This is a genomic window from Exiguobacterium sp. s122, from assembly GCF_018618475.1.
Classification (GTDB): domain Bacteria; phylum Bacillota; class Bacilli; order Exiguobacteriales; family Exiguobacteriaceae; genus Exiguobacterium; species Exiguobacterium himgiriensis.
This window is the reverse complement of record NZ_JACSMD010000002.1, coordinates 56,051-285,261: the sequence shown is the minus strand read 5'-3', so window position 1 is coordinate 285,261 and position 229,211 is coordinate 56,051. Positions and strand designations below refer to the sequence as shown.

Genomic DNA, 229,211 nt, shown 5'->3' with positions numbered 1-229,211 from the left:
ACGAGATATATATCGGAACCGTTTCAAAAATTGTGAATTCAGAAGAGACTGTAAGCGCAAGAAAGAGGAGAATCGAATTTGGTACAGTAGAAGAGAGGGGGCGAAACGATGCTGACGTTTGAGATGATGTGGGAAAAAGTACTCGCCTGTGACGCGGCGTATGACGGGCAGTTCTACACGGCAGTCAAGACGACGAAAATCTATTGTCGGCCCTCGTGTCGGTCACGAAAGCCAAAACGTGAAAACGTTGAGTTTTTTGAAACGAAACAAGAGGCGGAGACGTCTGGATACCGGTCCTGTAAACGATGCCAGCCGGACATCGAGCGCAGCCCGTCGCATGCGCTCGTGCATGAAGTGACGACGTTCTTGCTCGAAGCGTACATGCGGCCGATTAAACTAGACGATATCGCCACGCACATGAATATGAGCCCGTTCTATGTCGAGCGTGCCTTCACGGAAGCGACCGGTGAGACGCCACGTCAACGGTTAGAACGAATCCGGATCGACCAAGCGGCCAATTTATTAAAGACGACCGATTGGAATAACGAGAAAATCGGGGCTGCCGTCGGGTTGAACACGCCGTCCAATTTTTATCGCGTCTTTAAACGTTGGAAGGGTGCTTCACCGAGCGCTTATCGAAAGGAGGCAGACGATGCCATCGAATAGCTTCATTCTTCCTGTTACTCCCCCGTTCGATTTCGAGCAGTGTTTAACGTTTTTGCGGCGCTCGGACGACGAAGTGATGCACGTCACGACAGAGGACGCGGTGTGGAAACTGTTTGACGTCCAGGGAGGCCTGCGGTTGGGCGAAATTAAAGCACATGAACAAGGACTCCTCGTCACGCTTCACGACGAAGAAGTGACATCCGAAGAACAAATAGTCGTGGAACGGTACGTGCGCGAATGGTTCGATCTCGATCAAGACGTCGCCGCGTTCGAACGGTTTGCTTTAAACGATGACTTGTTGCGTCCGCTCGTTCGGCGTTACAGTGGCCTCCGGCTCATCGGTTTCCCCGATCTGTTCGAGGCGCTCACCTGGGCAGTGATCGGTCAACAAATCACGTTATCGTTCGCTTACACGTTGAAGCGGCGTTTCGTCGAACGATATGGTCATTCCCTTGAAGTGGCCGGTGTGACGTATTGGGCGTTCCCGCGTCCTGAAGACATCGCCTTACTCGTGCCAGCCGATTTACGGGGTATGCAGTTCAGTACGCGGAAAGCCGAGTATATTATCGGGATTGCCCGGGAAATAGCGGACGGAACGCTATCGAAACAGGCGTTACAAGTCCAATCAAGGGAAGCCGTCCATGCTCGACTGCTGTCGATGCGTGGGGTCGGGGAATGGACGGCTGAGTATGTCCGGATGAAATGTTTACAAGATGTGCGCGCCTTTCCCGCTGCAGACGCTGGGCTGCATCAAGCGCTCAAGTTCCATCTCGACAGGACTGAAAAACTGACGGCAGAAGACATGCGGGAGATGCGGATGCGTTTTTCTGGATGGGAAGCGTACGCGACATTCTATTTATGGAGGTCATTGTATGGAAATCTATAAACTGGACTACGTGAGTCCGATTGGCATGATGGAACTAGTGGCGACACAGACAGCCGTCCAATCGATTTTGTTTGTCGAGCGTGAGGAGGTGTTGTTCGAAGCAAATGACCACACGCCCGACGTGTTGACGTGGTGCTATCGTGAAATCGATGACTATTTCAAAGGAAAACGACGAGCGTTCACGTTCCCCGTCACGGTAGAAGGCACGATGTTTCAACGGGACGTCTGGCACACGCTGACGACGATTCCGTATGCGGAGACGACGTCCTATCGGGAGTTGGCCGTGAAACTCGGACGAGATCGTGCTGTTCGGGCCGTTGGTAGTGCGAACGGTCGCAACCGCTTGTCCATCGTCGTCCCATGTCATCGTGTCATCGGTTCGAACGGGACGTTGACCGGTTATGCAGGCGGACTATGGCGCAAGGAATGGCTGTTACGACACGAACAGGAATCACGCGTACGAGCCTAGTAAAAAAACATCTCGCCTCCCATTTCTGATACAATAGAGAAATCCTATCGTGACGTCTGAATCGACGGAGTGGTCTAGGATGATTCCCGTCACTGAGGAAAGATTTTGGAGGTAACATGATTAAATTACTAGCAGATTCAACATGCGATTTATCAGATGAGATTTTAGCCAAATACGAGATTGGGGTCGCCCCGCTAATCGTGACGATTGATAATAAATCGTACGAGGACCGCGTCGACATCCAGCCCGATGATTTGTACGGAATGTTGGAAGCGCTACCGGAATTCCCGACGACAGCGATGCCGAGTCCGGCCACGTTTATGAAGTTGATGGAAGACGCGGTCGAGGCAGGACATGATGAGATTTTATGTATTTGTATGTCGAGTGGGACGAGTGGCTCATATCAGTCAGCCGTGCTCGGGAAAGAGTACTTCGAGGAGGCACATCCGGGCTCACCAGTGAAGATTCATATCGTCGACTCACGCTCGATGAGCCACGGGAGCGGTTGGCTCTTAATGAAGAGCGCCCAAATGCGTGAAGCCGGGGCCACGTTCGACGAACTCGTCGAGTTCAACGAGGCATATAAGATGAAAGTAAAGCACTTCTTGTCGGTCGACGACTTGGATCACTTGATTAAGAGCGGTCGCATCTCAAACGCCGGCGCCATCATCGGCAAGCTGCTCATGGTCAAACCGATTATGAGCATGAAGAACGGGAAAGGTGCCGTCGTCGCCAAAGAACGAGGCACACGCAAAGTGCTCAAGCATTACATGGATCAGTTCGTGAATCGGAGCGATCGCGACATCACGAATTTCATCATCATCGGTTATTCGTCGGATAAAAAGATTGCGGAAAACTTGCAAGCGAAAATCGAGGCAGAAACCGATTTCGATGGAGAGATTTATCTCATGCAGATGGGCGTCTCGGTCGGGACGCACGTCGGACTCGGTGCCATCTCGATGTTCTTTGTGGAAAAGTAAAACACGGAAGCCGTCTCCATCGAGGCGGCTTTTTCTGTGGATAACGTTATCCACAGGCAGGATCGGACCAGACGTGTTCCACCGACCAAGCGTTATCCACAATGTCGAGCCGGTAAACATCAGGATTGCTCAAATTTCGCCACGTGTCAAAGTCGAACCGGTAATCCACATGTTGAAGGAGCAGGGCGAGGAGATTTCCGTGCGTCACGAGAAGTGTCGTCCCGTGTCCCTCATCTTCACGCAAAACCTGTAAGATCCGGTCGGTCGCGTCACGGCCCGACTCGGCACCGGGCAAAGCAAGAGAGTCGTCCTCGAACGAGCGCCGGAGCAAGTCGAACCAATCGTCGCGCGGCTCGACCGACAAGACGCGTTCCCGTAGGCGTGGGTCTTGCTCAATCGGAAGCAGGCGGGTGCTCGCGAGCGGGGTGACCGAGGCGACGGCTCGGATGTAATCGCTCGAGATGATTCGGGAAATTGGGATGTCTTGAAAGAAATCACGGAGTGCGAGTGCTTGTCGTTCACCTGTTTCTGTTAGGGGAGCATCTGGCTCCTGTCCTTTGGCTGAGCAGTGGCGAATCAGATAGATGGTTGGCATCATGCTGTCTCCTTCTTTTTTTGATGAACGTGCGCACACTGATGAATCAAATGAGAAAATATTTCGCCGTCCTTCTCGGTCTCTTCAAGAAGCAACGGTCGATCGATCTCGCCGTCCTGCCCACGATAAAATTCTTCGCCACCGACGAACCAGCTGTAAGAAGTGATGTCGACGGGGCGCAACATGTCGGGCAGAAAGCGTCCATAAGTATTCGGGATTTTGAAATTGATGCCGCGCTTCACGAATTGTCTTCCTCCCTTCAAAAGTTTCGTTAATGAATTCCGTACTTAACCCTTATCATTCATCACAAAAGCGTTATAATCAGTATAACGATTATAAACGGGACTGCCGATGAATGGGGATTTAAACGGCGGTCTCGCGCACAAATTCAGGGGAGAAGGATGGGGTTTTCATGAGCAGTGTCCAAAAGAAAACAGACGTCATTTTAATTGGTGCAGGGGTGATGAGCGCGACGCTCGGGTCACTCTTTAAAGAGCTCGTACCGGAATGGGAAATCAAAGTGTTCGAGAAGCTCGAGAGTGCAGGGGAAGAAAGTTCGAACGAATGGAACAATGCCGGGACGGGACATGCGGCCCTGTGCGAGTTGAACTATACGACGGAGAAGCCGGACGGGACGCTCGACATCTCAAAAGCAATCAACGTCAATGAACAGTTCCAAATCTCGCGTCAGTTTTGGGCGCACCTCGTGAACAAAGGATTAATTCAACAACCGGAAGACTTCATTCGCTCGATTCCACATATGAGCATGGTGCAAGGGGAGAAAGATATCCAGTTCTTGAAAAAACGTTTGGAAGCGCTCACAAAAAATCCGTTGTTTGAGGGCATGGTAATGTCGGAGGATCCAAATGAGCTTCAGGAATGGATGCCGATTGTGATGGAAGGCCGGACGACAGATGAGCCGATTGCCGCCACAAAAATCGATACCGGAACCGATGTGAACTTCGGTGCACTCACGCGCATGCTGTTCGAGCATTTAACAGACCAAGGCGTCGAGGTCAACTACAGCCATAGCGTCGAAGACGTCAAACGGCTCGCGAACGGGTTATGGGAAGTGAAAGTCAAGGACGTGAAAGGGAACACGATTGAGACCCATACGGCACCGTTCCTCTTCATTGGCGGCGGCGGTGGTAGTCTCCATCTCCTTCAAAAGACAGGCATCCCGGAATCAAAACAGATTGGCGGGTTCCCGGTGAGCGGCTTGTTCCTCGTCTGTAAAAACCGAGATGTCATCGAACAACATCACGCGAAAGTGTACGGCAAAGCGAAAGTCGGGGCACCTCCGATGTCGGTGCCACACCTCGATACACGCTACATCAACAATCAAAAAGAGCTGTTGTTCGGGCCGTTCGCTGGTTTCACGCCGAAGTTTTTAAAGAAGGGGTCGAACCTCGATTTGATTCAATCGGTCAAGCCGTATAATGTCATGACGATGCTTGCGGCGGGCGCAAAAGAGATGCCGCTAACTAAATATTTGATTGAGCAATTGCTCTTGTCGCATGACAAACGGATGGACGAGCTCCGTGAATTCATTCCGACAGCGAAAAACGAAGACTGGGAAATCGTCGTCGCTGGACAGCGTGTTCAAGTCATTAAAGACACGCCGCAAGGGAAAGGGACGCTTCAATTCGGTACAGAAGTCGTCAGTGCCGAGGACGGATCGGTCGCGGCTCTCCTCGGCGCGTCACCAGGCGCATCGACGGCGGTTCACGTCATGTTGAAAGTGCTCGAGCAGTGCTTCCCTGCACGCATGACGGAATGGGAGCCGAAGATTAAGGAGATGGTCCCGTCATATGGACTCTCACTCTCGGAGCATCCAGAGCTATTCAAATCAATTCATGAATCGACGGCGATGGCACTTGGTTTAAAGGAAAAAGGCGTTATCCATAATTAAACGAGTTCAGGCGAGAATATGAAAATATTCTCGCCTTTTCTTTTAAATTTTTGCATAAAAAAAGACCGCTTCGCACGGAAGGGTCCAATCAAACGGAAGCGATGGCTTCTTCGCTTAGATACGAGGCAATCTGTTGCTCGATTTCAGCTTCTGACTGCTTGAGCGCGAGTGACAACTCTTTGACGAGAATCGTTTTCGCATTCTCTAAGATTTTACGGTCTTGCTCGTACAGCTTCTTGTTCAATAAATCGGCCTCTGCCTTCCGACGTGACAACGTGTTGATCACTTGCGCGATCTCGTGGCGGTTGCCCGAATGAACAACGTTCAAAAATTCACGGTTCCGATTGTTCGGGTGAGGGTTCCACTCGACGCCAGGGGAACGGAATGACTCGAGAATCGCTTTTGCCTCTCTCGCCTCAAGAAGTGTCAACATCATCACTTTGTCGCTGTCGACCGGAATGCTGATTTGTAGCTTCTGGGTATTGTTGATTGGATGGAGCGTGTAGTACGACTTGGTCTCGCCTGCAATCGTCATATCGGAAATATTGTCGATTTGGCAGACGCCATGGGTCGAATAAATCATTAAATCACCTTTTTTGAACAAATCGATCACCTCTCCCTTTCATCAAGTATAGTAGTTCAGGATGTAAAATGTCAACTAGGTTGACATTTGAAGAGAGATATGGGTTATGAAAAAAAGACCCCTCTATTTGAAGGGTCTACAGTTTCCAATCTGCTTGAAGCAATGTCTGTAACTGTTGGAACGCATCGTCACCGAGCGCGTTGGCGATGTCGCGTTCGAGTCCCGCCTTGAGCGCCTCGTTTTGTTCGTAACACGTTATGCCGAGTTCGCTTAATTCGATACATTTGTCCTTTCGGCTCGTCGGATGGTCGGTCACAAGTACGAGTCCTTTCGTATCCAAGTTTTTGATCAGTTTATGAACCGCCTGACGGGAAATATGAACCCCTCGCGTCACTTCGGCGATGGTCGGCTTTTTTTGGTAAATCCGGGCGAGTACATACCATTCCGAGTTCGAGATATAGATATCATGCTGGTCGTTCCATGCTTGCTCACTGATGCGCCGGATTTGATCGTGACGTGCAGCGAGCAAATCAAGCAGCCGGGTCGAGCTCGTTTCGTTCGGAGTCAAGATGGCACTCCTCCATTCGTTTTTGTCGTTCCTAACTATACAAAAGCAATACGGAAGCGTCAAACGGAGGAGACAGTGTTCGTTTCAACGGATGGATATTAGAGAACAGGTACATAAAGGAGAGATACCTATGCCAACAAGGACCGACCATTTTCAAGCTTATAAACAAAAAATTCTCGACTTATCGGATTTAGAAGAAGCGACGTTAAAAAGTGAGACGTTTTTATTCGAAGCGGACCCCATTAAGCCGCTTGAGATTTATTACGCGCCATTTGAGTATGTCAATCCGGATGCAAAAGTCGTCATCGCCGGTATCACGCCAGGCCTTTACCAGATGCGGCAGTCGTTCGAGGCGATTCGCGATTTGGCCGATGCCCCGGACGAGGAGGCGCTCCGGGCCGTCAAGCAACGAGGCAGTTTCTCGGGTCCGATTCGAAAAAACTTAGTGACGATGCTCGACGACTTAGACTTACATCATCATCTCGGTATCGAGACGACGCTCGACTTGTTCGGAAAAGCGAACCATCTCGTCCAAAACACGGCCGTCTTACCGTATCCGGTATTCTATAAAGGGAAGAATTATAACGGGGCGAGTCCCGACCTGTTGAGGACGAACTTGTTTCAATCCTATATCGATGGGATGTTCGCGGACGAGATGGCTGTACTTAAAGACGCACTCATCTTACCGATGGGCATCAATGTACGTCGCGCCGTCGAGACGCTCGTCGATCGCGGTATCATTGCACAAGAGCGTGTCGTGAGCGGATTTCCTCATCCTTCTGGGGGGAACGGGCATCGGCACCGCATCTTTGCCGAGAATCGGGAAACGATGCGCGCGCATATCGCCGAGCACTTCAAACGCTATCCCATCAATCAATAAGCGAACGAAGAGAGAGTTGTCGTCAACGCTCTTCTTTTGTGTGTTGGATTGACTTCATACAAGCCACATCTACTGACAACTGTCCTTTACTTCGCTAAAATGAAGTACGGGTAAGACCAAGTTTTCCGATAGAGAAAGGGACCATCTATGATCACGTTAACGAATGTACGCAAACAGTTTGGACGCGACATAGCCGTCCAAGACGTCTCGCTCCACGTGGAACGAGGCGAGATTTACGGCATCATCGGGGCAAGCGGTGCGGGCAAGTCGACGGTACTTCGACTGATGAACTTGCTCGAGACCCCGGACGCTGGTACGGTCGAAATCGACGGAGCGCTCTTGACGTCCCTTTCGACGAAGCAACTTCGCGCGAAACGCCATGTCATCGGCATGATCTTTCAACAGTTCAATCTTGTCGCCAACAAAACCGTCTTTGAGAACGTCGTTGCACCACTCAGGCTCGCAGGCCGTCCTCGGGCCACACATGAGGAACGCGTACTCGAATGTCTTCGTTTCGTCGGGCTCGAAGCCTTCAAGGACAAGTATCCGGCCCAATTGAGCGGCGGTCAAAAACAACGCGTCGCCATCGCAAGGGCGCTTGCGAATGAGCCACACGTCTTGTTGTGTGACGAACCGACGTCGTCGCTCGACCCGAATACGACGGCCGAGGTGCTCGGCGTGTTGAAGTCCATCAATGAACGTCTCGGTGTCACGATTGTCATCGTCACGCACGAGATGGACGTCATCAAACAAGTATGTGACCGTGTGACCGTCATGGCGGACGGTTCTGTCTACGAGACAATCGACCTCGTCCCGAGCGGCGTGCCAGCCATCGACAACAATCCGGCCTGGTTCGTCGACCAGCTGAAGAAGGCGGGTGAGGCTGATGCCTGAAGTGCTCATACAATATCAGACCGAGATTTGGCGTTCCATCGGAGAGACATTCATCATGGTCGGCGTCTCGATTCTTGCCGCCGTGCTCGTCGGTCTACCGCTCGGTACATGGCTCTATTTGTCCCGAAAAGGGCAGCTCCTCGAGAATCGTGCCGTCTTCTCCGTTCTCAACTTGGTCGTCAACATCGTTCGGTCGTTCCCGTTCCTACTACTCGTCGTGTTTTTGATTCCATTCACACGGCTCATTATCGGCACGGCCATCGGCACGGCAGCGGCGACCGTCCCGCTCGCCATCATCGCGATTGCGCATTATTCGCGTCTCGTCGAGCAGTCGCTTCTTGACGTCCCGCGCGGCGTCGTCGAGGCGGCGGTATCGATGGGTGCGTCCATTAAGGACGTCATCTTTAAGTTCCTGTACGTCGAGGCCCGTTCTGGTCTCGTCTTAGGCTTGACGACGTCCATCATCAGTTTCATCTCGTACTCGACCATCATGGGGGTGGTCGGGGGCGGCGGCATCGGTGACTTCGCCATCCGCTACGGCTATCAACAGTTCAAGACGGAACTGATGATGTACATGATCTTCATCATGTTGCTCTTCGTCCAAATGATTCAGTTCACCGGCACGACCGTGGCCCGTCTCATCGACAAACGCTAATCACTCATAGAAAGAAGGAAATCGAATGAAAAAATTAATGGCCCTTTTCGCCTCCCTCACGCTCGTCCTCGCAGCGTGTGGAAACGATTCAGAAACGAACACGACGGAAGCTCCGTCAAACGAGCCACAGACGCTCAAAGTCGCATCCCTTATCCCGCCGATGACGGACATGCTCGAAATCGCGAAAGAACAGCTCGCCGAAGACAACATCGAGCTTGAGATTGTCGTCCTCGGGGACAACGTCCAGCCGAACACGGCGCTCGCGGCAGAAGAAGTCGACGCGAACTTCTTCCAACATGTCCCGTACATGGAAGAGTTCAACCGCAGCAACGATGCCAACCTCGTTCCAATCGAGCCGATTTACTTCGCCAACTACGGTGTCTATGCGAAAGAGTATGACACGATAGACGACATCCCAGAAGGGGCGACCATCGCCATCGCGAACGATGTCTCGAATATCGACCGTTCGCTCTCACTCTTGGCCCAACATGACGTGATTGAGCTAGGTGAAAAGAACGGTGCGTATTACACGCAAGCCGACATCACGGCTAATCCGAAGAACTTCAAGTTCCAAGAAGTGGACTTGCTTATGCTCGCACGTGCGTATGACGACGTCGACGCGGTCCTCATGACGCCAGCCTATGCGGCACCGCTCGGTTTGACGCCGAAGACGGACGCCCTCTTGACCGAAGGGGTCGATAACGACTTCGCCATCACGCTCGTCGCCCGTGAGGATAACCAAGACGATGAGGCGATTCAAAAGCTCGGCGAGGCGCTCACGAGCGACGAAGTCCGTGCTTTCTTAGAAGAAAATTATGACGAAACGGCGATTCCGGCGTTTTAAGTGAATGGACACATGCGGCCGCATGTGTCCATTTTTTGACGATTGGTTGAGAGAGGGCCTTCGTCTTTTTTTTGTTACCCCTTCACCGGTAAGGGTTCGTTACACTAGGACGAGAACCATTTGAAAGGAGATGAACACGATGTGGTCACAGCTAAAGCTAGTCTGGTTGAAAGTCGATGCGACGCTGTTGGCGCTCCTTGCGTTATTCATGCTCATCAGCGTATGGATCCTTTTCGCTGTCCAGGCCATCCTTCCGGCGACAATTGCCAACGTGCCGTTTCCTCAGCAACAAATCGTCTGGTATATCATCGGATTCGTCGCCTTACTGACCGTACTTTATATTGAGTTTGAGCAATTACAAAAACTGCACTGGTGGTTATATGGCTTCGGGGTCGGTTTACTCGTGTTGCTCGTCCCGTTGCAAGGGACGTCCTACGTACCGAACATCAATGGGGCGTACCGCTGGTTCCAAGTCGCTGGGGTCACGATTCAACCGTCTGAGCTGATGAAGATTTTTTTGACGCTTTCGCTCGCCTCGATGGCGGCGTCCTATGCGAGGCGGCCGCGCCAAGGAAGAGAGGACATTTGGTTTATCGTAAAGACAGGACTCGTCACGTTCGTGCCGTTCGTGCTCGTCTTCACGCAACCGGACTTGGGAAGCGGGCTTGTCCTACTCGTGATTTTTTTGACAATTCTTTTCGTGTCTGAAATTGACTGGAAGTGGGCGCTCGGGGCGTTAGGACTCGTCGCGAGTTCGATTGCCGGTTTCTTCTACTTGTTCCTCCACCACATTTCGCTCGTGGAACGGGTCGTCCCGAGCCATTCATTGAATCGTGTCTATGCGTGGCTCGACCCATATAGTTATGCGAGCGACTTGTCGTATCAACTCATGCGGTCGATGAATAAAATCGGCGCCGGTCAAATGACGGGGGTTGGGCGCAACAATCCGCTCGTCTCGTTACCTGAGGCGCATACCGACTTCGTCTTCGCGTCGCTTGCCGGCTTTTATGGATTTTTCGGCGCGACGACGGTCATCTTGTTGTATTTCTTCTTCATCGCGTACACGCTACGGATGAGTAGACGTGCCGATTCTTGGTTTGGAACATATTTCATCATCGGGATGATTGCGATGTTCGGATTTCAAGTGTTCCAAAACATCGGCATGACAATCGGCGTACTCCCGATCACAGGGCTACCATTGCCGTTCTTGAGCTATGGAGGCACGTCGCTGGTCGTCAGTCTGTTCGCGGTCGGCTTGATGATGAACGCTGCCCACAAAACGTATGTCCGGCGTGACTTACAGAAAACCTAAAAAAGATTGAGCATCGGCTCAATCTTTTTTAGTGTTGTGACCTGATAAAGTACGATGCTGTTACACGTTCCAATCCGATTTATACTTCGCAAATGCAACAATAACTTGTTGCGCCACGCGCATATAGTCTTGTTCCGACTGGGCTGATTCGTAAGAGAACCAAATCCCATCTTCATATGGAGTATGACTGCCTAGTCTTCGTCTCGCTTCGATGTCGACATCTTGGGCGGTCATTTTTTGTGGGGTGATTTGTTCTCCCCAATATGTTTGAATACCAGTGGCCGGAGCTTGAGCCAATACGATGATGAACGAGCCGCCATGACGATTAAATTGAAAGGTGACTAAATCAATCTGATTTGATTGAAGGCGCCGAAAGTGAGGAAACGATCCGTTGAATTGATACGATCGCAAATAAGGCACGACTTCTCGTTTCAAGATGGCCATCATATCTTTTCGTTGTTGGGATAGCATGAGATTCTCCTTGAAGTAGTTTAGTTCGAATATATACAAAAATCGGATTGAGCGCATGCTCAATCCGAAAAAATTAAAACTCTTCGTATTCTCGTGGATCTTGATTGTCAATGCGGCCGTCCGACTTCGTCAATTGGTTGAGCGTCTCCATCTCGTCGTCCGTCAATTCGAAATTGAAGACGTCGAGGTTCTCTTTTTGGTGCATCTCGCTTGAGGAGCGCGGGAGCGGGATGACGCCGAGCTGGACGTGCCAACGTAAGATGACTTGGGACACGGTCTTGCCTTTTTGTCGGGCGAGCTCGGTGATGGTCTCGTCATGGATGACGGTACGAGCACGACTGAGCGGACTCCACGCCTCAGTAATGATGTTTCGGTCCTTGTCTGCTTGACGTTGTTCGACTTGCGAGAAATACGGATGCATCTCAATTTGATTGATGACTGGTGTCTCGCCTGTCTCTTCGATTAAGCGATCGAGGTGCTCTGGCATGAAGTTTGAGACACCGATAGAACGAATCCACCCGTTCTCTTTCGCTTGAATAAGCGCACGCCACGCTTCAACGTATTTATCTTGTTTCGGATTCGGCCAATGTAAGAGGAACAAGTCCCAATAGTCTAAGTTAGCCCGGTAAAGCGACTCGCGAATCATCTCGAGTGCGTCGTCATAATCGAAATATTGTCCACGTAGTTTTGAAGTTAGGAACAGTTGCTCACGCGGGATGCCGGATTGGCGGACGGCTTCACCGACCGTCCCTTCATTGTCATAACGGATGGCCGAATCGATTAAACGATAGCCGTTCCGAATAGCGCACGTGATCGCATCGACGCCGGTTTCCCCTCGTAAATAGACGGTCCCGAGCCCAATTGCCGGAATGTCGTAGCCGTCATGCAGTTTGATTGTTGGGATTTTCATCATTTACCTCCTTGAATGGAATCGCTTCTCTTGTCCGCTATTCCACTTTCCGAGGAAATGAAACGTTTGAATCGGTGCGATGTAACGGAAGTCGTGTTGCTTTGTTGTCTGTTTTTGGGATGATCAAAGTGGCGGATGGAGATGAAATAGGGGGGATTTCTCAGTATTTTAGTGATGAAAAGGTCAGGTTTAGAAGAAATCACAAAAACGCGTCCTCCAATGTGAGGACGCGTTTCCTGTTAGTTGCGAATCATATAATCGAAAGCACCAAGTGCAGCCGTCGCACCAGAGCCCATCGAGATGATGATTTGTTTGTAGGCGCTGTTCGTGCAGTCACCCGCTGCGAACACACCTGGGACGTTCGTCGCGCCGTGACGGTCGACGACGATCTCTCCGAAGTTGTTGCGTTCGACCGAGTCGAGCCAGTCCGTGTTCGGGACGAGACCGATCTGGACGAAGACGCCTTCGAGTTCGACGTGATGCGTCTCGTTCGTCTCGCGTGACACGTACGAGATGCCGTTCACTTTGTCCGTACCCGTAATTTCTGTCGTCTGGGCGTTCGTAACGACGGTCACATTCGGGAGGCTGTGAAGACGGTCTTGAAGCACTTGGTCGGCCTTCAGTTCAGGAGCGAACTCGAGCACCGTCACGTGTTTGACGATTCCGGCGAGGTCGATCGCGGCTTCAATTCCAGAGTTCCCACCACCGATGACCGCAACGCGCTTCCCTTCGAAGAGCGGGCCGTCACAGTGCGGGCAGTAGGCGACACCTTTGTTTTTGAACTCGGCTTCACCTGGGACATTGACGTTGCGCCAGCGAGCACCTGTCGAGAGGATGACGCTCTTACTCTTCAAGACGGCACCGTTCTCGAGTTCGACTTCGACGAAGTCTGTCTTCTCAAGGCGCTTCGCGCGCTGGAGGTTCATGACGTCGATGCCGTACTCTTTCACGTGCTCTTCCAAGCTCGCGACGAGTTTCGGGCCTTCCGTGTAAGATGTGCCGATGAAGTTCTCAATCCCCATCGTGTCCATCACTTGACCACCGAAGCGCTCGGCGACGATTCCTGTGCGGATGCCTTTACGAGCCGCGTAAACCGCTGCACTCGCACCAGCTGGGCCGCCACCGATGACGAGGACGTCATACGGATCTTTGTTTTCGAACGCCGAAGCGTCCGGGCCTGTGCCGAGTTTCGCCAAAATCTCTTCGAGTGACATACGTCCGTTGCCGAACGCCTCACCGTTCAAGAAGACGGTCGGGACAGCCATAATTTCTTTCGCTTCCACTTCTGCCTTGAAGGCGCCACCGTCAATCATCGTGTGTGAGATGTTCGGGTTGAGCACGCTCATGACGTTCAGTGCCTGAACGACGTCCGGGCAGTTGTGGCAGCTGAGGCTGATGTACGACTCGAAGTGGTACGTGCCTTGAATGTTTTGAATCTGTTTGATCGCGTCCGCGTCGACTTTCGGCGCCCGACCGCTCACTTGGAGCAACGCGAGGACGAGTGACGTGAACTCGTGACCGAGCGGGATTCCTGCGAAGACGATCCCTGTCTCTTCAGACGGACGGCTCACGCTGAAGCTCGGTGTGCGATCGAGCGTGACGTGCTCGACCGAGATGCGTGACGACATGCTCGCGAGTTCGTTCACGAGGTCGAGCATCTCTTTAGAGACCGCGTCGTCTCCAGCGCTGACACGGAGGACGACGTCGCCCTCCATGAGCTGGAGATATTGGTCCAACTGTTGTTTAATATCTGCTTCTAACATGAAATCGGCTCCTTACAACTTGCCGACGAGGTCGAGGCTCGGGCGAAGTGTCGCAGAACCTTCTTCCCATTTCGCCGGGCAGACTTCACCTGGGTTGTTGCGCACGTATTGTGCCGCTTTGACTTTGTTGACGAGCGTGCTCGCGTCACGGCCGATGCCGCCTGCGTTGATTTCGACTGTTTGGATGACGCCATCTGGGTCGATGATGAACGTACCGCGGTCAGCAAGGCCATCTTCTTCGTTCAAGACGTCGAAGTTACGTGAGATCGTGTGTGATGGGTCACCGATCATGATGTACTCGATTTTGCCGATTTTCTCAGACGTTTCGTGCCATGCTTTGTGCGTGAAGTGCGTGTCCGTCGATACTGAGTACACTTCGACACCGAGGTTTTTAAGTGTTGCATATTCGTTTTGAAGGTCTTCGAGTTCAGTCGGGCAAACGAATGTGAAGTCAGCTGGGTAGAAGCAAACGACGCTCCATTGACCTTTGAAGTCGTTGTCCGATACTTCGAGGAATTCACCTGTTTGGAATGCTTGTGCTTTGAAAGGTAAGATTTCTTTGCCGATTAATGACATGGGGTATGTCCTCCTTGGTTTTTTACTCTAGTGGACTTTTTGTCTCTACTAGAATAATTATAATGTAATACTAACTTCATATAACCGACCAAAAATGTCAAGGCGTTTGCATGTCTGGAAAAATGTTGATACATCAACGTTTTATCTTTGAAACGCTCTATATAAGGAAAGAAAACGATTACAAATTAAATGTGCTTTTGTTTTCAATAACCTATGTGAAAAAAATAAAAGCTGTCCCGATTGGACAGCTTTTCTGAGTGAATCCGTGATTTATTCTCGCAAGGAATCAATATATTATCAATTGAAAAATAAAAACTCTTAAGTTACTGGGTAGATGAAACTTCTTCAATATCTATACCTACTAACCAAATAGGTACTTTTAAGACGCTTGAATATGTTTCAATTGTTTTTTTCATTTTCTCATAAGTCACTATATTACTACTTAATAATTTCTCGAGATTACCTGTTGGTGTTATGTAAATTAACAAATCAATACCTGTTAAATTATCTAAATGCAGAACTTTAAATAAGTCATAATAACCTAAAGCCCAGTTGGCAAGTTGAATCTCACCTACTACCGTAGGTGTAGATTCGTCATTGGGTTCGAAGTCATCAAAGTAATTATCTTCAAATACTTGATTTGAAAGATAATTCTTTTTCTGTTGTTTTGTCACGAAACTTCTCCAGTGTGTATCACCGTCACTAACTGAACGATGCCCAAAACAGTAATCGTGAATTTTTTTAGCGTTTAATTCCTCATCATAGTAGGCAAAATCGAATCCTTTAGCTTTATCGTTGTCTTGAAAATATCCATCCATAAAACTAACTTCGAGATGTATATCAGGAATTTCCATCAAGCGTTTTCGAAGTGCTTTGTTGATTTCTTTAGTAGAAATTTTACGGTAATGTTTTTTGTTTTCGGTACCGTGTACAGGAGTAAGGTCATCAAAAGATTTGTGAATAAGGTTGTATACATCATTTTTATACTTAGGAAAAACCTCTAAAAAGGTTTTAGAGTTTCTGTAATAAAAACTATCGACGAGCTGTATTTGAAACTCCTTTATGTGTAACCACTCAGTGTCTTCTTTAGGCTTTTTAATCCAAGTACGTTGAATTTTATCTGGGTTCATTACTTTAGTCTCCTGATATTTTTTCTAGAATTGTCGACAAAATGGGTGATGGTATAAATCACGTGTTCGAAGTCCTCATTGACCTGATGCTCCCAAAACCGAAGGATGATCCATCCTTCCTCGACATAGTGTCGTGTGACGTCGGCATCCCGTTCGATGTTACGTCCAATTTTTTGACGCCAGAACTCGGCGTTCGTCTTCGGGATTTTAAAATGAAGGGGGCAGCCATGCCAATAGCAGGAGTCCAAAAAGACGACGACACGGAGTCCGGGAAACGAGATGTCTGGTGTCCCATACAGCTTCCGATTGTTCTTCCGATATCGATATCCGGCAGCCCAAAGTGCTTTTCGGACCTTCACTTCCATTTTGGTATCCTTGCCACGATTCCCGCTCATCGTCTTGAAGACGGCTGGACTCGATGCTTTCGGTACATTTCTGGCCATACCTTCACCTCCCTCTAGTAAGAGGATTCCACTTGAGGGAGGGAAGTACTCATGTTAAACGTCTAGAATCTGCTGGATATAGTTTTTGTCCAACCAGAACGATTGCTTGGTAATCCATTGACCATCCGGAAGTCGCACTTTATCTTTCCCATCTAAAGCTTTCGAGCGTACGTGAGCGACTCGGTTGAACGTCGGACCAGGAAGGTTGTTTTTGACACCACGTTTCACAGGTGTCAGTTGAACGCCCGCACGGACCACCCGCTGGGCCTCACACCACATCGATTTCAATTCGCCGTCGACTGTTCCGAGCGGCATGTTCCACAGGCGTATCCCTTCGAAACGAGGGATACGTTTTTGTTTGGGAACGTAGTCCTCGTCATATCGGAAGACGAGGAAGAGGTATTTCTGTTCGGCGAACGTGTCGTACAAGTCGGATTCTTCCCAATCGTCTTGAGACAAGGCGTCGAAATCGACTTTTCCGAATGACATGTGCTCTCGGATTTTGCCGTCAGGCTCTCGGGCAATCGTCTTGAACTTGATGTTCGCTTTCGTAAACTCTTCGATGCTCGACAAGTCGGTCTTTCTGACTCCTAAAAGTTTTGCCATGACTCGCGGAATCATCGCTTTATTGCTCGGGTTATATGGGATGCTCGTCTCCTCGCATAATTCGAGTACCGTCTTCCCGTAATGAGGCGCGAGTCTTGCCTCGAGGAGTTCTTCAATCGACATTTCTTTCAGTTCACCATGGTTGGCGATTGACTCCATCAATTCTGGGGTCAAGTACTGACGGACGAGCCCTGACATATAAGAAGCTTTGAGAGAAAAGGCACGTGGCTTTGCCGGTTGTTCCGAGAACGGTTGGCTGCGAACGACCGAACCATTTGCTCCTTTCGTGCAGGCCGATAAGTACATCGTATCGGCCTCGGAAATCAAATGGGCCTCTCCACGTTTGATTTTTGCGACAATCGTCTCCCAGTCTTGGCGCATCACGTCCAAGTCTTCCTCTGAGAACTCGTTCAAGAATGCTTTGTAGATACGGTAGTCGTCGATAGGGATGTTCGGCTCATATTGATAAAGCATGATAAGCATGCTCGTGGCTTTGGATAAGAAGCTCGACGTCTCGAACGAATACTCGTGCTCGTTATGATAATCAATCATGTTCAGAACGAGCCGCTCCTTCGATGAATATGTACCGTTCTTGTTCTTCTTGAAAGGGGTGACCTTCAATTCGATGCCGAGCTCTTCAAAATCAGGCCGTGCGTCCGAATTGATCGGGTAGCCGAAATGGCTCTCCTCGATGATGTGCCCGAGGGAACCTTTCGAACGGACATTCTTGATGCGCCCGGTCGTGTCGATTTCTCCGAACGTCTTTCCTTCGGCCTCTCTTGCCTTATCCATCAATTCTTGAAGCGTTTCGTACCGCAAAATAACTCCTCCTACAGTTTACATATATAACCATTATAGCGTACCGCTTGATCGAATTCATCGTTCGTGATACACTATTTCCATTGAGTCGAAATTAAAAATAGAGTAAATTTAAGATAGAAAATGCGAAAGGGTGTTCCCGTTGATTAAAGTAGTTGAGTTATTTGCTGGTGTAGGAGGTTTCCGCATCGCACTTGAAGGGATTAAAGACGTGAATGCCGAGCCTACATCGGACAAATTCGATGTGGTTTGGGGCAATCAATGGGAACCGGCGACGAAGAGCCAGCCGGCCTTTGATTGCTACGCAGAACGGTTCAAGGGACGTGGGGTTCATTCGAACGAAGATATCGCCCTCTCTTGGATGGAGGCAGGCCCGCATCATCTGTTAGTAGGCGGGTTTCCTTGCCAAGACTACAGCGTGTCGCGCAGCCTAAAGAACGAGCAAGGGATTCAAGGGAAAAAGGGTGTCTTGTTTTGGGAAATCATGAACATCATCGAACAAGAGAGACCGCCTTACGTGTTGCTCGAGAACGTCGATCGACTCATGAAGTCGCCGGCCAAGCAACGGGGACGTGACTTCAGTGTCATGCTTCGTGCGTTTGCCGACCAAGGCTATACGGTCGAGTGGCGTGTCGTCAATGCGGCCGACTACGGGTTCGCGCAACGCCGCCGTCGCATCTTCATCTTTGCGACCCGTAACGATTTGAATCACTCAGTGCGGGCGCACAAGGCCGATCCTGAGACGTGGCTTCTCGAGTCAGGCTTCTTTGCACCAACGTTCCCGGTCCATGAACTGACGAGTGAGAAACATCCAGGCTCGCAGTTCGAACTGCCGAAAGACATCGTCGAAATCTCCGACACGTTCTCGGCCACATACCGGAACGCGGGTGTCATGTCGGGCGACCAGGTGACGACGCTCGAGACGTTACCGAAACGCGAAGCGCCGAAGACGCTCGGTGATGTGGTCCAAGAGGTATATGAGCAGTTCGGTCCTGCGCCGGAGCAGTATTATTTGGACACCGAGACGATTAAAAAATCTGGTCGAACCGAGCAGGAAGAGTTGGCTTACTTGAAAGGGCCGAAGAAAATCGAGCGGACCTCGGCGAGCGGTCACGTGTATGTGTATGCGGAAGGCGGCATGTCATATCCGGACTCGCTCGACCTTCCTGGCCGCACCATGTTGACGAGTGAAGGCACATGCAATCGCTCGAGCCATGTCATCGAAGATCCACAGACGAAGAAGCTTCGTTACTTGCGCCCTGAGGAGTGCGAGGGACTGAACGGATTCCCTTATGGATGGACGGGTACGATGACGGACCGCAAGCGTTACTTCACGATGGGGAACGCCCTCGTCGTCGGATTGATTGAGCGGATGAGCCATCGAATCGCAGAGGTCCATGAGCAAGAGGACAATAAAGATATCTTGCAAGAAGCGATTCAGATGCAGCTGTTAGGAACGTATAATAACTTTAAGTAATTGAAAAGTGACAAAGAGGTTTGAGTTATTTACTAACTAGCCTCATTGTCACTTTTCATTGTTTATTTACAATTCTTTCGGCCAAATCATCTATGTCTAAACTCGGTTGCCCTTGTCTTGCGAAATAGCTAGAGAACCTTGATGCGATATCTTTTGAGAATTTATTGGAAACGGACGCATAGCGACTCAATAAAGCCAGTTCTTCTTTAGATTTAGAATAGATTTTTTGAAAGTTAATCAATCCTCCTGGAAAATCGTGATAGTTAGGCAAGTAATGATATTTATTGCTGTGATTGTTCGTAAGGTACCTTTTAAGTTCTTTCTTAACTTTTGATTTTTGAGTATTTGATGAGCCTGGAGTACATGATTCTAGAAGTGAAGAAAGTTTTTCGATACTCTCAAAAGGGTCTATAGAGGCCAAAGTTACTCGTTCATATTTATCTTGCGCCATATCGCACGAGGGAGAAAGTATAATAAAGTAATTATTTTGAGTTTCGTCTAATAAAATATCTCCAAAGAAATGATTAGCTTTAATGGGTGGCTTTATAAATACTTCATAAGGGTGAAAAACAGAAAAGTCACTATCTTCGTTTTCAATTTCGAGATATTCCTGCAATAGCAGTAAACAGTAACGTACAAGTGATTTTTCATGTAGTTCATTCAACGAAAAAGTTTCGTCCCAAAATCCAACATCTTTTGATATTCTGCCCCAATAAATATCATTAAGATACCTTTCTACGGTTGCTAGAATTGATGTAACTCCACTAAGATGGACAGTCACGATACTTTCCAGAATTTCATCAATGTTATCGGACTTAGAGTGGACTTTGATTAAGTGATGCTGTTCAATTTTGTCAGTCACCTTTGACGAGAATCCGGTACGAACAATTATTGGGAACCGGAAGTTATTTAGAATAATTTCAATAAGTTTATTCCCTTCTTCTTCCTCAGAGGAACCATTCAACTTTAAATCTATAATGGAGACGTCAAAAGGAGATTCTAGCAAAATTGTCGTCGCCGCGTGAAAAGTTTTAACGCACGAACATTGAATCTCTATATTAACTTCTGGACCCTTTTTTCTATTATAGTCATTTATAGCATCTTCAATGAGTTGGATTTGAGAATCTTCATCCTCAACAATTAACAAACGAATTATATCTCTGGGTTCCTTTTCTGGAACTTTCTCAATAGCTTCTGGCATTAAATAGACCTCCCTAAAACTAATCTAAAGTGAGCACCATTTTCATTGTAAATTGCTTTTAAGGTTCCCCCATTCCTCTTTAAAGCTTCGCCTGATATGGCAAGTCCAAGTCCGGTACCAGAGGACTTGTTAGAAAAGCCAGGATTAAAAATTATATCTTTTTCAATAAATTCTTTTTCAATTCCTACGCCGTTGTCAATTATATCAATTATTAACTCTTCATCCTCTACAATAGATGATACCACTATCATTTTATTAGTATTATCTGAGTTCTGCTCTAGCCAATATATGCTATTCTCAATTAAGTTGGTAAAAACTAAATTAAAGTCACGTTCGGTACCTTTTAGAGTCAAACGTTCATCATATTCTCGCAATAATGAAATGTTACCATCTGAAAGTTTGCTCTCAAAAAGCTTTTCTATGTTTGTGATATATTGATCTAGTTTTACAACTTTTGATTTTTCTTTTTTTATTGTGGTAAGTGGTTCCAACTTATCGAACAAATGTATTAAATTTTGTGTCTCAATATTAGCGGTTTGAAGCCTATCGATAGATAACATTAGGAGTTCGTTATCTTGAGCTTCTTTATATTCATGTAACCACTCGACAACTCTAGGGATGGCGTTTGAGAACCAACTTACACTACGTCTTCCTTCATGCAATACTACGGAAGTAATATTTCCAAGAGTAGCTTGACCTTGATATAGAGAGATAATATTTTTGATGTCTTGATAATCCTTTTCTTTATCCGCTCTCATTTTTGTAATCTCAGTCTTTATATTATGCATCAATTCTTGCGTTAAATCTTCTTTGTCCTTTAATTCAGATACTTCAATAGTTTTTTCGATTTTTGTATTAAGACTTTGTTGTAAAGTATCAAAGTCGAAAAGATTATCTACCTTTTGAAATATATCGTTAGATTTCGGTTTTTCAGATGATCTTCGAAAAGCAAATCTTTTTGCTTCCAATTTTTTTAAAGCTTCTAATGTTTGTTTCTTTAACCCTTCAAAATATACATTATCTTTTAAACCATCTCGCGCACTCTTTTCTTCGAGGTTAGAACGTTCTTCAGGTTCAATTGAAACAAATCCTATAATTTGATTAGAACCTATACGCATGGATGGATTCTGTACACGTAAACTATCAAGTTCTAACCAGTCAAAGCCTTTATCGCCGTGAGGGCGAATACGGAATCCTCCCCTATATATTCCAACTCCCGTAATCTCTTTAAGGAGCTTAGAAGTTTCACGTTTTGAAAAAGTTTGATCACTGTTTTTACTTAATTTAGTTCTTAGTGTCTCAATATTAGGTGTATCTAAATCATAAATTCTTAAGTCGAGTTTTATCTTCCCACAGTATTTTTCGTTTGTTTCATCAAGTTCAATTTTAAAAGTGGGTATGTGTTCTACCTGTCGAGTATTAAGTGAGTTGTTTTCGTAAGATATATTGACTACTCCAGATTCGTCAATTTCTCCGGACAGTCTATAGTTATACATTTCGAGTAACGGAAACGGTTCGATGGTAATTGAGCGATTTTTGTAAATTGACTCTTCAATAAAATTATTGGTCTTTAAAGATATATTAAAGATGTCATCATGGAATGAAGATGGTAGAGGAGAGAGTAGTTTACTAAGTTCCTTTATTAATTTCTTAAATTCCTTTTCATTCCACATATTAATATAGTTTTCTTGTCCGTGAATTATTATTCTAGTTCCATTTGGTTCATCAGTTTCAAATGTGTCTAACTCAATTAGTACATCTTCTAAATAAACTTGATTATCAAACTCGTCCCAATCAAGTCTTACTATGGTTTTCTCGTTATTATGAGTCGTTTCTAGTGTAAGTTTGTTTCCCAAAATGGCTACAGCATATCTTCCTAACCCTTTTCTTCCCTGAAGTGCTCTGTTCTTAAGCATACTATATTTTTGGTTTAATTTATTTGAAGTGGCGGGCACAAACCATTTGGTTTTGATAGTATCTAAGTCCATACCATGTCCATCATCTTCAATGACTATTTGAAGAGTAGGACAATTATCTATAATGACTTTAGAAAAGCTAATGTTTACGTTTTCCGCATCGGCATCGTAAGAATTTTTAATTATTTCTACAACGGAAGCAGGGACGTCTTTAATTAAATCTTTGCCTATGGCAGAAATCATCCTAGCGGCTGGTTTTATTGATATTCTTTCCATATACTCACCTCTGAAATGTTATTGTGAATAAATCAAAACTTGAACTCAGTCGGACAAATTTCTTTTACTACTTGAGCTATTTTTTGAGACATCAGTGGGGGAACCGCATTACCGATTTGCTTAAAAGCGGAGGTTCTTGAGTTTTCAAAAAAATAGTCGTCAGGAAAACTTTGAATGCGCGCTGCTTCTCTTGGAGTTATAGATCTGTTCTGTTTACTATCGAAATGAATGTAATAGTGTCCATCTTTAGCAATGTGCGCGACTACTGTGTGAGAGATAGAGTTTTTCTTTAATGCTTTGTACCGATCTAAAAAAGATTGATTGTTTCTGTGTGTTTGTAATTTAAGTGGGAGCTCATTGTATTTTATTTGCTTTCCACGAGACTTAGATAAAGCTACAATCTTATAAATTTCTAAATCATTTTGATTATGAGGACGAGCTATATGTTGAGTTAAAATATTCCAATTAGAAGATTTTATATTTAATTCTTCTAAATTATTAATTCTATTTATGTTATTCATCCTCTTATAACTATTCTTGGCTTCTCCAGGTGAAAGATTCGGTAATCCATAAAACAGTTCTTCTAAGCTAATGGGTTTCTGTTTTTTTTGTTCCAGTGCTATAAAGAATGACCGATTGACTTTAGAACCAAAAATAAACAATCTTTCACGAGACTGAGATACCCCGTAATGAGAAGTGTCTATTAGTTTTAATTCCACGTTATATCCTACGTCTTTAAATTCTTGGATTATTTTATTAATTAAGATTTCGTTGGTATGATCTTTATAAGATAACAATCCTTTAACATTTTCAAACAAAAAGAAATTAGGTGAGTACTTTTCTAAAAATTTTATATAAAGTTTGTAAAGATAAACTCTCTCATCATTGTCTTTCTTTAAATCGTTTAAAGGACGACCGATTGTAGAATATGCCTGGCAAGGTGGTCCACCAATTATCCCGTCAATTTTATCAGTAGTAAGTAAATCAATTTTTTGAAAAACTGATTCGATTGATTTTAATGAAATCTCTTCACATATTACGCAATCACTATTAAAACCATGGTTAGATGCAATCTCAATGTAGGTATGTCTATCGATATTGTTATTCAGATAGTCATGATAGACACTATTTAAATTTGATTTATTTAAATGATGATAGGCTAGACGAGTCTCTAGGGTTTTACAAGCGTTTTTATCTTTCTCTACATGAGCTATAACTTTGTATCCTTCTCTTAAAAAACCTTCGGTGAGGCCGCCGGCACCTGAAAAAAGGTCGATTATATGCATTAATTATTACTCCTTAAATTACTATTATTGTATTCATCATAATACCTTTGAAGAGGAATTTATATAAAATTGAAAAATATCTAATTTGATTGCTTACTAAAATCACCCGAGTTCATTGAGATGAACACGGGTGTAAAAGGGTTAGGAATTAAGGAGTTGCCATCAATGCACAAACCGCATTCGAATAGGCGACCGGATCTTCAATCGGTAATCCTTCGATAAGGAGCGCCTGCTGATAGAGCAAATCGGTATACTGTTTCGCTTTCGCTTCGTCTTCCTTATAGACGCGCTGTAACGTCTGGAAGATGGCGTGGTCGGCGTTCACTTCGAGCACTTTCTCCGCTTTCATGCCGCCGCCGTTCGGCATCGCGTTCAAAATCTTCTCCATCTCGATCGAGACGTCACCGGCAACCGTCAAGCAGACCGGGTGTGACTTGAGTCGTGTCGACGCGCGCACTTCTTTGACGCGGTCGCCGAGTTCCTGCTTCATGAAGGCGAACAAGTCTTTGTTGTCGTCGTTCAGTGAATTGGCCTCGGCGTCATCGAGACCGAGGTCACCGCTCGCGATTGACTTGAACTCCTTGTCGTCATACGACTGGAGCATCTTGATGGCGAACTCGTCGATCTCTTCGGTGAAGTAGAGGATTTCGAAGCCTTCTTCTTTCAAGCGTTCCGCCTGCGGCAAGAGGTCGATGCGGTGAATCGATTCGCCCGTTGCGTAATAGATGTACTTCTGGTTGTCTTTCATGCGCTCGACGTACTCTTTTAATGAAACGAGCTTCTTCTCGTTCGACGAGTGGAACAAGAGCAAGTCTTTCAAGTCGTCCTTGGCCGCACCGAACTGGTCGTAGACGCCGAACTTGATTTGACGGCCGAATGACTCGAAGAACGTCTCATAGTCCTCGCGATCGTCGCGGAGCATCTTCTCGAGCATACCTTTGATTTTCGACTTCACGTTTTTGGCGATGACGCGGAGTTGACGGTCCTGCTGCAGCATCTCCCGGGAAATGTTGAGCGACAAGTCTTCTGAGTCGACCATCCCTTTCACGAAACCAAAATAGTCCGGAAGCAGGTCAGGCGACTTCTCCATAATCAACACGCCGTTCGAGTACAGCTCGAGCCCTTTCTCGAACTCTTTCGTGTAATAGTCGAACGGGACCGTCGATGGGATGTAGAGGATCGACTGGTAGCGGATCGTGCCGTCGACGTTCAAGTGCAGGTGCTTGAGCGGCTCGTCGAAACCGTAACGTTTCTCATGATAGAACGCCTTATAGTCCTCGTCCGAGAGTTCGCTCTTCCGTTTGCGCCAAATCGGCACCATGCTGTTGATTGTCTCTTCTTCGACATAGTCCTCGTATTCTTCCGAGTCGTCTTTTTGACGATGCTTCGTCACATCGAGCTTAATCGGATAGCGGATGAAGTCCGAGTGCTTCTTGATGAGCGAACGAATCTCGTACTCTTCGAGGAACGTCGAGTACGTCTCGTCGTCCGTGTCAGCTTTCACATGTAACGTAATCTCGGTCCCGATGTCGGCCTTATCCGTCGGTTCAATCGTGTAGCCGTCCGTGCCTTCCGATTCCCACAAGTAACCTTGCTCGCTGTCGACCGAGCGGGTGCGCACCGTCACACGGTCCGCGACCATGAACGCCGAGTAGAAGCCGACCCCGAACTGCCCGATGAGGCTATGGTCTTCTTCCATCTTCGTCGCCTGTTTCATCGCGAGCGAGCCGCTCTTGGCGATGATCCCGAGGTTCGACTCGAGCTCGTCGGCCGTCATCCCGATCCCGGTGTCGCGGATGGTGATCGTCCGAGCGTCTTTGTCGAGTACGACTTTGACGAAGTAGTCGTCCTTGTTGAAGTCGAGTGCCTCGTCCGAGAGGGCCCGGTAATACATCTTGTCGATGGCGTCACTCGCGTTCGAGATGAGCTCACGGAGGAAGATGTCCTTATGCGTATAGATTGAGTGGACCATCAACTCTAAAATTCGTTTCGATTCGGCTTGAAACTGTTTCTTTGTCATGATCGTTCTCCTTTATGCGTTCGATTTTGGCACTCTGTATGCAAGAGTGCTAACACTATTGATTATCCTAATTTTTAGAAAGATGTCAAGACGCATCAAACAAAAGATTGACGCGGGGCTCGGATTCGCCTATAGTTGAGTACATGCGATGAGCTGGTCTATGTAAGACGGCGGACATTCCTTTTAGGAGCACGTTGTGGAGCGTGGTTCGACGCGGTAGACTTTTCGAGAGCACCTCTAGTGAGAGGTGCTCATTTTTTGTATATGGGGGATTATGATGCAACTACATACCATCCATCACGTGGCGATTATCGCCTCGGACTACGACGAGGCAAAGCGGTTCTATGTCGACATCCTCGGGTTCGACGTCATCCGCGAGCATCAGCGGGCCGACAAAGGCGACCATAAGATCGACCTGCGGCTCGGCGCGTACGAGCTCGAGCTGTTCATCAAACCGGACAGTCCGAAACGGCCGAGCTTCCCGGAAGCGTGCGGACTCCGCCATCTCGCTTTCAAAGTCGATGATATCGAGGCGGTCGTCGCCGAACTGAATGCGCACGGCGTCACGACGGAACCGATTCGGTATGACACGTTCACGGGCGAGAAGATGACGTTCTTCTTCGACCCAGACGGTCTGCCGCTCGAACTGCACGAATGAAGCCCCTTCACGCGAAGGGGCTTTTGTTATGGTCTTACATAGGACAAGAGCATCTCTCGAAGCACCCGTTGCTGAATGATAGGCTCGATGTCGTCTTCTAAATAGCTGATGTGTGACTTTAAGATGATGTTGTTTCCGAACGTCCCGAACGCGTTGATGATCGTGACGAGAGTCGCCTTCACATCGATGTCGTTTCGGAACGACCCGTCCATCTTGCCTTCTTCAATTAAAGGGTCAAGCGTCTTGATAATCTCACATTGCAAGTCGATGTAGTCGTCGATGTCCGGTAACGGGCTCGCGACGAACGACGCATAGCTTTCAAACGCTTCGCGAAAACGGGAGTGGTTCGTCTGTTTCATCTGTTGGTCGAGCATATGGTCGAGCACCGCCGTGAGTCGCGTGTAGGCGTCTCCGGGCGTTGTCGTCAATTGCTTGAACGTCTCAAGTGTCGGGGTCAAGTTGCGCACTGCGGCGGCAACAATCAGTTGGTCTTTTTTAGGGAAATAACGAAACAATGTCGCGACGCCGATTTCAGCTGCGTCCGCGATGTCTTGCATCTGCACCCGTTCAAACCCGTCTTGTAGAAACAAAATCTCGGCTTGTTCGATAATGCGATTTAGACGTTCTTCTTTATTCTGTTGTCGTTTACTCATGAAATCACCTCTTTGTTGTGTAGTTATTATAACGTGTCAAAACGGTTTCGTTGAGACGTGAATGTGCATGAAGTGGTACTAAAGGATGAAATTCGTTTTGTCTGTCTTGTGTCAGAAATCCTATACTGACAAGAGGATGATTTCACATTAAGGAGGGATTTGATGAAGTGGTATTTAGATGACGTACGCGAGATGCATGCGGCTGCACCGTATACGTTTTATATCCCGAGCGAAGAAGTACTCCGTCAATTGAAAGTTGGTGATTTAGTAAAATTGATTTTTACGAACGAACATCCTTCTTCTGATGGATATGGTGGTGAACGTATGTGGGTGAAAATCACAGACGTTCAAGGTAATCAATTTGAGGGTGTGCTCGACAATGAGCCATATTATTTACCGATCGAAGTCGGCACGGAACTTTCATTTGGAATAGAGCACATTTGTCAGACCGAATACGAGGAGCCGGATGGGGAGAAATGGGATTATTACGCTAATACATTTGTAATCGTCAGTGCGGACGTGTTGGAGCGCGAAGAATTTCATTTTATGTTGCGGGATAATCCGAACGGGGAAGAGGATTCAGGTTGGTCTTTCTTGAGCGGATATGAGGATGATGATTATTTAAGTGACACGGAGAACTTTCTCGTCGTGTCGATTGGAGTCGTATTGAATATGGATGATTCGATTTTATCAATCGTCCAACAACCCCCGCTTTGTGCATATGAACGGGACGAGGAAGGGACGTTTCAGGAAATCGAAGACTACGATTGGGACGGGTATTTAAACGGCTAAACGAGAGCATGGCGCTTCTTTTGTCTGCTCCAACTATTCGAAACAACTTACTGACTTGTCATCATGTATCTCAGAAAAAAGAGGTGAAGGTATGGTGCATCAATTTGAGATGAAACGTTTATGGGAAGATGCACTCGAGATGAATGTGACATTCGAGTTAAAAGCAAAGTGGTGCGAGGTCACGGTAAACGAGTATGTCACAGTAGCCGAGATTGAAGCGCTCGTCTCTGCGCTACAAGCGTTCAATGCTCGAAACGGAAAATTGGTTCGGACGTGGACACTTGATAGCCCACTCGTCCACGTCTCTTTGACGTTCGAACTGGCGAACACGAGAGGGACCGTTCGTGTCACCGCGATGGTCGAGCAAATGAAAGGTGACAGCGGCGACATGAAGGCTGTTTTCTCGTTCGAGACGACGATGGGTCAGATTGATGACTTGCAGCGACAACTATCGAATTTTCTGGCGCGTGAAACCAATCTGGTCGAATCGCTTCGTTCGGATTAAATCGCCAGACCAAAACAAGAAAGTGGGTGCAGAAACTGAAAACTCAATTTGAGTTAGAACGCATTTGGATGGATGAGACCGACCTATTTTACCAAGTCAGACTCCAGCTCCATGCCTCCGTCTGTTCTAGCAGTCAAGAGGTGTATATGCAGGACGAGACGTTGCAAGAACTGATTGACTCGATTGCTGGATTCAATAACACTTGGGGGAAGAAACCTGTGATTTGGGAGTTGTTCGACTCGGATGCGGATGAGCAAAAAATCAGCCTCACTTTCACGCTGATTGATCGGACCGGGACGATCCAAGTCGACGTCCATATCCATGATGAGTGGCAACACGACCCGTTCGACCACTTCCGTGCGGCCTTCAGATTTAAGACGACGATGGGACAACTCGATGACCTCAGCGCCCAACTCAAACGGTTCATTCTTCGTGAGACCGACCATGTCGCCTCGCTCCATGAACGATGACAAGCCCAGACAAATAAGCGTCTGGGCTTGTTTTAATACCATTCTTTCGGTTCGTAATTCAATTCACGGAACAACTGCTCGCGCTCTTTCTTCGAAAGGTCGCGCCATTGGCCTGGCGGGAGCTTGCCGAGCGTGATGTTCATGATGCGGACGCGCTGCAAGCGGTACACCTCGTACCCGAGCTCTTCGCACATGCGACGGATTTGACGGTTGAGTCCTTGCGTGAGCGTGATGTTGAAGTCGAACTTCGACAGTTGGTGCACTTTACACGGCAACGTCTTCTGCCCGAGAATCTTGACGCCGGCCTCCATCTGCTCGACGAATTCTGGAGTGATTGGCTTATCGACCGAGACGATATACTCTTTCTCGTGCTCGTTCTCGGCGCGAAGAATCTCGTTGACGATATCGCCGTCGTTCGTCATCAAGATGAGCCCCTCAGAGTCTTTGTCGAGGCGCCCGATGTTGAAGATACGGAGCGGATGGTTGACGAGGTCGACCAAGTTGCCTTTCACTTTCTTCTCCGTCGTACTCGTGATGCCGACCGGTTTATGGACGGCGATGTAGACGTTGTTGCGGGCGACACGGGCGACCGAGCCGTTGACGAGCACTTCGTCCCCAGGCTTCACTTGGTCGCCGATTTTCGCTTTCTTCCCGTTGATGGTGACGCGTCCCTCTTCGACGAGACGGTCGGCTTGGCGGCGGGACGCTTTGCCTGATTCACTGATGAATTTATTGATACGCATCGATTCACGTCCTTTGTTTGGCTTCGTCTTCTCACTATAACGCATTTTACATACCGCCGAAAGCGGGAAACGAACGGAGAGAAGGGATGTGACACGATGGAGCACGCACGAGATTTATTAAAAGACGCGCTTCGATTTCAAGAACGGCTCTTGGCGTCACCGTTTCAAAAGGAGCTGATTGAGGGGGCATCTCCCGTCCTTTGGTACGGGCGTCCGACAGACGGGCAGTGGCTTACGATCGGAACGAACCCGTCGCGCGGCGAATTCTTTGAACGAGACGGCAAAGTCAGAAGGGACGACGCGCAGAAATTCTATTGGCGTGACCAGTCCTTTGAAGCGTATCTAGAGGACGAGACAGCCCTCGACGCGACGATTGAATACGCAACGGCCTATTTTGAGGCCGGGCGGGCGACGACGAGCTGGTTCGGTAAGCCAGACGGGGCGAAACTTGAAGCGTTACTCGAAGGCATGGACCGGTCGTTTTACGACGGGTCCGCCATCCATGTCGATTTCTTCAAATACGCGACTTATCGGCAAATGGGGCAGATTCGAGACGGGCGTCGTTGGATGGAACATCCCGACTCGCTGGCGCTTCTAGAACGGACGATTCGCCACATCCGTCCAGACCGCCTCATCGTGCTCGGTCGCGACAACTGCACGGCCATGACGGGCTTTACCGAAAAACGGACGGTCATGGGCTATCCGAGCGCCGTCTACGAGCTCGGCCTTCATCCGGCGGGCATCCCGATGGTCGGTCTTCACTTCAAACCGTCCGAGGTGTTCGTCGGCCTCGGCAACGGCGTCGACTTGAACGGTCTGCACCACGGCGCATATGCGAAGCGGGAGCACTTATTGAAAATCGGCGCGCACATTCGTCAGGAGGCAGACATTTTCTTCTCCTGAAAGATTACTTCGCAGGCGGATAGACGCGCGTGATGCTGCCCCAAAAATTGAACTCGTTGAAATCGATGTAACGGACGTCCTCGGAGCGGTTGTCGAGCACTTCGAGCAAGACAACGTCAGCGTAGCCGGGCTTTTTATATATGATATAGCCGATGCCCGTGACCGAATGATTTTTATAGAACCCGTTCGCCATATTTAAGATGAATGGGCGATTGGCAAGAAGCTCACGTTCGAACGTCGACCATTTCCATAAATAACGGGAGCTGCTGTGGCCGGTATACCCGTAATGGTCCCATAGCTTTGTGACGATGGTACTGATCCGTGTTGGCGGCGTACCTTTCTCGTCTTTAAAAAAATGGCGGACCGCGATGTCTCGAGCGTCTTGTTGGATGGTGAACACATCGTCTGGAATAGAAGCATAACCATGGTCGTGATAATAGCGGAAGATGGCCGTGATTGAGGTGAGCGTGCAGTTATTTTTTCCTCCGTTAAACGTGCGTTGGAGTAAGGCCGGGACCCCATCAATCCGTTTCTCTTCCTTCACGGTCCAATGGCCGTGATACCGGTCATCGACATAAGCTTGTGGATTGATGATTCCCGCGTATCCCTTCTTCGCCGTCTCGAGTTGTCCAGCAAAATGCTCTTCCACATCGATCCCTCCTTTTTTTCATTATACAAACAACGCCTCTTCCCAGGAAATGTGAGAAGAGGCGCTGTGTCGTCAAAAGACCAAATGTGCAATCCCGACAATAATCGGAAGTGTGATGAACGTCCGGAGCAAGAAGATGAGGACGAGGTCGACGAATGAAATAGGTAACTTCGAACCGAGGAGGAGCCCCCCGACTTCAGACATGAAGATGAGCTGCGTGACCGAAACGGTCGCGATGATGAAACGCGTCATCTCGCTCTCGATGCCACTTCCGAGCACGGCTGGCAAGAACATGTCGGCGAAACCGACGACCATCGTCTGCGCGGCGGCTTCGGCTTCTGGTACTTGGAGCAACATTAAAATCGGCTCGAACGGTTTACCGAGAATCGTGAAGACTGGCGTATATTCCGCGATGACGAGTGCGATCGTCCCGACGGCCATGACGATCGGTAAGATACCGAGCCACATGTCGAGAACGTTTTGGAGACCATCTTTCAAGGTGGCCCCGAAGCTCTTACTTGAACGCGACTTGAGGAGCGCCTGGCGTAATGCCCATTTCGGCATCGAGACGTTTGACGGCACTGGTTCTTCTGGTTTTAGCTCGGTCCCTTCATACGGCGTGTCCGCTTTTTTCGAAAGCGGATAAATACGCGGCATAATGAGGGCCGCGACGACACCTGACACGATAATCGCCCCGTAATATTGCAGGAAGTATGCGTCGAGTTCCATATACGACAAGATGACGATGGTGAACGTGATTGAGACGACGGAGAACGTCGTGGCGATGACGGCGGCTTCGCGCTTCGTATAGTATCCGTTTTCGTACTGTTTCGTCGTCAACAAGATCCCGATTGTCGCATCGCCGACCCATGAGGCGAGCGAGTCAAGAGAAGCCCGGCCCGGCAATTTGAAGAGCGGACGCATCACCTTGATGAGCATCGTCCCGACGAACTCGAGCAAGCCGAAGTTCAGTAAAAGTGGGAGTAACAGCCCGGCGAATAAGAACGTCGCAAATAAGATTGGAATTAGTTCATATAGGAGCAATCCCCCTGTGTTTTCGGATGTAATCATCTCTGGTCCGATGACGAGGAGCGTCATGATACCAGCGATGAGCCCGATGACACGCATGGCAAACCAGAACGGCGTGACGTTCAACAGCGAGTTGAAGTGCGGGCGTTCCAAGACGAACGCAGGTTTCGCAAGATATGTCCAAAGTGACCCGAGCACCGAGATACCCATCATGATCACGGCGAGCGTTGGCACGACGTCACCAATCACGCCAATCAGTTGATTCGATAAGAATGCGACCGGAATGGTGAAGCCGTCCTCGGTCGGGATTGGGACGATGAAGAACATCAATCCAATCAAAGATGGAATAAGAAATTTCAAAAAATCGTTGGACGTGAACGATGTCCCGTCCTGGTCTGGCCTGTTCGGTGTTTGATTCATTGTGTATACCCCATTTTCCCGTAAATGTGTGTGACCGCTCGCGTGTCCCCATCACGCGGCTGGTTTTTGCTATGAAGGAATAATATCTTCTCGTTCATTATAGTGAACGAAACGCTTCGACGGCAACAATCCGTTGTAATTTTCAGAAAAAAAGAAAGCGTTACCATGAGCAGGCGATTCGTATTTGACGTTGTTCTTTAGTATGATGACGGCGAGTCTTACAAATTCGAGATATTCATCATATATAATAGAAGCGGAGAGATGAACCATGAGATTAAGTGTACTCGATCAAGCACCGGTCACGTCCGGTCATACGTCAGAGCATGCCCTTGAGAGCGCTGTCGAACTTGCGCAACTCGCTGATGAGCTCGGTTATCATCGGATGTGGATGGCCGAACACCACGGGGGCATGTCGTTTGCGAGTTCGGCGCCAGAAGTCATCGCGGCTTATCTAGCGGCCAAAACGGAACGGATTCGCCTCGGGTCCGGCGGCATCATGATGATGCACTATTCACCGCTCAAAATGGCAGAAGTATTCAAGACGCTGAGTGCACTCGCACCAGGTCGAATCGATTTCGGCGTCGGCCGGGCACCGGGTGGGGACGCCAATGCCATTTACGCGATGTCGCAAGGCCAAAAGCCGATGATGGACGGCCTGTATGAGAAACTTGGGACGACGCTCCAACTGATCAACGACGAGACGCCGGAAGAACGCTGGTATAAGACGACACCGGCCGCTCCGACAGGGGTCGTCCTCCCCGAGGCATGGCTACTCGGCTCGAGCGGAAACAGCGCCATCCAAGCCGGACGGATGGGCGTCGGCTACTCGTTCGCGCAATTTTTCAACGGCGAGTTGAGCACCGATGCGCTCGACGCCTATCGCCACAACTTTCGACCGTCGGCCTTTATGGAAAAGCCCGACATCAATGTCACGTATCTCGTCACGACGGCCGAAACGGAAGAAGAAGCCGAATATTTGGCGCGTCCGTCTGACTTGTCCCGTTTGTTCCTCATGCGCGGCCAACTGCGCCAACTGATGAGTCCGGAAGCGGCGCACGCCTATCCGCTCACCGAGGTCGATCAAATTCATATCGCCAACAACCGCGCCATCCACCTCGTCGGAACACCGAAGCAAATTGCGACGCAACTGCAAGAAGAAGCAGAGCGTTACGGCTTTGACGAGGCGATGATTTGTAGCATTCAACACCAGCAAGCCGATCGCTTGAACGTTTACCGTTTACTTGCGAAAGAGTTGCTGTAACAAGACGCTCCTTCTCAATTTGGGAAGGGGCGTCTTCGTTTAGATGAATAGCTGAAGAAGGACGAACAAGACGACGAGACCGCCGAGCAGTACCGCGAAGATGACAGAAGTCGCGCGTTCGTGATGCCGAAAGATTGTATACAATCCGACGAAGAACGCACCCATCGCTGCAGCAAGCGCCGTCATCGAGACGAAGGCTGGCCACGTATTTGTGAACAGTGTGCTGACGTTGAACGGTGGAGCAGATTGTGGGCTGGTGGTGGCGATAATCAACAAGAGGAAGACGGCGAGCAACAGCCCGATTGACCATTTGCCGGGCCGTGTCTGTGGATAGACGTTTCGACTGATCATGATGGCTCACCTCGATTCCGGACTAGACTCACTTATCTTTACCCGTTTTCGTACAATCTGAGTAAAAAACACTTTCCCTTTTTTTAAACGGTTTTATGAACAAATGAGCAGAAAAGTTCTACACTAGAGGGAACAGAGATTGTTTGGAGGTAGCTTATGAAACAGATGAAGGCCGACCCACATTATTTATTCGATGTATTCGTTCGTTTGTATCGCATGGTGTTCTTAATGGAAGTGACGCCCAATGGTTATCGCTATGTGCGTGTCAGTGAAGAGGGTAAGCGCGCCTCCATGCTTCCTGACGATGTGGCGGGTCGCTACTTGCAAGACATGTACACGGCTGAAGTCGCAGATGAATTGATTCATTACTATGACTCGGTCTTAGCAACGCGTTCACCCGTCTATTTCATGTCAAAGATGAACATTGAGACGAATACGGCCCGCTTCGCTTCATCTGTTCTCATGCCGATTGAAGATGAGCAAGGCGAGATTCGGTATATTCTTGGATTGACGACCGACTTATCAAAAGAAGCCGAGATGGAACTCCTTTCAAGCATCGAGCACATCGATTATTTGACGGGGATGCCAAACTTGATGAAAGTCAAACTCGAGCTTGAAAAGGTCTTCCACCAAACGACCGGTGACGAAATGACGAGCGTCATGCGCCTTCACATCAATCGCTTCAAAATCATTCTGTCCCTTCAAGGGGTTGAGCCGTCGCATCACTTGATTAAAGAAATGACGCGACGATTGGCCGAACTGCTTCCGGTCGGATCAATCATCGGTCGTGTTGACGGCGAAGACTTCGTCGTCGTCTTACCGCATACATCGGTCGAGGCGGCGTATGCGCACGGTGAGCGTTTACTAGGCGCACTCGCGGATTACACGTATGATGTAGCGGGGAATGAATTCGCCCTATCCGGATGCATCGGCATTAGCGCCGGATACGAAGACGCCGATCGTGTCATCATGAACGCGTCGACGGCGCTCCTTGAAGCGAGACAAGCCGGCAAACAAGTGATTCGTCTATATGAAAAAGACGACTATGTCCAACATTATATCGATGAGATGACGATTGAGACGGAACTCGTCAAAGGGTTGAAAGCAAATGAGTTCAGCATGGTGTATCAGCCACGCGTCAGCTGTCATGATGGCACGATTCACTTTGAGGCGCTTGTGCGCTGGAATAGCGCGACCCTTGGAAACGTCTCCCCGGAAACGTTTATTACCATTGCGGAGAAATCGCTTCTCATCGAAGATATCACGGCGTTCGTCATCGAACGGGTCTGTCAGGATTTGATTGAGCGCCCAGAGGTGTTCGCAGGACGTCGCGTCGCGATTAACGTGTCACCGGTCGTCTTTAAACAGTCCTATATGCGAAACGTCCTCTCGACGTTTGCTTGTCATGGACTCTCTCCACACCAATTTGAATTTGAAATTACCGAACATACGCTCATGCAAGAACCGCTCGTCGGGATTCAAACGGTCGATTATTTGAAGGCGAAAGGGTTCCGTATTTTGATTGATGACTTCGGTGTCAGTTATTCCTCGCTGAATTATTTAAAGTTGTTCGACATTGACGGCATTAAAATCGATCGCTCCTTCATCAGTCAACTCGATAAAGAAAATGGACTAAAAGAGTACGAAATTGTGAAACTGATCGTCTCGCTCGCCAAAAAGCTAGACCTCGAAGTGACGGCCGAAGGGGTAGAGACCGAGGCGCAATACCACGTCGTCGAACGGCTCGGTTGCGATGAAGTGCAAGGCTTTTTCTTCAGTCGACCGCTTCCGCTGAGCGAGTTGCAAACGGCCCTCGATACGCTCGAACATCAATATGCGGCGCTCCGTCACGGATTATCAGGGCGTCAGCAGGCGTTCACGTCACTTCATGAGAATGAGACTGAACGATTGAAAGCGATTTTGCGCCTCGAGATTTTACATTCACCACGAGAAGAGCGATACGACCGAATCAGTCGTCTCGTTGGGCATACCCTCGACATGCCGACGGCGTTGATTTCGATTTTGACACCGGACCAGCAATGGGTCAAATCGTGCCATGGGGAAGGGATCCAGCCGTACTTCGAACGGAAGTGGACGCTATGCGACCGGGTCGTGACGAGCAAATCGAACTTGGTCATCGAAGACGTGCAAGCGACGGAAATGACGGAAGGGAATCCTGTGCTCGAAGACTTAGGCTTTTATGCCGGTGTCCCGTTGATTACGAGTGCAGGCCATGCCATCGGGACACTTTGCGTCACAGATGAAATTCCGAGAACCTTTGACGAGGCCGGCATGCAGACACTCGAAGATTTCGCCCGCTGGATCATCGCTGAAATTGAATTGACCGAACAGAAGCGCGCTTCGACACGACGTCAACAAACACTTGAATCGTTGTATGAGATCACGGCACTCCATGCCCCGTTCGCAGAAAAGCTAAAACGAATTCAAACCGTCTTGCGGGAATGGATCGGTTATACGCATGCGATTGCGTTCTCTGTGGAAAATGGATTTAAGACGTGGTCGGCGGATGGAGACACGGCACTCAAATGGAACGAGGACGACATGATGCGTCTTGAAGCCATCGCGACGAGCAATCACCAACGGCTAGATCGTGCCGAATTGGTCGTGAACGGCATCGAATTCTCGGCGGTGATTGCTTTGCCGCTCGTCAGTGAGGGGAAGACGTTCGGTTGGGTTGTCTTCCTCACGGAACAAGGGAGTCTCGACGATGTGATTGACCAAGTCGCCATCCAAGAGATGACGGACACGATTTTACTCGTGACCCGTTGGATGGAAAATGAGATTCGCCGTGAGCGTAAACATCAAGAAGTCATCGAGCTGATCACGAAAGACGGATTGACGAAACTCGGCAATCGTCATTCGCTCATGGCGGACCTACGGCAAAAGATGAACCGGAAACAGCCTGTCGCCCTCTTGTTCATCGACCTAGACGATTTCAAACGCATTAACGACACGTACGGTCACCTCGTCGGAGATGAAGTGCTCATCGAGACGGCGAAGCGGATTCGTTCGTTCAGCGAGTTTTATACAGGCAAGGCGTATCGGTTCGCAGGGGATGAGTTTTTAATCATCCTCGAGTCAGAAGCGCTTGAACAGGCTGATTTTGAGAAGTTGGCGGCACTGATTTCCCAGGAAATGTTGGTCGGGAACGATTTATCGCTCCAGTTATCGGCAAGCATCGGGGTCGCTTATTCATCAGGAGAGTTCACGTCGCTCGACGATTTGATTCATCACTCGGACGCTGCGATGTACGTCGCCAAAAATTGCGGAGGCGACGGCTTCTACATTTATGATTCACGAGAAGAGAAGTGAGGGGAAAAAGATGGGGAAACTATGGTTAATCGAAGGATTGCCAGGCAGTGGCAAGACGACGTTCGCCGAGGCTTTAGCAAAGCGTGACGCAAAGCGGACGTTTTATTCGGAGGTCGATCCCGCCCATCCCGTCGATGTGCATGATGTGCGGTGGGTCGAAGGGGAAGTCACGTCCGGACACGTGCTCGAGCGTGACGCGCGGGGCACGTTCGTCCGATATGAGTCAACGGATGAGCCGCAAGGGACGGACGTCTATGAGTTGCCGTTCGAGCAACACGTTGACGTCATGCTCGGTCGCTGGGAACGATTCGTTCAACAGGCACGTCATCAAGACGAAGCGTACGTGTTCGAGTGTGCGCTACTCCAAAATCCGTTCACGATCGGCATGATTTCTCAAGACGTACCCCTGGCTTTCCTTCAGGCCTACGTGGAGGGAATCGTCGAACGAATTGCCCCGCTCGACCCGACCGTCGTCTACGTAGAGCTTGAAGATGTCGAAACGGCGTTCAAAGATGTTTATGCGGAACGACCAGAGGCGTGGCAACACGGCTTTGTCGAGTACTACACGAAGCGCCGATACGCGATGCGCAAGGCGTTATCTGGAATAGACGGCACGATTGAAATTTTGAAAGAACGGCAACGCCATGAACTAGACTGCTTGAACCGATTATCGCTTCGTCACGTTCGCGTGTTAAACGATCACCGGAACGCAATCGAGCAAATCGCAAGCATCGAGTCAGGGGAGGGTCACACATGCAGACATTAATTTCCCATTCCCCTCGATTTTGGTACATGACGCCAGTGGCCGAGACCGATCGACCGATTTTAGGCGTTGTCGTCGGTGAGACTCATACGCTCCTCATCGATGCAGGGAACTCTGAGTCCCATGTGACCGATCTCCTCACTGCGATGGAAGCAAAAGGGTTGAAGCGTCCGACGCTCGTCGCGCTGACGCACTGGCATTGGGATCATATTTTCGGACTTTCGGCGTTAACGGACCTCGTCTCGATTGCGAGCACGGAGACGAAAAACCGGATGGAGCGTCTCTTGCCCTATGAGTGGGATGACGCGTCGCTCGACGAACGCGTCAAAAGCGGAATCGAAATCCCGTTCTGTGCCGAGGCGATCCGTCTCGAGTTCGGTGCGCAGCGGACGATGCGCGTCGTGTTGCCGACGTTGACGTTCGACGATACCCTCACGCTCGACCTCGGCGGGGTACATGTCATTTTGAAACACGTCGGTGGGGACCATGCGGCCGACTCAGTCGTCGCCTACATCCCAGAAGAGCGCGTCTTGTTTTTAGGCGACGCGCTCTATGCGAACCTATACGCCCCGTCCTGGCGCATGACGGCAGAAGCGACGCTTCGCTTGCTCGACCTGCTCGACCGGTTCGATGCGGACGCATACGTCTGGTCGCACGGGGAAGTCGTATCCCGTGAAGCGTTTGAAAAAGATCGTGACATCCTGCGTCGTTTGGCGGTTCTAGCGCTTGATTTCCCAGGAAATGAAGCGATGATGACGGCTCAATACGAACAGAAGGTCGGTCGACCTGTCGATGAAGAAGAGCAAGAGTTGATTACATTCTTCGTGAATGGGTCAGGTGAAGCATGATGGAGATTCAAGAGATTGCACAGGATGATGCGGCGTTCCAACAATATTTGACAGAGCGACTTCGGGTGTTTAACGACACACATTCGTCCCATCATCGCAATATTCGAGGTGTAGACGTCCCCGTCGTCCAGTTGAAAGTGGAGCGAGACGGGGAGATCATCGCCGGATTGTACGGTAGCGTCTATTGGGGCTGGTTCGATTTGGACCGACTGTGGGTTGCTGAAGCCTACCATAACCAAGGAATCGGCTCGCGCTTGCTCGTGGCAGGAGAGGCGAAAGCACGGATGCTCGGGGCGAGTCGGGTGAAGCTGACGACCTTCTCGTTCCAGGCCAAGTCGTTTTATGAGCGATACGGCTATGAGGTCGCTGGGGTGTTGCATGACTATCCGCCAGGTGCCGACTACTATATGATGACGAAACGCTTCACAAACGCATAAAAACAGGCGACTCGCGCGAGTCGCCTGTTTTTAATATACTTTGTCCCCGTTAAAAATCGAATTTTTCACCATGACGTAATCGACGGTACGCAATGCGTCCAGATTGTCCCCACCCGAGTAGGAGATGGCCGATTGGAGGTCTTGCTCCATCTCGGTCAACGTGTCCTGTAATGCCCCCTTGTATGCGACGAACATCTTTTTCCCTTCGACGTTTTTCCGTTCCCCTTTTTGGAATTCAGACGCCGAACCGAAGTATTCTTTGAGCAGTTTCCCGTCCTGCTCGATCGTCGCGCCCGGTGACTCTTCATGGCCCGCGAACAGCGAACCAATCATGACCATTGACGCACCGAAACGAATCGATTTCGCGATGTCTCCATGTGTGCGGATTCCCCCATCCGCGATAATCGGTTTGGTCGCCGCTTTGGCACACCAACGGAGGGCGGCGAGTTGCCATCCACCAGTCCCAAAGCCAGTCTTGATTTTCGTGATGCACACTTTCCCGGGACCGATGCCGACTTTCGTCGCATCCGCGCCCGCATGTTCGAGTTCTCGGACGGCTTCGGGCGTCCCGACGTTTCCGGCAATGACGAACGTTCCAGGCAAGTGGTGCTTGATGTGTTGGATCATGCGAATAACCGCATTCGAGTGCCCGTGGGCGATATCGATCGTGATGAACTCAGGCGTATGCCCCATTTCAGCGAGCATTTCAACGAAACGGTATTCGTCTTCCTTCACCCCGACGCTGATTGACACGTATAAGCCGCGTCCGTGCATGTCTTCGATAAACGCGAGCCGCGTCTCGGGATGAAAGCGATGCATGATATAGAAATAGCCGTTCTCCGCAAGGGAGAGGGCGACCTTCTCATCGATAATCGTCTGCATATTCGCCGGCACGACCGGAAGTCGGAACGTGAAACCGCCGAGTGTCACACTGGCATCACACTCAGACCGGCTATCAACGACACATTTAGCCGGAATTAATTGAATATCTTCATAATCGAACACTTTATCCATTTGGAACACCCCTATTTACGAACATTTTAAGTAACATGAGTTAAAATTCTTCGTCCATTCGGTAATGTAACCCATATGCGGATGAAAGTCAAAGCTTACTGGCGAAAAGTAAGTAAAAAAATAAAAAATAGTTAAATTTTCTCGTTAATGTTCGGATTTTGACGTAAATTTAATGTTTCGCGTGAAAAAGACCGCTTGTCAGCGGTCTTCATACAAGGCGTAGCCGTTGCGGCCATTCGATTTCGCTTTATATAGTGCGATGTCCGCTCGCTTTAACAGTTGTTTCGGTGAAACGGCGCCGTCACAGCTAGCAATTCCAATACTCGACGTCGTGACGAAGGCGTGCGTCTCGATCTGCCACGGCTGTTCAAGGGCGACGAGTAATTTCTCGGCGACCCGACGCGGGGCGATGGGGTCGTTGTATCGAATCAACACGATGAATTCATCTCCACCGAACCGGGCGATGACGTCTTGCTTGCGGAGTACATCGGTGAGCCGGTGGGCGAACTGACGTAACAGTTCATCCCCGATGTCATGTCCGAGCGTGTCGTTGACCCATTTGAACCGGTCGAGGTCGAGCGATAGAATCGCGAGGGATTCCGCTTCTTCTTCGATTCGCGAGAGGGACTCTTCAAGATAGGCAAGGAAATAGCGGCGATTCGGCAAATCCGTCAACGTATCGTGATACGCAAGGTGTCGTAGCTGTTTCTCGACGACTTTCCGTTGCATGATCTCCCGAGTGACCGTCAAGTAGTGAAGCAACGTGCCAGTGTCACTATAAATGGCCTGAATCTTTGTCTCGAGCCAAATCCAACGTCCGTCATCGTGTGCATGTCGGAACTCGAGCGTGAGCGGCGATGCGGCCGTGATGGACCGAAGCTTCTGACGTGTCGAGACGACGTCGCGAGGATGGATGAAGTCAAGCGTGTTTTTCCCTTCATAGAACGAAGGGGTGTAACCGAGCACGTGGAGATGGGAAGGGCTCGCATAGCGTACCGTTCCGTCCGCTTCAAGTATGCAGACAAGATCGCTCATGTTCTCGGTAATGAGGCGATATTGCGTCTCGCTTTGACGAAGCGCCTCTTCCATTTCCCGCTTGTCCGTCACATCGCGGAGAACGGTCAGGACGGCCGGGGTCCCTTCGTAATCGATGACGAGGCTCGTGATGTCCATGTGCAGGCGTTGACCGCCTTGGGTAATGAGCGTCAGTTCCGTTTCATCAACAGGATCCCCGAGACGTAGCACTTCAAGCCGGTTCAGGATGTGTTCGTGGTGTTCCGGGGCGATGAACTGGAAGATGGATTCGTGATGCATCTTAGGCTCACCAATCGTCGAGCGCGCGATGGCGTTCGCGTATAATACATGCCCGTCCCGATGCACGATAATCCCTTCAGGAATCAGCTCGATCAATTGGCGGTAACGCCGTTCACTTTCCCGCATCGCCCGTTCGGCGTCCTTCTCCGGCGTGTGGTCGATGATGATGGCAAACAGGCCGTTAATATGGCCACCGACTTCAATCGGAATATTCAAAATCGCCAAATCGAGCGGTTCTCCGGACCGGTAACGTCCACGAATGGCGTACTTGTGTGGAGTGCCTGACATGGCATGGCGAAGCCCCGCTTCGACCGTTGTGCGTTCAGACGTCTCGACCCAGTCGATGAACGAGCGGTCCAACAAGTCATCTTCCGTGTAACCTGTAATCGCCGTAACGGCCGGATTGAGCGACTTGATGCGGAAATCATGATCGAGGACAAAAATACCGTGGGGCGAATAACGGCGTAACGACTCATGCTGATCACGTAAAATCGTCAGTTCGAGCTCACGTCGCTTGCGTTCGGTCACTTCCCGGACGACCGAAATGACGTGCGTGCACGTCTCCCCGTCAAACACCGGCGTCACTTCTGACTCGAAGTAGTGCAGTGGCAACGACAAGACGTCCTCTGATTCGAGCGTATCCGTATAGAACGAATCGGCAAGTTGATAATCTTCATAAACGACGCTCTTTCGTTCTCGGATGGCTTGATTGTAATAGCGAGAGATGAGCGCGGCCGTTTCAGGCGGCACTTTATCCTCAATGCTCTTCCCAAGGTCGTCATCAGTCCAGCCGATCGCACGTTTGCCGGGCTCGTTGACGAACACATATCGATAGGTCGCCCCGTCGACTTCCATGAAGAACACGTAGTCCGAAATCTTATCAAACGTTCGAAGTAGGGCGGCGGAATGGTGATGAATCGTCTGGTCAGCGTACATGATGTCCCTCGTTTCGATAAAAACTTTTCAACACGTCATTCTCATATTACCGTATGTCGAACAGAAATGTGTGAACATTCAAAAAAGACAGGACGAAAGTTCCGTCCTGTCAGGCTACCTGTTTTAGCTTGGCGCGTTCATGCCGTCCGTTCATGATGTGATACAAGAAGAGCAATAAAGCCACGACCCCTGCGAGACCGAGGTAGAGCATCGAGAACCCGGTCAGTGGAATCATCAAGCCAATCAAGTAAGGCCCGAACCCGAGTCCCGCGTCAAGGGCGATAAAAAATGTCGAAGTGGCCATTCCCATTCGCGCCGGCGTAGCTGCTTTGACCGCAATCGCTTGCGTCCCGGACTGGATATTCCCGAAGCCAAGGCCAATCAAGGCACCGGCAACGAGTAAACCGATTGCCGTCGTCGCTTGGCTCAACACGAACAATCCGACGGCGAACACGGCGATGGCGGGGTACATCACAATGTTTGCCCCGCGCGCGTCCATGAGCCGCCCGGTAAGGGGACGGGACAACAGCACGGCGATTGAATAGACGAGGAAGAAAACGCTGGCCGCTTCGACGAGATCGAGCTCGCTCGCGTAAAAGTTAATGTAAGACAACACACTCGAGAAGCTGAGCGCAGCGACCGCGATGATCAGGGCAATCGGTAATGCTTTCGGTTCAACGAACGCGCTCAGTGAAAAGCCGCGGACGATTTTTGGATGGTCCGCTTCCGGCACGTTCACGAACAAGGCGCTGACGAGACTGATTACCCCGACGATGAGACAAAGCAAGAAAATCGTGGTGAAGCTCGTATACTGACTCATGAGCAGGCCGACGAACGGACCGATTGCGGTCGCGAGCGTTGAACTCATGCTGTAATAGCCGATGCCTTCTCCTTTTCGGGCCGCTGGAATGACTTGCGCGACGATCGTCCCGGTCGCCGTGCTCGAAAGTCCCATGCCAAGACCGTGCACGAAACGGGTAAGCAAGAGGAAGCCGACACCAAAGTCTACGAAGTAGAGAAGGATTGTCGCGGTGAAGAAGGTAAGACCGATCAGAAGCGTCTTTCTCCGACCAATCGAATCGATGAGACGTCCAATGAAGAGACGCCCGACGAGGGTACCGATGATAAATATTCCTGTGACCAGACCGGCTTCACTCGTCGTCGCTCCGTAGGCCGTGACGGCATGGACCCCGATTGTGACCATGAGTAAAAAGAAGATGAGCGTGAGGAAAAAGTTGACGAGCGAGATAATGAAAAAGTCTTTCGTCCAAAGTTTTTGTGTAGTCAATTGCATGACGGGCCCGCCTCCTAGGATTATCTAATAAATAGTTAATAAACATAACTAAAAGAGTATAGCAAATAGCGGACACCTCTGTCTGTTTGCACGCATCGACCATAAAAAAGACGCGACTCATGGATTGAGTCGCGTCGTCCTGCATCGATCACATCCGGTCCCAGAACCGGGCTTTGGCAATTCCATCAATAAACGTATCAAACCCGTCAAGGCTGTGTTCCGGGAATGAGAACACGCCGGGCTGGTCTATCTTCACGCGGCACTTCGCGAGCACGTCATCGTGATGTAAGTGAAGGGCGAGCGGTTTGTAGTGCTTGTACGTATTCTCGATGAATTCGAGGACGTCGTCTTCGACCGAGGTCGCAGTACTGACGAGGAAGGCAGCATCGAACAGGCTCGAGTCGACCGTGTCATACGTCTCTTTCACTTTCAGGTCGCCGAGCGTATGCGCTTTTTTGCCGACGAGGCTGTAGTTGATTTTATTTTCCGCCAGGGCTTGCACCCACGCCTTCACTTGACCGGCATCGACATCGCCCGCTAACAAAACGGCCACACTCCGTGTATCCGGTTTTCGCACCGTATCCGCCATGCTGAGGGCAGGTGACGCTTTGTCCGAGACGACTTCGTGATTTTCTGCCGGGAGCGCGACACCGATGTTCTCGGCAATGACTGATGCCAAGTGACGATCAATCCGATTGAACAAATCAATCGCATTCTCTTTCACGAGATCGGAGTCACATTTCCCGAGCTCGAAGCTACCGGCATCTTGAATGTGTTTCTTCTCGACGTCCGTCATGCTGTTATAAAACATCTTGGCTTGTGAGTAGAAGTCGAGGAAACTATCGCTCCGACCGCGAATCTTATGTCCGTCGACTTTCTCCTGATAATGTTCGAATCCACCTTGGTCGGCCGGAACGGGTGCGGGTTGATTGTTGTTGAGTGCATTCTTATGGTAGCTCGTTTGCCCTTTATGAACCGCCATTTGATGCATACCGTCCCGCTGGTTGTTATGAAACGGACAGACCGGTTTGTTAATCGGGATTTGATGGAAGTTTGGTCCGCCAAGCCTTGATAGCTGGGTGTCTGTGTACGAGAACAAACGTCCTTGAAGCAATGGGTCGTTCGAAAAATCAATGCCTGGGACGAGATGGCCCGGGTGGAAAGCGACTTGTTCAGTTTCTGCGAAGAAGTTGTCGACGTTTCGATTGAGCGTCATCTTGCCGACTAGCTTAACGGGCACATCTTCTTCTGGCCACAATTTCGTCGGGTCTAAAATGTCAAAGTCGAATTTGAACTCGTCCTCTTCTGCGAGAATCTGTAAGCCGAGCTCCCATTCTGGATAGTCGCCCTTGTCGATGGCCTCATACAAGTCAACGCGATGGAAGTCGGCATTCTTACCGAGCGCCTTTTGAGCTTCGTCCCAGACTAAAGAATGGATACCGAGTTTCGGTTTCCAGTGGAACTTGACGAAATGCGCTTTCCCTTCGGCGTTGACGAGCCGGAACGTATGCACCCCGAACCCTTCCATCATGCGCAGGCTGCGCGGGATGGCCCGGTCACTAAGTGCCCACATGACCATATGGGCCGCCTCTTGGTTTTGACCGACAAAATCCCAAAACGTGTCGTGGGCGCTCCCGCCTTGCGGGACTTCCGTATGCGGCTCCGGTTTCACGGCATGAACGAGGTCAGGGAACTTAATCGCGTCTTGGATAAAGAAGACGGGGATGTTGTTTCCGACGAGGTCATAGTTGCCTTCATCTGTATAAAACTTTGTTGCAAAACCACGGACGTCACGGACCGTATCACCCGAACCACGCGATCCTTGTACGGTCGAGAAACGAACGAACACCGGAGTCACTTTCGATGGATCGGTTAAAAAATCGGCTTTCGTGTATTCCGCAAGGGACTCATACACTTGAAATTCGCCATGCGCCCCGACACCACGAGCATGGACGATTCGTTCCGGGATACGCTCGTGATCGAAATGCGTCATCTTCTCCCGAAAATGGAAATCCTCAATTAGGGTCGGTCCCCGCCGACCGGCTTTGAGTGAAAACTCGTCCTCCGCCATCTTCAACCCTTGATTCGTCGTGAGCCCGGCCTGTTGCTCGTTGTCAATCGTATGTTGTTTCAGCTGCTCTTCTTTCTTATTCCCCATGTCATTGCCTCCCCTTTAAGTATGCGCACCCGTGTAAGCCACGTTTTGGCCTACTTAACGAGTTTTCCCTAACCGAACGAGAAAAAACCCCCCTTTTTATAAAAGGGGGAAGTTCAGCGTAGCATCGATAGCGTCTTCGTCTTCCCGTCCGACAGCGTGTAGCGGACGATATAGTGCCGGTCCGTCGTCTCGACCGTAGCCGAGCGAATTTTCGTCGGGCGCTCGCCGAGGTGGAGGAGCGTCAAGTACGTCACGCCTTTTCCACGCTTCGTCGTCGCGACTTGATTGCGGCGTTGCCAGTCGTAATCACGATACGACACGTAACTCGAACCGATAGAAAGTGTCGGGATCGCATCGACCTCGAGCTGCAAGAGGTGAAGGGAGCGTCCTGACGCGTCTTTGAAATAGGCATAACGACTTCCACTCTCCGTTCGGTTCAAGCCGACCCCGAGGTGGAACCGTTGCACGAAAGAAGCGGTCACTGGGCTCGTGACGCGGTCATAGACGAGAATCGTCCCGTTTCGGTCGTAAGCAAGCCGACGCGTATGTGCCATCCCGTTCCCGAGTAGAGAACTCGTCCCGGCTGCTGTCCATTGTGTCGAGGATGCCCCGACGGACGTGATGCGGCTTCGCCCCACATTGCTCGAGGTCAAATTGAAGCTCTTGCCGGACACGTGGACCGTATTGTGGGCAGCTGCTGGTAAGACGGATTGTCGCTCGGGCCGAGACGTATATCCATAGCGGCCTGTCTCGACGATAAAGTCGCGTCCGTAACCGGAGACATCGATTGACAAGTCGTCGGCATGTTTATGGACGTTACTATGATAACCAGCCGTCATCATGACGTGGACGGCATCCTCGAACGTCCCGGCGCGTCCGCCCCAATGTTGGCGGAAGAACGCGTATTGGTCGGCGAGTCGCCCGACTTGTATCGTCGGGACTGTTCCGCGCGTTCCGCCACTCATCGCATAAAGGAGATGAGGATAGCGTTCGACGTGCGGAATGGCGTCCGGACGGTGCACGAGTGACGGGGTGTCCCCGAACATTGGCAACGTCCCGTTCGGCTTAAGGAGATACGTCAAGGCGTTCGGCATATCGCGGACGTCCCGCATCCGGTTCGATAACGCAAAACGGTTGGCCGTGGCCCAGTCGTTGAAGCGGCTGAGCGTGTCGTACATATAAATTTGGTAAAACGGCGAGTGCTCGAGATGGACACCGTCGACACTTAAGCTATGGTTCAGCTGGCTCGTCAGCCGATCCGTTGCAAGCGTGCGCCAGCCGGCGGATCGGTCGAACGAACGATGCGTCTCGGCGATGGCGGTGAGCGCCATGTCTTGGAAGATGCCGTGATTGTTTTTCGGTTTGTAAAAACTTGGTGTCGCCAGTAAGGTCGCGTGTTCGTACAGCGTCTTCGCGAACAGTTGTGAGAATGCCGGATCGTCATTCACGCGTGACGTACGATAGACGTTCCAAAAGTTGAGCAGATGAAACGTCCGGATTGCGGTTCCGTGGTCGTGGTACGGCCACGGGTGGCGCTTATAGTCTTCGACCGGATACTGTTTCGTCCAACTTTGCACGATCCGCTTGCCGTAACGGAGGTATTCGTCCCGGCCGTTCACCGTGTAGGCTTGCGTCAACTGGTTGAGCGTCGTGAAGTAGTGAATTTGAAACGTGAACGAATTGGAATCGACTTGTGGGATGGACGCGTCGAAACGATATGTGTCGATGTTCGGCACCCTGAGTGTATAGGGCGGGGAAGGGATATACCAGTTCCCTCGTAAGGCGTCGTCGGCCCGGGTGACGGCGTGCGTAGGCGACAACGGGTCGTATGTATATGGTGTCAATCCGCGGTTGAGTGTCCGCATGTATTCATGCGTCAGCCGAGCGTATGCGCTTGTCGAGAATGTCGCATGAGATAGGTTGCTCGCCTGTAGCGTCCCGTCTTGCTTTCGGACGTACCATGTCGTCTTTCCGTCAAGGAGACGGAAATAACTGCCGGACGTCGTGACCACTTGGAACGTCCTTGCCCTGCTAAGTGTCGACTTTGGAGTAAGTCGGTCGCCGACGAATTGATAGAGGGTGGCTCCGGAACGCACATGCACGTGATATGGTGCGGTCGTAGACGCCTCGACAGTGGGCGAAGGGAACAGCGCGCCAATCAACACCATCATGACAACGGCACATAGGGATCTTCTCATGCATCTCGTCCTTTCTACATGAACGCCAACGACAAAAAACCTTCTCCTTATCATTAGCCGAAGGAGAAGGGAAATCCTGCCTATTCATTTGATTAAAGGGCGGCCCAGACGTTTTGTTTCAGGACGATTTGTTGTACGTCTTCCGGATCGATACCGTATTCGGCGGAAATCGTCCGTGTCACACGTGAGCGGATATCGGGGTGTTCCGACGCTGTTGTCTCGTACTCATCGTTCCAGGCCCGCCATATTTGAACCTCTTCATCGGACAATTGCGAGTCCCATTCTTTCTCTCGGAGTTGCCAACCAAACGTCATCTCTTCATAGTCACCGGGGGCGACCGTGCCGGCAAGCCCCCAATCACCGCCGGGACCGAAGACCGCTTGGCCGAGTGGCGAGTTGGTACCGATGTATGCTTCGTGGTCATAGTATTGGATGAGTGCGGCTTGGAACGTGTCTCGGTATTTCACTTCATCGATGACATCATGACTGATCGCTTGAAGGGTTTCCACGTCCGGCTGGCCGTGGACGACGACGTCATATTCGTAGCGAACGGTTTCGTCTTCTTCGACGGCTCGACTCGCTTCAATTGTATATGGACGGTCTGTCGATTGGACCGATTCGGTTTCGACTGAATCGGGCTCGCTCTCGGCGGCGTTCGGCCACACATAAATGGCGAAGGCAAGGGCAGGGAGGAAAAGAATGCCCCGTCGTAAGCGATACACCCATCTTGGTTTTTGTGTTTTTCTCTGTTTCATATCGTTCACTCCTTGCGTATGTAAAACATCCCCTGTACGTCAGGGGAGGACGATATTCGCTTGCTGTGTCCGGTCGAGTCGGACGATTCGGGCGTCATCGTTGTCGACGCCTCGAATCAGATCACTTAATAGGCGCGAACCGAGCATACTATACACCGTCCCGTTCCCACCATAACCGAGCAAATAATATAGGTTCGGGCGGTCCGGATGTTCCCCGATGAACGGCAATTGATCAATCGACTCACCAAACAATGCCGCCCACGCATATTCGACGGTCAAGTCATATGTCGGGAACAGTGCTTCGACTTCTTGACGAAGGCGCTCCGCCCGTTGACGAACGATCGCCTCGCTATATGGCGTTTCCGGCTTTTCTTCGTCGAGACCGCCGGCGATAATCCGGCCGTCAACCGTCGTTCGGATATAGAGATAAGGTCGTTTCGTTTCCCAAATGAGCGCGTTGCCCGCCCAGACGTCAAAGTTGTCAATGGGCTCGGTCGCGATGGCGTATGAGCGGTTCAAGTCGATTCGATGAAAATCAAGGAGCGGTGAGGCCCCATACCCGGTCGCGAAGATGACGTGATTCGCATGGAACGTGCCGTTCGTCGTCAAGACGAGCCAACCGTTACCGTCCGACACGACTTCCTCGACACCCGTGTCTTCAAAAATGGGAATCTGTTGTTCGGTTAAATAGCGAATGACTTGTCGACTCAGTCGATACGGATTAACCTCAGCATCGCCTTTTGTAACGATTGCGGCCGGCTTTTCAAAAGAGAATCGTTCTTTTACCGCATCACGGTCGAGCCAATCGACAGAAAAGCCATGTTTCGTTAGCATCTCATACTCGTGTCTCAATTTCGTGACATCTTCCTCACAACTTGCGAAACATAGGCTCTCGCGACGAATGTATTCGGGTTTCGCACCAACTGTCTTCGCTACCTCGTCGAGCGTCTCGACCGCCTCGGCACAAAGTTTATAAAATCGTACCGCGTCGGTCTCACCGATTTGCTCGACAAGCTCATGCAACATAATATCGTTCGAAAACTGGATGAGTCCAGTGTTTGCTGCTGTACTGCCAGCACCGACCTTCCCTTTGTCGAGGACGGCAAAGTCGAGACCATCCTTGTGAAGCGTATAGGCCGTCAGCGAACCGGACATGCCGGCCCCGATGACGAGCACATCGTAACGCTCTTTTTTTGTGGGACGCGCGATTGTAATTGCTTCTGATTCCGTTGTCGGCCAATATAGGTCACCGTTATAAAGTTCCATGTTGTCATCCTCCGCTTCGTTCACATCTCCCTTTTAATCCCCGAATTCAAAAAATGGAAACGCAAAAAACTGCAGACAATCTGTCTGCAGTTCATTCATTATTTTGTGATGACGATCGTTTTAGCGGAAGCGCCTTTCGTGTAGGTGATGCGTTTGACGTTTTCAGCGCCACGAATCTCAGCAAGGTTCGTCCCGTCGACGATCACTTCTTTGACAGTCGCCCCTTTGAAGTCGATGATGGCACCGGCTTTCTCCGGTTTCACTTGAACAACAAGGTTTTTGAGCGGGTCACCTGTGAGTTCCGTGTGAACGCCACGGACGAAGATGCCGTTCTTGAAGTTCGTGCCTTTTCCAATCGTGACACCGATGAAGTCCTCTTGAAGCACAAGACGTGCGGCCGGATGGTTCTCGACCGTGTAGCGTTTCAATTCGACTTCTGGCGTTTCTGGCTCAGGCTTCAAGTCGATTTGGACGAGTACCGGGTCATGGTCACTCGCGCGGCCCGACATCTCTGTGAAGTCCGCGTTGACGTGAATCATGTCAATCTCCGTCGAAGCGGCGAGACGGTTCGATACTAAAATGTGGTCAAGCACTTGCGAGTTGCCTTGGTAGACGTATGAGTAACGGTCCGCAGCTGGAACTTTTTCTACCATGTTTGTGAGCAAGTCGCCTTTGAAGATTTGAAGCGCGTCCGAGAACTCGAAGTCGTTGAAGTCACCGAGTGCGACAACGTTCGCATCCGGGTTATCGGTCTTCACGTCCGCCACGAAATCGTGGACAATTTGAGCAATCTTCTTACGTTGGACTTCACTGCCGAGCACGACCGGTTGCTGTGAACCGAAGAAGCCTGTGTCGCCACCTTTTGAGTTCCAATGGTTGGCAATAACGATGACGTTCTCACCTTGGAAATCGAACTGGGCTGCGAGCGGCTTACGTGAACTGTTGAAGGCCGGGTTGAGCGGGTCGATGCGCCCTGGGTTATGCGTCAACTTCCCGTTCTCATAGCCAACGGCCGTCGTCGCGTCGCCTTCTGGCGCGCCTTCAGTGAGCGAGACACGCTCTGGGTCATACAAGAAACCGACACGGATGTTGGCGTTCGGTGCGCCCCCATCTTTGTTGTTCTCTGGGTCGATGTTGACGTATTTATACGTCTTGCCACCAACAGCAACGATGTTGTCAATCAAGCGCTGGTAGCTTTGATCCGCTTTCGAGTCACCCGTGCTTTGTCCGTTGTTATCCTGGACCTCGGTCACCCCGATGATATCCGGGCTGTTCAACTCTTCAACGAATGCTTTCGCAAGCTTGAGTGCCTTATCGTCCGACGTCTCTTTCACGTTGTTCGAGAAGTTCTCGAGGTTGTAAGAGGCGATCGTCAACTTGTCCTCTTCAGCCTGAATGAACGTCGTCTCACGCTTCGCATTGCCTTTGACGAACGCTTCTTTCATCTCATCGAGTCCGACTTGAATCTTATAGTTGCCGAACGAGTAGCCGACGACACCGACAATTGGTCCGTTGAACAAATCGCCTGTCGCAACGTCAAACTCACGTGCCTCGAGGTTCGGTTCGAGACGGAACTGAATCCGTTCCGCGTTGGCATCGTCTTTCTTCAAGAGAATACCACCGTTGACCGTCTCCGTTTTCGCGCTCTCGAGCACCGTGACGAGATCACCATGCTGTTGTGGTGAGACCGACTTCAAGTTGCCCGTCTCAACGCGCATACCTTCAAGGCTTTCCCAGAAGTCGATGGCGTCTTTCTCTGGATTGAAGATGGCGAGGGCGTCACTATCAATGAATTCAGTCGGCAAGTTCGACTCATCAATCTTAATTGGTGTCGGAAGTTTCACCCCACTCTTCAAGACATCGACTTTGCCGTTGCGTGTATCGATTTGCGTCATTTTCATATCGGTCTGTTGACGGTCGCTATAACCTTCGATCGCATATTCGCTGACAAGTCCCTTCACGCTGACGAGGTCACCGACTTGGATGCCAGGAATCGAACGCCCGCCGTACAAGACGATCGCTTCAGACGTACGTGGATCTTGGTCGGCTTCCATATCCGGTGTTTGGATGTAATAGTATGTCGTGCCACTTGAGACGAACGAGTATGTGACGATCCCTTCGACACCTTCAACCGTCTGTCCATTCATTGGCGACGTATGGCTCGCGCCTTGAATGTCGTGGATGCGAATCTTATCCGTGATCTTATAGTCGTACGTCGTGACGGCGCTGAACGTATCGTTCGATTTGACGACCGTCTTCAACGTCTTCGATGACTCGATGCGAATTGGTGCCGTATAACGTGTACCGTTTACTTTCGGGTCCGATCCGTCGAGCGTATAGTAAATCTCGGCGTCGGCCGTCGTTGTCGAGAGCGTCACGTTTTGTGGTCCGATGAAAGTCCCTTCACCTGGTGTGGCGAGGGCCGGACGAAGAACGGAAGCATCGATGACCGTGTCCGCCGCATTACGCGGGATGATTTGATACGTGTTGTCAAACTGTTGCACGATGCCTGTGATCGTCGCATAGTTCACACCCGTCTGTAAGTCAAGAATGCCGCGCTCATCACGGACGACGAACTCTTTCGTCCCATCTGTTGCCGTCAAGTTTTGTCCACTGCCAGAAAGCGTCACATTTTTCACCGTGACGAGTTCAGACTCGACGTCTTCATTGATCTGGTCACCCGTCAATACTTGCGGAGCTGGTACGGTTGTCGCTTGTTTTGAGACGACGACAGCGTTGTTCAATTGAAGAAGTTCACGGTATGAGCCGAGCGCCCCCGTCACGACGACCTCATCGCCGACGTTGACCGCGAGTGAAGTCGGACGAATTGACAGACCGCCTGTCGCGTCTTGAATCGAAATTGTGTTCGCGAGTTTCGCCGTGACGACCCCTTTGACTGTCACCGTCGCCCCGTCTGCTTGTGTACGAGCGTCCGCGATGGAGATCGGTGTCACCGGTGCTGGTGGTTCTTCAATCGTGCCGCCATCCCCATACTCAACACCTTGGAACGTATGTTTTCCTAAGTTCGTGAACGTATCGATTGGAAGCGCGTTCCATTCGTTGGCGGGCTCGAATGCGTCGTTGCCGTTCGAGTCGCCAGTCGTGACCGTATCTTTACGGACGAGCGTTTGGTCAATCGACGACACCGTCGTACCCCACTTCGGTGACGGACGGAAACCGACTTGACCGAACACATCGAGAATCGTCGTACCTTTCTTCAAGACGAGCGCATCGTCGCCGTTGAAGTTTGTCACACCGCTCGTGATATTCGCCTTCGCTTTGAGCGCGTCGCTTGCGCTACTGTTGACGATGACGTACGTCGCTCCTGGTTGAAGCGTCCCCGTTAAGTTCAATGTCGTGCCGACGGTCGCACTCCCGTTCGTATACAGTTCGAGCTTGTAGTCTGCAAGGTTGATGACCGAGCTCGTTCCATTGAACAGTTCGATGGCTTTGTTGTTGCTTGACCCTTCCACGTACTCCGAGATGAATAAGTCTGTTGCGTTCAGTCCTGCTGCTTGAACGTTAGCCGCGATCGGCGTCAAGCTACTCGCGATGAGGCCGACAGACAAAGCGAGTCCTGTCACTTTCTTGAACGAGCGTGTTGATTGAATCCCCATGTTTCTAGTCTCCCTTATGATTATGTAAGATGGCTGATACACGTCACGTACCGGTTTGACATCACTTGTTTTGTATTGTTTCCTCCTTAACATATACAACGAGATAAATGGTAGCGCTTACATTATTCCACTTTACGATATGCCCTTGACCTGATTCCCCTCACATGGAATGGTGCAATTCGCTATCATTTACCAACTTTTTAACTACATGTTAAACATAACCAAGCAGACGTCAGAACTCAATCCTCTTATTACGAAGTTCATATTACATTTTGATGACAAAGGTAAATCGGTTTTTACTTTGTCGAATGGTATTGACGTACCCGTCTACAACTCTTACAATTCTTTAAAACAAATTAAATGTATCGGTTAACTATGAATTAGAGAGGAGGACATGAATGGCGAAGACTTATCCGGTTATTCCAGGTGCAGGCTCATTTTATTATGAAGGAAACGAGATTGGCATCTTGTTGTGCCACGGTTTTAATGGAACGCCACAAAGTGTCCACGAGGTCGGGCTCGACTTGATGGAGAGCGGCTTCACCGTGTACGCGCCGCGACTCGCCGGACACGGTACCGACCCGGAGGACTTTCGGCGGTCCACGCGCGACGATTGGTACGAGACGGTCGTTGAAGGGGTACGCCTTTTACGGGAACGATGTTGTCGGGTTATGGTCGTGGGCCAATCGATGGGCGGCACACTCGCTTTAAAAGCTGCACTCGCCGGTCACGTCGATGCCGTCGTGACGATCAACGCCGCCCTATCGGTCCCTGGTTACGCTTGTCACGCAGCAGACGGGGTGTGCCGGTTCATTGACGAGGATGCACCCGATATCTCGGCAAAAGGGGTCCATGAAATCGTCTACCACAAAGTGCCGACGTCGGCGATTCGGCAGTTGCTTGCTTTAATAGAAGAGGTTCGTCCACGCGTATCGCACGTATCGGTACCGACGTATGTCATCCACTCGGCAATCGATCACGTCGTGCCGCCGGAAGACTCGATTTGGCTCTATGAACAAGTGGCAGGTTCGAAAGAACGTGCCGTCCTCGAGCGATCGTATCACGTGGCAACGATGGACAACGATCGAGAGCGGCTGTCCGGACTCATCGCCTCATACTGTGAACAAGTTGCGTCTGTTTTGAACGTGTAGTCGTCAGACTACACGTTTTCTATGCCTTCCGACTTTGCAAACGCTTGCATGAATGCTATGGTAGGATTAGATCTACTACATAACAGGTATGTATCTGTCTAATACATTGACTACAATCTTTAGGGGGAAATTGACGTATGGAGACGGCGTTCAGACGAGTAGGACAACCGACGGTCACACGCACTTGGTGGAAAGAAGCGATCGCCTATCAAATTTATCCGCGTAGCTTTAAAGATTCAAATGGGGATGGGATTGGCGACCTTCGCGGTATTATTGAAAAACTCGATTACCTCGAGGAACTAGGCATCGACGTCATTTGGCTTTGCCCGATGTACAAATCGCCAAACGATGACAATGGGTATGATATTTCCGACTATCAAGACATTATGGAAGAGTTCGGTACGATGGAAGATTTCGATGCGTTACTTCACGCTGTGCACGCACGCGGAATGAAGCTATTGTTAGACCTCGTCGTCAACCATACATCAGATGAACATCCATGGTTCGTCGAGTCGCGCCAGTCGACAGACAGCCCGAAACGGGACTGGTATATTTGGCGAGACGGACAGGACGGGGAAGCGCCGAACAACTGGGCAAGCATTTTTGGCGGTTCGGCTTGGGAACACGATCCTGAGACAAATCAGTATTATTTGCACGTCTTTTCAAAGAAACAACCGGACCTTAATTGGGAGAACGGGGAAGTCCGCACGGCCGTCTATGACATGATCAATTGGTGGCTCGATAAAGGGATTGACGGCTTCCGTGTCGACGCAATCAGCCACATTAAAAAGAAGCCGACGGACACGTTGCTTCCGTCAACAGACGGGAAAAAATATGTGACGGCCTTTTCGATGTATTCCAATATCGAGGGCATCCACGAGTATTTGCAAGAGATGAAGCGCGAGACGTTCTCGAACTACGACATCATGACGGTCGGCGAGACGAATGGAATCGAACCGGAGGCGGCGGACTTATGGATGGGCCCTGACAATGGGGCGATGAACATGGCCTTCCATTTCGACCACGTCGATATCATGCGTAAGTCACGCCTCGCCCCGCTCGACGTCATCGAACTGAAGCGCATCTTCGACAAGTGGCAGCAAGGATTGCTTGAAACGGGATGGAACGCGCTGTATATCGAAAACCATGACATGGTCCGGGCTGTCTCGCTCGTCGGGGACGAGAACCATTACTGGCGCGAGAGTGCGACCGCGCTCGGCATGATGTATTTCTTCATGCATGGGACACCGTTCATTTACCAAGGCCAAGAGATCGGGATGAAGAACGTGCCGCTCCCGTCGATTCATGACTATGATGATGTCGCCACGAAGAATGAGTATTTCGAGCGGATCGCGCATGGGATGAGTGAAATCGATTCGATGCAACAAGTATGGGGCACGTCGCGCGACAACGTCCGCACCCCAATCCAATGGGACGCCTCGCCGCATGCGGGGTTCTCGACACGTACTCCATGGATGCCGATTCATGAGGAGTACGAAACGCTTAACGTGGAGGCACAAGCAAAAGACCCTCACTCGATCTTATCGTTTTATAAGGCGATGATTCGACTTCGCCGGACAGAAGAGACGTTCACTTACGGACGTTACCGCGACCTGTTACCTGAACACCGGCAAGCGTTCGTCTACGAGCGTGCACTCGGCGAGACACGTTTCGTAATCGTCACTAACTTGACGGCCAATCCGGCGACGGTGACGCTTTCGGACGTCGTGACGGGAACCTTAGTCTTGACGAATGAGCTCGATCCGGAGCCGATTGACACCGAGACATTTTTATTGAAACCGTTCGAGGCGAGACTGTATCGCCTTTGACCCGAATGACGGACACGTTCCTAGCTATGGAACGTGTCCGTTTTGTCGTTTTTCGACAACCTTAGGCTGTAACAGGTTTCAAAATAAAAGATTTTAAAGAACCATTTATGGTTTTAATAGTTAAATTAATTACAATTAATGGTTTTCAAAAACGGGTTAAGAAATAAAAAAATATCACGTTTCTTCTTATTAACAAGGTCATGTGAATTTGAATCTGAGTGAGCAGGAGGGATGAAACAGATAAAAAAGTAAGCTATACTGGGAATCAACAGCACATTGAGAGAGCATTGAAAATAATGTTCGAGGTTGAGCGGCTTAAAATTCGGGTAAGAAAATGAAGATATTGATGCCGCCAATCGTCGTTAGAGAAAAGGAATCTGCATTCACTAATGTAAAAGATTACCTTACAAGGCATAATGAGAAAATTTGAAGGAGGGAACACTTTGTCCGCACTGCATTGGGTGATTTTATCGCCTTTTTTATTCGCGCTCATCATCCCGTTTTTGTTTAAGTACGTCTCAAAAATTCATACCGGATGGTTCGTTTGGCTGTTGCCGACAGCGCTATTCGTCTACTTCATGAACTGGCTACCGGTCATCTCGTCCGGCCAAGTCGTCGAGACGAGTGTGTCCTGGATTCCGGCGCTCGGGATTGAGTTCACCGCTTATTTAGACGGATTGAGTATGTTGTTCGTCCTGTTGATTACAGGGATTGGGTCGCTCGTCGTCTTGTATTCGATTTTCTATCTATCGAAGAAAGAACGACTCGGCAACTTCTATGTGTACTTGATGCTCTTTATGGGCGCGATGCTCGGTGTCGTCTTATCCGACAACTTGATCGTCTTGTACGTGTTCTGGGAAGTGACGAGCATGGCATCGGCACTCCTCATCAGTTATTGGTTTCATAAGGACAAGTCGACGAAAGGTGCGCAGAAATCGATGCTCATCACCGTGGCCGGCGGACTCGCCATGCTCGGTGGATTCATCTTGCTCTATCAAATGACGGGCACGTTCAGCATTCGGACAATCATCGAGAATGTCGATGTCGTCCAAGCGAGCCCGCTCTTCGTACCAGCCATGATTCTCATCTTGCTCGGTGCTTTCACGAAGTCGGCGCAGTTCCCGTTCCACATTTGGTTGCCAGACGCGATGGAAGCTCCGACACCCGTCAGTGCGTATTTGCACTCGGCAACGATGGTGAAGGCAGGCATTTATCTCGTCGCTCGGATGACGCCGGTGTTCGGCGGCTCGAACGTCTGGTTCTGGACGCTTTCCATCGTCGGACTCGTGACACTCCTTTGGGGTTCGATCTCGGCCGTCCGGCAAAAGGACTTAAAAGGAATTCTTGCCTTCTCGACGGTGAGCCAACTCGGTCTCATCATGTCGCTCCTCGGTGTCGGTTCGGCCGCGCTGACGGGCGGGGCCGATGATCCGATTTATTCGCAAGCGATTCTCGTCGCGGTGTTCCATTTGTTCAACCACGCGACGTTCAAAGGCGCGCTCTTTATGGCGGTCGGGATTATCGATCACGAGACGGGAACGCGGGACATCCGCAAACTCGGGGGCTTGATGACGGTCATGCCGATCACGTTCACCGTCTCGCTCATCGGTCTTGCGTCGATGGCAGGATTGCCACCGTTCAACGGGTTCTTGAGTAAGGAGAAGTTCTTCTCAGCGATGTTGAACGTGCGTAACTTCGAGGCGTTCGATGTCGGTTCGCTCGGGTTCCTATTCCCGCTCATCGCTTGGATTGCGAGTATCTTCACGTTCCTCTACAGCTTGATCATGTTCTTCCACACGTTCCGTGGGAAGTTCGAGCCGAGCAACTATGAGCGGAACGTGCACGAGGCGCCGATTGGAATGCTCATCAGTCCGATCATTCTCGTCGTCCTCGTCATCGTCTTCGGCTTGTTCCCGAACTTGTTGTCGTACTCGATTATCGAACCGGCGAAACAAGCGATCTTGCCGACGGTCTTGCCGGAAGGCGAACAGTTCGTTGTCGATATTAAGATTTGGCACGGGATTAACACAGAGCTTCTCATGACGCTCGGTGTCGTCTTGATCGCCTCGTTCTTGTTCTATCTCATGCACCGTTGGATGAAACTCGCTATCTACAACCGCGAGCGTGACCCGTTCAACTGGTTCTATGACAATGCGCTTACTGGCCTCACGTCAGGTTCGCAGTGGATCACACGTCTTCAAATGACGGGGCTTTTGCGTGATTACTTCGCGTATATCTTTACGTTCATGTTGCTCCTCGTCGGTTACACGTTCTGGCGATTCGATGCGTTCGCCATCGACACGGCAAACACGAGCGTAATCGAGCCGTTCATGTGGATTTTGATTCCGCTCCTCATCGGGGCAATCATTACAATCCCGTTCTTGAACCACCGCATCACAGCGGTCATCGTTGTTGGGGTCATCGGCTTCTTGCTCGCCCTCTTGCTCATCGTGTTCCGGGCGCCTGACCTCGCGCTCACGAAGCTACTCGTCGAGACGGTGACGCTCGTCATCTTTATGCTCGCGTTCTACCACTTGCCCGAGATGCGAAGAGAGAAGTTCACGCCACGCCTGAACGTGGCGAACCTGTTCATCTCGATCGGGGTCGGTGTCACGATGACGCTCGTCGCCCTCAGCTCGGCAGCGCTTGGAAACGAGGCCGGCTATGAGTCGATCTCGGATTACTTCCTCGAGAACGCGAAAGAGCTTGCAGGCGGCTATAACGTCGTCAACGTCATTCTCGTCGACTTCCGTGGACTTGATACGTTGCTCGAAGTACTCGTATTGGCCGTTGCGGCACTTGGGATTGTCACGCTGATTAAACTACGCTTGAAAGGAGGAGAAGACGTATGAAGAGACAAGTGAGAGCCAGCAACTTGATGCTCCATAGCATCACGCGGGTCGTCACGTTCATCTTGCTCGCATTCTCGATTTATCTGTTCTTCGCCGGACACAACAGCCCGGGCGGAGGGTTCATCGGTGGATTGATGACGGCGAGTGCGCTTCTCCTCATGTACTTGGGGTTTGACATGAAGCGGATCAAAAAGGCGCTTCCGTTCAACTTCACGACGATGATTGCCGTCGGCTTGCTCGTCGCCCTGTTCACGGGCGTCTCGAGCATGCTGTTCGGTTATCCGTTCTTGACCCAATTCTTTGATTACTACGACTTGCCGGTACTCGGGAACACGGAGCTGTCGACGGCGCTCCCGTTTGACCTCGGGATTTACTTGGTCGTCGTAGCCATTGCCCTGACGATAATTTTAGCGATTGCGGAGGATGATTCGTAATGGAAATACTCATGTCGATTACGGTCGGTGTCCTCTTCATGGTCGGCACTTACCTGTTACTGACGAAAAGCTTATTGCGAATCGTGCTCGGACTCATCTTGTTGTCGCACGGGGCGCACTTCTTGCTCCTGACGATGTCGGGACTCCAGAGCGGGACGCCTCCGCTCCTCAATTTAAATTCAGAGGCGTACGCGGACCCGTTACCACAAGCGCTCGTGTTGACGGCGCTCGTCATCAGCTTCGGGATGACGTCATTTTTACTCGTCTTGTCTTACCGGACGTACAAAGCGTTCAAGACGGACGATTTAGAACAGTTGAGGGGGTCGGCCGATGAATAACTTGCTCGTACTCCCGTTCCTGATTCCGTTCGCGGTCGGGGCCATCTTGATTTTATTCTCGAAACACATCGGCTTGCAGCGGTTCTTGAGTGGATTGACCGCGATGCTCATGCTCGGTGTCGCGATTTATCTGTTGAGTGTCGTCCGGACCGAGGGTGTCGTCGTGTTAGAGGTCGGCAGCTGGTCGGCACCGTTTGGGATTGTGCTCGTGGCGGACTTGTTCGCTGCCATCATGGTCCTCATGTCCGCCATCGTCGGACTGCTCTGTCTCTTCTTCGCATTCCGGACAATCGCACCGGAGCGCGAGAAGTTCTATTTCTACCCGTTCTACTTCTTCTTGTTGACGGGTGTGAACGGCGCCTTCTTGACAGGGGACATCTTCAACTTGTTCGTCTTCTTCGAAGTCATGCTCATCTCGTCATATGTCTTGATTGTCATGGGCGGGACGAACTATCAACTCCGTGAGTCACTCAAGTACGTCGTCATGAACATCTTCGCCTCCATCTTGTTCATCGCGACGATGGCGTTCACCTATGCCGTCACCGGTACGCTTAACATGGCGCAACTCGCCGAGCGTGTCGCCGAACTGGAACAAGTCGGCGTGCTGAACGTCATTGCGATGTTTTACTTCATCGTGTTCGGTATGAAAGGGGCGTTATTCCCGCTTTACTTCTGGTTGCCGCGTTCGTACTATGGACCACCGGCAGCGGTCGCCGCATTATTTGGTGGCTTGTTGACGAAAGTCGGGATTTACGCGATTATCCGGACGTTCACGCTCATCTTCCCGCACAATCAAGAGTTCACGCAGCCGATCCTCATCTGGGTCGGGGCGATCACGATTGTCATCGGCGGGCTTGGCGCCGTCTCGAACTTCGACTTCAAGCGCATCCTGTCGTACCATATCGTGTCGCAGGTCGGCTATATGGTCATCGGTCTCGGGCTTTACACGAGCCTTGCGATCGCCGCGGCGATTTATTATATCGTCCACAACATCATCGTGAAGACGGCGCTCTTCCTCTATGCAGGGACGGCGCAACGCATCACCGGGACGACCGATTTGAAACAGATGGGCGGCTTACTGAAGACGCACCCGCTCCTCGGATGGATGTTCTTCATCACCGGGATCGCCATCGCTGGGATTCCACCGTTTAGCGGTTTCGTCAGTAAGTTGTCGCTCGTCGTCTCGAGCTTTGAGACGGAGCAATACGCCGTCGGTGGAATCGCACTCGCCGTCGGGATGTTGACGCTCTTCTCGATGATTAAAATCTTCATGTACGTGTTCTGGGGCGAACAGAAGCATACGAAAGCCCAAGGCAAGACGAAAGTCGGCGACTTGTTGCTCCCGGCCATCCCACTCGTCATCTTGACGACGGTGCTCGGTGTCGCGGCTCAGCCGATCCTATCGTTCTTCCTCGAAGCGTCGAACCAATTGCTCGATCCATCGATTTATATTGATTCTGTCTTGAAAGGAGGGGGCGCATGACGTTCCAGGTCGTATTAAACACTGTCATCGCCATCATGTGGGCGGTGCTTTGGAATAGCTATACCGGCGTCGATTTCCTGCTCGGTTACATCGTCGGGATTTTCATCTTGTTCGTCTTACGTCGCTTCCTCCATTTCGACTTCTATATGCGCCGCGTCTTCGCGGCTTTCAAGTTAATCGCTTTGTTCATCAAGGAGTTAATCATGTCGAACATCGATGTCGTCAAAGTGCTCCTCAGCCCAAAGTTTGATATCGAGCCCGGTATCATCGAAGTGCCGACACAGCTCAGGTCGGACTGGGAGTTGACGCTCCTCGCATCGCTCATCAGTTTGACGCCAGGGACGCTCTCGATGGACTTTTCCGAAGACAAGAAGTCGATTTTCGTTCATTCGATTCACGTGCCGGATAAGGAACAGATGATTCGGGAGATTCACGACACGTTTGAGAAAGCGATTATGGAGGTGACGCACTAATGTTTAAAGTGTTGCTTATGATCGCCCTGTTCTTCATGTCGGTCTCACTCGTCATCTCGTTCGTTCGGACCGTGAAAGGGCCGACGATGCCGGACCGCATCGTCGCGCTCGATGCGATCGGGATTACGTTGATCGGCGTCATCGGGATTTTAATGATTCTTCAAGAGACGATTGCCTACGCCGAAGTCATCCTCGTCATTGGCATATTAGCCTTCATCGGGACGATTGCACTGTCGAAATTTGTGGAGAGGGGGGATATCTTTGACCGCGATTGAATGGATTGTCGCCATCCTCTGTCTGATTGGTGGGTTTCTTAGCCTCGTCGGTGGAATCGGGTTCATCCGCTTCCCAGATGTATACGGACGCACGCACTCCGCGACGAAAAGCGCTACGCTTGGTGTCATCACCGTCATGGTCGGGACGTTCCTTTACTTTCTGTTCGCAGAAGGGATGTTCTCCGGCAAGATTCTACTCACGATTCTCTTCGTCTTCTTGACGGCACCGCTCGCAGCCTTGATGGTATCGCGTGCTGCCTACCGGACAGGCGTTCCGCTCTCGAAACTGACGACGCAGGACGATTTGAAAAAGAAATACCCGGAAGCACGAAAAGACGTCAACTGACACTCTCCGCTCTGGAGAGTGTTTTTTAGGAGGGATTCGATGCATCACTTTGAAATTGGCAATGAGATTGAGACGCACGCCTTTACCATCGTAGAGGCGAACCGGGAGATGTTGACGATCGCGTTGTTCGGTCATAAGGAGCGGGTAAACGTCAGCGATTATGTTTCGTTCGTACGCACACTCACGAACGTCTATCATCGCTTGGACGGGACAGCCGAGCTCGTCAGTAGAGAAGGGGTCGCCCTGTTGACGCTCACGTTCAGGCGCGGACGGGTCGAGGTACGGCTCATCCGGGACACAGCTGTTCGGACATTCCAGACCGATCAAAGCTATGTAACGGCAGCGCTGGCACAAGTCGGGATTGTCGAATAGGTTGTGACAAAAGCGGGAAAAGAGCATATGATAGAGGTTGACTATACGGAAAGGGGTGTCGGGTATGGATGGCACGAAACGCGCGGACATTCGCCCAGGGCTCCACGTCCAGATTGTCCTTAAACAAGATCAGCGGAGTGGGAAGTTGACGAAAGGCGTCGTCAAAGACATTTTGACGAACTCGCCACGTCACCCGCACGGCATTAAAGTACGCTTAAGCGATGGACAGGTCGGTCGGGTGAAAGTGATCGAAGCTGGAGGTGAATGACATGAGTGAAAAGAAAATGAGTTTTCAAGAGGCGATGAAACAAAAGCTCGCCGAGAAGAAACAAAGTCAGACGAAAGTGCCAACAGGCCTTCATGGGACGAAGCAGAAGCCGTTGACGAACCAGTTGACGAAGAAGCCGAACAACCAGAAGAAACGGACAGGCATCTAAAAGGCAGCCGCTCATTCGAGCGACTGCCTTTTTCCTTCGTTCACACGTGTTCAGTCATGCGACGTCCCAACGAAAAGCCCGTTGTTGAAGTCATCGAGCAGTTTTTGGTAGTACTTCATTTGGTCGATGTTTTTACTTGCAAGTGCTGCGTCCGCGCCAGCAATCAATTGACCGACAGTCAAGCCGACCTCGACCCCACTGTCTTTATAGACAAGGTTTAGGTCTTTGAAATCCGCGTCGTTCAAGAGAACGTTGATTTTAGCTGCCGTCAATTGCATAATCAACCGCTTCTCTTCTGTCATCGATTTCGAAGACGGATTCAAAAGAATGGAGAGTGCTTGACGGTCTGACAGTTTCGACACATCGTATGAGACGCCATTGATTTTCAAAACGGTGCCGTAAGAGAATGTCACTTTTTCGAAGTTGAAGATGTTTTTCCAGCAACCGAGTGTATACACGTCATAGTCGTCCATTGGTGGTGGCGGTGTACACTCTTTGACCGTCAACGTGACGTAGCGCACCCAAGGGTCAAGTCCTGGATCGTCCCCGGCATACGCAGTCTCGTTTTTCTCATTCACAATTGTATCCAAGTGAACAAAAACATTGAATTGGAAACCGTCAGACAAGAGTGTCGATACAGGGACTCCGAGGTAGGAGGCGAGATCTGCGTATGGGATGAGCAGATGCGTCGGGTCGCTGTTCGAATACGTTTTAAAGTCGTATTGTCCAGGTTGCAAGCGTTCAAGCGACCCTGTAACTAAACGAAAATCAATTTTAATGTTCTCAGGATCATCTTTTAGCTGTATGCCCTCATTTAAATCAATGACGATTTTAAGCCCGCCAGAGACAAACTCGAAATCGACCGTACCAATTGGGGTATTTTGTCCCGCGAAAATCGTTTTACTCGACGTCGTCGACACACACCACTGCTTGCTACTCTCTTCCGCGACTACTCCTTTCATTGGCAACAGCGACAGCACGAACATGAGCACGAACAAGAGTGACCACCATTTTCGATGTTTCTTCATCTCATTCCCTTCTTTCTTCGTGATGACTGAACGTGATGTGGGAGAAGGTGTGCACCTATAACTATTTATTACCTGGTAGGTCGGAATTCATTCGTGAATCGGGAAATATTGATAGAATAGCAATCATATTCACAAACCAATCTATTTATAAAACGAATAATATGAAAGAAGTTGAATGAAAACATCATAAATAAATTAGGAAATATAGATTTAATGATTCATTTAAAATGTTATGAAAGCGCTTTAAGTGTCGTTTTTTCAGGATTTATGTCGAAACTTGTGTGAATTTTATGTGAACCGACCTGTAAAAAAATTATTGCTAATTGTCAGAATCTTTGTATAATTCAAAACAAGACATTATAAAAATCTTAACAACTTCAGATTTACACAACAGGGAGGAACTTATTCATGGAAGCCGTACAAAACTTATTGCAAGGAAGCGTCGACTTTTTAAACAACATCTTGTGGACGTACGTGTTGATCGTCGCGCTTGTCGGAGCCGGGATTTACTTCACGGTCAAAACACGATTTATGCAGTTCCGTTACTTAAAAGAAATGTTCCGTGTCGTCAATGACAAGTCGGACGTCACACTCACAAAAGACGGAAAAGGAATTAGTTCAGCGAAATCGTTCTTCATCGGAGCAGCGACACGAATCGGTACAGGGAACTTGGCCGGTGTCACAGTCGCCATCACTCTCGGTGGACCAGGTGCCGTCTTCTGGATGTGGATCGTGGCCCTCCTCGGTGGCGCGACAGCGATGATTGAGAGCACGCTCGCGCAAGTATATAAAGTAAAAGATGACGTCGCTTACCGCGGCGGTCCAGCCTACTACATCGAAAAAGGCTTGAACAACCGTGTTCTCGGTATCGTCTTCGCGGTCTTGATCGCGTTCACGTTCGGTCTCATCTTCAACTCGGTACAATCGAACACGATCGCAGCGGCGTTTGACAACGCGTTCGGTCTTGAAGCTGCAATCGGCGGTGTCATCCTCGTCGTCTTGACAGGACTCGTCATCTTCGGTGGTGTACAACGTGTCGCTAACTTCTCGGCGATCGTCGTCCCAATCATGGCTGTTCTCTACTTGGCAATCGCACTTTACGTCGTTGTCGTGAACATCGCACAAATGCCAGCGGTCATCGGCATGATCTTCCAAAGCGCGTTCGGCCTCGAGCAAGCGTTCGGTGGCTCGGTAGGTGCGGCGATCATGATGGGTGTACGTCGTGGTCTCTTCTCGAACGAAGCAGGTATGGGTTCTGCTCCAAACGCCGCAGCGACTGCGGAAGTTTCGCACCCTGCGAAACAAGGTTTCATGCAAACACTCGGTGTCTTCTTGGATACGTTGATCGTTTGTACAGCCACTGCTGCCATCGTCCTTCTCTCAGACAGCTATGCTGCAGGGAATGGGGAAGGTATCGCACTTCTCCAAAACGCGTTAGCTGAGCAAATCGGATCATGGGCACCAGCCTTCATCGCCGTCAGCGTTCTCCTGTTCGCTTTCAGCTCGATTGTCGGTAGCTACTACTACGGTGAAACGAACATCGAGTTCATCAAGAAGAGCAAAGCGGCAGTGTTCGGTTTCCGCCTTCTCACTATGGGCTTCGTCTTCATCGGATCGGTCGCAAGTCTTGGATTCGTCTGGAGCCTCGCTGACTTGTTCATGGCGGGGATGACACTCATCAACTTGGCAGCCATCATCCTTCTTGGTGGTGTTGCCTTCAAAGTACTTCGCGACTACGAAGAGCAGCGTGCACAAGGACTCAACCCACGCTTCTCAGCCCGTAAACTCGGAATCGAGAACACGGAATGCTGGGACGTCGAAGAGGAAGAAGTCGCACAAGGTGCCGTTCAAGCGGCAGCTGCCGATTCTTCAAAATCATAAACCATGCAACAACAGGGGCCCTGCGCATCGGGGCCCCTGTCTTTATGCGTTCTGCCGAATCGATTCGACGTTCGTCGAGGTTTGTGCGTTCAAATGGAGATACGTTGCCGCGACGAACAAGGCACCGCCGACGATGTTACCGAGTGTGGCGAACAACAAGTTGTTGAGGGCAAACCCGAGGTTAATCGTCTCAGAGGGCGCGTAATGCAAGGCGAGTGCGAAAATGCCCATGTTGGCGATCGAGTGCTCGAACCCGGCTGCGAAAAAGGCGACGACCGGTAACATCGTCAACATGATTTTGGCGACGTCATTTTTTGTTTTCAACGGCATGAAGATGGCGATGCAGACGAGCACGTTGCAAAGGATTCCTTTTAAGAAGATGGCGAATGCATCGGTTCCCATCTTTTTTGCGGCGACAACGGCCAAAAGGTGGTCGCTTCCGACCTCGCCCATGCTGTGGGCACCGACGACGAGACTGACGAGAAGGAGTGCACCGACCAAATTGCCGACCCAACTGACTCCCCAGACGGCGAATAGCTCACGCCATGAGATGCGGTGTCGTTTCGCCCCGGTATATGCGTACATCGTATTGCTCGTGAACAGTTCGCCACCCATCCAAACGATAAAGACGAGCGCGACCGAGAAACTCATCCCGGCAAACAGCATCGTGCCCGGCACCTCGATGAACATGTTGCCGACCGAGAACGCGAAGACGACCCCAACTCCAATTAAAAATCCGGCGATGATGGAGCGTAACACATACTGTCCGAACGCGTGACGCAACAGTGTCGCTTTTTTATGCGCGGCTTCCTCCATATAATCGACGACTTGTTTTTCCATTTGAAACGACCTCCTTAGACACTTCAAGTCTAGGAGGTCTTCTTAAAGTTTGCAATTGTTTTCACAAACTTTTATGAGGATGACATGAACTGTTCACATCGTCGCCACGAGTTCGACTTTCATCCGGTCTGGATCTTCGAAATAAAGCGCGATGTAATTCGGTCCGCCGGCGTAGGGAAAACGGTCGGCGTATAGTTCCATAAATCCATGCTGAGCCAGTTGTGAGCGCAGTCGCTCGAGCTGTTCCAATGAATCGGCATGAAAAGCAAGGTGGTTCAAGCCAGTCTTTTTCCGATGGTACGGTGGTTCAAGGTGCGCGGTCTCCGTCTGGACAAAGACGAGATACGTTTCTCCAAACCGATAGCTTTGTCCTTGGTCCCACTGTTGATACAGCGTGTAACCGAGTTCGGTGAGGAGCCAGTCCCAAGCGGTCAGACTCTTTTTCAAATCAGAGACGTACAATTCGACATGATGCAACATCGGGCTCATCCTTCCGTCGGACGTTTCGAAACCGTCCATTTAGTATAATGGTTATTATACGACGAATGCAGGGGGAACCATATGGACAATTCGGGGCTTGTCTCGAACATTTTGATAGCCGGCAAGACCGGCGTCGGGAAGAGTGCTTTTTTGAACTATATTTACGGCCGGGACATCGCGGCGTCGCGAGCAGGCAGCCCGGTGACGGCCGAAGGATTGCACGAATATGAATATTATGACCTTGAACGTGGCATCCTGTTTCGCTTCTTTGATACGTGGGGGCTCGAGGCCGATCGCTCGGACGAGTGGCACGACGCGGTGCTCGCTGTCGTCAACGAGCGGGAAGGGGCGCTTGATATCGCCGATTGGTTCCACACGATTTATTATTTACTGTCGATTAACTCGGGCCGTGTCGAGGCGTACGAGATTGACTCCATCTTAAGACCGCTCTACGAGAAAGAGAGCAACGTGACGATTATCTTGACGAACTATAACCCGGACAGCGCCATGAACGTCGAGAAGGCGGAAGCGATGGAGGCTGTCCTCATGCGTGAGCTCAATATTCCACGCGAGGCGATGATACGGGTCAATAGCGTCGAGAAGAAGCTACTGAGCGGTCAACTCGTCCCGCGACTCGGTTACGATGCCGTCTGGATGAGAAATCGAGTGAACTTATGGCAGGACGTCGAGCGGAAACTCCCGCTCAATTTGACGAATCATCTACTCGGTGAACTCGAGGCATGGCGGGACCGTAGCCATCGCGTCGCCGAATCAATCCGCATCTTCACCCCGCAGGCGATGATTAGCTGGAAGGCACGTCAAATCGAAAAAGATTTGGAAGCCACGCTCGAAGCGGCCGCGGAGACGACGGAAGAGGCGATGGCAGAAGGTATTCGTCACTACATCCAACTGATGGAACGGTATCCGCTCGTCGGCGCCCCATCCGACCTCGTCTTCAAGACGCGCCGGGTCGAGCTCGGCTTCGACTATTCGTTCAAGCGGACGATTCGAAAGATGGTGCTTGGCATGATTCCGGGCGTACACTTCATCTATTGGGCGTTTAAACGGCGGACGGCCGAGCGCGGCATCAAAAAAGCCGTCAATCAACAGTACGAGGTCGTCAGACAGACGATTGAATTCGACGTGCGCCGTGGATTCGAAGAAGAGATGCGTCGGCTCGGCCGAACGCTCAGTCAATGAGGAGGAAGCGAGATGGAGAAAAAAGCACCGTTTAACTTGGATACGTACGACTTGAAAGAAGAACTTGACCGTTTACGGGGCAAAGTGAAAAAACCGAACATTTTAATCGCCGGGGCAACCGGCTCGGGGAAGAGCTCGGTCGTCAATCACGTCTTCGGTCGTGATTTGACGAAAGTGGCCGCGGGTGAACCGGTCACGCGAGGCATCCATGAATTTAAAAGCGAAGACGTTGCCATTGTCCTATACGATAGTGAGGGCTATGAGATTGGCAGTGCGCGTCAAGAAGCGTATGCGGATGAAGTCATCGGGTTCGTCGAACGGGCCGGCGCAAAAGGGGCAGCCGAACAGATGCACCTCGTCTGGTACGCGATCAACGCTTCGATGAAGCGGGTCACTCCGCTCGACAAGGCGCTCATCCGACGCTTGAACGACGTGACGTCGGTCGCGGTCGTCTTCACACAAATTGACCAAGTCGACTTTGATGAGTTGGCAGCGCTACGTGAGGAAGTGAAGGATGTCGTAGCGAACGATGCGGTGTTCCAAGTGAGCGTCGCTTCAGAGTTGTTGAATGATTCCGAGTTGCGCGCCCATTTGGACTGGGAGCGGCTCGTAACCTGGTCGGTCGAACAGCTCGACCAGTCGCTTCAGGAAGGGCTACTCATGGAAGTCCATGCCGAGAGCGAGGAGATGCTCAAACTGAAGCGGAAGAAAGCGAATCGCATCATCTCGGGCTACGTGGCAAGCGCGGGGACAGCGGCTGCGGTGCCGCTTCCGTTCGCTGACGCCATCGCCTTGACGCCGATTCAAGTGACGATGAGCGTCCATCTCTTCCGTTATTGGGGTGTCAAGACGAACGATGACATGCTCCGGGCGTTGATTGGCAGCACCGTCATCCCTCAGATTGGGCGGGCGCTCTCGAAGACGATTTTATTAAACGTCATGAAATTTTTCCCGGGAGCGAACGCGGCGGCGAGCGTCATCAATGCGACGGTCGCATCGGGCATCACGTGGGCGATCGGTCTCGCCATCAACGAAGTCGCGTATCGGAACGCGATGGATTCGTCGAAGACGATCGAGCAGCTATTGAACAGTGATTTTGGTTCCTTGTTCGAACAGTTCATGGCCCAAAACCCGGTGACGAAAAAGAAAGACTGAATCAAATAGAACAGAGGAGCGATTAGATGAAGAAACGAATCTACATTACGAGACGACTGCCCGAAGAGGCTGTGGCACCGCTACGCGAAACGTATGAGGTCCGCATGTGGGACGAAGAGGCGAGCAGTGTGCCGCGAGACGTTTTGCTTGAGGAAGCGAGCACGGCGCATGCGTTGTGGACGATGTTGAGCGACTCGATTGACCGTGAGTTGATTGAGCAGTCGCCGAACCTCGAGGTCATTTCGAACTTGGCGGTCGGTTATAACAACATCGACATCGAAGCGGCGAAAGCGAACGGGATCATCGTGACGAACACACCGGACGTGTTGACGGAGACGACGGCCGATTTAGCGTTTGGCCTTATGATGATGACAGCCCGTCGACTCGGTGAGGCCGAGCGCGATCTTCGCGCCGGCGAGTGGAAGTCATGGACGCCGATGGGCTATGTCGGCATGGACTTGTATCAGGCGAAGCTCGGGATTATTGGGATGGGGCGTATCGGTGAAGCGGTGGCGCGCCGTGCACGTGGCTTTAATATGGATGTGCTGTACCATAATCGGACAAGACGGCATGAATCCGAATCGATGTACGGGTTTGTTTACGCGGAACTCGATGATTTGCTCGCTGAATCCGATTTCGTCGTCGTGTTGGCCCCGCTCACGGAAGAGACGCGCGGTCTCATCGATGCGAAAGCGTTGGCGAAAATGAAATCGACGGCCGTGTTCATCAACGTCGCCCGAGGCGAGATCGTCGACGAAGATGCGCTCTATGACGCGTTGTACGAGAAGCGGATTTGGGCGGCCGGACTTGATGTGTTCGCCAAAGAACCGATTGACATGAATCATCCGCTCTTGACGCTCCCGAACGTGACAACGTTGCCGCATATCGGTAGCGCCTCCATCAAGACCCGTCTCGCGATGATGGAGCTCAACCGTCAAGCAATTGTGAACGTACTTGAAGGACAAGAACCGAAAAACCGATTGACATGAAAAAGGAGTCTGACGCGTAGTCAGACTCCTTTACCTTTAAAAGCGGCGGACGTTGTCAGGGTCTTCGAAATCGTTACGAAGCGCCCGATCATCAAGACCGCGCAGTTTTGCCTCTTTGTCATTCAATTTATCTTTCTCATCCAGTCTGTCTTGCTCTGGGTCGACAGCTCGATTTGGATTGTCACCGGTCGTTTCATTAAATCGGGTCGAGTCGATTTCAAGTCCGTCGGCCGTATGGTGGCCTTGATGGCTTGTCCCATGCGTCGATTCGTTGAAACGTGTGGAGTCGATCGTTAACCCATCGTTGTGGCGACGTTCGAAGTCTTCGTCGACATAGATGAGAATTTTCCCGTCTTCGACGTCACGGTAGTGGCGATTTACTTCTTCTTCGCTTAGTCCCATGTTGCGAAGCCCGCTATGCACATCTTCTTTTCCACTTAAGAACGCACGGACTTTGTCGAACCAGCCGGTCTCATGAGACGCCTCGGTATGGACGTCCGTTTGACGACGTAAAATCGAGACGTTGTCTTCATGTTTCGCGACGACATAAATGTCCGAGTCTTTGTAGCCTTTTGCGCGCAACTCTTCGATTTTACCAAGTGCTGACTGCTGGGTGTCGTACATGCTGACGAATTGTTTCTCACTCATGTCTGTTTCCTCCTTATTTTATAATCGACGATGGTCTTCTAAACCGGAGTGTCCGCGAACGATCGGGTCGTCTTTCGTGCCACGTGGTTCTTCATCGTGGTCATTGAACGGTTTGGCATCAAAGGCGATGCCGTCCGCCTCTTCCCCTTTTTCATGATCGAGTTCGCTGTCTTTTTTATACATGTTTGGATAGCGCTCATAGGAATGCTTGTCGACATAAAGTAATAGTTTGCCATTGTCGATTGCCGTGTAATACTCTTCTGCTTCTGCATCGCTCAAGCCCATATTACGCAACTCGTCACGAATCCGGTCACTTCCGTGTAAGAACGATTTAACGCGGTCGAGCCAGTTGACGTCTCGAATGCCCGCTTCTGCATTCACATCGGTGTGATAGCGCAGGGCAGAGATTTCCCCATCTCGTTTGGCAACGACGTGCATGTTCTTCTCAGCTTCCCCGGCTGTTCGAAGCTCATCCACCTTATCCATCACTTCTTGTTCACTTGAAAAGAGCCCAATAATTTTACGGTCCGACATAGTGTGCCTCCTTCAATCTATGATTTGCTTTATAAATTGGCGTCACGCTATTAATAATTTCCGTTCTGGCCAAACTTCAAACAAAAAACGCCTTTTCCAGTAGAAGAGGCGTCCGTTAATCAATAGTAGAGGATGACGTCATCGTTGCCGAGTCGGCATCGCGTGTTCCGCCAGACGAACTCAATCAGTGTCCAAAGTGCCATGAAACCGCTGAGGCCAAGTAGGACGAGCGCGTAAAGCGGAGTCAATTGGATTAAAAATGACCATTCGAGTGCCATGAGGACGGGTTGGGTCAAAATGACAAACCCGACGTAGACGAGCACGATGAAGATGGCGAACAGGACGCGTCGACCGAGCGTCTGGAAATGATGACGGAAGCGCGTCAACAAGCCGAAGACGGCGCCAGTCAAGAGGACCGGTAAGATGAACCCGAAATAGTCGATGGCGTACATCCCGGTTGGGGCCGTAAAGAGGCGTAAGCTGAACACATCGTCCATGACGAGGAGCAGATTGGCGTAGGCGAAGGCGAGAATCATGCCGAGTAGCCAGCCGAACTGATTCCAAGCTCGACGTGACGATTTCATCGCCTCGATTTTCGTATAGGCGAGAAACGAGACGTCGCGCATCTCGATGTCTTGCAGCTTCAATTTCATGTCATTCAATCGATCGACGGCCCAATCGAACTCGCGATTGACTTGCGTCTTTTCGTGAGGTTTCAATTCCTCCGATTGGTCGATGAGCGTGTGGTAGCGTCGGCGGAACTCTTCATTCGTCACGGGCTTTTCAATTAAGAACGTGGCATATTCTTCCGGTGACTGACTGAGCAGGCCGTCGAGTGATTGCCCGTTCTTCTCGGCCTGATTCATATAGCCGGCGAGACTGTCGAGTAGCCGTTCCGCTTCCGCTTCATCGTCAACTAAGTCCAGCAAGTGGATGCGGACTTGGTCATAAAACGCTTGGAGGGCGGGGTCGTTAAAGGTAGGCTGTTTCAGATGAATTCCTCTCTTCTATAGTTTATTTCGATTCAAGCAGGGGGCTCGTCGTTATGGTCGAGCGTTCGGGCTTCAAAATCGCCTTGCGCGATGCTACGCACCAAAATCTCACTGCCGCCCATGTTTGTCGCAAGTGGAATGGAGTACACGTCACATAAGCGCATCAACGCACTGACGTCAGGCTCATGTGGCTGGGCCGTCAACGGATCACGGAAGAAAAGAATCATATCCATTTCCCCACGTGCGACAGCAGCACCGATTTCTTGGTCTCCACCGAGCGGGCCAGACTTGTAACAGTGAACCGGTAGCCCGGTCGCTTCGGCTACACGCTTGCCGGTCGTACCGGTGGCGAATAGTTGATGGTGCTTTAAAATGTGCGCATAAGCGCGGACTAAGCGAATCAAATCATCTTTCTTTTTATCGTGGGCAATCAACGCGATGTTCATCGAGACTCCTCCTAAAAAAAGATTTCCAACTCATTCGTACCATACTTGGTTAAGAAAGACACGTCTTCTTTCTATAGATATAAAAATCATAAGCGAACAACTGTTTTAGTGCGATATGAAACGGGCAAGGTTTACCGGTATGAAAATGTTGGTATTAATACAGAGAGTCAATCTTAACTAAAAATTCAAAAAGAGATAGGAGGAAGATGTTGAATGAACAATACGACGTACAATTTTAACTCCGTCATGTCGTGGCTACCGGACCTTTTGCTAGTCATCCTTGTTCTTGTAATCGGTTATATTTTAGCAAAAGTGTTGGAAGGTGTGACGCGCAAAGCGCTTCGCAAAGCACGACTTGACGAACGTGTCGGGGTAACAAAAGAAGGGGATCCGGCTAAGCCGGGCCGTGACGAAAGAAAGTGGACGCCAGAGCGCATTATTGCGAAGGTCGTCTTCTTTGGGGTCTTGCTCCTCGCATTCTTGATTGTGTTTGAATACATGAACGTGCCGGGCGTTGCGCAGCCGTTCAACCAAATCTATGCAAGCTTCTCAGGATTGATTACCGGGGTCATTAAAGCCGGTCTCATCTTACTCGTCGCTTGGATTATCGCAACACTCTTGAAAAAAGCGATTCAAATGGCGGGTCATCGCCTCAACTTGAACAAGTTGATGGAGAAGACTGGTCAAGATTCGTCTAGTGTGAACCAGACGCAATGGGTGGATACGGTAGCAAACATCGTCTTCTACCTTGTCCTCTTGTTGGCTCTTCCGGCCGTACTTGATGCGCTCGGTCTCCAAGGAATTAGCGGACCGTTCGAAGACTTGCTCAACAGTTTCCTTGCCTTCATCCCAAGACTTGTCGCTGCGGCACTTATCTTCGCCATCGGTTACGTCGTGGCGAAAATTGTTCGCGATATCTTGACGAAATTCTTGGAAGCAGCCGGGTTAAACCGATTCGCTGAGAAGTTACATTTGGCGGATTACGTCAAAGGGTCAAGCCTTGCGAAGGCTGTCGGAACAATCGTTTTCATCTTGATCATGATTCCGGTCACGATTTCGGCGCTTGAAGCGTTGAACATCCGTGGAATCTCGGAACCAGCCATCTCGATGCTTAATAACATCCTAGCGATGATTCCAAACATCATCGTCGCTATCGTCTTGATTCTCGTCGGTGTGTTCGTTGCCAAATGGCTCAAAGGTGTCGTTGTGTCACTCCTTGAGAATTTAGGTGTGAACTCACTCGCTGAGAAGATGGGCTTCGGTGGACGCTCGACATCATCGACGTCTGTCGCACAAGTCATCGGAACAATCGTGCAAATCATCGTCATCTTGTTGTTCGTCTCAGAAGCACTTCAAGTAGCGAACCTTGAATTCATGGCATCGCTCGCGACAGCTATCTTTGCTTACTTGCCAATGGTCATCGCAGCCATCGTCATCTTGGCGGTCGGTTTCTGGCTCGCGAACATGGCAGAGCGACTCGTCGGAAGCGTGCTCGTCGATGGAGCCGGTCAACCGAGCGCTCTCCGTCACATTGCGAAGTACGCGATTCTTGGACTTGCCTTCTTCATGGCGATTAGCCAACTCGGTATCGCACCGATGATCGTCAACACGGCGTTCTTGCTTATCCTCGGTGCCGTCGCCCTTGCTTTCGGTCTTGCCTTCGGTCTTGGCGGACGTGAAACAGCGGCGCGTTACTTGAAGAAAGCAGAAAAGAACATCGATGAGACAGAAGTCTCAAAAGAAGGACTCGAACAAGAAAAAGCACAAATGAATGCTGAAGCCGAAGCTGCGAAGCGTGAGGCGAAACAAGGGTTGGATCAATCGAAACGTGAAGCGAATCAAACGAAACAAGATTTGAAGCGTGAAGCGGATCGGACGAATATGCCGAACCAAACGAACGTAGACGGTCCTGAACCGAATCCGTTCCACGACAACATCACGCCGGATGAAAACAACCGGTCGTTAGACGATAATGATGGACCACTCCGTCCGTAATCAATCGTTGAACAGGTCTCTCACTGAGAGGCCTGTTTTTTTGTATCAACAGAGAAGGAAAACTGGTCGATATATAAGTAATTAGTCGACAAAGGCAGGAGTGGATTACGTGTTTAAAACGTTTCAGCAGACATTGTTACGGAACTATGTGTTAGGATCGGGCATCGCTGTCTTCGGGGTCGGTGGTTTATTCATCTTCCAGACGCTCGAGCTATCGCCATTGGAAATGATGCTCTTATTTTTCATCATGGTCGTATCCGGGACAGTCATGGCGGGATTGGAGTTATTGATGTATCGTCGGCACGTGGCACCGATACGTCTGGCTTGTTTGACGGACGTTCCGAGTCAGGCCGTGCTTCAACAGGCGTTTGATCAGACGAGCCGCTTTCCTGTGCTCACTATCAAGCGGATCATGGGACCGCATTTGTTCGGGCTGTCGCTTCCAGCGATGCTTTTATCCGCCACCGCGATTCACCTAGGTTGGATCGATTTGCCGTACCGGATGATTGGGCTTGCTGCACTTGGGGCGGTTTTGATTGCACTATTGCATGCATTAATTGAATTCTTTTTAACGTACCGCTCGGTCGAACCGATGCTTCTTTACTTGCAAGGAACAAATGAATCATTACATCAACAACCGCTTCAGACGACACAGCGTTCACTCAGTGTCCGGACGAAATTGTTAGTGAGCATGCTCGTTATCGGGATGTTACCGGTCATGTTGTTCATGCTCGCTTCGGGCGTCCAATTGTCTACGGTCGAACAGGTCGATGCGTATTGGGGATGGGCTGCCCTCATCTTAGTCGTTATCGTTGGTGTGGCAACGTTTAGTAGCATCCTACTCTATGACAGCATTAAACGTCCGCTCGGTGCATTGACAGAAGGGGTCTCCGTCATCGACTCAGGGACGCTTCAACCGATTTCAAATCCGTATTCTGACGAGTTCGGTCAACTCGTGACCGGTTTCAATCATATGGTCGAGAACGTAACGCGCCGAGAGACCGAGAACGAGCAGTTGTTGAATAGTTTATTCGTCTTATTCGCAGCAACTCTGGATGCTCGTGATTCCTATACGGCCGGCCACTCAGAACGGGTTGCCGCTTACTCGGTCGAGCTGGCGGAAGCGCTCCGAATGCCTGCATACGAAGTTGAACTTCTTCGTAAGTCGGCACTTCTTCATGACATCGGAAAGATTGGGGTTCGAGATGACGTCTTGTTGAAAGAAGGTCGATTGACGGATGACGAGTTCGCCCAGATTCAAGAACACCCGACCATTGGCATTCATATCTTGAATCAAATCACGTTACCAGATTCGTTGCAGCCTATTTTAGCAGGCGTCCGTTCCCACCATGAACGGATTGATGGCAATGGATACCCAGACCGGTTAGCGGGAGAGGCGATTCCGTTGTTCGGTCGCATCATGGCCATCGCCGATGCGTACGACGCCATGACCTCGGACCGTCCTTACAGACAAGGCATGCCGATTGAAAAGGCACTCGCCATCTTAGAAAGTGGCCGGGGAACGCAATGGGACGCAAACTTCGTTGATGTCTTCGTCGCATTGCGACGCCAAGCGATTCCGGCTTAAAAAGAACTGTCCCGCAAAAGGGGACAGTTCTTTTCGTTTATCACAAAACCTCTAGTATATACACGCCGGCGATTCCGCCGAGTACGACGAAAACGAGATTCACACGGAGTAACGCTAAGCAGACCGCCACTGCACCCCCAATCAGTGCAGACGAGACGGTATTCGTCGCCGTCAAGAGACCAGGAAAGATGAGGCTCGCGAGCACCGCGTAGGGCGTAAACAATAGAAATCGTTTCAAAAGCGGAGTTAACGCTACGTTTTTTAACCAAAGCAGCGGGAAGAGCCGAGGAATATACGTCACAAGCGCCATCACCACGACGAGTAGCAATAAACTGATCATGGCGTGTCCTCCTCACGATAAAGAAGTGCGCCTGTCCCGGCCGCGATAAATGTCGAAAGGATGATGCTGAGTCCGGACGATAGTGGAACGAAAGGCGAGACCCCCCAATGGAGAACACTCTGCGCGGCTACCGCTATGCCGACCACGACGAGGACCGGCTTACGCGTCAAGCTCGGGACGAGCAATCCGATGAACATGGCGTATAAAGCGATGCCCATACTCGCCTGGAGTTCCATAGGCAAGCCGAACGCGAGAAATACGCCAATCCATGTGCCAACGTTCCAGGCCAAAAAGGCGATGCTGTTTAGACCTAGAATGAAATGGCCCCGTGTCGCCTCGTCGCGAACCGAAGCGACACTGAACGTCTCGTCGGTCACTCCGAACGCGACGGCTGCGAGGAAGCGATTCGATGTTGTCTCGAGTCGTTGTGATAAAGAAGCAGACATGAGAAAGTGACGCAAGTTCAAAATGAACGTCGTCAGCACGATTTCCCAATACATCGCCCCGGCCATAATCAATTGAATGCCGATAAATTGACTCGCTCCGGCGAAAATCAAAAGGGACATCGCCAATGTGATCACGTTTGGCATGTCAAACGATTTCGCAAGCAGACCGAACGCGATGGCAATCGGAATATAACCGACCGCGACGGGGATCCCGGCACGTATGCCGGAGCGGAACGCCATTTTGTTCGAAAGACGTTCTGCGTGTTGAAGTGGAGTCGCCATCGACGCCCCTCCTTTCGGTAGATTGGATGTTTTCTCATTCGGGATAGGGCGCACTTTTCCTGCTCGAATGGATGAATTAAGGGTATAGATAGGCGATAAGGTGGTGACATGTATGAGTAGAGCAGAAGAATTTATCGCATCCTATCACCGGATTGAAGACTATTTAAGCCGGGAGATGGGGGACGGCAAACATTTTAGTTTCAGCAACATGGTCAATCGTCTCGCAAAACAAAATCCAATCATCGAACGCTATAAAGAAGACTTACACCAGATGAGCCAGTTGCGCAACGCCATCGTCCATGAGCGGCGAGAACCCGACTTCATTATTGCAGAGCCACATGATTCATTAGTCGACTTGATTCTTGAAGTGGAGCGGGAGCTGCTGCATCCGAAGCTCGTCATCCCGTTGTTTCAAAAGCAGGTGACGACATTTCGGGCGGACGCGCCACTCCAAGATGTGTTGCGGGCGATTCGGAATGAGAACTACTCCCAGTTCCCGATTTACAACGTCGATGGCTCGTGGCTCGGCTTGTTGACGAAAAAAGGCGTGACGAGTTGGCTCGCCGAATCAGCGCATGACGCACACATCGCTTTGGACGGGGTGCTCGTGAGCCACGTGCTCCATCATGACCCCCACATTCATCGGTACCGTTTCATCGCTGCAGCCACATCCGTGATCGAAGCACATCATCATTTTGTGAACATGAAAGAAGGAGCACGTCTCGACGCGCTCCTCGTCACGGCGACCGGCGAAACGGATGAGCCGCTCCTCGGCATCATTCGTCCGCAAGACATTTTATATGTGATCGGCTGAGGCACCGTGTTCGATGGCGACCTCATATTGACTGACGGTGTTCCCAAGGACGACCGGCTTCACTTCTGACGTGCCGTCGTCCCGTTTTTTGTGGGCATGTTTATAAGCCCCGCTCTCAAGCCAGTTCTCAAAGCTCGCCGCATCACGCCAAGTCGTCATGATGACGACTTGGTCTTTTGTCTCATCCGATGTGTCGGTCAACACTTGCATACGAATGAACCCATCCATCGATTCGATTCCTTTCGTCGTCTCGAAACGGGCTTTCACCGCCTCGACCTTCCCTTTTTCCACGTCCAACTTGTTCATCACAATCCACATCTTCAATTCCCCCTTCACAAGTGTCGTACATCTTTTAGTATAGCGTGAAGTCGGCTCTGATTTATCGCTTCCTGCTCGACGTCAACGCTTCGCCCACCACTCTTCAAACGTCCAATTCTGTTGTCTCATCGTCGTCGCCTCGTTGACACCAACATAGCGCAGATGCCAGGGCTCATAGTTATAGCCGGTTATTGCTTCTTTTCCTTTCGGATAACGAACGATGAATCCGTACTGATGGGCGTTGGCCAACATCCATTTTCCTTCTGGTGTCTGGTCAAACGAGGCAGCGAGTCCCATCTGCATGCGTTGGCTCGTCATATCGACGGCGAGGCCGGTCTGATGCTCGCTATGACCAGGTCGGGCGACATAAAGCGAGGCGTATGTCGTCCCGCGCGTGTTGACCCAGTACGTGTAAATCGACTGTTGTGTGCTGTACGAACGATAGGCGCTCAGAGCATAAAGTGTATGGCCTTGCTTCCGACCATCGTAATAGAGCCGAGCGAGCGCGTGAGCGGCCTCGGCAGCCATGAGCGTCCGTTCGCTCCCTTTTTGATAAACAGTCGGGATTGTAAGCGGTACGAGTTGAGACGAGCGGTATGTTTTGGACAGGCCATACTGTTTGTTGACGAGACGAAGCCGTTCGGTGGAGGAAAGTTTCGGGATGCCAGCTTTCAGGTTCGTGGACGGAGTGAAGTAGCGGGTACTGCCGATATAGACGTTCGACCAACTTCGGTTATACACGGCGTACTGCACCGGCGTGTTCGTCGGAAGTGTTTTCAGAACCGGTGACGTTTGGAGCGCACGTCCATACAGTTTCGTAGATTGTACCGTATAGCCGGCAGTCGTCGTAGTTGTGGCGGCTGTGACAGAGAGGTTAACCATGAAGCAGACGATGAGGAGCGCGACGATGCGTTTCATGACGGTCATCCTCCTTCTTGATTGATAATTCTGTTTTCCCTTTATTTCAAATGTTGAAAAGAGAAGTATTTAGGGAATAGAGTACAAGCGTATCCGCCTCATGACCACACCTGCATACGGCCGCAGCCCGATGCGCCGTATGCATGAGCGCGTTACACTTGAACTATCGAGAACGGTCGGGACAAGAAAGGAGTGATCGTATGGAACTCATCTTCGGCTTACCGCTTTTACTGCTCATCTTGTTCTTTGCCTTTTTGTATTTCAACATCAAAGGGCTATCGGACATGTGGAAAGATTACAATCGCACGAAATCGATGATTCCCCTTGGATTCTTCATTGTCGGGATTCTTGGGATTTTCACCGGAATCTGGACGTGGCTCGTCATCCTGATTTATTACGCGATTCGTCCGAAGTCGTGATGGAACACCGTGTGCCGAGGCATACGGTGTTTTGTTATACTGGGGGCGAGGTGAAGTCATGGAAAAGTTAATCAAAGCGTGGTTTATCATCACGCTGATCACATTCATTCTATTCAAACTCGGTGAGACAATGACGGCATCGTATACGGAACCGGCTGGGGAAGGAAATCCGTACGTGCTCGTCCTCCTTATCGGCTGGCCGTTCGCACTGTTGTTCGTCTGGATCACAATCCGACTCGCACGTCGAACAGTGCAAGCGGTCCATCCGCTCGGTCGGGTTGGACTCATGATTGGTGGCATCGCCATGGCGGTGTTCGCGCTGATAGTCAATGCGAATCAAGCGAACGCGCTCCGTGACGGGATTCAGGAATCGATGAATGCAGCCTATGCGACGGGATGGAATCAATTCACGAATATCATCTATGCGAATCAACTGACCTTCTTTGTCCTTACCGTTAGTTGTATGGTCATCGGCATCGCCTTGACGTTCATCATCTCCCCGAAACAAAAAAACGAGGATTAGCCTGGGCGCTGATCCTCGTTTTCGTTAGCGGAGCTTCGCTTGATACAAACGGGCGTACCGGTCGGCCGCGATAATGGCGTCCGCGACGTCATCGGGTGTGACATCAAAGCCGCTATGAATCGTTTCGCCTTCTGCGGTGGCCGCTTGTCCGACTTTCAGGATGTCTTCTCGGGAGGCGTCTTTCAATTTCACGTCTTCGAGCGTGACCGGTAAATCAAGCGCCATATAGAGCGCGACGTACCGCTCAAATTCTTCTTGTGTCCGTCCTTCGAGTGCGAGCTGTACGAGCGTGCCGAAGGCGACCTTTTCCCCGTGAGTCAAATGGTGGATGTCCCCATCGAGCGCTGTGAATCCGTTATGGATGGCGTGGGCCGCGGCCAATCCGCCGCTTTCGAAGCCGAGTCCGCTCAAGAGCGTGTTCGCTTCGACGACCGCCTCGAGCGCTGGTGTGACGACCTTCGCCTGCACCGATTCGTACGCCAGGATTCCATAGTCAAATAGTACTTCCTCGCAGCGTTTCGCAATCGCTTCCGCCGCAATCGTCGGCACACCGCCTGCCATCGTCTTCCCACCGAACGCGAGGACGCTACGCACCTCGACCCATGTCGCGAGGGCGTCCGCGATGCCTGAGGCGAGGAAACGGGCTGGCGCTTCGGCAATCAATTTCGTATCAACGAGCACGAGGTCTGGATTTTTCTTATAGAAACGATACGTCTCGAAGTTCCCTTCATCCGTATAGATGACGGAGAGGGCGCTCGTTGGGGCGTCCGTCGAGGCGATCGTCGGAACGATGACGATGCGAGCGTCGAGTTCGTCCGCGACGGCTTTTGCTGTATCGAGCGTTTTACCACCGCCCATACCAATGACAAACGACACGTGATTCTCTTTCGCGGAAGCGGCGATGCGTTCAATCTCGTGACGAGACGCCTCTCCGACAAAGTCTGCTTTCTCCGTCTCGACATCGCTTGCGGAAAGTGCGGCGCTCACGCGATCCCCGATAATCCGCCAGACGATATCGTCGGCAATTAACAAGGCTTTCGAGCCGAAGTGACCTACATGTTTCCCGATCTGGTCAATCGTGTTCTTCCCTTGCACATACTTGGCTGGACTGATGAAAACGCGTTCTGACATAATCAACATCCTTTCGAAGTGAAATGGCAATCGACAACAGTAAAGATGTTCCCGATTTCGGGCTTGTAGTAAACAGGTATTCGCGTGACAGCTCCGTGAACGAAACGGTCACCGTAGGCATCCTAAACTTCCGATGACGACGAGTAACACAATCAAAGCGGCAACGGCAAGAAACCCCCAATCGAGTATCGTTTTTGTCATGACGACTCCTCCTATGAGCTGATGGGTTCAGTATAGCCGCTCGTTTAAAGGTTCCCGTTCCTAAAAAAGTACCTGGTCTAAAAAAAGGCACGTTCTCATTTAACGCGTGATTGATGGTTTGAAGGAGAAGAGACGGGGAACAACTATTTCGTATGTTACTTTCTGAAGGAGGAATGAACGATGTCTAAACATGTATTGATCATCGCGACGTCTGCCAATAAACTACAGAACGGTCATGATACGGGACTGTGGCTTGAAGAGTTCGCCGCACCCTATCTCCAATTTGAAAAACAAGGATATAAAGTGACGGTCGCGAGTATCGAGGGCGGCGACGTGCCAATCGATGCGAACAGCCTAGAGGACGGCTTGTCACAAGATGTTTTAAATACACAAACGTTATTGAAAAACACGGTCCGACTCGACCAAGTCGCAGACGATTCGTATGATGCCGTATTCTTGCCAGGCGGGCATGGCACGGTCGTCGATTTCCCGAACAATGAGACGCTTCAACGCGTCGTGCGGAACGTCTATGAGAGTGGAAACGTGGTCGCGGCCGTCTGTCACGGACCGATCGGACTCGTCAACGTCAACTTGAGCAATGGGGAGCCGCTCGTGAAAGACAAACGCGTGACCGGCTTCACCGATGCAGAAGAGCGGGAGATGCAACTCGAATCCGCCGTGCCGTTCTTACTTGAATCGGCACTTCGCGAGAAAGGCGGCAAGTTCGATGGGGCCGATAACTGGACGGTCAACGTCGCGGTCGATGACCGTCTCGTCACAGGGCAAAACCCGCAATCATCCGAACGGGTCGCAGAAGAAGTCGTCAATTTGCTCGACTAACAGGATAGACAATCTAGGCAGTCGCCTAGATTGTCTTTTTTTTTCGGACATATGTCCTTTTCAAACGTTCCATTCTCCCGTACAGTCAGACGAAGAGACAGGAGGAGTAGGAATGGGAATCATCTTTGCGGTGCTCTCGGGCACGTTCATCGCGTTACAGGGCATCTTCAACGCTAAACTCGGCTATGCAGTCGGCGCCTGGCTATCGGTCACGATCGTCCATTTGATCGGCCTGATGTTGGCGTTACTCATCTACGCCTTCAAGCGTGATGGGGACATGACCGCATTCCGACGGGTGCCTTGGTACTACAGTCTAGGCGGACTCTTTGGCGTCTTTGTCGTCTTTGGCGAATTGACCGCCATTCAACAGCTCGGTGTGACGTGGGCGATTTGTGTCCTCCTCGTTGCCCAATTGATTGGGGCGTTTTTGATTGATTCGAACGGATGGTTCGGTGTGACCAAAAAACCAGTCACCGGCGGGCAGGTCATCGGACTCAGCCTGATGGTCATCGGCATCGGCGTCTATACATTCACATGAGGAGGAGATGAAAATGAAAGTAGAGGCGGCGTTACAACGGCTCGGGTGGCAACATTTGTTTTCAAAGCAGACACTCGCTGCTTCCTCAATCGTCACGTTCTCCTCGGGAACGATGCTTTGCGCGAATGATCACGTGATTGATTCGTTGTTCGTTGTCTTAGAAGGGCGTGTCAAAATCTATACGCTCAGTGAAGAAGGCAAGTTGCGTTTACTTCGCTTGAAGGCGGCCCCGACACTAATTGGCGATATCGAATATGCGAGCGGACGCCACGTGCTCCATACCGTCGAGGCGGTCGGAACGGTCGTATGCCTACGTATCCCGTTTGAGGTGTTGAAAACACACAACCGAACGATTGCCTTCACCGAACATTTGCTTCGTGGCGTGTCAGAAAAGCTCTTCATTGAAGCGAATGCCTCGTCGAACCACTTGATGTCGACGCTCGAGGAACGACTCGCCGGCTATCTCGTCTCGCTCAGTGAAGCCGGAAACGATTTGTTCCAATCTGAGATGAGTCAGTTGAAGCGAAAAGAAGTCGCTGAATGGCTCGGGACGAGCTATCGGCATTTGAACCGGACGTTACAGGCGTTCGCAGATGAAGGTCTCGTCGAACGGACGCGCAAGCAAGTCAAAATTTTGGATATGGAACGATTAAAGCAGCGTGCGAATGGCATGCTCTATGAGTAAGGAGAGTTTTCATGATTATTGGAATCATCTGTTCGGCCGTCGCGGGCGCCTTCATCAGCGTGCAAGCGGCCGTCAATGCAAAAATGAACGTCCATCTCGGTGCGTGGGCAACGACCGTACTCGTCTTCATCGTCGGCCTCGTCGGATCCCTCGTCCCGCTCCTTTTGTTCGGCGGCAATCTTAGCGGGCTTCGTGATATCTCACCTGTCTATGCGCTCGGTGGTTTGCTCGGGGTTGGGGTCGTTTTTTGCGTCATGCGTAGCATCCAGCTACTCGGACCGACGTTGGCGGTCTCGGTCATCCTCGTGTCACAATTGATTTGGGCGCTTGGCGTCGACTTGTTCGGTGCGTTCGGTATGCCGCAACTTACGTTGTCACCCGGACAAGTCATCGGGTTGATGATTTTGCTGTTTGGCGTCGTCCTCTTCAAGCAGTCACAAGCCACAGCGCTCGCGCGTGAATCGATGAAGGAAGCCGCTTGAAGGAGTGGCTTTTTTCGTGCATAAAACGGGTACAGAGACGTATGATAGGTTCTATGAACCGAAATAACTATAGAGGTGATGAATACGGTGGGCTCTTCCATATGGATTGACTTGATGATTGTCTTGTTTTTAATCGTGTTGAACGGGATTTTCGCGATGACTGAAATTGCACTGATTTCATCGAAGCCTTCGAAGCTTGAGGTCGAGGCGAATCGAGGGAAGCGGAGCGCACAAATCGCTTTGAAGTACTCAAAAGACCCGACGGACCTGCTCTCGACCGTCCAAGTCGGCATCACGTTGATTGGAATCATCAACGGTGCCTACGGGGGCGCCCGATTCTCGACACCGGTCGGGGATGCGTTTGAACAGCTTGGCATGAGCGCACAATCGGCTTCAACGGTCGGTTATGTCCTCGTTGTCACGATGATCACGTATCTCTCCCTCATTATCGGCGAACTCGTACCGAAACGAATCGCGCTCGTTGCACCGGAACGGGTGACGATGGCGATTATCCCCGCACTCGATTTGTTCAGTAAAGTGATGCGACCGTTCATTTGGATTTTATCGAAATCGACGTTGTTCTTATTCAAACTGCTCGGATTGAAGGCGAAACGCTCAGACGGGGAGACGGAGCTTGAAATCAAGCAACTCTTATTCGAAGGTGCGCAGCAAGGACAGTTCGCGCACGAAGAAGTGCAGCAAGTCGAGCGCGTGTTTGCGTTTCATGACCAATTGATTTACGAGCTGATGCAGCCGCGGACGACGCTCGAATGGATTGATTTAGAAGACTCGATGGCAGATATCAAAGCCGCTGTATACGAGAGCAAACATAACAAACTTCCTGTCGGACGCGGCACACTCGATGAGTTCGTCGGCTATGTCGATCTCCGTGACGTGTTAATGTTGCCAGAACTCGCGGCCCCGACAGATCTTTTGAAACGAATCAAACAGCCGCTCGTCGTCCCGAAACAACGGGAAGCGAGCCAAGTCCTTCAGATGATGCAACAGACCGGTTCACCGATCGCCTTCGTTTTAGACGAATACGGTGGCTTTCTTGGACTGGTCACGTTGTTCGATATTCTCGAAGAAATAGTCGGGGAAGTGATGATTGAAGAAGAGACGCCTGACGTCGTTCGTCGTGAAGACGGCACGTATTTAGCCGACGGCCTCCTCAGCATTGAGGACTTAAAGCGGACGCTCGGCATTCGGGATGAGCGATTTGACGAAGGACGAAGCGCGTATCACACGCTCGCCGGGCTCGTCATCTACACGCTCGGTGATTTCCCAACCCGTGGAGACGTCGTCGAGGCGTACGGTCTTCGATTTGAAGTCGTCGACATGGATGGGAAACGGGTTGACCAAGTCCTGATTTCCATTCTTCCAGAAGAGAAAGAGGAGTAACGCGATGTCGCGTTACTCCTCTTTTGTCGTTTCCCACGTTTCGAACGCGGCGTTCATCAAAATACGTGCCATATGCAACATCGCCCGTTCATCGATGTCAAAGCGAGGATGATGATGCGGAAAAATCGCATCACGCTCCGGATTGCCGGCACCAGCAAAAAAGAAACTGCCCGGTACGTGTTGCAAGTAATAAGCAAAATCTTCCCCGACCATGAGCGGAGACATCTCAACGACACCGGCATCGCCGACCACATGCGCGGCCGAACGACGTACGTGCTCTGTCTCCCTCGGATGATTGATCACAGCAGGATAACCTTGGATGTAGTTCAACTCGTACTCAGCCCCTGCACCGGCACATGTCGTCGCGATGATGCGCTCTATGTCTCCGATGATTCGGGTTTGGGTATCCGGACTAAAGGTGCGGACCGTTCCAGAAAGACGGGCTTCATCTGCAATGACGTTGAACGCCTGTCCCGACTCGAACGTACCGATGGTCAAGACGGCCGGTTCGAGCGGGTCGACGCGACGGCTCACAATTTGTTGAAGCTGGCTCGCGACGTTGACGCCGACCATGAGCGAATCAATCGTATGGTGCGGGATGGCCCCGTGACCGCCCTTGCCTTTAATCGTCAGCTCGAAACGGTCGGCTGCCGCCATGATGGGACCGGTCTTGACCCCAATCGTCCCGAACGGAAGCGGTGTCCAAATATGCACGCCGTATATATAGTCGACACCGTCGAGACAATGGTCTTCAATCATCGGTTTGGCGCCACCGGGAGCGAGCTCTTCGGCGAACTGGTGAATCAAGACGACGTCTCCAGGCAACTCAGCCTCAGCAAGTACTTTGGCGAGCACGAGAAGTGATGCCGTATGAGCATCATGGCCACACGCGTGCATCGCGCCGTTCACTTTTGAGCGGTACGGGACGTCCTTCAAATCTTGAATCGGCAACGCGTCAAAGTCAGCCCGAAACGCAATCGTCGGTCCGTTCCCCCCTTTGATTCGCCCGACGACACCATTGCCGCCGACCCCTTCGCGGACGTCAAGGCCGAGGTCACGTAAATAACGTGCGATAAAGCGAGGTGTCTCTTGCTCTTCGAATGAGAGTTCAGGATGTTGGTGGAAATGACGGCGTAGCGTCACCATCTCTTCATATAAATCAGTCAGTCGGGCATCAAGCGTTGTGACAAACATCGAGAACACTCCAATCCTAGATATGATAGTCAATCCAATGTGTAGCGGGTATGAACGGTCAACTCGTTCTGTACGTGCTCGTCCGTCCCAAACAGCGTATGACGCGTTTTCGCCTAACCTGTGTCTTTTCCTTATTTTTGTAAAAGATAAGCTTATCGTATACGAGGAACGGGAATTAGAACAGCAGTAAATTCAAGAAACGGGGTGCAGGAATATGTTATGGATTGGATTAGGTGTCGTCATCTTGTTGGCTGTCATTTATTTCTCGGCCTACAACGGTCTTGTGAAGTATCGAAATTGGGTCGATGAGGCGTGGGCTCAAATCGATGTGCAGCTGAAACGTCGCTACGACTTGATTCCGAACTTGGTCGAGACGGTGAAAGGGTACGCGAAACATGAACAGGAGACGCTCGCAAAAGTCGTCGAACTCCGCAATCAAATGGGAGCCAGATCGACGCGACAAGAACAAATGGAAATTAACGATCAGTTGAGCGGCGCATTGAAAAATCTGTTTGCGCTTCGCGAAGCGTATCCGGACTTGAAAGCGAACGAGAACTTCAAGGTGCTGCAAGAAGAATTGACGCAAACGGAAAATAAAATCGCCTATTCACGCCAGCTTTATAACAACACGGTCATGAAATATAACACGAAAATCGAATCGGTGCCGACAAACGTCATCGCCTCGCTCCATCATTTTGAGAAGCGTGACATGCTCGAGGCACGAGAGGAAGAACGCGAGAACGTTCGCGTCTCGTTCTAATGCGAGGTGCCAGCGATGCTCCTCTATGAACAAATTCGTAAAAACAAAGTGAAGACGGTGTTCATCGTCACCGGGTTCGTCTTATTCGTTTTGCTCGTTGGGGCAGCGATTTCGTACATCAACTACGGGGATGCTTTGCCAGGACTTATTTTCACACCGGTCTTTTCATTGTTTTATGTCGGCATCGTCATCATGTCGAGCACGGGCATCGTCATGCGGATGAACCATGCGAAAGAGATCACTTCGGTCGAACAGCATCGCTTCTTATGGCATACGGTCGAGAACATGGCGATGGTTGCCCGCGTACCGATGCCGCGCGTGTTCATTATTAACGACCCGTCACCGAACGCGTTCGCGACCGGACTCAAGCCAGAGAAAGCGGCCGTCGCGGTCACGACCGGACTCCTTGACCGTCTGACGCGGGAAGAAGTCGAAGGGGTCATCGCCCATGAGGTGGCACACATTAAGAATTACGATGTCCGTCTCTCGACGGTCACGCTCGCGCTCGTCTCGGTCATCGCCATCATGAGTGACATCGGCTCGCGGATGTTGTTCTTTCGGAGTGTGGGCGGCCGGCGGGACAACAATCAAAACCCGATTCTTCTAATCGTCGGGCTCGTGTTGCTTATTCTCGCACCGATTCTTGCGACGCTCATCAACTTGGCGATCTCCCGAAACCGCGAATTTTTAGCGGATGCGAGCGGGGCCGAGTTGACGCGTAATCCGGAAGCGCTCGCTTCGGCGCTCGAGAAGATTGCGAACGTGGAGACGCCGGTTAAAGAAGCGTCGAGCGCATCAGCACCGCTCTATTTCTCCGACCCGATGAAGAAAAAGATTAGCGGCCTGCTGTCCACACACCCGAATCCGGTTGAACGCATCAACCGGTTGCGTCAGATGTAACGTTAATGGTTTTACGTGATGCATCATCCATAGGAAAAGCCACCTCGCATGAGGTGGCTTTCGTCGTTTATCCGGCACGGTGGCCGCGGAGTTTTTCAATCTCTTCGAGAACGAACTGCACGTTCGTACCGACGATGACTTGAATGTGGTTCGGGCTGACAACCTTGATACCAGGGATGCCTGCTTTCTTGATTTGTGTCTGGTCGACCGTATCCATGTCTTTTACATCAACACGGAGACGTGTGACGCAAGACTCGATGCCTGTGACGTTTTGATCGCCACCGAGTCCGTCGTAAATCATTGCAGCCATGGCTGAGTATTGACCACCCGCTGCGACTGGCGCTGTTTTCGTTTCGCCTTCAGGCGCTGTCTCCGTTGCGACGGCATCGACCGCCTCATCCGATTCACGACCTGGTGTTGCCAAGTTGAGCTTGACAATCATGAAGCGGAAAATAGCGTAGTAAATGGCACCGAAGACGAGACCTTGGACGAGCAACATATACGGTTGGTTCGCGAGCGGCAACCGTGAGCTGAGCACAAAGTCGACGAGACCAGCACTAAATCCAAATCCAGCTGTCCATTGGAACGTCGCCGCAACGAAGAGCGAAATTCCGGTTAAGACGGCGTGCACGAGGTAAAGGACTGGTGCGAGGAACATGAACGAGAACTCAAGTGGCTCGGTAACACCTGTGAAGAACGAAGCGAACGCTGCGGCAAGAAGGAGCGATGCCGCTTGTTTCTTCCGCTTTGTTTTCGCTGTATGATACATGGCGAGTGCTGCTGCCGGGAGACCAAACATCATGATTGGGAAGAATCCGGCTTGGTAGCGCCCTGTAATCCCTTTCTCGCCTTCGCCTGACCAGAAGTTTCCGATGTCATTAATTCCTGCGACATCAAACCAGAACACAGAGTTCAAGGCGTGATGAAGACCCGTCGGAATTAAAAGACGGTTAAAGAATCCGTAAAGACCGGCACCAAACGCACCGAGGCGTGAAATCGATTCACCAAAGCCGACAAGTCCAGAATAGACGACCGGCCAAATGAAGTAGAGGGCAACGGAAACGAGAATCATCGAGAACGCCGTCATGATTGGAACGAGACGTTTTCCACTAAAGAACGCGAGGGCGTCTGGCAATTTCACGTGGCTGAAACGGTTATACATTTGTGCGGCGACAATCCCTGAGAGAATACCGACGAAGGCGTTGGCGATTTTACCGAACGCTGGGTTGACGGCTTCGACGTCGACTCCTTGGAATAGGGCGACCGTTCCCGCAGAAAGAAGCGTCGTGACCGTGAGGAAAGCGACGAGACCACTAAGGGCGGCCGAACCGTCACGGTTTTTCGCCATCCCGAGGGCGACCCCGACGGCGAAGAGAATTGGAATGTTATCGATGATGGCTGCACCGGCTTTAATTAAGAATGCGGCAGCAATGTTTTCAGAACCCCAGCCGACTGGGTCAATCCAGTAACCAATCCCCATGAGAATGGCCGCTGCCGGAAGTACTGCAACTGGCAACATGAGGGAACGTCCGAGACGTTGTAAAAAGTTCATCATTGTGAATGTCCTCCTTTTTGATGGTGTTGGTCTTGCAGGCGTTGAATGTGGAGCGTAATATAACCAAGCTCTGATTCGGGCAAGACGATGCCGTATAAGTCTTCCATTTCGGTTGCGACATCAGACGCACACGTATAAGCCGACGAAAATTTTGTTTGAATCATTTTTAACATGTCTTCGTCAATCGTGTGGTGATCGTAATGGTTGACCCGATCCATGACGAATCGTAAATGAGTTAATAAACGTTGGTATGATAAGTCATCTTCTTCGATAGAGAGGTCGAGTCGTCGTGAAATCGATTGAATCATATCTCGTACGATCGTCGTCTGTTTGACCGTCTTGCGTAAATCACCTCCTTTCACTTTAAGCGTATGAATGTGGAGCGCAATGAAGGCGGCCTCATCTTTCGGCATCTTCACCCCGAGTTTATCCTCGATGTGTTGAATCGCCCAGAGGCCGATTTCATACTCGTTACGATACAAAATTTTTATCTCGTTCAATAGTTTGTTCCGAAGTGAGATGCCTTCTTGTTCACGTTCGATGGCGAACGAAATGTGATCGGTCAACACAACGTGGATATGTTCATTAAACGTCGTCTCGAGCCGTTTTTCCGCATGACTGATAATCTCTTCAGAAATCGTAAAGTGTTCGACGGGGATGCGGCTCAATAGTTGTTGGAACTTGTCACCTTCCGACATGACGAACAGCTTTTCGATTTTATGCGGATTGACGATGTCGTTGCGTGCTTTCTTAAACGCAACACCGGGACCGATGGCAATCTTCTCTTCACCGTCGTCTGATACGATGACCGCATTATTGTTCAAGATCTTTTTGATTTTTAACATGGTTCCTCCTATCGAGGAGTCATTGTTCCGCTTGAGCGACGACCGTCTTGCCTGAAAGGGCAGGACCGCCTGCATGGAAGACATACGGTTCTTTCAGCTCGCCACCGTTCGTGACAATCATCGGTGTGACCGTGTCTTTCCCTGCTTGATGAATCTGTTCGAGGTTCGCGGTGAGCAATGGTTGACCAACCTCCACTGACTCGTCGACGTTCACGTGGACGGTGAACGGGCCACCCGCAAGTTCGACCGTATCAAGACCGACGTGAATCAAAATTTCAGCACCATCCTCGGTGCGAATCCCGATCGCATGCTTCGTCGGTGCGACTTGGACGATAGTCCCTTTTGCCGGCGCGACGACTGTCCCGTCAGTCGGCATAATCGCAATCCCATCGCCCATCATCTTCTCACTGAAAACCGGGTCGCTCACTTCCTCAAGTGGAATAATGTCTCCTTCCATGGGTGCATAAAGTGTCAGTGTATGTCTCTTCATCCACTTATTCAATAACATCTTCAGTTCATCCTTTCGCTTCCAAAATGATTGTGAAAAAACAAAACAGGCATGGAGTATAGACTGATGGCGTGAGCCTTTCGTCTTACCCCATGCCTGATCGTATCAGTCACATGTGATCATTATTCGTTTCGTCACCCTCAAGATAGCACGGGGTACAATAGATAGCAAGACCTAATTTGAAAGCGTTCTCTAGAAATTTTACTTCTCTTGAAATCTGTTGTATAGTTAGGGCGAAACTGAATGAGAAAGGTGTTGCATGTTAATGAGTGAGGTCGTATCTGCCTAACGAACTGAAAAATGTTGGATGACACGCGTTTTTGTCATGCCTTCATGTTCTGTTACAGATATCGCCCTTCATAAACTGCCAGACACCGGTCTGTCTTTTTGCGTTGGTCGTCATCGGCCGACGCTTTTTGTTTGCGCGGTATCTCTATCACATTTAAGGAGAGAGTCCCATGAACGAACAAACATTAGATAAATTGCAATTCAACGAACTTATTCAACAAATCGAACGCTACTGCATTAGTGGATTTGGACGGAGGCTGTTACGAAACCAGCGGCCGACGAGCCATCTTCAAACAGTGAAAAAACGGCTCCAAGAGACGACAGAAGCGCGCGCGATTCTCGACGCCACATCGCACGTTCCGTTCATCGGGGTGTCCGCGATGGAACCCCTCATCGGGAAAATCAGCCGCGGGATTCAGCTCGAGGCGAGCGAATTAGAAGAAGTCGCCGAATTTTTCCGCGGCGCACGGAAGCTGAAGCGATTTATGACGGAGCAGACGTTCTTCGCCCCGCTCTTGTCCGCGTACGCCGATGAGATGAGCGAATGGCGTCAAATTGAAGAAGACATCACGGCCGCGATTCGTGGGGGCCGTGTCGTCGACGACGCATCAAAAGAATTGAAGCGTGTCCGTAAGCAAATCGAGATTCTCGAAGGAAGAATCGAGGAGCGATTGAGTAAGTTCTTGAAGAGTGCGGCGAACCGGGAAGCGATTCAAGACGGTTTCGTGACGAAAAAACAGGACCGGTTCACGATTCCAATCAAGGCCTCATATAAGCACAAAATCGCAGGAACGATCGTCGACACGTCGAGCCGTGGCACGACCGTCTTCATCGAGCCCGAAGCGGTAGCGAAACTAAACGCAGAACTCGTCGTCAAACGAACCGAGGAAGCGGTCGAAATCTACCAAGTGCTCGCCACGCTCACCGGCATGGTGACAGAAGCGTTACCGTCCGTCGAGGCGACGCTCGACGTCATTGCCCAATACGATATGGTGTTCGCGAAAGGGAAGTATAGCCAAGCCATCGATGGCATTGCCCCGCGTGTGAACGCCATCGGAAAAATCCGTTTAAAGCAAGTCCGCCACCCGCTTCTTGAAGGCGCGGTCCCGCTCGACTTTTCGCTCGGTGAGACGTATCGCGGTCTGATCATCACCGGTCCGAACGCCGGCGGGAAGACGGTCGTCTTGAAGACGATCGGCCTGCTCAGTTTGATGACGATGAGCGGACTTCATGTCCCAGCGCATCCGGACACGGACGTCTCGACGTTTGACGACATCTTCGTCGACATCGGGGACAACCAGGATATGGGGTCGGCGCTCAGTACGTTCTCGGCCCACATGCATAACGTTTCGAGCATCATGCAGAAGGCGGGGAAACGGTCACTCCTTCTATTCGATGAAATCGGGAGCGGGACCGAGCCGAACGAAGGGGCTGCGCTCGCCATCGCGATTTTAGAAGAAGCGTACAAACGCGGCTGTCTCGTCGTCGCTTCCACGCATTACGGGGAAATCAAGGCGTATTCGGAGACCCATCCGGACTTCATGAACGCCGCCATGCAGTTCGATCCGGACACGCTCGAGCCGAAATATCGATTGTTGATTGGACAGTCCGGCGACAGCAACGCCTTGTTCATCGCGCGGAAAATGAAACTGCCCACGTCGATCTTGAAGCAAGCGGAACGCTACATGCATGATAAAACGTATGATCAGTCACTCGTCGATTCATCACGACTGACACAAGAAGTCGTCCGGCCGGTCATCGAACCGAATCAACGCCTTGAGAAAGGCGACCGGGTCCGCCTGCTCGAGACGAATCAAATCGGACTCGTGTATGAGATGGACGACGCGTTACGCCACGTCACCGTCCATGTCGACGGTGCGTTCAGTGACCATCCGCTTCGCCGTGTCCGGCTTGAGGCAAAAGCGAGCGATTTATATCCAGCCGGTTACGACCTCGAGACGTTATTCGTCGACTACCGTGAGCGAAAAGATGCCCATGACTTTGCCCGAGGTTCGAAAAAGGCGCTCCGTCGCGTCGAGAAAGAGATTCGGGCACGGCAACGGGCCGAACGAGGCGAATGAGTGTATTGGGCAAGCCTCTCGGGTAAGAAACAAAGACCGGGAGTGCCAGTTTGCTCTCGGATGACCTTGGGAGGTAGACGTTATGTTCCTGTTGAGTTTCATGTTTGCAGTCGGGTTTGCCCTCATCCATTATTTCTCGGGGAATTTGATTCATGTGCGGGAGACGCCGCGTAGCCGCTTCTTATCTCTGGCGGGCGGTGTCGCTGTCGCATATGTTTTCTTACACTTATTGCCTGAATTGAATGAATATCAAGAGCAGTTGGAGGGGCATCTAGAAAGTGGGATCTTTGCTTCGATTGAAAACCATATTCTCGTCATCAGCATGTTCGGCCTGGCCGTGTTTTACGGTCTTGAGCGTTTAGCGACCGAGATGAACAAACGGGAGAGCGGAAATGTATTTTGGCTTCATATGGCCCTGTTCGTCTTCTATAACTTCAGCATCGGGTACGTTCTAGCCGAGTCAGAATTCGATTCTGCTTGGACGATGACGCTTTATTTCCTCGCCTTAGGCATCCATTTCATCACGGTGGACCAAGGGCTGCGTCATCATCATAAAACGACGTATGATCATAAGGGTCGGCTCTTATTATCTGTCTCTGTCCTTGCAGGGTGGGGAATCGGAGCGTTCTCGGGACTCGACGAATTGACGTTGTCCATCATCGTCGCGTTTTTGGCCGGGGGGATTATTTTGAACGTCATGAAAGAAGAGTTGCCGCGCGAGCGTGATAGTAGTTTTCGTGCATTCGCACTTGGACTTGTCGGATATTCAGCACTTTTGTTGATTTTATAAGCAGAAGTATATGGAAAACGAAGGGCAAGGAGAGAACAAGAATGAAGCAAGATGAGATGATACTTTATTTGCGCGGGATGCGCTTAGAACGGGACCGAATCAAAGACGATGGCTACCCGTTCTCGCTTCCAATTTTTCAAGGGTTTGACGAGTTGACACTCACCCAACCGGTCACGTTTCTCGTCGGAGAGAACGGGAGCGGCAAGTCGACGTTGATTGAAGGAATGGCCATCGCGGCTGGGTTCAATCCGGAAGGTGGAGCGACTTCATTTCGGTTCGAGACCGACTCGACACACAGTTCGTTGTTCGAAGCGCTTCGCCCGATCCGAGGTGCGTATCGGCCGGAAGATGGCTTTTTCCTTCGCGCCGAGACGGCGTATCAACTATCGAGCTACGTCGATGAAATCGCACGGACGAGTCCGGACCCGGAACGGTTTTACGCATCGTACGGTGGACGTTCCTTACACGAGCAGTCGCATGGAGAAGCGTTCCTGTCGCTTATGTTGCATCGCTTCAGGGGGCGCGGGCTCTATATTTTAGATGAGCCCGAGGCCGCTTTGTCACCGATGCGGCAATTGACGATGCTCGCGCGGGTGCATGAACTCGTGCAGTCGGGGAGCCAATTCATCATCGCGACCCATTCACCAATCCTCATGTCCTATCCGGACGCCACCATTCTCCAAGTCGAGAGAGGACTTGAGCCGACATCGTTCGATGAGCTCGAGCACGTCCGGGTCATGCGTGACTTTTTGGCAGCGCCGGAGCGGATGCAACGCATCCTGTTCGAATAAAAACGGTCACCGTGTAAGCGTTTTATTTTTATGTTGACGTCAAGATATCAACGGAGTATGCTAAGGACGAGAAGAAGAAAATCCACTTTGGGATTGTTACTGGTCATGCAGGCAAAACCTAAATTGATGCCGTTCATCCAACTTTAGGGGACCGGTGTGAATTTAGGTTTTTTTCTTTTCAATCGACCCTGAGCGGAGGTGACAAGATTCCATGCACATTTCAAAAGTGTTCAACAACAACGTCGTGGCGATTCAAGCGAACGGTCAAGAACAAGTCGTCATGGGACGAGGCATTGCGTTCCAAAAACGACCGGGTGATGCGATTGACCAAGCGCGAATCGAAAAAATCTTTACGCTCGAGAGTAAAGAGAGCCATGAACGATTCGTCCATTTTTTAAATGAGATGCCGGATGAGGAGATGGAGACAGTCAAGCACATCGTCAAACTCGCCGAAACAAAGCTAGCGAAGACGGTGCACGACTCGCTTTACGTGACGCTTGCCGACCATATCCATTTTGCTCTCAGCCGTTATCGCGATGGAATCGTCATCCGAAACCCGCTCGTTTGGGAAGTGAAACGGTTTTATGGACCTGAATTTTCAATCGGGAAAGAGGCGGTCGCGCTCATCAATGAGCGACACGACGTCATCCTCGATGAAGACGAGGCAGTCGCCATCGCCCTTCATCTTGTCAATGCGACGATGTCCGGTGCGAAGGGAGAGAACTTACACCTCGTCACCGAGATGACGAAAGCGACCCAAGCGATTCTCACGATTATTACGTATCATTTTCAAATCGACTTGGATGAAGAGTCACACGCCTACTCTCGATTTTTGACCCATCTCAAATATTTCGTCCAACGGCTCGCCTCGAAAGAGCCAATGAAAACCGGAGGCGATGAGACGCTGTTTGAGATGGTGAAGTTGCGCTATCCGGACGCCTATGAATGCGTCGAGAAAATCGCAGGCTTGATTGCCTCGAAGTACAACTATGAGGTGTCGACCGATGAACGGCTCTACATGATGATCCACATCGAAAACTTAATGAAAGAACGACGATCCTAAGGATGGTTACTGATGATGCAGGCCAAACCTAAATGACGCTACGCGATGTAGACGTTCATTTAGGTTTTTCTTTTTACCTAAAATTGAAGGAGTGAGCAAGATGAGCCAATACAAGGCCCTCGCCGACGACATCATTCGTCACGTCGGAGGAAAAGACAACGTCAAAAGCGTGTTTCACTGTGCGACACGATTACGCTTCAAATTGAAAGATGAACGAAAAGCCGACCCCGAGACGCTCAAACAACACGATGGCGTCATCACGGTCGTCCAAAGCGGCGGCCAGTTCCAAGTCGTCATTGGCAACAACGTGCCGTACGTCTATCAGGATGTCGTCGCAGCTGGAGGTTTTCAAACGTCATCGAATGAGGAAGAAGAGAAGACAGGTGTCTTCAATCGTCTGATTGATATCATCGCCGGCATCTTTACTCCGATTCTCGGTCCGATGGCCGGAAGCGGGTTGTTGAAAGGGTTACTTGCGATTCTCGTCGCCCTCGGTCTCCTCACACAAGACATGGGGACGTATATCGTCTTGAACGCAGCGGCCGATGCCCTCTTCTACTTCCTCCCGGTCATCCTCGGACACTCGGCAGCGAAGAAATTCGGTGGGAACCCGTATATCGGGATGATTATCGGGGGAGCGCTCGTCTATCCGGCCATCGTCGCGATGCAAGGTGCGGGCGAGACGCTCACGTTTCTCAATTTACCGGTCGTGTTGATGAGTTATGCGTCTTCGGTCATTCCAATCATCTTGGCGACGTACGTCTCGTCAAAAGTGGAGACATTCTTCAATAAGCGGACGCATGAGGCAGTCCGAAACTTTACGACGCCGATGATGGCACTCCTCATCGTCGTGCCACTTACGTTCCTTGCAATTGGACCTGTCGCGACGTATGCAAGCCAAGGGCTTGCGAACAGTTACTCGTTCCTATACGGATTGAGCCCGATCGTCGCCATCGCGTTCATTGGTGCCTTTTGGCAAGTGCTCGTCATGTTCGGTCTCCACTGGGGACTCGTCCCCATCATCATCAACAACTTAGCCGTCGTCGGAATGGATACCATCGTCGTCGGGGTGCTCATGGCGACGTTCGGTCAAGTCGGCGCCACGCTCGCCATCACCGTGAAAGCGCGCGATCCGAAAACGAAAGGGCTCGGTACTTCCTCTTCCATCGCGGGTGTGTTCGGCATCACGGAGCCAGCGATTTACGGTTTGACCCTTCCACGGAAAAAGCCGTTCGTCTTCGGCATGATTGGCGGGGCGGCCGGTGGTGTCGTCGGTGGGATGCTCGGTACGGCGGCGTACGCGATGGGTGGACTCGGTGTCTTCAGCGTCCCGGTCATGATTCCAGCAACCGGTCTCGACATGACGTTTTACGGGGCACTCATTGGGATGGTCGTCGCGACGGTCGTCTCGTTCGGTTTGACATTCGTGTTGCATAAAGAAGTGGCACCGACAGAAACGCCGCGCGTTGAACCGGCACCGGTCTTGACCGATCACGTCGGCACACCTGTCTCTTCACCGGTAAAAGGAGAAGTGGTCGCACTCGACACGGTACGGGACGAAGTGTTCTCAAGCGGGGCGATGGGTAAAGGTATCGCCATTATGCCAAGTGAGGGCGTCGTCTACGCACCGTTTGATGGGGAAGTCGTCACGATTTTCCAGTCGAAACATGCGATTGGTCTCCGCTCAGACAGCGGAGTCGAGGTACTCGTTCACGTCGGGCTCGATACCGTTCAGCTCGAAGGGCAACATTTCGAGTCACACGTTGAGAACGGGCAACGTGTGAAAGAAGGGGACGTGCTCGTCACGTTCGATTTAGAGGCGATTGTAAAAGCCGGTTATGACACGATTACGCCGGTCATCGTCACCAACACAGGGAATTATTTAGACGTCTTGCCGACACATGTCGGGGTCGTCGAACCAAATCATGACGTCTTGCGCGTCTTAGCTTAAAAGGAGGAAATGGACATGAAACAAGTAGCGAAGAACTTTTTATGGGGCGGCGCCACAGCGGCCAATCAATTTGAAGGCGGGTATCAAGAAGGCGGAAAAGGGTTATCCATCGCGGACGTCATGCCAGGTGGAAAAGACCGGATGCGCATCATTCATGATCCATCATTCGATTTTGCCCTTCACGAAGACTATACGTATCCGAACCATGAAGGCATCGACTTCTATCACCACTATAAAGAAGATATCGCCTTGTTCAAGGAGATGGGATTCAAGACGTTCCGGATGTCCATCGCCTGGTCACGTATTTTCCCGAACGGGGATGAAATGGAGCCGAATGAGGAAGGTCTAAAGTTTTACGACCGCGTCATCGATGAGCTCGTCGCACAAGGAATCGAACCGCTCGTCACCCTCTCACACTATGAGATGCCACTCCACTTAGCGACAGCATACGGTGGTTGGCGTGACCGTCGCCTCGTGACGTTCTTCGAGCGTTACAGCCGCGTCTTGTTCGAGCGTTATAAAGGCAAGGTCAAATATTGGCTGACGTTCAATGAAATTAATGGTGCCCAGTTCATGCCGATGCTCAGCCTTGGGATGGCCATTCGTGAAGGCGACGACCAATTGCAACTGACGTATCAGGGACTTCATCATCAGCTCGTGGCGAGTGCTCTCGCGACGAAAGCGGTCCGTGAGATTGATCCAGTAGCGCATATCGGTTGTATGCTGATCGCGGCACCGGTTTATCCGTATAGCTCGAATCCGGAAGATATCTGGTATGCGCATGATGCCGAGCGCATGATGAATTTCTTCTGTGGCGACGTACACGTGCGCGGCGAATATCCGTCGTTTGCGAAACGTTTCTTCCGTGAGAACGGGATTGAACTCGTCGTTGAAGACGGAGACCTCGATATTTTGAAAGCAAACACGGTCGACTTCTTCTCGCTCAGCTACTACATGTCACGGACGGAGAAGGCGGAGAAGACGGAAGACGAAGCAGCGGGGAACATCATGAGCGGCGTTAAAAACCCGTATCTTCAAGCGAGCGACTGGGGTTGGGAAATCGATCCGATGGGACTTCGCGTCATCTTGAACAAACTGTATGAGCGCTATGAGCTCCCGCTCTTCATCGTCGAAAACGGTCTCGGTGCGTATGACAACGTCGAAGCGGACGGATCGGTCCATGACGATTATCGCATCGAGTACTTGCGTGACCATCTAAAAGCAATGGTCGAGGCAATGGAGGACGGCGTCGACGTCATCGGCTATACGAGCTGGGGTTGTATCGACCTCGTCAGTGCGTCAACGGGGGAATATAGCAAACGGTACGGATTTATCTACGTCGACAAGCATGACGACGGGTCAGGGACGCTCGAGCGTTCACGGAAAGATTCGTTCTTCTGGTATCAAGACGTCATCCAGACGAACGGGGCAAGCCTATTCGAAGATGAGAAGGTCAAATAAAAAAGGGCGGCCGCGGCCGCTCTTTTGTTATGACTTGGTTATTTTACGTAATACGATAATGGCAAGGCTGATTCCGAACGCAATCAACATATACGTCGCGATTTCCGTCCAGACGCCCATCAGGCTTCCTCCTCGACAAAGACGGCGAGTTCGCCTTGTGGCATGGCGACAAGTAAGTATTGATCTCCTCCGAGAGGGCGGGCATCACCGGCTTGCCAACTTTCATACTGTTCATGAAAACCGTTCACGAATAACGTGTGGCCGGACTCAAACGTCAATTCAAGATGGGGGTGTCCATCTCCAAGACGAACCTGATGTACCCGCTCACGTCGTAAATCGATGAGACGCTGCAATTGTAGCGCCTCGTCAAATACAGCGTCCGCGGTATGGACATGCCATGGTCCTTCAATGGACAGCCAAGCTTCATGGTCATTGCCGCGTTTAAAATAAAGCAGGTGGTGATTCGGTCCAGAGCCGAAGTCGATTCCAACGAACGACGTCGTGTTAAACAAATGTGTCAAAATAGTCAAAGGTTCACTATTTGTATTACGGGTCACGCTTCCACCTCGCTTATTTAAGGTTAGGTATCTCTATCATTTCACGTTGCTGTACTAAAGTATACGAAAACATTATGTAAAATGAAGACAAATGAAAGATTGGAAAATCTTTCAAAGAACTTAAAAGTTTGGTCAGTGATTGGACAAAGTATGTCCCACATATTACGAATCGTTTTATAATGAGAAGAGAGAACGATTGGTGAAATGAGGGGACAGAATGATATACGGCATATGGGTTGGTGGCATCGTGCTGATTACGATTGTGATCAATGTGCTCCGGTTAATGACAACCCCAATCTTGAATCGCTGGCTTCTCGTCGGGGCGAGCAGTCTCGTCGTGATTTGGCATGGGATTTTGTTTGATTTTTACGATGTTCATTGGTCGGTGCTCCTCCTTATCGTCACCGGACTTGTTTGCTTTCGGTGGAGAGGGATGCTTGTGGCCATCCTTGCCAGCTGGCTCCTCGTGTTCAGCCAGTCTGGGACGCTCTCATTTCCGCTTCTTTTCAGTTACATTTTCTTCGGTCTCGGTGCGGCACTCCTGTTCGGTTATGTCAAACAGTTGAAACAGGAGCGGTCGGACCGGTTGCGTATGTTGACGGCGAGCTCACGGCAGTTGAACGTGTTTCGGGAAGTCAGTTTCACGATGCAAGACACACTCGATTTAGATCGATTGTTGCAGACGATTTTAACATCGGTGACAGCGGGACATGGACTCGGTTTCAACCGTTCCATCATCTTCTTTGCCGATCCAGAGAAGGATAGTATTTATGGCGTAATGGGAACAGGACCGATGAACCCGGAGGAAGGGTTTCAAATTTGGGAGGAAATCACGCGCCAGCATTTCGATCTTCAAGGATTGATTGACGAAAAGGAAGCGAGTACGATTCATGATGCGCAGTTGAACGAGCGGATTCGTAAGATGCGGATGCCGTTTAACAGTAATCACGTGTTCCGGCAGACACTGGATACAGGTCGGCCTGCTCACGTTTATGCGAGCATCACGGATGACCCGGTGCTTCGTCTGTTACATACGGAGCTACAAATGGACGAGTGCACGATTTTTCCGCTCCATCATCAAGGCATCCCTTACGGACTTCTCGTAATCGATAACGTCGTCAACAAGAAGCCGATTACGCCGCAAAAGATTGACGGGGTCCGGCCGATTGCCGAACAAGCGTCGCTCGCTTTACATCAGACGACGCTCTATCAACGAATCGAGACACTCGCTTTACGTGACGGGTTAACGCGGCTAAAGAATCATCGCTCGTTTGAACAAGACTTGGACGTGCTATTCCGGGAATGTGAGGACGAGGAGTTATCGCTCATCGTCATGGATATCGATCATTTTAAGCATTACAATGACACGAACGGGCATTTGGCGGGCAATGAACTATTGACACGTCTCGCGAGTGTGATTCGCCACAGTGTGCCGGACGAACAGATGGCGTATCGATTTGGCGGCGAAGAATTCGTCGTCTTGTTGCCGAAGTTTGATGAGGTCGAGGCGATGCACGTGGCAGAATCGATTCGAACGGCGGTCTTAAACACGTCGTTCACACACGGGGAGACGCAGCCGAGCGGACAGTTGACGCTCAGTTTCGGGGTCGCCTCGAAGCATACACTCCGTCAACAGACGAGCGAGCAGCTGATTGAATGCGCGGACCAGGCACTCTATGCAGCGAAGTCGCGAGGAAAGAATCAAGTGTGCCGCTGGGAGGGAGTGCCGTTATGAATGAGTTTAGCGTCATGATCATGACCATCGTCTTCGTCGGAACGCTACTCTTTACAAGTCGACCTTGCTATCGATTGATGTTACGTCGAATCTCGAAAAGAGAAGCGACACGACTCAATGTTTCTCTACAAGATGTGTCGTTCTCCTTTGATCAGATGGTATATTTTATCGCTTTGCCAACGACGATTCCGACAGCGCGCGATGCCTCGATTGACGAACTGGTCATCGAACCATATTTTGAGTCGTACTTCTTTCCAGAAGTGAACGGTATCCACGTATCGGTTCAAGCCGGTCAAGACCATATTCCAATCGCATATTTACCGCTCAGCGATTTCAGTATACCGATTTTAGACCGATATTTAGAGACCGGTGTGATTGATGAGCGTACGAACCATGTTATTCGGGCGCATATGATTTTACATGAACGTACCGCACAAGCGATTCGAGAAGAAGTGTATCAACAGCTTCATGAAGACCGGATTGCACAATAAAAAAGGGTTTCGCTCACAAATGAGCGGAACCCTTTTTGACGTTCAACATATGAAATCGAGCGGCACCAATCAAATTCGCCTCGTTAAAGTGAGCGCACGTCTCGACGTCGATGCGCAACGTCCCAAGCGCGTCACATAAGGCATCGAGGTGTCGCTTAATGCCGTCCCGGACTTCCGGGCGTCGGCTAATCCCGCCGCCGATCAAGATACGTTCCGGATCGAAGCTGAATTGGATATTGTATAAACCGATTGCGTTCCAACGGTAGAAGCGCTCTAACTCCTCTTGAATGGCAGATTCGGTTTGAAGCGCAAAGATGTCATGCCCGGACAGGGGTCGTCCGAGTCGTTCACGACAACGTGTCACGAGCGCGGATGTGGATCCAATCGCACTCCATGCCCCATCCGGCTGGGGGAGAGACGGGTCGAGAATCCAGTAGCCGAACTCGCCACCATGGAAATGGGATCCAATCATCACTTCGTCCTTGTTGACGAACGAACCACCGACTCCGGTGCCGATGACGACCGTCGCAAATCGTTCGAGGGCAGCTCCCGCACCGGTCCACCCTTCAGCGAGCGCGGCCGCATTAGCGTCATTCAACACGGTGACCGGTAACGCGTAACGCTCGCGGAGGGCATCGAGAAACGGTCGATGATGGATGTAAGGGACAGCGCTGACCCCATGGATGATGCCGGTCGATGAGTCGACCGCACCAGGAGCACTGACGGCGAGGCCGTCAAGGACTACTGTCGCGTTGACAGTCGTAAAGATGTCGTCTAATCGTTCTAAAAAGATGTCCCATGTCGCGGGTGTCGGGACGTGGTTGCTCGCTTGAAGCGTGCCGTCCGCGTAGACAAGTCCATATTTAATACTTGTCCCACCGATGTCGATAGCTAAATATTGTTCCACCCTGCTTCACTCCTTAGCTTAAAAATGCGGCCCCAATCACGCCGGCATCACCTTGCAATTGGTGCAAAACGAGAGGCGTTTCACCTCTCAAATGAGGATAGACTCGCATCGCGACCGCATCTTGTAGTTGATTCCAGTATAGCGGAGCGGACGCCGTTACGCCTCCTCCAAGGACAATCAAGTCAGGATCGATTGTATGAATGATATTTGCGAGTCCAGTCGCCAAGTCATCGACGAACATGTCACGTTCTGAATCGTTATGCAGAAGTGTCGTCGAATTAGAAAATCCTTTCTTTAAGGCACGTTCATGAAGTGCCGTTCCGCTTGCCCTTGTTTCAAGTGCCCCGCTGTTCAAGGTCGGGTGCGTCGGTCCATCTGTTCGAATAATCATGTTTCCCACTTCACCGGCACTATTATGTGCCCCGCTAATCAACTGTTGCTTATACACGAATCCACCTCCAATCCCTGTGCTAACCGTAACGTAAAACATCGAATCGACATGGCGGCCAGCACCAAACTTAGCCTCGGCAAGAGCGGCTGCATTGGCATCATTTTCTAGTGTGACGGGCAAATGGAGGCGGTTGTGGAGTGGCTCAACAATCGCTTGATAATGCCAGTTCGGGAGGTTTGGTGGTGTCAAGAAGGAACCATGCTTTAAGTCGAGCGGGCCAGGGGCGGCGATTCCGACTTGCGCGATGTCATATTCAAGTTTGAACTGCCCAACGATGAGGGCGATTTGATGTAACAATTGATCGAGCCCAAGATGGGGTCGTGTCTTAAATTTAAATTGCTTCTCAACCCGCCCATCTGTAGAAACCACTGCGACGCGTGTCTGTGTGCCCCCGATGTCAATGCCGATGCGGGCCATCGGTTTCGTTAAGGGCGCGACGCCAGTAACGATACACGTGGCCTCTCCAGATAAATGAAACGATTGATTAGCGGGCAAAATGAGTGTAGCCCCAATATCGAACGAGACACCATCTACCTCGATTGTTCCATCAACAACGGAAAGCAGACGAAAGGTATCCGTCTCGACAATCTCGTGTTGCGTAATCATCCATTTCTCAACGAAGAAATAAGGGTTATGTGTCAGTCGAGTCCGGAAGTGATCGAGTGGCAAAGGAGGCTCCATATAATCGATGTGAGGTGTGAACGTGGCCTGTGCACCTTTAGAAATATGGAGCTCTCGTGCTTTTCCGGTAGCTTGTTCGAGACGTCCGTAGTCATAAAGTCGATACGTTGTATCTGAACTTTGTTGAATCTCTAAAACACATACGCCTTTCGTTAGTGCATGTACAGTCCCTGCCGGCACGTATATGAAGTCTCCCTGGCTGACATGTTTTCGACTCAATCCGGACATGACATGAGAGTCTGAAAGTGATTGTTGCAGCGTGTCTTTTGATTCAAACGTATGACCATAAAGAATTTCTGCTCCTGCTGGTGCGTCGAGAATATACCAACACTCATTTTTTCCGTATGGCTCGTTCTCGAGCAAACGAGCTAGTTCATTATTCGGATGAACTTGGACCGATAAGTCTTCATTCGAATCAATCCATTTGATAAGTAAAGGAAACGTTTGTGCTTCAATTCCGAACAGCTCTCGCTGTTCGTTATACAGTTTTTCGAGTGTCATTCCGGCAAAGGGTCCAGCGGTTACGATGGACCCTTTATTCGGCCGTGCTGAGGCCGTCCAAGCTTCTCCGATCGAAGCGTCTTTAAATTGAAATCCAAAACGCTTTAAACGTTCCCCTCCCCAAAGGCGGTACTCAAAATGTGGCTGTAACGGTATCGCAGTCATCTTCATTCCCTCACTTCCATTTATTTTAATATACACTTTTAAATATAAAAACTAAACAAAGTTTAAATCAAGTATAGACATGAAAATAATCATGTGTATAATTAAATTTGTAAACGATTTCATAAAAGGAGTGATTGGATATGAAAAAAGTATTACTTGCTTGTAGTTCAGGAATGTCGACGAGTCTACTTGTTACAAAAATGCAGCAGCATGCGGTGTCCATTGGGGATGAAGCGAAGATTTGGGCTGTCGGTCAAGATCAAGTCAACACGGAAATGGAAGAGGCAGACGTCATTTTGATTGGGCCTCAAATGCGCTTTTTGCTCGATAAATTGAAAGCGCAAACATCGAAACCGGTCGAAGTCATCGATATGATGGCTTATGGAACGGCGAATGGAAAAGCAGCGTATGAGCAAGCAATTAAACTGATGGGGTGAGGTTATGGAAGGGACAGAAGAGCTGACGTTAGAGCAAATGGCGTTCATGATGATTTTGCATAGCGGGAACGCACGAAGCACGATCCAAGAAGCCATTCAAACGTATAAGGATGGTTCATATGAGGCGTTTGAAGTAAAACTGACGACGGCACGTGAACAGTTGAAAGAAGCACACCAGACGCACTTCGGTCAAATTCAAAAAGAAGCGAACGGGGAGAAGACGGACATGTCGCTGTTACTCCTTCATGCTGAAGATCATCTCATGTCGACCCAGACGATGCTGGATTTGACTGCGGGTCTGATTGAGATGATGGAGCAAAAGATTGTAAATCCTAATCAAGAAGGGTGAATCCTATGTCACAGGACAACAAAATGTTCTTATTGATCAGCAAGTTGCTCATGCCGATGGCGACTTACTTGAACAACAGTCGATATTTGCAAGTATTACGCGATGCGTTTATGCTCGCGTTCCCGATTACGATGTTCGGTTCAATCGTCGTCGTTATTGCCAACTTGCCGTTTTTAGACAAGTTCATGTCAGAAGGGACACTAAACGTATTCAAATCATCGCTAGGCAACGCTCCTTCGGCCACGATGGGCATTATGTCCATTTTCGTCGTTTTCGGTATCGGCTATTATCTTTCAAAAAGCTATAACGTCGAAGCGGTTTTCGGTGGCGCCATTTCGCTCGTATCGTTTCTTTTATTGACACCGTTCCTCATTGAAGTAGAAGGCATGACAGATGCGGTCGGTAATGTGCTTCCACTTGACCGGCTCGGTGCAAAAGGGATGTTTCTCGCCATGATCACAGGTTTCCTTTCGGGTGAGATTTATCGGTTCGTCGTCCAAAAGAATTGGACAATCAAAATGCCGGATGGGGTACCGCCGGCAGTAGCAAAATCATTTTCAGCCCTCGTACCCGCCTTACTGACGCTTACCGTCTTCTTGCTCCTTAATATCGGTGTGACAAGTTTGTTTAATACGAACTTACACGATGTCATTTTTAACGTTGTCCAACAACCGCTCGTTAAACTAGGTAACGGTCTTGTCCCAACGTTGATTGCCATATTCTTTGTCCAATTGTTCTGGTTTTTCGGTCTGCACGGACAAGTTATCGTCAACTCCGTCATGGATCCGATTTGGAACACACTGTCACTCGAGAACTTGAACGCATATACAACGACTGGAGACGTTCCGAACATCATCAGCAAACAGTTTGTCGAAATATACACAGTCGGTCTCGGTGGTTCGGGCTCGACACTTGCTGTCATCGTCGCCATCTTGTTGTTCTTGAAGTCAAAACAGTTAAAACAAATCGGGAAACTTTCACTCGGACCAGGGATTTTTAACGTTAACGAACCCGTCATCTTCGGATTACCAATCGTCATGAATCCGCTCATCATGATTCCATGGATTGTTGCCCCGCTCATTACGGTGACCGTCACGTACTTCGCGATGTCGACCGGTCTCGTCCCGCCTCCGACTGGAGTCGCAGTACCTTGGACAGTTCCGATGTTCATCAGCGGAATGATGGCAACGAACTCGCTTGCCGGTGGATTACTCCAACTCGTCAACTTCTTCATCATCTTGGCGATTTGGTTCCCATTCCTCATTTTCATTGACCGGCTGAATGTGAAAAAAGAACAAGAAGAAGCTGCGAATCAAAAAGACGAAGCGGTATGAGTAAGAAAAAGAGAATAAGACGATAAGGGAGAGCGAGTCTATGTCAAACCCGACACAAACGAAAACATCAGAAGCAGCCACGTATCAATTTCCAATCGATTTTTGGTGGGGAACGGCCTCTTCAGCGACGCAGATGGAAGGTGCAGCATTTGAAGGAGGCAAAGGGTTAAATATTTGGGATTACTGGTACATGGAACAACCGAATCGGTTCTTTAACGGTGTCAGTGCGACCGACGCTTCCGATTTCTATCATCTCTACGAGCAAGACATCGCGCTTATGAAAGAGCTTGGTCATAACACGTTCCGCTTCTCGATTTCATGGTCGCGTCTCATTCCGGAAGGTGTCGGCGCGGTGAATGAAGAGGCAATCACGTTCTATAACAATGTGATTAACTGCCTCCTCAAACACGAGATTGAGCCATTCATCAATCTCTATCATTTCGATATGCCGATGGCGCTCCAAAAGCATGGCGGTTGGGAATCTCGTGACGTCGTTGAAGCGTACGTACAGTTCGCAAAAATATGTTTCACCACATTTGGGGACCGCGTGACAACGTGGTTCACACATAACGAACCGATTGTGCCGGTCGAAGGAGGTTACTTATATGACTTCCATTATCCAAACGTTGTCGATTTTAAGCGTGCCGTTCAAGTTGCGTATCATTCCATTTTATCGAGTGCGCTTGCGATCCGAGCGTACCGAGAACAAGGCCAAACCGGTCAAATCGGGATTATTTTAAACTTGACCCCATCGTATCCGCGCAGTCAACACCCGGCCGACTTACGTGCATCCCGATTGGCTGATGCGATATTTAACCGTTCTTTCTTGGACCCGTCCGTTCTCGGGACATTCCCACAGGCGCTACTAGACGTGTTACGTGAGCAAGACGCGATGCCGATTCGACACCCGGAGGACATGGACGTCATTCGAAATCACACAATTGACCTCCTCGGCATCAATTACTATCAGCCACGTCGGGTGAAAGCGAAAGCATCTTTGCCAAATCCTGAGGCTCCATTCCTGCCGGAGAATTTGTTCGATTTTTATGAGATGCCGGGAAGAAAAATGAACCCTTATCGCGGATGGGAGATATATGAGAAAGGGATATACGATATTTTAATCAACTTGAAAGAGCACTACGGCAACATTCCTTGCTTTATCTCTGAAAATGGGATGGGCGTCGAAGGAGAAGAGCGATACCGCGACGATGAGGGTAGTGTGCAGGACGATTATCGAATTGACTTTATTCGTGAGCATTTAAAGTGGACGCATCGTGCGCTTGAAGAAGGAGCGAACGTGAAAGGGTATCACTTATGGACGTTTATGGACAATTGGTCATGGAGTAATGCATATAAAAACCGTTATGGATTTGTCGGGGTCGATTTGACGACCCAAGCACGGACCGTAAAAAAATCAGGCTATTGGTTTAAGCGTGTGATTACCGATGGTGGATTTACTGAATAAAGGAAAAGCTGACGAGGACCTACTCTTTGTCAGCTTTTTTTGATATATTATCAGTATATGTCTATACATGAGGTGAGTTATGTCTACAAAGAAAAAACCGAAATATGAGTCAATTGCGGATGAGGTTCGACGTCGCATCCACGAACACGCCTATGAACTTGAAACGCCACTTCCTGATGAAATTCAATTAGCAGAAGAGTTTGGTGTCAGCCGCATGACGATGAAGCGCGCCCTTGAGATTCTCGTCATGGAAGGCTTGATTTACCGAAAACGTGGAAAAGGAACGTTCATTTTACCTGCTAGCTTTCAAAAAGAACGAATCAATATCATTAGTAAAGAGACGAGAGGCTTAACGCAAGTCATTGGAGACCGGAGTTTACGCAGCGAAGTGCTTGATTTCGAAGTCAAGTTTCCGACACAAGAGATCGCCGACCATTTAATGATTGAGTTGACAGAGCCGGTTTATGAGATTCGTCGTGTCCGATATGTCGACGAAGAACCGTATGTGATTGAATTAACGTACATGGTCGCGAATCTTATTACCGGTTTGTCACGTAAGATTTTAGAGACGTCGGTTTATAGCTACATCCAAGAAGAGCTCGGCTATACTATTACAAGTTCGCATAAAATGATTCGGGCCGATAAGCCTGATGAATATGACCGGCGCTATTTGAAAAATGACATTACCGACCCGATCATTGAAGTCGAACAAGTTGTTTATTTGAGTAACGGGAAACCGTTCGAGTACTCATTCGCCCGGCACCGCTATGACAAATTCGTCTTCTCTTCGGTCAATATTGTGCGGTAACGTTTCCTGAGAAGGTGACGTCATCAAGGAGGAAGATATGAAGATTCAAATCAATCAAGCAGGTTATGGAAATCAAGAACCGGTTATTCATGATATCGCGTTTGAATTGAATCCCGGGGAAATTGTCGGCATGATTGGATCGAACGGAGCGGGAAAGAGTACGACCGTCGCCTGTCTAACCGGAACAATTCCGTGGATGCAAGGGACAATTGACAGCGGGCGCTATGCTTACATCCCAGAACAACCAATCTATTATGACTATTTGACGCTTGCTGAACACATCGCGCTCGTCACTGAACTGACCGGTACATCCGTTCCCCGGCGGACCGAAGAACTACTTCGTCTGTTTCGGCTCGAAGCGGTACGCCACGACTACATCGCCTCGTTCTCGAAAGGAATGAAACAAAAAGCGATGATTTTGCTCGCGCTCATCCAAGAAGCGGACTATTTACTCGTAGACGAACCGTTCGTCGGGCTTGACGCGACGACGACCATTCAATTATTACGTCTGCTCGAGGAAGAACGAAGTCGTGGAAAAGGAATCCTTCTCGTCACACACGTACTCGATACGGCTGACCGATTGTGTGATCGTTTTATTTGGATTGACACGGGCGCGATGCTTGCGAGTGGGACGAAGCAACAGATGCGGGAGTCGCTTGAGACAGAAGGGAAAACGTTGTTTGACATGATGGAAGATGTGGCGATGCGATGAGGATTCGTGACATCTGGGTTCGTCGTGTGCGTCATCACCTGACCAATCAATGGAAGACGTGGAGACTTCTCTTTGACTGGACGATTATTCTGTACGGTGTGATTCCGTTGGTGATTTTTCTCGTGTATCAATATAGGTTGCTATGGCAAGGTGAGCGTCCATGGCTCGAAGAGATACCGATGATCGCCTGGGCGGTTATGTTACTGCTTTTGTTTTTACTAGATCATTTCTTTGTATGGCTTGAACGAGCGGATGTCACGTTAGTTGCAGATCGAGCGTTAATCGGAATAATGAAGCGCTATTCCGTAGGCTATCAGCTTGTGATGAGTGTTGTTAAATACATCTTCGTCCTTGGATTGATGGCTCCGGTATTGAGGCTGCATGACTGGTCAATCGCGACCATCCTTGTGTTCGGATTTGGATTGTTATTTATCGCATGGTTACATATGTGGCTTCGATACATGCTGGAGATCCGTCGAAGTCATTGGATCCTTCGCCTGCTGTTGCCTTTCATTTCGTTGTCATGGATCTACGCGCTTCTAGCGAATGTGCCGCTTCTTGCCTTCCTTTTAGGTAGCGGCATGGTCGCTTGGACGCTAGTCGCGAGTGAGGGGTGGCTTTCGACCCACGCGTATGTGAGTCGAGAAGTCGAGCATGCTGCTGAGGTTCGTACGTCGTTTGACCGTTCCTTGTTGTCGACATCAGGAATTTTAGAGAAGCCGAACTTACGGAAGCGACCGTTCTATCGTCCTGCTCCAAATCGATTTGGTTCAGTTCAGCGTACGCTTGCGCTACTCCTGTATGTACGAACTCCGAGCCATCGCAACTTATGGCTGAGACTGATTCCGCTCGCGATCACAGGCATCTTACTTGTACCGAGTTGGTTTAAAGTGCTTATCCCGATTTATATCGGATACGTCGGACTCCAAGAACGGAATGCATTCATAAAAGAGATGCAACGTCATCCATTTTTCCGAAGTGTCCGAGGAAGGACAGATTAATGACTGAACAACAATATGAACGATTGCTTCAAATCGAGACGGCGAAGCCTCAGCAAGGCTTCCCGGCATCGGTCGAGTATCACCGCTATGAACCGACCCCGTATGAAGCGCTCGACTTGTTACGGGACGCCTATCCGCTCGCGGCGACGGATACGGTCGTGGATTTTGGCTCCGGGAAAGGGCGTCTTCCGTTTTATCTTGCCTATACGTTCCGTGTTCGCGCAATCGGAGTCGAGATGGACGGTGGCTTCCATGAGGCGGCGCTTGAGAACTGGATCAACTATTCAAAAAAGCATCATACCCGAGGAAGCGTTCAACTCATCCATGACTACGCCGAACGCTTTATCATTCCGCCGGAGGCGAACCGATTTTACTTCTTCAATCCATTCTCGGTGAACGTGTTCCGTGACGTCGTCTCGAACATTATCGCGTCGGTCGAGCAATCGCCACGCCCGGTTGACCTCATCTTGTATTATCCGGCAGACGAATATTTGCATTTTTTAAATGATGAGACACCGTTTCAATACGTGCAAGGCGTGCGATTGCCACTCAAGAATCTTCATGAGCGGTTTCTCATCTATCGATTTGATATGATGGAAGCATCTTGGTGAATGGGGAGTGGATCGGATGAAGAAGAAAGAGATTTTGGAAGCGTACCGTTGGCGTCAAGCGACGAAGGCGTTTGATGCAGACCGCAAGATTGATGAAGATGATTTTGAATTTATCCTAGAGACGGGCCGTCTGTCGCCAAGCTCGTTCGGTTTCGAACCGTGGCAGTTCGTCGTCGTCCGACGTGAGGACTTGCTTCAAAAGATTAAAGAACATGCCTGGGGGGCTCAAGGACAGGCGCTCACGGCGAGCCATTTCGTCTTGATTTTAGCTCGTACGCCTGAGGCGATGCGTCATGACTCCGACTATATTCGTCATATCGTCACCGATGTGCAAGGACGCACGGAAGACGAATACGCACAGCGGATTCAACGTGTACAGGCGTTCCAAGAAAACGATTATCGTCTCCTTGACGATGAACGGGTATTCCAGGAATGGATTAAACGTCAAACGTATATCCCGCTCGGCAACATGATGACAGCTGCCGCTCAAATCGGAGTCGACTCATGCCCGATTGAAGGGTTCAATCAGGCCGAGATGGACGAGCTATTAGTCGCAGAAGGCGTCATGGAGCGTGGGGCTTGGTCGCTTTCCGTTATGGTCGCGTTCGGACACCGGGCTCGTGATTTTGCACCGAAGACACGCCGGGATTTCAACGAAGTCGTCAAATATATCGGATGAAAAAAAGCTCAAGCGCCCGAGGCGCTTGAGCTTTTGCTTATTTCCAGTCTGTGATGCGGTCGACCGGGAAGCGGACTGATTGATAGCCGTCTTCCGCGGCTTTTCCGATAGAGAGAAGCATGACCGGAAGGTAACGCTCTTTCTCAAGACCAAACGTCTCGGCGATGTTCTTCTTGTCGTAGCCACCGATCGGGTTCGTGTCGTAGCCGTGGGCGCGTGCGACGAGCATGAGTTGCATCGAGACAAGACCGGAGTCGAGCAAGATGCTGTCCTTGAGTGCTTCTTTCGGTGCGTCTTTATAGATGCCTTTAATCATCTCGACTTGACGGTCGCGTACTTCCGGCGGCATGAGTCCCCGTTCGACGGCCGTATCGAAGATTTCTTCTGTGTAATCGGCCATTTGATAGTCAGCGAAAATGGCAATAACGGCAGCAGACGTCTCGACCTGGCGCTTGTTGTAGCTTGCGAGTGGGAGGAGTGTCTCTTTGCCTTCAGGGCTATCGATGACGACGAAGCGCCACGGTTGAAGGTTGAGCGAAGACGGGGCTGTCGTCGCTTCCTCTAAAATCTGTGTCATCTCTTCTTTCGAGATTTTGACGCTCTCGTCGTAGACACGAATCGAGCGGCGTCCTTTTACGATTTCCATAAAGTCTTTCTCGGTCGTTGTATTCATAGTAAGGTCTTCCTTTCATGTTGGATGTTTGTTTGTAATGTATTTAAGTGGTCGAGTAAGCGATGTTGATCTTCTACCTTCATGTTTACAAAAAGTCGATTCGATAAGCACTTCTTTTGCTCGGTCCAATGTGCAACTTGTTCTTGCCCGAGCTCCGTCAATTCGACGTAGATGACGCGGTTGTCTTTCAGGCAACGTTCACGCCGTACGAGCCCATCCGACTCGAGTTGCTTCACGTGTCTTGTGATGGCCGCATGGTCAACGTCGACACGCTGTTGCAGCTCGCGCTGATTCAGCGGACCGACGTGAAGCAAGTTGCTCAAAAGATCGAATCGAGTCAAGCTCAGCCCGTCCAATTCGGTATCAAACACCTGCCCGAGCTCTTTTTGGATGGTCATGATTTGATAGAGAATCTCGTCGCTAAGCGAACAGGAATCGCGCATCGGCAATCCTCCTTATTCATTGATAGCTCAATCATTGATAGGTCACACAATGAATAGTACTGCGTTCTTTAAAGCAAAGCAAATAAAAAGTTTTAAAAAACTGTTGGCAAACTGTTATATAATAGTTTATATTAAATTCAACTGATATATAACAATTTTGAAAGGAAGTGATGGTTTGAATGCTTACGAACGACTCCGGACCTATCATGTTCATCCTGCGTTATCCGATTTTGTGGCTTCACGGGTGCTACTTGATTCTGAAGAGCGTCAGGTGTTTTGGGACGGAGTAGAGAATCTGCTTGACCAATTTCGCACCCGAAACGAGGCGTTGCTCCGAGAACGGGAAACGTATGAACAACTGTTACAGGACTGGTACAGGGAACAAGGTCGAACGGCTGACGTTGATGCGTTGGAGCAGTTTCTAACGTCAATCGGGTATATCGAGCCGAGCGTCACTGACTTTTCCATCGACGTCCACCAGATCGACAACGAAATCAAAGGTGCGGGGCCACAGCTCGTCGTGCCGCTCGACAACGCCCGTTACGCCTTGAATGCGGCGAATGCGCGGTGGGGTAGCTTATACGATGCGCTCTATGGCACGGACGTGATTGACGAGACAGACAGTGGACAGTCGAGTGGATACGACCCGGTCCGAGGGGAGGCGGTGATTGCCTATGCGAAACAGTTCCTCGATGACACGTTCCCGCTCGAGCGAGGCTCGCATCACGAGGTGACCGGATATTTCGTCAAAAGCGACCGAGCATACGCGGTGGTGGACGGCCAATCCGTTACACTCCCTCCGAAATGTTTTGCAGGCTACACGGGTTCCGCTGAAGCACCGACTTGTCTGTTGCTCGTCCATAACGGCTTGCACGTGGAGTTAAAGCTCGACCGTGAGCATGCGATTGGGAAACAGGATCCGGCCGGTCTTGCCGACGTTATCCTTGAATCGGCTCTCTCCGCAATCGTCGACTGTGAAGATTCAGTCGCTGCCGTTCGGGCGGTAGAGAAAGTACGACTGTACGACAACTGGCTCGGTTTAATGGACGGGACGCTTGAAGCGGTGTTTATGAAAGGGGACCGTCGCATCACCCGAAGCTTGAATCCAGACCGAGCGTATATCGGACCGGACGGGGCGGAACGCCGGTTGCCTGGCCGGGCACTCCTATTCAACCGGAACGTGGGTCATTTGATGACGACGGATTTGATGCTCGACGACGAAGGAAGCGAAGTACCGGAAGGGATCTTGGATGGCATTTTCACAGCGCTCATCGCGAGCCGCCATCTTGACGCAAAGCGCAACTCGCGTGAGCGTTCGATTTATATCGTGAAACCGAAAATGCACGGGTCGAAAGAGGTCGCCTTCACGAACGACTTATTCGATGCGATTGAGGACTTGCTCGCGTTACCACGCCATACAATCAAAATCGGGGTCATGGATGAGGAACGGCGAACCTCGCTCAATTTAAAGAACTGTATTGAACGCGTGAAAGGGCGCATCGTCTTCATTAACACCGGGTTTCTCGACCGGACCGGAGACGAGATTCACACGTCACTCACCGTTGGACCGATGCGGCGAAAAGGCGAGATGAAGATGGCGAACTGGCTTGACGCCTACGAGCGATTGAACGTCCGCACCGGGATTGAAGCGGGGTTTTATCGTCGCGGTCAAATCGGGAAAGGAATGTGGGCGATGCCGGACCGGATGCGCGACATGGTCCGCGACAAACGCGCCCACGTCCAATCGGGCGCGACGACGGCTTGGGTGCCTTCCCCGACCGCGGCAACCCTGCATGCGATCCATTACCATCAAGTCGATGCGTTTCAAGTCCAACAGGAGTTGTTAACCGAATCCATGAATGAATCACTGCGAGCGCGCTTGTTAGAGGTCCCACTTGCCACGCGCATCTATACGGATGAAGAAGTGAATGAGGAGCTCGAGAACAATCTGCAAGGCTTACTCGGGTACGTCGTCCGCTGGATCGAACAAGGAATCGGGTGCTCCAAAGTACCGGACATTCATCACGTCGGATTGATGGAAGATCGGGCGACGCTACGTATCTCGAGTCAACACGTCGCCAACTGGCTGTATCATGGCGTCTGTACGAAAGATCAAGTCGAAACGACACTCCGACGCATGGCCGAGGTCGTCGACGCGCAGAATGCACACGATTCAAATTATCGGCCGATGACGCCTGACGTCGCGCGCTCTGTCGCCTATCAAGCAGCGCGAGATTTGGTGTTTGACGGCCATCTTTCCCCGAACGGGTACACGGAGCCGATTCTTCATCGGCGCCGCCGAGAATTTATCGAACAATCGACACTAGAAGACATTAAAGGAGGAATCTCATCATGACGACGAAAAAAATGGAAAGCGAACAGTTGATTGAACGTTGGGTCGTCCGTCGCATCATTTCAGGTGAATCGACGGCTACGCTCGCAAACACGGCGTTCGTATACGGCAACGACTTGATGCGTCTTATTCTCGATCGAACGGACGGATCGCTCCAAATTATGAAGGAATCTGTCGAAGAAGTGGTCGTCTTCCGGAAGCCGGAAGAACGAGACGAAGAGAACGTCTGTCGCTGTTGTGGAATGGAACACTCTACGTTCAAGGCGGCACTCGAATGTTGTGCGTATTTAGATTAAGCATGGCTTATCTGTTGTATAACAAAATTTAAATTAATCAACTAATATAATACAGGAGGAATGACAATGAATGGACAACAGATGCTTGAGGAAAACTGGCAGTCGGAACGTTTTGAAGGGGTGGAGCGTCCTTACAGTGCGGAAGAGGTAATGAAACTACGGGGCTCAGTTCTAATTGAACATACGCTCGCAACAAAAGGAGCGGAACATCTTTGGAGACTTCTCCATGAACGCGACTACGTGCATGCACTTGGGGCTTTAACGGGGAATCAGGCCATTCAACAAGTGAAGGCCGGACTCGAAGCCATCTATTTGAGCGGCTGGCAAGTCGCCGCTGATGCGAACCTTTCCGGGCACATGTATCCCGATCAAAGTTTATATCCAGCGAACTCGGTCCCGAGCGTCGTCAAACGAATCAATCAGGCGCTGCAACGGGCCGACCAAATCCAGACCGCGGAAGGAAAAGGCGACACGCATTGGTTCGCACCAATCGTTGCGGACATGGAGGCTGGATTTGGTGGCGTGTTGAACGTCTTTGAATTGACGAAAGCGATGATTGAAGCGGGAGCTGCGGGAGTCCACCTTGAGGACCAGCTGTCTTCAGAGAAGAAATGCGGACATCTCGGCGGGAAAGTGTTGCTCCCGACGCAGACGGCCGTGAAGAATTTGATTGCCGCCCGGCTTGCGGCCGACATCATGGGTGTACCAACGATTATCGTTGCCCGGACAGATGCTCATGCGGCGAACTTAATCACGAGCGATATCGATCCGGTCGACCACCCGTTCATCATCGGGGAACGAACGCCTGAAGGGTTTTATCGCACCGAGGCCGGGATCGACCAGGCGATCGCGCGCGGTCTCGCCTATGCGCCTTACGCCGATCTCGTCTGGTGCGAGACGTCCGAACCAGATTTGGACGAGGCGCGTCAATTTGCGGACGCGATTCATGCCAAGTACCCGGGGAAACTGCTCGCTTACAACTGTTCCCCGTCGTTCAACTGGAAGAAGAAGCTATCTGACGAAGAAATCGCCACGTTCCAACAAGAGATTGGTGCGATGGGGTATAAGTTCCAGTTCGTCACGCTCGCTGGTTTCCATTCGCTCAACTTCGGCATGTTCGAGTTGGCACGCGGCTATAAAGAACGCGGAATGGCCGCATATTCTGAACTGCAACAAGCGGAGTTTGCTTCCGAAGTGCATGGATACACGGCGACGCGCCACCAGCGCGAGGTCGGGACCGGTTATTTCGATGAAGTATCGCTCGTGATCTCGGGCGGTCAGTCGTCGACGACGGCCCTCGCTGGGTCGACCGAAACCGAACAATTTGAGGCGTCGTCGCCTTCCATTTTGCCTTAATTTAATCATGCCCTAAATCTGTTGGATGGAACGCGCCGACCGATTTAGGGTGTTTTTGTGTCCAAATTCGAAACGGACGTCCTTTTCCTCAGGAAATGTGACGTATTTCACTTTTTCTAACGAGGCCGCTTGCTACGCTGAACGTGTCAAAACGAATAGGAGGGTACAACATGATCTACACGTTTACGAGCGACACACACGTATCGGATATCGTGAAACAGTGTCCGCAAGCAGCCGATATTTTCAAGCGGAATCGAATCGACTTTTGTTGCGGAGGGAATCGACCACTCGCGGAAGCGACGGACAAATCCAAACGTTCGACTGAGGAGATTTTGGAAGAAGTGAACGCCTTATATAAACGGAAACAAGAGATGAATGAAACGAGTATCGATTGGGATGCCGCCTCGTCATCCGAATTGGTTGAACATATCATTCATAAGCACCATCAGTTTTTGACGGACGAACTTCCGCAACTCACGCCTTACGTAACGAAAGTGTTTCGAGTCCATGGGCAACATCATCCACATCTCGGGCAAGTACATCAGCTGTTCAACCAGTTAAAGCTAGAGCTCGAACAACATATCGTAAAAGAGGAAACGAAAGATTTTCCAACGTTACTTCGTCATGAGGCGGAACCGACGGAAGAGACGACGCGTGAGCTCGAAACGATTTTGGCGTCGCTCGAATCTGAGCATGCGGCAGCCGGCGATTTGTTGAAAACACTTCGTCACGTAACGAATGATTTTACTCCGCCTGAAGGTGCATGTGGGACGTATCGGCTCGTCTATCAACGTCTTGAGGCACTTGAAGCCGATACGTTTGAGCACATTCATCTCGAAAACAATATTTTATTCCCACGGGCACGTACGGTCGTTTGATCGGAAAAGCATCTCCTTTTATCCGGGAGATGCTTTTTTTGTGACATTTGATACAGATGTGACTCGGCTGACTCGTTACGATGAATGGAGAAGCAAAGGAGTGATTCTTCATGAAACGCATGAGTGCTGTAGTAGTTGGCGTGACGGTCGCCTTGTTGTTGAGTCAAGTATGGTCGAGCTCCTCGGATGAAGAAAACGAGACGGTGACGATTTTAGCGGCAGCTAGTTTAGGGCCGGCGCTTGAACAAGTGGAGAAGCAATTGGAAGCCGAACTAGATCAAGTGGATATTCGTGTCGTCACGAACGGGAGCGGTGCGTTGCGTGCACAAATCAATCACGGGTCGCCTGCAGATCTTTTCTTGGCAGCGAGCGAGGCAGATGTCGATGCCTTAGCCCCCCCTGTACTGGAGCGACGACCTTTTTTGAGAAATGAGTTGTGGCTCGTGACGCCTAAAGGCAAGCGTTGCGCCGTAGACTGGCTGGAGTTAGAGACGTGCCCACGCATCGTCATCGGTGATCCCGTCAATGTGCCAGCAGGCCGATATGCGAAAAGCGCACTCGATTCAATCGAAATGTGGAAACAAACTGAACCGCGATTGATTTACGCGCAAAACGTCAGACAAGTCTTGACCCTCATCGAGCAAGGAGACGCGAGTGCGGGTTTCGTCTATAAAACAGAACTTACGGAGAAAGTAGAAGCGATTCAGCCGATCCCGTCCGCAGCGACAGGCCCCATTCTGTATCCCGCCGTCCGTTTCGCAAACCGTGACAATGTACGTCACGTATATGACCGTCTGTTCGACGAAGACATTCAGCGATACTTTCTAGAAAAAGGGTTTATGAAATGATGCTCTCGCCTATCCAACTCACGTTCGAAGTCGGTTTGATCGCGACGGGAAACGCATTCGTCGTGGCATTCGCTGCCGCTTACTTCATGCATCACCGACAGTTCAAAGGAAAACGCCTCGTGGACACGTTGTTTTTATTGCCGCTTATCTTACCGCCGACTGTTATCGGTCTATACGCCTTGATCGCACTAGGCAATAACGGACTCGGTTCGTTTTTACCGGTCAATCTCTTGTTCACAAAGCAAGCCAACGTCATCGCGTCCGCCTTGGCGGCGTTCCCTCTCATCTATCAAACGATTCGACTCGGTTTGAACCAACTGGATGCGGAATGGTATGAAGCCGGACGCGTGCTTGGTGGAACCGAACGCCAATTGTTCACATATGTCACGATTCCGTTGTTATTACCGGCGTTGACGAGCGGGTTCGTGCTCGGATTCGCCCGGTCTATCGGTGAGTTTGGCATTACGATGATGATTGCAGGAAACATCCCCGGGGAGACGATGACGCTCGCAACGGCCATCTACATGGCGACGTTGAATGGAAACATGACGCAAGCGCTCATTTGGAGCGGCTGGTTGATCGGATTGGCGTTTCTCGTGCTCTGGCTAAGCGAGCGCTATGGCAAGCGTCGCGATTAGCGAAGCACGTTGACTGCTTTCACATAGGCGCGGTTCGGTGTGTTTAAAATACTCGGGCCGGTCTTTTTCCACAACGCGACGTGGTCACCGACCGAGATTTTCTTAAATGTCGATGTCACTTGAAACTTATACCAACTCACATCTTCTGGTGCACTACGTTCGAATAAGACGTCAGCAGGAAGTTTCGCCTCTGTCGCATCAATGCCTTGAATGATGAGTGCCGTTTGATCGTCCGAGTTGATTTCAATGACATAACCGACAACATCGGGTTCCGTCGTCGCTCGATTCGCAAAGACGAAACCAATCGAAAAAACAAGAAGCATACACGTGATCGTCAGGAATAGAAAGATTTTAATGGACGTTTTCATAATCGCTTCCTCCTTCGTTCATTATTCTGTCACGTCTCCAATCACTTATCTGTGAAAAAAGTAACAGTTAAGTGTTTACGTCATCTTTATGATGAAACTATGAAGTCGCTCGGAAAGAGAAGGGGGAACCATGATGTCCGACCGTTATTTTTATTCGACTGCTGCGAAGTGGTCGTTCGTAGGATTCACGAGCTTAGTGCTCTCGACTTGGATTGCTTCAGGTCGATTCGAACACGTCGATATGGCGCTGTTCGGCTATTACATCGCCGCTGTTATTTGCATGATCGGCATGGTCGTGCGATTGACGTTGTTCTTTGCGCGTCCGGCCACCTCACAAGTGTTGAAGCGTAGTTTGAAACAAATGAAAGCTGAAAAGAAGCGGGCGAGTAAAGCCGTTGCAACGACGACCGTCCATAATATCGTCTTACAGAAATTCATCTGGGAACGTGGGTGGTATCGATGGAGTCAACATATGTTGATTGCCTGGGGATGCCTCGGCTCATTCGCGATCACGTTCGGCTTGACGTTCCAATGGATGCGGTTTGACTTGATTGATGTCGAAACGTATCAAATCATCGTCTTCAATATCCCGACGATCAAGATGGCGGCCCATGGACTGTTTGCCGAAATCGTTTATAACGGATTGAATATTACGGCACTCATGTTGCTCGTCGGTGTACTGATGGCGTTATATCGTCGGATTTACGATCAAGATGTGAAAGTGACGCAACGCTTTGAATTTGATATTTTACCGCTCCTCATGTTGCTCATCGTCACCGTCTCTGGGCTCTTATTGACTGTGTCCTACGTATTTTTCGGCGGATTCATCCATCACGAGCTCGCTCTATTCCACCAGCTGACCGTCATCATCTTTTTATGCTACTTCCCGTTCGGCAAACTGTTCCACTTGCCGGTCCGACCGATGGCGGCGAGCGTCCCGATGAACTATCGGGAAGTCGAGGCTGACGAGACGCGTGTCTGTTCCGGTTGTGGCACACGCTATGCAACGGACAATCAAGTCGAGGACGTGCAGGCGATTCTTCAAGCCCATACGCTACAGCTCGGGTTGAATGACGGTACCCAGTTATCCGATTACTGTCAACCGTGTCGCCGGAAGATGCGTGTGAAAATGCAGTTGAACATGATGAACGGGCAGTTACCGACACATCCAGTCGACACGAATACCGGCATGTCGATGCCAGGGTTCGGGCGGCCGAAACAGACGAAAGGTGAAACAAAAGATGAAACAAAAGATGAAACACCTGTGCGTTAAATGCGGGGAACCGACCGGGACACGTGAAGAAATTGAACAAGTGAAGCAGTTGCTTGAAGGATCGATTCAACTCGTGCCAGTCGATGCGGCGCATACCGTTCAAGACTTATGTCATGCGTGTCGGCGTCGGGCTCGGCTCGATTCGGCGCTGGGACGGTCCGAGAGTGACGGGATGCATTATCCGCTACAAACCATCAACGGCTACCATGTCAGTGGATTTTCAAAACGAAGAGCGGAGACGTTCTATGGAGGGGAAAAAGATGAGTGAGTTTTTAACTTCACCTGACGTACAAAACTTGGTCAAACCAGGCGAAAAACTAATTACGACCCACTGTTGTTATTGTGGGATGCAGTGTGGCATGCACATTCGCGTCGACGAGAAGAGCGGGGCTGTCAAAGGCGTCGAGCCACGTTATGATTTCCCGGTCAATAAAGGCAAGCTCTGTCCGAAAGGGGTCACGGCCTATCAAACGATCGAGCATCCGGACCGGATCTTGACACCGCTCATTAAACGGAACGGGAAGTTTGAGAAAGCAACGTGGGAGGAAGCGCTCGACGTGATTGAAGCGAACTTCAAACGGATTCAGCGCGAGCACGGGAAAGATGCGGTGTCCGTGTTCGGTGGCGTCTCCATGACGAACGAGAAATGTTATCTCGTCGGAAAATATGCGCGCGTCGCACTCGGCACACGATTCATTGATTATAACGGTCGCTTCTGTATGTCGTCGGCTGCCGGTGGTTTCTTAAAAACACTTGGCATTGACCGTGGGGCGACCCTACCGTGGACGGAGTTCGAGCATGTTGATACGTTCTTTGTCGCCGGTTCAAACATCGCCGAGTGTCATCCGACGACGACGCAACATATTTGGAAGGCGAAAGACAAAGGTGCGAAAATCATCGTCGCCGACCCACGTGAGATTCCGATGGCACGCGTGGCTGACGTCCACCTCGACTTAAAACCAGGGACGGACGCAGCGCTGGCGATGGGATTACTCCACTTCCTCATCGAACATGATTACGTCGATCAAGCGTACGTGGATGAGCGTTGTGATAACTACGAAGCGTTACAGGCATCCGTACGCGAGTGGACGCTCGAACGGACGAGTGACGTGACCGGAATTACCATCGAAAAACTTGAAAAAGCAGGTCACATTTACGGAAAGAGCCCGCGGTCGGTCATGTTGTTCGCCCGTGGTGTCGAGCAACAATCAAAAGGCGTCGACAACGTCTCGCTCTACACGTCGATGGCGCTCCTGCGGGGAATGGTCGGCAAGTTTGCTTCTGGCGTCGCGACGATGACGGGTCAAGGGAACGGACAAGGTGGGCGGGAACACGGACAAAAAGCGGACTTATTGCCTGGTTACCGAAAACTCACAGACCCGAAAGCTGTCGAATATGTGAGCGGTGTCTGGGGCATTGATCCATCCGAGATGCCAAAACCAGGTGTCTCAGCGTTTGAGATGTTCGATGAGATTCAAGCAGGAACGATTCGGGCAATGCATCTCATGTGTTCGAATCCCGCCGTCTCAGCGCCGAACCTGCCGTACGTTTGGGACAGCTTCAACAAACTCGACTTCTTCGTCGTTAGTGACTTCTTCATGTCTGAATCTTGCGAGTTCGCCGACGTGGTCTTGCCGGCTTGTTCGTGGGCAGAAGACGAAGGGACGACGACGAACCTAGAGGGACGTGTCGTTCGAATCCGGAAAGTGCGCGAACCGCTCGGTGATTCTCTCCCGGACTGGGAAATCATGCAGCGAATCGCTGAACGAATGGGACGCGGACAATACTTCCCGTATAAGACGGCACGCGACATTTGGGAAGAGTTCCGTCTCGCCACGAAAGGTGGCGCGGCCGACTATTCCGGGATTACGTGGGAACGCATCGACAACGAGTATGGCGTGTTTTGGCCATGTCCGTCTGAGGACCATCCTGGCACACCGACGATGTTTAAAGAACGGTTCGGGACAGCGAACGGGAAAGCGAATCTGCCTGTCGTCACGTATCGCCCGGCCGGTGAATATGCGAACGAAGAATACCCGGTCACGCTCACGACCGGTCGCGTCGTCTTCCATTACCTCTCGGGCAATCAGACACGGCGAATCGACTTCTTGAGTACAATGTCTAAGTTACCGTTCGTCGAGATTCATCCGGAACTCGCCTCGAGCTATAACCTGCAAACCGGTGACAAAGTCGAATTACGGACACGAAGAGGCGCGATGGTCGTCGAGGCACGTTTGACGAAGGCGATTCGGAAAGACACCGTCTTTGTCCCGTATCACTGGGGAAAAGAACTTGCCGTCAACCAATTGACCAATCCATGTTTGGACCCGATGTCCCGCATGCCAGAATTCAAAGTATGCGCCGTTCAACTGAAGAAATTACCAGCGAACACACCGTTGCACATGAACCCGTTGACGGTCCCGCTCGGTTCGAGCGTACCGTTTGTGGCGGACCATGCGATTGCGACGAGCTGTCACGTCATGGGTGAGGAGGTCCACACGACATGAATAAAGTCATGTATTTAGAATTTGAACGTTGTATCGGTTGTCGTGCCTGTCAGGCGGCTTGTCGCGAGTGTGGCGATCACGATGGACTCGAGCGCAACTATGTCGACTATATTGATTTCTCTGAAAGTCGCCAAACGTTTCCGATGATTTGCATGCAGTGTAAAAATCCGGCTTGTGCGCAAGTCTGTCCGGCCAATGCGATTCAAATCACGCCAGAAGGTGTCGTGTTATCGGCATCAGAAGAAAAATGTATTGGCTGCCGTAACTGTACGTTTGCTTGTCCATTCGGGATTCCGAAGTTCGATTTTGAGAAGAATAAAATGTACAAGTGTGACATGTGTTATGACCGGTCAAAACACGATATTGCCCCGATGTGTGCCTCAGTCTGTCCGTCCGATGCGATTCGATTTATCGACCATGACGAGATGATGCAACTCCGTCGCCAACGTGTTCAAATGAACATGATTGAAGGGAAAAAACCGTCACAAGACGACAAATGGAATTACGTCCCTGAATTCTTTGGCGTCTATTCCGACTGATAGAGAAAGGAAGATGACATATGTCAAACGAATCAAAAGATCGGGAGCGACTATCTTCTCTCGTCGACAACTTGAGTCGCGCGGACGATGTGAAATTGAATCGTCGCGCGTTCATCAAGTCGACATTCGGGGCCGGGATTGCGCTTGGTCTAGCCACCGTGCCCTTCAATATCGCGGCATTCGTTCGCAGTGAACCGAGAGCGGATCGCCAATTCATTACGACCGTCGACGCGATTGAACGAGGAAAATCGCTTGAGTTTGAATATCCGGGTAACGAATCCTCATTACTCGTCCATTTAAAGAATGGGGAGTTTGTGGCGTATAACAATAAATGCACCCATTTACAGTGTCCTGTCTTTTATGTAGAAGAAGAGGACGTTCTCTTGTGTCCTTGCCACCGCGGCTATTTCAGCGTGGATGGACAACCTCAAGCCGGCCCGCCACAACGTGAACTGCCAAAAGTTCTCCTTGAGATTGAGAACGGAAAAATTTTCGCCGTCGGAAGAGAGATTCATCATGGGGCGTAACGGTTGGAGTTTACTCGGATTGGTCATTTTATTGGCGACAAACATGATTTTATTGCAGTATACGATTGAAAGCTATATGGTATATGATCATGCCTCCATGCGGCTTTACATGGGAATCGCCCTTGCTAACGTAGGTCTGATTATATTGTTATATCGCTATTGGAAGAAAATAGAATACGGTGTGAAAGAATAGATTTTCCCCTTGAAATGCTTCCAAATGTTGATTGCGTTTCAAGGGGTTTCTGTTTAGAATGAAGGCAAGTTTCGATGAAGTGTAGGTGTTTAGGAAGGTTGGTGGAAATGACGCACTCTAGCAAAACGATGGTACTCGAGGAAACGAAAAAGTTGGCCCATCGCATCATTCATGTTCCAAAGGGGGGCTTCTTGTTCCGTGAACAAGAAGAGGCTTCCGAATTTTATATCGTCAAACGTGGGCTCATTCAAATCTCGAAGTTGACCGAGACGGGGAAAGAGTTGACGCTACGCTGTTTGAGTGCAGAAGCTTGCTGTGGCGAATTGACGCTATTCGCAATTGAACCGAAGTATTTATTCAACGCGAAAGCGTTAGAAGACAGTGAAATCTATGCAGTGAAAATCGAACGAATTGAAAAGATGATTTTGTCATCCAATCCCGAGTTCGTTCGTGAATTCATGGTCATGATCAATGAGCATATGCGAAAACAGCATACGAAATTCCGTGATCTCGTGTTAAACGGAAAGAAAGGTGCCCTTTACTCCACGCTCATTCGGATGGCGAACAGCTATGGCGTCCGCGTCGAAGAGGGGATCTTGATTGATTTGAAATTAAAAAATCAAGAGCTCGCCAACTATTGCGGCACATCACGTGAGCGTGTGAACCGTATGTTGAACGAGCTGGCTCAAGAAGGTGTCATCTCCTTACCGTCGCGTCAAATCATCATTCATGACCTTGAACAATTGAAGCAACTCAATCATTGTGAGGATTGCCCGATCTCGGTTTGCGTCATCGATTGATTACATGACCGCGGTGAGCGTCAATTCTCCTTCGAAATGTTCTAGCCCATCGGCCTCGATTGTACAGGCCGATACATAGAAATCGCCATCTTCCACCAATTCATAAGACCGGAGCACACCTTCAGTCAGCTTCACGCCGTTCGTCCGTACCTCAACGACGACGCCTTCCATCGAGCGCACGCGCGCTGCCGATAAGAAGTCGACCCAACGTTTAAATTGACGATATACGGTGACGGTCGATCCGTCTCCTAAGTAGCCGATGACGGCCTGAGTATCATCAATAGTAATTTCATGATGGGTGTCCATTCGAACGAGCAAACGGTGAAGCGCCTCAAGCTCTTCCATCGGGCTCTCGAAGGGAAACGTGATTTCAATCCCGTCCTCATTAAACGAAGCTTCGGCGATTGAGACGCCGAAGACACGAAAGACGTGCACACCATCTTGGCTAAAGAAATAAGGTTGTAGCGCCAATTGAGTCTCTGGAGCGCAAGTAATACGAACAATATGGGACATCATAATCCCTCCTCTCTTCCTTATCGTAAGGAAGCGGGGAGGGATTTTCTGTGTTTAAAGTCACAGAACAAGGAACATTCTGATTTTGTCACAGATTGATGACAAGCTTTAGAAAATCGAAAAGATGCGAAATAAGTGTGAAAGATGACACACTTTTTTAATGGTGGACTCGATAGGATGAGGATAGGGTACGAATTGATCCGATTAGAGGAGGAACCGAATATGCAACAACTACAAAAACAATCTCACGCGCTAAGCGACTGGAAACCAGAAGATGCGCAGTTTTGGGAAGGCAAAGGCAAACAAGTGGCGAATCGAAATTTGCTCGTCTCGGTGCCTGCACTAACGCTCGCTTTTATCGTCTGGCAAATGTGGTCGGTCGCTGCCGTCCAATTAAATTCAATCGGGTTTAGTTTCACGCAAGGTCAACTGTTCACATTAGCAGCGTTACCAGGACTCGTCGGCGCGTCGTTGCGGTTCTTCTATACGTTCGCCAATAGTATCTTTGGTGGACGGAACTGGACGGTGTTCTCAACGGGCGTCCTCTTGCTCCCACTTCTAGGCATCGCCTATGCCGTCCAAAACGTGAATACTCCATACTGGGTCTTTATGATTTTGGCTGCGCTTTGTGGACTCGGTGGCGGAAACTTTTCATCATCAAACGCCAACATCGGGGCCTTTTATCCGAAGGCGAAGAAAGGGACGGCTCTCGGGATTAACGGGGGTGTCGGGAACTTAGGCGTCTCACTCGTTCAATTGATCACACCGCTCGTCATCACGACCGGTATCTTTGGGGCGATTGGAGGGAGTGCCCTTCTGACGGAGACAGGTGAAAAGATTTGGTTACAAAACGCCGCACTGCTTTGGGTCATTCCGACGATTGTGCTCGCGATTTGTGCGTACGTCTTCATGGACAATTTACCGACTGCCCGCCAATCGATTCGAGAGCAGGCGAGTGTATTCAAAGAAAAACATTTTTGGATTCAAACGCTCCTTTACACTGCTGCGTTCGGTTCGTTTATCGGATATGCCGCAGCGTTTCCGATGATTTTGAAATTGAAGTTTCCTGACTCGGATTTGCTCGCGCTCGCATTTCTCGGTGCGCTTCTCGGCGCATCGTCTCGTCCATTTGGTGGCTGGATTAGTGACAAAGTCGGGGCGGCGAAAGTGACATTGATTGTCTTTGGCGTTATGGCGCTTGGAACGGTGAGTGTCATCTTCGCCATTATGAACGATAACTTGACGATGTTCTTTATCTCGTTTGTCATCCTATTTATCGCAACAGGTCTCAATTCTGGCGCGACGTTCGCCATGATTCCTCACGTGTTCGTCGCGACCAAAACGCCGGCGGTCGTAGGATTCTCGGCCGCGTTCGCCGCATACGGCGCGTTCTTCATTCCAAAAATGTTCGGCTGGTCGCTTGAACTGGTCGGTTCATTCAATGGTGCGCTCGTCGTCATGCTCGGTCTTTACGCCATCTCGATTGGTATCACGATTTACTATTATTTGCGAAAAGGGGCCGAAAAGCCGATTCGCTGACAACTCGGAAGCGGCTTTCTCATCGCTTCTGTCGGCAAAGAAAGGATGAAACATATGACACCATGGATTGATCAACGGCGGCGCCCGTTAGAAGATTTACGTATTTCCGTCATTGATAAATGTAATTTTCGATGTCGCTACTGTATGCCTGAAGAAGCGTTTCGACATCATCAATTTTTAAAACGAGACGAGCTGTTATCGTTTGACGAAATTGAGCGGTTCGTCCGTATCGTTGCCCCTCATGGTGTTAAAAAAATTCGCCTAACCGGAGGTGAACCGCTTCTCCGTCCCAATCTAGAAGACCTCATTCAACGGTTGCGTGCCGTCACGACGATTGAGACGATTGGTTTAACAACAAACGGGATGTATTTAGAGCGGATGGCCAAGTCGCTGAAGGAAGCGGGACTCGATCGGGTCAACGTCAGCCTAGACGCCTTATCGGAAGAGACGTTTGGTATGATGAACGGTCGCGGTACGTCGCCGGAAGCGGTTCTCCGCGGGATTGACGAAGCGAAACGACTTGGTCTCGAGGTTAAAGTGAACATGGTCGTGCGAAAAGGGTGGAACGATCATGAAGTTGCACCGATGGCTGCGTACTTTAAAGAAAGGCATATTACACTTCGCTACATCGAGTTTATGGACGTAGGCACGTCAAACGAATGGAACGTCGAACATGTCGTGTCATCGGAGGCGATTCTCAACGTGTTACACCACGATAATGGCGTGCTTCAACCACTTGAACCCGAAACGTTCGGTGAGGTGGCGACACGTTATCGGTATACAGATGGCGCACAGGTCGGGTTCATTTCATCGGTCAGCCGCCCGTTCTGTGGAACGTGTACGCGAGGCCGATTATCGAGTGACGGGAAATGGTATACGTGTCTCTTTGCAGAGGAAGGGACCGACATTCGGGAGCTACTTCGTAATGGGGCAAGTGACGATCTGATTCATATGACGCTGAAAATGGTATGGGATGCAAGGGATGATCGCTATTCAGAAGAACGGTCCCATAGCGGAAGCCGGAAGCGAAAACGAATTGAGATGAGTTACATTGGAGGTTAACGAGATGCACGTACACAATCATGTCCAACACGAGACGAAACAAATTCGCGCCGCCATTTTAACGATTTCGGACACACGGACGCTCGATACGGACGTCTCAGGCGAACACATTTGTCAGTTGTTGAAAGCAGGCGAGCATACGGTGACGTATCGCGAAATTACAAAAGATGACCAAAAAGAAATCGAGGCCGCCGTACGACGTATGGTGGCCGATAAAATGGATGTCATCTTGACGACGGGTGGGACCGGCATCACGAAGCGAGACGTCACGATTGAGACGATTCGTCCGCTCCTCGACCGTGAAATGGTCGGGTTCGGTGAATTGTTCCGCTTGATCAGTTTCACGGAAGATATCGGACCGGCCGCCATGTTGTCACGGGCACTCGCCGGTCGAATAGGAGACACGATTATCTTTGCGATGCCTGGGTCACGCGGTGCTGTCGACTTGGCGATGAAGCGACTGATCTTACCCGAACTGTCGCATATCGTCTGGGAAGCGACACGATGATTGGGATTATCCTAGCGGGCGGACGTTCGCGTCGCTTTGGTGCACCGAAATGGCAGGCACGTTATGAAGGAAGTACGTTCGCTGACCGAGCCCGGGCCACGCTCGCTCCGGTGACGGCGTCACAATGGACGGTCGTCCCAAAAGGAACGTCGCCCGTGTCGAATCAACTAGTCGACGACGTCGAATTTCAAGGAATGGGCCCACTCGCAGGGATGGTGACCGTCATGCGACACGTCGACAGTGACTGGTACGCGGTCTCAGCATGCGACACACCGCTCTTGTCTTCTACAGTCTATGAACGGCTACTGGCCAACCGAGAAGACAAACCGGTCATCGCTTATGCGGACGGTCGCATTCATCCTTTAGTCGGTTTGTATCCGCGAACGATGCGATTGTCGTTCGAAGACGCATTGAATCGAGGGGAACGTGCCGTGATGCCTCATGTATTCGAGGCGACAATCGTCTCGTTTGAAGAAGCAGCTTGGTTTAAAAATGTAAACACGCCACATGATTTCAAGCAGTTACGGCAAAAGGAAGTGGAATGATGGAGAAACTGTCAACGTTGTTTCGCAAACCGCTTGCGGTGGACGAAGCGATTGCCTGCGTCACAGACGCGACGAAGCGAGCACGGACGGAAACGGTAGCATTGGCTGAAGCACATGGTCGGATTCTCGCGACGGATCTCGTTGCCACCCATGACGTGCCCGCTTTTCATAAATCCCCTTATGATGGCTTCGCTGTCTGTGCGAGCGATTTGAATGCGGCAAGCCGTGAGCAGCCAATCACGTTACCGATTCAATCCGTTCAAGCCGCCGGTCATGTCGGTCCTCCATTACGACGTGGGCATGCGATCCGAATCATGACAGGTGCCAAAATTCCAGACGGAGCGGACGCCGTCGTCATGTTTGAAGTCGTACAAGCGAATGAGACACACGTCACGTTCAAACGTCCCGCGTCCCAAGCGAATATTTCCTACCGCGGGGAAGATATCGCCATCGGTTCAACGATTTGCACGAGCGGCACACGGATTCATGCTGGCATCATCGCGCTACTCGCGACGTTTGGCTATACGACCGTCGATGTCTTTACGAAACCTTGGATCACCGTCTTTGCTACCGGGGATGAACTCGTTGAACCGGGACGAAACAAAACGGACGGTCAAATCTATAATTCGAATGCATATATGATATTGGCGCAGATTGAAGCGCTCGGGGGACGTGCCATCTATGGCGGTGTTTTACCCGATACGTTTTTGGCTACAAAATGTGCGATTGAAGAAGCGCTTCGAACGAGTGATGCTGTCGTTACGACAGGCGGGGTGTCAGTCGGTGATTTTGACTATTTACCTGATGTATATGAAGCACTCGGAGCTGACGTCTTATTCAATAAAGTAGGGATGCGTCCTGGCTCGGTCACGACTGTCGCGAAATTCGAGAATCAATTACTGTTCGGCTTATCTGGCAATCCGTCTGCTTGTTTCGTTGGAACCGAACTGTTCGTAGGTGCTTACATCCGGACAGGGTATGCGCAAAAAGAACGGACGCTTGTCGAGGCGCGTCTCGGTGGCGACTTTAAAAAACCGAATCCGTTCGACCGGTTCGTCCGGGCCAAACTTTTGATTGATGAAACGGGACGCGCGATTGTGTATCCGAGTGGGAAAGATAAGTCGGGAATCGTCTCTTCGCTCGCGACGTGTAACGCGTTGATCCGATTACCTGGAGGAACGAGAGGGTTTGAGAAAGGAGATGTCGTCCGATGTCACGTCATCGATCATCTGTGACCGTCCTGCAAGTCGTCGGCTATCAAAACAGTGGAAAGACCTTATTCGTTTCCCGGTTGACTGAACGATGGACGAGACGCGGTCTACGTGTCGGGGTCATCAAGCATCACGGACATGGCAGTCCCCTTAACGTGCCGATGACGGATTCTCACCGACATGCGCGCGCTGGAGCTGTCGTGTCGAGCGTGATTGGGGAAGATGGGACGTTTATTGAGTGGCAAGCCGTTGACACGTTCGAGTTGCTCTTGAATTGGTACGAAGCACACGTCGACGTCGTGTTGATTGAAGGATACAAGCAAAAAGACTATCCAAAAGTGGTGCTCGTTCGAGAGGGTCAGGCCGAACCGACCGGATTATCGAACGTCATTGCGTGTGGCGACGCCGTCAAAGATGAGGCGCAATTAGTGGAGGCGATGGAAAGGTGGATGAGACATGAACTGGTATCAAGTAAATGAGCATCCGCTCGATCCGATGGCGCTCTATGAAGGGGTACGACATCGAAACGTCGGGGCCGTCGTGCTCTTTATCGGTACCGTCCGTGAAATGACGGGCGAGAAGCAGACGGAATTACTCGAGTATGAGGCGTACGTGCCGATGGCTGAAAAAATGCTTCAACAAATCGCCGATGAGATTACGATGCGGTGGCCAGGCACGTTGACGGCTGTACACCATCGAATCGGCCGTCTCGACATCATGGAAGAAGCGGTCGTCATCGCCACTAGTTCAGCCCATCGCGCTGATGCATACGAAGCGAACCGTTATGCGATTGAGCGGATCAAAGAAATCGTCCCGATTTGGAAGCGAGAACATTGGACAGACGGCACGGAATGGATGGGCGATCAAAAAGAGCAACGCCCCGGACGACCAAAAGGAGTGATGACATGATTGAAGTGCTATGTTTCGCGCATGTGGCCGAGGAACTCAAAACGCGCTCGTACACGATGACGGCCCCAATCACGATTGCTGTGTTACGAACTGATTTAACAGCGCGAGGGGTCACGGGTGCGGAGCGACTCATGTTTGCCGTGAATGAACGCTATGAGACGGATGCGTACGTCGTCCATGACGGGGATACAGTGGCCGTCATCCCGATGGTAAGTGGAGGATAAATGATGAAACTGACACATATCAATGACCAAGGACGGGCCCAGATGGTCGATGTATCCGGTAAAGTTGAAACGACACGGATCGCGCGGGCTCGAAGTTCAGTCGAAGTGAGTGAAGCCGTGATGGAATGCATACAGCACGGGACGAGTGCCAAAGGCGATGTGCTTGCTGTGGCTCAAGTCGCAGGAATCATGGCCGCCAAAGAGACGAGCCGAATCATTCCGATGTGTCATCCCCTCGCCCTGAAAAAAGTGGATTTGACATTTGCATGGGAGGGCACACACCTCATCATCGAATCGTTCGTGAAGACAAAAGGCGACACCGGTGTCGAGATGGAGGCGTTGACGGCTGTGTCGGTGGCAGCCTTGACGGTATATGATATGACAAAGGCCATCGATAAAGGCATCGTCATCGGTCCGACCTACTTACTGGAGAAACAGGGTGGAAAGTCTGGAGAGTACATGCGATGAATCCCATCCCAGAACGCTATGCGCGGCAAGCTCGTTTTCACGGTATTGGTACAGATGGCCAAACAGAACTCATGACAAAACGTGTTCTCGTCGTCGGGCTCGGTGCCCTGGGCGCAGCCGTCACAGATCAGCTTGTGCGTGCTGGCGTCTCGCTCGTCATTGTTGACCGGGACTATGTGGACGTGACCAATTTGCAGCGTCAGACCTTATATACAGAGCAAGATGCTGACGCCAAGACACCGAAAGCGATTGCTGCTCGCGACCGACTCAATTCGATTAACGGAGACATCAACGTCGAGGCGCACATCACCGACGTTTCATGGGACTGGCTTCGTGAGCTAGCACCCGTTGACTTGGTGCTAGATGCGACCGATAACGTGGAGACGCGGCTACTGTTGAATGATTTTGCATTGCATCGCGGGATTCCGTTTTTATTTGCCTCCTGTGTAGGCGCGTACGGGATGAACTATACCGTTTTGCCTAGCGAAGCGCCTTGTCTACGTTGTCTTATGCGTCACCTGCCACTGGCTGGCCAGACATGTGCGACCGTCGGTGTTTTAGCTCCAATCGTCCAGCATGTCGCAAGCCGCCAAGCAATCGAGGCGTTGAAATATTTGACGGGACGTGTTGAAAAACTCGAGCGTCGTTTGTTAATCGAAGATGTGTGGGAGAACCTTTCGCAACGTCTTGACGTCGAACGATTGGTCGACGGCTCATGTGCCTCGTGCCAAACCCGTTCGTACCCAAGTCTCGTCTCAAATCGGCAACAGACCGCACACCTTTGTGGGCGCGATGTCGTTCAAGTTCGAAAATTCATCGATGGAATCGAGAACATCGCGCAACGACTCGAGCGTGCCGAGATCGACGTAAGACGGACACCGTTCACGGTCGAATGGCATTGGCGGGAACATCGGATGCTGTTATTCATTGATGGTCGCATACTCGTTCATGGAGTCGATGATCCAGGTGTGGCGATTGCCATGGTCGATGAATGTCTTGGCACATAAAAGAAGTGTCCGCCATAGCAGGCAGACACTTCTTTATTCATTAGCGGGGAATCGTGAGCACTTGTCCGACGTAAATCGAGTTGACGTTTGAAATATTGTTAGCGGCTGCGATTTTTGCGACGGTCGTGTTATACGTTGTCGCGATTTTATAAAGGGTATCGCCCGATTTGACGGTATACTTCACAGTCGTCGTTGGAGGTGGGGTGACAGTTGTGGTTGGGATGATGAGCACTTGTCCGACTGTGATGGAGTTGACGTTTGAAATATTGTTAGCGGCTGCGATTTTGGCGACGGTCGTCTTGTACATCGTCGCAATCTTATAGAGAGTGTCGCCGGACTTGACCGTATATTTGACGGTCGTTGTAGGTGGCGGTGGTGTAACGGTCGTACCTGGAATAACGAGCACTTGTCCGACAGAAATCAAGTTATAGTTCGTGATATTGTTCGCAGCGGCGAGTGCAGTGACGGTGACGCCATAAGCCCGAGCAATACTATAGAGCGTGTCACCTGATTTGACAGTATACGTTTTACCAGTCGGTGCATTTTGATAGGCGAGCAGTTGCGAGACAGTGACGAACTTGTATCCTTTTGCTTTGAGTTGCGAGATCATCGTCGGCAACGCAAGCGGGGTACCAGGGGCGCCGGCGCCGGTGTGCATCAAGACGATGGATCCCGGTTTGATGTTCGTTTGTACTTTCGTATTGATTTGCGTAGCGGTGAGTCCTTTCCAGTCAATCGTGTCGATGTTCCACTGCACAGTGTATCCATAGCCGGCAGCACCGACGCCGTTCAACACGGCACTGTTAACGGCGCCATATGGGGCACGGAACAACGGTTTCGTTGTTTTTCCGGTGAGTGACTTGACGATGGCTTCGGTGCGATCGAGTTCCGATTTCATCTGAGTGGCGGTCAATTTGGTGAAGTCGGGATGGGTGTAGGAGTGGTTACCGAGTTGGTGACCTTTAGCTGCGATGTTTTTAATGTATTGGGGATGGTGGTTGGCGCCCGATCCGGTCAAGAAGAAAGTAGCTTTGACGTTGTTTTTGGCGAGTATGTCCAAAATCTTATTCGTGTTCGCGCCATCCGCTCCGTCGTCAAACGTCAGCGCCACGACTTTACTGGTGGTGTTGACGCTCGTGATGAATTTAGAAGCGGCGGCATCGGCCGATTTTGGATAAGCGACTAACGGTGCCAACATGATCAACAAGGCCATGAGTACACGTACGAACCTGCTCTTCATTTCATTTCGCCTCCATTCATGATGTATGTATCTTGGTGTCAAGGCTTTCCAAATATTGAGCTGTGTATATATTTTATATACCCCATTTCAGACCGTTCCATCAAAAAACCTAAATTTAGACAAAGGAATTTTTGGTCACCGTCTCTCAAAATATGTGTGTAATGTATGAGCAAGAGCTAGGCGAAATCTCACACAATTCTCACACATTTCCTGAAAAAGGGTGGTATCATGAACAAAGTGTGAAACATGTAAGCGATTAAATAGGGGGATGTAAGATGAAACGAACAATGATGAAATTAGGTTTAGCGGCAAGTCTTGCTAGCGTGTTGGTGCTCGGGGCATGTGGAGCGGAAGAAGCGGACAACGCATCTGAAGTCGTTCAATCAATGGAACCTGTTGAAGCCGAATTGAACGTACCAGCGACCGCGGATGAGGGCGAGCCTGTCGTGCTTGCTGTACGAGTCACGCAAGACGGTGCAGCCGTCGACGATGCCGACGAAATCAAGTTCGAAGTTTGGAAGAACGGGGCGAAAGAAGACAGTGAAATGACGAAAGCCACATTGACGTCAGACGGCGTGTATGAAGCCGAGACGACGTTCGCTGACGAGGCGGTCTATACGGTCCAAGTCCACGTGACGGCGCGCTCGATGCATACGATGCCAACGACGAACGTGACGGTCGGTCATCCGAAGACGGCAGCCGAGGGCGAGGAAGAAAATGATCACCATCACCATGCCGGTGCGGACATCACACTCGAACCGAAACAAGCGACCGTGAATGAACCGCAACCGTTCACGGTGAACGTGGAGATTGACCACGAGGCGCTCACAGGTGCTGACGTTCAGCTGGAAGTGTTCAAAGACGGGGCTGAAAAGCACGAGTGGGTGAAGCTCGAGGAAACGGACGGCGTGTACACAGGGGGGCACACGTTTACCGAAGCCGGTCCATATAACGTGCAAGTCCATGTAACAAAAGGACACGACATTCATGAACACATCATGGAGACAGTCGAAGTCCAATAAAAAAATCGATCGGCCGCGGCCGATCGATTTTTCTTATGCGTTCTGATACAGCGATTCGACTTGTTGTTGAAGCGATTCGTTCTCGAGGAACTCATCGTACGTTGCTTCCTTGTCGACAATCCCGTTCGGCGTCACTTCGATGATGCGTGTCGCAATCGTCGAGATGAGCTGATGGTCATGCGAGCTGAAGAGGAGCACGCCTTTGAACGACTCGAGGCCGTTGTTGAGCGCCGTGATCGATTCGAGGTCCAAGTGGTTCGTCGGATCGTCGAGGACGAGGACGTTCGAATTTGAGAGCATCATCTTCGAAAGCATACAACGCACTTTTTCGCCCCCTGAGAGGACAGATGCTTTCTTCATGACTTCTTCGCCTGAGAAGAGCATGCGTCCGAGGAAGCCGCGAAGGAACGTGTCCGACTCGTCGGCTGGTGAGAACTGGCGTAACCAATCCAAGATGCTCTTATCTGACCCTTCGAAATATTCCGAGTTGTCTTTCGGGAAGTACGACTGTGTCGTCGTCACGCCCCATTTGACCGTACCCGCATCCGGTTCCATCTCGCCCATGATGATTTTGAAGAGCGTCGTGATGGCAACGTCTGAGCGGCCGACGAAGGCGACTTTGTCCGTCTTGTTCAGTGAGAACGTGACGTTGTCGAGTACTTTCACACCGTCAATCGTCTTCGAGACGTTTTCGACGTAGAGCACATCGTTCCCGATTTCACGTTCCATCGAGAAGCCGACGAATGGGTAACGACGTGACGATGGACGGATATCGTCGAGCGTGATTTTATCAAGCAACTTCTTACGCGACGTCGCTTGACGCGCCTTTGAGGCGTTCGAGCTAAAGCGAGCGATGAAGTTTTGAAGTTCTTTAATTTTCTCTTCTTTTTTCTTGTTCTGGTCTGACGCCATACGCGCAGCGAGTTGGCTCGACTCGTACCAGAAGTCATAGTTCCCGACGTACAACTGGATTTTCCCGAAGTCGAGGTCGGCCATGTGCGTACAAACTTTGTTCAAGAAGTGACGGTCGTGGGAAACGACGATGACCGTGTTCTCGAAGTTGATCAAGAACTCTTCAAGCCATTGAATCGCCTTTAAGTCAAGACCGTTCGTCGGCTCATCGAGGAGTAGGATGTCAGGTTTGCCAAAGAGTGCCTGTGCGAGGAGCACTTTCACTTTCTCGCCACCTGTAAGCTCGCTCATGAGCTTATGATGTGAATCGTCCGTAATGCCGAGACCTTGGAGTACCATCGCAGCTTCCGATTCAGCTTCCCAACCGTTCATCTCAGCGAATTCGCCTTCAAGCTCAGCCGCACGCATGCCGTCTTCGTCTGAGAAGTCTTCTTTCATATAGATGGCGTCTTTCTCTTTCATGACTTGGTAGAGACGCTCGTGGCCCATGATGACCGTTTCGAGTACGGCTTGGTCTTCGTACGCATAGTGGTCCTGTTTAAGGACAGCGAGGCGCTCACCAGGTGAGAAACTGACGTCACCCGTTGTCGTGTCTTGCTCACCGGCAAGAATTTTTAAGAATGTTGACTTCCCGGCACCGTTCGCGCCGATCAAGCCGTAACAGTTGCCTGGTGTGAACTTGATGTTCACGTCTTCAAACAACTTGCGTCCACCGAATTGGAGACTTACGTTATTTACTGTAATCATGTATAGGATCCCTCGTTTTTCTGATTAGTTTACGACGTGTATTGTATCACGTTTTTTGAAAACGCGCAGTCATGGGTAAAAGTGAAACAAAAGTTGACGTGATTCGTATAGATGGTTATAGGGGGAATGACTATGAAACCATCGATTTCGCTCCGGGAAGCGTGGAGCAACTATTACCGTAAAGACTTTTTGCGCCTGCTCGTCCTTTTCATCGTGACGAGTATCGCGTCCTATTTTATCTTCCGTTCATTCGTCACGAGTGAACAGATTGAAGACATTTTGAAACAGATTGGCGACATGTTCGAGTCACGTGGCTTGTCGTTCGATACGAGTGCATTCGACACGATGGTCGCCCTCTTCGTGAACAACACGCGCGTCGCCTTGCTCGCTTTCTTGCTCGGGATGATTCCGCTCTTCATCCCGTATGTGTTCGTCGTCATCAATGCGGCCATCATCGGACTTGTCGCCATGATTGTCGATTTTTCCGGTGAGTCGGTCATAAAAGTCATCACGCTTGGCATCTTGCCGCATGGAATTACGGAAATTTCCGCAATCTTGCTCGGTGCGGCGATGGGGTTGTCGCTCAATCGTCACATCTGGCAGAAGATGCAGGGGAAAGACACGAACGTCACGCTAAAGGCTCTCTTTTTTATCGGTCTGAAGATGTTTCTCTTCGTCGTCGTCCCGCTCCTCGCCATCTCGGCGGTCATCGAGGCGTACGTGACACCACTCTTGTTACAGTAAAACAGCCATCGCATGATGGCTGTTTTTATTGTGAAGCCGTCGACTCGAAACAACGGATTAACGTGATGCCTTCAGGAGAGACGTGACCGTTCACCTGCCAAACTTCAAGGCCGTCCGTAATCGCTTGTCGCATCGACTGACGAATCAAGCCGTCATCTTTTCGGTTCGGATTACCGGTGAAGACAGGCGCATCATACAAGAAAACATAGAGTAAGACTGCGCGTTGATGCTGTTCGAGCGAATGAATGAGCGTGTTGAGGTGCCGGACGAGGCGTTTTGTCTCGATCGGTCTCGTTGTTTTTTTCCAGCCAAAGTGAGGAAGGGGCGTCACGAACAGTTCGGTGAGCGGCATCTTCACTTCCATCAAGACGTTATCGACAACGAAATCGATGCGTGCGTCGTCGTACGAGACTTCCCGTTCAATTCGTGTTGGATTTTGGAAAGGCTGTAGCGACGATTCCATCAAGAGATGCTCGATATAGTCATTGACGCGACCTTGATGAATCCCAATCCATTGTCGTTCGGTACCAATTGAAATCGCCTCGACGGTGAAAGCAGTACGCCGCCTCGGGTCCTCTGACGCCGAGACCAAGCAAGGAACGCCGTCAAAGATGAGGTCGCCGATGCGGCCGGTGACCGGACAGTGGCAGGCAACGACGGTGTCCCCGAGTACGACGTCCATGATGAACCGGTTGCGTCGGTTTACGATGACGCCTTCTTGTAACGGTTGGCTGAACCGGTACATCAGTCGAGCCGTGTGATTGTCGTCGAAAGCTCGAACGTGACATTTCCGGCCAAAGCACGAGAAATCATGCATCCGTCTTTCGCTTTCTTCGCGATGCGTTCGACGAGCGAGATGTCTCGGTCCGTCGCCGTCTTTGGCACTTGAATGCGCGTCTCGTATCGAATCGTCTCATACGTGAACACACCGTTCGTCACGTCGACGATTCCTTCGGCGTCAATCGTGATGCCTTGATGCGCTAAATCGCTTCGCCCGAGCATGGCGGCGAGCGTAATGATATAACACGTCGCCGCCGCTCCGAGGAGCATCTCGTCCGGGTTCGTCCCGATTCCAGGGCCGTCCATTTCTGGGGGAATGGATATCTGTGTCTTCAATCGTTCCGCCTCGATTGTCCCGACGTCATTGCGTCCACCGGTCCAGTCGAGGTTCATGTGAAAGGTATGCTTCATAAAAAATCGCCTCCAATGTCTCTAGTGTAGAAGAGAATCATGGGAGGCGCATAAATTATGCTCGAGCACGCTCGGCGAATGTGCGAAGCGTCTGGATGATGACGTGAGTTGCTTTTTCCATATTGTTGATGGAGATGTACTCGAACTTCCCATGGTAGTTCTCGCCACCGGTAAAAATGTTCGGTGTCGGAAGACCCATGTAAGACAGTTGTGAGCCATCGGTACCGCCACGAATCGGCTCGATTTTCGGCTCGATTCCGAGTTCACGCATGACATCGGCGACCGTATCGACGATATGTTTGACCGGAACGATTTTCTCGGCCATGTTGTAATATTGGTCGTCCATCTTCAAGTCGACACGCGCTTCGCCATATTTCTGTTTCCATTCTGTGACGAGCTTTTCAAGTAACGCCTTCCGTGCCTCGAATTTTGCTTTATCGTGATCACGGATGATGTACTGGAGTGTCGTTGTCTCAACGTCTCCTGAGAAGCCGTTTAAGTGAAAGAAGCCCTCATACTCGCTCGTATGCTCCGGTGCCTCATCGGCCGGGAGGCGATTGTGAAACGCCATCGCGAGTTTCATCGAGTTGACCATCTTGTTCTTCGCGCTTCCAGGGTGGACGTTCGTCCCATGGAACGTCACGGTCGCACCGGCAGCGTTGAAGCTCTCATATTGCAGTTCTCCAAGTGGCCCCCCGTCCATCGTATAGGCGAAATCGGCGTTGAAGCGCTCGACATCGAACTTGTGGGGGCCGCGACCAATCTCTTCATCCGGTGTGAAGGCAATCCGGACCGGGCCGTGGGGAATCTCTGGGTGGGCGAGTAAATATTCGACCGCGGTGACAATCTCTGCAATCCCGGCTTTGTCGTCGGCACCGAGAAGCGTCGTCCCGTCGGTCGTCATGAGCGTGTGGCCGACGTATCCGTCGAGCTCCGGGAAGTCTTTCGGTGACAAGACGACACCGAGCGTCTCATTCAAGACGATATCGCCCCCGTCATAATGTTCGACGAGTTGCGGCTTAACATTCGTCCCGGTGAAGTCCGTCGCCGTGTCGACGTGGGCGAGTAGGCCGATCGTCGGCACGTCAACGTCGACGTTACTTGGAAGCGTCGCGAACAAGTACCCATATTCGTCCGTCGTCACACCTTCTAGTCCGAGCGCCTTTAACTCGGCTTCGAGATGACGAATCAAATCCCATTGTTTGGCGGTCGACGGCGTCGTCTCACTCGTGAAGTCGGATTGCGTGTCAATCTTGGCGTAGGTCATTAGTCGTTCGATTAATTTTGATTGCATAAAAAATACCTCCCCAAATCGTTTCTCATCCGTTTTAGTGTAGCACGGGAGGCGTTTGAGGAAGTATCAAAATTGTTTGAAAACGGTCTTCGCATGGTCAAATGAGGAATGGAAGTAAATATGGAAGCAAAAACGAAGTGAAGATGGCCGATAAGCCCATCGCCGCCCCGCCTGTCGCACCGGAGAGCGGATGTTCCGTCGCGGCTTGGGCGGTCCCGATGCCGTGACTGATTGTCCCGAGCGCGAGGCCGCGCGTGAACGGGTCGGTCACACCGAACATGTTCAAAAGAAAAGGACCGAGCATCGCGCCGAGAATGCCGCACGCGACCGCGACCGAGGCGGCGAGCGCTGCGTCGCCTTGTAACTGTCGTGCCAATTCGAGGGCAATCGGGGACGTGACCGATTTGACCGACAACGCAATCAATACGTGATCGGTCAGTTTCAGTACGCCTCCGAACAAAACAGCGATGGCGATGGTCGAGAGCGTCCCAAAGACAATGGCACTGAGTGCGCGTCTTGCTCGAGCGAGCAGTGTCGGCAAGTTACGATAGAGCGGCAGACCGAGCGCGACGGTCGCAGGCCCGAGCAAGATGGTGATGATGTCTTTTGCCGGTTCATATACGTCATACGATTGACCGAATAAAAGAAGTGTCACAATCAAAATTGCGGTGCTCAAGAAGACGACGTTCTTGAACGGAGAAGCCCAACGAAACGACAACTTTCGGCTGATGAGGTAGACGCCGATCGTGATGGCGATCCAGACGAGTGTCATGACGCGTCACCTCGTTTCCCGGCAATCAAGGCAGTGACGGTCAGACCGACAGCGAGACTCGTCACCAATGCGATGAAGAGTGGGATGCCTTCAGCCTTCAATAGTCCGCCATACGACATGAGACCGACCGCAATCGGAATGAAGAAGAAGGCGAGGTGTTTCGTCAAAAATCCGGCACTGTCTTCAATCCATTCGACGCGAATGACGTTTGTCAGCAAGAGAACGAGGAGAAGTACCATCCCGATGACGTTTCCCGGCACGTTCCATGCGAGCGTCGCGACGATCCAATTGCCGAGCGCGCTCAACCCGAATAAGAGCGAAAGGCCAATCGACCATTTGCTAAGAAGTTGCATAACTGACATCCTTTCGCGAATCAATTCAAAAACGTAAGCATTTTCTCAAGTATTCCAATTCTGGTCAAGAGAAAGGCTAGTCAAAAAAAGATGAAGGGTACATACGTTCGGTATGCTACACTATGTTTATCATAAATGAACGGGGTGGCGAGATGGAATTACAATCGGTAAAACAATGGATTGAATCACGCGAGCTTGAACACGGAAATGAAATATTGGAAGCGTTCGAGAAACGCATCCATTTGAAGCTTGTCCCGAGGACGTCACGGGAAGAAGTTGCGATTGGGTATTCCAAATTTGGGGGTTATCCTGATTTGCCAAGTCCGGCACATCATCCAGGAGAGAATTTGACGTTCTTGGCTCAGTTCCGGTTGAGCGATTTCGCTGGATGCGAATCGGTCGAAGCGCTCCCGAAACAAGGGCTGTTGTCATTCTTTTACGATTTGGACGAACAGCCTTGGGGGGATGCGGAGGAACGGCATTTGTGGCGTGTCATCTACACGATGGAGACAACGCTCGAGCGTGTTCGAATCGGTGAGGCGCTCACCGAACGTGCCGTCGCGTTCGAGGAGAGCTATGCCCCGATTGTTGATACGTTGCTCGAACTCATGACGGAGGACGATTTCGTCGCGATGGAAGAACTTTTCGATGAAGGCGAAGTGCATGCAATCGGCGGACATCCGGATGCGGTACAAAACGACGTGTTCGAAGAGATAGAAGACACGTATGGCGAACGCTTCTCCAATCCGTTCCTGCTCTTTCAAATGGACTCGACGGAAGAGCTCGACGTCATGTTTGGCGACGTCGGCATCCTCTACTTCCTCATCCCGACCGAAGCGCTCCAGGCTAAGCGCTTTGAAGAGACGGAAATCATCATGCAGTGTTACTGAACAAGAAAGAGAGTTGACCGCAGACGGTCAACTCTCTTTTGAATTAGGCTTGTTTCTTCTTACGGAACCGTGCGAAGAACTCATACACGATTGGGACAATGAGAAGCGTCAACAGCGTCGAACTTGTGAGTCCACCGATGACCGTCACCCCGAGCCCTTTCGAGATGAGCGCGCCACCCTCAAGGCCGAGGGCGAGTGGGGAAAGCGCCCCGATGGTCGCAAGTGCCGTCATGAGGATTGGACGAAGCCGTGTGCCGGCCGCTTCAAGGAGCGCCTCACGCGTCGACAGGCCGTCCGCTTCTTTATGAAGCACGCGGTCAATCAAGACGATCGCGTTCGTGACGACGATTCCGATCAACATGAGGGCACCGATAAGTGCCGAGACCGAAATCGTCTCACCCGTGATGAGGAGGGCGACAAGTCCACCGATAATCGCGTACGGGAGAGAGAACAAGACGACGAACGGTGTGACGGCGCCGCCGAACGTGACGACGAGCACCAAGTAGACGATGGCAACAGCCGCAAGCATGGCGAGGCCGAGTTGCGTGAACGACTCTTGAATCTGTTCGGTCACGCCGCCGACGTCATACGATACACCGCTAGGAAGGTCGATGTCCGCTACCCGTTCTTCGATGGCAGCCGACGCTTCCGTCGCTTTGTCCGTACTCAGTTCGACGTTCACACGTGCGAGCAGTTTCCCGTCGCGTTGGACGAGCGTGTCCGGTGTCGTACCTTCTTCGACTTCAATGAAGTCCGAGATTGGACGAGGCCCGAACGGTGTCGTGATTTCTTGCGCTTGTAAGTCTTCGATGCTGTCATACGTGACTTGTTCGGTTGGGATGATGACATCGAGTTGTTTGTCATCGACCGTCACGCTAGCGAGCGGACTTTCTTGTGCCTGGAATTGACCGATCGTCTGCGCGATTTGGAACGCCGAGACACCGGCTTCGGCCGCTGCTTGCTGGTCGACGTTAAACGTATATTGGACATACGATTCACGAAGGTCAGACGTGGCTTGACGGACGTAATCCGTCTCTTGTTCAATCGTCTCGACGAACGTCGGCACAATCGCTTCGAGGTCTTCGAGCGAGTTGGCGTAGACGTTATACGTCACTCCGCTCGTCGCACCGCCGCCCGTGAAGTCTTGCTCTTTCCATTCACCGGCCGGGGCGAGTTCGTTCAAGCGTTCAATATCGGCAAGTTTGACGTCAGCGAAGTTCGCCGTGTCTGGATCGTATTGAACGATAAAGATGCCTTGTTTGTTGTTTCCCGGGTTGAGCGGATTTTCACCGCCGACCGTGAACTGCACGTCGGTCGCATCCGGTTGTTCATCCATAAAGTAGTTTTCTGCGACTTCTGCCGCTGCAATCGAATCGTCGAGCGTTTGACCCGGTTCTGGATCGAACGTGACGAATAGCGTCTTCTCAGAGTCTTGGTTCAAGAAGTTGACACCGATGGCCGGGACGAGCGCGAAGCTACCTACGAGGAGAAGTGTCGCTAATCCGAAGACGACAAGTTTATGATTGAGCGACCAGTTCAGGACGCCACGATACCATTCGGCGAGCTTGCCTGGTCCTTCTTCGGGCTTCAATTTGTCACGATTTTTGAAGAACGAGTCAGCCATCATCGGCACGACGGTAATGGCGACAAGGAGCGAAGCCAAAAGGGCGAAGACGACCGTCAACGCGAACGGCAAGAACAACTCGCCGACAAAGCCGGTCACAAAGCCGAGTGGCAAGAAGACGGCAATCGTCACGATCGTAGAAGAAGCGATCGGGATGAACACTTCTTTCGTCGAGGCAATGATCAGTTCTTTGCCGCGTAACGGCTCGTTCGGACGTGTGAGACGGCGATAGATGTTTTCGATGACGACGATCGAGTCATCGACGACACGACCGATGGCGACAGTCATCGCACCGAGCGTCATGATGTTCAGTGTGATATCGAGTTGCTTCAAGACGATGAGCGCCATGAGAAGCGAAAGCGGAATCGAGATGACCGCGATAATTGTCGAGCGGACGTTGCGAAGGAACACGAGAATGATCAAGATGGCGAATAAGCCACCGAGCAGTGCTTTCGACAACATCGTCTCGACCGATTCTTCAATCGGCTGCCCTTGGTCGAGTGTGATCGAGACGTTGGCCGTATCGTATTCCGCCTCGAAATCATCGAGGATGTCTTTGACGGCGTTGACGACGTCGACCGTGTTCGCATCTTGTGTCTTCGTCACTTGAATCCCGATTGACCGTTCCCCGTTCGAGCGCGAAATCGACTCTTCAATCCCGCGATCTTCGATGGTCGCGAGTTCGCTCAAAGCGACTGTCGGCACGGCAGTCGGCACGTTCGCCGGGAGGTCCGTCGGAACGTCTGTCGGTAGGTCGGCCGGCAGTTGCGGTGTCTCGCCGGTCGGAAGTTCATTCGGTGTACCCGGTGCCTGTGGTGATTCGCCAGGTGAGTACGGGATTTGCAAGTCGCGGAACGCGTCGAGCGTCTCAGACTTCCCATCGATGACGACCGCTTGTTCCGTGTCACCGAGTTCATATAAACCGAGGGCAATGCGGGCATCGTTCGCTTGAATCAGCTGTTTGACCGTCTCTTCCGTCAAATTGTATTCAGCGAGCGCGTCGGCATCAAACTCGAGTTCGACGCGACGAATCTCTTGTCCAGCGATTTGAACGAGCTGCGCGCCTTCGACTCCTTCGAGGGCCGGTTGCAACTCTTCCTCGACGAGCTTCGTCAATTCCGCCAAGTCGAGACTTTCATCTGAGACGGCCGCTCCGATCACCGGGAACGCGTCAAAACTGAGGCGGGACACTTGCGGGTCTTGGACCGATTCCGGCAAGTCGACGTTACTGAGCGCGTCTTTGACTTGTTGCTCGGCCGCTTCCATGTCGGTACTAAAATCATAGTCGATTTGAATGTTCGACGCGTTTTGGAATGAGCTCGAGCGGACTTGTTCAACTCCGTTCAAGCTTTTTAGTCGATCTTCGAGCACGGTGCTCACTTCATCGAGCACTTGCTCAGGAGAAGCGCCCGGATAAATTGTCGTCACCGAGACGGTCGGTGTCGTGATGTCCGGTAACGTTTCAAGCTTCATCGTGAGGCCAGCGAAAATTCCGGCGGCCGTCAAAATAATCGTCATCAACCAGACTGCGAACTTGTTGTTGACGGAGAAAGACGTGATCTTTTGCATGGTCGTTTTATTCTCCTCTATGTGTGAATGGTTAGGTCGTATCGATGTTTCGGGCTCGCTCAATCAAGCGGGCGATGATTTGTTGCTTTAGTTCTGTAGGCGGAACGCCGACGTTGAAATGTTCAGACATCATCATTCCTTCGAGCGCATAACGGATAATCATCGTCTCGACGGGATCTTTCGTCTGTTGAAACTGTTTAAAAAACGTATCGAGGTCGTTTTTCCAGCGCTCGGCGTAATCTTGTTCCACGGCGAAGAGCGTCAAGAAGGCAATCATCTTCTCCGCATCGATTTCAAGCGGTGAGTGCTCCGGATACAGTCTTGTCTCATCAAATAAACGGACAAACGCCTCGACGGGACCGTAACCGTCTTGTTGCAACGACTCATATAATTCGTTCTGTTCGGTTTGGAGCCGTTCGACGATGGCGGTGAGTAACGTTTCTTTTGATGGATAGTGATAGAGTAGTCCACCTTTTGAAACGCCAGCCGTCTTCGCGACTTCGTCTAACGTCAGTTGATGGACGCCTTGATCCATAATGATTTCAGTGGCGGCATCGAGCAACTTCTGTTTCGTTACATTCGATCGGTTCATACTCCTATTCCTCCTTTCTGTACCGACCAGACGGTTTTTTTCTCTTTCACTATAGAACGCGCATCATTTTGAAGTCAAGAAATGATGGTTTCAAAACTGTTCGCTTATACATATATAACTACTGTAAACGATTTCAAAAAAAGGTTGACGTGAGAATGATTATCAGTGATGATAGTAATTGAGAGTAATTATCATTACCAACGACAGAGAAATGATATTGGGGGAAGAATGATGAACAAGAAATACATGGCACTCGGATTATCAGCAGCACTCACAACATCGCTCCTTGCAGCATGTGCAAGCACGGCAGAGCCGACGACTTCGGGTGAGAACGAAACGTCAGAAGAATCGAAGGTCGTCAACGTTTATTCAAGCCGTCATTACGACGTCGACAAAGAGCTCTATAAGCAGTTCGAAGAAGAGACAGGCGTGAAAGTCAACGTCGTCGAAGGAAAAGGCGAAGAGTTGCTTGAGCGTTTGAACACCGAAGGCGAAAACACAGAAGCCGATCTCTTCATCACGGCGGACGCCGGGAACTTGCATCAAGCGAAAGAAAACGGACACCTTCAAGCGGTCGATAGCGACGTGCTTGAATCGAACATCCCGGATAAATATCGTGATACGGACAACGAATGGTTCGGTCTCACAAAGCGCGCTCGCGTCATCGTTTATGCGAAAGACCGCGTGAACCCAGAAGACTTGTCGACGTATGAAGCACTCACGGAAGAGCAGTGGAACGGAAAAGTCCTCGTCCGTCCATCAGAGAACATGTACAATATCTCGCTCCTCGCATCGTTCATCGAAGTGAACGGTGTGGACCAAGCGAAAGAGTGGGCCGAAGGTATGGTCAATAACTTCGCCCGGGATCCGCAAGGGAACGACCGCGACCAAGCGAAAGCCGTCGTCGCCGGAGAAGGCGATGTCGCCATCATGAACACGTACTATATGGGTCTCATGTTGAACTCAGAAGACGCGGAAGAGAAGAAAGTCGCGGAACAGCTCGGTGTGTTCTTCCCGAACCAAGAGACGACAGGCACACACGTCAACGTCTCGGGAATTGCGATGACGAAGGCATCGAAAAACGCGGAGAACGCGAAAAAGCTTATGGAGTTTATGTCTGACCCGTCAGCCCAAGAGCAGTTCGCGAGCGCCAACTACGAATATCCGGTCAACGAGTCAGTCGAGCCGAACGAGCTCCTCAAGTCATGGGGTGAGTTCAAAGAGCAAGACATCAACTTGTCTGTGCTCGGCGAAAACCAACAAGAAGCCATCCGTCTCTTTAACGAAGCCGGCTGGAAATAAGAAGACTTCGGCTTGAACAATCGTTCAGGCCGAAGATTTTTCGGTTTCTCGGCCGTCCGGCGGTACAATGCGAGCACGGAACCTGATATGATGGGACAGGAAGTGATTGAACGAAAGAATGGGAGCGGTACGGCATGAACTGGTATGCGATGAAACGACAACTGAATGGATGGGCGATTTTAAGCTTTATCGCGTTGTTGTTCATCGTCTTGCCTGGCGTCATCGTCTTGGTCGAATTGTTCGCTCCGGTGAACGATAATTGGCAACACATCCGCGAGTATTTGTTGCCGCGCTACGTCAGCAACACGCTCATCATCATGTTTGCGACCGGGATCTTAACGACGATCATCGGGACGAGTCTCGCTTGGTTCATCACGGTTTACGATTTCCCGTTCCGTCGATTCTTCAAATGGGCGCTCATCTTACCGCTCGCCATCCCACCGTATATCGGCGCGTATACGTACCATGGGATTTTAAATTACACGGGTGTCATCCAGACGACGCTCCGGAACGACTTCGGGCTTTCCGTGAATCAGTCGTATTTCAACATCATGACGATTCAAGGGACAATCTTCATCTTCACGCTCTTTTTGTATCCATATATTTATACGATTACGCGGGCGTTTCTACACAATCAATCGTCCTCGATGATTGAGAACGCCCGTATCCTCGGCCGCGGGTCATGGGACATCTTCTTCACGGTCGTCATGCCAATCTCACGTGTCGCCATCATCGGCGGCGTCAGCCTCGTCTTGATGGAAGTGTTGAACGATTATGGGGTCGTGAAGTATTTCGGCATCCAGACGTTCAGTACGGCCATCTTCAGCACCTGGTTCGGGATGCGAGACACGTCCTCGGCGCTCAAGCTTGCTGGAACGCTCATGATTCTGGTCATCGCCATTTTGACGATGGAGCGGCTCGTCCGGGGTAGAAAACAGTTTAGCTACGCGACGACGAAAGTGAAACCGCTCAAACCGAGACCGCTCAGTGGATGGCATCGTTACGCCGTCCTCGGCTACGTCTCGACGGTATTCGGGATTGCCTTCGCCATCCCGTTCATCCAACTCGTCGCCTGGACGGTGTTGACGTTCGAGCAAGTGTTTACCGCAACGTTTTTCCGGCTCGTTTGGAATACGGTGAGCGTCGCCTTCATCGCAACAATCATCATTCTCGTGTTCGCGCTCATCATCGCGAACTATACACGGCTGTTCCCGTCAAACATGACGCGTGTTATCTCAAAAGTGACGACGCTCGGCTATTCCATTCCGGGTGCCGCCATCGCAATCGCCGTCATTACCCTCTTTTTATTGCTTGATGAGTGGGTACTGAACGTCGCGCTCGCACTCAATCTCGGACAGACGTTCGTGTTCCGGACGACGCTCATCATGCTCATCTTCGCTTACGTCATCCGCTTTCTCGCCATCGGGTACAACTCGATTGAGAGCGGATTCGAGAAAGTCGGGAAGTCGTTCACGGAAGCGTCCCGCATGCTCGGTTGGGGGACCGTGCAGACGTTCTTCCGCGTCGACATCCCGATGATCAAAGGGGCAATCATGAGTGCGTTCATCCTCGTCTTCATCGATATCATGAAAGAGTTGCCGTTGACCTTGTTTTTACAACCGTTCAACTTCTCGACGCTCGCGACACAGGCGTTCAAGTATGTCAGTGACGAGAAGATTCACGAGGCCGCGCTCGCCTCGATCGTCATCGTCATCATGAGCGGACTGTTGATCTTTGTTTTCCATAAGGTGCTTGATAAGGAGGCCGACTAATGTTTGTTCAAATCAACGACTTACACTTCAGCTATAAAGGTGCGCATGAAGAGACGATTAAAGGGTTCTCGCTCTCAATCACAAAAGGCGAGATTGTATCGCTCCTTGGCGACAGCGGGTCAGGGAAGAGCACAATTTTACGTCTCATCGCCGGCCTCGAGATGCCGAATCAAGGCGTCGTCGTCGTGAACGACTGCGTCTGTTGCGACGATTGTCAGTTCATGCCGCCAGAACAGCGTGGGGTCGGCATGGTATTCCAAGACTATGCGCTTTTCCCGCACATGACCGTTGAGAAGAACATCCGGTTCGGGCTCCATAAACTTGGACGTAAAGAGCGGAATAAACGCGTCGAAGAGATGCTCGCACTTGTGAACTTGTCGGATTTCCGTCATCGTTTCCCATATGAATTGAGTGGGGGACAACAGCAACGGGTCGCGCTCGCTCGTGCGCTTGCACCAGAACCGTCTCTCCTCATCTTAGACGAGCCGTTCAGTAACTTGGATACGTCGCTCCAGCACCGGATTCGGGACGATTTGCGTCGTCTCTTGAAACAGACGGGGACGACGACGATTTTCGTCACCCATGACGAGGAAGACGCGGAGGCGCTCGCCGATCGTATCGTCTATCTTGGTGAAGGCAAAATTAAGAAGCAAATCATGACGGAGAACAACAAGACGTTCAACCCGCAGATTCCTTGCTTCGTGTAAAAGAAAAGCTCCCGTAGGACGACCGTCCTGCGGGAGCTTTTTTAATTATTCGGTTGCCTCAGCAGGACTTGATTCGTTGCCGAGCCGGTCGATGGCCGTTACGTAATAGGTGGCCGCTTCGTCCGGTACTTCAATACTTTTACGAGCGTGGGACGGAACGCTCTCAATGTGCACGTTCTCCCCATCAATCACTTGGTAAATCCGGTATCCAATGACCGCGTCGTTACGCACAGCGTGCCACGTGAGGAACGTACCACGGAGTTCAACGTTCGTCGGGACATCGAGTACAACGTCATCGGCAAGAGGGATTTCCGCATCGACGAGTTCGGTATAGACGACGAATCGCTCGTCATAACCGGCACTGCCGAACGTTCCGGAACACGTGATCAAGTTCAGGTTCCGTTTGTCCGTTGCGCCGAAGATTTCTTTGATGGGCGCATTTGCTGTCTCATAGCGCTCGGTCTTCGTTACCTCGAACCGGAGCGTGTTCCCTGCCTCATCGACGATGACGATTTCATCACCGGCAACGAGTTGGTCGAGCTCGTAAAAGACGGCGGGTCCCGTCTTGCTGTCGACATGTCCGGCGATGACGGCATTGCCTTCACTTCCGGGCTTGACGCCGGGTTCGAACCAGCCGACTTGATCTTCGTCAGCTGGGACTCCCATCTGGCCGTTCTCGAGCAAACCGACTTGTTCAATCGCGGTGTCGACGTTGATTTTAGGAATTTGGATGGTGACTGGTGTTACGGCTTTGGCGCTTTCTTCTTCCACTGCGAGCCGAAGTTTCTTCACCTCTTCCTGTAGAAGTGAGAATTCAGCCGATAAATCTGGACTCTCCTCTATTTGTTTTTCTTCTACAGGTGGTGACGACGATTCTTGGGCGCTCGTCCACGTCCAGAAGCCAAAACAAAAGAGAGAGAGCGCCAGAAACAAATGGCGCTTGTTCATGGGCTCCCTCCTTATTTCTTATTGAACAGATTGTTTACGGTTGCGAAGTGTGACAAAGGCGAGTAAGATTCCGCCAAGGACAGCAAGTCCAGCGTAGAGCGTGTTCATCGACTGGGCTTGTGCACCACCGAGACCTGTTTCAGGCATTTCTTCAGGCATCGTTGTTTCAGCAAACTTGTCAGGCATTTGCGTGACGATGGCGTTACCGAGCGTTTCACCAAGGCCGAACATGAACGCATAACCTTCACGGAATGACATCCAAGCCGCATCTGCATCACCGGCTACATATTGATCGAACGTTTGAAGCACGAGCGCTTCATGTTTCATGACGGCTTCTTGACCAGCTGCCTGTGGCAAGTTGCCTTCTGTCGCTGCATCGAGGAACGTGCTGAAGTCGACAGCGAACTGGTCAAGCTTCATACGAGCTTCTTCGATTTTCGCTTCGTCACCTTCGAGTGTGGCAGCGACGATGTCACCTTGAGCTGTGATGTGGTTACCGTTCCATACTTTCTCAAACTGGGCCGCGCCTTCGTCACCGTATACAGAAGCGATGGCTGCTTTGAAGTCGAGTGTGTTCTGGTCTTCCGCCCAGCTCACGTAGTCGAAGTCTTCCGCTTGATCGTAGCCTTTTTGCATGCCGATTGCGGCGAGGGCGAAGTGTTCACCAGCAAGGCTATTCAACGTTGAACGGAGCTCGACGGCCGGTGTGTCGGCTGGTGTGTCAAACTTGTCAGGCATTTGTGTGACGATCGCACCTGAGAGGGCCTTACTGATGTCGAACATGAGCTTGTACCCTTCACGGTATGTCATGTAGGCCGATTCATAATCACCGGCGACGTAGCTGTCAAAGACAGAAAGAACTTGGTCTTCGTGAAGCTCGATCACGTCAGCAGCTGCATCTTTTGGAAGATTTCCTTCTGTCGCGGCGTCAAGGAATGTCGAGAACTCTTCGACGAACTCATCCACTTCTGCTTCTGCTTCAGCGCGAAGTTCTTGGTCCTCAGACTTGGCTGCTTCAACGAAGTCTGCCGAGTAGTCGTTATGGCCGCGGAAGATTTCTTCGAACTGGGCCGCGCCCTCGTCACCGTAAATCGATGCGATGGCTGGTGTCATATCGACTGCGTTTTGGTCGAGCGCTTTCATCGCTACTTCAGCGTCTGCTGCTCCGTCGTACGCTTTCATCATCGATGTGACCGCTAAGACGTAGTGCTCAGATAGCAACTGGTCGAGTGTCGCACGAAGGTCGCCAGCCGGCGTGCTCGCTGTCGGTGCGTGATCTGCCGCCTGGGCGTTGAGTGGGACGAGTAAGCCTAACGCTAATGCTGGTGCTACAATCTTGTTCATTGTTTTCTTCTTCATGTGAATCGCTCCTTTGTTTTGTGAGTGTTGTCGTTGTTTACACCCATCTAACGGAGCGGTTCAAAAAATGGATCACTCTTTTTTTATTTTTTTTCGTTTTTTTGTTGAAGTGTGCGATAAACGCCCGGTGCGACGCCATATTTCCGTTTAAAAATCCGATGGAAATACGGATACGAATGAAATCCGGACTGTTCGGCAATCTGTTCAAGAGAGTGCTGCGTATAACGCATCTGTTCTTCCGCGAGTTGAAGGCGAATCGACTGAGCATATGCGATAATGGTCAGCCCGGTTCCTTCTTTAAAGAGATGGACCGTGCGTGAGACGCTGAGTCCGACCGCGTCGGCGACGTCCGCGACTTTAAAGTCGTCCGTCGCGTGACTTTCGATATAGCGCATCATCTGGGAGACGACAGGGGGCCGCGTATTCATCCGATTCTCATGCATCGCCCGGTCAATCATGAAGAGCAGCGCTTGGACGAGCGTCTCGATAATTCGCTCGTCTTGATCGATTGCAGGACGCCGCGCTTCTTCCGTGATGTGTTGCCAGAGCGACAGCATGCGGGCATCAATCGGAATGGGCGTCATCGTCTGACGGGGCGCTTCGTCCCACCAGACATCGAGCGAGGCACCTAAACAAAACAAGTGATAGTCGCCGCTCGCGGGTGTGTCCACGTGCAGCTCGTAATCCTCGCCCGGTCTGACGAGCAACAAGTCACCCGGATGAGCCATATGCGTTGTTCCGTTGATGACGACACGGGCCGTTCCTTCCGTCTGCAAGCGAATCAAATACGTCTCAAGTCGATTCGGGAAAGGAAAAGTATAGGTCGTTGTATGATAAGAATAGCCACAAAAGCCGATTTCCATCGAATCTTCCTTTCTTAATAGCAAAATCGTTCATATTTCAATCATATCATGGATAGCCATGTGTTCGAAGAGACGGTACGATGAGGGCGACAGAACGTATGAGGAGGATGAACATGAAACAATGGTGGAAAGAAGCGGTCGTCTATCAAATTTATCCGCGCAGCTTTAACGATTCGAACGGGGACGGGATCGGGGACATCCCGGGCATCACCGAGAAGATGTCTTATTTAGCAGAGCTCGGCATCGACGTCATCTGGCTCTCGCCGGTATACGATTCGCCGAACGACGACAACGGATATGACATTCGCGACTATCGCGCCATCATGGACGAGTTCGGCACGATGGCAGACTTCGATGCGATGTTAGAGGAAGCGCATCGTCACGGCATCAAAATCATGATGGACCTCGTCGTCAACCACTCGTCAGACGAACATCATTGGTTCATGGAGTCGCGCTCGTCAAAAGACAATCCGTATCGGGACTATTATATTTGGAAGAAAGGCAAGGACGGACAGCCTCCGACGAATTGGGGCGCGTTCTTTGGCGGCAGTGCGTGGAAGTATGACGAGACGACGGATGAATACTACTTGCATCTATTCAGCAAGAAGCAGCCGGACCTTAACTGGGAGTCGGAGACGCTACGCCGTGAAGTGTACGATTTGATGACGTACTGGCTCGATAAAGGAGTCGATGGGTTCCGGATGGACGTCATCAATATGATTTCAAAAGATCCAAGCTTCCCGAACGGTGAAACGCAAGGCACCGGTTATGGGGATGGGACGCCGTTCTTCTTTAACGGGCCACGCATTCACGAATTCATGCAGGAGATGAACAAGGAAGTACTCTCGAAGTACGACACAATCACAGTCGGTGAGATGCCGGGCGTGAGCGTCGAGGAAGCGAAACTGTATACCGCTGAAGATCGGAACGAGTTGAACATGGTATTCCATTTCGAGCACGTCGACGTCGGCAATGGAAGCTTTGGGAAGTGGAATCCGACCGATTGGAAGTTGACTGATTTGAAGAAAATTTTCTCCCGTTGGCAAGAAGGGCTCGAAGAAGAGGGCTGGAACAGCCTTTATTGGAGCAACCATGACCAGCCGCGTGCCATCTCACGTTTCGGGAACGATTCAGCAGAATATCGCGTACGTTCAGGGAAAATGCTCGCGACGCTTTTACACATGTTGAAAGGGACGCCATATATCTATCAAGGGGAAGAGTTTGGAATGACGAACGTCGCATTCGATGCGATTGATCAGTATCGTGACATCGAGACACTCAACGCCTATCGTGATTACACGTCGAACGGATTGCTCACGCATGAAGAGATTTTCCGAGGCATCCATGAACGTGGACGTGACAACTCCCGGACGCCGGTCCAATGGTCGGCTGACGCAGAGGCTGGATTCACGACGGGTACACCTTGGATCAACGTCAACCCAAACTATGTCGACATTAATGCGGAAGCAGCCCGAAAAGACCCGGACTCGCTCTTCCATTACTATCGCCAGTTGATTCAGCTCCGGAAACAGAATCCGCTCGTCGTCTACGGAAAATATGAATTGCTTCTTCCAGAAGATGAGGCGGTGTACGCGTTCACGCGGACGTTCGAAGGCGAGACGTGGCTCGTCATCTGTAACTTCTCGGATGAAGAACAAGTGCGAGAGTTCTCGTTTGAGGTGAAGGAACGTGTCATCGGGAACATGGAGCCTGAATCGTCGTTCACGCTTCGCCCGTATGAGGCACAAGTGTATAAAGTGTGACCAAAAAACTCGCCTGTGGGCGAGTTTTTTTAGGACCGAGACGTATCGCATGTTGTTTCGGGAATAGGATAGTATGACCGAAAGGGGGAAACAAGATGAAGACGTTAATCGCCTACGCAAGCCGGTACGGGACGAGCGAAAAAGTCGCACATCTCTTAATAGACCGATTGCCGGGGGACGTTCATGTGCAAGACGTGGTCGAACAGGCCGAGGTGGACTGGTCGACCGTGGACCACGTCATCGTGGGCAGTTCAATCCGGATGGGAAAGATCCAAGACGAGATGACCGCATGGCTTCACTCTAACGAGTCGGAATTGTTGAAACGACCGCTCGGACTCTATTTGTGCGCCGGCACCCCGACCGCTGCAGAACGCGAACGGGAGCTTGAGACGGCTTACCGGGAACCGTTACGGGCGCATGCGTACTTTGTCGAAGTCGTCGGGAACGGATACGATTTTGAGCGGATGGGCTTCCTCGACAAGGCGATCGTCCGGATGATGGCGAAGCAGACGGTAAGTTCGCTCAATTTAGATGAAGCGATGCTCGACGAACTCGTCGAATCGGCTCAAGCGTCGCTCCGCACCCGCTCGGAAAATCCATAAGCGAACAAGTCATGGGCATCGAGCGGACTTTGGGAGGAGATGAGCGCATTTCCTCCTTTTTGTTCGCCCTCGATTCGGCGAAGTGTCACCGGCGAGAGCTTTCTGCCGATTTTGATGGCGATTGGGGCCGAGTGATGGCAAGAGACGTCTTCAATCGAGACGCGGTCCGTATGATTCGCCCCACCGAACAGTTCGATATCGGCACGGGCCGACGTGAAGCCACGCACCGTGATGTGCTTCAAACGCACGTTGCGCGATTTATATTGAATGGCGAGCGCCGGTTGGTCCTCGTAGTCATAAGTCGTGTCCCCAATTGCGGTGAACCCGTTGATGAACACATCCTGATACGCAGAGATGACGAGGCTGCGCGAGGAGGACTTTTCATATAGAGCGGACCGGACCGGTTCGATTGAGACGAGGTTCGTCCCAGAAAGGAACCGCGCCGTCTTCGAATCCGGATCGTCCGCCAAGTGATGGCCGATATGGCGAAAATTATAGGACCGATTATCGTGGTAAGAGACGTGCCCGAAAATATGGACGTCATGAGCGGCCGAGGACGTGGCGTGCGCCTTCACTTCGATCCCACCGAAACATCCTTCGGTCAAATTGTTGACGAGAACGACGTGGCGTGAACCGTCGTCCACTTCGATCCCGTTCGAGTTCGAAAAACCGGCCGTATGGGTGCGACCGTGTGGATGATGACAATAACAGTTCGTGATATAGATGGCGTCGCTATGATGGGTCGTGATGCCATCGTCCCCGTAACGGGTCGCCTCGCATCGGTCGAGCCAGACGTACCGGCTCCCGTTCGCCGCTCGTAAGCCGTCCCCGAGATAATGATAGTGGGGGGCCGTGATATCAAACGCATGCAATCCGGCATTTTTCGCCGTCACGTGATGAACCCAGCCGAACGTGACGTGGGCGAACGTTAACGCACTCGATGCCGTATCGCCACTCGCTGTCCGTTCGACGTCTCCGAGACGATCGACATTCCAATCGAGTGTGAGATGGGCGACCTCAATATGGTGATTGCCGCGAAACGGCGTCGTATTTCGGAGCAGGCGTCGATGTTTCGGCGCCTTGTCGGCGAGCTTGATCACCGTCTGACTTTGCCCGGCCCCGACGAGCACGCAGTTCGACGGGATTCGAATCCCGCGGACGATGAATGTCCCGGCTGGCACGTGCACGCGCCGGTTCGAACGGAGGGCGAGACGAAAAGCGAGGGTGCAGTCCGTCATGCCGTCCCCGACGGCCCCGTACTCGGTCACATCGACTTGCTTTGTCGTCGCTTGCGTCAAGTTCAAGTATTCTGCGTCAAGCCGTCTCATCCAAACGGGTCGCACCATGTCGTCTGTCACTTCGAGAGGGAGGGCAGTCGTCACCGGCGCGATCCGTTCAGTCAACGGAAGACGTGACGGTTCCATATGATGTTGATGCGGGTAACGCTCACGACGAGTCGCTTCGTGCCAAGCAAGCGTCTCCGCCCACAAATGTTCTTCTGTGTAAGCAGAGCAGGCGCGAATCGTAGCGTGAGGATTCGATCGGTTGATGGCTTTCATGGTCTGTCTCCTCCTAGTCGTGGTTTCCCTCTGACTGTACCCGAATTCGAAGTGTTTTTAGCAAACCGAAGTATTTAGTAGACAGAAGCATTTGTCCGTGGTATATTACATATGTGCTTAATTAAGAATAGCTGGAAACATAATTCACAAACGCTTTGGATTATTTTTCGTTTTAAGATAATCCCAAAGGTTTGTGCTTTTTTTTGGTCAGTTTTTTCTAGTAAGGCACTACTATAACGCTCAGCGTTTATTTCAGGAGGGTTCATTATGAACACAGGTAAAGTAAAATGGTTTAACTCAGAAAAAGGTTACGGCTTCATCGAAATGGAAGGCGGAGACGACGTATTCGTACACTTCTCAGCAATCCAAGGCGACGGCTTCAAGACACTTGAAGAAGGCCAAGCAGTAACTTTCGAAATCACTGACGGAGCTCGTGGCCCACAAGCTTCTAACGTTGAAAAAATCTAATCTTCCTTAATCCTAAGGAATTTTATAACCTGTCCGCATCTGCGGACAGGTTTTTTTGTGTTTAATCGCGTGTACCCGGGGAAGAGTATACGAGTGACAATTACAAGGAGGGTATTCGAGATGGATGCAATGCAAACGGCAAAAGAAATTTTAAATCATAGTAACGTTGGGACGATGGCGACCGTTTATAAGGGGAAACCGCACAGCCGCTACATGACGTTTTTCCACGACGAGTTGACGCTCTATACCGCGACTTCGAAAGACACGGATAAAGTGGACGAATTGAAAAACAACCCATATACACATATTTTAATCGGCTATGATGGCGACGGAGTCGGCGATACGTATTTGGAGATTTTAGGGGAGACAACCGTCTCGGACGATGAGTCGATGAAAGAGAAAGTATGGAACGAGAAGCTCGAAGGCTGGTTCGACGGTCCAGATGATCCAAAACTCGTCATCTTGAAAGTCACACCGGAATCGATGCGGGTCATGAACAAGAAAGGACAACCGCCTCAAGAAGTCCAGCTATAAAGGTTAACTTGGCGTCCAATTGGGCGTCTTTTTTTATGAAGTTTCCAAAAAGTGACTGACGTGTGACACACATATGGACGAAACGTGAACTCTCGTCATAACTTATGTGAATAATTGATCATGAATGGTATATTGTGAATGTAATCACATATTAGTTATCATTCTACATGAAAAGGAGGAATTATCATGTTCACAAAGTTTTGGCAAAACCACAATATCGCGACCGGCCTCTTGACCGTCCTTCGTCTCTGGCTCGGTTACCACTGGCTCACAGCAGGGTGGGGGAAAATCACTGGTGGTTTCGCATCTGGTGGTTATCTTCAAAACGCAGCGTCCCTCGCGACAGGCGAGCATCCAGCCGTAGCAAGTTGGTGGGCCGCTTTCCTTGAAGGGTTCGCCATTCCAAACGCCGCGTTGTTTGATATCTTAATCCCATACGGTGAGTTGTTCGTCGGTCTTGGACTGTTGCTCGGAGCGTTGACACGTAGCGCCGCTTTCTTCGGACTCGTGATGAACATGGCGTTCTTGCTCTCTGGTACAGTCAGCACGAACCCGACGATGCTCATTGTTTCGGTCCTCATCCTTGTCGCCGGCTATAACGCTGGAAAAATCGGGATTGACGGGTTGTTCCTTCGCAAGTTCGTTGAAACGAAAGTCATGCACCGTTCACCAAATCGTCAAATAGCGTGACGATTTTATGACATTCTCCTGTGACAAACCGTTCCTTGTTCGGCTACGATGAACATAGCATGGATTGTAAAGGAGAACAGAAATGAACGCTACACAATTTAAATGGCTCGGTTATACGGAAGGCATGTCGTTCTTGTTGTTATTGTTCATCGCGATGCCGCTAAAGTATTTGGCTGGTATGCCGCTCGCCGTTAGCATCGTCGGGGCGGCGCACGGATTCTTGTTCGTCGCATACGTCGCAGCTGCCGTCTACATGGCGTGGCGCTTCCGCTGGAGCTTCAAAGTCCTCGTACTCGCGGTCTTGGCGTCAGTCATCCCGTTCGGGCCGTTCCTACTTGAAAAACGAATTTTACCTTCAACAGAGAAGACATCGAACTGAGCAGTTCGATGTCTTTTTGTATTCACTGACGTGCTGAGGCGGTTTGTGCTGTAGCTAATACAGTTGCTTTTTCGGCGGTGATGTCGTGACGAATTCGATACATCGCAATGAGCGTGATTGCCAGCAGGCAGACCATGCAGATGGTATAGAGAAATGCGACCGATAGCCATTCGCTCAACGCGCCGAACAAGATAAAACCGAACGGGGTAATGCCCACCGCGAGCGATTCGAGCACACCCATCACCCGACCGAGATAACGCGGTTCCGTATTGGATTGTAAATACAGTTGAATCGGAATATTGGCACGAATGACAAAGAAGCCGCTTAACAAGGCAAATCCAGTTAAGAAAACAATGGCTAGTGTGACCGAAAAATCAAAATAGAGTGGAACGGCCGGCCCGATAAAAAGCACACTTAAGCTGATGAGTGCGATTCGAGTTGTCGCGAGCCGATATTTGATTTTCAAAAGGGGTAGCGCATGGGCGAGTGAGGCAACTAAAAAGCCGGCGGCGAACATACTTTCTAAAAAGCCAAACTGGAGAGGATTGACGCCAATTTCTTGTAAGGCGACAATCGGGAACAGTACTTCTGAAGCGACAAAGAAAAAATTGAGCAGTGCGGCCAGAATAGTCAATGTCCATAGAACGCGTTTTTGTTTCAAATAGCGGAAGCCGGAGCGGACATCTTCCCATGTCGATTGATCGGTAGGCGTTTGATCATACGATTGGAACGTGAGTCGTGAGGCCAAAAGGGCTGCGAGGATGAAGAGTAAAGACGAACTAAATAAAAACGCAGAGACGGGGAGGATAAGGAACAAGGCGCCGGCCAATAACGGTGTGCCGATGCTCGAGAACGAGACGACACTTTGGATAAGTGAATTGGCGCGTTGCAACTCGGCTTGACCGAAAAGAAGCGGAATCGAGCTCGATAAGGTGACCGACAAGAAAGTCGAGACGATAGAGAGCAGACATGTGATAATCAAGAAGACAGGGACGCCAAACGTCCAAATGAGACTCGCGACGCCGGCTAAGAAGAACAAGATGGCGCTCAACGATTCCATCGTGATGATGACGTGTTTACGGTTCAACTTGTCGGCATAGACGCCGGCGAACGGGGATAAAAGGACCCGAGGTAACGTACCGGAAAGCAGAACGAGCGCGAACTGGAGTCCAGACCCGGAGGTGGTCAGGACAGTCAACCCTGCCACGAACGTGAAGAGGCTTGAAGCAAACAACGACATGAATTTTCCGAGTAACAACACGTACAAATTTGAAGAGGTAGTGTTCATCATCATTCTCCTTTACTATAAAGTTAAATTTGATTTAACTTTATAGTAAACGATGAGACTCCATTTGTATACAATAAGTTCAATTTAATTTAACTTTTAAAGAGGTGCTCTATGATTGGACAACAGATTAAAGCGTTACGGAAAGAAAAAAAGCTTACTCAAACTCAACTCGCCGAAGGCATCATCACTAAATCAATGCTCAGCATGATTGAGAATGGCAAGGCGGAGGCATCGATACGTAGTCTACGTGAGATTGCGAAGCGATTGGAGGTGCCGGTACAGTCGTTACTTGTCGATCCGCGTGAAGCAGACTTGCAAAAAATCGTCGAGGAGATTGAATATACACAAGGGACACTCCAAGCATGGGAGGATGACGACGTGCAACAGGCACTTCGTCCTTATTTAGATGGCGAGATGAATTCGGTATGGCAAGGAAAAGCTTATACACTATTCGCAGACACGATGTTCAATCGTGGAGAGCAACAACAACTGCTGGAGTTATATGATCGGGCCATTGCAGTATTTGAGCGGCTTGGAGAGAAAGAAGAACAAATCATGGCTCGCATCAGTCAGGCCTTTTATTTACTCATGTGGAATCGTTTTGACGATGCGATTGAACGCATCGATACAATCGAGGTAATTGATTCGAGAAGCATGAAAACCAAAACGCGCGTTGAATTTAGTATGTTGATGGTGTTCCGCAATATGTTGTACGACGACGATTTACCAAGTGCAATCCGACGCCTCGAAGATACGCTTGATTACATGAAACGTACAAAAATCTATTATCGGGTAGACGATGTGTATCGAGTCATTGCGATATGTGCCCTTTATTTAAAGGATGAAGCGCTGGTCACTACTGCGTTAGAGAAAGCGAAACAATATACCGCTTTTACAGGGGACGTGACCATGAAAATACGTGTTGCGATGACAGAGGCGCTCTATGCAATCGATTATCGGAAAACAGATCTTCTAAAATATCAACTTGCTGTCATGAACCAATTACTCGAAGGAAGTACAGAATTTATCGCTGCATTTGAGATGAGTAAAGGGGTTTATCATGCATTAATTGGAGAAATAGAGGAAGGTCGGAAAGCATTTTTGAATCTATGGGAGCGCCATGATCAGTGGGCGAAGCATGGGTTTGTCGACCAAGCCATCTATTTCGAGGGATTGTTAATTGGAACGAGTCATGGATGTGGAGATGAATGGATTCCGCTGATTGAACGAGAAGTGGGCTTATTCCCGGAAGGGCGCTTTCGCAGTCATTTGATGTCGATGATAAAAAAAATCAAGGGCTGATTGCTCAGCCCTTGAACGTTTGAATGAGTGTCCCTTTCCCATCCTCAACTTGAATCGAGGCGTGCGCCCCGTTGACGAGTGTCAATTGTGGCGGGACGTGCCCGCAGTCGATGTCGTAAATAATCGGTACGTCGAGCATGTCATGAAGCTCGGCGTAGACGTCTTCAGCCGTATACCCTTGAGCGGGCTGTTGCGCCTCACTGCGACCAAACAAAATCCCACTCGTGTGATTGAACCAACCGGCCCACTTCATTTGAAGGAGGGTCCGTTTGAGTGCAGGGACGTCGAACTCAGCGTTCTCAAAGTACCAAAGAATCGGCTCCTCGTTCAAATGCTCGCGTTGGAACGTGTGGATGTCGCCGTATGGCGTGCCGATCGTATGCAACAAGACATCGATGCAACCGCCAAGGAGGCGTCCTGTCGCTTCGGTGCCCCCAATCGCCTTCCATTCGGTCGTTTCAGTCAAGTGATAGATATGCGGGCTCGGATTTTCATGTTGCCACTCTTTTTGATAATATTCCGAGGCGCGTTGAATGACCGTCTCGCCTTCTTTTGCCGAAACGACGTCAAGCCAGCGTGAACTCGTCTCGTCCCATTCTTCGCCGCGAAGGTCGACGAGGTTCGTTCCGTGCGCCGAGGCAATCCCGGTCTTTAGCGTGTAGACGAACAAAAACAAGCTGACGTCCGAATAACCAAGCATCCACTTCGCAGGGAGCGCGTCCCAGTCGATGCGGTCTAATATTTCAATCAACAGCGTCCCACCCCACGGCGGAATAATCAAATCGATCGTCTCGTCTTGAAACAACGCCGTCAATTCACGGGCTCGAACGTCAGCCGGTGCTGATTTTGCTTTCGACTGCGTCCAGCTCGACGGCTGAAAGCGTAACGTGAAGCCGTGACGGGCGAACGTCTTCTCCGCTTCATGGAGTAGATGATGGAGCTCAGTCGGGATACCAGACGACGGCGCCGTGACGCCGGCCGTTCTGCCGGTCAATTGGGGATAACGAATCATAACAGCCTCCTGTGGATAAGTAGTGGGATTGAGTGTGGAATTGGGTTATCCACATGTGGACAATTTACTTTTCACGCATGCGTTCGGCATGGCGGATGCCCCATGCGTTCATCGTTTCGAGCACAGGGATGAGCGTCTGCCCATACTCACTCAATTGATAATCGACACGCGGGGGCACTTCCGGATAGACGGTCCGGATGATGATGTCGTGATCTTCTAAATCACGTAGTTGCGCCGTCAGGATTTTTTGACTAATGTTTGGGAGCGCGCGTTTTAATTCACTGAACCGGAGTGTGCCGCCATTGATGAGGGCGAGTAAGATGGACGGCTTCCATTTGCCCGTAATCAATTCGAGCGCCGTATCGACTTCACAACTTGAGATTTTCGTCACACCGTTTTCTCCTTTATGGTTTCTTTTACGTAACTATACCACCTTTTTGTGCCGTCTTCTGTTGTTTTCACTTAGCGGGTATACTTTAAAGAAGAGGTGAAAATTATGAAATTAACAAATATTCAGTTGGGTGCTGTCACGTTGCGTGTCAACGACTTGAATGCGATGAAAACATTCTATGAGGAAGTCATCGGGATGGACGTTCTCGAGACAAAGGACAAGTACGTGACGCTCGGTGCAAAGACGACACCGCTCGTCATCTTGCATGAAGTGAAAGGCGTGCGACCGAATCGTCAAGCGGCCGGTCTGTTCCATCTAGCGATTCTTCTGCCGGACCGGATCGAACTCGGCCGGATTCTTCACCATTTAATTAATCGTCGCATCGAAGTTGGACAAGGAGACCATTTGGTGAGCGAGGCGTTTTATTTGAGCGATCCAGAAGGAAACGGTATCGAACTGTACGCCGACCGTCCGCGTGAACAATGGTCGTATGAACCGAACGGGCACGTGAAGATGTCGACGGATCCTGTCGACTATCAATCGATGCTCGAAGCGGCGGCCGACCGTCCGTTTACGGGACTGCCAGCCGGCACGACGATGGGGCACGTGCATTTCAAAGTTCGCTCCCTCGAGAATGCCCGTTCGTTTTATGCGGATCGCCTTGGGTTCACCGTGACGACGGACTCTTATCCGGGTGCCTTGTTCTTGGCGGCCGATGGCTATCATCACCACATTGGGACGAACGTCTGGGCGCGTCCGAGTATGCCGATGGGCGAAGAGGCCGGTATCGAGGCGTGGACGTTGCTCGTCGATGCGGCGACGAATGAAGCGCTCGGGGGGACGACGAGCGAATGGTCACTCATTGATTCAGACGGGATTACCGTCAAAATAAAAAGCGTGGACTGATGTCCGCGCTTTTTATCGTGCTGTCATTTTTTTCTGACCTGAATCGAACGAGAGACGAAGCCCGCGTTTTTTATACGCTTGCTCGACTCGTTTCGGATTGATGCTCAGCTCAAGATGAGCGAGCTTCAAATGTTCAAGCTGTGGCACCGTAACATCGAGACGGACGAGCTCCATGTTGCGCTCGGCTTTCTTACGGGTGCGTCTCAAGTTACGGGGCACTTCCTCTGACGTCAGTGCCGCGATCGTTTCGTTGATTTGTTGTCGTTTGTCGCCTTTGACGCTCAGTGCCGTATACAATTTTTCGAGCGAACCGAATCGCTTAATCAATTTTACCGACTGGCTCTCGTCAAGTCCGGCCACTGGAGGAATCCCGTCAGAACGGTCTCCTGTCAGCGCTTTGACGGCTGAGAGTTGTTTTGGCTTCAATCCTTCGTACAAGGCTGCAATCTCCTCAGGGCGAATCTCAAGATGTCGCTTGAGCGGGAGCGGACGGTTGTCTTTAATGTCACAACGCGCCTGCATCTGTTGCAGTTCTTGAGTCTGGAGCCAAACCGTGATGCGTGGGCTCACGAGCTGAAGCAAATCTTTGTCCTTCGTCATGATGACGACAGGTGCGCTACAGCTGAACTTCCGCGCGATGTGGGCAATCAAATCTTCACCCTCATAGCCTTCGACTTGATATTGCGGGATGCCGCTCTCTTCAAGTAATTGGCGCATGAGTTCCATTTGAGCCTTCAATTCGGGCGGTGTTTGGCGACGGCGGCGTTTATAGCCAGGATACAATTCCCGACGCCACAATGTTTCACGTGATACGTCCCAAACGACGACAAAATGGCTTGGACGATGTCTGCGGAGAATCGTCCGGATGAGGCCGGTCATTCCGATGACGGCGCTCCGATCGTTTTTAGATACCTCGCGTCCTTTTTTCGTTCGGCTCGCGGCGGCACCATAGTAGGCACTGGCCAGCATGGAGTTACCGTCAATTAAAAATAGTTTACGTTCCATGCGTAACCTTCTTTCTGTAGTTGTTGGACCGAGCAATCGTGGCTAACTCGGTGATGTTGTGTCAATGAGTGGCGTGCACTCAAATAAGCAACATATGTGCAGTATATCACGGCAAGACGTGAAAATATAGCGACAGTTCTGAGCACATAAGAAAAGCCTACCCGAGATGAGGCGGGAAGGCTAGAATAGGCATCAATCGATTTCGGCTTGAATCTCGTCTTTATGGGCAAGAATCAAATCGACGAAGACGATGCGGTGGTTGTCGACTTCGCGGACGATCAACTCGTGCTCACCTGGCAAGACGAAGCGTTCGCCGGCCCGGGCATTCGCTTTTTGTGACAACACAAAACCGCCGACCGTGTCGACGTCGTCTTCGATTTGAATGCCGAACCGTTCCTCCACCTCTTGGGTGAGGACGAGGCCGGACAAACGATAGTGCCCAGGTGTGACTTCAGTAATCTCTGCTTGTTCATCGCGGTCGAACTCGTCACGAATCTCGCCGACGATTTCTTCTAAGATGTCTTCGATCGTCAGAAGACCGGCCGTCCCGCCGTATTCATCGATGACGAGACACATCATCGTCCGCGCGTTCTGCATCTTCACCATCGCCTCTTGTAGCGGGGTGAATTCGGTCACGAGCGGCAGTTGATGGATGAATGTCTTGAACGGGGCGTCACTGTTCGCGAGTTGGGCCGTGAACAACTGCTTCGCGTTCACGAAACCGAGCACATCGTCTCGGTCTCCGTCGCGCGTGACCGGATAGCGCGTGTATTGGTGCTCTTGGACGGTGGCGATAATCGAGTCCATTGTATCTTCCTCATCAATCGTGACCATGTTCATGCGTGGCACCATCGCATCTTTCGCGACGCGTTCATCAAACGAAAAGATGTTTTGCACGTAGGCGAGCTCGTTCTCATTAATCTCGCCGCTCTTAAAGCTCTCTGTCATGATAATCTTCAACTCTTCCTCCGAGTGCGCCGTCTCTTGAGCGGTCGTCTGGACACCGAACAAGCGAAGCGTGAGCCGGGCCAGACTGTTCAACACACGGATGAACGGATACATGAGTTTCGTGAACCAGTAGAGCGGACGTGCGACGAGGAGCGTCAATTTCTCGGCCTCATGAACCGCGAGCGTCTTCGGTACGAGTTCACCGATGACCACATGCAAAAAGGCAATCAACAAGAAAGCGATTAAAAACGACAAGAACGTCGACGTGCTCGCCGAGACGTTGAAGACGTTGACGAGCGGTTCCATCATCCCTTCGATTTGATCGGCGCCAATCCACCCGAGACCGAGCGCAGATAAGGTGATTCCGAATTGGGAAGCGGAAAGCGAGTCATCGAGGTTCTCAATCACTTTTTTGGCGACGACGGCCCGCTTATTGCCCTCGAGCACGAGCTGGTCGAGTCGCGCGCTCCGCACTTTGACGATCGAAAACTCGGCAGCGACAAAGAATGCGGTCAAGAAGATGAGCAAGGCGACGATGATTAAACTGAGTAACGTGGGACTGTCCAAAAATTCCCCCAAAAATCGGGGAGTCACCTCCATTGAAGTAAGATAGTACGTCTTTCAGGCAAATCCTGAAAACGAATAGTTTGTTTCAGTATAGTGGATTTGGCTTAATTATTCAAAATCAAGGTCAGAAGGTTTCGACAAGAGGGGAATGAGGGAACTACAAAGCGAGAAGCTGAAGGAGGGAACAGTATGGCAAACTATCCAGAGTTAAAAGGAAAAGTGGCGGTCATCACGGGGAGTTCGAAAGGGATTGGACGTGCCGTCGCGGAGCGTTACGCCAAAGAAGGCGTTCATGTCGTCTTGAATTATCGGAGTAGTGAAGATGAGATGAACGAAGTCATTCGGGGCATCGAAGCGAACGGCGGGAAGGCGGTCGCAGTCAAAGGGGATGTTGCAGAAGAAGGGCTCGCCGAGAAGATGATTGAGAAAGCCGTCTCCGAGTTCGGGAAGATGGATATCTTCGTCAACAACGCCGGTGTCCAAGTCGAGGCGAAAACGCATGAGATGGAACTCGACAATTGGAAAAAGATTATTGATACAAACTTGACGGGCACGTTCCTCGGCGTTCGTGCTGCGTTAAAATACTTCGTCGAGCACAAGATTCAAGGAAATATCATCAATATGTCATCGGTGCATGAAATTATCCCACGCCCGGGTTATACGCACTATGCGGCAAGTAAAGGTGGCGTCAAGATGTTCACGAAATCGGTCGCGCTCGAATACGCACCGAACAAGATTCGCGTGAACGCGATCGCACCGGGTGCCATCGATACGCCGATCAATGAAGAGACGATGCAAGACCCGGAAGAGAAAAAAGGACTCGAGGCGCTCATCCCGACGCACGAGATTGGTCGTCCGGAACAAATTTCGGCGGTCGCCGCATGGCTCGCATCAGACGAGTCGTCATATGTGACTGGGACGACGATTTTCGCGGACGGCGGCCTCTCGCTCTATCCATCGTTCGGTCCTGAAAACAAAGTGCAATAAGAAAAAGGGGTTCGCGCGATGCGGACCCCTTTTTGTTAGCTACTCATCTTGTCTTCGGCTACATACTTTGGCAACGTGATGGTGAATGTTGAGCCATGACCGACGCGTGAATCGACGTGAATCGATCCGCCATGCCCTTCTGCAATCTCTTTACAGATGGCGAGACCGAGACCGGTTCCGCCGATTTTACGGCTAGCCGAGTTGTCGACACGATAGAATTTATCGAACAGTTTCGGGACGGCCGAAGTCGGGATGCCGATTCCTGCGTCTTGAATCGAGATGTCGATGAAATCCGACGTGTGATGGGTGACGCAGACAGCGACTTTCCCACCATCCGGCGAATACTTGATCGCATTGTGAAGCAAGTTCGTGAACAGTTGACTCAAGCGATTCCGATCCCCGTAAACGAGGAGGTTCGTATCGCATTCGAGCGTGAGTGCATGGTGTTGGCTCGCGCCTTGGTGGAGCGCAATCGTCTCTATGAGAATGTCATGCAAGCGTTCGGGCTGATTGTCATACGCTTGTTGACCGGACTCCATACGCTGGACGTCGAGCAGGTTGGAAATCAAGTCCTCGAGACGAAGCGTCTCTTGATGAATCATCCCTAAATATTGATCGATGCGTTCCGATTGTAAGCTTCGATAGCGCAAGAGCTCCGTGAAGCCGATAATGCTCGTGAGCGGTGTCCGCAACTCATGGGATACGGTCGAGACGAGCTCGGTCTTCAGGCGGTCGACTTCCGTCTCTTGTGTCACGTCACGGAAGACGAGCATCGTGCCGTGGCGCGTACCGCGCAAATGAATCTTTTCAGCATACATTTGAATGAAGCGCGCTTCCTGATTCATTGAGAACGTTACGCTCTCTTCCATGCCCTCACCCTCGAACGCACGCCGCATAAAGGAGAAGAATGATTCTTTTTGGTCGACTTGGAGGCCGAGTTCTTCTAAATCGGCGTCTAGTCGATATAAGTCCATCTCGTTTCGTTTCGTGATGGCTTGATTGAACATGACGAATAGTGCTTGGTTCGCCATCTTCTCATTTGTCGTATGTTCAACATAAATGACGGCATCTCGAATCGAGTGGAGTAGACGGGCCGTTTTCTCACGTTCTTCTTCGACTTGATGGCGCTGCATGGCAAGCGAAGAGGCCATTTGACGGAATGAGTCGGTCAATTGGCCGACCTCGTTTCGAGACGAGGCCGACTGCATCGGTACGATTTGTTCATCTGCGAGTCGGCCGCTGTTGACAATCAAATCCTGGAGTTGACCGGTCAACCGATGAACGTACGGACGGGCTACGATAAAGAGGACAAGGAGGACGGCAAGGAGGGATAATAACCACAGCACTTGCGCCCACTGTGTATGTGTGGCGAGCTGTTCGCGCAACACGTTCTCTTCATCGTTCAACGAGTTCCGATATTCCGTAAACACGGATTCCATGTCGACGATGCTCGCGCTCATATCCGCAGCGCTCTTCGAGTTGATTTTAAACTTTCGATCTGCTGGTGGTTCCGCTTGTGGCGTCACCTTGCCGAGTGTCGGCATCTGCAAAAATGGCTCGGTGACCGTACCGGCGCGTTTCGCTACAACATAGCGTTCTAGACTCGGCATGACGCGTTCTTGATAAGCCGAGAAGAGCGTCCGGGCGTCGCTCGCATACACTTTCTCTTTTTCAGTGACCGCATTCGCTTCAAACCACGCGGTCTGCGTCTCAATCAGCGCTTGTTTATCTTTGACGCGGGTGAGCATCTCCTCATCCCCGAGGATGACGTACCCACGCATCTCATACTGCATCGATTGCCATGTCTCGAATAGCTCAGTCGCGTTCGTTCTGCGCTCGCTGACATTCTCGAGCGAGGTCGTCGTTTGTTCAATTCGATTTTCCGTATAAACGTACACGGCAAGTGAAGTAAGGAGGATCAGTCCGATGAATAAATAAAAGACAAATAAAAACTGTCTTCCGATCCGCTGGTCAATCCAAGCTTTCATATAAACCGTCCCTTCCTGGAACTGCATACATTCCATCTGTGACAAAAATCATAACTGGGTCGTCCCTTCATTGTACAGATTTCATCCAGCCGTTACCACCTATCAAGAAAGATCCGGAAATTCACTATTATTCATTGACCAATAGTGAATGATGAGCTATTGTTTAATATATAGTAGAGGAGGCGGGATGATGAATCCTCAATTTAAAAAGGGCGTACTCAATCTATGTGTACTCGCGCTCGTCGAACAAGGCGATCGTTACGGCTACGAGCTCGTCCAAGCCATTTCGGCGAAAGTATCTATCTCGGAAGGTGCGGTCTACCCGCTTCTTCGGAGGCTAACGTCTGAAGGCTACTTCACGACGTATTTAAAAGAGTCGGCTGAAGGACCGCCGCGAAAGTATTACACGATCACAGACCAAGGGAAGAAGCATCTAGAAGCGTTACGAAACGAATGGGAATTGTTTACGACAGGTGTCAACGAATTGATTAAAGGGGGAGACGACGTATGACAGAAGAACAGTATTTGGGAGAGCTCGAACGATTACTTTCCGGTGTGAGCGTCATTGACCGAGTCGATATGTTACGAGACGTGTCCGAATATTTTGCCAACGGACGAGCAGATGGGAAGACAGACGAAGCGATGATTGAGGAACTTGGGCGGCCGGAGACGTTAGCCGGTGAGCTGCTTGGGTCAACCGACTCCTCTTCTGAAGTTAGTCGTAAAGAGCCGACCGTCGTCAAGAGTCAGAACGTGGCGTTCCATAACGTTTCCATCGATGTCCTGCAAGCACACGTCCGCGTCGTTCCGTCGCATGACGGTTTTGCTTATGCCACGCTCGAAACGGAACGGGACCACGGGGTGACGATGAATATCGTCGGGGACACCCTTGAAATCCGAATCGAGTCCGAGCGTCGTTTCGGTCTATCGAATTTGTTTGCATGGGCGGTGACGAAGACCCCGGTACTCCATATCGAACTGCCTCGTCATGCGTATGAACAAGTTGTCTTGAAGAATCGTCACGGCTCGTGCGATGTGCGGAACCTAGATGCGGCATCGGTCGAAGTCGAGAGCGAGAACGGTAGCATCACGGTTCACACTGTGAATGCGAAGCGTGGCGCTTTCCGTTCCTCGAACGGGAAAGTCAGTCTCACAGCGATAAGCGGTCAGGCGTTACATGCCCATTCATCGAACGGACGCGTGGAAGTCGGTGCCTCGAGCGTCGATCGATTAGAGGTCCATTCCTCGAACGGGCGTCTTGATATCCATGACGTACAGGGCACTGTCGAGGCGAAGACCTCGAACGGTCGGATCGACTATGCGATTGATGCGCTCGAGAACCCGGTTCGCCTGAAGACGAATAATGGGCGTATCGATGTTCGTCTGAAACGTGAGCCACATGACGCCGTCATCCGTGCGAAAACGAACAACGGCAAAGTCGAGTTGTTCGGCGATCGGGCGAATGAGCGGACGTATGGGGATGGGACGGTTGAACTTAGACTGACGAGCTCAAACGGAAGCATTTCTGTCGAACAAGCATGAAAAAAGACTCGCGCGTGAGCCCTTCACGCGCGAGTCTTACTATTTATAAATCGTGCACGAGCACGTAAGCGACACGGACCGGACCGTGTACCCCGACAATCAAGTTCATCTCGATATCGGCCGAGTTCGATGGGCCGGAAATGAAATTGACACCGTGCGGTGACGCGAGGTCTCCGTCCTGGTCTAATGCGCTGAGCTGCTTGGCGGTTTGTGTCATCCGAGGGACAAGGACCGATTTCGGGATGATGGCGATATGGTCGTGCGGCAACAGGCTAATCGTCCGTGATTTTCCCGGTTTGGCATATTGGACGATCGTCGCGCTTTCGGCGAACGCCGCGTCGGCGATCGTGATGCCGATATCCGCTTTAACGGCCAACGCCCGACTCTCATCCGGACGTGTGGCGTCCCACCAGTCGAACGATGCGCTCGTCTTTGGCGCCCACGACTTGATGCGCGCATCATGCTCGGCGATGATGGCCTGTCCCCCGTACTGCTCAATCAAAAGGCGAAGCGTCTCGTCGAGATGAGTCGACTCGCATTCGATGACGTCTGTGTGGATGCGCGTCGCGACCATTCGAAACGTCTCGAGGAGCTCCTCGTCAGACGCGTCTTTCAACACGTCATCTTGCGGACGGTGTTTGTACACACGTTTGGGCGGGGTCAAGTCAACGTCGCGTCCGAGTTGGTTGGCGATGCGCTTTAAAAAGTCTTCACGGTTCGTGATCGTACCTGGATTCATTCTGCATTCCCCCGTTTCTTGAACCAGTCTCGCACGGTCTGTTTACTCGGTTGCGGCAAATCTTTCGAGTCCGTCCATGCCGGTAACCCTTTCTCAATTTGTCCTGCATTCGTGAACGGAGACGTGGCGAACGGCGCCATCTGTTCGGCCGCGCCGAACAAGAGCGGGCTCGAGGACGTGACGGCGAAGCCTTTCATGGCGATCCGTTCGACGAACGGGGACTGCTTCTTCTCTTCGACGATGACACGGCGATGTTCAATCAACAGCTCATGGAGCGGAATCTTGACCGGGCATGCTTCCGTACAGGCGCCACATAAACTCGACGCGTAAGGCAGTTCCTTATAATTCTCGTAACCGTCAAGGAGTGGGGCGAGCACGGCGCCGATCGGTCCGGAATAAATCGAACCGTAGGCGTGGCCGCCGATATGGCGATACACCGGACAAACGTTAATACAAGACGCACAACGGATGCACTGTAGCACCGATTGGAACTGAGTACCGAGAATTCCGGAGCGTTTGTTGTCAACGATGACGAGGTGGAACTCTTCAGGACCATCGATCTCGCCGACAGCTCTCGTCCCGGCGAACGTCGTGATGTACGAGGTGAGTCGTTGTCCGACGGCGCTTCGACACAACATGTTGACGAGCACTTCGAACTCTTCGTATGACGGGACGAGCCGCTCCATGCCCATGACAGAGATGACTGTGTCCGGCAAGGACGTGACCATCCGTCCGTTCCCTTCGTTCGTGACGAGCCCGACGGCACCGCTCTCGGCGATGGCGAAGTTACATCCGGTGATGCCGACTTCTGCTTTCAAGAAATCTTTTCGTAGCTCACGACGAGCATAACGACCGAGTTCTGTCGGGTCATTCGTCCCCTCGTAGCCGTTCGCGGTAAACGTCTTATGAACGGCGTTCCGATCTTTATGGAGCGCTGGGGCAATGATGTGTGACGGCGGATCGTTATCGAGTTGAAGAATCCATTCCCCAAGGTCTGACTCGACGACCGTACACCCTTCTTCTTTTAACGCTTCGTTCAGGCCGATTTCTTCTGTCACCATCGACTTCGCTTTGACGATATGTTTCGCATCCTTCGACCGGACGACTTCCCGGATATACCGATTCGCTTCTTCCGGTGTCTCGGCGAAGAAGACGTGGCCGCCGCGTTTCGAGATGTTCTCGCTCAATTGATATAAATAGTAGTCGAGATGTTCGAGTACGTGTTGACGTATCTCTTCTGAGTGATCCCGGAACGCTTCCCAGTCGCCTAGTTCCTCAGCCGCGTACAGCCTGACGCCACGAAGACGGTCTTGCGCCGAACTGACGGCTTCCCGCATGAACGGGTTGTCGATGCCATCTTTTCGTCGTGTTTGGAACTTCTCGTCTAATCGAATCCCCATGCTCATGCCTGCTTCACCCCTTCATTCAACACTTCAGCGATATGCATCACTTTGATTGGATGGCCTTGTTTATGTAGGCGTCCCCCGATGTTCATCAGACACGAGGCGTCCGCCCCGATTAAGATGTCGGCTCCAGAGTTCAAGATGGACGCGACTTTCTCATCGACCATCTGTACCGACACGTCCGGCATCTTGACGGAGAACGTACCACCAAAGCCACAGCAGTTATGGACGCCGTCGAGCGGGAGCATCGTCAAGCCGTCGACATGTTTAAGTAGTTGCCCCGGTGCCGCCTCGATGCCAAGAAGACGTGTCATATGGCACGAGGCGTGATACGTCGCTTTGGCAGGGAACTTCGCCCCGACGTCTTTCACCTCGAGCACGTCGACGATGAATTGCGTCAATTCGAACGTCTTCGCCGCATGGGCCTCGGCGCGCGTTTTCCAAGCCGGGTCGTCCTTGAACAAGTGTGCGTAATCGCGCATCATCATGACGCACGAGCCAGAAGGGCCGACGATGTAATCGGCGTCCGCCTTTTCGAACGTCTCAATCATATGCTTTGCAATCTTTTTCGTCTCTTCGTGATAGCCGCTGTTATAGGCCGGCTGACCGCAACACGTCTGCTCGAACGGAAAGCTGACATCACAGCCGAGGTGTTCCAATAGTTCGACCGTCGCTTGACCTACCGATGGGAAGAGCGTATCGGAAAGGCAAGTGACGAATAGCGCCACTTTAGGCATGTCCATTCCTTCTTTCTTCAGCTGGTTTTCGTAAACGATTTCACCGCCATTATTTCATAACGAAACGACAACAATAAAGAGAAATGGGATGAATTTCATAAAAAACTGTAAAATCCTGTCTAATTGAGAAGGGGTTGAGAATGAATTTGAATTCAGACCTGTCCTGCTATAAAACAGCATTCCCCTGCTTCGACACAGAAAAACCCTCGTCGAGGACGAGGGCACGAATCTAACTTATAAGAAAAACATTTCCAAGATAAAGAGTGCGCCGAACAAGTAGATGAGCGGGTGGACCGTCTCTTTGTTCATCGCTTTAAAGATCGGATAGAGGATGAACCCGAAGGCAATCCCGCGCTCGATGCTACCTGAGAGCGGCATGATAAGGATTGTCATAAAGGCTGGAAAGTATTCGCTAAAGTCTGACCAATCAATATAGCGGACGTTCGTCAGCATGAGCGCCCCGACGATAATGAGTGCGGGCGCCGTGATGGCCGCGACACCAGAGATGGCGCCGATGAGCGGGCTAAAGAAAAGCGTGAGTCCGAACAATCCCGCGACGACAGTCGTCGTCAAGCCAGTCCGTCCGCCTTGGGCGACACCGGCGGCTGATTCAATATACGCTGTCGATGGACTCGTTCCGACGAGCGAGCCGCCCATCGTTGCGAGCGAGTCAGCGAACAAGGCGCGGTGTCCGTTCTCAATTGTTCCGTCTTGCTTCAATAACCCTGCCTGCTTTCCGACCCCGACAAGTGTGCCGGTCGTATCAAATAGCGTGACGAGGAAAAATGATAAAACGGCGCCGAAGAGGCCGTATTGAATGACATCAGTGAATGCGGTGACCGGGTTGACCATTAATCCTTCCGGTAACGTCGGCATCGCCGTCACGCCGTCAATTTTTAATAAATCCATAAAGTAGGCTGCAATCCCGGTAAGCATCATTCCGATGAGGAGTGACCCTGGGATGTTCCGAGAAAAAAGAAGTGCGGATACGACAAGGCCACCAAGCACAAGCAGGACACTTGGAGACGACAAGTCACCGAGGCGGACGAGGTTCGCCTCGTCAGACACGATGAGCCCGGACAGTTTCAAACCGAGCGAAGCGATGAATAATCCGATACCGGTCGTGATGGCATGCTTTAATGACGCCGGAATCGCTTGAATCAATTTCGTCCGAATCGGGGACAGCGATAAAATCAAAAAGAATACAGACGAAACGAAGACGACGCCGAGCGCGGTTGACGGCGCGATTTGTTGCTGGGCGACGAGTGTATAGGCGAAGAAGGCGTTCAGTCCCATCCCTGGTGCGACAGCGATTGGCAAGTTCGCATAAAACGCCATTAATCCTGTTCCGATCAAAATGGCGATGATGGTCGCCGTGAACGCTTGCGCGAACGGGATGCCAGCGTCAGACAGGATGGCCGGGTTGACGACCGAGATATACGCCATCGTGACGAACGTTGTAACACCAGCCGTCACTTCTTGTTTAACGTTCGTTCCGTGTTGTTTCAAATGAAATAAGTTCATGAATAAGACTCCTTATAGTGATGAATTTCCGAACAATAATTAATCGAATAAGCTTAAACGCACGTTATCAACTTGATGACTATACAAAATGAATCGAGTATCGTCAATGATTTCGAAGGAAAAACCTATAAAAATTCAAGTGAAAGCGTTAATTGTTCGGGAATTAATGAAATTAAAATAATGCTTGCTCTGAAACGCGTTTCAGCTTGTACCCTTGAACCAAAGGAGGGGTAATCCGATGAATGGATCAACATGGAAGACATTTTGCAGCGGAATCGTCTATGAACTGGTAATCAATCAGTTGTACACACCGTTCGGAAGAATGTTGTGTAGCCATTTTCAAGATGAATTCCTTCAGTTGCCGATCGAAGAACGATTCCGTCTTGTACAAGCGATTCGTACGCAGGTGATCGACAAGGGTGGCAGTCCGAATGCAAACTGGGTACACTATATGCAAAGACTGACAAACTGAGGTGAGACGAGTTGGCCAACATTCGAGATATCGCAAGACATGCAAACGTGTCCGTGACGACGGTGTCGCGTGTCATCAATGCCCATCCGTACGTGTCTGACGAGAAACGGGAACGGGTGCAACGGGCGATGAAAGAGCTTGGCTATTTGCGGAATCAACAGGCGTTGACGCTCTCGACCGGCCGGACACAGCGATTTGTCGTGGTCTTGCCGTATATGGACCACCCGTATTATGGCTTGTTCGTCAACGGGTTGGCCAAAGCTGCACTCACAAAAGACTACCGACTCGTCATGTGGCAAACTGAATATCGACTCGACCAAGAACGACAAGCGCTCGATTTATTGAAACATCGGGAAGTCGACGGGGCAATTGTGCTGTCCCATACGATGACATTCGAAGAGATGACGACGTATCGGGCCTATGGTCCAATCGCTGTCGCGACAGTCGGGGCACCGGAGACGATTTCGTCTGTACACGTTGATCATTACACTGCATTTCAAGCCGGTCTCCGTGTGTTGGCAGAGGCCGGCCATGAAGACATCGGCATCATCTTGTCAAGGGCGGATAGTCCAAGCTCCATCGCGCGTCAGCGGGCATACTTCGATGAAGTGGCGTCCGCGCGTGAGCGATGGATCTTTAGTGGATACTTGACGAGTGAGGACGGGAAGCAGCTAGTCTCGGCTTTCCTCTCTGAACAGGAGCGCCCCCGTGCGCTCTTTTTCTCGTCCGATTATGTCGCCCTCGGCTTTTTAGGAGAAGCGGCTCGCCGTGGTCTTCGGGTGCCGTATGACGTTGCCGTGCTCGGCTTTGACGGTCATCCGATTGGGCAGGCGTTCGGTTTATCGACGATGCGCTCCCCGAACGAAGACATCGGCCGTGCCTTATTTGATGCCACGTTCCAAGAGATGACAGGTGGACCGGTCGTCCAAAAAAGTTTGACGGTCACACACATACCGGGCATGACCGTATAGGCAACTTCCTCGCTCGGGTATTCAGAAACGATTAGAATGAAGACAGAAGTCGAGAGGAGGATGTCAGATGAAGATTAATGTGACAGAAGAGGCGCTTCAATTCTTTAAAGACGAGATGGAAGTGAAATCAGGCGAGACGGTGCGTCTATTTGCCAAGTACGGGGGCTCGACCGATTTGACGCACGGCTTTTCGGTTGGCGTCATCACAGAGGACATCGATAACGCGGCCGTTGAAACCGAGGCGGACGGGATTCGTTTCGTCGTGGCCGAACAAGATGAGTGGTTATTCCAAGGACAGGACGTCAACGTCGAGATTCGCGGCGATGAAGTCGTATTCGTACAAGCGTAACATCACAATTCGTTAACAGATGGGTGACATCTGTTTGAATGAGACATCCTCGGGGAACAGTCTACGACATGACAAAACCGAAAGGGTGAAGATGCATGTCAGACAAAGACAAACGCGAACAAGAAGAACGTGAGAAGTTGAAACGCGATCAACCCGACATCTCACACGAGGAAGACTCAAAAGGGGACCATTCGGACCTTGAAGAGACAGACGAAGACGAACAATCATAAAGAGCCCGCGGGCTCTTTTTGTTTTGCAATTGAAAGAACGGGCATAGACGTTATAATGGATGAGGGAATACTATTCAGTGAGGAGAATGAACTATGAGTACAGTACTTGTCTTCGGACATAAAAACCCGGATACGGACACGATTTGTTCAGCGCTCGCCTATGCGGAGCTGAAAAAGAAGTTAGGGATGGACGCAGAGGCGGTTCGTCTCGGTGAAGTGAGCAACGAGACGCAATACGCACTCGACCACTTCCGCGTCAAAGCGCCACGCCTAGTCGAACGCGTCTCAGACGAAGCGAACGCGGTCATCTTAGTCGACCATAACGAGTTCCAACAGAGCGCGGTCGACATCGAAGACGTGCGCATTCTCGAAGTCATCGATCACCACCGCATCGCGAACTTCCAAACGGCAGACCCGCTTTACTACCGGGCCGAGCCAGTCGGTTGCACGGCGACGATTTTACTTAAACTCTACAAAGAGCACGGGATTGAAATCGCTCCGGACATGGCTGGTTTGATGCTCTCGGCCATCATCTCGGACTCGCTCCTCTTCAAATCACCAACGTGCACGGACGAGGACATCAAAGCAGCGAAAGAGCTTGCTGAGATCTCTGGGACAGACGTCGAGGCGTACGGTCTTGAGATGCTAAAAGCGGGGGCTGATTTGAGCCAAAAGACCGTGCCTGAACTCATCACGCTCGACTCGAAAGAGTTCGCGATGGGCGACTACCGTGTGGAAATCGCACAAGTGAACACGGTCGACGCGAACGACGTATTGAACCGTAAAGCTGACGTCGAAGCGGCGATGGCGGTGAAATTGTTGGACAAAGAGCTCGACTTGTTCGTTCTCGCCATCACAAACATCTTAACGAACGACTCAGAAGCGCTCGTCGTCGGTGAGAAGACGGACTTGTTCGAGAAGGCGTTCAACGTTGAGCTTCAAGAAGGATTGGCGACACTTCCTGGCGTCGTGTCACGGAAAAAACAAATCGTCCCTGTGTTAACAGAGACGGCGACAAACTGACGTGTGAATGAACATCCTGGAGACGGGATGTTCATTTTTATGGGGAATTGGAAAAAGTAGCCTTATACTGAGTTTATGATGAATCGAACGATGAATGGGGAGCGCACATGAACAAGAAGCGAATCGGCTGGATGATGGGACTCGGATTTGGGGTGTGTGCCGGTATTTTCTATCTAGGAAACGTGATGACCGTCCAACCGGAGGACATATCCGGAAACGGGAATCCGGCGCTCATCGGCCTGTTTTTTCTTTTCTTTTTCATCCTGCTTTTTATGCTCGGCTGGATGGAACTGATGACGAACGTGCGACCACGCTTACTATGGGGTGGCTTCTTCTTCCTCCCGATATTGCTTGTTGCGGGGTATCGCTATCAGATGAACGCATTTGACCGGTACCGGACGTACGTGACGGAAATCGTCTTAAATCAGCCGGGGCGTGGAGACTTAAACTACGCGAACAGCATCACGAGCGATGTCTTTTCCATTTACATGAACAATCAACTGTTCAACGTCAATACGTTCTTCATGTACGTCGGGTTGACACTGTGGATCGGGATCGCCCTGATGTTGTTGAACCTGAAGGTAAAACCGGACCGTTGAATGTAAACAAGGCTCGAAGCAGACGCTTCGAGCCGTTATGATGCTTGTTAAGATTTTCGTTGCAACCCATACGTCCCGATACGCCATAACTTCTCGAACGGTCCGTAACGGTGTGACTTCAGCCACCACATCGAGAAGAACGCCTGTGCGATCAAAATCGCGATGCTTAGAAAGACTCCTTGCGTCAACGAAAGCTGGCCATAGGCGCCGAGCGCGATGACCGGGAGGAAGACGACAAGCGTGTGCGTCAAATAGTTCGTCAGCGCCATCCGACCAAGCACTTGGAGCGGACGGAACGACCGACCTTTCCGAACGGCGATGGTAAAGAGACAGACATATGTTGTGGCAAGTAATTTACCAGAAATGAGGACGGCAATCAAGTTCACCCAGTAATAAGCGTCGCCACCCCCGTAATGATGCCACAAGATGACACCGAAAAATGGCAACGCGAGCACGGCGCAGACGATGGCCGTCCGTGTCAGTCCTTGAACGGTCCACGTAAGTAGTTTTCGCTCTCGTCCGATATAGAGTCCGAACAAGAAGATGCTTAAAATTTCAACCCCGACGAGAAGGGAGTTTGAGATAGCAGAAAAGATTTCGACATTTAGACGATAATCGAACCAAGCACTGAACCCGTCATTAAACAGGGTCGGGAACGGAATACCAGAGTAGAACGATCCGCCTTTGGTCCATTCCGCGAGCGCGGAGGAGACGTAAAGCAAGAAGAAACTTCCGAGCAATAAACTCCACGCCCACGTCAAGATGGCCCGATTACTCAAGCGATAAAACAGCGGGAGCAGTAAGCCCCACATCGCATACGTATGTAAGATGTCACCCGACCAGATGGCCAAGTGAGCAAGTCCGAACAAAAATAAGATTGCAATGCGCCGAATGTATCGGCTCGCCGATTCGCCCCGAGCGTACGAACGCTCAAGGAAAATCGAGAACCCGATGCCAAACAATAGTGAGAAAATCGTGTAAAACTTCGTCTGGATGAACATGTCGAACAGCGTCCGGACGACCAAGTCACTCCCCGTATAGTCGGGGCGACCGAACATCCAGTCGCTCCCGAGCATACTCGGGATATTGACGAGAAAAATGCCGCATAAGGCAAATCCTCGAATGATGTCGTATAGAACGATCCGTTCGTTCAATTGGATTGGGCCAGTCATGCGACACTTCCTCTACAAGTTAGAATACTTTCGTCGTCCACGACTCACAGTTCCAGACGTCTGTGACGATGTCTTGGTAGAACTCTGGTTCGTGACTGATGAGTAGGATACTGCCTTTATATTCTTTCAACGCACGTTTCAACTCTTCCTTCGCATCGACGTCCAAGTGGTTCGTCGGCTCATCGAGGAGGAGAAGGTTCGATTCATTGTTTTGAAGCTTACAGAGGCGGACTTTCGCCTTTTCGCCACCACTGAGGACGGCGATTTTACTCTCGATATGCTTCGTCATGAGACCGCATTTCGCGAGCATGGCCCGGACTTGTTGTTGGTTAAGTGACGGGAACTCGCTCCAAATCTCTTCGATACATGTGTTGTTGCTGACGGCCGCTTCTTGCTCGAAGTACCCGATCTCCAAGAACTCACCGCGTTCGACGGTTCCTTCGAGCGGATTGATCAACCCGAGGAGGCTCTTCAACAGCGTCGTCTTCCCGATGCCGTTCGCACCGACGAGGGCGATTTTTTGACCGCGCTCCATCTGCAGGTCGAGCGGACGTGAGAGCGGTTCGTCGTATCCGATGACGAGGCCTTTGGCGTCAAAGATGAGACGACCTGACGTGCGGGCTTGAAGGAAGCGGAATTCAGGCTTCGGACGTTCCGCACTCAGTTCGATAACGTCCATCTTGTCGAGTTTTTTCTGACGCGACATCGCCATGTTCCGTGTCGAGACACGTGCCTTGTTCCGGGCGACGAAGTCTTTCAAGTCTGCGATTTCCGCTTGTTGGCGTTTGTAGGCCGACTCAAGCTGTGCCCGTTTCATCTCGTACACTTCCATGAACTTGTCGTAGTCGCCGACGTAGCGCGACAAGTCCTGGTTTTCCATGTGATAGACCAAGTTGATGACGCTATTCAAGAACGGGATATCGTGGGAAATCAAAATGAACGCGTTGTCGTAGTTCTGGAGATAGCGTTTCAACCATTCGATGTGCACCTCGTCCAAATAGTTCGTCGGCTCATCGAGAAGGAGGATGTCTGGCTTCTCGAGAAGCAACTTCGCGAGCAATACTTTCGTCCGTTGCCCACCAGAGAGGTCCGTGACGTCACGGTCGAGTCCGACGTCTAAAATGCCAAGACCACGCGCGACTTCCTCGACTTTGGCATCGATGATATAAAAGTCGTTTGAGTCGAGCATCTCTTGGAGTTCCCCGACTTCTGCGAGCATGTCTTCCATCTGCTCCGGTGTCGCGTCACCCATCTCCATGTAGAGTTCGCCGATGCGTGTCTCCATGTCAATCAAGTATTGGAACGCGCTCTTCAAGACGTCTCGAATCGTCATACCGCGCTCGAGGACCGCATGCTGGTCGAGATAGCCGACACGGACGTTTTTCGCCCATTCGATTTTCCCTTCGTCCGGTTGCAATTTACGCGTGATGATGTTCATGAACGTCGATTTTCCTTCACCGTTCGCCCCGACGAGGCCGATGTGTTCGCCTTTCAAAAGGCGGAAAGAGACGTCGTTTAAAATAGCGCGGTCACCGAAGCCGTGGCTCAAGTTTTGTACCGATAATATACTCATGTGTTGTATTCGTTCCTTTCAAATTTGACTATCCGATATTGTAGCATGAATTGAATAAAATTAGTACGCCAGTCCAATCGATTGGCGGATGAACAGCTGATCTTCGGCAGCGTTCAACATGAACTGGGCAACGTCGGCCCGGGATATCTGTTTCCCGTTGTCTGGAATGCCATCGACGGACACGCGATAGACCGACGTCCGAGGGCCATCCGTCAGTTGCATCGGCCGCACGATTGTATAATCGAATGACGAATTGCGCCACAGGTCAACTGCGGCCCGGTGGTCACGGAGCGGCTTTCGGAGCATGAACGTGACGACTTTTCCGGCTAGCCCGGGAATCTCCTGATCGATGCCGGCCGAGGCGAGATAGATAACGCGCGTCACGCCGTTCGCTTTCATCGCTGGGACGAGCGCATCGGTCACGCGAGCAAGAAAGTCCTCATCCGAAAGGTCGGTCCCGAGACAGCTGACGACCGCGTCGTGACCATTCATCGCGTCCGTCAATGCAGAAACGTCCGTCACGTCGCCCTCAATGATTTCAAGTTGTGGCGTCGGAATCAACTTTTTCTGTTCCCGCACGAAAGCCGTGACGTGATGGCCATGTTCGGTCGCTTGGTCGACGAACTGGTGACCGGTTCGGCCGGTCGCGCCTAATACAAATAGCTTCATCGCATAATCGCTCCCATCCTAGTTCGTATACGTTCAGTATACAGCAGTTTCAGAAAAATCGAACTTTTAGCTATCCGTTTAGAAAGTGTTGCTTTTCTAAAGATATCGTCTACAATAAGTTCTATCTTATAAATAAGTAGATTCGCACTCGTATATCCGTGAGAATATGGCTCACAAGTCTCTACCGAACCACCGTAAATGGTTCGACTACGGGTGGCGCTAGTCGTGTGTATGCATCATGTCTCCATGCGGTTCGTTGCCTCCCGAGTTGGGGTGACGAATCGCATTTTTTTGTTGGAGGGAATAAGATGAAACGATTAGAAGACAAAATTAGAGACGAAGGACAAGCCTTGTCTGAACACGTATTGAAAGTCGATGCGTTCTTGAATCATCAAGTCGATCCGGTCTTGATGCAAGATATCGGGAAAGCGTTCGCTGAACGGTTCGCCGATATCGAAATCGACCGCATCGTCACGCTCGAATCGAGCGGGATCGCGCCGGCGATGATGACAGCACTTGAGATGAACATCCCGTTCGTCTTCGCCCGTAAACGTAAATCGTTGACGCTCCAAGACGATCTCGTCGAAGCGGACGTCTACTCGTTCACGAAGCAAGAAACGAACCGAATTAGTTTGAGCCGACGCTTCGTCCAACCCGGAGAACGGATCCTCGTTATCGACGACTTTCTCGCGAATGGGGAAGCGGCACTCGGATTGACTGAACTCGTGGAAACGGCAGGAGCGACGGTCGCGGGTATCGGCATCGTCATCGAAAAGTCGTTCCAACCCGGACGCGAGAAGTTACTCGCACGCGGTTATCGTGTCGAGTCGCTCGCACGAATCAGTAAGCTTGAAGCGGGACACATCTCGTTTGTGGAGGCCGTGCGATGAATACGTTCAAGACGGCCAGTCTCGGCTTCCAACATTTACTTGCCATGTATACGGGCGCGGCCATCGTCCCGCTTATCGTCGGCGGTGCCATCGGGCTCGGTCCGACGGAACTAGCATACCTCGTCGCGATTGATTTGTTCATGTGCGGCGTCGCGACGCTGTTACAAGTATGGACGACCCGTTTCACCGGTGTCGGTCTCCCGGTCGTGCTCGGCTGTACGTTCACCGCGGTCGGCCCGATGATTGCGATCGGTAGCTCGAGCGGCATCACCGCCATTTACGGCGCACTCATTGCGAGTGGAATAATCGTCATTCTGATTTCCGGTTTCGTCGGAAAACTAGCCCGTTTCTTCCCACCGGTCGTCCTCGGTTCGGTCGTGACGATTATCGGGTTGTCGCTCATCCCGGTCGCCATCAACGATATCGGCGGCGGCGCGGCAGGGGAGCCTGGATTCGCCTCGATGCAAAACTTGGCGCTCGGTGGACTCACAATCGGTCTCATCATCGTTTTGAACCGGGTCGGGACAGTATTCACCCGTGCCGCTGCGGTTTTGTTTGCTGTCTTGATTGGGACGGGTATTGCCGCCATGCTCGGACTCGTCGACTTCAGCCCTGTCCGTGAGGCGGGTTGGTTCCAGATGGTACAACCGTTTTATTTCGGGATGCCGACGTTTAACGTCTCGGCCATCCTCGTCATGACGCTCGTTGCCATCATTTCCATGATTGAATCGACTGGCGTATTTTTAGCACTCAGTGATATCACGAAAAAGCCGATCGGCTCAAACGAGTTGACGAAAGGCTACCGTGCTGAAGGGGTCGCGACGATTCTCGGTGGTATCTTCAACAGCTTCCCGTACACGACGTTCAGCCAAAACGTCGGACTCGTGCAACTGTCGGGCGTCAAATCCCGTCGCGTCATCTTTTGGACGAGTGGGCTCTTGATTTTACTTGGTTTCTTACCGAAAGTGGCGACATTCACGACCCTCATCCCGAAACCGGTGCTAGGTGGGGCGATGCTCGTCATGTTCGGAACGGTCGCCGCCTCCGGGATTCGCATCTTGAGCCAAGTCGATTTCTCGAAGAACGAAAACTTGATCACAATCGCGCTCTCGATTGGCATCGGGCTCGGCATCACGGCCAATCCAGGAATTGTGGCCAACATGCCAGAACCGATTCAATTGTTCACCGACAGCGCCATCGTCGCGGGGTCTGTCACCGCCTTGTTCTTGAACGGTTTCTTCCGTCTCGTCGGCCGCTTCCGTCCGGTCGAAGTCGTTGCCGAGAAACGGCAAGTCAGCTAGACTGAAAGCAACTACGAATCAAGGGGGAACGAGGATGGGGAAAACAGCACTCGTGGTCGGCGCGACCGGTTTAATCGGACGCGAGCTCGTCGAGCAGTTGCTTGAAGAAGAACGGTATGACGCGGTATGGATAGTTGTCCGCCGCTCGACTCGTTGGCAACATCCGAAATTACATGAAGTCGTTGGTTTTGAAGGAATGAATGAGGCATTGCCTCACATCGATGACGTTTACTGCGCGCTTGGGACAACGATTGCTGTCGCCGGTTCAAAAGAAGCGTTCAAACACGTCGACCTCGACTTGCCGCTCGAGACGGCACGAATCGCCAAACAACATGGTGCCACACGTTACGCCGTCGTCTCGGCGCAAGGGGCGTCGCTCCGCTCGCCATTCTTCTATAACCGAGTCAAAGGGGAACTCGAGAACGGCCTGAAGGTGTTCGGGTTCGACCATTTGATTATCGCTCGTCCGTCGCTCCTGCTCGGGGATCGAAAAGAGTTCCGTCTTGGCGAGAAGGTAGCAGAGGTCGTTAGCCGTCCGCTCCAACCGTTGTTACTCGATAAGTTACCGGACGTTGCACCGATTCAAGCACTCCATGTGGCGCGCGCCTTGATTATGGCCGCCGAAGAAGGACAAGACACGGAAGTGTTGACGTCAGGCATGATGCAGAGGATGAGCCGATGAGACCGCTGACGAAAAAACGAACGCAAGCCGTGTTGATTGACAGCGTCATCGCCGGACTTGTCAGTTATGGTGTCGAGCAAATCGTCCGGAAGAAAGTAAAGAGCGAATTCGTCCATACGGTCATTACCCCGACGCTCGTCGCGTATGCGCTCGAGGCATGCCAAATGAGCCGTGGCGGCCAGACGCTCGGGTATAAACTGATGGGGCTCGCGTTACGAAACGACGATGGGACCCCGATTACGGCCGAGCAAGCGTTTCGACGCGCGCTTCACCGCGATACGCGCTCGATTGCAACCTATGTGAAAGACCGCGCTCATTTCGAGCTTGAAGACGGTGCCATCTTGCCGCACGACAGGGCATTCCATATGCACGTCACGAAAAAGAACTGACCTCGCGCCGAGGTCAGTTCTTTTAGTCTTTGATGCGGCTCAGGATGGCCGTCGTCAACGCAACGATTGTCCCAAGGACGAGTCCATTCGAGAATACGGTCGCAAGGAGCGGCGGCAAATCGTTCATCGCCCCAGGCGGGAGCAGCATCGCCCCGGCCCCGATGACGAGCGGGAGGCCCACCGTGAGCGAGGCCGTCTTTTGGTTCAACTCGAACGCCGCCTCGTTAATCCCGATGATGATCATCGTCGCGATGAGCGGGGTGACGATGGCATACCCGACAGCGGCCGGGATACTCGCGATGAGCGAGACGAACGGACCGACTAAAGCGAGTACCATCATGAGCGTGTGGGCGATGAGGTGAGGCGTCCGATGCACGCTCTCGGTCGAAGACAAGAAACCGGCCGTTCCCGAAATCGCGACCGGGCCAGGCGTACCGAACAATCCGGCCACGATTTGGCTGAAGCCGCTGACGATACCTGAAGCCGGGACGTTTCCTTCGACTTGTTGCTTCGTCCTTGAACTGACGATCCGTTCGATCAACTTGATATTGGCGAGCACGTTCGTCATGAGGAGGAGCGTGATAACGAACGCGGTCGGGAGCAAGTTCCAATCCCATACCCAAGCCCCGAACGGGAACAACTCAGGGACGAGGAAGAACGACTCCGAACGGACGATGGGGTTACCAAGCCCGAGCAGATTGAACAGCCCGAATCCGACGAGGAGCGTCATGACAAGGCCGTACTGTTTGAACCGGCTCCGTTCAAGCGTGAGGGCGAACAAAACGAGACCGGTCGTTGCGACTGCCTGAATCGTATTGATGCCGCTCTCGCTCACGCCGAAGCCGCCTTTGATGACGGCACCTGATAATTGGAGGACGAGGAGAATCATATAGACGCCGAGCACTTGCGGCGTAAAAAGTGACAGCATACGACGTAAAATCCCGGTGACGGTCATGAGCACACCGAGCACACCGCTCAAGAACAGCATGAAGCCGAGCGCTTGGAGCGTCTCTTGGCCGCTCCCGTATAGGGCAGGACCAATGGAGGCGTAAAGTGTGAACACACCCCACCAAATGCCGGCCGGACCCTCAAGAATCGGTAAGCGGTGGCCGAGGAGCGTCTGGATGATGCTGAACAGTGCGAAGATGAACAGTGAGCGTGAGATGAACGTCATCGTATCTGCCGGCGACAGTTCAAATAAGGCAGCGATCGAAAGCGGTGGTACAATATTTGTAGCTAAAATAAAAATGAACCACTGAATCGTCGTGGTTACAGAACTCTTGGTCATGGTGTCCCCCTGGTATTTCCCTTTTTTCTATAAGTGTACCGTGACCTTGAAACGGATGCAAATGGAGGTCTTATAATGAAGAAAAAATTGAAGTGGATTGGCCTTGGTCTAGTTGGGCTCCTTCTGGTCGCCGTGATCGGGTTCCTCGTATGGACACAACTGACGTATGGGCCGACGGAGGAAGCGCTCGGTTACGCGGCCGAGGCGACGGAAGTAGACAATCGGCTCGAATTCGGTGACCCGGATAGCGAGATCGGAATCATCCTGTATCCGGGCGCAAAAGTCGAAAAAGAAGCGTACGCCTACTACGGCGCTAGGCTCGCGGAAGAAGGGATCTTCGTCGCCATTCCGTCGTTGCGCTTGAATCTTGGAATCGCCGATATCGATGCGGCGGAGACGATTATTGTTGCTCATCCAGACATCGAACGCTGGATCGTCGGTGGGCATTCACTTGGCGGTTCGGCCGCGTCCGGTTATGCGCTCGAGAACGAGAGTCGAGTCGAAGGGGTCATCTTCCTCGCTTCATACCCGATCAGCTCGATGACGGAGAGCGAGCTGCGTGTCTTGTCCATCTCGGGAGAAATCGACGGGCTCGCGACGCAAGCCGACATCGAGGCGAGCCGAGACGACGTCCCGGTTGACTCCGTCTTCCATCAAATCCAAGACGGCAATCACGCCAACTTCGGTATGTATGGGCCGCAGGACGGAGATAATGACAGCCCGCTCAGCGCGAAAGAGCAGCTCGACGAGACGATTGACCAGATGATCGATTGGTTATAAAAACAGCGTGCCCCCGTCGGGCACGCTGTTTTTATCGTCGGTCGAGCGTATAGCTGACTGTAGTGAGTAAAGCGGTTAAGAGCGCGACGGCGCCGGCAACGAGAGCGAGCGTCATGACAGGCGCGTTCGCATAGACGAGTCCACCGAGCGCAGAGCCCATCCCAATCCCAACGTTACTTGCGACGGGCATGAGCGACGAGGCAAGCCCTTTGGCGTCCGGATTGAACTTCTCGGCCAAGTCGATTAAATAGAGTTGTGTCGACGTCGTCAGCAAAATCGCCATGAATGACATGAGTGCGATATTGAGGAGACCGAGCGTCACGTTCGACGTCGTCACATACAAGGCGGCCAAGACGAACGCCTGGATGAGAAAAACGAAGCGGAGTCGGCCAATCGGATTGTGGCTCGCGATTTTCCCGGCTGCCATGTTGCTGAAAATCGAGATGAAGCCGTACGCCAATAGAATCGGACTGACCCAGGCGACCGGCACACCGAGCACATCTTTTAAGATGGGGACGAGATACGTATAGACGACGTACGTCGCCCCGAAACCGAACGCCGGGATGAAGAAGGCGATTAAAATACGTGGGTTCGTCAACAAACGTAACTGATCAGAAATCGATGTCCGCACGCTCGTCAATTGACTCGGGACGACGCGGTAGACGGCGAGAAATGCGACGACACCTAAGACAGTTGTCAGGATGAATGTCGTTTCCCAGCCGCTTCGTTGCCCGATGAACGTACCGAGCGGGACACCGAACACGTTCGCCATCGTAAACCCGCCAAAAATGAACGAGATGGCGATGCCGCGTTTCCCGGTCGGTACCGACTCACTTGCAACGAGCATAGCGAGCGAGATGAGAACCCCGGTCACGACGGCAGTCATCATGCGAAGGACGAGCAAGATGCCGTACGTCGGCGCGAGACTGCTGAACAGGTTGAAGACGATAAAGAGAGCCGTCAGCGTGAGCATGAGCTTTCGTTTTGGCAAGTGGCTTGTGAGTGACATCGTGAGCGGGGTCCCGATGGCGAACGTGATGGCGAAGGCGGAGACGAGCGTTCCGGCCGTCGCGATTGAAATCGATAGCCCGGCGGCGATATCAGGCAAGATGCCAACGATGACGAACTCGCTCGTTCCGAGCACGAACGTTAGGAGGGCGAGCGATAAGATGAGCGTCCAGTCGGTCCGACTAAGCGATACAGGAGTCGTCAAATAAAATCACTTCTTTCGTTCAATGTTGTTAGACTTCAGTCGTCTCCAACCATACCGAATTTCTAGCAAAAGAAAAACCCTTTTCTCTCACAACGGTGAAAGAAAAAGGGGTCTTTAGCGCCAAAAGGCGGTCGCTTCGACGCCGGCGTGATCCGAGACGACCGGTCCGTTCTCACCGTCAAAGACGACGGCGTGACGAGACACATGAATCGGTGCGTTCGTCAGCATCAAATCGATCCGAAGTGCTTCTTTGTTCTCGTCCCAGCCGGCAATCTTGCCTTGAACGGTCGCGTCACCTTCTCGCTCTGTCGCAAGCGTGAACAGGTCCTGAAGACCGTGATCAATCAAGTAATCGTACCCTTCCCCACGAAGGAAGGCGTCATTGTTGAAGTCACCGAGGAGGAGGGCGCGGTCATCGTCTTCGGCTCGCCGCAGCAATTCGTCGAGTTGATGGCGAACCGGTTCTTCCTCGTCATGCCACCAGCCGAGATGACACGAGTAGACGGCCGTCGGCGCATCGACGCCGTCAATGAGCGCCTTGACGATCTTTCGGGATTTGTAGTTGTTCGGGTCAGTCGTCTTCGAGACGAAGAACGATTCGGTTGATAAAAATGGGGTGCGCGAAAGAATCGCGACGCCTTCTTCATACACATCGTAACCGTAATGAGCGAAGTCCCACGTCATGTAGTACGTGACTCCGAGCTCTTTCAATTGTTCGACGAGAACGTAGGCGAAGTTGTTCTCCCGGATGATTCCTTCGACGATTGGGGCTTCTTTATGTTGATTCACTTCTTGGAGCGCGATGATGTCATACTCCTCGCTCGCGATCCGTTCGACGATGAAGTCGATTTTTTCTTGTTGGCGGTCCTCTAACCAGGCGTGGCAGTTGAGCGTCAAAATGTTCACGATAGTCCTCCTTTAGAAAAAACAGGCCAACTCGAGCGAGCTGGCCTGTTGATTATGCTCCGATGACGTCTTGAATGTCTGACTTCAATACGTCGGCTTTCGGGCCGTAGATTGCTTGGACCCCACGGTCTTTCAAGATGAGACCCATGGCGCCGTTCTTTTTCCATTCGCTCTCTTCCGAGACGAGCGACATGTCTTTGACGGTGACGCGTAGACGTGTCATGCAGGCGTCGACGTCTTCAATGTTTTCTTCCCCACCGAGAAGAGCGATAATCCCCATGACCTGCTCGTTACCGGTCACAGTCGATTTCTCTGTCGTTTCTTCCATGTAGTTTCCGTTACGGCCAGGCGTCGGCAAGTTCATCTTCTTGATGAAGAAGTTAAATACACCGAAGTTGATGAAGAAGAACGCGATCGCCACGAGGAAGAAGTTGATCAAGTCCTGAAGAAGACCAGCTTTGACAATCATCGGAATCCGTGTGAGCAACTCGATGGCACCGAACGCGTGCACACGAAGGTCGATGATGTCCGCCAAAGCGAAGGCGGCACCGGCCATGAGCGCGTAGACGACATAAAGAACTGGTGCGACAAACATGAACATGAACTCGATTGGCTCTGTGACCCCTGTCAAGAAGACCGCGAGACCAGCAGATAAGAACATTGGCTTGTATTGTGCCTTCTTGTCCGCATCGACGTTACGGTACATGGCGTAAGCGGCACCGATGAGCGCTGCGAACGACAAGAGCACTTGTCCGACTTTGAAACGGGCTGGGACAACGTCCGCGAGGAGCGCGTTGTAGGCAGCCGTATCACCAGCGGCACGAAGGTTGACGAGGTCCGTCACCCATGCCAACCAGAGCGGGTCTTGTCCGGCGACGACCGAACCGGCCGTTGCACCTGTCAAAATCGTATACGTGCCACCGAGCTCTGTGTAGTTCATCGGAACGGTGAGCATATGGTGGAGACCGAACGGCAAGAGCAAGCGCTCGAGTGCCCCGTAAATGAACGGTGCAAGGACCGGCGCCGTGTTACGTGACGTGGCAATCCACTCACCGAAGCTGTTGAGTGCCCCTTGAATCGTCGGCCAGACAATCGAGAGCGCGATGGCCGCGACGACTGAACCGAGGATGACAACGAATGGGACGAAACGTTTCCCGTTGAAGAACGAGAGGGCGTTCGGTAATTTGTTGAAGTTGTAGAACTTGTTATAAAGGGCACCACCGAGGAAACCGGCGATAATCCCGACGAACACACCCATGTTAAGGGCAGGGGAACCGAGGACAGATGTGAAGTAGTCGGCGACAACAAGGTCGGCACCGAAGAGCGACTTCACCGTCGCTTCTGAATCTTGGAGCATCGCACCGTTGACGTTAAAGATGGCACCGGTGACGCGGTTGATTAAAATGAAAGCGATCAGTGCTGCGAAAGCGCCACCTGCTTTATCTTTTGCCCACGAGCCACCGATGGCGACTGCGAACAAAATATGTAAGTTGACGATGATCCCCCAACCTAAGTCTTCAATGATGCGAGCCGTCGTCAGCAAAATCCCGACGTCGCCGGCAGACATGCCGATCAATTTACCAATCGAAATCATCAGACCTGCAGCAGGCATGACGGCGATAACGACCATTAAGGCCTTGCCGAGCTTCTGCCAAAAATCGAACGAGATGAGTTGTTTCATGTAATACGCTTCCTTCCTATGCGGAACTTTTTTTATCTCTATCGCGATTGTTAATGCAATCGCTTGCATAGATGATTGTAATCGATTGCATAAGTTTGTGCAACCGGTTTCCCTATTTTCATTTATTTTCATAAAACGAATCAAAACGTAGGACGTGACCTTAACTTGTCAGCATACGTGAATCCCGCTACAATACTAGAGGTTGAAAGGGGCGAGAAGCATGGGTTGGAGACAGACGACGTCCGCCTTATCGAAAGAAGAGCAGGCGAGTTTATTAGATGAGTTATTGCAAACAGGTATATTGAAAGAAGAGGATCGGTTGTTATATGAGCTCCTCATGCCGGACCGGGTGAAACGCATGTACGATGTGCTTGCCCTGCGGACGAACCATATCACGATTTTGACGGAAGGGGTCGATGACCCGCATAACCAGTCAGCCGTGCTCCGTTCAGCGGACGCGTTCGGTGTCCAGACGCTTCACGTGGTGGAAGGACGGGCTAAGTTCAAGCCGAACTCAATTATCGCCAAAAGCGCCGATCGCTGGGTCGATGTCGTCGAACATCCGTCGATCGAGGAAGCGATTGACCGGTTAAAGGCGGACGGGTATCAAGTATTTGCGACGGCACTGAGTGAGGAGGCGATTCCGCTCGAGGAAGTCGACGTGACGAAACCGACCGTGCTTTTGTTCGGGAATGAACATCACGGTGTGTCCGAGCGTGCGCTCGCGAAAGCAGACGGCAATTACGTGATTCCGATGCAAGGGTACGTCCAAAGCTTGAACATCTCGGTCGCCGCTGCGATTTCGCTCTATGATGTGACGACCCGGGCCCGTCATATCGTGACCGAAGGCTATGGATTGACGGTTCCTGAGAAGCAACGTGTCCTCAAAGACTGGATGGTCAAGAGTTTACCGAAGCGTTCACTCGGTGTGTATAAACAAAAAGGTTTAACCGCTTTTGAACGTGAAACAGGAAAATCTGAGTAAACGGCGAAGTGTACAGGCGTACGAGCACTGTTCACACGTTGAAAGGGGATGGAACGATGAGTACGACCAGTTCATTTATCGTGAAAGATGTCACGACACACTTTAACGAATTTGAAGAGGAGTTCTTTAATCTGTACCGCCGCCTGTATGGCGACATCGACCAACTGCGTTTTAAGGAGAGACTGTATCGACATGCCAATCCGCTCGTATTGCTCGCCTTCTCGGAAGAGCGGCTCGTCGGGTTCAAGATTGGATATGAGGCGGAGCCGTACCGGTATTACAGCTGGGCCGGTGGCGTGCATCCGGAGTTCCAAAAACATGGGATCGGCCGCAAGTTGATGGATACGCAACTTGAATGGGTGAAAGCGCAAGGCTTCCATTCGATTCGGACGAAAGCACGCAACACGAACAAAGGCGTCATCATCTTGAACCTGTTATGTGGCTACGACATCATGGGGGCGTACACAGAAGACGGGGCGCCGCGCATCATGATGGAGAAACAATTACATGACTGAGTCAGCCGCGGGTGCATCCCGCGGTTTTTTTGGTGGAAGATGAAACGAAAGACAAATTTGTCCGTATAGATAGGAAAAGGGGGAGAGGACATGTTCAATACATTCGCGTTCGGGGAAGAAGTGTGGGTTGATTCGACGGGGATGGGGGATTCGTTGTTCACGGGAATGTTCAGTATCTTTCCGATTTTTATGATTGGGTTCATCGCACTGATTGTGTTCGCCGTTGTTACAGGTGTCGGTAAGCAAGTGAAGACGAACGGTCTCTTGAAAGACATGCAACAGTTCGCTTCCGACTTGGCTGACAATCCGAGTGAGGAAGCGGCGAACCGACTCGCCGATTATTTGCGAGACGTGACGTCGTTTCCGGTCGAACGGACACAGATGGAGCCGTTCCGGGTCGCACTCGGCAGCTATCAGTTGGTCATGGAGTCACCATACGTGCACGACGAGACGAAGGAGCGGGTCGACCGCCAATACAAGCGGCTCGGCATCTTGGACGGGGAAAAGTTTGCCGACGAGCCGGCACCGCGACGCAGTTCGAGCTCGCACCACCATCTTAATCACCACGACCATCATAATCATCACATGTGAAAAACGCGCCAGGGAGTGTTCCCCGGCGCGTTTTCGGCGCACTTGAATGGTGTCTGGTTAGGAACGAGTGACAGGTGAACGTGTCATCGGTCATCGGTGATTGGTTGATCCATGGCCGTATGCTCATCCTAAACGTAGGAACAAGTGGTGGCGCCAATCCTTGACCCGGAGTCTCACCGGGCCAAGGTCACATGTAACGACTCGGGTCAAAGTCGATCTCCGTTCGATAATTGGCTGCGTTGATGGCGTTTGAGATCCGGTTTGCCCGCTTCTCCACGTCAATCGCCTTCAAGCGATACAGCTCCGGGTCATAGAGCGCATGCTTGATGATCGCCGTCCCTTCACCGAAGCCGTATTGAAACTCGCGCTTCGGACGTTCGGATAGTTCTTGATACATGCGGGCCTGGGCACGCAACTGAATCGCGAACTCAATCGCCTCGACGAGCGGGAGCGGGCCGTCATGTGTCTCAATCGTCGTCTTCAAGTTGGCCTCATAGACGAGTCGATCAAGACGACGCATGTCGCGTCGAATCGACTCGAGTTCGACTTCGATGTCTTCAAGCGAACGGGATTGAATCGTCGGGAGCGGTTCGTCTTTCTCAAGCTCGATGAACGCGACGCGCTCGACTTCTTCTAACAGCTTATCGATTTGCTTATGGAGCAGGCTCTTCAGTTTGATGGCATCTGCCAAGTACATAGGGAGTCCTCCTTCTGCTTTTTTTAACCGTACCATAACGAGATTGACGAAAAAAGGAAGACGTTACTTTTTTAAGACGAGACGATATGATGGTAAAAAGAGAGGGGGTCGTTTCAGTGAAAAAGTGGAAGACGCAATGGATCATTGCTAGCGTGTTGCTCATCTTTGGGACGGCGACGCTCCTCTATCAATGGATCGACTTGAACCCGGGCGTGATTCGGGACTATATCGTAGCGTTCGGCTGGATGGCACCGGTCGTATTCATCCTCCTCTATACGTTCCGCCCGCTCATCCTCTTCCCGGCGTCCGTACTGTCGATTGCTGGGGGCCTCGCCTTCGGGACGTTGCCAGGTATGCTGTACACGATTATCGGGGCGACGCTCAGTGCGCTCGTCGCCTTTTACGTGGCGACCCGGTTCGGGGAACGCTTCTTGAACCACTTTGAATCGACCGATTATAAAAAACTGCAACACAAAATCGAGGAGGACGGCTTCTTCTACGTCCTCATCTTACGACTCATCCCGCTCGTCAACTTCGATTTGGTGAGCTACGTCTCGGGTCTCGCGAAAGTGAAACTGCCAGCGTTCGTCCTCGCAACGGTCATCGGCATGATCCCGGGCGCGTTCGCGAACAACTTTCTCGGCAGTAGCATCGCGACCGGAGACTTTAAAATGATTATTCTCGCTTTAATCGTCTTCGCCGTCTTGACGCTCGTCGCGACCGTGTTCCGAGAACCGATTAAACGAAAAATTCATCGCTATCAAAAAAAGTAGGCGCCGATGGGCACCTACTTTTCATTTAGCGGTTATCGACCGTCTCAGGATAGAGGTCGTGGTTGAAGAGGCGATGTTCCGCCATTTTTTCGTATTTCGTGCCCGGCTTCCCGTAGTTGTAGTACGGATCGATTGAGATGCCGCCACGTGGTGTGAACTTGCCCCACACTTCGAGGTAGCGCGGCTCCATCAACTTGACGAGGTCTTTGCCGATGACGTTGATGCAGTTCTCATGGAAGTCCCCGTGGTTACGGAAGCTAAACAAGTAGAGCTTGAGCGATTTTGACTCAACGAGTTTCTCGTCCGGGATGTACGAGATATAAATCGTCGCGAAGTCCGGTTGGTTCGTGATTGGGCAAAGTGAAGTGAACTCCGGGGCGTTAAACTTCACGAAGTAATCGTTCTCCGGGTGACGGTTCGGGAACGCCTCAAGGACGTCCGGTGCGTATTCAAAAATGTATGGGACGCTCTTCTGTCCGAGGAGCGATAAGTCTTGTAAGTCTTCTGGTCTCATATTCATTCTCCTTAAACGCCACGTTCGTTGGCGTACAGTAATGTGTGTAGCTGCGGCAAGACACGGACGCTTTGCCACGAAGGGTCGCGCGCGACGTCTTCCCATAATTGTTTCAAGCGACGGAGCTGGGCGTCGGTGATGTCACCGTCCGCACCAGGCTCCGGGTTACCGGCCGACAAATACATGACGTCCGGCGTATAGCGCGTCTGGACTTGTTTCGCGTAGGCGAGATCGATTTCGTCGAACACGGCGACTTTGAACGTCGTCTGTTCCGGCCGGAGGCGTTCGACGATGGCGTCAAGTTTCTCCCAATCGGTCGACATACCGGACGAAGGCGGTTTCGGGCTGAGCGTCACGTCGTCGATTTGCGTGAGCCAGTCTTGATAACGGCTTCCTTGTGTCTCAACGGCGAGCTTGACGCCCCGCGCTTTCAGCTTCTCGACCAAGTCTTTCATGCCGGCGATAAGCAGAGGATTTCCGCCAGAGATCGTGACGTAGTCATACATCCCGAGTGCGTCAAGCCGTTCGATGATGGCATCGGCTGTCAGCATATCTGGTTTTTCCGAGCCGTCCCATGTGAAGGTGGAGTCACACCACGAACAGCGATAATCGCAACCGGCGGTCCGGACGAACATCGTCTTCTGTCCGATGGCGCGGCCTTCCCCTTGGAACGTCGGGCCGAATACTTCGAGGACAGGGATTTTCATCAGTCCACCAACCATTCACGGCGGAACTCGGCGTATGACGTCGGCGTCTCATACAGTTTGACGAACTCGACACGGACGTCGCGCTCGTCAGGCAAGTGTTTAGCGAGCTGCTCGAAAATCCAATAGCACATGTTTTCGGCCGTCGTGTTCATATATGGCAACGATTCGTTCAAATAGCGATGGTCAAGATATGGTTCGAGCTCTTCTTTGAAGATGGCTTTCAAGTCCCCGAAGTCCAGTGTCATCCCGCGGTTGTCTAAAAAGCCGCTAATGCCCATCTGTAGTTTATACGTATGGCCATGGAGCGCACGGCACTTGCCGTCGTAATCGAACAAGTGGTGTGCGGCATCAAACGTCACTTCTTTGACGATTTGAACGCGGTGCTTACAATAGATGAGCGAACCGTCTTGTTTGGCTTCAACGCTCGTCGGGGCAAGGAATGGGGCGTTCTTCATACGCGCACCCCCTCATATGCGTCAAGGCCGTTCTGACGGAGCACACACGCTGGGCACTCACCGCAGCCTGAGCCGAGGATGCCGTTATAGCACGTGAGCGTCCGCTCTTTGACGTAGTCGAACGCCCCGAGTCGGTCGGCGAGTTCCCACGTCTGTTTCTTATCGAGCCACATGAGCGGCGTGTCGATGACGAACGGATAGTCCATCGCTAGGTTGAGTGTCACGTTGAGTGATTTGATGAATTGGTCGCGGCAGTCCGGATAGCCCGAAAAGTCAGTCTCACACACACCGGTCACGATGTGATGCATACCGAGCTGTTTCGCCATGACGGCTGCGAACGACAAGAAGAGATGATTGCGTCCATCGACGAACGTATTTGGGACGTCCGCATGATCGATGTCGAGATCGTGTCGCGTGAGCGCGTTCGATGTGAGTTGCCCGAGTAAGGACAAGTCGAGGATGTGGTGCGGCACATCGAGTTCGGCGGCAATCTCTTTTGCGACCTCGATTTCCGCGTCGTGGCGTTGCCCATAGGCGAACGTCACAGCTTCCACGTGAGAGAATTGTTGTTTTGCCCAAAATAGGCAAGTGGTTGAATCTTGACCGCCACTGAAGACGACCAATGCTTTTTCGTGTTGCATGATGCACACTTCCTTTTTCGCTAGTTTTGATGTCGGAGGAGGTTACGAACTCCGGAGGTCACCCTCGAGCGTTTACTTTACCATAAAAAGTTGTTTGACAGGGTAAAGAGAAGCAGGTATAGTAAAGAACATCACTGACATGCTTTCATGCATAAAAGCGTTTAAGCGGTTAGGTAAAATAAAAAATATGGAATTGAAAGGAGGGGACGTCGATGCAGATGAAAGGAAAAGAGGCTGTATTCGTCGTGCTGTTGAGCGGGGTTTCCTTGCTCGCACTGATGTTTTTGGCCAAAGCGACGCCACATATGGCGATCTTTGGCACAATGGTACTAGTAGGGGTGTACGCATACTATCGTACGCGTGATTTCAAAACAATCGAAACGGCGATGATTAACGGAATTCGTGAAGCCATCATGCCGGTTATGATCTTATTATTAATTGGAATGTTGATTGGCGTATGGCAGATGTCCGGCACGGTGGCGACGATTCTCTCCATCGGTTTAGATACAATTTCAGCACAATGGTTCTTACCGAGCGTCTTGCTCATCACGATGATCGTCTCAACGTTCACCGGAAGTGCGTTCACGACAGTCGGTACCGTCGGGGTCGCCTTGTTCGGAATCGGTATGGCGCTTGGCATCTCACCGGCGCTTGCCGCTGGAGCCATCGTCTCGGGAGCTCTCTTTGGAGATAAGATGAGTCCGCTCTCGGATACGACGAACTTTGCACCGGCCGTCGCTGGTGTCAAACTGTTCGACCACATCCGCTTCATGATGGGGACGACGGTGCCAGCCTTTTTGATCACACTCGTCTTGTTCACGATTCTCGGTCGGAGCGGTCAAGCCGCGGACACGGCCCAAATCGCGGAAGCCCAGACTGCACTTGCGGGACGGTTCAATTTATCGTGGGTGACACTGCTCGCACCGGTTCTCGTCGCCGTGCTCGCGTTCCGCCGGATGCCGGTATTACCCACGATGCTCGTCGGGATGTTTGCCGGTGTGTTAACGGCCGGGTTCGTACAGGGTAACTGGAACATTTCGAACTGGTTCGGTGTCATGCAAGGCGGTTTCCAATCAGGTGTTGAAAACGAAACGATTGCGGCCGTACTCGACCGCGGTGGACTCGAGTCGATGCTTTGGTCGGTCAGCCTCGTCTTGATTGCACTCGCATTCGGTGGCTTGCTCCGTGAGCTCGGTGTGTTCCAAGCGATCGTCAACGCGTTGCTCGAACGCCTCAAATCACCGGGCAGCTCGGTATTGTCGGTCGTCTTGAGCTCGATTGGCGTCAACTTGCTCGCCGGCGAACAGTACTTGTCCATCTTGCTCCCAGGGCAAGCGTTCAAGCAAGGGTTCGTCGACCGTGGCATCGATCCGCGTTACTTGTCACGTGCGCTCGAAGACGGCGGGACGGTCATCAACCCGCTCATCCCATGGGGCGTATCGGGTGCGTTCTTCGCTGCGACACTCGGCGTACCGGTGCTCGAATACGCACCGTTCGCGTTCTTCCTCTGGCTCAGCCCGATCTTCTCGGTCATTCTCGGCTACGTGAAGTTGGGAAAGCAACGTGATGCGATGAAGCTCGCATCGTAAGTACACAAAATGATCCAGGACCAATCGAGGTCCTGGATCATTTTGTATTTATCGTGTCGAATAAATCGGTTTATAAGAACTCTCAAGTTCCCACAACGTATCTCCGAACTGTTCGAGGAGCGCGTTCGCCCTCTTCTCAATCTGAGGTGGGAGCGAGTTTTTCGCAAAAAATTGCAGGTCTAGACTCTCCCCGTCATTCATTTCCATTGCGCCGCTCACGTGCCTCGCATGAAACAAGTGGATGACGCCATGTGTCTCATCTCCGTTCGGATATTTAAAGTAATAACGAGGTCCCGAACAGACGCCGATGAGTTCGAACTGTTGCGCCGTTAACCCTGTCTCTTCGTTCAGTTCTCGAGCCGCCACGTCTTCAAGTGTCTCGTTCAGTTCCATCGACCCTCCCGGAAACCCCCAGTCGAACGTATCGGAACGGTGTTGGAACAATAGTTCTTGCTTCTCATTCACGACAAGAATGGTGGCACCGACACTGATCAAAGGACGACTCCCCACCGTCTTACGTAAGTCCGATAAATAACCCAACTTGCTTCGCCTCACTTTCTACTTTGTGTATAGGTTCTCGCCTCATGATAAAACACCTGCTCCTTGCGACCAAATTGTGAAACGGGCATCTTTTTTGTGCACCCCGTCTTCATTTGAGAAACTAGAGGGAGGAGGGATGAGGATGAAACGACTGCCTAAAGACTTTTACGAACAACCGACACTTGAACTCGCCCGCTCGCTACTTGGTCACTATCTCGTCCATCAGCATCCGACAGGCGAAATCATCGCCAAGATCGTCGAGACGGAGGCTTATTTAGGCGCCATCGACCGAGCGGCGCATAGTTTCGGCGGCAGACGGACGAATCGGACCGAGGTGATGTTTGGCCTGCCAGGTCACGTCTATACGTATCAGATGCACACGCATACGCTTTTGAACGTCGTCAGCGGACCGGTTGGGACACCCGAGGCCGTCTTGATTCGCGCGGTCGAACCGATTCAAGGCAAAGAGTTGATTGACCAGCACCGTCCCGGATTGAAGCCGGTCGACCAGACGAACGGGCCGGGCAAGCTGACGAAAGCCCTCGGCATCACGATGGACTTATATGGACATTCACTCCAACACGAACCGCTCTTCATTGTCGAAGGGAAAGTGGTGACCGATGTCGAGGCCGGGCCGCGTGTCGGCATCCCAAACACCGGTGAGGCGCGGGACTACCCGTATCGGTTCTTCGAACGGATGAACCCGTACGTCTCGAAGTATCGATAAAGGTTTAACGGTGCAAGGGGAGTGGAACACTTCCTATGTGTGAAAAAACAAATTGAGGGAGTGTTTCAACATGGCAAAAGTAGCAACGCTAATTACAGATATGTTTGAGGACGTAGAGTTTACAGAGCCACGCGACGCATTGGTGGAAGCGGGCCACGAAGTCGTCACGATTGAAAAATCGGCAGGAAACACGATTGAAGGGAAGCAAGGCGAAGCGAAAGTGACAATCGACAAAGCAATCGATGACGTCTCGCCAGAGGATTTCGATGCCCTTCTCTTACCGGGCGGCTTCTCGCCAGACTTGCTTCGTGAAGACGACCGTTTCGTCCAATTCGCGAAAGCATTCATGGATGCGAAAAAACCGGTGTTCGCGATTTGTCACGGACCACAGTTGTTGATTACGGCGAAAACGTTAGAAGGACGCGACGCAACGGGCTACAAGTCGATTAAAGTCGACATGGAGTATGCCGGTGCGAAGTACGCCGACAAGGAAGTCGTCGTTTGCCAAGAACAGCTCGTCACGAGTCGTCAACCCGATGACATCCCGGCGTTCAATCGCGAGATGCTCAATCTGTTAAAATAATCGCTCAGCCACGGACGCGTTCCGTGGCTTTTTTCGTGAAATCGGGAATAGAGGAGTAAGGAGGAGATGAGAATGAAAAGAAGAGCGCGCGCCCCTAGTTAAGTTCGTCGAAATATCTTATTGCTCAGTGCGATGCGTTGGTTTGAGGCGTTGATACCAGCCTATACGATTGAACGGCTATTTTGGGAATCGCGTGGCATCTCGATTCAAGAAGTCGTTTATATCGAGATTCTCTACGCCGTGATTGTGGTGTTCCTTGACGTTCCGACCGGTGTGTTAGCCGATCATATGGAGCGACGTCGTCTGCTTCAAATCGGCATCGCCCTGGAATGGTGCTCGTTTGTCGTGTTGCTATTGTCGTTTTCCTTTCTTGGTTTTGCTTTCGCCATCAGTTTATCCGCGGTTAGTGCGGTCTGTCGGAGCGGAACGGAACATGCACTCTTGTATGAGACGCTCGAAAGCGGCGGGAAGGATGGCATGTTTGAGCGATGGGTCGGCCGCTTGAATGGGATCGGACTAGTTGCTGCTGTCGTGGCAGCCTTTAGCGGAAGTCTGCTTGCGGCAAGGTTCTCGTTTGAATTGAATTACGTTGTGTCGATTGGCAGCCTTTTCTTTGCCACAAGCTGTAGTTTGTTGCTCGTTGAACCCATTCGTTCGACGCACGACGAAGCGATGACATGGCGTCAGCTGCGGTCCGGTTTCCGTTTTCTATGGAACGACCGGGCGCTCCTCACGTTGACCGTATCGTTCGTTCTAATTATCGGAGCGTTCAATTTCGTCGAGGAATTTTGGCAACTGTATGCGCGAGACGTTCGCGTCCCCATTTATTGGTTCGGGGTCATCTCGACGGGTCTATTGCTCATCCAAATTCCAGGACAACTGCTCGCCCCGTATTTACTGCGTGTCGCGTCGGCCGAACGTTGGCATCATGGGATTGGATGGGGAATCGGAATTGGCTTTCTTCTAATCGGCAGTTTTCCAAGCCCGTTTGGCTTCGTATGGATGGCCTTAATGGCTTGTTTCGCGGGTGCGATTGAGCCGATCTATTATGGCGTGCTTCATCACCGCGTCCCTTCCGCCATACGGGCGACGACCGAATCGTCAGTTTCGGTCTTGTTGCATGGAAGCATCGTCGGGCTTGGTTTCTTGTTCGTCGTTGGAGCCGAATGCTCCTTATTTGGTGCATTTCTAATGATTGGTGTCGTCGTGTGTCTCTCTCATGCGAAGAAGCGGACGAAGTAGTGGGCAGAGCACATTGAACGGCTTGTTTTTTTGAAACAAAGGGAAAGGGGGCGTAACGCCCTCTTTTTTACGTCTTAAGACCGAGGGCGGGACGACTCCTCCCGATGTATGATTAGACCCAATACAGAAGTAGGAGATACGTTATGTCATGGTATGAGTTGTTCATCGGTTTTTTGTTAGGGGTCGTTGAAGGGCTGACCGAGTTCGCGCCGGTGTCGTCTACGGGACATATGATTGTCGTGGATGACTTGTGGCTCAATTCGAGCGCGTTTTTAGGACAGGAAGTCGCGAACACGTTCAAGATTGTAATTCAACTCGGTTCGATTTTAGCGGTCATCGTCGTGTTTCGGAATCGATTTAAACAGTTATTGAATCCGAAGGAGCTGGTCTCGTTCCGTCGCGGTCAGGCCGACAAGTTGAATCTGCTACATATCTTGATTGGGCTGTTGCCGGCAGCGGTGCTCGGCCTCTTGTTTGAAGACTATATCGATACGCATCTTTTCTCAGTGAAGACGGTATTGATTGGACTCGTCATCGGAGCATTTTTCATGATTGCGGCTGACTTGTCGGGGGTGAAGCGCCAGACGACGGCGACACTTGATGAGATGACGTACAAACAAGCGCTCGGGATCGGATTGATTCAATGTTTTTCGCTTTGGCCAGGTTTTTCACGGTCGGGTTCGACGATTTCAGGTGGCGTCCTCCTTGGGATGAGTCACCGCGCAGCAGCGGACTTCACGTTCATCATGGCCGTCCCGATCATGTTCGGGGCGAGCGCGCTGTCACTTTACAGCAAGTGGAGCTACTTCACGATGGATACGTGGCCAGTATTCCTTGTCGGTTTCGTCAGTGCGTTCTTGTTCGCGCTCTTGTCGATTCAATTCTTCTTGAAGTTGATCAACAAAGTGAAGCTGACGCCGTTCGCGATTTATCGGATCGTGTTGGCGGCTGTTATCTACTTGTTGTACTTCTAAAAAAGACGCGTGCAAGTTGCACGCGTCGTTGAAACCTATTGTCCAGTCAGTTCGTAAAACCAAGTAGAGGTGAGAACATGGAACATATCGTAGTCGTATTAGGAACGTTGATTGGTCTTGGGACGGTCGGCACTTTGCTGTACGTGACACGTCTCGCTTATGAATCATGAGAACGGGTAATGATAAAAGCGCTCACGTTGGAGTAACTCCATGACGTGGGCGTTTTCTGCGTTGTCAATCGACCGCAACAGCGCCTCTGTCTGCGAACGGTGGGCGAGAAGAGCTTCTCGTTTTGCCGCGTACTCATCACCGACCTCGATGATGACGTGTGGTTTTCCGAGTTCGGTCTCCGTCCGATGGTCGAACGCGACGCCTAAAAACTCAGGTCGCACGGTCGCGTCCATCTCTTGAAGGGCCCGGACGACAGCGCGTGCCGTTGCCTCGTGGTCCGGGTGGACAGCGTATCCCGGATAGAACGAGATGACCCGTGCCGGCTTCACGTTATCAATCAAGGCACGGAACCGGGCGGCGAGTTCTGCTTCGTCCTCGAATTCGACGGTCTTATCTCGAAGTCCCCACATTTGAAGGTCAGAGATGCCCATGACGGCGCAGGCCGCCTCGAGCTCATGTTTGCGATTTTTCGGAAGCTCTTCGCGCGTCGTGAAAATCGGGGAGCCCATGTTTCGTCCCATCTCACCGAGTGTCAAGCAGACGTAGGTGACAGGATGCCCGTTCTTTTGATGTTGGATAATCGTCCCGGCAGAGCTGTACGCTTCGTCGTCGGGATGCGGGAAAATGACGAGTAACGGTCCGGTCATTGGTCTTCCACCTCCGTGGCTCCTTGCGGGAGCGGTTTTGGATCGAGATGCAGCGCACAGGCGAGACGGCCGAGACGGTCGTGTCCCGCGAGCAGCAATTGGTCACCGTGTAGCTCGAAGTCGGTCAATCCTTCGACATAAAGCCAACCGTGGTCGAGTTTCAATCCGACACGGTAAGGGCCGTGGCCTTTGATTTGTCCGATACTGTATTCGATGACGACGTTTCGAATGAACATGCCGGCATTATGGAAGTCCGGGTCGTTATGAGTGGCGTAAGCGCCGTTCGTCGTCTCGACGTGCGCATAGAGCGGCGTCGCCACGTGTTTGTCCAAATAAGCTTGAATCACTTCTGGTTGAATCGTGTTCACACTTCTCTCCTCCAATGGAAACGATGACCCGAAGCGTGTGCCCCGGGTCATCCGTTCATGATTGTGTTGCTAGCTTTTTCCGGTAGCCTGTATGGTTCGTCGGCCCGACATATTGATTCAGGCGGAACGAGTGACGGACCGCTTCCGTGATGAACGCTTTCCCGATCTCAATCGCTTCGTCGACGGAATGACCGTTTGCGAGTGACGCCGCAATCGCAGACGAGAACGTACAGCCACCACCGTGTGTGAAGGCAGGCTCGATCTTCTCGCTTTCGAGGAGACGGTATTCCGTTCCGTCATAGAGTACGTCAAACGCCGTATCAAACCCGAGTTTGCCACCGACTTTGACGATGACAATCTCAGCGCCGAGTTCGTGAATCAAACGCGCCGCTTCTTTGATTTCTTCCATCGTCGAAGGTGTCTTGTCTAGCCCGGCGAGCATGCGTGCCTCGAACAAGTTCGGTGTGATGATTTTTGCGACCGGGACGAGGTGTTCGCGCATGGCGACAGCGACGTCGGGGTTCAAAATCTCATCGGCACCTTTACATGCCATGACCGGGTCGACGACTGCGTTATTGATGCCGTACTCTTTGATTTTACGTGAAGCGAGTTCGATAATCTCAGGCGTTGGCAACATCCCTGTCTTGACCGCGTCGACACCGATGCCAGCGAGGACGGTGTCGATTTGCTTCTCAATCAACGTTGTGTCAATCGGGAACACTTCATGGTGCCAGGCGTTGTGTGGGTCTTGGGCCACGATGACCGTGAGCGCCGTCATGCCATACACACCGAGCTCTTCCATCGTCTTCAAATCCGCTTGAATCCCTGCACCGCCACTCGTGTCCGAACCGGCGATTGTTAAAGCTTTTTTCATCGTCATAGTCGTTCAATCCCCTTTGTCTGTTTGGATAGTTTCACTATAACGACTTTTTAGCGTTACGACAAATCCAATGACTAGAAAACAGCGGGCGAACTTTCCGAAAAACGAGGGGAGGATTTCAATCATATTTGGGGAATAGTAATGAATAGGGTGTAGACCACTTTCAATTGGGTAGGAGGAAAATCGCATGTTAGTGCACAGCTTATGCATTCCGAAAAAAGATGTTGTCACCATCAGTGAAAAGGCGACATTACGGGAAGCGCTCGACACGCTCGAGAAAACAGGGTATCGCTGCGTCCCTGTCCTCGATGAAACGGGAACGTTTTTCCGCGGTAACATTTACAAAATGCACATTTATCGTCATGGCATGAACGAGGGGAGCTTAGACGATAATGTCTTGACGCTCATTAAAAACACGCAAAAGTATGTCCACGAGTCGGACGGATTCTTTAAAGTATTCTTCTCGATCAAAGAGTTGCCGTATATCGCGGTATTGAAAGACGAGAGCAATGAATTCTATGGCATTTTACCGCACGGGAAGATGCTCGGGATGCTCGAAGAAGCATGGAGCCGTGATACGGGCAGTTACGTCGTCACGATTGCGCTCAGCGAACAGGCCGGTGCGCTTGAAAAGATTACGAAAATTGTCAGCAAATACTCGTCGATTGCAAGCTTGATGACGCTTGACGCGAAGAGCAAAGTGCTTCGTCGCGTGTTGATCACGTTGCCGCCAGATGTCGAGGAGCCGCAAAAAGATAAGATTGTCGCGAAGCTCGAGCAAAAAGGGTTCCGTGTCGTCGAAGTCGAGAATTTGAACAACTGACAGAAGACCTCCTTCATGCGAAGGAGGTCTTTTTCATGTCAATCGTTTCTCCATCCGGATATCGTCATGAAACGTCCCGTTCCAAAATGTGAATCCTTTGATTCGGGTAATCTCGACGTAGTCGAGTTTTTCATATAAGCGCCGGGCCGCCTCGTTGAAGGCGAACACACCAAGTTCGATGCGCGGCGTCCCTTGTGCCCGAAGCCGTTGTTCGAGGAGTGTGAGTGCATGGGTCCCGACACCTTTACCGCGCCCGACGGTCTCGCCGATGACGAGACCGAGCCAGGCGCTCCCCGGCTCTTGGCGATATAGATGGGCGGCGTCATACATCACATTTACTTCCCCGACGAGCTGGTCGTCAGCGTAAATCAAAAAGATATCGTGTGTCTGAAGTCGTTCTTCTAGCGCTTCGACCGTCAAGTTTTGTTCGACGGTAAGTTCTTCTTCCGAACGGGCCGGGCGAATCAAATGAACGATGTTGGGATCATTATTCCAGCGGTTAAACGTCTCGACGATATCCTGTGACGATTCCTTTAAAGGAACGAGCGAGATCGTCATCTCATCCACTCCTTTCTCGTACTCTATCCTTTTTCTTTTTCAAGAAAGGACAGAAAATTCCTGTCTTCACGCTAACGGTTTTAAAACGTTCAAATGGCTCGGTAACACTTCGAACGTGAGCGGAAGTGTGCCTCCGGTGTCACCGTCTGCGTTGACAGGAAGTGATTCTGGCGAGTCCACATGGACCCGTTTCGTCTTGAATGACGTGACGCTATCCGTCTCTTTCAACTTGCCAGTGAAGAGAGCCGGAGCCAGTTGAATCGCGTCTTTAAAGCCGAGGCTTTCAAACAGATAGACATGGAGCAAACCGTCATTTACTTCGGCATCAGGCTCGAAGTTTTCGAAGCCCCCTACCGAGTTCGTGAGCGCGATGACGACGAGGTAAGCGTCTCCGTCGAACGTCTTCTCGTCCGCTTGGACAGAGAGCGAATACGGACTATGTTCGCGGAACGCTTTCACGCCTTCAATCAAATAAGCAAACGGCCCCCACTTCGTCTTTTCCTCGACACTCACTTCATCGACCGCTTCAGCAATCAAACCGATGGCGATGACGTTCATGAAATAGCCGTTTTCATATTTCCCGATATCCATCGGAGTCGGTTCAGCCGTCTTAAGGGCTTCGATCGCTTCTTCTGGGTCGCTTGGCACACCGAGGGCGCGAGCCAAATCGTTCACTGTACCGAGCGGAATAATCCCGAAATCGGGGCGATGTGGCGCTTCGGCGAGTCCAGTGACTGTCTCGTTTAACGTGCCGTCTCCTCCCATGGCGATGACGGCGCGATAACCTCGTTGCGCGGCTTCGCGAGCAAAATGCGTGGCATCCTCCGCTTTCTCTGTGAAGCGGACGTCCACGTTCCCGTATCTTGCCTTCAACACCGCTTCAGCGTGCGGTGCGTGTTCTTTCCCCAACTCTTTTCCAGATGACGGGTTGACGATCAACATGACAGATTCCATTCAGACATTCCCCTTTTACGTTTGGATACTGTGCTATATTCCCGTCTGTCGGAAAAGCTAGTCATGAAAAAACAACGGTTTCCCGTTGCTTAATAATGGCGAAACGCCGACATATCGAGATGGCTCGCATCCGACTCATCGACGGCAAGCTCGATTTTCAAATGCTCATGAAATGGGGAAACAAACGCCCCCATGCAGGCGACCGGTTCATGGTCAGGGACGGGTGATTTACGTTTTGTCTTGACGAACAAGTAGTCCGTGCGCGGAAGCGTGAGCAAAAAGCGTTCAACCGCATGTGGTTCACGCGTAACGTTTGACCAAGGCAAGTGATTGAATAGTAAAAAGACCGCACCTTCTTTTTGGAGCGCATAATCCGGGGCGATGCCTTCCCGATTCAACAGCTCGATGACCGAACTCAAATAATCCTGTTTGATCGTCAATGAAATTTCGTAATAGTCACGCATACCGTCCATCCTTTCTAAAAATCACAATACCTCCATTCTAAACGTTTCATGGAACGCGGACAATGAAGAAGTTTCTTGACGAAGCGTTTTCCTCCCCGTATACTGCTCATGTCCTGCTATACTAGAGATATATGAAGAACGAATTGAGGTGAAACCGACATGATTGAATCCCTTGAGTTAAAGGCGTGGATCGTCTTAGCACGGACGATGGACGCAATCAGTGACCGTGTGAAAGATGATTTAAGACGCCACCAATTGAATTCAACAGAGTTCGGTGTGCTGTCGGTGTTGTATAAACGAGGAGATACACCGCTACAACAAATCGGTGATCAAATTTTGATCACGAGCGGAAGCGTCACGTACGTGATCGACAAGTTAGAGAAACGCGGTTTAATTGAACGCGTGGCTTGTCCGTCTGATCGACGTGTGACGTATGCTTCACTGACTGAAGACGGCAAACGTTTGATGGACACCGTCTATCCCGAGCATATCGAAATCTTTAAAGACATTTATGGTCCGCTCAGTGAGACCGAGACCGAAACGCTCATCGAATTGTTGAAGCGCGTCGGCTACAACGCGGCAGGCAAATAAGTCCTGCTGTGTTTTTTTCAGTTGTTTTTATCTTGAAATCAAAATAATTGACGATGAGATATACAGCTGGTATAGTACAAACTGTTGTTACAAAAATAGAGATTACGCTTATGGAGGAACCCATTCATGAAAAAGGTATTATACGTATCTGCAAACCCGAAACCAACTGAATTGTCATACAGCAAGCAAGTCGCTGAAGCGTTCATGACGACACTCAAAGAAGAGAACGCATCACTCGACATCGAAGCGATCGAGCTCTACGATGTAGACGTTCAAGAAATCGACGGCGACGTCCTTAGCGCATGGGGCAAATTCGCTTCAGGCGAAGCGCTCACTGACGTAGAAGCGAAAAAAGTGGCGACAATGAACGGTATGCTTGAAACGTTCATGGAAGCTGACATCTACGTTTTCGCAACGCCAATGTGGAACTTCTTCTTCCCAGCTCGGATGAAAATGTTCCTCGACAGCGTGTTGACTGCAGGTAAAACGTTCCGTTACACAGAGCAAGGTCCAGTCGGCCTTCTCGAAAACAAACAAGCGATCCACATTCAAGGTACAGGCGGTGTCTACACAGGCACAGACCTCAACTTTGCTGACGCATACCTCCGTCAAGCGCTCGCGTTTGTCGGTGTCACAGACGTGACGACAGTTGCTGTTGAAGGTATGAACCAATTCCCAGACAAGATCGAAGAAATCGTAGCGGACGCGAAAGCGAAAGCTGAAGCGCTTGCGAAAGAAGTTGCCGGCGCGGTAACGGTATAATGAACGGAGGCGAGTCCATATGGGCTCGCCTTTTTGTGTGCGATGGATTCGGGTATGATAAGACGGAAAGGGGAGAAGAGAATGGGAGAACAATTATCAAATCGTTTGCTTGGGGATTGGAGCGACATCATTGAAACGGAAATGAAACAGCCTTATTTCACTGACTTGAAAGCGTTCGTCGATGACGCGTATACGTCATCGACCGTTTATCCGGCACGCCAAGATATTTGGAACGCCTTCGTCTATACGAAGTTCAAAGACGTCAATTGTGTCATTCTCGGACAAGATCCATATCACGGCCCGAATCAAGCACACGGGTTAAGCTTTTCTGTGCAGGACGGTGTACGCTTCCCACCGTCGCTTCGAAACATTTTTCAAGAGTTGACCGATGACATCGGTTGTCCTCCTCCGAAGAGTGGGAACCTTGAGAAGTGGGCACGTCAAGGCGTCTTGTTGCTCAATACAGCGCTCACCGTCGAAGCAGGCAAAGCCGGCTCTCACCGGCGGCAGGGGTGGGAGACGTTCACGGATACGATTATTCGCGAGCTCGGGCAGCGAGAAGAACCGATCGTCTTTATTTTGTGGGGCAATGATGCGAAGAAAAAACAAGCGCTCATTGGCGAGCAACATTTGATTTTGACGTCTGTTCACCCAAGTCCGCTATCCGCTCATCGTGGTTTCTTTGGCTCAAAACCATTTTCACAAGTGAACGCAAAGCTGCGCGAGTGGGGACGCGAGAAAATCGATTGGTGTTTATGACAGTTCGCATGGGCGAACTGTTTTTTTTGTTGACGTCTGAAAAGAGGTCTGTTATTGTTACTACCAACGAGATGCTTTAATGCTTAAAAGCATATTTGCATAAAAGCATAACTGTATAACAGTAAAAGTGCTGACCAAACCGAAGTAGAGACATCTTCCCTGGCCCAGAGAGCGTGTGGTGCTGCGAACACGCCCAAAAGATGAATCGAATTACAGTTTGCGAGCTCTCAATGATTGAGCGGTCCCCCGTTATCGGAATGAAGCGACTAGACGTCTGTCTAGTAATCAGGGTGGTACCGCGGCAACCGTCGTCCCTATCGAGTAAATCGATAGGGACTTTTTGACGTTTCATACACAAAAGGAGGAATCATCATGTTGACACAATCGATCCCACGCCACTTGGCGCCACATATCTCGCCTCAGTTCTACGATGAATACACACCGACGGATCACGCCGTGTGGCGGTTCGTCTTACGCCTTAACTTGCATACGCTCGAAGGGAAGGCTCATCCCTTTTACATTGAAGGATTGAAGAAGACCGGAATGGGACCGGAACGACTACCGAACGTCGAAGCGATGACCGAAGAGATGCGTTCGGCAGGATGGTCGACCGTCGCCGTCGACGGGCTCATCCCTGGCGTCGCTTTCTTCGACTTCCAAGGGAATGGAATGCTCCCGGTCGCGACCGATATTCGGAAAGTGGAAAACATTTTATACAGTCCGGCACCGGATATCATTCACGAAGCGGCAGGCCACGCCCCGATGCTGATGGATCCTGATTTTTCAAATATCGTCAAACGGTTCGGTCAGCTCGGAGCCAAGGCGTTTATGAACCGGGAAGAACATGCATCGTTCGCCGCATTGAAACGATTGACTGTCGTGAAAGAGAACGCCAACTCGACGGAAGAAGAGATTGCAGCGGCCGAAGCGGCGGTCCATGCGGCGAAAGCGAAAGTGACCGGGTTCTCCGAGGCGCAACAAGTTGCCCGCATCTTTTGGTGGACAGTCGAGTTCGGCTTGATCGGTGACGTCGACAACCCGCTCATCTACGGCGCAGGCCTCTTATCTTCGGTAGGGGAAAGTCGACACTGTTTGACCGATGCCGTCACGAAGCATCCGTTCGACCTCGAACTCGCACTCGAGACGAAGCAAGACGTCACGAACATGCAACGCGAACTGTTCGTCATCCCGGACTTTGATGCGCTCACAGATGCGCTCGATGAGCTCGAACGTCGAATGGCCGTTCATCAGGGCGGCATCGCCTCAATCGAAAAAGCACTTGCCTCAGGCAGCCAAGCGACCGTACGTCTCGAAGACGGTTCTGACCGGGTCGGCATAGTCCGCCACATGACGCAACATGAGGGGCATGCGCTCATCCAATGGAACGAGTGTATCAAAGTCGAACAAGGACAACGCTCGAATTTGGAAAACCATGGCTTGCTCGTCCTTGACGGCCCGCTTCAAGACGTGTGGGCGACGGCAGGGATTGAGCTGGATGGGAAAGTCGTTGAAGAGACCTCAGAACAGCTGCGCCTCGAAGACGTGATCATCGAGATGGCAGGACGTCGGATTGAACTGGCGACACTTGAAATTCTTCAAGACTCCCTCCCATCGGTCTTCCCGGGAACCGACGTTGAGGAACTTGTCCTTATTGAGAAGCCGGTCATCGTGGAACGGGACGCGCGAGTCTGGACGAATGATGATCCGATGTTTAACCGCGTCCGTAACTTGCGCGAACAAGGCGCATCCATCGATGAACTCGTCCCAACCATTCTCGAAGACCATTCAGACGCATGGCTCCTTCAAATCGAGTGTCTCGAGCTCGTCGAGTCTGAGACGTTAAAAGAGGCCCTGATTGAACGGCTTCAACAGTTACGAGGCACATCCTCGTCACGAGACGAACTGATTGGCCGAGCGTTTAGTTTATTGAATGTGTAAATAGTAAAATCAAAAATGACCGCCTACTCGAGAGAGTAAGCGGTCATTTTAGTGAGATCAGTCATGATTTGGCGGAACTCGTCTCGCGCAAGAACGTGATGAGACGGCGGTACGTGGAACTTGCAGCGGGCTTATCCATTTCAAAGTGGTACGCGTGCCCGAGCTCATGTTCCGCTTCATCGTAGAACACGCTCGTCACGTCCGTACGGCCAGAGAGGACAGTCGCGAACTCTTTCGCTTGTGCCTCAAATGAGCCTGTATTGCCGTCAGTGATGAACGTCGGGACGAACGTCGGCGGAATGTTGACGAGCGGTGACGCCTCCGTGACGACCGGGAGGGTTTCCCAGTTATACGTCCCGAAGTACGCCCAACCGATCCGTTTGAATAGGAAGCGATTGACCGCTTTTGAAGACTCGAGCATCGTCCGTTTCAAGTCGTATGGGCCGGACATCAAGATGGTCCCGAGAATCGATTGTTTCGGCACGACTTGCTTCACTTCGGCTGAAGGGGCATAGCCGTCATTCAATTGGATACCGACGAACTGAGCGACAAGTTGCGCGCCGTTCGAGTCTCCGGCGAAGAAGACGCGGTCGAGGTCTAACCGGAAACGGTCGTTGTTTTCGACGATATAGGCGTATGCTTCCTCGATTTGTTGGAGCGGCACCGGATACGTCACGTCTGGCGCGAGCGCATAGTTGATGCTGACGACGTTATATCCGTTACTCGCAATCGACGTCGCATATTTGAAGACGTCTGCCTTATCCCCACCGACGAACGAACCGCCATGCACCCAAAAGATAGTCGGGACTTGCTTGTCGCCTTCATAGCGAATCAAATCAAACGTGCCGTTCTCGTAGGCCGAATGATAGTCGATATCTTTTCGAACGGCCGTCTTTTGAACGACTTCGTCAAATCCTTTCATCGCGACTTCGTTACCACCGGAAAATGAGGTTTTGACGAGGCGGGACGTCGGTTTCGGGGACAAGAACACATACGCGGCTCCGGCGACGGCCGTCCCAACTAGTCCAAGTCCTGCTCGTTTCAATCCTTTATTCATCATACTTCCTCCTCTTGTGAAGCCGTGCTTCACCGTTTACTGATCGACGAGTACATCGCTCATGAACGTCTCGACGACATGCGCGATGCCATCCTCGTTGTTTGATTTCGTAATGAAATCGGCTTTTCCTTTGACTGTCGTATTGGCATTGCCCATGGCAACACCGAGACCGGCCCACTCAATCATCGTCAAGTCGTTGTTCCCGTCTCCACAAGCAATCACTTGTGCTTGGTCGATTCCGACGTGCTTCGCTAGAAACGCAAGACTCGTCCCTTTCGTCACGCCAGCCTCTGTGAACTCGAGGAAGAACGGCTTCGAGCGAGCGACGGCGAGCTTGCCTTCGAGTTCGACTTGGAGTTTCGTCTCGATTGGTGCGAGGGTGTCCCCGTCACCGAGCATGAGACATTTGACGACCGGTGTCGTCACCGCCGTCTTGAAGTCGTCGACGTGGATGACCGGCATCCCCGTCAATTCTCCTTCGATATCGGTGTATGGGTTCGGTTGATCGGTTACGATTTCGTTACCGATGTACGTATGAATCGCGATTTCCTCACGTACACTGATATCATGGAGGTATGCGACCGTTTCAGGTGTAAGCGTGCTCGAGAAGATTTCTTCGTTCGTCGCACAATCAATAATCGACGCACCGTTAAACGACAAGATGAAACTACCGTATTTCGCAAGCTCGAGCTCACGGGCCGCGTCCCACATCGCATATGTCGGACGGCCGCTCGCAAGGACGACTTTATGTCCGCGCTCTTGGGCGTCAAGAAGCGCAGCTTTTGTTTTCGGGGAAATCGTATGGTCACTCGTGAGCAACGTATCGTCCATATCTAACACAATCATTTTATAACTCATATCGGGATGAGTCCTCCTTCGGAATCTAATGACTCCATCCTAATACGATTTGAGGTCAATTGACAACCTTGTCGCAAAAACGTAACTATAATGTAGAGAAGTGAACTTCAGAAGAGGTGGATATATGAATCGGATATTAGTAGCCGAGGATGAGCATGCGATTCGCAGCTTTATCATCGTAAATTTAAAACGAGCCGGGTTTGACGTGTTCGAAGCGACGAACGGGCGTGAAGCGGTGACAGCATTCGACCGCCAACCGTTTGATATCGTCTTGCTCGACGTCATGATGCCGGAAATGGACGGATTCGAAGCGTGCGCGGCGATTCGTGACTTAGACGAGAACGTCGGCATCATCATGTTGACGGCACGGACGCTTGAAGAGGATAAGATTGAAGGACTCGGGAAAGGCGCAGACGACTACATCGCCAAACCGTTCAGTCCAGGCGAACTCGTCGCACGGATTCAGGCGCTCCTTCGCCGTGTCGAGAAAGTGAAACGAAAAGAGAAGAAACGGTTGAAGTCAGGACCGTTCGCGATTGATCTCGCGGCCAAGCAAGTGACAAAGTACGGCCAACCGATCGATTTGACACCGACCGAGTACGATTTGATTTGCCATCTCGTCCAAAATGAAGAGGTCGTCTTGTCACGTGACGCTCTATTGGATGCAGTGTGGGGCATCAACTATTTCGGGGACCGCAAAACCGTCGACGTGAACATTCGGCGACTGCGGCAAAAGATTGAGGACGACCCGAGCCATCCTGCGTTTATCGAGACGCTGTGGGGTCATGGATACAAGTGGCGGAGACATGACGGATGAAGCAACAGCTTGTCCTTCGTATTATGATTGTCGTCACACTCGTCCTCGTGCTCCTCGTGAGCGTCCTCTCTTACGGGACGTATCGCTATTACTATGAGTACGAGTCCGACGCACTACTCAGCCATGCCACGACGAGTGCGTATTTATATCCGCAAGCGCAAGTCGGATTCGATACGCCGAGCGCCTTCTCGGTGCTCGTGCGGACGTTTGGTTACCCGGGAACGGATTTGTCGATTGTCGACCGAAGCGGTGACATCGTCAAGACGACCGGGCAACGAGACCAGCAGGCACTGTTTACCGAGGCGCAACTCGACAAGTTGGCCCAAGGTGAATCAATCGTTCAGGATTATGACGTCAACGACGAGCATTTCTTGTCGGTCACGAGCCCGATCATGACCGGGGAGACGAGCGAACTCGCCATCAGTTTCACCCGTCCGCTCGAAGACCTCGATACGCTCATCCGCGAGATTTGGATGGCGGTCGTCATGATTGGCGTCCTCATCTGGCTCATCGCGCTCTATGCGGTCATTCGGATTGCGGACCGGTTCGTCCGCCCGATTCGTGAAATCATCGAGACGGCTGATGAGATGGCTCAAGGCGATTTCGACCTCGAAGTCTATTCGAACGAGAAGCATGAGCTTGGCGCGCTCGCCCGGACGTTGACGTATTTAGGCGCAAAAGTCCAACAGCATCAGTCGACGCGAAATGAATTCTTATCGAACGTGTCCCATGAATTGCGGACCCCGCTCACGTCAATCAAAGGGTGGACCGAGACGATTCGCGGCGGGAACGAGAAGTTGTCTGAAGAGACAGAGCTTGGCCTCAGCATCATCCATTCCGAGACCGAGCGGATGATCGGCCTCGTCGAACAGCTCCTCGATTACACAAAAATCGAAGAGAGCCGCCTTGTGTTGTATCGGCAAGAACTCGACCTCGTCACGCTATTGCGTAAAGTGTCCGTGCAACTAAAACAGTCGCTCGAAGATAAACAAATCACCCTCATTGAGCGGTATCCGCAAAAGTCGACTGGTCTATTCGATGAGAATCGACTCAAGCAAGTCTTTTTGAACTTGCTCGACAACGCGATTCGCTTTTCTCCAGAAGGTGGGACATTGACGGTTCGATTCGTTCAGTCGGAACGGGTCGCCTTCATCTCGATTATGGATGAAGGACCAGGCATCTCGAAAGAACATTTGCAACGCATCACAGAGATGTTCTATCAGGCGCAAGTGACGGAAGGCAGTAGTGGCCTCGGGCTTGCGATCGCGAAAGAACTGATCGAAGCGCATGAAGGAAAACTCGTCATCGAGAGCGAGGTCGGACAGGGCACGACCGTGACCGTCCTCTTGCCGCTCGACCCGAGCGAGTTACATTAATAGGGTTAAACCTCCCCGATTCAGGATACATGTAATTGTATGTAGAATAAGGGAGGTTTTTCGCGTGGCCACGAAATCACTGAAACCAATTAAAGGGACACCGAACGCCGTGTCGACGCAGACGTCGAACGAGGCGCTCAAGATGCAGCCGTTACCGTATGGGCGCGACCGAGCCGAGACGATCGAAGCGATCAAAATGGTCATGGGCCAATTGCCGCGTACCGAACTCATCGATGAGACCGAAGAGGCGCTTCATTATGTCGTCGCGACGAAACTGATGAAGTTTAAAGATGACGTCGAGTTTTTATTCGACGACGAGACACGACAAATTGAATTTCGTTCGGCTGCACGAGTCGGTCAATATGACTTTGGGGTCAATCGGAGACGGATGGAAGACGTGAGCGAACGATATCGGAGGTTGATCAAATGAAGGATTACCAATTGATTGTAATCGGGGGCGGCGCCGCCGGGATGACGGTCGCTGCAGGTGCAGCTAACCTTGGCGCGAAAGTCGCGCTCGTCGAAAAGAAGAAGCATCTCGGGGGCGATTGCCTCCACGTCGGATGTATCCCGTCAAAAGCGCTCATCGCGGCCTCGAAAGAAGCGAGTTCGATGATGCAGGCGGCCCGAGTACTCGGCACCGAGTTTAATGGGCGAGACCATTACCAGTCGACGAAGGCACGCGTCGACCGCGCCCGCGAAATTATTCAAGAGCATGATGGCACGGAACGCTTCACGAAGTTAGGCGTGGACGTTTATATCGACGAGGCCACGTTCCAAAGCCCATACGAATTAAAAGTCGGGAACGACTTGTTGATTGGAAAGAAGTTCGTCATTGCAACAGGGTCAAAACCGACCGTCCCGCCGATTGACGGGCTCGATACGGTCCCGTACTTAACGAACGAGAACGTCTTTCATGAAGAGACGCTACCAGAGAGCATCATCGTCATCGGTGCTGGGACGATTGGACTCGAACTCGCTCAGTCCTTCGCTCGACTCGGGAGTCAAGTGACGGTGCTCGAGGCGCTCGATACGTTCTTACCGAAAGAAGACGAGTCGGTACGCACGCTACTTAAATCGCAACTTGAGATGGCGATGCGTTTGAAGATTGGCGTAGACGTCAAACAGATTTCAGAAGTAGACGGCAAGATTCATGTCGAAGCGGAAATCGATGGCGAAACCGTCCATTATGAAGCGGATAAGCTGTTGATGGCGACAGGACGAAAACCGCGGCTCGAGGCGTTACGACTCGACCGGGCGCATGTCCACGTTAAGGACGGATACGTCGACGTCTCTTCGACGTACCGGACGTCGCAACCGCACATCTTCGCAATTGGGGACACGATCAATACGCTCCCGTTCACGCACGCTGCGGGTGAAGAAGGAAAGGCTGTCGTCGCGAACGCCTTGTTTGGTCTTTGGAACAAGGTCGATTATAAGAAGATGCCGTGGATCACGTTCACGGACCCAGAAGTGTTTCACGTCGGCTTGACCGAAGCGGAGGCACGAAAACAGTACGGCGAAGACGTCGACATCTTTGAAGCGAAGCTCTCGGAGGTGGATCGTTTCGTCGCTGACCGTCAAGAGACGGGATTCGTCAAAATCATCACACGAAAAAACGGTAAAATCATCGGTGGGCATGCGGTCGGGATGACGGCCGGGGACTGGATGCAAATCGTCGTCTATGCGATGCAGCGCGGCGATAAGATTGGAAAGCTGTCTCGTATGATTTACCCATATCCATCACGGAGTGAGGCCGTGAAGAAAGCAGCCGACCTATACTGGCGCAAACGTCTCTTTAACAGCCCGCTCACTGAGCTTGCCCGTAAGTATTTTGAATGGACAAGATGACAAAAAGCCCACGCGAGTGGGCTTTTACTGTGGCAAAATAATGGTTTCAATCATTTTTGGTTCACCTTCGGACAAATCGACGAGCGGTTTAATCAACACCTCGACGCGACGGTTTTTGGCCCGTCCTTCCGGTGTGCTGTTCGTCGCAATCGGTTTGTATTCGCCGTAGCTTGCGAGTGTGAACTGGCTCGGATTCAGCGTGTCGTTTGTCAACAAGCCACGCATGAAGGCAGTCGCACGGGCGGAACTGAGCTCCCAGTTCGATGGGAAGCGAGCTGTATTGATTGGGACGTTATCGGTATGCCCCGACACGACGATTTCTCGGTTACCGGCTTGTTCAAGGATTCCACTGATGGAGCGGGCGACGTTTCGTGCTTCCGCGTCTAACGTCGCCTCGCCCATGCTGAACAGCGCACGGTCTTGAATCGTCAAGACGAGCCCGCTCGAATTGATGGTTGCTTCAATCTCGTCTTGAAGCCCGTTCTTTTTGATGTATTCATTCACTTGCTCTTTCAACTCATCGAGTTTTGCAAGTTCGTACGTCCGCGGGTTCGCTGTCGTATCCGTATTGTTCGTGCGGTTGATGTCACTGTTAGAGGCAGTCGACGCTTGGAACACGCTCGTCCCGCCAGAGAAGACTTGGTTGAACGACCGTGACATCTTCTCGAGCTTCGTCTGGTCGATATTACTCGAGGCGAACAAGACGATGAACAAGGCAAGAAGTAACGTCAAGAGGTCGGCATAGGGGATGAGCCAACCTTCGGAAATATGCTCTTCATGATCATGCTTCTTTTTGCGCTTCATAGTCGGCTCGCTCCTTTGGAGACAAATACACAGACAGTTTATCTTCTAACGTCTTCGGCGATTCGCCGCCTTGAATCGAGAGGATACCTTCAATCATCATCTCTTTAATGATGACCTCGCTCTTCGAGTATTGCTTGAGCTTGTTCGCGAATGGGAACCAAAGCACATAACCTGTGAAGATCCCGAACAATGTCGCGACGAACGCGGCCGAGATGGCATGACCGAGCTTTTCGATATCCGATAAATCTTTGAGGGCGGCAATCAATCCGATAACGGCACCAAGTACCCCGAGGGTCGGCGCGTACGTCCCGGCTTGAGTAAACACATCCGAGTTGGCCTTGTGACGTTGCTCCATGTTTTCGATGTCTCGGGCCATGACTTCCGCGATATACTCTGACGGCTGCCCGTCGATGACCATCATCATTCCTTGTTTTAGGAACGGTTCATCGACTTGTTCGAGCGCCGTCTCTAAAGAGAGGAGTCCTTCTTTCCGGGCCTGTGTCGATAAATCAACAAATTGAGTGAGGAGTCCGGATTTACTCGGCAACTCTTGCTTTTTAAACAAAATTTTGAAGAGTTTTGGTACGTTTTGAAGCTGTTCTTTCGAAACGGCGATGCTGACCGCAGCCGCTGTCCCGACGAAGATAATAACAAGTGCGGCTGGGTTGATGAGCGGTGCGATACCTGCACCTTTTAACATCATCCCACCGATGAGGGTGAGGACTCCAAGTAAGAGTCCGACTAAAGTGACGACATCCATGTCTATGTTTTCCACCTTTCTAATAAGCAGGACGCAAAAAAAGCGAGAGACGCCACTCGTCTCCCGCAATATGCGTTCCCGATGGTTAAGCGCCGTTTTCGTCAATCAGCAATTGAATGCTGATATTTCGTTCTTCACGCTCTATATCGGTTAATACGTCGTATTTTTTTAACAATGCGTACAATTGATTCACAACTTCTTGATCGAGTGACCAATGCAACAATTCTTCAAGCTGAAAATAAAGATGGGCGGGCATGTACTGTGACTGGCGCTCCAACCTTCGCGAGACATCCTTTAGCGAATGATCTACCGTACTAGGGTCCACGGTTTCATTCAACCTCCTCAACGTTTATAAAGTCTATCTATCATATTACCAAAAAATCGAGGAAAGGGTTAGCGTGACATTTTCCTTGTTGGCAATTTCTATCATGAAGCGTAATATGTGGCTTAGAAAGAGTAAAGGGGATACAAGGATGCGACATCCATTATCGATACGGGAACGGCGGTTGAAACGAATCGAGGCATTATATCGAATCGTATTCGAAAAGCCGGCTCGTTTTATTGCCGGCGGCTTTTTGCTCGCCATCTTTATCGGGGCGACCCTTCTTTATATGCCGTTTGCGCAAAGTGAACCGGTCGCCTGGATTGATTGTCTCTTCATCGCGACATCGGCCGGTACCGTAACGGGACTGTCGACGGTCGACATCGGAACATCATTTACGACGTTCGGGGAACTCGTCATCGTCGCCTTAATTCAAATCGGGGGTCTCGGGTTCATGACCGTCGCGCTCATGCTCCTGAGCGTGCTTGGAAGAAAGATTGGATTGAAACAACGAATCCTGCTCCAAGAATCGCTTAACTTGTCGGGACCGGGTGGGACGGTGCGACTCGTCCGAAACATCGTTTTCACTACAATCATCGTACAATTGATTGGGATGTGCTTTTTGACGGTAGAACTGTATAGTACCGGCGACTACTCGTTCGGCGATGCCATGTATTACGGGTTCTTCCATGCCGTCTCTGCGTTCAATAACGCCGGATTCGCACTATGGCCGGACAGTCTCATGCAGTTTGAACAGAACACTTCGATCGTCATCACGATTGCTGTAATGATTATGATTGGAGGACTCGGCTTCACAACGATTGCCGATGCGGCCGAAGTGAAGCGCTGGAAACGCTTGGCGCTCCATTCCAAGCTGATGATCGGCTCGCTTTTCGTCATCAACGGGATCGCCTGGTTCGCCCTCATGTTGTTCGAGTGGGTGTCGATTGAAGGCGAGCTGTACGGACGTCCGCTCAACGAAGCGCTCCATGCGACGTTCTTCCAAGCGGTCACGACACGTACGGCTGGCTTCAATACAATCGATATCGCGACGATGGCGCCCGTCTCGATTGGTCTCATCCTCATTCTCATGTATATCGGTGCCGGTGCCGCATCGACTGGCTCGGGGATTAAAGTGACGACCGTCGCCGTCATCTTGGCCGATATGTGGGCGTTCCTCCTCGGAAAGAAAGAGACGGTCATCATGGAACGAACGATCGATACGTTTCAAATCAAAAAAGCGTACATGGTCGCCATCACGAGTTTCTTCTTTATTTTATTTATTACCGCGTTGACGATTTTGACGAACGGTCACTTGCCGGCAACGGCGATTTTATTCGAAGTCGTCTCTGCCTTCGGGACAGTCGGCCTATCGCTCGGCATCACGGCTGATTTAAACAATAGCGGGAAAGAACTCATCATGTTCATGATGTTGCTCGGTCGCGTCGGCTCACTCACGATTCTCTTCACCGTGGCACGACAACTCGACCGTAAGATTCGCTATCCGAAAGAAAAACTATTGATTGGATGACAAAAAGCCCTGTTAGGGCTTTTTGTGTGTCTCGTAATAGGAGACGATTTGTGGCAAGTAGTCCTTCAAGTCCGGACAGACAATCCCGGTCCCGCTCAACGCGCGCATGGTCTGCGTCGTATCGAAACGAACTTGATGTTTAAAGTAGTCGAGTAACTCGCGCGGCACGCCGTATCGCTCTTTTAACTTTAGGGCAGAGAATCCAGCCTCTGCGGCAAAGTGTGGGATCGTTCCACGGGGAGCGCGTTCGAACATCGTCTCGTGAATCATCCGATACACTTCCCGGACGCCGTGCGGGAACGGGTCCGTCAAATGGAACGTCCGACCAAGTCCGGCGGGGGCGTGCGCAAGGTAAGCCGTCGCCTCGACGACATAGTCGTACGGGACGAGGTTCACCTCGACGTTTTGACGTCCGATGTAAGGGAGCGGAGCCGCCTGACGCAACTGGTCCATCAGATTTAACACGAAATAGACGCCGTCGAACTTCTTCGTGTCGCCGGTCACGCTATGGCCGATCACGATGCCGGGGCGGATGATAGTGATGGGGATCGAACCGAACTCGCGCGATACGATCGCTTCTGCCTCATACTTCGTCGCTTCATAATGGTTTTTAAACGGCAAACGATGCCATAGCTCATTCTCATACACGGTACCTTGGCGTCGGCCAGAGACGTAAGCGGTGCTGAAGTAGACATATCGCTTCAAACGGGCCGCACGTTTCGCGAAGGCGGTCATATGCTTCGTCCCGAGCATATTGACGCGATAGCCGACGTCATACGGGATACTCAAGTCATAAGCGGCCGCAAGGTGGAACACGTAATGAACATCCCGTTCAACGATGGATCGCGTGATTGGGTCGAGAATCACTTCAGGGAGCGTGATATCTGCTTCGACGAGGACGAGCTGTTCTTCGTCTAACATCGTCGCCTCGAGCAATTCGTCCTTCAGTGCGATGGCTTCCTCACGCTGATGGGGCAGGTGGAGTGCGTAAATCGTACCGATTTGATTTGGTACGGATGCAAGGTGCGTAATGAGCTTGCCTGCTAAAAATCCAGGGAACCCGGTAAAAGCATAATGGTTCATAATGTCTCCTCCGCTAAGTCGAGCGTGAACGTGAACGTCGAACCGACACCGACCGTCGATTCAACTTCGATGCTACCGCCGTGCGATTCGATGATTTCCTTACAGATGGACAACCCAAGACCCGTCCCGCCGATTTGTCGCGTATCGGAGTTGTCGACGCGATAGAACTTCTTGAACAGTTCTTCAAACGCGTGCTCTGGAATCCCGATACCGAAGTCTTGAATCGATACATATGCTTGGCCATGCTCGGCTCGAATTCGAACCTCGACTTCGTTATGTTTTGGCGAATACTTGATGGCGTTCGATAAGAGATTGATGAGCACTTGTTCGATACGCGCTTGATCGGCGATGAGGAAAAGTGTTTCATCGGCGTTATCAAAATGAATCGAATGGTCACTCGTCTCACGGAATCGTTCGACAACATCACGGACGAGCTCGTTTAAGATGAAACGATCTTTTTTATATTCTTGATTGCCGTCTTCCATGCGCTGAATGTCGAGGAAGTCGTTCAATAAGTCCGTCAACCGTTTCGCTTCTTTTGCCATCGTCTTCAAGAAACGCTCACGTTTTTCTGGCGTCAACTCACGATTTTGCATGAGTTCGATATAGCCGGACAAGGAAGAGAGCGGCGTCCGGAGTTCATGTGAGACGGTGCTGACGAGTTCATTTTTGATTTGGTCCATCCGTTCTTCCTCGGTTCGGTTCCGGAATACGAACAAGAATCCACTATCGACGCCGACTTGGCGTTTCGCGTCCATGCCTGTCGCGTACATCTCATAGTACTGTTCATCCCGGTCGTTCGGTTGTGGAATCGAAAAGCGCATCGACACTTCGTGAGCCGATCCATCAAGTAGAAGGTCGACTTTTTTCAACATCTCGGCCCGGTCACGTTGTCGGAACGTCGTCAGGAGCGGAATACGCTCTTGAATTTTGTTCGGGGCGATGCCGGGTAAGTCGAGCAGACGGCGGGCGTGAACGTTCATGAACAAGACGCTGCCGTTGGATTCGGTCAAGACGAACGCTTCGTTTGACGCTTGTAGAATCGATTGGATGATATCGCGCTGGCGGGCAATCGCATTCTTCTCGCGCTCGAGCATCCGCTCGACTTTCTTCCGATCGCTAATGTCGCGCATGACGGCGACACGGAGCGTCTGGCCTTGATATGTCACTTCTTTCGGATACACTTCCATCTCAAGGAACGTCCCGTCTTCACGTCGACCGATGACTTCGTACGGCGTTTGAATATGGTTGCGGATGCGACGTAGCACATCGGCCCGGTAGCCTTCGGCGATGAATTCGATTGTCTGGCGCCCGACCATATCTTCAGCAGGGATTCGGAAAATCGTCTCGGCCGCTTTGTTGGCGTCGAGAATCGTCCCATCCTCATGGAACAACACAGCTTCGATGACCGATTCAGCGAACATCCGATACCGCTGCTCTTTGTGTAGCAGTTCGCCTTTCAAGGCAATCTCAGGACTGACGTCAAAGACGAAAAAGAAGAAGCCGATGACACGGGCTTGTTCATAAACGGGATGCATGAACAGTTTCCCGACGAAATGAGTCCGGTCTTTCCGTTGAAACTTCCATTCCCGGTCGCCACGGTCGAGCGCGGCGCGAAGCATTTGTTCGAACGACAACAAACGTTCCGTCTCATCTTGATAATGCGTCCGTTTCTCGCTCAATTCGCGAGACTCAAACAGAGCGAACGGGGTCATCTCGTATAAGACTTCATGGGGGGCATAGCCGAACAGTTCGGTCGCCCCTTTATTGAATCGGTTGATGAGCAAATTGGCGTCGGTCATAATCATCGCCATGTCGAGCTCCGTATGCATCATCGCTTCGAAGGCGTTATGTTGGACCGTCACCCGTGTATCGAGCGGTAGCGGTTCGATTGAGAGAATATAGACGTCTCCGTTCGGGATGGCGTGAATGCGAATGGTCGGCATCTCGTACATCCAAGGGAGTCCTTGTTCCATCCGGCGCGACAGTTCCATCGTGATCGGGGATTGGTTGACCATATGAAAGATGTTTGAACGCGTCTGTAAGTCTTCAGGAAATTGTTTTAAAAACGGTCGATTCGCTTGCACAATCGTGCCGTCTGTTTGAATTAAGGCGACACCGTAAGGCAAAGCATGCAATAGGTCGTTCTGGAGATGCACTCTTTTCTCCATCAACGGGTAATCCCTCCTTCTATAAATCAAACGGGTACATCTTCATATCATTCGACGTCTGTGCCTTTGTTTTCCTGCCTGGAGACGGTAAAGTAATAGTGAACGAATAATGGAGAGGGCGATGAACGTGAAAGGAATGGGCTTGAGTCTCGTACTCGCGCTTGTGCTCTGGTGGATAGACGCACCGGTTTGGACGATTGTTGCGGCGGTCGTACTCGGTCTCGCCTGGCTCGTCTGGCGAAAGCGACTAACGACGATTGACCGCATTGATCGTATGGACGGGCGTGAGTTCGAATTGTTTTTAGAGGACGTGTTCCATGCGCTCGGCTACAAGGTGACCGTCACACCGGCATCTCGTGATTTTGGCGCCGACTTATTGCTTGAGACACCGGACGGTTGGTCGATCGCCGTTCAAGCAAAGCGTTACGAGAAAGTCGTTGGACTCGAGGCAGTCCAACAAGTGGCGGCGGCGGTCCCATACTACGGCGTAAACGAAGGCTGGGTCGTGACGAACTCGTCTTATACGGATAGCGCCTATGAATTGGCGGCACCAAATCAAGTTCGTCTGATTGCAAGATCAGAGCTTGAACAACTGCTAAAGGAAGCGGGATTTAAGCGCTAAGGCAGGCCGTTTTCACATGTTTGTCAAGATGACGGATTGTGTCGAATAAAAAGGGGTTGTCTTTTTGTTCAAACGGTGCAATAATCATCTTCGTCATATGAAATATGTAGTAGTTGAACAGAGAGATTCGGCTACACGAAACAACTTTGGGGTTTCACAGAATGACCAACCGAACAAATAGAAAATTCGTGGTTGGAACGTATTAGGAGGAAAAGCGGTGCGCAAATTAATTTATGTAAAAGGTTGCGTCTTTACGCAAGGCGAGGCAACCATTTATGACGAGACAAACGATGCGATCGGATCTGTTCACCGCGACGCGGAAGGCAGTGTCCAAGTGCACAATTTGTCTGGACGACAAATCGCTCTCGGGAAGTATATCCCGAACTGTCAGAAATGGGTCGTCATGAACCATGACGGGCAAGCGATTGGTCAATTGAAAGACAAATTCTCGTTATTCGGGAAAAAGTGTGAGTACAACGTCTATGAACGCGGACTCTATACGATTCAATACGATGTCGAGCGTTATAAGTTCAGTGTGCGCGATAAGGCGGGCAAGTTAGTCGCGGAACTTCGCAAACATGAAGACGACAGCTTCTGTTTGACAAAAGAAGCAGACCAACTCTCGATGTTTGAACTATTGTCGGTCTTAAAGACACTGAGCGTCAAATCACGGATGCCGCTTGCGGTTTCCGTTTAATCGTAACAAGGAGCACCAGCCTAAGGTTGGTGC

237 protein-coding genes, 1 riboswitch and 1 other annotated feature are annotated in these 229,211 nt (G+C 51.1%); of the genes, 137 read left to right on the top strand and 100 right to left on the bottom strand.

What is annotated here, in order from left to right:
- Positions 1-108: 108 nt before the first annotated feature.
- The 4 genes from KNP92_RS12170 (at position 109) to KNP92_RS12155 (ending at position 3,001) form a co-directional block, all read left to right on the top strand.
- On the top strand, positions 109-666 hold the full coding sequence (locus KNP92_RS12170; RefSeq protein ID WP_214840874.1) for a bifunctional transcriptional activator/DNA repair enzyme AdaA: 558 nt from the start codon (positions 109-111) through the stop codon (positions 664-666).
- Complete coding sequence (locus KNP92_RS12165) at positions 653-1,552, top strand: DNA-3-methyladenine glycosylase family protein (RefSeq protein WP_214840872.1); 900 nt, start codon at positions 653-655, stop codon at positions 1,550-1,552. The genes KNP92_RS12170 and KNP92_RS12165 overlap by 14 nt, the downstream gene beginning before the upstream one ends.
- Entirely contained in the window at positions 1,539-2,021 is a 483-nt protein-coding gene (locus tag KNP92_RS12160) for a methylated-DNA--[protein]-cysteine S-methyltransferase (protein ID WP_214840870.1), read from the top strand. Before KNP92_RS12165 ends, KNP92_RS12160 begins: the two co-directional genes overlap by 14 nt.
- A gap of 116 nt (positions 2,022-2,137) precedes the next feature.
- Entirely contained in the window at positions 2,138-3,001 is an 864-nt protein-coding gene (locus KNP92_RS12155; protein WP_214840868.1) for a DegV family protein, read from the top strand.
- Between the two features lie 46 nt (positions 3,002-3,047).
- On the opposite strand, the gene KNP92_RS12150 is transcribed toward KNP92_RS12155, so the two are convergent.
- Both KNP92_RS12150 and KNP92_RS12145 read right to left on the bottom strand, forming a co-directional pair.
- Positions 3,048-3,596: a histidine phosphatase family protein gene (locus KNP92_RS12150; RefSeq protein WP_214840866.1), complete on the bottom strand. Its 549-nt coding sequence runs from the start codon at positions 3,594-3,596 to the stop codon at positions 3,048-3,050.
- Entirely contained in the window at positions 3,596-3,838 is a 243-nt protein-coding gene (locus KNP92_RS12145; protein ID WP_214840864.1) for a DUF2691 family protein, read from the bottom strand. The genes KNP92_RS12150 and KNP92_RS12145 overlap by 1 nt, the downstream gene beginning before the upstream one ends.
- Before the next feature lie 170 nt (positions 3,839-4,008).
- On the opposite strand from KNP92_RS12145, the gene mqo reads away from it, so the two are divergent.
- Positions 4,009-5,508 (top strand): malate dehydrogenase (quinone), encoded by a 1,500-nt coding sequence (gene mqo / locus KNP92_RS12140; protein ID WP_214840862.1) that lies wholly within the window; start codon positions 4,009-4,011, stop codon positions 5,506-5,508.
- A gap of 88 nt (positions 5,509-5,596) precedes the next feature.
- On the opposite strand, the gene KNP92_RS12135 is transcribed toward mqo, so the two are convergent.
- Positions 5,597-6,121: a CarD family transcriptional regulator gene (locus KNP92_RS12135; protein ID WP_260564186.1), complete on the bottom strand. Its 525-nt coding sequence runs from the start codon at positions 6,119-6,121 to the stop codon at positions 5,597-5,599.
- A gap of 106 nt (positions 6,122-6,227) precedes the next feature.
- Positions 6,228-6,659, bottom strand: a complete 432-nt coding sequence (locus tag KNP92_RS12130; RefSeq protein ID WP_214840857.1) for a MarR family winged helix-turn-helix transcriptional regulator — start codon at positions 6,657-6,659, stop codon at positions 6,228-6,230.
- Positions 6,660-6,789: 130 nt separating this feature from the next.
- Between KNP92_RS12130 and KNP92_RS12125 the strand changes: the two genes are divergently transcribed.
- The 5 genes from KNP92_RS12125 (at position 6,790) to KNP92_RS12105 (ending at position 11,244) form a co-directional block, all read left to right on the top strand.
- A complete protein-coding gene (locus KNP92_RS12125; protein WP_214840855.1) occupies positions 6,790-7,539 on the top strand; it encodes a hypothetical protein in 750 nt (249 codons plus the stop codon).
- 147 nt (positions 7,540-7,686) lie between these two features.
- Positions 7,687-8,433, top strand: coding sequence for a methionine ABC transporter ATP-binding protein (locus KNP92_RS12120; protein WP_214840853.1), 747 nt, complete (start codon positions 7,687-7,689; stop codon positions 8,431-8,433).
- Positions 8,426-9,088 (top strand): methionine ABC transporter permease, encoded by a 663-nt coding sequence (locus KNP92_RS12115; protein ID WP_214840851.1) that lies wholly within the window; start codon positions 8,426-8,428, stop codon positions 9,086-9,088. Before KNP92_RS12120 ends, KNP92_RS12115 begins: the two co-directional genes overlap by 8 nt.
- 25 nt (positions 9,089-9,113) lie before the next feature.
- On the top strand, positions 9,114-9,932 hold the full coding sequence (locus KNP92_RS12110) for a MetQ/NlpA family ABC transporter substrate-binding protein (protein WP_214840849.1): 819 nt from the start codon (positions 9,114-9,116) through the stop codon (positions 9,930-9,932).
- Positions 9,933-10,071: 139 nt separating this feature from the next.
- Positions 10,072-11,244 (top strand): FtsW/RodA/SpoVE family cell cycle protein, encoded by a 1,173-nt coding sequence (locus KNP92_RS12105; protein WP_214840847.1) that lies wholly within the window; start codon positions 10,072-10,074, stop codon positions 11,242-11,244.
- 60 nt (positions 11,245-11,304) lie between these two features.
- Here KNP92_RS12105 and KNP92_RS12100 read toward each other — a convergent pair whose 3' ends face one another.
- From KNP92_RS12100 to KNP92_RS12070, 7 genes are all read right to left on the bottom strand, one after another.
- On the bottom strand, positions 11,305-11,715 hold the full coding sequence (locus KNP92_RS12100) for a DUF4304 domain-containing protein (protein ID WP_214840845.1): 411 nt from the start codon (positions 11,713-11,715) through the stop codon (positions 11,305-11,307).
- Between the two features lie 73 nt (positions 11,716-11,788).
- A complete protein-coding gene (locus KNP92_RS12095; protein WP_376778127.1) occupies positions 11,789-12,625 on the bottom strand; it encodes an aldo/keto reductase in 837 nt (278 codons plus the stop codon).
- A 239-nt stretch (positions 12,626-12,864) separates the two neighbouring features.
- The gene (gene ahpF, locus KNP92_RS12090) at positions 12,865-14,388 is read right to left on the bottom strand and encodes an alkyl hydroperoxide reductase subunit F (RefSeq protein ID WP_214840843.1); all 1,524 of its coding nucleotides are present in this window, start codon (positions 14,386-14,388) and stop codon (positions 12,865-12,867) included.
- A 12-nt stretch (positions 14,389-14,400) separates the two neighbouring features.
- Positions 14,401-14,964 carry an alkyl hydroperoxide reductase subunit C gene (gene ahpC, locus KNP92_RS12085; RefSeq protein WP_021067918.1) on the bottom strand — a complete coding sequence of 188 codons (564 nt, stop codon included), beginning with the start codon at positions 14,962-14,964 and terminating at the stop codon, positions 14,401-14,403.
- Positions 14,965-15,287: 323 nt separating this feature from the next.
- A complete protein-coding gene (locus tag KNP92_RS12080; RefSeq protein ID WP_214840842.1) occupies positions 15,288-16,094 on the bottom strand; it encodes a BglII/BstYI family type II restriction endonuclease in 807 nt (268 codons plus the stop codon).
- Positions 16,094-16,537 (bottom strand): very short patch repair endonuclease, encoded by a 444-nt coding sequence (locus KNP92_RS12075; RefSeq protein WP_214840841.1) that lies wholly within the window; start codon positions 16,535-16,537, stop codon positions 16,094-16,096. Before KNP92_RS12075 ends, KNP92_RS12080 begins: the two co-directional genes overlap by 1 nt.
- 54 nt (positions 16,538-16,591) lie before the next feature.
- Positions 16,592-17,962, bottom strand: a complete 1,371-nt coding sequence (locus KNP92_RS12070) for a Sau3AI family type II restriction endonuclease (protein WP_214840840.1) — start codon at positions 17,960-17,962, stop codon at positions 16,592-16,594.
- 142 nt (positions 17,963-18,104) lie between these two features.
- On the opposite strand from KNP92_RS12070, the gene dcm reads away from it, so the two are divergent.
- Entirely contained in the window at positions 18,105-19,439 is a 1,335-nt protein-coding gene (gene dcm, locus KNP92_RS12065) for a DNA (cytosine-5-)-methyltransferase (protein WP_214840839.1), read from the top strand.
- A 55-nt stretch (positions 19,440-19,494) separates the two neighbouring features.
- Here dcm and KNP92_RS12060 read toward each other — a convergent pair whose 3' ends face one another.
- From KNP92_RS12060 to htpG, 4 genes are all read right to left on the bottom strand, one after another.
- The gene (locus KNP92_RS12060) at positions 19,495-20,640 is read right to left on the bottom strand and encodes a response regulator (protein WP_214840838.1); all 1,146 of its coding nucleotides are present in this window, start codon (positions 20,638-20,640) and stop codon (positions 19,495-19,497) included.
- Complete coding sequence (locus KNP92_RS12055; protein ID WP_214840836.1) at positions 20,640-22,832, bottom strand: sensor histidine kinase; 2,193 nt, start codon at positions 22,830-22,832, stop codon at positions 20,640-20,642. The genes KNP92_RS12060 and KNP92_RS12055 overlap by 1 nt, the downstream gene beginning before the upstream one ends.
- Positions 22,833-22,864: 32 nt before the next feature.
- Positions 22,865-24,118 (bottom strand): DNA cytosine methyltransferase, encoded by a 1,254-nt coding sequence (locus KNP92_RS12050; protein ID WP_214840833.1) that lies wholly within the window; start codon positions 24,116-24,118, stop codon positions 22,865-22,867.
- A gap of 148 nt (positions 24,119-24,266) precedes the next feature.
- Complete coding sequence (gene htpG / locus KNP92_RS12045) at positions 24,267-26,138, bottom strand: molecular chaperone HtpG (protein ID WP_214840831.1); 1,872 nt, start codon at positions 26,136-26,138, stop codon at positions 24,267-24,269.
- 277 nt (positions 26,139-26,415) lie between these two features.
- Between htpG and gloA2 the strand changes: the two genes are divergently transcribed.
- On the top strand, positions 26,416-26,796 hold the full coding sequence (gene gloA2 / locus KNP92_RS12040) for an SMU1112c/YaeR family gloxylase I-like metalloprotein (RefSeq protein ID WP_214840829.1): 381 nt from the start codon (positions 26,416-26,418) through the stop codon (positions 26,794-26,796).
- A 26-nt stretch (positions 26,797-26,822) separates the two neighbouring features.
- Here gloA2 and KNP92_RS12035 read toward each other — a convergent pair whose 3' ends face one another.
- Entirely contained in the window at positions 26,823-27,449 is a 627-nt protein-coding gene (locus KNP92_RS12035) for a TetR/AcrR family transcriptional regulator (RefSeq protein ID WP_214840827.1), read from the bottom strand.
- 162 nt (positions 27,450-27,611) lie between these two features.
- On the opposite strand from KNP92_RS12035, the gene KNP92_RS12030 reads away from it, so the two are divergent.
- The 3 genes from KNP92_RS12030 to KNP92_RS12020 all read left to right on the top strand — a co-directional run bounded on the left by KNP92_RS12030 (position 27,612) and on the right by KNP92_RS12020 (position 29,216).
- Positions 27,612-28,241: an immunity protein Imm33 domain-containing protein gene (locus tag KNP92_RS12030; RefSeq protein WP_214840825.1), complete on the top strand. Its 630-nt coding sequence runs from the start codon at positions 27,612-27,614 to the stop codon at positions 28,239-28,241.
- Positions 28,242-28,332: 91 nt separating this feature from the next.
- Positions 28,333-28,746: a hypothetical protein gene (locus tag KNP92_RS12025; RefSeq protein WP_214840823.1), complete on the top strand. Its 414-nt coding sequence runs from the start codon at positions 28,333-28,335 to the stop codon at positions 28,744-28,746.
- A 68-nt stretch (positions 28,747-28,814) separates the two neighbouring features.
- The gene (locus tag KNP92_RS12020; RefSeq protein ID WP_246514289.1) at positions 28,815-29,216 is read left to right on the top strand and encodes a hypothetical protein; all 402 of its coding nucleotides are present in this window, start codon (positions 28,815-28,817) and stop codon (positions 29,214-29,216) included.
- 32 nt (positions 29,217-29,248) lie between these two features.
- On the opposite strand, the gene rluF is transcribed toward KNP92_RS12020, so the two are convergent.
- Positions 29,249-29,959, bottom strand: coding sequence for a 23S rRNA pseudouridine(2604) synthase RluF (gene rluF, locus KNP92_RS12015; protein ID WP_034803651.1), 711 nt, complete (start codon positions 29,957-29,959; stop codon positions 29,249-29,251).
- A 96-nt stretch (positions 29,960-30,055) separates the two neighbouring features.
- Between rluF and KNP92_RS12010 the strand changes: the two genes are divergently transcribed.
- Positions 30,056-30,862, top strand: a complete 807-nt coding sequence (locus tag KNP92_RS12010) for a hypothetical protein (protein WP_214840821.1) — start codon at positions 30,056-30,058, stop codon at positions 30,860-30,862.
- Positions 30,863-30,866: 4 nt separating this feature from the next.
- Here the strand turns inward: KNP92_RS12010 and KNP92_RS12005 are convergent, their stop codons facing one another.
- The gene (locus tag KNP92_RS12005; protein WP_214840819.1) at positions 30,867-31,511 is read right to left on the bottom strand and encodes a C39 family peptidase; all 645 of its coding nucleotides are present in this window, start codon (positions 31,509-31,511) and stop codon (positions 30,867-30,869) included.
- A 72-nt stretch (positions 31,512-31,583) separates the two neighbouring features.
- Complete coding sequence (locus tag KNP92_RS12000; protein ID WP_214840817.1) at positions 31,584-32,960, bottom strand: YjiH family protein; 1,377 nt, start codon at positions 32,958-32,960, stop codon at positions 31,584-31,586.
- 268 nt (positions 32,961-33,228) lie between these two features.
- Here KNP92_RS12000 and KNP92_RS11995 point away from each other — a divergent pair, with 268 nt between their 5' ends.
- The gene (locus KNP92_RS11995; RefSeq protein ID WP_214840815.1) at positions 33,229-34,221 is read left to right on the top strand and encodes an LLM class flavin-dependent oxidoreductase; all 993 of its coding nucleotides are present in this window, start codon (positions 33,229-33,231) and stop codon (positions 34,219-34,221) included.
- Positions 34,222-34,260: 39 nt separating this feature from the next.
- Here the strand turns inward: KNP92_RS11995 and KNP92_RS11990 are convergent, their stop codons facing one another.
- Complete coding sequence (locus tag KNP92_RS11990) at positions 34,261-34,572, bottom strand: hypothetical protein (RefSeq protein ID WP_034803628.1); 312 nt, start codon at positions 34,570-34,572, stop codon at positions 34,261-34,263.
- Between the two features lie 156 nt (positions 34,573-34,728).
- Between KNP92_RS11990 and KNP92_RS11985 the strand changes: the two genes are divergently transcribed.
- Genes KNP92_RS11985 through KNP92_RS11970 form a run of 4 tightly spaced genes read left to right on the top strand, consistent with a single transcriptional unit; the run spans position 34,729 to position 39,953 of the window.
- The gene (locus KNP92_RS11985) at positions 34,729-37,905 is read left to right on the top strand and encodes an EAL domain-containing protein (protein WP_214840813.1); all 3,177 of its coding nucleotides are present in this window, start codon (positions 34,729-34,731) and stop codon (positions 37,903-37,905) included.
- 10 nt (positions 37,906-37,915) lie between these two features.
- Positions 37,916-38,671, top strand: coding sequence for a P-loop NTPase family protein (locus KNP92_RS11980; protein ID WP_051622472.1), 756 nt, complete (start codon positions 37,916-37,918; stop codon positions 38,669-38,671).
- Positions 38,659-39,516 carry an MBL fold metallo-hydrolase gene (locus KNP92_RS11975; RefSeq protein ID WP_214840811.1) on the top strand — a complete coding sequence of 286 codons (858 nt, stop codon included), beginning with the start codon at positions 38,659-38,661 and terminating at the stop codon, positions 39,514-39,516. Before KNP92_RS11980 ends, KNP92_RS11975 begins: the two co-directional genes overlap by 13 nt.
- The gene (locus KNP92_RS11970; RefSeq protein WP_214840810.1) at positions 39,513-39,953 is read left to right on the top strand and encodes a GNAT family N-acetyltransferase; all 441 of its coding nucleotides are present in this window, start codon (positions 39,513-39,515) and stop codon (positions 39,951-39,953) included. Before KNP92_RS11975 ends, KNP92_RS11970 begins: the two co-directional genes overlap by 4 nt.
- Positions 39,954-39,983: 30 nt before the next feature.
- Here the strand turns inward: KNP92_RS11970 and guaC are convergent, their stop codons facing one another.
- The 8 genes from guaC to KNP92_RS11930 all read right to left on the bottom strand — a co-directional run bounded on the left by guaC (position 39,984) and on the right by KNP92_RS11930 (position 54,505).
- The gene (gene guaC, locus KNP92_RS11965) at positions 39,984-40,967 is read right to left on the bottom strand and encodes a GMP reductase (RefSeq protein WP_214840809.1); all 984 of its coding nucleotides are present in this window, start codon (positions 40,965-40,967) and stop codon (positions 39,984-39,986) included.
- Positions 40,968-41,165: 198 nt separating this feature from the next.
- Positions 41,166-43,217 carry a sensor domain-containing diguanylate cyclase gene (locus KNP92_RS11960; RefSeq protein ID WP_214840808.1) on the bottom strand — a complete coding sequence of 684 codons (2,052 nt, stop codon included), beginning with the start codon at positions 43,215-43,217 and terminating at the stop codon, positions 41,166-41,168.
- Positions 43,218-43,326: 109 nt separating this feature from the next.
- Positions 43,327-44,511, bottom strand: a complete 1,185-nt coding sequence (locus tag KNP92_RS11955; RefSeq protein WP_214840807.1) for an MFS transporter — start codon at positions 44,509-44,511, stop codon at positions 43,327-43,329.
- A 148-nt stretch (positions 44,512-44,659) separates the two neighbouring features.
- Positions 44,660-46,669: a catalase gene (locus KNP92_RS11950; protein WP_214840806.1), complete on the bottom strand. Its 2,010-nt coding sequence runs from the start codon at positions 46,667-46,669 to the stop codon at positions 44,660-44,662.
- A 113-nt stretch (positions 46,670-46,782) separates the two neighbouring features.
- The gene (locus KNP92_RS11945; protein WP_214840805.1) at positions 46,783-48,867 is read right to left on the bottom strand and encodes a heparinase II/III family protein; all 2,085 of its coding nucleotides are present in this window, start codon (positions 48,865-48,867) and stop codon (positions 46,783-46,785) included.
- A 92-nt stretch (positions 48,868-48,959) separates the two neighbouring features.
- Positions 48,960-49,622 (bottom strand): hypothetical protein, encoded by a 663-nt coding sequence (locus KNP92_RS11940; protein ID WP_214840803.1) that lies wholly within the window; start codon positions 49,620-49,622, stop codon positions 48,960-48,962.
- A 39-nt stretch (positions 49,623-49,661) separates the two neighbouring features.
- Positions 49,662-50,888, bottom strand: coding sequence for an NAD(P)/FAD-dependent oxidoreductase (locus tag KNP92_RS11935; RefSeq protein WP_214840801.1), 1,227 nt, complete (start codon positions 50,886-50,888; stop codon positions 49,662-49,664).
- Positions 50,889-50,986: 98 nt separating this feature from the next.
- Positions 50,987-54,505, bottom strand: a complete 3,519-nt coding sequence (locus KNP92_RS11930) for a chitobiase/beta-hexosaminidase C-terminal domain-containing protein (RefSeq protein WP_214840798.1) — start codon at positions 54,503-54,505, stop codon at positions 50,987-50,989.
- A 398-nt stretch (positions 54,506-54,903) separates the two neighbouring features.
- Here KNP92_RS11930 and KNP92_RS11925 point away from each other — a divergent pair, with 398 nt between their 5' ends.
- From KNP92_RS11925 to KNP92_RS11870, 12 genes are all read left to right on the top strand, one after another.
- Positions 54,904-55,656: an alpha/beta hydrolase gene (locus KNP92_RS11925; protein ID WP_214840797.1), complete on the top strand. Its 753-nt coding sequence runs from the start codon at positions 54,904-54,906 to the stop codon at positions 55,654-55,656.
- A 137-nt stretch (positions 55,657-55,793) separates the two neighbouring features.
- Complete coding sequence (locus KNP92_RS11920; RefSeq protein ID WP_214840796.1) at positions 55,794-57,485, top strand: glycoside hydrolase family 13 protein; 1,692 nt, start codon at positions 55,794-55,796, stop codon at positions 57,483-57,485.
- 443 nt (positions 57,486-57,928) lie between these two features.
- Positions 57,929-60,337 carry a Na+/H+ antiporter subunit A gene (locus KNP92_RS11915; RefSeq protein WP_214840795.1) on the top strand — a complete coding sequence of 803 codons (2,409 nt, stop codon included), beginning with the start codon at positions 57,929-57,931 and terminating at the stop codon, positions 60,335-60,337.
- A complete protein-coding gene (locus KNP92_RS11910; RefSeq protein WP_214840794.1) occupies positions 60,334-60,771 on the top strand; it encodes a Na(+)/H(+) antiporter subunit B in 438 nt (145 codons plus the stop codon). Before KNP92_RS11915 ends, KNP92_RS11910 begins: the two co-directional genes overlap by 4 nt.
- Positions 60,771-61,109 (top strand): Na(+)/H(+) antiporter subunit C, encoded by a 339-nt coding sequence (locus KNP92_RS11905; RefSeq protein WP_024371000.1) that lies wholly within the window; start codon positions 60,771-60,773, stop codon positions 61,107-61,109. Before KNP92_RS11910 ends, KNP92_RS11905 begins: the two co-directional genes overlap by 1 nt.
- Positions 61,102-62,592 (top strand): Na+/H+ antiporter subunit D, encoded by a 1,491-nt coding sequence (locus tag KNP92_RS11900; RefSeq protein WP_214840793.1) that lies wholly within the window; start codon positions 61,102-61,104, stop codon positions 62,590-62,592. Before KNP92_RS11905 ends, KNP92_RS11900 begins: the two co-directional genes overlap by 8 nt.
- Positions 62,589-63,065 carry a Na+/H+ antiporter subunit E gene (locus KNP92_RS11895; protein WP_214840792.1) on the top strand — a complete coding sequence of 159 codons (477 nt, stop codon included), beginning with the start codon at positions 62,589-62,591 and terminating at the stop codon, positions 63,063-63,065. Before KNP92_RS11900 ends, KNP92_RS11895 begins: the two co-directional genes overlap by 4 nt.
- Positions 63,065-63,340: a Na(+)/H(+) antiporter subunit F1 gene (locus tag KNP92_RS11890; RefSeq protein WP_214840790.1), complete on the top strand. Its 276-nt coding sequence runs from the start codon at positions 63,065-63,067 to the stop codon at positions 63,338-63,340. The genes KNP92_RS11895 and KNP92_RS11890 overlap by 1 nt, the downstream gene beginning before the upstream one ends.
- The gene (gene mnhG / locus KNP92_RS11885; protein ID WP_214840788.1) at positions 63,327-63,686 is read left to right on the top strand and encodes a monovalent cation/H(+) antiporter subunit G; all 360 of its coding nucleotides are present in this window, start codon (positions 63,327-63,329) and stop codon (positions 63,684-63,686) included. Before KNP92_RS11890 ends, mnhG begins: the two co-directional genes overlap by 14 nt.
- A 39-nt stretch (positions 63,687-63,725) precedes the next feature.
- A complete protein-coding gene (locus tag KNP92_RS11880) occupies positions 63,726-64,058 on the top strand; it encodes a hypothetical protein (protein WP_214840786.1) in 333 nt (110 codons plus the stop codon).
- Between the two features lie 64 nt (positions 64,059-64,122).
- Positions 64,123-64,326: a YwbE family protein gene (locus tag KNP92_RS11875; protein WP_024370994.1), complete on the top strand. Its 204-nt coding sequence runs from the start codon at positions 64,123-64,125 to the stop codon at positions 64,324-64,326.
- A gap of 1 nt (position 64,327) precedes the next feature.
- Positions 64,328-64,495 (top strand): hypothetical protein, encoded by a 168-nt coding sequence (locus KNP92_RS11870; protein ID WP_167331255.1) that lies wholly within the window; start codon positions 64,328-64,330, stop codon positions 64,493-64,495.
- Between the two features lie 50 nt (positions 64,496-64,545).
- Here KNP92_RS11870 and KNP92_RS11865 read toward each other — a convergent pair whose 3' ends face one another.
- Entirely contained in the window at positions 64,546-65,523 is a 978-nt protein-coding gene (locus KNP92_RS11865; protein ID WP_214840784.1) for a hypothetical protein, read from the bottom strand.
- 408 nt (positions 65,524-65,931) lie between these two features.
- On the opposite strand from KNP92_RS11865, the gene KNP92_RS11860 reads away from it, so the two are divergent.
- Positions 65,932-67,404 (top strand): alanine/glycine:cation symporter family protein, encoded by a 1,473-nt coding sequence (locus KNP92_RS11860; RefSeq protein ID WP_214840782.1) that lies wholly within the window; start codon positions 65,932-65,934, stop codon positions 67,402-67,404.
- A gap of 42 nt (positions 67,405-67,446) precedes the next feature.
- On the opposite strand, the gene KNP92_RS11855 is transcribed toward KNP92_RS11860, so the two are convergent.
- A complete protein-coding gene (locus tag KNP92_RS11855) occupies positions 67,447-68,244 on the bottom strand; it encodes a formate/nitrite transporter family protein (RefSeq protein WP_214840780.1) in 798 nt (265 codons plus the stop codon).
- A 93-nt stretch (positions 68,245-68,337) separates the two neighbouring features.
- Positions 68,338-68,724: a VOC family protein gene (locus KNP92_RS11850; protein WP_214840778.1), complete on the bottom strand. Its 387-nt coding sequence runs from the start codon at positions 68,722-68,724 to the stop codon at positions 68,338-68,340.
- 81 nt (positions 68,725-68,805) lie between these two features.
- On the opposite strand from KNP92_RS11850, the gene KNP92_RS11845 reads away from it, so the two are divergent.
- From KNP92_RS11845 to KNP92_RS11835, 3 genes are read left to right on the top strand one after another with little or no spacing between them, the layout of a single operon-like run.
- A complete protein-coding gene (locus tag KNP92_RS11845) occupies positions 68,806-69,924 on the top strand; it encodes a GTPase (RefSeq protein ID WP_214840775.1) in 1,119 nt (372 codons plus the stop codon).
- A gap of 12 nt (positions 69,925-69,936) precedes the next feature.
- Positions 69,937-71,079, top strand: coding sequence for a YcjF family protein (locus KNP92_RS11840; protein WP_214840773.1), 1,143 nt, complete (start codon positions 69,937-69,939; stop codon positions 71,077-71,079).
- Between the two features lie 26 nt (positions 71,080-71,105).
- Positions 71,106-72,068 carry a 2-hydroxyacid dehydrogenase gene (locus tag KNP92_RS11835; RefSeq protein WP_214840770.1) on the top strand — a complete coding sequence of 321 codons (963 nt, stop codon included), beginning with the start codon at positions 71,106-71,108 and terminating at the stop codon, positions 72,066-72,068.
- A gap of 36 nt (positions 72,069-72,104) precedes the next feature.
- Here KNP92_RS11835 and KNP92_RS11830 read toward each other — a convergent pair whose 3' ends face one another.
- The 4 genes from KNP92_RS11830 to KNP92_RS11815 form a co-directional block, all read right to left on the bottom strand.
- Positions 72,105-72,716, bottom strand: coding sequence for a YflT domain-containing protein (locus tag KNP92_RS11830; RefSeq protein WP_034807989.1), 612 nt, complete (start codon positions 72,714-72,716; stop codon positions 72,105-72,107).
- A gap of 18 nt (positions 72,717-72,734) precedes the next feature.
- Complete coding sequence (locus KNP92_RS11825) at positions 72,735-73,250, bottom strand: YflT domain-containing protein (protein ID WP_034807990.1); 516 nt, start codon at positions 73,248-73,250, stop codon at positions 72,735-72,737.
- 119 nt (positions 73,251-73,369) lie between these two features.
- Complete coding sequence (locus KNP92_RS11820) at positions 73,370-74,179, bottom strand: hypothetical protein (protein ID WP_235193439.1); 810 nt, start codon at positions 74,177-74,179, stop codon at positions 73,370-73,372.
- Between the two features lie 95 nt (positions 74,180-74,274).
- On the bottom strand, positions 74,275-74,688 hold the full coding sequence (locus tag KNP92_RS11815; RefSeq protein ID WP_034807992.1) for a methylglyoxal synthase: 414 nt from the start codon (positions 74,686-74,688) through the stop codon (positions 74,275-74,277).
- A gap of 213 nt (positions 74,689-74,901) precedes the next feature.
- Between KNP92_RS11815 and KNP92_RS11810 the strand changes: the two genes are divergently transcribed.
- Together KNP92_RS11810 and KNP92_RS11805 are read left to right on the top strand one after the other, a co-directional pair.
- Positions 74,902-76,683 carry a mechanosensitive ion channel gene (locus tag KNP92_RS11810; RefSeq protein ID WP_214840768.1) on the top strand — a complete coding sequence of 594 codons (1,782 nt, stop codon included), beginning with the start codon at positions 74,902-74,904 and terminating at the stop codon, positions 76,681-76,683.
- Positions 76,684-76,792: 109 nt separating this feature from the next.
- A complete protein-coding gene (locus KNP92_RS11805) occupies positions 76,793-78,271 on the top strand; it encodes an HD-GYP domain-containing protein (RefSeq protein ID WP_214840766.1) in 1,479 nt (492 codons plus the stop codon).
- 40 nt (positions 78,272-78,311) lie between these two features.
- Here the strand turns inward: KNP92_RS11805 and KNP92_RS11800 are convergent, their stop codons facing one another.
- Positions 78,312-78,611, bottom strand: coding sequence for an AzlD domain-containing protein (locus KNP92_RS11800; RefSeq protein WP_214840764.1), 300 nt, complete (start codon positions 78,609-78,611; stop codon positions 78,312-78,314).
- Positions 78,608-79,339 carry an AzlC family ABC transporter permease gene (locus KNP92_RS11795; protein WP_214840762.1) on the bottom strand — a complete coding sequence of 244 codons (732 nt, stop codon included), beginning with the start codon at positions 79,337-79,339 and terminating at the stop codon, positions 78,608-78,610. The genes KNP92_RS11800 and KNP92_RS11795 overlap by 4 nt, the downstream gene beginning before the upstream one ends.
- A 112-nt stretch (positions 79,340-79,451) precedes the next feature.
- Here KNP92_RS11795 and KNP92_RS11790 point away from each other — a divergent pair, with 112 nt between their 5' ends.
- On the top strand, positions 79,452-80,153 hold the full coding sequence (locus tag KNP92_RS11790; RefSeq protein WP_214840760.1) for a CBS domain-containing protein: 702 nt from the start codon (positions 79,452-79,454) through the stop codon (positions 80,151-80,153).
- On the opposite strand, the gene KNP92_RS11785 is transcribed toward KNP92_RS11790, so the two are convergent.
- On the bottom strand, positions 80,136-80,471 hold the full coding sequence (locus KNP92_RS11785) for an antibiotic biosynthesis monooxygenase (protein WP_214840753.1): 336 nt from the start codon (positions 80,469-80,471) through the stop codon (positions 80,136-80,138). The genes KNP92_RS11790 and KNP92_RS11785 overlap by 18 nt on opposite strands.
- A gap of 81 nt (positions 80,472-80,552) precedes the next feature.
- Complete coding sequence (locus tag KNP92_RS11780; protein WP_214840751.1) at positions 80,553-81,389, bottom strand: M15 family metallopeptidase; 837 nt, start codon at positions 81,387-81,389, stop codon at positions 80,553-80,555.
- Positions 81,390-81,589: 200 nt separating this feature from the next.
- Between KNP92_RS11780 and KNP92_RS11775 the strand changes: the two genes are divergently transcribed.
- Positions 81,590-81,808, top strand: a complete 219-nt coding sequence (locus KNP92_RS11775) for a hypothetical protein (protein WP_214840749.1) — start codon at positions 81,590-81,592, stop codon at positions 81,806-81,808.
- Positions 81,809-81,866: 58 nt separating this feature from the next.
- On the top strand, positions 81,867-82,331 hold the full coding sequence (locus KNP92_RS11770) for a hypothetical protein (RefSeq protein ID WP_214840747.1): 465 nt from the start codon (positions 81,867-81,869) through the stop codon (positions 82,329-82,331).
- 24 nt (positions 82,332-82,355) lie between these two features.
- On the opposite strand, the gene KNP92_RS11765 is transcribed toward KNP92_RS11770, so the two are convergent.
- Complete coding sequence (locus KNP92_RS11765) at positions 82,356-83,462, bottom strand: glycerol dehydrogenase (protein ID WP_214840745.1); 1,107 nt, start codon at positions 83,460-83,462, stop codon at positions 82,356-82,358.
- A gap of 381 nt (positions 83,463-83,843) precedes the next feature.
- Between KNP92_RS11765 and KNP92_RS11760 the strand changes: the two genes are divergently transcribed.
- From KNP92_RS11760 to KNP92_RS11740, 5 genes are all read left to right on the top strand, one after another.
- Positions 83,844-84,503, top strand: coding sequence for a type 1 glutamine amidotransferase domain-containing protein (locus tag KNP92_RS11760; RefSeq protein ID WP_214840743.1), 660 nt, complete (start codon positions 83,844-83,846; stop codon positions 84,501-84,503).
- A 112-nt stretch (positions 84,504-84,615) separates the two neighbouring features.
- Positions 84,616-85,041 (top strand): DMT family transporter, encoded by a 426-nt coding sequence (locus KNP92_RS11755; protein WP_214840741.1) that lies wholly within the window; start codon positions 84,616-84,618, stop codon positions 85,039-85,041.
- A 7-nt stretch (positions 85,042-85,048) separates the two neighbouring features.
- A complete protein-coding gene (locus tag KNP92_RS11750) occupies positions 85,049-85,726 on the top strand; it encodes a Crp/Fnr family transcriptional regulator (RefSeq protein WP_251136561.1) in 678 nt (225 codons plus the stop codon).
- An 11-nt stretch (positions 85,727-85,737) separates the two neighbouring features.
- Positions 85,738-86,208, top strand: a complete 471-nt coding sequence (locus KNP92_RS11745) for a DMT family transporter (RefSeq protein WP_214840739.1) — start codon at positions 85,738-85,740, stop codon at positions 86,206-86,208.
- 78 nt (positions 86,209-86,286) lie between these two features.
- A complete protein-coding gene (locus KNP92_RS11740) occupies positions 86,287-87,609 on the top strand; it encodes a hemolysin family protein (protein WP_214840737.1) in 1,323 nt (440 codons plus the stop codon).
- Positions 87,610-87,621: 12 nt separating this feature from the next.
- Here the strand turns inward: KNP92_RS11740 and KNP92_RS11735 are convergent, their stop codons facing one another.
- Entirely contained in the window at positions 87,622-88,803 is a 1,182-nt protein-coding gene (locus tag KNP92_RS11735) for an amidohydrolase (RefSeq protein WP_214840735.1), read from the bottom strand.
- Between the two features lie 214 nt (positions 88,804-89,017).
- On the opposite strand from KNP92_RS11735, the gene KNP92_RS11730 reads away from it, so the two are divergent.
- Together KNP92_RS11730 and htpX are read left to right on the top strand one after the other, a co-directional pair.
- Positions 89,018-89,563, top strand: a complete 546-nt coding sequence (locus tag KNP92_RS11730) for a LemA family protein (protein ID WP_214840732.1) — start codon at positions 89,018-89,020, stop codon at positions 89,561-89,563.
- Positions 89,564-89,578: 15 nt separating this feature from the next.
- The gene (htpX, locus tag KNP92_RS11725; protein WP_214840958.1) at positions 89,579-90,463 is read left to right on the top strand and encodes a zinc metalloprotease HtpX; all 885 of its coding nucleotides are present in this window, start codon (positions 89,579-89,581) and stop codon (positions 90,461-90,463) included.
- 67 nt (positions 90,464-90,530) lie between these two features.
- Here the strand turns inward: htpX and nagE are convergent, their stop codons facing one another.
- From nagE to KNP92_RS11710, 3 genes are read right to left on the bottom strand one after another with little or no spacing between them, the layout of a single operon-like run.
- Complete coding sequence (gene nagE, locus KNP92_RS11720; RefSeq protein WP_214840730.1) at positions 90,531-92,018, bottom strand: N-acetylglucosamine-specific PTS transporter subunit IIBC; 1,488 nt, start codon at positions 92,016-92,018, stop codon at positions 90,531-90,533.
- Positions 92,015-92,863 carry a PRD domain-containing protein gene (locus KNP92_RS11715; RefSeq protein ID WP_214840728.1) on the bottom strand — a complete coding sequence of 283 codons (849 nt, stop codon included), beginning with the start codon at positions 92,861-92,863 and terminating at the stop codon, positions 92,015-92,017. Before KNP92_RS11715 ends, nagE begins: the two co-directional genes overlap by 4 nt.
- A 19-nt stretch (positions 92,864-92,882) precedes the next feature.
- Positions 92,883-93,353 carry a PTS sugar transporter subunit IIA gene (locus KNP92_RS11710; RefSeq protein ID WP_251136560.1) on the bottom strand — a complete coding sequence of 157 codons (471 nt, stop codon included), beginning with the start codon at positions 93,351-93,353 and terminating at the stop codon, positions 92,883-92,885.
- Positions 93,354-93,829: 476 nt separating this feature from the next.
- Here KNP92_RS11710 and KNP92_RS11705 point away from each other — a divergent pair, with 476 nt between their 5' ends.
- The 6 genes from KNP92_RS11705 (at position 93,830) to KNP92_RS11680 (ending at position 101,796) form a co-directional block, all read left to right on the top strand.
- A complete protein-coding gene (locus tag KNP92_RS11705; protein WP_214840726.1) occupies positions 93,830-95,740 on the top strand; it encodes an endonuclease MutS2 in 1,911 nt (636 codons plus the stop codon).
- A gap of 82 nt (positions 95,741-95,822) precedes the next feature.
- A complete protein-coding gene (locus KNP92_RS11700; protein WP_214840724.1) occupies positions 95,823-96,530 on the top strand; it encodes a hypothetical protein in 708 nt (235 codons plus the stop codon).
- Between the two features lie 41 nt (positions 96,531-96,571).
- A complete protein-coding gene (locus KNP92_RS11695) occupies positions 96,572-97,321 on the top strand; it encodes an AAA family ATPase (RefSeq protein ID WP_251136559.1) in 750 nt (249 codons plus the stop codon).
- Between the two features lie 211 nt (positions 97,322-97,532).
- Positions 97,533-98,384 (top strand): BglG family transcription antiterminator LicT, encoded by an 852-nt coding sequence (licT, locus tag KNP92_RS11690; RefSeq protein ID WP_214840722.1) that lies wholly within the window; start codon positions 97,533-97,535, stop codon positions 98,382-98,384.
- Between the two features lie 100 nt (positions 98,385-98,484).
- A complete protein-coding gene (locus tag KNP92_RS11685) occupies positions 98,485-100,335 on the top strand; it encodes a beta-glucoside-specific PTS transporter subunit IIABC (protein ID WP_214840720.1) in 1,851 nt (616 codons plus the stop codon).
- Between the two features lie 9 nt (positions 100,336-100,344).
- Positions 100,345-101,796, top strand: coding sequence for a glycoside hydrolase family 1 protein (locus KNP92_RS11680; protein ID WP_376778128.1), 1,452 nt, complete (start codon positions 100,345-100,347; stop codon positions 101,794-101,796).
- A gap of 119 nt (positions 101,797-101,915) precedes the next feature.
- Here the strand turns inward: KNP92_RS11680 and KNP92_RS11675 are convergent, their stop codons facing one another.
- Positions 101,916-102,308 carry a DUF6188 family protein gene (locus tag KNP92_RS11675; RefSeq protein ID WP_214840716.1) on the bottom strand — a complete coding sequence of 131 codons (393 nt, stop codon included), beginning with the start codon at positions 102,306-102,308 and terminating at the stop codon, positions 101,916-101,918.
- Positions 102,309-102,570: 262 nt separating this feature from the next.
- Here KNP92_RS11675 and KNP92_RS11670 point away from each other — a divergent pair, with 262 nt between their 5' ends.
- Positions 102,571-104,088, top strand: a complete 1,518-nt coding sequence (locus tag KNP92_RS11670; RefSeq protein ID WP_214840714.1) for a sensor domain-containing diguanylate cyclase — start codon at positions 102,571-102,573, stop codon at positions 104,086-104,088.
- Complete coding sequence (locus KNP92_RS11665; RefSeq protein ID WP_214840712.1) at positions 104,085-104,579, top strand: hypothetical protein; 495 nt, start codon at positions 104,085-104,087, stop codon at positions 104,577-104,579. Before KNP92_RS11670 ends, KNP92_RS11665 begins: the two co-directional genes overlap by 4 nt.
- A 13-nt stretch (positions 104,580-104,592) precedes the next feature.
- Here the strand turns inward: KNP92_RS11665 and KNP92_RS11660 are convergent, their stop codons facing one another.
- Together KNP92_RS11660 and KNP92_RS11655 are read right to left on the bottom strand one after the other, a co-directional pair.
- On the bottom strand, positions 104,593-105,486 hold the full coding sequence (locus KNP92_RS11660) for an ROK family protein (protein WP_214840710.1): 894 nt from the start codon (positions 105,484-105,486) through the stop codon (positions 104,593-104,595).
- Positions 105,487-105,499: 13 nt separating this feature from the next.
- Complete coding sequence (locus KNP92_RS11655; protein ID WP_214840708.1) at positions 105,500-107,284, bottom strand: type I phosphomannose isomerase catalytic subunit; 1,785 nt, start codon at positions 107,282-107,284, stop codon at positions 105,500-105,502.
- A gap of 140 nt (positions 107,285-107,424) precedes the next feature.
- On the opposite strand from KNP92_RS11655, the gene KNP92_RS11650 reads away from it, so the two are divergent.
- From KNP92_RS11650 to KNP92_RS11610, 9 genes are all read left to right on the top strand, one after another.
- Positions 107,425-107,721: a PTS sugar transporter subunit IIB gene (locus tag KNP92_RS11650; RefSeq protein ID WP_214840706.1), complete on the top strand. Its 297-nt coding sequence runs from the start codon at positions 107,425-107,427 to the stop codon at positions 107,719-107,721.
- Positions 107,722-107,725: 4 nt separating this feature from the next.
- On the top strand, positions 107,726-108,070 hold the full coding sequence (locus tag KNP92_RS11645) for a PTS sugar transporter subunit IIA (RefSeq protein WP_214840704.1): 345 nt from the start codon (positions 107,726-107,728) through the stop codon (positions 108,068-108,070).
- A 23-nt stretch (positions 108,071-108,093) separates the two neighbouring features.
- On the top strand, positions 108,094-109,404 hold the full coding sequence (gene celB, locus KNP92_RS11640; protein WP_214840701.1) for a PTS cellobiose transporter subunit IIC: 1,311 nt from the start codon (positions 108,094-108,096) through the stop codon (positions 109,402-109,404).
- 40 nt (positions 109,405-109,444) lie between these two features.
- Positions 109,445-110,869 carry a glycoside hydrolase family 1 protein gene (locus tag KNP92_RS11635; RefSeq protein WP_214840700.1) on the top strand — a complete coding sequence of 475 codons (1,425 nt, stop codon included), beginning with the start codon at positions 109,445-109,447 and terminating at the stop codon, positions 110,867-110,869.
- 79 nt (positions 110,870-110,948) lie between these two features.
- On the top strand, positions 110,949-111,677 hold the full coding sequence (locus tag KNP92_RS11630) for a GntR family transcriptional regulator (protein ID WP_214840697.1): 729 nt from the start codon (positions 110,949-110,951) through the stop codon (positions 111,675-111,677).
- 37 nt (positions 111,678-111,714) lie between these two features.
- Entirely contained in the window at positions 111,715-112,389 is a 675-nt protein-coding gene (locus KNP92_RS11625; protein ID WP_214840695.1) for an ABC transporter ATP-binding protein, read from the top strand.
- Positions 112,386-113,390: an ABC transporter permease gene (locus KNP92_RS11620; protein WP_214840693.1), complete on the top strand. Its 1,005-nt coding sequence runs from the start codon at positions 112,386-112,388 to the stop codon at positions 113,388-113,390. Before KNP92_RS11625 ends, KNP92_RS11620 begins: the two co-directional genes overlap by 4 nt.
- The gene (locus KNP92_RS11615) at positions 113,390-114,001 is read left to right on the top strand and encodes an SAM-dependent methyltransferase (protein WP_214840691.1); all 612 of its coding nucleotides are present in this window, start codon (positions 113,390-113,392) and stop codon (positions 113,999-114,001) included. The genes KNP92_RS11620 and KNP92_RS11615 overlap by 1 nt, the downstream gene beginning before the upstream one ends.
- Positions 114,002-114,017: 16 nt before the next feature.
- On the top strand, positions 114,018-114,680 hold the full coding sequence (locus KNP92_RS11610; protein ID WP_214840689.1) for an NAD(P)H-dependent oxidoreductase: 663 nt from the start codon (positions 114,018-114,020) through the stop codon (positions 114,678-114,680).
- Between the two features lie 37 nt (positions 114,681-114,717).
- Here the strand turns inward: KNP92_RS11610 and KNP92_RS11605 are convergent, their stop codons facing one another.
- Together KNP92_RS11605 and KNP92_RS11600 are read right to left on the bottom strand one after the other, a co-directional pair.
- A complete protein-coding gene (locus KNP92_RS11605; RefSeq protein WP_214840687.1) occupies positions 114,718-115,353 on the bottom strand; it encodes a nitroreductase family protein in 636 nt (211 codons plus the stop codon).
- Positions 115,350-115,796, bottom strand: coding sequence for a MarR family winged helix-turn-helix transcriptional regulator (locus tag KNP92_RS11600; RefSeq protein ID WP_214840685.1), 447 nt, complete (start codon positions 115,794-115,796; stop codon positions 115,350-115,352). The genes KNP92_RS11605 and KNP92_RS11600 overlap by 4 nt, the downstream gene beginning before the upstream one ends.
- Positions 115,797-115,971: 175 nt before the next feature.
- On the opposite strand from KNP92_RS11600, the gene KNP92_RS11595 reads away from it, so the two are divergent.
- The 6 genes from KNP92_RS11595 (at position 115,972) to KNP92_RS11570 (ending at position 122,165) form a co-directional block, all read left to right on the top strand.
- A complete protein-coding gene (locus tag KNP92_RS11595; RefSeq protein ID WP_214840683.1) occupies positions 115,972-118,152 on the top strand; it encodes a malate synthase G in 2,181 nt (726 codons plus the stop codon).
- On the top strand, positions 118,149-118,445 hold the full coding sequence (locus tag KNP92_RS11590) for a hypothetical protein (protein WP_214840681.1): 297 nt from the start codon (positions 118,149-118,151) through the stop codon (positions 118,443-118,445). Before KNP92_RS11595 ends, KNP92_RS11590 begins: the two co-directional genes overlap by 4 nt.
- Positions 118,446-118,511: 66 nt before the next feature.
- A complete protein-coding gene (aceA, locus tag KNP92_RS11585) occupies positions 118,512-119,801 on the top strand; it encodes an isocitrate lyase (RefSeq protein ID WP_214840679.1) in 1,290 nt (429 codons plus the stop codon).
- Positions 119,802-119,971: 170 nt separating this feature from the next.
- The gene (gene ric, locus KNP92_RS11580; protein ID WP_214840677.1) at positions 119,972-120,679 is read left to right on the top strand and encodes an iron-sulfur cluster repair di-iron protein; all 708 of its coding nucleotides are present in this window, start codon (positions 119,972-119,974) and stop codon (positions 120,677-120,679) included.
- Positions 120,680-120,789: 110 nt separating this feature from the next.
- Positions 120,790-121,527, top strand: coding sequence for a molybdate ABC transporter substrate-binding protein (gene modA / locus KNP92_RS11575; RefSeq protein WP_214840675.1), 738 nt, complete (start codon positions 120,790-120,792; stop codon positions 121,525-121,527).
- Positions 121,524-122,165 (top strand): molybdate ABC transporter permease subunit, encoded by a 642-nt coding sequence (locus tag KNP92_RS11570; protein WP_214840673.1) that lies wholly within the window; start codon positions 121,524-121,526, stop codon positions 122,163-122,165. Before modA ends, KNP92_RS11570 begins: the two co-directional genes overlap by 4 nt.
- Here the strand turns inward: KNP92_RS11570 and KNP92_RS11565 are convergent.
- On the bottom strand, positions 122,162-122,533 hold the full coding sequence (locus tag KNP92_RS11565; protein WP_214840671.1) for a DUF3221 domain-containing protein: 372 nt from the start codon (positions 122,531-122,533) through the stop codon (positions 122,162-122,164). The two genes, KNP92_RS11570 and KNP92_RS11565, sit on opposite strands and share 4 nt — an antisense overlap.
- Positions 122,534-122,666: 133 nt before the next feature.
- Between KNP92_RS11565 and KNP92_RS11560 the strand changes: the two genes are divergently transcribed.
- The 6 genes from KNP92_RS11560 to KNP92_RS11535 all read left to right on the top strand — a co-directional run bounded on the left by KNP92_RS11560 (position 122,667) and on the right by KNP92_RS11535 (position 128,372).
- Complete coding sequence (locus KNP92_RS11560) at positions 122,667-123,806, top strand: MFS transporter (RefSeq protein ID WP_214840669.1); 1,140 nt, start codon at positions 122,667-122,669, stop codon at positions 123,804-123,806.
- Positions 123,787-124,074, top strand: coding sequence for a hypothetical protein (locus tag KNP92_RS11555; protein WP_214840667.1), 288 nt, complete (start codon positions 123,787-123,789; stop codon positions 124,072-124,074). The genes KNP92_RS11560 and KNP92_RS11555 overlap by 20 nt, the downstream gene beginning before the upstream one ends.
- Positions 124,067-126,313 carry a molybdopterin oxidoreductase family protein gene (locus KNP92_RS11550; protein ID WP_214840665.1) on the top strand — a complete coding sequence of 749 codons (2,247 nt, stop codon included), beginning with the start codon at positions 124,067-124,069 and terminating at the stop codon, positions 126,311-126,313. The genes KNP92_RS11555 and KNP92_RS11550 overlap by 8 nt, the downstream gene beginning before the upstream one ends.
- Positions 126,310-126,852, top strand: coding sequence for a 4Fe-4S dicluster domain-containing protein (locus KNP92_RS11545; protein ID WP_070328098.1), 543 nt, complete (start codon positions 126,310-126,312; stop codon positions 126,850-126,852). The genes KNP92_RS11550 and KNP92_RS11545 overlap by 4 nt, the downstream gene beginning before the upstream one ends.
- A 20-nt stretch (positions 126,853-126,872) precedes the next feature.
- Positions 126,873-127,379 carry a QcrA and Rieske domain-containing protein gene (locus KNP92_RS11540; protein ID WP_214840663.1) on the top strand — a complete coding sequence of 169 codons (507 nt, stop codon included), beginning with the start codon at positions 126,873-126,875 and terminating at the stop codon, positions 127,377-127,379.
- Positions 127,380-127,679: 300 nt separating this feature from the next.
- Positions 127,680-128,372 (top strand): Crp/Fnr family transcriptional regulator, encoded by a 693-nt coding sequence (locus tag KNP92_RS11535; RefSeq protein ID WP_214840661.1) that lies wholly within the window; start codon positions 127,680-127,682, stop codon positions 128,370-128,372.
- Here KNP92_RS11535 and KNP92_RS11530 read toward each other — a convergent pair whose 3' ends face one another.
- Entirely contained in the window at positions 128,373-128,885 is a 513-nt protein-coding gene (locus KNP92_RS11530) for a hypothetical protein (protein ID WP_214840659.1), read from the bottom strand.
- A gap of 222 nt (positions 128,886-129,107) precedes the next feature.
- On the opposite strand from KNP92_RS11530, the gene KNP92_RS11525 reads away from it, so the two are divergent.
- The 10 genes from KNP92_RS11525 to KNP92_RS11480 are packed head-to-tail and all read left to right on the top strand — an operon-like array spanning position 129,108 to position 136,358.
- Positions 129,108-130,424 (top strand): MFS transporter, encoded by a 1,317-nt coding sequence (locus tag KNP92_RS11525; RefSeq protein ID WP_214840657.1) that lies wholly within the window; start codon positions 129,108-129,110, stop codon positions 130,422-130,424.
- 54 nt (positions 130,425-130,478) lie between these two features.
- On the top strand, positions 130,479-131,486 hold the full coding sequence (gene moaA / locus KNP92_RS11520; RefSeq protein ID WP_285801077.1) for a GTP 3',8-cyclase MoaA: 1,008 nt from the start codon (positions 130,479-130,481) through the stop codon (positions 131,484-131,486).
- A gap of 4 nt (positions 131,487-131,490) precedes the next feature.
- Positions 131,491-131,994, top strand: a complete 504-nt coding sequence (locus KNP92_RS11515; protein WP_214840653.1) for a MogA/MoaB family molybdenum cofactor biosynthesis protein — start codon at positions 131,491-131,493, stop codon at positions 131,992-131,994.
- The gene (locus KNP92_RS11510) at positions 131,991-132,539 is read left to right on the top strand and encodes a molybdenum cofactor guanylyltransferase (protein WP_214840651.1); all 549 of its coding nucleotides are present in this window, start codon (positions 131,991-131,993) and stop codon (positions 132,537-132,539) included. The genes KNP92_RS11515 and KNP92_RS11510 overlap by 4 nt, the downstream gene beginning before the upstream one ends.
- Positions 132,539-133,774, top strand: a complete 1,236-nt coding sequence (locus KNP92_RS11505) for a molybdopterin molybdotransferase MoeA (RefSeq protein ID WP_214840649.1) — start codon at positions 132,539-132,541, stop codon at positions 133,772-133,774. The genes KNP92_RS11510 and KNP92_RS11505 overlap by 1 nt, the downstream gene beginning before the upstream one ends.
- Positions 133,750-134,229 carry a molybdopterin-guanine dinucleotide biosynthesis protein B gene (mobB, locus tag KNP92_RS11500; protein ID WP_214840647.1) on the top strand — a complete coding sequence of 160 codons (480 nt, stop codon included), beginning with the start codon at positions 133,750-133,752 and terminating at the stop codon, positions 134,227-134,229. Before KNP92_RS11505 ends, mobB begins: the two co-directional genes overlap by 25 nt.
- Positions 134,207-134,659: a molybdenum cofactor biosynthesis protein MoaE gene (locus KNP92_RS11495; protein WP_214840645.1), complete on the top strand. Its 453-nt coding sequence runs from the start codon at positions 134,207-134,209 to the stop codon at positions 134,657-134,659. Before mobB ends, KNP92_RS11495 begins: the two co-directional genes overlap by 23 nt.
- Complete coding sequence (locus KNP92_RS11490; protein WP_214840643.1) at positions 134,656-134,883, top strand: MoaD/ThiS family protein; 228 nt, start codon at positions 134,656-134,658, stop codon at positions 134,881-134,883. The genes KNP92_RS11495 and KNP92_RS11490 overlap by 4 nt, the downstream gene beginning before the upstream one ends.
- Positions 134,884-135,351 (top strand): cyclic pyranopterin monophosphate synthase MoaC, encoded by a 468-nt coding sequence (gene moaC, locus KNP92_RS11485; RefSeq protein ID WP_214840641.1) that lies wholly within the window; start codon positions 134,884-134,886, stop codon positions 135,349-135,351.
- Complete coding sequence (locus KNP92_RS11480) at positions 135,348-136,358, top strand: ThiF family adenylyltransferase (protein ID WP_214840639.1); 1,011 nt, start codon at positions 135,348-135,350, stop codon at positions 136,356-136,358. The genes moaC and KNP92_RS11480 overlap by 4 nt, the downstream gene beginning before the upstream one ends.
- A 40-nt stretch (positions 136,359-136,398) precedes the next feature.
- Here KNP92_RS11480 and KNP92_RS11475 read toward each other — a convergent pair whose 3' ends face one another.
- Complete coding sequence (locus KNP92_RS11475; RefSeq protein WP_353047945.1) at positions 136,399-137,556, bottom strand: LysM peptidoglycan-binding domain-containing protein; 1,158 nt, start codon at positions 137,554-137,556, stop codon at positions 136,399-136,401.
- A 317-nt stretch (positions 137,557-137,873) separates the two neighbouring features.
- Here KNP92_RS11475 and KNP92_RS11470 point away from each other — a divergent pair, with 317 nt between their 5' ends.
- On the top strand, positions 137,874-138,620 hold the full coding sequence (locus KNP92_RS11470) for a FixH family protein (RefSeq protein ID WP_214840635.1): 747 nt from the start codon (positions 137,874-137,876) through the stop codon (positions 138,618-138,620).
- Between the two features lie 33 nt (positions 138,621-138,653).
- On the opposite strand, the gene KNP92_RS11465 is transcribed toward KNP92_RS11470, so the two are convergent.
- Positions 138,654-140,279 (bottom strand): ABC-F family ATP-binding cassette domain-containing protein, encoded by a 1,626-nt coding sequence (locus tag KNP92_RS11465; RefSeq protein ID WP_214840633.1) that lies wholly within the window; start codon positions 140,277-140,279, stop codon positions 138,654-138,656.
- Between the two features lie 132 nt (positions 140,280-140,411).
- On the opposite strand from KNP92_RS11465, the gene KNP92_RS11460 reads away from it, so the two are divergent.
- On the top strand, positions 140,412-141,023 hold the full coding sequence (locus KNP92_RS11460; protein WP_214840631.1) for a stage II sporulation protein M: 612 nt from the start codon (positions 140,412-140,414) through the stop codon (positions 141,021-141,023).
- A 25-nt stretch (positions 141,024-141,048) separates the two neighbouring features.
- On the opposite strand, the gene KNP92_RS11455 is transcribed toward KNP92_RS11460, so the two are convergent.
- The 5 genes from KNP92_RS11455 to KNP92_RS11435 all read right to left on the bottom strand — a co-directional run bounded on the left by KNP92_RS11455 (position 141,049) and on the right by KNP92_RS11435 (position 144,633).
- On the bottom strand, positions 141,049-141,768 hold the full coding sequence (locus tag KNP92_RS11455) for a DNA/RNA nuclease SfsA (RefSeq protein ID WP_214840629.1): 720 nt from the start codon (positions 141,766-141,768) through the stop codon (positions 141,049-141,051).
- Positions 141,768-142,214, bottom strand: a complete 447-nt coding sequence (locus KNP92_RS11450; RefSeq protein WP_214840628.1) for an SACOL1771 family peroxiredoxin — start codon at positions 142,212-142,214, stop codon at positions 141,768-141,770. The genes KNP92_RS11455 and KNP92_RS11450 overlap by 1 nt, the downstream gene beginning before the upstream one ends.
- A 55-nt stretch (positions 142,215-142,269) precedes the next feature.
- Positions 142,270-143,508 carry a peptidase T gene (pepT, locus tag KNP92_RS11445; RefSeq protein WP_214840627.1) on the bottom strand — a complete coding sequence of 413 codons (1,239 nt, stop codon included), beginning with the start codon at positions 143,506-143,508 and terminating at the stop codon, positions 142,270-142,272.
- Positions 143,509-143,605: 97 nt separating this feature from the next.
- Positions 143,606-144,280 (bottom strand): LrgB family protein, encoded by a 675-nt coding sequence (locus tag KNP92_RS11440; RefSeq protein ID WP_214840626.1) that lies wholly within the window; start codon positions 144,278-144,280, stop codon positions 143,606-143,608.
- Positions 144,277-144,633, bottom strand: a complete 357-nt coding sequence (locus KNP92_RS11435) for a CidA/LrgA family protein (protein WP_214840625.1) — start codon at positions 144,631-144,633, stop codon at positions 144,277-144,279. Before KNP92_RS11435 ends, KNP92_RS11440 begins: the two co-directional genes overlap by 4 nt.
- Before the next feature lie 152 nt (positions 144,634-144,785).
- Here KNP92_RS11435 and KNP92_RS11430 point away from each other — a divergent pair, with 152 nt between their 5' ends.
- Entirely contained in the window at positions 144,786-145,523 is a 738-nt protein-coding gene (locus KNP92_RS11430) for a YwqG family protein (protein ID WP_214840624.1), read from the top strand.
- Positions 145,524-145,566: 43 nt separating this feature from the next.
- On the opposite strand, the gene KNP92_RS11425 is transcribed toward KNP92_RS11430, so the two are convergent.
- Together KNP92_RS11425 and KNP92_RS11420 are read right to left on the bottom strand one after the other, a co-directional pair.
- Positions 145,567-148,716, bottom strand: a complete 3,150-nt coding sequence (locus KNP92_RS11425; RefSeq protein ID WP_214840622.1) for an efflux RND transporter permease subunit — start codon at positions 148,714-148,716, stop codon at positions 145,567-145,569.
- Positions 148,717-148,747: 31 nt separating this feature from the next.
- The gene (locus tag KNP92_RS11420) at positions 148,748-149,308 is read right to left on the bottom strand and encodes a TetR/AcrR family transcriptional regulator (RefSeq protein ID WP_214840620.1); all 561 of its coding nucleotides are present in this window, start codon (positions 149,306-149,308) and stop codon (positions 148,748-148,750) included.
- Positions 149,309-149,539: 231 nt separating this feature from the next.
- Between KNP92_RS11420 and KNP92_RS11415 the strand changes: the two genes are divergently transcribed.
- The 3 genes from KNP92_RS11415 to KNP92_RS11405 all read left to right on the top strand — a co-directional run bounded on the left by KNP92_RS11415 (position 149,540) and on the right by KNP92_RS11405 (position 153,089).
- A complete protein-coding gene (locus KNP92_RS11415; protein WP_214840618.1) occupies positions 149,540-150,610 on the top strand; it encodes a Fe(3+) ABC transporter substrate-binding protein in 1,071 nt (356 codons plus the stop codon).
- Between the two features lie 134 nt (positions 150,611-150,744).
- Positions 150,745-152,382, top strand: a complete 1,638-nt coding sequence (locus KNP92_RS11410; RefSeq protein ID WP_214840616.1) for an ABC transporter permease — start codon at positions 150,745-150,747, stop codon at positions 152,380-152,382.
- Entirely contained in the window at positions 152,382-153,089 is a 708-nt protein-coding gene (locus KNP92_RS11405) for an ABC transporter ATP-binding protein (RefSeq protein ID WP_214840614.1), read from the top strand. Before KNP92_RS11410 ends, KNP92_RS11405 begins: the two co-directional genes overlap by 1 nt.
- Positions 153,090-153,134: 45 nt before the next feature.
- Here KNP92_RS11405 and KNP92_RS11400 read toward each other — a convergent pair whose 3' ends face one another.
- From KNP92_RS11400 to KNP92_RS11390, 3 genes are all read right to left on the bottom strand, one after another.
- Positions 153,135-154,037 carry a class F sortase gene (locus tag KNP92_RS11400; RefSeq protein WP_214840602.1) on the bottom strand — a complete coding sequence of 301 codons (903 nt, stop codon included), beginning with the start codon at positions 154,035-154,037 and terminating at the stop codon, positions 153,135-153,137.
- Positions 154,038-154,055: 18 nt separating this feature from the next.
- Positions 154,056-155,396: a globin family protein gene (locus KNP92_RS11395; RefSeq protein WP_214840600.1), complete on the bottom strand. Its 1,341-nt coding sequence runs from the start codon at positions 155,394-155,396 to the stop codon at positions 154,056-154,058.
- Positions 155,397-155,479: 83 nt separating this feature from the next.
- Positions 155,480-156,259, bottom strand: a complete 780-nt coding sequence (locus KNP92_RS11390) for an AraC family transcriptional regulator (protein ID WP_214840598.1) — start codon at positions 156,257-156,259, stop codon at positions 155,480-155,482.
- A gap of 113 nt (positions 156,260-156,372) precedes the next feature.
- Between KNP92_RS11390 and KNP92_RS11385 the strand changes: the two genes are divergently transcribed.
- Both KNP92_RS11385 and KNP92_RS11380 read left to right on the top strand, forming a co-directional pair.
- Positions 156,373-158,022, top strand: a complete 1,650-nt coding sequence (locus KNP92_RS11385) for a glycoside hydrolase family 13 protein (RefSeq protein ID WP_214840595.1) — start codon at positions 156,373-156,375, stop codon at positions 158,020-158,022.
- 95 nt (positions 158,023-158,117) lie between these two features.
- Positions 158,118-158,624: a flavodoxin domain-containing protein gene (locus KNP92_RS11380; protein WP_214840593.1), complete on the top strand. Its 507-nt coding sequence runs from the start codon at positions 158,118-158,120 to the stop codon at positions 158,622-158,624.
- On the opposite strand, the gene KNP92_RS11375 is transcribed toward KNP92_RS11380, so the two are convergent.
- The gene (locus KNP92_RS11375) at positions 158,588-160,183 is read right to left on the bottom strand and encodes a glycoside hydrolase family 55 protein (protein WP_214840591.1); all 1,596 of its coding nucleotides are present in this window, start codon (positions 160,181-160,183) and stop codon (positions 158,588-158,590) included. The two genes, KNP92_RS11380 and KNP92_RS11375, sit on opposite strands and share 37 nt — an antisense overlap.
- A 267-nt stretch (positions 160,184-160,450) precedes the next feature.
- On the opposite strand from KNP92_RS11375, the gene KNP92_RS11370 reads away from it, so the two are divergent.
- The 4 genes from KNP92_RS11370 to KNP92_RS11355 all read left to right on the top strand — a co-directional run bounded on the left by KNP92_RS11370 (position 160,451) and on the right by KNP92_RS11355 (position 162,254).
- Positions 160,451-160,651 carry a cold-shock protein gene (locus KNP92_RS11370; protein WP_016507985.1) on the top strand — a complete coding sequence of 67 codons (201 nt, stop codon included), beginning with the start codon at positions 160,451-160,453 and terminating at the stop codon, positions 160,649-160,651.
- 120 nt (positions 160,652-160,771) lie between these two features.
- Positions 160,772-161,185 carry a pyridoxamine 5'-phosphate oxidase family protein gene (locus KNP92_RS11365; protein ID WP_214840589.1) on the top strand — a complete coding sequence of 138 codons (414 nt, stop codon included), beginning with the start codon at positions 160,772-160,774 and terminating at the stop codon, positions 161,183-161,185.
- A 186-nt stretch (positions 161,186-161,371) separates the two neighbouring features.
- Positions 161,372-161,875, top strand: a complete 504-nt coding sequence (locus KNP92_RS11360; protein WP_214840587.1) for a DoxX family membrane protein — start codon at positions 161,372-161,374, stop codon at positions 161,873-161,875.
- Between the two features lie 82 nt (positions 161,876-161,957).
- Positions 161,958-162,254, top strand: a complete 297-nt coding sequence (locus KNP92_RS11355) for a DUF3817 domain-containing protein (protein ID WP_214840585.1) — start codon at positions 161,958-161,960, stop codon at positions 162,252-162,254.
- 22 nt (positions 162,255-162,276) lie between these two features.
- Here the strand turns inward: KNP92_RS11355 and KNP92_RS11350 are convergent, their stop codons facing one another.
- Positions 162,277-163,542: an MFS transporter gene (locus KNP92_RS11350; RefSeq protein WP_214840583.1), complete on the bottom strand. Its 1,266-nt coding sequence runs from the start codon at positions 163,540-163,542 to the stop codon at positions 162,277-162,279.
- Between the two features lie 111 nt (positions 163,543-163,653).
- On the opposite strand from KNP92_RS11350, the gene KNP92_RS11345 reads away from it, so the two are divergent.
- Positions 163,654-164,844: a helix-turn-helix domain-containing protein gene (locus KNP92_RS11345; RefSeq protein WP_214840581.1), complete on the top strand. Its 1,191-nt coding sequence runs from the start codon at positions 163,654-163,656 to the stop codon at positions 164,842-164,844.
- A 4-nt stretch (positions 164,845-164,848) separates the two neighbouring features.
- Here the strand turns inward: KNP92_RS11345 and KNP92_RS11340 are convergent, their stop codons facing one another.
- Complete coding sequence (locus KNP92_RS11340; RefSeq protein ID WP_214840578.1) at positions 164,849-165,856, bottom strand: S66 family peptidase; 1,008 nt, start codon at positions 165,854-165,856, stop codon at positions 164,849-164,851.
- Between the two features lie 64 nt (positions 165,857-165,920).
- A complete protein-coding gene (locus tag KNP92_RS11335) occupies positions 165,921-166,247 on the bottom strand; it encodes a winged helix-turn-helix transcriptional regulator (protein WP_214840576.1) in 327 nt (108 codons plus the stop codon).
- 105 nt (positions 166,248-166,352) lie between these two features.
- Here KNP92_RS11335 and KNP92_RS11330 point away from each other — a divergent pair, with 105 nt between their 5' ends.
- Positions 166,353-167,153 carry a VOC family protein gene (locus KNP92_RS11330; RefSeq protein WP_214840574.1) on the top strand — a complete coding sequence of 267 codons (801 nt, stop codon included), beginning with the start codon at positions 166,353-166,355 and terminating at the stop codon, positions 167,151-167,153.
- Positions 167,154-167,165: 12 nt separating this feature from the next.
- On the opposite strand, the gene KNP92_RS11325 is transcribed toward KNP92_RS11330, so the two are convergent.
- Positions 167,166-168,158 (bottom strand): 5'-3' exonuclease, encoded by a 993-nt coding sequence (locus KNP92_RS11325; RefSeq protein WP_214840572.1) that lies wholly within the window; start codon positions 168,156-168,158, stop codon positions 167,166-167,168.
- A gap of 192 nt (positions 168,159-168,350) precedes the next feature.
- Positions 168,351-169,673, bottom strand: a complete 1,323-nt coding sequence (locus tag KNP92_RS11320; protein ID WP_214840570.1) for a hemolysin family protein — start codon at positions 169,671-169,673, stop codon at positions 168,351-168,353.
- A 189-nt stretch (positions 169,674-169,862) separates the two neighbouring features.
- Between KNP92_RS11320 and KNP92_RS11315 the strand changes: the two genes are divergently transcribed.
- Positions 169,863-170,660 (top strand): glucose 1-dehydrogenase, encoded by a 798-nt coding sequence (locus KNP92_RS11315; RefSeq protein WP_214840568.1) that lies wholly within the window; start codon positions 169,863-169,865, stop codon positions 170,658-170,660.
- Positions 170,661-170,695: 35 nt separating this feature from the next.
- Here KNP92_RS11315 and KNP92_RS11310 read toward each other — a convergent pair whose 3' ends face one another.
- Entirely contained in the window at positions 170,696-172,648 is a 1,953-nt protein-coding gene (locus tag KNP92_RS11310) for an ATP-binding protein (protein ID WP_214840566.1), read from the bottom strand.
- A gap of 190 nt (positions 172,649-172,838) precedes the next feature.
- Here KNP92_RS11310 and KNP92_RS11305 point away from each other — a divergent pair, with 190 nt between their 5' ends.
- Both KNP92_RS11305 and KNP92_RS11300 read left to right on the top strand, forming a co-directional pair.
- Positions 172,839-173,159, top strand: coding sequence for a PadR family transcriptional regulator (locus KNP92_RS11305; RefSeq protein ID WP_214840564.1), 321 nt, complete (start codon positions 172,839-172,841; stop codon positions 173,157-173,159).
- Positions 173,156-174,190 (top strand): DUF4097 family beta strand repeat-containing protein, encoded by a 1,035-nt coding sequence (locus tag KNP92_RS11300; RefSeq protein ID WP_214840563.1) that lies wholly within the window; start codon positions 173,156-173,158, stop codon positions 174,188-174,190. The genes KNP92_RS11305 and KNP92_RS11300 overlap by 4 nt, the downstream gene beginning before the upstream one ends.
- A 43-nt stretch (positions 174,191-174,233) precedes the next feature.
- On the opposite strand, the gene KNP92_RS11295 is transcribed toward KNP92_RS11300, so the two are convergent.
- The 4 genes from KNP92_RS11295 to KNP92_RS11280 form a co-directional block, all read right to left on the bottom strand.
- Positions 174,234-174,929 carry a LutC/YkgG family protein gene (locus KNP92_RS11295; protein WP_214840561.1) on the bottom strand — a complete coding sequence of 232 codons (696 nt, stop codon included), beginning with the start codon at positions 174,927-174,929 and terminating at the stop codon, positions 174,234-174,236.
- Positions 174,926-176,329, bottom strand: a complete 1,404-nt coding sequence (locus KNP92_RS11290) for a LutB/LldF family L-lactate oxidation iron-sulfur protein (RefSeq protein WP_376778117.1) — start codon at positions 176,327-176,329, stop codon at positions 174,926-174,928. The genes KNP92_RS11295 and KNP92_RS11290 overlap by 4 nt, the downstream gene beginning before the upstream one ends.
- A 2-nt stretch (positions 176,330-176,331) precedes the next feature.
- Positions 176,332-177,069: a (Fe-S)-binding protein gene (locus KNP92_RS11285; protein ID WP_214840557.1), complete on the bottom strand. Its 738-nt coding sequence runs from the start codon at positions 177,067-177,069 to the stop codon at positions 176,332-176,334.
- Between the two features lie 234 nt (positions 177,070-177,303).
- Positions 177,304-178,593: an NCS2 family permease gene (locus tag KNP92_RS11280; RefSeq protein ID WP_214840555.1), complete on the bottom strand. Its 1,290-nt coding sequence runs from the start codon at positions 178,591-178,593 to the stop codon at positions 177,304-177,306.
- A gap of 238 nt (positions 178,594-178,831) precedes the next feature.
- On the opposite strand from KNP92_RS11280, the gene KNP92_RS11275 reads away from it, so the two are divergent.
- The 6 genes from KNP92_RS11275 (at position 178,832) to KNP92_RS11255 (ending at position 182,237) form a co-directional block, all read left to right on the top strand.
- Positions 178,832-179,065 (top strand): hypothetical protein, encoded by a 234-nt coding sequence (locus KNP92_RS11275; protein WP_214840553.1) that lies wholly within the window; start codon positions 178,832-178,834, stop codon positions 179,063-179,065.
- An 11-nt stretch (positions 179,066-179,076) separates the two neighbouring features.
- Positions 179,077-180,036 (top strand): LacI family DNA-binding transcriptional regulator, encoded by a 960-nt coding sequence (locus tag KNP92_RS11270; RefSeq protein ID WP_214840551.1) that lies wholly within the window; start codon positions 179,077-179,079, stop codon positions 180,034-180,036.
- A 67-nt stretch (positions 180,037-180,103) separates the two neighbouring features.
- Entirely contained in the window at positions 180,104-180,385 is a 282-nt protein-coding gene (locus KNP92_RS11265; RefSeq protein WP_214840549.1) for a HesB/YadR/YfhF family protein, read from the top strand.
- A 95-nt stretch (positions 180,386-180,480) separates the two neighbouring features.
- Positions 180,481-180,615, top strand: coding sequence for a hypothetical protein (locus tag KNP92_RS15855; protein WP_255313313.1), 135 nt, complete (start codon positions 180,481-180,483; stop codon positions 180,613-180,615).
- A 93-nt stretch (positions 180,616-180,708) separates the two neighbouring features.
- A complete protein-coding gene (locus KNP92_RS11260; protein ID WP_214840546.1) occupies positions 180,709-181,638 on the top strand; it encodes a manganese-dependent inorganic pyrophosphatase in 930 nt (309 codons plus the stop codon).
- A 107-nt stretch (positions 181,639-181,745) separates the two neighbouring features.
- Positions 181,746-182,237, top strand: coding sequence for a hypothetical protein (locus tag KNP92_RS11255; RefSeq protein ID WP_214840544.1), 492 nt, complete (start codon positions 181,746-181,748; stop codon positions 182,235-182,237).
- A 47-nt stretch (positions 182,238-182,284) separates the two neighbouring features.
- Here the strand turns inward: KNP92_RS11255 and KNP92_RS11250 are convergent, their stop codons facing one another.
- The 3 genes from KNP92_RS11250 to KNP92_RS11240 are packed head-to-tail and all read right to left on the bottom strand — an operon-like array spanning position 182,285 to position 185,651.
- Positions 182,285-183,409: a DUF418 domain-containing protein gene (locus tag KNP92_RS11250; protein ID WP_214840542.1), complete on the bottom strand. Its 1,125-nt coding sequence runs from the start codon at positions 183,407-183,409 to the stop codon at positions 182,285-182,287.
- Positions 183,410-183,428: 19 nt separating this feature from the next.
- Positions 183,429-184,982, bottom strand: a complete 1,554-nt coding sequence (locus KNP92_RS11245) for an ABC-F family ATP-binding cassette domain-containing protein (protein ID WP_214840540.1) — start codon at positions 184,980-184,982, stop codon at positions 183,429-183,431.
- Between the two features lie 60 nt (positions 184,983-185,042).
- The gene (locus tag KNP92_RS11240) at positions 185,043-185,651 is read right to left on the bottom strand and encodes an NAD(P)-dependent oxidoreductase (RefSeq protein WP_214840538.1); all 609 of its coding nucleotides are present in this window, start codon (positions 185,649-185,651) and stop codon (positions 185,043-185,045) included.
- Positions 185,652-185,779: 128 nt separating this feature from the next.
- Positions 185,780-185,881, top strand: a riboswitch (purine riboswitch).
- Positions 185,882-185,959: 78 nt separating this feature from the next.
- Here KNP92_RS11240 and KNP92_RS11235 point away from each other — a divergent pair.
- The 4 genes from KNP92_RS11235 to KNP92_RS11220 are packed head-to-tail and all read left to right on the top strand — an operon-like array spanning position 185,960 to position 188,913.
- Complete coding sequence (locus tag KNP92_RS11235) at positions 185,960-186,541, top strand: xanthine phosphoribosyltransferase (RefSeq protein ID WP_214840536.1); 582 nt, start codon at positions 185,960-185,962, stop codon at positions 186,539-186,541.
- Positions 186,538-187,842, top strand: coding sequence for a nucleobase:cation symporter-2 family protein (locus KNP92_RS11230; protein WP_214840534.1), 1,305 nt, complete (start codon positions 186,538-186,540; stop codon positions 187,840-187,842). The genes KNP92_RS11235 and KNP92_RS11230 overlap by 4 nt, the downstream gene beginning before the upstream one ends.
- A 34-nt stretch (positions 187,843-187,876) precedes the next feature.
- Positions 187,877-188,524 (top strand): NAD(P)H-binding protein, encoded by a 648-nt coding sequence (locus KNP92_RS11225; RefSeq protein WP_214840532.1) that lies wholly within the window; start codon positions 187,877-187,879, stop codon positions 188,522-188,524.
- Entirely contained in the window at positions 188,521-188,913 is a 393-nt protein-coding gene (locus KNP92_RS11220; RefSeq protein ID WP_214840530.1) for an RDD family protein, read from the top strand. Before KNP92_RS11225 ends, KNP92_RS11220 begins: the two co-directional genes overlap by 4 nt.
- Before the next feature lie 22 nt (positions 188,914-188,935).
- On the opposite strand, the gene KNP92_RS11215 is transcribed toward KNP92_RS11220, so the two are convergent.
- On the bottom strand, positions 188,936-190,201 hold the full coding sequence (locus tag KNP92_RS11215) for a purine/pyrimidine permease (RefSeq protein ID WP_214840528.1): 1,266 nt from the start codon (positions 190,199-190,201) through the stop codon (positions 188,936-188,938).
- 75 nt (positions 190,202-190,276) lie between these two features.
- On the opposite strand from KNP92_RS11215, the gene KNP92_RS11210 reads away from it, so the two are divergent.
- Positions 190,277-190,981: an alpha/beta hydrolase gene (locus KNP92_RS11210; protein WP_214840527.1), complete on the top strand. Its 705-nt coding sequence runs from the start codon at positions 190,277-190,279 to the stop codon at positions 190,979-190,981.
- A gap of 31 nt (positions 190,982-191,012) precedes the next feature.
- On the opposite strand, the gene KNP92_RS11205 is transcribed toward KNP92_RS11210, so the two are convergent.
- The 3 genes from KNP92_RS11205 to KNP92_RS11195 all read right to left on the bottom strand — a co-directional run bounded on the left by KNP92_RS11205 (position 191,013) and on the right by KNP92_RS11195 (position 194,781).
- Positions 191,013-192,194: an MFS transporter gene (locus tag KNP92_RS11205; RefSeq protein WP_214840526.1), complete on the bottom strand. Its 1,182-nt coding sequence runs from the start codon at positions 192,192-192,194 to the stop codon at positions 191,013-191,015.
- Positions 192,195-192,308: 114 nt separating this feature from the next.
- Entirely contained in the window at positions 192,309-193,100 is a 792-nt protein-coding gene (locus KNP92_RS11200) for an endonuclease/exonuclease/phosphatase family protein (protein ID WP_214840525.1), read from the bottom strand.
- A gap of 52 nt (positions 193,101-193,152) precedes the next feature.
- Entirely contained in the window at positions 193,153-194,781 is a 1,629-nt protein-coding gene (locus KNP92_RS11195) for a PTS transporter subunit IIBC (protein WP_034805186.1), read from the bottom strand.
- A 220-nt stretch (positions 194,782-195,001) separates the two neighbouring features.
- On the opposite strand from KNP92_RS11195, the gene KNP92_RS11190 reads away from it, so the two are divergent.
- From KNP92_RS11190 to KNP92_RS11180, 3 genes are all read left to right on the top strand, one after another.
- Positions 195,002-195,766: a TrmH family RNA methyltransferase gene (locus tag KNP92_RS11190; protein WP_214840524.1), complete on the top strand. Its 765-nt coding sequence runs from the start codon at positions 195,002-195,004 to the stop codon at positions 195,764-195,766.
- Positions 195,767-195,822: 56 nt separating this feature from the next.
- Positions 195,823-196,281, top strand: coding sequence for a GNAT family N-acetyltransferase (locus KNP92_RS11185; RefSeq protein ID WP_251136558.1), 459 nt, complete (start codon positions 195,823-195,825; stop codon positions 196,279-196,281).
- A 90-nt stretch (positions 196,282-196,371) separates the two neighbouring features.
- The gene (locus KNP92_RS11180; protein WP_214840523.1) at positions 196,372-196,872 is read left to right on the top strand and encodes a hypothetical protein; all 501 of its coding nucleotides are present in this window, start codon (positions 196,372-196,374) and stop codon (positions 196,870-196,872) included.
- Between the two features lie 187 nt (positions 196,873-197,059).
- On the opposite strand, the gene KNP92_RS11175 is transcribed toward KNP92_RS11180, so the two are convergent.
- A complete protein-coding gene (locus KNP92_RS11175; protein ID WP_214840522.1) occupies positions 197,060-197,569 on the bottom strand; it encodes a hypothetical protein in 510 nt (169 codons plus the stop codon).
- Positions 197,570-197,685: 116 nt separating this feature from the next.
- On the opposite strand from KNP92_RS11175, the gene KNP92_RS11170 reads away from it, so the two are divergent.
- Positions 197,686-198,342 carry a TVP38/TMEM64 family protein gene (locus KNP92_RS11170; RefSeq protein WP_214840521.1) on the top strand — a complete coding sequence of 219 codons (657 nt, stop codon included), beginning with the start codon at positions 197,686-197,688 and terminating at the stop codon, positions 198,340-198,342.
- Positions 198,343-198,367: 25 nt separating this feature from the next.
- Here the strand turns inward: KNP92_RS11170 and queF are convergent, their stop codons facing one another.
- The 4 genes from queF to queC are packed head-to-tail and all read right to left on the bottom strand — an operon-like array spanning position 198,368 to position 200,659.
- Entirely contained in the window at positions 198,368-198,856 is a 489-nt protein-coding gene (gene queF / locus KNP92_RS11165) for a preQ(1) synthase (protein ID WP_029333812.1), read from the bottom strand.
- Positions 198,857-198,867: 11 nt separating this feature from the next.
- On the bottom strand, positions 198,868-199,563 hold the full coding sequence (gene queE, locus KNP92_RS11160) for a 7-carboxy-7-deazaguanine synthase QueE (RefSeq protein ID WP_214840518.1): 696 nt from the start codon (positions 199,561-199,563) through the stop codon (positions 198,868-198,870).
- The gene (gene queD / locus KNP92_RS11155) at positions 199,563-200,018 is read right to left on the bottom strand and encodes a 6-carboxytetrahydropterin synthase QueD (protein WP_029333810.1); all 456 of its coding nucleotides are present in this window, start codon (positions 200,016-200,018) and stop codon (positions 199,563-199,565) included. The genes queE and queD overlap by 1 nt, the downstream gene beginning before the upstream one ends.
- Positions 200,015-200,659, bottom strand: a complete 645-nt coding sequence (gene queC / locus KNP92_RS11150) for a 7-cyano-7-deazaguanine synthase QueC (protein WP_214840516.1) — start codon at positions 200,657-200,659, stop codon at positions 200,015-200,017. Before queC ends, queD begins: the two co-directional genes overlap by 4 nt.
- Before the next feature lie 212 nt (positions 200,660-200,871).
- On the opposite strand from queC, the gene nhaC reads away from it, so the two are divergent.
- On the top strand, positions 200,872-202,248 hold the full coding sequence (nhaC, locus tag KNP92_RS11145) for a Na+/H+ antiporter NhaC (RefSeq protein ID WP_214840514.1): 1,377 nt from the start codon (positions 200,872-200,874) through the stop codon (positions 202,246-202,248).
- Between the two features lie 48 nt (positions 202,249-202,296).
- Here the strand turns inward: nhaC and KNP92_RS11140 are convergent, their stop codons facing one another.
- A complete protein-coding gene (locus KNP92_RS11140; RefSeq protein ID WP_214840512.1) occupies positions 202,297-202,788 on the bottom strand; it encodes an NUDIX hydrolase in 492 nt (163 codons plus the stop codon).
- Positions 202,789-202,924: 136 nt separating this feature from the next.
- On the opposite strand from KNP92_RS11140, the gene KNP92_RS11135 reads away from it, so the two are divergent.
- From KNP92_RS11135 to KNP92_RS11120, 4 genes are all read left to right on the top strand, one after another.
- Positions 202,925-203,515: a DNA-3-methyladenine glycosylase gene (locus tag KNP92_RS11135; protein ID WP_214840509.1), complete on the top strand. Its 591-nt coding sequence runs from the start codon at positions 202,925-202,927 to the stop codon at positions 203,513-203,515.
- Positions 203,516-203,585: 70 nt separating this feature from the next.
- Complete coding sequence (locus KNP92_RS11130) at positions 203,586-204,098, top strand: type 1 glutamine amidotransferase domain-containing protein (RefSeq protein WP_034816779.1); 513 nt, start codon at positions 203,586-203,588, stop codon at positions 204,096-204,098.
- Between the two features lie 132 nt (positions 204,099-204,230).
- The gene (locus KNP92_RS11125) at positions 204,231-205,340 is read left to right on the top strand and encodes an MFS transporter (protein ID WP_214840507.1); all 1,110 of its coding nucleotides are present in this window, start codon (positions 204,231-204,233) and stop codon (positions 205,338-205,340) included.
- A 143-nt stretch (positions 205,341-205,483) separates the two neighbouring features.
- The gene (locus KNP92_RS11120; protein WP_214840505.1) at positions 205,484-206,314 is read left to right on the top strand and encodes an undecaprenyl-diphosphate phosphatase; all 831 of its coding nucleotides are present in this window, start codon (positions 205,484-205,486) and stop codon (positions 206,312-206,314) included.
- A 164-nt stretch (positions 206,315-206,478) separates the two neighbouring features.
- On the opposite strand, the gene bshB2 is transcribed toward KNP92_RS11120, so the two are convergent.
- The 3 genes from bshB2 to pdxK are packed head-to-tail and all read right to left on the bottom strand — an operon-like array spanning position 206,479 to position 208,380.
- Entirely contained in the window at positions 206,479-207,132 is a 654-nt protein-coding gene (gene bshB2, locus KNP92_RS11115; RefSeq protein ID WP_214840503.1) for a bacillithiol biosynthesis deacetylase BshB2, read from the bottom strand.
- A complete protein-coding gene (locus tag KNP92_RS11110) occupies positions 207,129-207,500 on the bottom strand; it encodes a YojF family protein (protein WP_260564089.1) in 372 nt (123 codons plus the stop codon). Before KNP92_RS11110 ends, bshB2 begins: the two co-directional genes overlap by 4 nt.
- A 55-nt stretch (positions 207,501-207,555) precedes the next feature.
- Positions 207,556-208,380, bottom strand: coding sequence for a pyridoxine/pyridoxal/pyridoxamine kinase (gene pdxK / locus KNP92_RS11105; RefSeq protein ID WP_214840498.1), 825 nt, complete (start codon positions 208,378-208,380; stop codon positions 207,556-207,558).
- 187 nt (positions 208,381-208,567) lie between these two features.
- On the opposite strand from pdxK, the gene cbpA reads away from it, so the two are divergent.
- Positions 208,568-209,203 carry a cyclic di-AMP binding protein CbpA gene (cbpA, locus tag KNP92_RS11100; protein WP_214840490.1) on the top strand — a complete coding sequence of 212 codons (636 nt, stop codon included), beginning with the start codon at positions 208,568-208,570 and terminating at the stop codon, positions 209,201-209,203.
- Positions 209,204-209,236: 33 nt separating this feature from the next.
- Here cbpA and KNP92_RS11095 read toward each other — a convergent pair whose 3' ends face one another.
- The 3 genes from KNP92_RS11095 to KNP92_RS11085 form a co-directional block, all read right to left on the bottom strand.
- Positions 209,237-209,761, bottom strand: a complete 525-nt coding sequence (locus KNP92_RS11095; protein ID WP_214840953.1) for a GNAT family N-acetyltransferase — start codon at positions 209,759-209,761, stop codon at positions 209,237-209,239.
- A gap of 66 nt (positions 209,762-209,827) precedes the next feature.
- Positions 209,828-210,715 carry a diacylglycerol/lipid kinase family protein gene (locus KNP92_RS11090; RefSeq protein WP_214840487.1) on the bottom strand — a complete coding sequence of 296 codons (888 nt, stop codon included), beginning with the start codon at positions 210,713-210,715 and terminating at the stop codon, positions 209,828-209,830.
- Between the two features lie 89 nt (positions 210,716-210,804).
- Entirely contained in the window at positions 210,805-211,179 is a 375-nt protein-coding gene (locus KNP92_RS11085) for a hypothetical protein (RefSeq protein WP_214840485.1), read from the bottom strand.
- Between the two features lie 159 nt (positions 211,180-211,338).
- Between KNP92_RS11085 and KNP92_RS11080 the strand changes: the two genes are divergently transcribed.
- The 4 genes from KNP92_RS11080 to KNP92_RS11065 all read left to right on the top strand — a co-directional run bounded on the left by KNP92_RS11080 (position 211,339) and on the right by KNP92_RS11065 (position 215,229).
- Entirely contained in the window at positions 211,339-211,770 is a 432-nt protein-coding gene (locus KNP92_RS11080; RefSeq protein ID WP_214840484.1) for a MarR family winged helix-turn-helix transcriptional regulator, read from the top strand.
- A 126-nt stretch (positions 211,771-211,896) separates the two neighbouring features.
- A complete protein-coding gene (locus KNP92_RS11075) occupies positions 211,897-212,532 on the top strand; it encodes an FMN-dependent NADH-azoreductase (RefSeq protein WP_214840483.1) in 636 nt (211 codons plus the stop codon).
- An 81-nt stretch (positions 212,533-212,613) separates the two neighbouring features.
- Positions 212,614-213,291, top strand: a complete 678-nt coding sequence (locus KNP92_RS11070) for a uracil-DNA glycosylase (RefSeq protein ID WP_214840482.1) — start codon at positions 212,614-212,616, stop codon at positions 213,289-213,291.
- Between the two features lie 121 nt (positions 213,292-213,412).
- Positions 213,413-213,610 (top strand) — a binding site (T-box leader).
- Positions 213,611-213,663: 53 nt separating this feature from the next.
- Positions 213,664-215,229: an aromatic amino acid hydroxylase gene (locus KNP92_RS11065; protein ID WP_214840481.1), complete on the top strand. Its 1,566-nt coding sequence runs from the start codon at positions 213,664-213,666 to the stop codon at positions 215,227-215,229.
- A gap of 61 nt (positions 215,230-215,290) precedes the next feature.
- Here the strand turns inward: KNP92_RS11065 and KNP92_RS11060 are convergent, their stop codons facing one another.
- Positions 215,291-216,286, bottom strand: coding sequence for an alpha/beta hydrolase (locus KNP92_RS11060; RefSeq protein WP_214840480.1), 996 nt, complete (start codon positions 216,284-216,286; stop codon positions 215,291-215,293).
- Between the two features lie 36 nt (positions 216,287-216,322).
- Positions 216,323-217,144, bottom strand: a complete 822-nt coding sequence (locus KNP92_RS11055; RefSeq protein WP_214840478.1) for a Cof-type HAD-IIB family hydrolase — start codon at positions 217,142-217,144, stop codon at positions 216,323-216,325.
- Between the two features lie 124 nt (positions 217,145-217,268).
- Between KNP92_RS11055 and KNP92_RS11050 the strand changes: the two genes are divergently transcribed.
- From KNP92_RS11050 to KNP92_RS11035, 4 genes are all read left to right on the top strand, one after another.
- Positions 217,269-217,961, top strand: coding sequence for a response regulator transcription factor (locus tag KNP92_RS11050; RefSeq protein WP_034808752.1), 693 nt, complete (start codon positions 217,269-217,271; stop codon positions 217,959-217,961).
- A complete protein-coding gene (locus tag KNP92_RS11045) occupies positions 217,958-219,337 on the top strand; it encodes a sensor histidine kinase (protein ID WP_214840476.1) in 1,380 nt (459 codons plus the stop codon). The genes KNP92_RS11050 and KNP92_RS11045 overlap by 4 nt, the downstream gene beginning before the upstream one ends.
- 64 nt (positions 219,338-219,401) lie before the next feature.
- The gene (locus KNP92_RS11040; RefSeq protein WP_214840474.1) at positions 219,402-219,767 is read left to right on the top strand and encodes a DUF1499 domain-containing protein; all 366 of its coding nucleotides are present in this window, start codon (positions 219,402-219,404) and stop codon (positions 219,765-219,767) included.
- A complete protein-coding gene (locus KNP92_RS11035) occupies positions 219,764-221,188 on the top strand; it encodes a dihydrolipoyl dehydrogenase family protein (protein ID WP_214840472.1) in 1,425 nt (474 codons plus the stop codon). The genes KNP92_RS11040 and KNP92_RS11035 overlap by 4 nt, the downstream gene beginning before the upstream one ends.
- A gap of 24 nt (positions 221,189-221,212) precedes the next feature.
- Here the strand turns inward: KNP92_RS11035 and KNP92_RS11030 are convergent, their stop codons facing one another.
- From KNP92_RS11030 to KNP92_RS11020, 3 genes are all read right to left on the bottom strand, one after another.
- Positions 221,213-221,992 (bottom strand): flagellar motor protein MotB, encoded by a 780-nt coding sequence (locus tag KNP92_RS11030; protein ID WP_214840470.1) that lies wholly within the window; start codon positions 221,990-221,992, stop codon positions 221,213-221,215.
- Positions 221,970-222,752, bottom strand: coding sequence for a flagellar motor stator protein MotA (gene motA / locus KNP92_RS11025; protein ID WP_214840469.1), 783 nt, complete (start codon positions 222,750-222,752; stop codon positions 221,970-221,972). The genes KNP92_RS11030 and motA overlap by 23 nt, the downstream gene beginning before the upstream one ends.
- A gap of 85 nt (positions 222,753-222,837) precedes the next feature.
- Positions 222,838-223,077 (bottom strand): hypothetical protein, encoded by a 240-nt coding sequence (locus KNP92_RS11020; protein ID WP_214840468.1) that lies wholly within the window; start codon positions 223,075-223,077, stop codon positions 222,838-222,840.
- Between the two features lie 148 nt (positions 223,078-223,225).
- On the opposite strand from KNP92_RS11020, the gene KNP92_RS11015 reads away from it, so the two are divergent.
- Positions 223,226-224,605 carry a TrkH family potassium uptake protein gene (locus KNP92_RS11015; protein ID WP_214840467.1) on the top strand — a complete coding sequence of 460 codons (1,380 nt, stop codon included), beginning with the start codon at positions 223,226-223,228 and terminating at the stop codon, positions 224,603-224,605.
- Between the two features lie 12 nt (positions 224,606-224,617).
- Here the strand turns inward: KNP92_RS11015 and KNP92_RS11010 are convergent, their stop codons facing one another.
- Entirely contained in the window at positions 224,618-225,688 is a 1,071-nt protein-coding gene (locus tag KNP92_RS11010) for an SDR family oxidoreductase (protein ID WP_214840466.1), read from the bottom strand.
- Complete coding sequence (locus KNP92_RS11005; protein ID WP_251136567.1) at positions 225,685-227,859, bottom strand: PAS domain-containing sensor histidine kinase; 2,175 nt, start codon at positions 227,857-227,859, stop codon at positions 225,685-225,687. Before KNP92_RS11005 ends, KNP92_RS11010 begins: the two co-directional genes overlap by 4 nt.
- Positions 227,860-227,980: 121 nt before the next feature.
- Between KNP92_RS11005 and KNP92_RS11000 the strand changes: the two genes are divergently transcribed.
- Positions 227,981-228,481, top strand: a complete 501-nt coding sequence (locus tag KNP92_RS11000; protein WP_251136557.1) for a restriction endonuclease — start codon at positions 227,981-227,983, stop codon at positions 228,479-228,481.
- A gap of 217 nt (positions 228,482-228,698) precedes the next feature.
- On the top strand, positions 228,699-229,178 hold the full coding sequence (locus KNP92_RS10995; protein WP_034816745.1) for an LURP-one-related family protein: 480 nt from the start codon (positions 228,699-228,701) through the stop codon (positions 229,176-229,178).
- The last annotated feature ends 33 nt before the right edge of the window (positions 229,179-229,211 follow it).

Coding starts and splice junctions, on each gene's coding strand:
- KNP92_RS12170 (WP_214840874.1), top strand. CDS start 109: ATGCTGACGTTTGAGATGATGTGGGAAAAAGTACTCGCCTGTGACGCG.
- KNP92_RS12165 (WP_214840872.1), top strand. CDS start 653: ATGCCATCGAATAGCTTCATTCTTCCTGTTACTCCCCCGTTCGATTTC.
- KNP92_RS12160 (WP_214840870.1), top strand. CDS start 1,539: ATGGAAATCTATAAACTGGACTACGTGAGTCCGATTGGCATGATGGAA.
- KNP92_RS12155 (WP_214840868.1), top strand. CDS start 2,138: ATGATTAAATTACTAGCAGATTCAACATGCGATTTATCAGATGAGATT.
- KNP92_RS12150 (WP_214840866.1), bottom strand. CDS start 3,596: ATGCCAACCATCTATCTGATTCGCCACTGCTCAGCCAAAGGACAGGAG.
- mqo (WP_214840862.1), top strand. CDS start 4,009: ATGAGCAGTGTCCAAAAGAAAACAGACGTCATTTTAATTGGTGCAGGG.
- KNP92_RS12125 (WP_214840855.1), top strand. CDS start 6,790: ATGCCAACAAGGACCGACCATTTTCAAGCTTATAAACAAAAAATTCTC.
- KNP92_RS12120 (WP_214840853.1), top strand. CDS start 7,687: ATGATCACGTTAACGAATGTACGCAAACAGTTTGGACGCGACATAGCC.
- KNP92_RS12115 (WP_214840851.1), top strand. CDS start 8,426: ATGCCTGAAGTGCTCATACAATATCAGACCGAGATTTGGCGTTCCATC.
- KNP92_RS12110 (WP_214840849.1), top strand. CDS start 9,114: ATGAAAAAATTAATGGCCCTTTTCGCCTCCCTCACGCTCGTCCTCGCA.
- KNP92_RS12105 (WP_214840847.1), top strand. CDS start 10,072: ATGTGGTCACAGCTAAAGCTAGTCTGGTTGAAAGTCGATGCGACGCTG.
- KNP92_RS12100 (WP_214840845.1), bottom strand. CDS start 11,715: ATGCTATCCCAACAACGAAAAGATATGATGGCCATCTTGAAACGAGAA.
- KNP92_RS12095 (WP_376778127.1), bottom strand. CDS start 12,625: ATGAAAATCCCAACAATCAAACTGCATGACGGCTACGACATTCCGGCA.
- ahpF (WP_214840843.1), bottom strand. CDS start 14,388: ATGTTAGAAGCAGATATTAAACAACAGTTGGACCAATATCTCCAGCTC.
- ahpC (WP_021067918.1), bottom strand. CDS start 14,964: ATGTCATTAATCGGCAAAGAAATCTTACCTTTCAAAGCACAAGCATTC.
- KNP92_RS12080 (WP_214840842.1), bottom strand. CDS start 16,094: ATGAACCCAGATAAAATTCAACGTACTTGGATTAAAAAGCCTAAAGAA.
- KNP92_RS12075 (WP_214840841.1), bottom strand. CDS start 16,537: ATGGCCAGAAATGTACCGAAAGCATCGAGTCCAGCCGTCTTCAAGACG.
- KNP92_RS12060 (WP_214840838.1), bottom strand. CDS start 20,640: ATGCCAGAAGCTATTGAGAAAGTTCCAGAAAAGGAACCCAGAGATATA.
- KNP92_RS12055 (WP_214840836.1), bottom strand. CDS start 22,832: ATGGAAAGAATATCAATAAAACCAGCCGCTAGGATGATTTCTGCCATA.
- KNP92_RS12050 (WP_214840833.1), bottom strand. CDS start 24,118: ATGCATATAATCGACCTTTTTTCAGGTGCCGGCGGCCTCACCGAAGGT.
- htpG (WP_214840831.1), bottom strand. CDS start 26,138: ATGACAAAGAAACAGTTTCAAGCCGAATCGAAACGAATTTTAGAGTTG.
- gloA2 (WP_214840829.1), top strand. CDS start 26,416: ATGCAACTACATACCATCCATCACGTGGCGATTATCGCCTCGGACTAC.
- KNP92_RS12035 (WP_214840827.1), bottom strand. CDS start 27,449: ATGAGTAAACGACAACAGAATAAAGAAGAACGTCTAAATCGCATTATC.
- KNP92_RS12030 (WP_214840825.1), top strand. CDS start 27,612: ATGAAGTGGTATTTAGATGACGTACGCGAGATGCATGCGGCTGCACCG.
- KNP92_RS12025 (WP_214840823.1), top strand. CDS start 28,333: ATGGTGCATCAATTTGAGATGAAACGTTTATGGGAAGATGCACTCGAG.
- KNP92_RS12020 (WP_246514289.1), top strand. CDS start 28,815: ATGGATGAGACCGACCTATTTTACCAAGTCAGACTCCAGCTCCATGCC.
- rluF (WP_034803651.1), bottom strand. CDS start 29,959: ATGCGTATCAATAAATTCATCAGTGAATCAGGCAAAGCGTCCCGCCGC.
- KNP92_RS12010 (WP_214840821.1), top strand. CDS start 30,056: ATGGAGCACGCACGAGATTTATTAAAAGACGCGCTTCGATTTCAAGAA.
- KNP92_RS12000 (WP_214840817.1), bottom strand. CDS start 32,960: ATGAATCAAACACCGAACAGGCCAGACCAGGACGGGACATCGTTCACG.
- KNP92_RS11995 (WP_214840815.1), top strand. CDS start 33,229: ATGAGATTAAGTGTACTCGATCAAGCACCGGTCACGTCCGGTCATACG.
- KNP92_RS11990 (WP_034803628.1), bottom strand. CDS start 34,572: ATGATCAGTCGAAACGTCTATCCACAGACACGGCCCGGCAAATGGTCA.
- KNP92_RS11985 (WP_214840813.1), top strand. CDS start 34,729: ATGAAACAGATGAAGGCCGACCCACATTATTTATTCGATGTATTCGTT.
- KNP92_RS11980 (WP_051622472.1), top strand. CDS start 37,916: ATGGGGAAACTATGGTTAATCGAAGGATTGCCAGGCAGTGGCAAGACG.
- KNP92_RS11975 (WP_214840811.1), top strand. CDS start 38,659: ATGCAGACATTAATTTCCCATTCCCCTCGATTTTGGTACATGACGCCA.
- KNP92_RS11970 (WP_214840810.1), top strand. CDS start 39,513: ATGATGGAGATTCAAGAGATTGCACAGGATGATGCGGCGTTCCAACAA.
- guaC (WP_214840809.1), bottom strand. CDS start 40,967: ATGGATAAAGTGTTCGATTATGAAGATATTCAATTAATTCCGGCTAAA.
- KNP92_RS11960 (WP_214840808.1), bottom strand. CDS start 43,217: ATGTACGCTGACCAGACGATTCATCACCATTCCGCCGCCCTACTTCGA.
- KNP92_RS11955 (WP_214840807.1), bottom strand. CDS start 44,511: ATGCAATTGACTACACAAAAACTTTGGACGAAAGACTTTTTCATTATC.
- KNP92_RS11950 (WP_214840806.1), bottom strand. CDS start 46,669: ATGGGGAATAAGAAAGAAGAGCAGCTGAAACAACATACGATTGACAAC.
- KNP92_RS11945 (WP_214840805.1), bottom strand. CDS start 48,867: ATGAGAAGATCCCTATGTGCCGTTGTCATGATGGTGTTGATTGGCGCG.
- KNP92_RS11940 (WP_214840803.1), bottom strand. CDS start 49,622: ATGAAACAGAGAAAAACACAAAAACCAAGATGGGTGTATCGCTTACGA.
- KNP92_RS11935 (WP_214840801.1), bottom strand. CDS start 50,888: ATGGAACTTTATAACGGTGACCTATATTGGCCGACAACGGAATCAGAA.
- KNP92_RS11930 (WP_214840798.1), bottom strand. CDS start 54,505: ATGGGGATTCAATCAACACGCTCGTTCAAGAAAGTGACAGGACTCGCT.
- KNP92_RS11925 (WP_214840797.1), top strand. CDS start 54,904: ATGGCGAAGACTTATCCGGTTATTCCAGGTGCAGGCTCATTTTATTAT.
- KNP92_RS11920 (WP_214840796.1), top strand. CDS start 55,794: ATGGAGACGGCGTTCAGACGAGTAGGACAACCGACGGTCACACGCACT.
- KNP92_RS11910 (WP_214840794.1), top strand. CDS start 60,334: ATGAAGAGACAAGTGAGAGCCAGCAACTTGATGCTCCATAGCATCACG.
- KNP92_RS11905 (WP_024371000.1), top strand. CDS start 60,771: ATGGAAATACTCATGTCGATTACGGTCGGTGTCCTCTTCATGGTCGGC.
- KNP92_RS11900 (WP_214840793.1), top strand. CDS start 61,102: ATGAATAACTTGCTCGTACTCCCGTTCCTGATTCCGTTCGCGGTCGGG.
- KNP92_RS11895 (WP_214840792.1), top strand. CDS start 62,589: ATGACGTTCCAGGTCGTATTAAACACTGTCATCGCCATCATGTGGGCG.
- KNP92_RS11890 (WP_214840790.1), top strand. CDS start 63,065: ATGTTTAAAGTGTTGCTTATGATCGCCCTGTTCTTCATGTCGGTCTCA.
- KNP92_RS11880 (WP_214840786.1), top strand. CDS start 63,726: ATGCATCACTTTGAAATTGGCAATGAGATTGAGACGCACGCCTTTACC.
- KNP92_RS11875 (WP_024370994.1), top strand. CDS start 64,123: ATGGATGGCACGAAACGCGCGGACATTCGCCCAGGGCTCCACGTCCAG.
- KNP92_RS11870 (WP_167331255.1), top strand. CDS start 64,328: ATGAGTGAAAAGAAAATGAGTTTTCAAGAGGCGATGAAACAAAAGCTC.
- KNP92_RS11865 (WP_214840784.1), bottom strand. CDS start 65,523: ATGAAGAAACATCGAAAATGGTGGTCACTCTTGTTCGTGCTCATGTTC.
- KNP92_RS11860 (WP_214840782.1), top strand. CDS start 65,932: ATGGAAGCCGTACAAAACTTATTGCAAGGAAGCGTCGACTTTTTAAAC.
- KNP92_RS11855 (WP_214840780.1), bottom strand. CDS start 68,244: ATGGAAAAACAAGTCGTCGATTATATGGAGGAAGCCGCGCATAAAAAA.
- KNP92_RS11850 (WP_214840778.1), bottom strand. CDS start 68,724: ATGTTGCATCATGTCGAATTGTACGTCTCTGATTTGAAAAAGAGTCTG.
- KNP92_RS11845 (WP_214840775.1), top strand. CDS start 68,806: ATGGACAATTCGGGGCTTGTCTCGAACATTTTGATAGCCGGCAAGACC.
- KNP92_RS11840 (WP_214840773.1), top strand. CDS start 69,937: ATGGAGAAAAAAGCACCGTTTAACTTGGATACGTACGACTTGAAAGAA.
- KNP92_RS11835 (WP_214840770.1), top strand. CDS start 71,106: ATGAAGAAACGAATCTACATTACGAGACGACTGCCCGAAGAGGCTGTG.
- KNP92_RS11830 (WP_034807989.1), bottom strand. CDS start 72,716: ATGAGTGAGAAACAATTCGTCAGCATGTACGACACCCAGCAGTCAGCA.
- KNP92_RS11825 (WP_034807990.1), bottom strand. CDS start 73,250: ATGTCGGACCGTAAAATTATTGGGCTCTTTTCAAGTGAACAAGAAGTG.
- KNP92_RS11815 (WP_034807992.1), bottom strand. CDS start 74,688: ATGAACATCGCGTTGATTGCCCACGATAAAAAGAAAGATGATTTGATT.
- KNP92_RS11810 (WP_214840768.1), top strand. CDS start 74,902: ATGAACAATACGACGTACAATTTTAACTCCGTCATGTCGTGGCTACCG.
- KNP92_RS11800 (WP_214840764.1), bottom strand. CDS start 78,611: ATGATCAGTTTATTGCTACTCGTCGTGGTGATGGCGCTTGTGACGTAT.
- KNP92_RS11795 (WP_214840762.1), bottom strand. CDS start 79,339: ATGGCGACTCCACTTCAACACGCAGAACGTCTTTCGAACAAAATGGCG.
- KNP92_RS11790 (WP_214840760.1), top strand. CDS start 79,452: ATGAGTAGAGCAGAAGAATTTATCGCATCCTATCACCGGATTGAAGAC.
- KNP92_RS11785 (WP_214840753.1), bottom strand. CDS start 80,471: ATGTGGATTGTGATGAACAAGTTGGACGTGGAAAAAGGGAAGGTCGAG.
- KNP92_RS11780 (WP_214840751.1), bottom strand. CDS start 81,389: ATGAAACGCATCGTCGCGCTCCTCATCGTCTGCTTCATGGTTAACCTC.
- KNP92_RS11775 (WP_214840749.1), top strand. CDS start 81,590: ATGGAACTCATCTTCGGCTTACCGCTTTTACTGCTCATCTTGTTCTTT.
- KNP92_RS11770 (WP_214840747.1), top strand. CDS start 81,867: ATGGAAAAGTTAATCAAAGCGTGGTTTATCATCACGCTGATCACATTC.
- KNP92_RS11765 (WP_214840745.1), bottom strand. CDS start 83,462: ATGTCAGAACGCGTTTTCATCAGTCCAGCCAAGTATGTGCAAGGGAAG.
- KNP92_RS11760 (WP_214840743.1), top strand. CDS start 83,844: ATGTCTAAACATGTATTGATCATCGCGACGTCTGCCAATAAACTACAG.
- KNP92_RS11755 (WP_214840741.1), top strand. CDS start 84,616: ATGGGAATCATCTTTGCGGTGCTCTCGGGCACGTTCATCGCGTTACAG.
- KNP92_RS11750 (WP_251136561.1), top strand. CDS start 85,049: ATGAAAATGAAAGTAGAGGCGGCGTTACAACGGCTCGGGTGGCAACAT.
- KNP92_RS11745 (WP_214840739.1), top strand. CDS start 85,738: ATGATTATTGGAATCATCTGTTCGGCCGTCGCGGGCGCCTTCATCAGC.
- KNP92_RS11740 (WP_214840737.1), top strand. CDS start 86,287: ATGAATACGGTGGGCTCTTCCATATGGATTGACTTGATGATTGTCTTG.
- KNP92_RS11735 (WP_214840735.1), bottom strand. CDS start 88,803: ATGTTTGTCACAACGCTTGATGCCCGACTGACTGATTTATATGAAGAG.
- KNP92_RS11730 (WP_214840732.1), top strand. CDS start 89,018: ATGTTATGGATTGGATTAGGTGTCGTCATCTTGTTGGCTGTCATTTAT.
- htpX (WP_214840958.1), top strand. CDS start 89,579: ATGCTCCTCTATGAACAAATTCGTAAAAACAAAGTGAAGACGGTGTTC.
- nagE (WP_214840730.1), bottom strand. CDS start 92,018: ATGATGAACTTTTTACAACGTCTCGGACGTTCCCTCATGTTGCCAGTT.
- KNP92_RS11715 (WP_214840728.1), bottom strand. CDS start 92,863: ATGTTAAAAATCAAAAAGATCTTGAACAATAATGCGGTCATCGTATCA.
- KNP92_RS11710 (WP_251136560.1), bottom strand. CDS start 93,353: ATGAAGAGACATACACTGACACTTTATGCACCCATGGAAGGAGACATT.
- KNP92_RS11705 (WP_214840726.1), top strand. CDS start 93,830: ATGAACGAACAAACATTAGATAAATTGCAATTCAACGAACTTATTCAA.
- KNP92_RS11700 (WP_214840724.1), top strand. CDS start 95,823: ATGTTCCTGTTGAGTTTCATGTTTGCAGTCGGGTTTGCCCTCATCCAT.
- KNP92_RS11695 (WP_251136559.1), top strand. CDS start 96,572: ATGAAGCAAGATGAGATGATACTTTATTTGCGCGGGATGCGCTTAGAA.
- licT (WP_214840722.1), top strand. CDS start 97,533: ATGCACATTTCAAAAGTGTTCAACAACAACGTCGTGGCGATTCAAGCG.
- KNP92_RS11685 (WP_214840720.1), top strand. CDS start 98,485: ATGAGCCAATACAAGGCCCTCGCCGACGACATCATTCGTCACGTCGGA.
- KNP92_RS11680 (WP_376778128.1), top strand. CDS start 100,345: ATGGACATGAAACAAGTAGCGAAGAACTTTTTATGGGGCGGCGCCACA.
- KNP92_RS11670 (WP_214840714.1), top strand. CDS start 102,571: ATGATATACGGCATATGGGTTGGTGGCATCGTGCTGATTACGATTGTG.
- KNP92_RS11665 (WP_214840712.1), top strand. CDS start 104,085: ATGAATGAGTTTAGCGTCATGATCATGACCATCGTCTTCGTCGGAACG.
- KNP92_RS11655 (WP_214840708.1), bottom strand. CDS start 107,284: ATGACTGCGATACCGTTACAGCCACATTTTGAGTACCGCCTTTGGGGA.
- KNP92_RS11650 (WP_214840706.1), top strand. CDS start 107,425: ATGAAAAAAGTATTACTTGCTTGTAGTTCAGGAATGTCGACGAGTCTA.
- KNP92_RS11645 (WP_214840704.1), top strand. CDS start 107,726: ATGGAAGGGACAGAAGAGCTGACGTTAGAGCAAATGGCGTTCATGATG.
- celB (WP_214840701.1), top strand. CDS start 108,094: ATGTTCTTATTGATCAGCAAGTTGCTCATGCCGATGGCGACTTACTTG.
- KNP92_RS11635 (WP_214840700.1), top strand. CDS start 109,445: ATGTCAAACCCGACACAAACGAAAACATCAGAAGCAGCCACGTATCAA.
- KNP92_RS11630 (WP_214840697.1), top strand. CDS start 110,949: ATGTCTACAAAGAAAAAACCGAAATATGAGTCAATTGCGGATGAGGTT.
- KNP92_RS11625 (WP_214840695.1), top strand. CDS start 111,715: ATGAAGATTCAAATCAATCAAGCAGGTTATGGAAATCAAGAACCGGTT.
- KNP92_RS11620 (WP_214840693.1), top strand. CDS start 112,386: ATGAGGATTCGTGACATCTGGGTTCGTCGTGTGCGTCATCACCTGACC.
- KNP92_RS11615 (WP_214840691.1), top strand. CDS start 113,390: ATGACTGAACAACAATATGAACGATTGCTTCAAATCGAGACGGCGAAG.
- KNP92_RS11610 (WP_214840689.1), top strand. CDS start 114,018: ATGAAGAAGAAAGAGATTTTGGAAGCGTACCGTTGGCGTCAAGCGACG.
- KNP92_RS11605 (WP_214840687.1), bottom strand. CDS start 115,353: ATGAATACAACGACCGAGAAAGACTTTATGGAAATCGTAAAAGGACGC.
- KNP92_RS11600 (WP_214840685.1), bottom strand. CDS start 115,796: ATGCGCGATTCCTGTTCGCTTAGCGACGAGATTCTCTATCAAATCATG.
- KNP92_RS11590 (WP_214840681.1), top strand. CDS start 118,149: ATGACGACGAAAAAAATGGAAAGCGAACAGTTGATTGAACGTTGGGTC.
- aceA (WP_214840679.1), top strand. CDS start 118,512: ATGAATGGACAACAGATGCTTGAGGAAAACTGGCAGTCGGAACGTTTT.
- ric (WP_214840677.1), top strand. CDS start 119,972: ATGATCTACACGTTTACGAGCGACACACACGTATCGGATATCGTGAAA.
- modA (WP_214840675.1), top strand. CDS start 120,790: ATGAAACGCATGAGTGCTGTAGTAGTTGGCGTGACGGTCGCCTTGTTG.
- KNP92_RS11570 (WP_214840673.1), top strand. CDS start 121,524: ATGATGCTCTCGCCTATCCAACTCACGTTCGAAGTCGGTTTGATCGCG.
- KNP92_RS11565 (WP_214840671.1), bottom strand. CDS start 122,533: ATGAAAACGTCCATTAAAATCTTTCTATTCCTGACGATCACGTGTATG.
- KNP92_RS11560 (WP_214840669.1), top strand. CDS start 122,667: ATGTCCGACCGTTATTTTTATTCGACTGCTGCGAAGTGGTCGTTCGTA.
- KNP92_RS11555 (WP_214840667.1), top strand. CDS start 123,787: ATGAAACACCTGTGCGTTAAATGCGGGGAACCGACCGGGACACGTGAA.
- KNP92_RS11550 (WP_214840665.1), top strand. CDS start 124,067: ATGAGTGAGTTTTTAACTTCACCTGACGTACAAAACTTGGTCAAACCA.
- KNP92_RS11545 (WP_070328098.1), top strand. CDS start 126,310: ATGAATAAAGTCATGTATTTAGAATTTGAACGTTGTATCGGTTGTCGT.
- KNP92_RS11540 (WP_214840663.1), top strand. CDS start 126,873: ATGTCAAACGAATCAAAAGATCGGGAGCGACTATCTTCTCTCGTCGAC.
- KNP92_RS11535 (WP_214840661.1), top strand. CDS start 127,680: ATGACGCACTCTAGCAAAACGATGGTACTCGAGGAAACGAAAAAGTTG.
- KNP92_RS11530 (WP_214840659.1), bottom strand. CDS start 128,885: ATGTCCCATATTGTTCGTATTACTTGCGCTCCAGAGACTCAATTGGCG.
- KNP92_RS11525 (WP_214840657.1), top strand. CDS start 129,108: ATGCAACAACTACAAAAACAATCTCACGCGCTAAGCGACTGGAAACCA.
- moaA (WP_285801077.1), top strand. CDS start 130,479: ATGACACCATGGATTGATCAACGGCGGCGCCCGTTAGAAGATTTACGT.
- KNP92_RS11515 (WP_214840653.1), top strand. CDS start 131,491: ATGCACGTACACAATCATGTCCAACACGAGACGAAACAAATTCGCGCC.
- KNP92_RS11510 (WP_214840651.1), top strand. CDS start 131,991: ATGATTGGGATTATCCTAGCGGGCGGACGTTCGCGTCGCTTTGGTGCA.
- KNP92_RS11505 (WP_214840649.1), top strand. CDS start 132,539: ATGGAGAAACTGTCAACGTTGTTTCGCAAACCGCTTGCGGTGGACGAA.
- mobB (WP_214840647.1), top strand. CDS start 133,750: ATGTCACGTCATCGATCATCTGTGACCGTCCTGCAAGTCGTCGGCTAT.
- KNP92_RS11495 (WP_214840645.1), top strand. CDS start 134,207: ATGAACTGGTATCAAGTAAATGAGCATCCGCTCGATCCGATGGCGCTC.
- KNP92_RS11490 (WP_214840643.1), top strand. CDS start 134,656: ATGATTGAAGTGCTATGTTTCGCGCATGTGGCCGAGGAACTCAAAACG.
- moaC (WP_214840641.1), top strand. CDS start 134,884: ATGATGAAACTGACACATATCAATGACCAAGGACGGGCCCAGATGGTC.
- KNP92_RS11480 (WP_214840639.1), top strand. CDS start 135,348: ATGAATCCCATCCCAGAACGCTATGCGCGGCAAGCTCGTTTTCACGGT.
- KNP92_RS11475 (WP_353047945.1), bottom strand. CDS start 137,556: ATGTTGGCACCGTTAGTCGCTTATCCAAAATCGGCCGATGCCGCCGCT.
- KNP92_RS11470 (WP_214840635.1), top strand. CDS start 137,874: ATGAAACGAACAATGATGAAATTAGGTTTAGCGGCAAGTCTTGCTAGC.
- KNP92_RS11465 (WP_214840633.1), bottom strand. CDS start 140,279: ATGATTACAGTAAATAACGTAAGTCTCCAATTCGGTGGACGCAAGTTG.
- KNP92_RS11460 (WP_214840631.1), top strand. CDS start 140,412: ATGAAACCATCGATTTCGCTCCGGGAAGCGTGGAGCAACTATTACCGT.
- KNP92_RS11455 (WP_214840629.1), bottom strand. CDS start 141,768: ATGTACCGGTTCAGCCAACCGTTACAAGAAGGCGTCATCGTAAACCGA.
- KNP92_RS11450 (WP_214840628.1), bottom strand. CDS start 142,214: ATGAAGCATACCTTTCACATGAACCTCGACTGGACCGGTGGACGCAAT.
- pepT (WP_214840627.1), bottom strand. CDS start 143,508: ATGCAATCAAAATTAATCGAACGACTAATGACCTACGCCAAGATTGAC.
- KNP92_RS11440 (WP_214840626.1), bottom strand. CDS start 144,280: ATGACACTCGTCTGGATCGCCATCACGATCGGCGTCTACCTCATCAGC.
- KNP92_RS11435 (WP_214840625.1), bottom strand. CDS start 144,633: ATGCAACTTCTTAGCAAATGGTCGATTGGCCTTTCGCTCTTATTCGGG.
- KNP92_RS11430 (WP_214840624.1), top strand. CDS start 144,786: ATGGAATTACAATCGGTAAAACAATGGATTGAATCACGCGAGCTTGAA.
- KNP92_RS11425 (WP_214840622.1), bottom strand. CDS start 148,716: ATGCAAAAGATCACGTCTTTCTCCGTCAACAACAAGTTCGCAGTCTGG.
- KNP92_RS11420 (WP_214840620.1), bottom strand. CDS start 149,308: ATGAACCGATCGAATGTAACGAAACAGAAGTTGCTCGATGCCGCCACT.
- KNP92_RS11415 (WP_214840618.1), top strand. CDS start 149,540: ATGAACAAGAAATACATGGCACTCGGATTATCAGCAGCACTCACAACA.
- KNP92_RS11410 (WP_214840616.1), top strand. CDS start 150,745: ATGAACTGGTATGCGATGAAACGACAACTGAATGGATGGGCGATTTTA.
- KNP92_RS11405 (WP_214840614.1), top strand. CDS start 152,382: ATGTTTGTTCAAATCAACGACTTACACTTCAGCTATAAAGGTGCGCAT.
- KNP92_RS11400 (WP_214840602.1), bottom strand. CDS start 154,037: ATGAACAAGCGCCATTTGTTTCTGGCGCTCTCTCTCTTTTGTTTTGGC.
- KNP92_RS11395 (WP_214840600.1), bottom strand. CDS start 155,396: ATGAAGAAGAAAACAATGAACAAGATTGTAGCACCAGCATTAGCGTTA.
- KNP92_RS11390 (WP_214840598.1), bottom strand. CDS start 156,259: ATGGAAATCGGCTTTTGTGGCTATTCTTATCATACAACGACCTATACT.
- KNP92_RS11385 (WP_214840595.1), top strand. CDS start 156,373: ATGAAACAATGGTGGAAAGAAGCGGTCGTCTATCAAATTTATCCGCGC.
- KNP92_RS11380 (WP_214840593.1), top strand. CDS start 158,118: ATGAAGACGTTAATCGCCTACGCAAGCCGGTACGGGACGAGCGAAAAA.
- KNP92_RS11375 (WP_214840591.1), bottom strand. CDS start 160,183: ATGAAAGCCATCAACCGATCGAATCCTCACGCTACGATTCGCGCCTGC.
- KNP92_RS11370 (WP_016507985.1), top strand. CDS start 160,451: ATGAACACAGGTAAAGTAAAATGGTTTAACTCAGAAAAAGGTTACGGC.
- KNP92_RS11365 (WP_214840589.1), top strand. CDS start 160,772: ATGGATGCAATGCAAACGGCAAAAGAAATTTTAAATCATAGTAACGTT.
- KNP92_RS11360 (WP_214840587.1), top strand. CDS start 161,372: ATGTTCACAAAGTTTTGGCAAAACCACAATATCGCGACCGGCCTCTTG.
- KNP92_RS11355 (WP_214840585.1), top strand. CDS start 161,958: ATGAACGCTACACAATTTAAATGGCTCGGTTATACGGAAGGCATGTCG.
- KNP92_RS11350 (WP_214840583.1), bottom strand. CDS start 163,542: ATGAACACTACCTCTTCAAATTTGTACGTGTTGTTACTCGGAAAATTC.
- KNP92_RS11345 (WP_214840581.1), top strand. CDS start 163,654: ATGATTGGACAACAGATTAAAGCGTTACGGAAAGAAAAAAAGCTTACT.
- KNP92_RS11340 (WP_214840578.1), bottom strand. CDS start 165,856: ATGATTCGTTATCCCCAATTGACCGGCAGAACGGCCGGCGTCACGGCG.
- KNP92_RS11330 (WP_214840574.1), top strand. CDS start 166,353: ATGAAATTAACAAATATTCAGTTGGGTGCTGTCACGTTGCGTGTCAAC.
- KNP92_RS11325 (WP_214840572.1), bottom strand. CDS start 168,158: ATGGAACGTAAACTATTTTTAATTGACGGTAACTCCATGCTGGCCAGT.
- KNP92_RS11315 (WP_214840568.1), top strand. CDS start 169,863: ATGGCAAACTATCCAGAGTTAAAAGGAAAAGTGGCGGTCATCACGGGG.
- KNP92_RS11310 (WP_214840566.1), bottom strand. CDS start 172,648: ATGAAAGCTTGGATTGACCAGCGGATCGGAAGACAGTTTTTATTTGTC.
- KNP92_RS11305 (WP_214840564.1), top strand. CDS start 172,839: ATGAATCCTCAATTTAAAAAGGGCGTACTCAATCTATGTGTACTCGCG.
- KNP92_RS11300 (WP_214840563.1), top strand. CDS start 173,156: ATGACAGAAGAACAGTATTTGGGAGAGCTCGAACGATTACTTTCCGGT.
- KNP92_RS11295 (WP_214840561.1), bottom strand. CDS start 174,929: ATGAATCCAGGTACGATCACGAACCGTGAAGACTTTTTAAAGCGCATC.
- KNP92_RS11290 (WP_376778117.1), bottom strand. CDS start 176,329: ATGGGGATTCGATTAGACGAGAAGTTCCAAACACGACGAAAAGATGGC.
- KNP92_RS11285 (WP_214840557.1), bottom strand. CDS start 177,069: ATGCCTAAAGTGGCGCTATTCGTCACTTGCCTTTCCGATACGCTCTTC.
- KNP92_RS11280 (WP_214840555.1), bottom strand. CDS start 178,593: ATGAACTTATTTCATTTGAAACAACACGGAACGAACGTTAAACAAGAA.
- KNP92_RS11275 (WP_214840553.1), top strand. CDS start 178,832: ATGAATGGATCAACATGGAAGACATTTTGCAGCGGAATCGTCTATGAA.
- KNP92_RS11265 (WP_214840549.1), top strand. CDS start 180,104: ATGAAGATTAATGTGACAGAAGAGGCGCTTCAATTCTTTAAAGACGAG.
- KNP92_RS15855 (WP_255313313.1), top strand. CDS start 180,481: ATGTCAGACAAAGACAAACGCGAACAAGAAGAACGTGAGAAGTTGAAA.
- KNP92_RS11260 (WP_214840546.1), top strand. CDS start 180,709: ATGAGTACAGTACTTGTCTTCGGACATAAAAACCCGGATACGGACACG.
- KNP92_RS11255 (WP_214840544.1), top strand. CDS start 181,746: ATGAACAAGAAGCGAATCGGCTGGATGATGGGACTCGGATTTGGGGTG.
- KNP92_RS11250 (WP_214840542.1), bottom strand. CDS start 183,409: ATGACTGGCCCAATCCAATTGAACGAACGGATCGTTCTATACGACATC.
- KNP92_RS11245 (WP_214840540.1), bottom strand. CDS start 184,982: ATGAGTATATTATCGGTACAAAACTTGAGCCACGGCTTCGGTGACCGC.
- KNP92_RS11240 (WP_214840538.1), bottom strand. CDS start 185,651: ATGAAGCTATTTGTATTAGGCGCGACCGGCCGAACCGGTCACCAGTTC.
- KNP92_RS11235 (WP_214840536.1), top strand. CDS start 185,960: ATGAAACGATTAGAAGACAAAATTAGAGACGAAGGACAAGCCTTGTCT.
- KNP92_RS11230 (WP_214840534.1), top strand. CDS start 186,538: ATGAATACGTTCAAGACGGCCAGTCTCGGCTTCCAACATTTACTTGCC.
- KNP92_RS11225 (WP_214840532.1), top strand. CDS start 187,877: ATGGGGAAAACAGCACTCGTGGTCGGCGCGACCGGTTTAATCGGACGC.
- KNP92_RS11220 (WP_214840530.1), top strand. CDS start 188,521: ATGAGACCGCTGACGAAAAAACGAACGCAAGCCGTGTTGATTGACAGC.
- KNP92_RS11215 (WP_214840528.1), bottom strand. CDS start 190,201: ATGACCAAGAGTTCTGTAACCACGACGATTCAGTGGTTCATTTTTATT.
- KNP92_RS11210 (WP_214840527.1), top strand. CDS start 190,277: ATGAAGAAAAAATTGAAGTGGATTGGCCTTGGTCTAGTTGGGCTCCTT.
- KNP92_RS11195 (WP_034805186.1), bottom strand. CDS start 194,781: ATGAAACAACTCATCTCGTTCGATTTTTGGCAGAAGCTCGGCAAGGCC.
- KNP92_RS11190 (WP_214840524.1), top strand. CDS start 195,002: ATGGGTTGGAGACAGACGACGTCCGCCTTATCGAAAGAAGAGCAGGCG.
- KNP92_RS11185 (WP_251136558.1), top strand. CDS start 195,823: ATGAGTACGACCAGTTCATTTATCGTGAAAGATGTCACGACACACTTT.
- KNP92_RS11180 (WP_214840523.1), top strand. CDS start 196,372: ATGTTCAATACATTCGCGTTCGGGGAAGAAGTGTGGGTTGATTCGACG.
- KNP92_RS11175 (WP_214840522.1), bottom strand. CDS start 197,569: ATGTACTTGGCAGATGCCATCAAACTGAAGAGCCTGCTCCATAAGCAA.
- queF (WP_029333812.1), bottom strand. CDS start 198,856: ATGAGACCAGAAGACTTACAAGACTTATCGCTCCTCGGACAGAAGAGC.
- queE (WP_214840518.1), bottom strand. CDS start 199,563: ATGAAAATCCCTGTCCTCGAAGTATTCGGCCCGACGTTCCAAGGGGAA.
- queD (WP_029333810.1), bottom strand. CDS start 200,018: ATGAAGAACGCCCCATTCCTTGCCCCGACGAGCGTTGAAGCCAAACAA.
- queC (WP_214840516.1), bottom strand. CDS start 200,659: ATGCAACACGAAAAAGCATTGGTCGTCTTCAGTGGCGGTCAAGATTCA.
- nhaC (WP_214840514.1), top strand. CDS start 200,872: ATGCAGATGAAAGGAAAAGAGGCTGTATTCGTCGTGCTGTTGAGCGGG.
- KNP92_RS11135 (WP_214840509.1), top strand. CDS start 202,925: ATGAGGATGAAACGACTGCCTAAAGACTTTTACGAACAACCGACACTT.
- KNP92_RS11130 (WP_034816779.1), top strand. CDS start 203,586: ATGGCAAAAGTAGCAACGCTAATTACAGATATGTTTGAGGACGTAGAG.
- KNP92_RS11125 (WP_214840507.1), top strand. CDS start 204,231: ATGCGTTGGTTTGAGGCGTTGATACCAGCCTATACGATTGAACGGCTA.
- KNP92_RS11120 (WP_214840505.1), top strand. CDS start 205,484: ATGTCATGGTATGAGTTGTTCATCGGTTTTTTGTTAGGGGTCGTTGAA.
- bshB2 (WP_214840503.1), bottom strand. CDS start 207,132: ATGACCGGACCGTTACTCGTCATTTTCCCGCATCCCGACGACGAAGCG.
- pdxK (WP_214840498.1), bottom strand. CDS start 208,380: ATGACGATGAAAAAAGCTTTAACAATCGCCGGTTCGGACACGAGTGGC.
- cbpA (WP_214840490.1), top strand. CDS start 208,568: ATGTTAGTGCACAGCTTATGCATTCCGAAAAAAGATGTTGTCACCATC.
- KNP92_RS11095 (WP_214840953.1), bottom strand. CDS start 209,761: ATGACGATCTCGCTCGTTCCTTTAAAGGAATCGTCACAGGATATCGTC.
- KNP92_RS11090 (WP_214840487.1), bottom strand. CDS start 210,715: ATGGAATCTGTCATGTTGATCGTCAACCCGTCATCTGGAAAAGAGTTG.
- KNP92_RS11085 (WP_214840485.1), bottom strand. CDS start 211,179: ATGCGTGACTATTACGAAATTTCATTGACGATCAAACAGGATTATTTG.
- KNP92_RS11080 (WP_214840484.1), top strand. CDS start 211,339: ATGATTGAATCCCTTGAGTTAAAGGCGTGGATCGTCTTAGCACGGACG.
- KNP92_RS11075 (WP_214840483.1), top strand. CDS start 211,897: ATGAAAAAGGTATTATACGTATCTGCAAACCCGAAACCAACTGAATTG.
- KNP92_RS11070 (WP_214840482.1), top strand. CDS start 212,614: ATGGGAGAACAATTATCAAATCGTTTGCTTGGGGATTGGAGCGACATC.
- KNP92_RS11065 (WP_214840481.1), top strand. CDS start 213,664: ATGTTGACACAATCGATCCCACGCCACTTGGCGCCACATATCTCGCCT.
- KNP92_RS11060 (WP_214840480.1), bottom strand. CDS start 216,286: ATGAATAAAGGATTGAAACGAGCAGGACTTGGACTAGTTGGGACGGCC.
- KNP92_RS11055 (WP_214840478.1), bottom strand. CDS start 217,144: ATGAGTTATAAAATGATTGTGTTAGATATGGACGATACGTTGCTCACG.
- KNP92_RS11050 (WP_034808752.1), top strand. CDS start 217,269: ATGAATCGGATATTAGTAGCCGAGGATGAGCATGCGATTCGCAGCTTT.
- KNP92_RS11045 (WP_214840476.1), top strand. CDS start 217,958: ATGAAGCAACAGCTTGTCCTTCGTATTATGATTGTCGTCACACTCGTC.
- KNP92_RS11035 (WP_214840472.1), top strand. CDS start 219,764: ATGAAGGATTACCAATTGATTGTAATCGGGGGCGGCGCCGCCGGGATG.
- KNP92_RS11030 (WP_214840470.1), bottom strand. CDS start 221,992: ATGAAGCGCAAAAAGAAGCATGATCATGAAGAGCATATTTCCGAAGGT.
- motA (WP_214840469.1), bottom strand. CDS start 222,752: ATGGATGTCGTCACTTTAGTCGGACTCTTACTTGGAGTCCTCACCCTC.
- KNP92_RS11015 (WP_214840467.1), top strand. CDS start 223,226: ATGCGACATCCATTATCGATACGGGAACGGCGGTTGAAACGAATCGAG.
- KNP92_RS11010 (WP_214840466.1), bottom strand. CDS start 225,688: ATGAACCATTATGCTTTTACCGGGTTCCCTGGATTTTTAGCAGGCAAG.
- KNP92_RS11005 (WP_251136567.1), bottom strand. CDS start 227,859: ATGGAGAAAAGAGTGCATCTCCAGAACGACCTATTGCATGCTTTGCCT.
- KNP92_RS11000 (WP_251136557.1), top strand. CDS start 227,981: ATGAACGTGAAAGGAATGGGCTTGAGTCTCGTACTCGCGCTTGTGCTC.